This window comes from Edaphovirga cremea (assembly GCF_003332275.1).
Lineage (GTDB): Bacteria > Pseudomonadota > Gammaproteobacteria > Enterobacterales > Enterobacteriaceae > Edaphovirga > Edaphovirga cremea.
This window is the reverse complement of the sequence record NZ_QOVA01000005.1, coordinates 1-230,686: the sequence shown is the minus strand read 5'-3', so window position 1 is coordinate 230,686 and position 230,686 is coordinate 1. Positions and strand designations below refer to the sequence as shown.

Genomic DNA, 230,686 nt, shown 5'->3' with positions numbered 1-230,686 from the left:
GCCCGTCACCATACCGACAAACACTTCGCCACCTTTTTGGAACAGGCCGATAAACCATTCGGCACCGTGGGTTATAAGATCGATCATGTTGTTCTCCTGTGGATAGACGGTATGACGGGAGATCCTGAGGATCCGCTTCGTCATGTCTTACACAGTAAATGTATTTGCGATCGAAATGTATTAAATTGATCACAGTTTGAAAGATAAATATTTTATTTCGAAAGATAATGGCGAAAAATGCACGAAAATGAGGTGTACGTCATCTGTTTACATCTTGCCGGCAAGGGATTACCGCCGAAAAATGGCGTTCATGAAGAATCAGGACTAGCCTTTTGCTGTTCAAACGTTTTGAGCAAAGGATTCTAATCACCGCTTCAGCGCTTCGTGGGTATAGAACTTTTCGTTTGTTCAGGGTCTTGTAAATAAAAAATAGGAACGTCTGTGCTGGCGAAGCGGGGAGCAATAACGGGAGTTTGCTATGACTGATATTGCGCAGTTGCTGGGTAAAGATGCGGACAATTTATTACAACACCGTTGCACCTCTATCCCTTCAGAACACCTTTATTTACCCGGCCCTGATTATGTCGATCGGGTTATGATCGACAACAACCGATCGCCACGGGTCCTCGTGGCTATGCAGAATCTTTATAATACGGGCCGTCTGGCCGGAACCGGTTATCTGTCTATTCTTCCAGTGGATCAAGGGGTTGAGCACTCTGCTGGTGCCTCATTTGCTGCCAATCCACAGTATTTTGATCCGAAAAATATCGTTGAACTGGCGATCGAGGCGGGCTGTAACTGTGTGGCCTCGACCTACGGTGTGCTGGCTGCGGTTTCACGCCGCTATGCCCACAAAATCCCTTTCCTGGTCAAACTCAATCACAATGAAACCCTGAGCTACCCGACGCAATACGATCAAACGCTGTATGCCAGTGTCGAACAGGCGTTCAATATGGGAGCCGTCGCGGTGGGGGCCACCATTTATTTCGGTGCGCAAGAGTCGCGTCGACAGATTGAAGAGATTTCGGCGGCCTTTGAACGCGCCCATGAACTGGGTATGGTGACCGTGCTGTGGGCCTATTTGCGCAACCCGGGATTCAAGAACGAGGGAGTGGATTATCACTCCAGCGCCGATCTGACCGGACAAGCCAATCATCTGGCGGCAACCATAGGTGCTGATATCGTTAAGCAGAAAATGGCGGAGAATAACGGAGGTTATAAAGCCGTAGACTTTGGCTACACCGACGAACGGGTGTATACCCAACTGACCACCGATCATCCTATCGATCTGGTGCGTTACCAACTAGCGAACTGCTACATGGGACGGGCGGGATTAATTAACTCGGGTGGTGCATCGGGAAATACTGATGTTGAGGACTCCGTGCGCACTGCGGTGATCAACAAGCGCGCCGGGGGAATGGGGCTGATTCTGGGGCGTAAAGCCTTCAAGAAAACCATGAACGAAGGGGTGGCATTAATTAATGCCGTGCAAGATGTCTATCTGGATAAAAGCATTACCATTGCCTGATAGGGCACGCAAATACTCCTCAGTTTAACGTCAGGAACAGTATCGCCCCGGTAAAACATTATTTTATCTGGGGCGACTTGCTTTAACGTACCTCTCTCTTGCTTAACCCAATAGGGAACAGTTGGGCGGCAAGCGGCACTGGATCACCCCTGGCAGGACTTCGATGCGGAAATGCGTGTCAGTCAGCGGCTCACCATCAAGATTGAAGGTGATCTCATGGGGGGCCGATATTTCCAACCAGGGCAGGGACGCGTTGATGACGTTTTTATTCTCTTCGCCGTTCAATACGCTGAGCAGAAAAGCGGGCAGAAGCTCTTCTGAGGTCAACAAGCGTAATTGCAGCAAACCATCGTTGATCAGTGCATCCGGACACAATTCCTGACCACCTCCCGCTTGTTTGCCATTGCCAATACCGATCACCAGCGCATCGCCTTCCCAAGAGAAATCAGGCCCATGAATTTCGCAACTATCGGCCTTCAGCGTGTCCAGGCGCAGTAGCCCATGGATAAAATAGGAGACACCACCCAGTGCGGATTTCAGTTTTTCCGGGGTCTCGGTGGTAATACGGGTACCGAAACCGCCGGTAGCCATATTGATAAAATAGCGATCGCCATTGACCCGAGCCAGATCGATAGCCTGGGGACGACCTTTTATCGCCAGTGCCAGCGCATGCTCAAGCGTATCAGGGATGTTGCAGCCAGTGGCAAAGTCATTGGCGGTGCCCATCGGCAGAATCCCCAGGCAGGGACGTTGTGCTTCAGGGATATCAACCAATGCCGCGGCGACTTCGTTGATGGTGCCATCGCCACCACCGGCAACGACGGTATCTGCGCCCAGCGAGACGGCCTCTTCAACGTAACGTTCGGCATCGCCGAACTCCCAGGTCACCCTGACGTGCAGGGTCAAGCCTTCATCGCGCAGAGCTTGTACCGATGTACGAACCAGGTCATTACCCGCACCTTTTCCGTTTAAAATCAAAAGCGTGACAGCGGAGTCAGTCATCGCGTGCTCCCTTGTGAGTTCATTTCCCCTGACCTTATCGTAGCCAAGACTATGATTAACAATAAACTACAATCCGTGAACTGGCCTATAAGATTAATCAGGGAATTCGTGATGATAATTATTCTCGCGTAATTAGCGATCGATAGAAGGAAGTGATAAGCAGAAAAACAGCATTGAATTATCCCGCTATAAATGGGAAATATTGAGATAATTAACGTGCTCGGGGAAAGTAAAACTCTGAGATAAATGAAATAATAATAAAATTAATAAAATAAAACGTTATTAATTGCCGTTATTACCTGAGGAGTATTAAGAATTTTCTGAGTTTTTTGAAACTTAAAGAAAAGCCAGCCCAAGGGAGATTGGGCCGGCCAAGGAGGTGGTTCCTGTATTACTAAACAGCTATTTTTATTCTCTATTTTTCGCACAGTGATAATAAACATATGCTCCAATAATAGATGTGATCGGATTCTAATATTTGTCAAAAAGCAGACATATCCTTATATACACCGCGAATTGAAGATGCAGGGGCAGATCGTGAGTCGCCCATCTGCATCTTCAGGTACGTTGGCTATAGTCGTTGACTGACCTATTTTTTATCCGGGTTGCGGGTCGTGGTACCGACAAGATTACGCATCAGCAGACCATAGTTAACATCCACTTCCTCGGGAATGGGCAGATAGACGATATGACCATCGCCGGGTGCGACATCTACCGTTTCGCCTTTGCGATTGTGCATCACTTCCAGCGTGAACTGGATATTGCCTTTTGGTGTCATCAGCTCGACGCTGTCGCCCAGCGAGAATTTATTTTTTACCGCGACTTCAGCCCAACCATTTTGACGCAGCCCGGTAAATTCACCGACGAACTGCTGGCGATCGGAAACAGAAAAACCGTAATCATAATTCTGTTGGTCTTCATGTACATGGCGACGCAAAAAACCTTCGGTATAACCGCGGTGCGCCAGACCTTCAAGCGTGGTCAGCAGCGTGGGATCGAAAGGCTTCCCGGCAGCGGCGTCATCGATCGCCCGGCGGTAAACCTGCGCAGTACGGGCGCAGTAATAGAAGGATTTGGTACGGCCTTCAATTTTCAGTGAATGCACGCCAAGTTGGGTCAGACGTTCCACATGCTGAATTGCACGCAGATCTTTTGAGTTCATGATGTAGGTGCCATGCTCGTCCTCAAAGGCAGTCATGTATTCACCGGGACGCATCGCTTCTTCAATCATGAACACTTTATCGGTTGGGGCACCAATACCGAGTGTGGGTTCGACGTTTTTGACCGCAATTGGCTCATGAACGTGAACGATATTGCCGATATCGTCTTGTTTGCCTTCCTGAACCTTATATTCCCAGCGGCAGGCGTTGGTGCAGGTACCCTGATTCGGATCGCGTTTATTGATATATCCCGAAAGCAGGCATCGGCCTGAATAGGCCATGCACAGTGCGCCGTGAACAAAGACTTCCAGCTCCATCTCTGGAACCTGGCTGCGGATTTCAGCAATTTCCTCAAGTGACAGTTCGCGTGAAAGAATAACGCGGGTGAGCCCCATCTGTTGCCAGAATTTGACCGTTGCCCAGTTGACGGCATTGGCTTGCACAGACAGATGAATATCCATCTGCGGAAAGGCTTCCCGTACCATCATGATCAAACCGGGATCGGACATGATCAGTGCGTCTGGCCCCATATCAATGACGGGTTTCAGGTCGCGCAGAAACGTTTTCAACTTGGAGTTGTGCGGCGCGATATTTACGACGACGTAGAACTTTTTACCCAGTGCGTGAGCTTCATTGATACCGAGCGCCAGGTTTTCATGGTTGAATTCGTTGTTACGCACCCGCAGGCTATAGCGGGGTTGACCGGCATACACGGCATCTGCGCCATACGCGAAAGCGTAACGCATGTTTTTCAGCGTACCTGCCGGGGAGAGCAATTCCGGAATGAACATAGTTATCTCAGTCTGATTTCAGGTCAGAACTGCCCCACCGGGTGAGGCAGCAAAGTGCGGCACACGCTCTCCCGGGAGAGCCGGATACCATTACATTAAGGGCGGGAATTGTAGACGTGTGCGACGGGTAAATCAATCAAACGAGGTGCATGCTGGCTGGTGCTAAACACGCGATAACGGTCGTCATCGCGTGTGGTAAAAGAAAATTCCACTAACTGGTTAAATCACGGACATCGGTACTGGCACCATTCTTGAGCACCGACTGTAGACCTTTTTTGGCTGCGCTTTCTGAGCTGTACATTTCGCTAATGCCGATCACCTGATGGTTGGTGGCCTTCAACACAAAGTAGGGCTGGTTACTGCTACTGTGTTTCAATTCGTATCGGTCTTCTTCCGAGGAGTTCGTTTGTACCGACTTAATGCCATTTTCTGCCGATGCCTTACTGCCATACATTTCGCTACTGAGAATGATTTCGCCATTACTGGCTTTCAGGTTGAAGTGATACTGCCCATTCTTCGCTTTTTTTAGCTCATAGTATCCGGTCGCCATCTCTCTGCTCCTGTGGAAAGGGGGTGCATCAAGTGTAGCCAATGGCTATTTTTCTGTGATCGGGCCGGAGGAATATGAGGATTTTCTGATTAATACTGTGATATATCCGTCATTTTTTAAGCAGTATATTTGCTGGCCTCCCGCATTCAGGCCCGTGACTTTGCGGGCAAAATGTTCAGGCCGAAAGGGAATTCCGGCCTGAAGAGAGCGTGATCAATCCAGGCGACAGGCGTCTGCTTCCCAGCGGTAACCCACGCCGTAAACCGCGCGGATAAAGGGTTTTTCACCGTCGATAAGTTCCAGTTTGCGTCGCAGGTTCTTGATATGGCTGTCGATGGTGCGGTCAGTAACGACACGGTAATCATCATAGAGATGATTGAGCAGTTGTTCACGCGAGAAAACATGGCCGGGTTGCATTGCCAATGTTTTCAACAGCCGGAACTCGGCGGGCGTCAAATCCAGCATGGAACCCTGATAGCTGGCCTGGAAACGCGACTCATCTATCAGCAATTGCGGCTCATCAGGCAGCGAGTCCAGCGGGCGATAGCAGCGACGGAGAATGGTTTTGACCCGCACGACAACTTCCCGCGGACTGTAAGGTTTACAGATATAGTCATCGGCCCCAATCTCCAGACCGAGCAAACGATCGATTTCCTCTATTTTGGCCGTCACCATCATGATCGGCACCTCAGAGAAACGGCGTATTTCGCGACAGATGGTCAATCCATCCATGCCGGGTAGCATCAGATCCAGCAGGATCATGGCGGGGGGATGCTCCTTGACGTGAGGGATCACCTCTGTTCCATTGGTCAGCCAGTGGGTGGCATATCCGGCAGCCTGCAGGTAATCAACCAGCAATTGGCCCAGTTTGGGTTCATCTTCCACAATCAAAATTTGCAGTGGATGGTAACCGTTCAAATCAGGTTCTGTCATCTGAAACCCCAACGTTAAAAAAGGTCATATTATGATGAGGATAGCAGGGGCAGGATCAGGTTGATACGGATCCCGCCCAATGGCGAATGTTCTGCACTGATTTGTCCATGATGCGCCTCAACAATATTCTGGCAAATCGCCAGACCCAAACCGGAACCACCACTGGCCCGATTTCGCGAACCTTCGGTGCGGTAAAACCGTTCAAAAATCTGAATGAGCTGATCGTCGCTGATGCCGGGGCCACTGTCCTGAAACACCACATGCAGGAACTTGTCTTGCCGCTCCGCAACAATTTCCAGTACGCCACCTTCATCAGTGTAGCGTAGGCTGTTTTCCAGCAGGTTGTTAAACAGTTGCATAAGTCTGTCGGGATCACCAAAAATCCGTGCTTGCTCGGGTAATTGGCTGCTCAGGGAGATCTGTTTGGCACGGAAGCGTTCACGGAAAGCCCCTTCGGTAATTTCAATCAGATGGACCACATCAATCTGGGTTTTACGGTAGGCCAGTGCGCCCGCGTCGGACATCGATAACTGATGCAGATCGTTGACCAATTTCGTCAGTGTGGTTACCTCTGCTTGCAAAGAGCTGAGTGACTCTGGCGTCAGGCGGCGCACGCCGTCCTGCAGGGCTTCCAGCTCACCGCGCAATACCGCCAATGGCGTGCGAAGCTCATGCGAAATATCCGCCATAAACGCCCGGCGCATCTGTTCATTTTTTTCCAGCGTCATCGCCAGTTGGTTAAAATCCTGCGCCAGCTTACCTAACTCATCCTGACTGCTGACCTCAACGCGGGCAGTGAAATCCCCGGCTGCCAGGCGGTGGGTACCATTTACCAGCCGCTTGACCGGTGCCAGCATGCCTCGCGACATCAACCAGGTCGCCCCGGCCGCCAGCAGCGCAGAAAAGCAGACAATGATCCAACTGGTGCGGCGTTGCTGCCGGTCAAAACTGATATCCGCATTTCTGGTTAGGCGTTCAACCGGAGTCGAGATAACGCTGCCGACCGCGACGCCATCGACGACCATGACACGCCGGGTTCCTTCGCTGGGAATGGGGGAAGACGGTCCCACCAATTTCTTATTGCTGGCATCAATGACCCAAAACTGCGTCCGCCAGCCGTGAGGCGGCAGACGATCTTTCTCATCGCTGTTATTCTGCTCGAAAGAACGCAGGAGTTGATAAACAACCCGATCGTTATTACGCAGAAAACCCCAGTCACCGTGCTGCTTATACTGCTCTTCGAGTGCATCGGCGATCATCTCGACGCGCTGCTGATTACCCCGGCGGATATAATCAATAAAACCATGTTCAAAACTGATGCGGACACCCCAGTGCATGGTGATTAACACCAGCATGCAGGTTGCAAATATCGCCAGAAACAGCTTAGCGGTGATGCCTGTTTTCATTATCGCCTCGTGGGGATGGGGTCGATGTACCTGCCGTCGCCGGAGAAGCACTGTTTAACGCGCTATCTGAAAGGCTGTCGGGCGGAATGCGGGCAAAAACCAGCGCCGGTAAGGCAATGATGATCGCGATGCACAGATAACAATACATAAAGGCGCTATGGATAGCCGGAGTATCCGCCGAAACCTGCTGATGGGCAAAAATACCCAGCAAGATACCGGCAATACTGACGCCCAGACTCATCGACAGTTGCATCACCATCGACAGCAGGCTGTTGCCACTGCTGGCGAGTTGATCGGGCAGATCTTTCAGCGTCAGGGTATTCATGCTCGAAAAACGCAGCGAGTTGACCATCCCTTGCAGGAAGAGCACCACCGGGATCATCAGGCTCCAGCCCATCATCGCTACCAATGGGAAACAGAAACTGGTTATCGCCAACAGGAGTGTGGCGGTCACCAGGACATTACGGTAGCCAAAACGTGTGACCACCCGCACCACGATGCGTTTCATTCCCATACTGCCCAACACCATCGGGATCATCATCAAACCGGCGTGAAAAGGCGTAAAACCCATGCCGATTTGCAGGAATACCGGCGTCATGAACGGCAACATGCCACTGCCGATCCGGCCCAACAGACTGCCCGTGAGACCGATCGAGTACGTCGGTGTACGAAAAAGTTGCAGTGAGAACAGTGCCGCCAGATTTCCCCGCGCATGCAGCCAATACAGCAGCAGCGAACCGAGACCGACAGCCACCAGAATGGCGATGGCCTGATTGGATAATCCCAGCCCCCTGTTGCCGTCCAGCGCCAACGTCAGCGTCGCCATACCTATCACCAGCATGATAAATCCACTGATATCGAAACGACGGGTTTGCATAGTGTAGTTGGGCATCAGCATCAGGGTGGCAATCGCACCGGCAATACCGACCGGCAGATTGATCAGGAAGATCCAGTGCCAACTGGCATATTCCACCAGAAATCCGCCGAGCGCCGGTCCCATCAATGGGCCGACCTGGCCGGGCAGGGTGACAAACGTCATCGCGGCCATGTATTGCGATCGCGGGACGATTTTCAGTACGGTCAACCGCCCGACCGGCACCATCATGGCGCCGCCAATGCCCTGCACCACCCGCGACATGACCAACTGATCGAGTGTTTCAGCCTGCGCACAAAGCAGCGATCCAATGGTGAACAGAATAATCGCCGAGAAGAATACCCACTTGACCCCAATCCGATCTGCCAGCCAACCACTGGCTGGCAGCATCACCGCCACGGTTAACACGTAAGAGACAATCACCGAGTGCATGCGCAACGGATTCTCACCCAGGCTGGCGGCCATGGAGGGCAGTGCCGTATTCACAATCGTGGTATCAAGTGCCTGCATGAAGAAGCCAAAGGCAACAATCCATAGTTGCCAGCGAACCGCTGCAGGTTGAGTCTCCGTCTGCAATGGGTATTCCTTGTGGTTAAGATTGGGTAAGGCTTTCGGCGCGAGGCTTCCGGCTAAATTTTACGCGCAGACGATCAAAATAAAGAAACACCACCGGCGTGGTATACAGCGTCAGAAGCTGGCTCATGACCAAACCACCGACGATGGTTATCCCCAGCGGCTGACGCAATTCCGCCCCGTCGCCGCTGCCAATCATCAAAGGCAGCGCGCCAAAAAGTGCTGCCAACGTGGTCATCATAATGGGTCTGAAGCGCAGCAGACTGGCCTGGAAAATCGCTTCCCTCGCCGTCAGATTGCCTCGCCGCTGCGCGTCCAGCGCGAAGTCGACCATCATAATCGCATTCTTCTTTACGATACCTATCAATAGCATAATGCCGATTAACGCAATCAGGCTGAAGGGCGCACCAAACAGTTGCAGCGCCAGTAATGCACCGACCCCGGCAGAAGGCAGCGTCGAAAGAATAGTCAGCGGGTGAATATAACTTTCATATAATACCCCTAGGACGATATAGACGGTGGCGATCGCCGCGATGATCAGAATCAACTGGGATTTCAACGTTTCCTGGAAAACCTGCGCCGTACCGGCAAATATCCCACGCACTGAGGTAGGAACGCTGAGTTGGGTCATGGCGCGCTCCACGGCATCCGTTGCCTCAGAAAGGCTGACGCCCTCCGGCAGGTTGAAAGCGATGGTCGAGGCGGCAGACAGCCCCTGATGGTTCACCGCCAGCGGGGCATTGGCCGGTAACCAGTGCGCGAAGTAGGAGAGCGGAATGGCCTTGCCATCCTCATTAATCACGAACATTTTTTCCAGCGAACTGACGTCCTGCGTATATTGCGGTGCGACTTCCATCACCACTTTGTATTGGTTCAGCGGCTGATAGATAGTGGAGATCTGCCGCTGGCCGAAGGCGTTATTCAGCAAGGCATTGGCTTGCGAGACGTTGATCCCCAGTCGTGCCATCGTCTCACGATCGTAGACCAGCGCCATTTCTGCACCGTTATTTTGTTGGTCAGAGTTGACATCGGCCAGTTGGGGCAGCGTCGCCAGCGCCTTGCGGATTTTCGGCTCCCATTCGCGCAGGTCGCTGAGTTCATCGGCCAGCAGGGTGTATTGATAGCTGGCGTTGGCCTGCCGTCCGCCGACACGGATATCCTGCACCGCCATCAAAAACAGGCTGGCTCCCGGCTCTTTGGATAGTTTGATCCGCAGGCGGGCAATGACTTCCTGGGCACTCTCACTGCGCTCGCCGAGTGGTTTCAACGAAATGAACATTGAGCCGCTGTTGGTACGGGAACCGCCGGTGAAACCAGTCACGTTATCAACAGCCGGATCCTCACGGACAATCTTCATGAAATCTTGCAGTTTTCCGCGCATCGACTGGAAAGAGATACTCTGATCGGCCTGAATGAAGCCCATCAGTCGGCCCGTATCCTGCTCCGGGAAAAAGGTTTTGGGAATGCTGATATAGAGCCACACATTCAGCGCAATGGTTGCCAGCAATACCACCAGCACGATGCGGGAATGATTCAATACCCAGTTCAACGAGCGGCCATATTTCTGCTGCAGGGCCAGCAGAACTTTGCCGAAACCGCGGGTGCGAGGCTGGCTGCCCGGTTTAACGGGTTTGAGTAAACGGGCGCACATCATTGGCGTCAGTGTAAGCGAAACCAGTAATGAGATACCAATTGCCACCGACAGCGTGACGGCAAACTCCCGGAACAGCCGCCCCGGCAAGCCGCTCATCAGCAGCAGGGGAATAAAGACCGCCACCAGCGACATACTCATTGAGAGCACGGTGAAACCGACCTCTTTCACCCCTTGCAGTGAGGCTTGCAGCGGCTTCATTCCGGCCTCGATGTGGCGTGAAATGTTCTCCAGCACCACAATCGCATCGTCCACCACGAAGCCTGTCGCAATCGTCAACGCCATTAGAGACAGGTTATTCAGGCTGAACCCGCACAGATACATCGCAGCAAAGGTGCCAATCAGCGAAACCGGCACCGCGACGGCGGGAATAAGGGTCGCCCGGCCCGATCGCAGGAAGACGAATACCACCAGGATCACCAGCGCTACGGCGATAGCCAGCGAGCGCTCAACTTCCCGCAAAGAAGCGCGGATTGTGGGGGATCGATCCTGGGCGATGCTGAGTTTTATCGAGGTGGGGATGGACTCTCGCAGCGCCGGGATCGCCGCACGGATCCTGTCGACCGTGGCGATAATGTTGGCATCGGCGGTGCGGCTAATCATCAGCAAAATAGCGGGTTCCGCGTTGGACATCCCGGCGTTGCGCACGTCCTGAACCGAGTCTCTGACCGTTGCCACATCACTGAGCCGCACGGCACTGCCGTTGCTATTGTAATGCACGATCAACGGCTGATACTCTTTCGCCGTTTTCAGCGCGTCATTGGCCTGAACCTGCCAGCGTCGATCGGTATTTTCAACCGCACCCTGCGGTCGGCGCACGTTGGCATCGGCGATGGATTGTCGCACGCTGTCCAGCGACACACCTTGATTGAATAGCGCTTGCGGATTCAGTTCGACCCGCACCGCAGGCAGCGAACTGCCCCCGACGGACACATCGCCCACGCCGTCCATCTGGGCTATTTTCTGCGCCAGTTGGGTTGAGGCGAAATCGTAGAGTTGCCCCTGATTGTAAGTGTCTGACGTCAGCGTCAGGATCATGATCGGTGCGTCAGACGGATTCACTTTACGGTAGCTGGGGCGCTTTGGCATACCGGTTGGCAAAAGGCTTTGCGCCGCATTCAGCGCCGCCTGCACATCCCGCGCGGCACCGTTGATATCACGATTGAAATCAAATTGCAGGATAATGCGCGTGCTGCCGAGCGAACTCATTGAGGTCATTTCATTGACCCCGGCGATACGCCCCAGCGCGCGTTCAAGCGGCGTTGCTATGGAGGACGCCATCGTTTCCGGGTCAGCACCCGGCATAGAGGCGCTGACTGAAATAACCGGATAATCCACCTGCGGCAGCGGCGAGACCGGCAGCAGATTAAAACCCAGGATCCCCGCCAGCAAAATGGCTAGCGTCAGCAGGGTGGTGGCGACGGGCCGGTGGATGAACAGCGCAAAAAATTTCACAGGGTCTGCTGCTCCTCCGCCTTGCGATTGCGCGCAGGACGAGCCAGTTTATCAAACAGCAGATAGATCACTGGCGTGGTAAACAGCGTCAGAATCTGGCTCATCACCAGTCCGCCGACCATACATACGCCGAGCGGGCGGCGCAGTTCAGCTCCGACGCCTGTACTGAGCATCAGTGGCAATGCGCCCAATAGCGCGGCCAGCGTGGTCATCAGAATCGGCCGGAAACGCAGTAAACATGCCTGATAGATCGCGTCGTAAGCCGACAGCCCCTGTTCCCGTTCCGCTGCCAGCGCAAAGTCGATCATCATGATGGCGTTTTTCTTGACGATACCAATCAGCAAAATGATGCCGATGATCGCGATAACATCCAGTTCATTCCCCGCTATCATCAGCGCCAGCAGCGCACCGACACCGGCGGTAGGCAACGTGGACAGGATCGTGACCGGGTGGATAAAGCTCTCGTAGAGAATACCGAGAACGATATACATCGCCACAATGGCCGCCAGAATCAGCCACAATGTGCCGCCTAGCGCCGCCTGGAATGCCAGCGTCGCGCCCTGGAAACGGGTGGTGATATCCTGCGGTAAATCGAGTTGCTGCTCGGCGCTGGTCACGGCGTCAACGGCTTCACCCAATGAATAACCACTGCTGACGTTGAACGATACGGTGGTCGACGGAAATTGATCGAGATGGTTAATAGAGAGCGGCCCAAGGCGTTCTTCAATTTTCGCGATGCTGCTCAGTGGAATGGCCGTTCCATCGCTGCCAGTCAGACGGATATCGTTAAAGGCCGCCAGCCCAGGCGTGGCCGAGGTGTCATGTGCCAGCACCACCCGATATTGGTTGGCCTGGGTATAAATGGTCGAAATCAGCCGCTGTCCAAAAGCGTTGTACAGCGCATTATCAATATCTGACATGCTGATCCCCAATCGGCTGGCGGTATCACGATCGACATTCACAAAGGCTACCAGCCCTTGATCCTGCCAGTCGCTGCTGACATCCAGCAATTGCGGCGCTTCACGCAACTTATCCACCAACAGCGGCACCCATTTGCTCAATTCTTCGAGCGACATCGCCTGCAACGTAAATTGATACCGTGTGCGGTTGACCTGGGTATCGATGGTCAGATCCTGTACCGGTTGCAGATACAGTCGCACCCCAGGGATTTTATCGGCCTGCTGTTGCAGACGCGGAATGATCTCGCTGACGCGCTCACTGCGGTCACTGAGCGGTTTAAGATTGATCTGCAAACGTCCGGTATTCAGCGTGGCATTGGTGCCATCGACGCCGATAAATGAGGTCAGGCTTGCCACCGCCGGATCCTGCAAAATCATCGCCGCCACTTTCTGCTGGCGCTCCGCCATGTTGCTGAAAGAGACCGATTGCGGCGCTTCCACTGTGCCCTGAATCAGGCCGTTGTCCTGAATAGGGAAAAACCCTTTGGGGATAATCAGATACAGCAACACCGTCAGCAACAGCGTGCCAAAAGCGACACTGAGGGTTAACAGTTGGTGATCGAGAACCACTTTCAGCCAGCGGCCGTAACCCGCGATGACGCGGTCGAAAACCCGCTCACTGGCGCGTGAAAAGCGATTCTGCTTGCGCAGCGATTCATAACTCAGCATGCGCGCGCACATCATTGGCGTCAGGGTGAGGGAGACCACGGCAGAAATCAGAATGGCTATCGCCAGCGTCACGGCAAATTCGCGGAACAGGCGACCAACGATATCGCCCATGAACAGCAGCGGGATCAGCACGGCGATCAGCGAGAAGGTCAGCGAGATAATGGTGAAGCCGATTTCGCCTGCCCCTTTCAGCGCCGCAGTCAGCGGTTTTTCCCCTTTTTCGATGTAGCGCGAGATGTTTTCAATCACGACGATCGCGTCATCCACCACGAAACCGGTGGCGATGGTCAGTGCCATCAAGGTCAGATTGTTGATGGAGAAACCGAGGAAATACATGGCGGCGAAGGTACCGACCAATGACAGCGGTACCGCCACGCTGGGAATAATTGTCGCCGCCAGATTGCGTAAAAACAGGTAGATCACCATCACGACCAGCGCGATGGCCAGCAGCAGTTCAAACTGCACATCGCTGACTGACGCACGAATGGTGGTGGTACGGTCGGTGACCAACTGGACGTCGACGGATTTCGGCAAACTCTGTTTCAACGTCGGCAGCATGTCGCGGATGCTGTCGGCGGTAGTAATCACATTGGCACCGGGTTGTCGCTGAACGTTCAGCACAATCGCCGGTTGTTTCCCTACCCAGGCGGCCAGTTTGTTGTTTTCCGCCCCTTGCTCAATGGTCGCAATATCTTCCAGCCGCACCGGGGCCCCATTCTGGTAAGCGACGATGAGCTGACGATAATCCTCCGCAGATTTCATTTGATCGTTGGCGGAAAGCGTAACGGAGCGGGTTGGGCCGTCGAGGCTGCCTTTGGCGGAGTTGACGTTGGCATTGGCGATGGCGGTGCGTATGGTTTCGCTATCCAAATCACGCGCGGCCACAGCACCGGCATTGAGATTGACGCGCACGGCAGGACGCTGCCCGCCGGAAATAGTCACCAGACCCACGCCGCTGACCTGAGAGATTTTTTGCGCCACGCGCGTCTCGGCCATGTCTTCCACCTGGGTCATCGGCATGGCGCCAGAGGTCAGCGCCAGCGTCATGATCGGCGGATCTGCCGGGTTAACTTTGCTGTAAATCGGCGGATAGGGCAGGTCGGAGGGCAGGAGATTGGTGGCAGAATTGATCGCCGCCTGCACTTCCTGCTCTGCGACATCCAGCGGCAGCGTCAACTGAAATTGCAGGGTAATCACTGACGCACCGCCGGAACTTTGCGATGACATCTGCTTCAGGCCAGACATCTGGCCAAACTGGCGTTCAAGCGGCGCGGTGATCGCCGAGGTCACGACGTCCGGACTGGCACCCGGATAGAGTGTCACCACCTGAATCGTAGGATAATCCACTTCTGGCAGGGCAGAGACGGGCAGCGCGCGGTAACCGATAATGCCCGCCAACAGGATGGCAATCATCAGCAGCGTGGTCGCGACAGGCCGGAGAATAAACTGGCGTGAAGGCCCACCAGTATTGTCGGGCGGCATCACCTGCATCAGGATTTCCTCTGGCCGTGGCGTTTGCCTTCAGACGCAGTTTTCTCTGGCACTTGCTCGCTGCTGGCGTCGGTTTTATTGGTTAAAACCTCAACTTGTGCGCCCTCGGTAAGGCGATCAATACCGTCAGTCACGACACGTTCACCCGCACTCAGTCCTGAGGCAATCACCACCTGCTGACTGTCCTGGGTTGCGAGCGTAACGAGGTGTTTGCTCACTTTGTTCTGTTCGTTCAGAACCCAGATAAAGTTACCTTCGTTGCCCATCTGTACGGCGGCTGTCGGCACGACGACGGCATTTTTCAAGGTATCGACTTTTATCCGCGCATTGACGAATTGATTGGGGAACAGTGCGTCGTCCTGATTATCAAAGCGGGCTTTGAGTTTGATCGTCCCCGTCGTGGTATCGATCTGATTGTCCAGACTGAGCAATTGGCCCTGAGTGATCTTGGTGGTATTGGTTCGCTCCCAGGCTTCCACGATGACCGGGTTACCTGATTTTTGTGCGCGCACGATGGTGGCAATATTGTTTTCTGGCAAGGTGAAAACCACATCCACCGGGTGCGTCTGGGTGATCACCACAATGCCGGTGGTATCACCGCTGGTGATGTAGTTACCGGCATCGACCTGTTTCAAACCAACGCGGCCGCTGATCGGCGCGGTGATGCGGCTGTAAGTGAGTTGCAGTTTTGCGCTGTCGACGGCACCCTGATCGGCTTTGACGCTGCCTTCAGTCTCACGAACCAGCGACTGTTGCGCATCCAGTTCCTGACGGGAAATCAGGTTGGTTTTAGCCAGATTCTGATAGCGGGACAAATCCTGGCGTGCGTTGGCCAGCGTCGCCTGATCCTTCGCCAACTGTCCTAGCGCCTGCGTCAGTTGGACTTCATAAGGCCGCGGATCAACCTCCGCCAGCAGATCGCCCGCATCGACCTGTTGCCCCTCGGTAAAATGCAGGGCCATCAGTTCACCGTCTACCCGGCTACGCACCGTCACCGTATTGGCTGCGGTCACCGTTCCCAATCCCGAAAGGAATTGCGGTATCGACTGTTCGGTTGCTGTCGCTGCCTGCACCGGTGACAGCGGAAGATTGTGTCTTCCTCCGGCGCCCCCCCGGCCCTGATTTGTCGCCGTCTGAGCGGTGGTAGACGCTGTTCGCTCGGCAAAGAAAAAGTGCCAAATGGCAAAGGCGGCAATCGCCGTAATAATCAGTACCAGCACAAGCCGCAGGCGTGATGCTTTTTTGGGGGTCGCATTCATAGTGCTGAATTTACTCTCCATAGGACAAATTGTGAGGCAAACCATCAGGGGGGCGTATTCGATACAGGATACTAGTTTAGCGAGTTTATAGGGCATAAAGAATGAAGGAAATAAGGAGTAAGTGTCAGCCTTTGTCTTGAACTGTTGATACTCTCTTTATATTGAGCCGGAGACTCATTTTTATATGACCTATAACGGTTTCGTTAATCAAGCCAGTCAATATTGATACCCGCACTGCAATGAAAAATCCCGCGAACCATTTGGTCAGCGGGATTTTTTTAACGCGATAAGCGGATAAGCGCGGAGGTTTAGCGGAAAAGCGTCTGCGCCCAGCGAGCGAGTCCGGCAGTGACGGAGCCAAAATCATTGCCGCCCACCAGCGGAATTCCCGGCAACTGCGCCTGCAATGCGCTGCGTAACAGCGGAGAGCGCGCACTGCCGCCGGTCAGGTAGATGACCTCCGGCGTGATGTTGCTGGTGGCCAGCGCGCTGCTCACCTGCTCCTGAATACGTTCCAGCGGTTGGCTAATGGCATCTTGCAACTGCCGTTGGCTAATGTTTTCGGCCAGCGCACGTTCAACGAAATCCAGTGCAGTGGTGATCTGCGGTTCAGCCGACAGCGCGATCTTGCTCTCTTCCGCAGCACGTACCAGTCGGTAGCTCAGGCGCTGCTGATAGACTTTCAGCAGACGTTTTACCTGTTCCGGATTGGCGGCATCACGGATCAAATCACGCAACAAGCGGCCATTGGCGGTGCTGTAGAAATCACTTTGTGCCGGGACATCATTGGTGGCTACCGCATTCCAGTAGGGCAGGGCCGGGATGGCGATCCCTTTTTCTGTCTGGCTGCCCATGCCGAACAGCGGCATCAACTGCTTGAATGCCAACATGATATCCAGATCGTTTCCGCCCACCCGACAGCCGCTATGGCCCAGTAGGCTTTGCTGACGATCGGCCTTATCGCGCCACTGTGGCCCCATCAACAGTACGGAGCAGTCGGTTGTCCCGCCGCCGATATCCACCACCAGCACGGTTTTCTCATCGCGCAGCGTGGCTTCATAGTCCAGACCGGCAGCAACCGGCTCGAATTGGAACGCGATATCCCTGAAACCGGCGCGCTGTGCAGCACGCAGCAAAATACCTTCCGCCTGGCGGTTGGCCTCTTCACCGCCGGTCCCCTGAAAGTTGATGGGCCTACCAATCACCGTCTGGGCAATACTCTGTTGCAAGACGTTTTCCGCCTGACGCTTGATGTGGAACATCATGGCGCAGACCAGATCTTCAAACATGGCAATCTGCTGCGGTTTCAGTCCGTTGGCACCCAGAAAGGATTTGGGTGACTTAACGAAATAGACCTCTTCAGGATCGTCGATATAGTGCGCCAGCGCCTGCAAGCCAAACTGTACGCTGTCGTGACTGACTGGAATGTCTTCTTCACGGTTGAAAGAAACAGCACGCCGCAGCAACTGCTGGTTCTCATCGCTCCCCGTCGGTACCTGCCAATGGCGATGCAAACATTCACTGACCGCTTCCCGCGTTGGGGCACAGAGCATTGAGGGTAAATAAGGCTCGTCATTCTCCAATGCCAATAATTCTGCATTATTGTCACGCATTACTGCGACCGAACAATTGGCTGTTCCGTAGTCAAAACCAATAAACATACTTTTTCCCCATGCCTGTGAAGGGGGGCGACTTTACCCGAGAGCCGTGGTGCGGGCAAGTCTGAGGCGAGTCCAGGGCGAGTTTTTTACCGCGGGATGGCGCATTTATGCCGGAACGCTTTACACTGAACACTCTTCTTCATGACAGGGAAAACGCTGTGACACTACAACCCCAACTGGCAGAGGCGGTTTCGCCAACGCGTTTTTTGCTCCCGTATCTGCCCCCCTATGATTGGTCAGCCCAGTTGCATTTCCTACAGCATCGTGCGGTGGCTGGCGTCGAGGAGATCGCTGACGGTGGTTATCAACGCACGGTGACCCTGAATCTGAACAATGATGTGCAGAGTGCGCAAAATGTGCAGGGGTGGATAAGTTTGCGCCCTGCCGCACAGGCGAATGCGTTAATCCTGGATATTTCACCGTCACTGGTCGGTGTGGCAGATACGGCGATCGCCCGGGCGCGCCGTTTATTTGATTTGGATGCCAATCCTGGGCTAATCAGCACAAGCCTTGGGGCATTGGCGCAAGATCGCCCAGGATTGCGTTTACCGGGGTGTGTGGATTGTTTTGAACAGACGGTGCGGGCGATTCTGGGGCAACTGGTGAGCGTGAAAATGGCGGCAACGCTGACGCAGCGCCTGACCCACCGCTGGGGCGAAACCCTCGCGCAACCGCATGGTGGACTAAGCCGTCTCTTCCCTACGCCCCAACAGATTGCGTTACTGACGGTCGACGATCTGCGATCGATTGGCGTTCAGGCGAAGCGTTCGGCTTCATTGATTGCGCTGGCGCAGGCGGTAGCCGAGGGGCGGCTTTCGCTGGAGCCCGCAGAGGATACCGAAGCGGGAATGAAGACGCTGCGGGCGCTGCCGGGCATTGGTGCGTGGACCGCCAGTTATATCGCGATGCGCGCCTGGTCCGCCCCCGATGTTTTTCTGACTGGTGATTATCTGATCAAGCAACGCTTTCCGGCCATGACGCCGGGGCAGATCGTCCGCTACGCCCAGCGCTGGCAACCGTTCCGCTCTTACGCCACCCTGCATTTATGGCATAACGCGCAATGGTTGCCCTGATCCCGCTATTCGACGGCACGATCAGGCAGTGAAATCAGCCACAGCGCATCAGCGGATACCGAAATAGCCGCTGTTCAACAGGCTGTCCAGCGTCTGGGGGGAACTGATCATCTCGCCTTCCACCAGGTCGATATTCATCTCGATGAGTTTGTACAACACCGCCTGATTATCGACCGGGCCGGCCAACGTCTGGGCTTCAAGCCGGTGCGATGTACCGTGGACAATATTGATCAGAATTTCATCCATCTGGTTAACGTGAACCTGCGGAACAACTTTTTTATCGAGTCGCAGATAGTCGATGCTATCTGGTTCCAGTTCATTCAGGCCGCTCAAATGATGCCCGACATTATTCATAATCAATCGACAGCCACGCTGGCGGATCTGCTCAATGAATTCGGCCTGTTCAGGCTGTGGATGCAATATAATCGCCTCGTCGATCATCACATGGATGGACATCGGGTGAATGGGCGTCGCATCCAGCGTCAGCAACAGATAATCGCGCAATCCAGCAGAAGCCACACCCTCTGATGAGAGGGGGAGGGAGATCGCAATGCCCTTGTTGGCGATAGCCTCGGAATATTCATTCAGCGTCTGGCAAATCATCCAATAATCGACATCTACCAACCGGCCATGAAGTGCGGCGCTGGCCAGGAATACGTCCGGCGAGATCGTTGCTTCGTCCAGTGACTTGACGACAAAGTCGATGTGATAGAAACAGACCGACAGCGGGGTTTTGGGCGGCGATACGGCATGCGCCATCAGCGTCAGGTGGTTATTCTGTAATATGTCTTCGACCTGCTCGGACGTAAGCAGGGTATGATGATGCCCGAGCAGCAGTTTTTGTTTTGCCTCATAGCTGACTACGTGGCCGCGACCGCTGTGTTTGGCGGCATAACAGGCGATATCAGCCTGTGACATAAGTTCACTGGCTTTCATATTGCCGCTGTGAATCATTGTTACGCCCGCGCTGGCACCAATTCGATAGAGTTTATTCTTCCAGTGAAAATGGAAATCATTGATTTTTTCCACCAGCGCACCGACGATCTCTTTCGACTGCGTCAGACCACAATCGAGCAGCAAAATCGCGAACTCATCGCCCCCCAGACGTGCCACACAATCGCTGTTGCGCAGCGTGTTTTGCATCAGTTGGCTCAGTTGGCGCAGCAGTTCATCACCCGCCGCATGGCCTGCTGTGTCATTGACCGCTTTGAAACGATCGAGATCGAGAAAGGCCAGACAGTGATTTTTATTCTGTTGAGCGGTAATGTCCAATGCATCCAGCAGGCTTTTCTCAAAACTGGCGCGATTGGGCAGACCGGTCAGCATGTCATGTGAGGCGTTGTAACTGAGTTTTCTCATCAATTCCCTCGACTTACTGACATCCTGCAACACCAGCACAATGCCCAGCCTCTCGTTGTCGATGGTTTTCAGCGGTGAGATAGCCTGCTGTATTTCATACATATCACCTTTGCGGCTGCGCAATACCAGCGACTGGTCGATTGAAGAGTGCAGATTTTCATGCAGATCAAATTCCAGCAGGCTTTCTATGGCCTGACCGTTACGGCCTTTGGTCAATTCGACGATCTCGTCGATGTGTTGGTTCTGTGCCAGCGACATCGACCATCCGGTCATTTTCTCCGCCACCGGATTCATAAAGGTGACGCGCATCTGGTGATCGGTACAGATCACCGCTTCATTGATGGCGTCGAGCGTGATGTGCAGGCGCTCTTTTTCTTCATAAAGTGCTTCGGAAAGTTGCTTGATTTCGGTCATGTCAACATGGGTGCCCAACAAGCGCTTAATATTGCCATGATCATCAAAGATTAAATTGGCCTGTGAGCGGATGTGACGCACGCCGCCCTCTGCCGTATGGATACGGAATTCCAGAGTCAGGGGCTGTTTCTGCTCCATTGCCGCGCGCAGTTCACTCTCTGCCCGCTCGACGTCTTCAGGCAGGAGACGTTCCACCCACAGTTCGTAGGAGGGGGATTCGTCATCACGCAGATCGTAGAGCTGACGCATGCGTTTGTCCCAGCTAAACGTCCTTGATTCAATATCCCATTCCCAGATACCGATTCCACCGGCTTCATTCGCCACGGTGATACGCTCCATCAAGCGGCGATTGATCTGTTCGGTCTGTTTGAGTTCACTGATATCTTCAATCTGCGAGATAAAATAGAGCGGCTGGTGATCGGCATCGCGTACCAGCGAGACGGCCAGCAGTGCCCAAACCATTTCACCGTCTTTGCGCAGATAACGCTTTTCCATCTGATAGTTCTGAATGTTGCCATCCAGCAGATCGGTGAGCTTTTCCAGATCGGTACTGAGATCGTCGGGATGGGTAATCTCCTGGAACGTTAATTTTTTCAGATGCTCCGGGCTGTAACCCAGCAGCATGCATAACGATTTGTTGACCTGCAGCCAGTTCCCCTGTGGCGAAACGAGTGCCATGCCAATCGCGGAATACTCCATCGCGTTGCGAAAACGGTTTTCGCTCTCGGCAATATGGCTTTTCTCCACCCGCAAGGCGTGCATCACCATCGCCATGGCATTGGCGGGGAGCAGAATCAGCAGTAGCGGGACATACATCAGGGTAAATGACGGCTTGGCATTGTAGAGCATGATGTTGATTTTTCCGCTGATTAATAACAGCGTAATCATCAGGGTCACGCAGAAAAATACGCTGAATGCTTCCATACGGGACAAGCGGGTGGCCGACCAGAGCAGGGGAATAATAATAAAGACGAAGGGGGAAACCAGATAAATCAGCGATAAATAACTGGCAAACAGGGCCAAAATCAATGTCACCACCAACTCATAAAGGCTGGGCGATTTCAGTTGGCGCGACAGGGAATTGCGTTGATAGAGCAATGCCAGGGGAGCTACTGCCAGAATACCCACGGACTCCGACATGAACCACATACTGAAATCCTGCTGTAAGGTGGGGCCGCTGGGCAAAGCGGGTAAAACCAGCAGGATGGCACTGAACAAGGGGGTGAAAAGTACCGCAGCCACGACAAATTTGAGCCAGTTGGCGAGGCCATTCAACGGATCGTGTGTTGGCAGCAACCGGCGCAGGAGTCCCGCGCCAACCGTCGCTTCCAGCAGATTGAGCGCAACCAGAGGCAGATACTGGGCGGTTGGCGTACCAAAAATGATATGTGCCAGCGAGATGGCGAGCGCAGAACCGAGCAATATCAAAGGCCATTGCCGGTACGGATGCCGGTAAAGCGCGGCAAGCATCACGCCGGTCGGAAGCCAGAGTGAAACCAAATGATTCGGCATAATGGTAAAGTTCAGGCAGAACGACGCCAGCAACAGAATCAGCAGGCTCAGCCATATCGCGTCTTGCCAGTGCTTTTTATTATGCAGCGGATCTGTAGGGATCATTTCCACAAATAAACCTTTTAAGCGTCGCTTCTGAACGGGAAGGGGTGAGGCATGCAGCCCTGGCCGCCATCAGAAAAATATTCATAAATATTTCGCATGATTCTAACTCAGTCCACCCCGGTTAAGAAATGCTGATTCACAATCTGAACGGTAGCCTGGTCTGTAACGCGCAGTGGCCCGTGGATCGTCTGGTACCTGTCCATTGATCGTTACATTAAAAAAATAGTCGCCAAACCTAAAAAAATAAAAAAACCACCGGTATCGGTGATTGCCGTAATCATTACGCTGGAACCAATGGCGGGGTCGCGGCCAAGGCGTAACATGGTCATCGGTATAATAACCCCCATGACCGCGGCCACCAGCAAGTTGAGAATCATTGCCAGAGTCATTACGCCACCCATCGCCCAATCGCCATACAGCAACCAGGTGACTATCCCCATCAGCCCTCCCCAGACAATGCCGTTGATAAAGGCGACACCCAACTCCCTCATCATCAGAAACGACAGGTTTCCCATCTGGATATGATGCAGGGCCAGCGCGCGCACGATCATGGTGATCGTCTGGTTACCGGTATTGCCGCCAATGCCAGCAACAATCGGCATCAAGGCGGCGAGGGCAACCAGTTGCGAGATCGTGTGTTCAAACAGTCCGATAACCCGTGAAGCAATGAATGCTGTACACAGATTGATTGCCAACCATGCCCAGCGGTTGCGCACCGCTTTGGTTACCGGCGAAAAAACATCTTCTTCAGGACTGAGGCCGCCCATCCGGCGCAGACTGGACTCGCTCTCTTCATTGACGACATCGAAAATTTCCTCGATGGTCAGGCGGCCCATCAACTTGCCTTTTTCATCGACCACCGGCGCGGTAATCAGGTCGTAGCGCTCAAACGCACTGGCGGCATCTTCGGCTTTTTCGTCCGGCAAAAACGTCACCGGATCGTTATCCATCACCTCAGAGACCAGCGACGAGGGTTGATTCAATAGAATAGACGTCAGCGGCAGTTCACCGAGCAGTTTGTTCTTTCGATCGGTAACAAACAATTTGTCAGTGGCATCGGGTACCATTTTCTTTTTGCGCAGATAGCGCTGCACCGTTTTCAACGACACATCGGGACGGATGGTGATCAACTCGAAATCCATGATGCGGCCAACGCAATCCTTGCCGAACGTCATCACTTCCCGCACTTGGGCGCGTTTGTTGGGGTCAAGAGAGGTCAACACGCGGCCCATCAGGTCTCGGGGCAGATATTCGGCCAGATACACCTGTTCATCAACGTCCAGCGAGGCCATTGCCCGCAACAGATCGCGGTCGCTCATCTCTTCGATCAGGCTGTCCCACACCGTTTCTGAGACTTCGGCCAGTGCTTTGCCGCGGGTGTTATTGCCAACCAGTCGCCAAAGTGCCAGACGTTCATCGCGCGGCAGGGCTTCCAGTAAATCGGCGAGATCGGCTGCGTGTAAATCATCGAGTAACGTTTTTATCTCTGCCGTCTGATTCAGTAACTCGCTGTTGCTAATGTGCTCATTACCGATCTGTCTCCCCAAAATACCGTCGATTAACATTTTGTTATTCAACAAAAGAAGGAGAATTTTGCTGCGGATCTCGGCCAGTTCTTTAGTGTTATGTTTTACGGCAGACATGAAGTATCCCTTAGGTGTTCAAACAGTAAGTCACGTACAGGTTCTTAGGGCTGGCTTTTATAAGATAGAACAAGTTAGAGACGGCGTTTTGCTTCGTCAGAGACGCCATCATTTGCAGGAGAGTCAATGCCGGGGATCAATCAGGGAGTTTCTTCGTTGTTGCAGCCGGCGCAACAGGTTGTTCTATTTGGTTTTTCTGTTTGTCCTGATGGTGGAAAATAGCACCCACGCCTGCATAGATCATCCGTCCAAATAAAATGATAAAGCTAATCACCAGTACAATCTTGGTCATTTGGATGTTGGTTTTTCTGCGCATAGTGGTATCTGCTTACCCAGTTTCCTTTTGAATATTGTCCCATCAGATTATTCGATTAATGCATAATGCTTTTTATCCGTCAATACGTTATCGGTATACCCCCCGCTGAGAAACCTTGGCGTCGTGCGACTGTGGGGATTCTATAGACCCCTCGGTTGGGCTGTCTATCACGATGCCCTCTCCATTTACTTTTCGTTTAATGATTAACCAGGATAGGGTATTGAATTAAAGTTTGGTGAATAAGTGTCGTCTTGGTATTTGACTAACTAATGTTTAGTGTTACGTTTATTGATATTGATCAAATTGTTTATTCTTTATCCAAATAGAATCCTCTTCCCATTTGATTTTAGGCGTGGTGATAATAATTACCCGTCTGTCAGTTATGTTTGGTTGCTCCAAGCGTGACCGCATTGCCAACCTTTTGTTCTCGCGCAGCGAGTTCACCTTTATATTGATAGTAACGATAATTCATGATGATGAGAAAAAACACCTGGCGTACCTTCGCTACCTACTGGTGGGGATTGCCGATGATTTGCGGCCTGATCATGATTCCATTGTCGTCATGGCTTTCGCCATCCGTCATGTTGGAACAAGGACGCACCTATTTCATCTATCTGCCGTTGGCTGCCTGCGTGGCATTGCTCATGGTCTACGATTGGCGTGCATTCCCTGGGATTACCACCGCGCTGTTGATCCGCTATGTAGATAAAAATGGGCCGGAAACCGGCGTTATCGTGACGCTTATCTATCTCTTTACCCTCAGCGTCTGCTGGATGGGATACCGTGCTTACACGCAGAACCGCTGGTCGGTATCCATCGGCTTAATGAAGATGGTCAAGCCACGGTTGATATGGCTGGTAGGATTGATGGGGACCTTTTTCATACTGTTGCTGCAACTGGTCATCGGGCTGGGACTGTTGCCCAACGAAGTGGGTGTCAGCGTTGACCAGTCATTCAATCTGCCCGCACTGATTAACTATCAGGCAGTATTGATCGGTTGCATGTCTTCAATGCAGCTCTTCTACTACATCTTGCGTATTATTCGCCAGCCACATTTTGCGATCGTCTTGTTGCAGCGCATGAAACGGGACATGGCACCCAACGTTACAAAGAATGAAATCCGGTTGTGGTTTTCACTGCTGATTCTGTTTGTTGTCTTGCTGTCGTGGCCCAGACAAGATCCGGATACGGCGAATATCCTGCTCAGCGATTACACGCTTACGTTATTGTTGCCGCTGATGCTTTACGGGGCGATGCGCTTTAGTTATCACCTGGTTTGCCTGACCTGGGGCGTGACGCTGCTCGTCTTGTTCTACAACTATCAGGAATTCGTTGAGTGGTCGAATCTTGAGCACAATCTGGTGTTTATTACTTCGCTGCTTCTGGTGTTCACCCTGTGTATCTACCTGCTGGCAACGGTGACCAGCCGCCAGCGCGACTTGAGTGAAAAAACCAGCAAGGCGTCGTTACTCGATCCGGTATTGGTTCTGCCAAATCTGCGGGCCTTGCAGCGGGATTTGGCCCACTATCCGCGTTCGATTATCTGCTTCATTCGCATTCCTGAACTGGATATGTTGAGTCGTAATTACGGCATGCAGTGGCGTATCGAGTTCAAACAGCGATTGGCTTCGACACTACGCCACCATCTGGGGGGCACTGAGGATATCTACCACTTGCCGGGCTACGATCTGGTGCTGCGCATTGAGTGTGACCAAGCCGAAGAGCGGGTTAATGAGCTTTATAAGATCACCCAATCGTTTCGCATGATTTGGAATGGATTCCCGATTCATCCACAGTTCGGTTTTTCATGGTGCATGGTATTGCCGCCAGTGATGCATCTGCATATGTTGTTGGGCGAATTGAGCACTATTGCCGAGATTTCATTGACCAGCGGTCGTCCCGAATCCACATTGCAGGTGAATAGCCATGTGCAGTCGGAGATCAAAGCCAAAGTTTCCATGCTGCACCGCATCCAGAGTGCATTGGATGGCGATAACTTTGTCTTGATGGCGCAACCGATTCAAGGCATCCGTGGTGATAGTTATCATGAAATTTTACTGCGGATGCCAGACAGCAACGGTAATCTGCTCTCACCGAACAGTTTCTTGCCTGTCGTGCACGAGTTTGGTCTGGCCTATCAACTCGATCTCTGGGTCTTGACCCACACCCTCAAGTTTATGCAGCAGAATCGCGACACACTGCCGGGATGTCGGTTTGCCGTCAATCTGTCGCCGTCTTCACTGTGCCGTCCGGGTTTCAGCCATCTGGTGCATCAGTTGCTGCAGGAGCATGAGGTCGAGCCATTCCAATTGGTGTTCGAAGTAACCGAGTCACACCTGCTGCATAATATTAAATATGCCGAAATAGCCCTGATCGAGCTGCGTAATCTGGGCTGCCGTATTGCTATTGATGATTTTGGTACGGGCTACGCCAGCTATAGTCGGCTGAAGGAGATTCAGGCGGATATCGTTAAAATCGACGGCAGTTTCGTGCGTAATATGCTGACTAACCCGATTGACGCGCAGATTGTACGTTCCATTTGTCAGGTCGCGCGATTGAAGCATTTATCGATCGTTGCCGAATATGTTGAATACGAGGAGCAGCGCGAAGCCCTGAAATTGCAAGGCGTGGATTACATGCAGGGCTATCTGATTGGTAAACCCCAGCCTCTGGCGACGCTGTTATCTGCCAGGACTGAGGTCAAGCCGCCGATCGTTGGGTCTGATGATGTTTCGTTATAATGCTAACTAACTGAACGGCAGTACTAATTGATCAGCAGTGCCAGGCGATCGGAAATGCTCATTGATCAAAAGCGCTAACCGAGCCAGGCCGCACCGCGAACGCCACTGCTGTCGCCGTGCTGGGCCTGAACAATACGGGTCGTAAACCGATCGGTGAAGACATAATTGGCAACCCGCTGTTCAATGGTTTGATATATCGCCTGAATATTCGACATCCCACCACCCAATACAATTGCACCGGGGTCGATATGGTTGACGATCGAGGCCAGCGAGCGAGCGAGTTGATCCAGATAGAGTTCAAACTGGGCACTGGCCGCTGGATGACCCTGTTCGGCCAACGCGACAATGTCATTGGCCTTCAGTCGTTCGCCAGTGCGCAGCAAATAGCGCTCACTTAATCCGGTGCCGGAAACAAAGGATTCCACGCAATTGATCTGGCCGCAGTAGCAGCGTGCCGGTGCGCCGTCTTTTTTCTCATCATAGCCGGGCAGGGGATTGTGACCGCACTCGCCAGCATTGCCATTATTGCCAGCAATCATCCGCTTACCGATAGCCAGGCCGCCACCGCACCCTGTTCCCAGAATGACACCAAAAACGATATCGTGATCTTTCCCGGCACCGTCTACGGCTTCTGACAAGGCAAAACAGTTGCCATCATTGGAAAGGGTAACGGGCTGCCCAAGCCGGTCGTGCAGATCCTGCGGTAAAGGCTCGCCATTCAATACCAGAATATTCGAATTTTTTATTAAACCAGTGAGCGGGGAAACGCTGCCAGGGAGGCAAATACCGACCGACATGGGCGACGCAAAGCGGGCGCGGATCTGGCTGATGATTTGCGTGACATCGTCAACGAACTGCGCATAACTCTCTTTCTGCGTTGCTGTACGCTGTTTATGCAGTAACTCTCCTTGTTCGGTCAAAACCACTGCTTCAATCTTTGTGCCGCCGATGTCCAATCCCAAACGCAACATAGTCTGTCCTTTTCACGTTTCTTATCAGAAAAAATAGCTTGTCAGAAAAAACTTCTTTTCAAAAAAATAGCCTCGCCATTAAGATACGGCGGAAATTTTGTTTAGTAAACAAATTACGGGCAAAAGTGAGAGCGGCATCATCCTGTCTTTTAACCCAAGAAATTTATGATAACGCTCGCATTAAAATGTTTAATAAACACGCCGTCCTATCACTGGCTGACAGAAACCGTAATAATGCCGCCAGAGAGAGTAAAAAGGATGGGCTCATGGCAGTAAGAATTCGTGATATTGCCCGGCAGGCAGGGGTTTCGGTGGGAGCGGTTTCCCGCGCGCTCAAAGGGCAGGGCGGGCTGAAAGAGGAGACCCGGCAGCGTGTTGTCGCGGTCGCGAATGCGCTGGGTTACGATTTTGGCCGTTTACGGAATGAGCCGATTAAACGCATTCTGTTTCTGTTGCATCGGCAACACAATATCGCGCTGGCCCTGCCTTTTTATTCGGCGGTACTGCTGGGAGCGGAAAGCCTGTGCCGCGAACGCGGTATCGCTCTCAGCTTTCTGGCGCTGGGGCCAACGGACGCCATTGAAGAGCAAATCAAACTCCATGAACCGGATGCCTTTCTTTGTGCCGGATTCTTCGAGCCTGAACTTTTGGCATTGCTAAAGAGTAGCGGCAAACCTCTGGCGCTGGCCGATTTATGGGTGCCCGGCATTGCCAGCGTGAATCCTGACAACGTGCAGGGTGGTTATCTGGCAACCCGCCACCTGATTGACGGGGGGCGCAAACGGATCGCGTTTCTGGCCAGTTCGCTGGCGCATTTCAGTATTCGTGAACGTGAAAAAGGTTATCGGCAGGCGCTCTTCGAAGCCCGGATGCTGAACGATCCGGCGTTGGAAGTTATTGCACCGTCGGTGATGAGCACCGAGGAGGGATTGACGCTGGCTGTGAAGCAACTTCTGGCGTTGCCGTCGCCACCCGACGCGATTTTTGCCTACAACGATTCGGCGGCCATGATTGCGCTGCGCCTCTGTCGCGAAGCGGGTATCCGGGTGCCGGAAGAGATCGCCATTGTCGGGTTTGATGATATTGATGCCGCGTCGCAGGTCCGGCCTGCGCTAACGACGCTGGCAATTGACAAGGCAGAGCTTGGACGACGGGGAATTGCATTGCTGCTCGACCCCGAGCTGGCCCTGAGCCAGCAACAGATTCCGGTGACGCTGAAGGTCAGGGAGAGCAGTCTCGGCAACGTCAGATAAAATAGCGGCAAACAAAAACGGCCTTCCCTGCGATGAACAGCGAGGCCGTTTTTCTGATCAGAACCCTTATGACGCCTTTTTAGGTATGACCTCTTCCGGTTCTTCGTCGAGAATCAATTTCCAGCCGGTTACATCTTGCCAATAGGCTTGCTCGCGTTCGAAATCCAACTGTACCAACGTGTTCTGCACCAGATAACCGTGTGGAAACCGCAGCGTCCAGTGATTGTCATCGGTAATCAGGCGCAGGCTCTCCGGCGTGGTGGTTGACTGGCGCTGATTATTCAGCAACGTACCCAGCCTTAGCAGTTGGACCAGAGGCAGGTAATATTTTTTCCTGAACAGATTCAGGCGCGGCAGTTCTTCCAGCTTGATGCCTTTGCGATGGAAACGAACCAGCGTCGCTAACAGGATCTGTTGTTCCTGGGTGAAGCCGGGCAGATTGGTATTTTGCAGAATGTAGGCGGAGTGCCGATGCATGCCCGTGTGGTTGATACTTAACCCGACTTCATGCAGCATCGCCGCCCACTGCAATAATGCTTCGAGCTGTGGCTGAACCAGTTTGGGATTTTGCGCCAGCCACTGGGCGTAGAGTTGCTCCGTGGTCTCCAATACGCGGCGAGCCTGTTCGCGATCGATATTATAGTGATCGGCCAGACTGCGTGCGGTACGGATGCGGATATCCTGATGGCGGAAACGGCCTTCCATTTCATAGAGCACGCCTTCGCGCAACGCACCGTCGGATAAACGCAGTTCCTTGATGGCCAGTGCATCGAATACGCCGCAGAGAATTGCCAGTCCCGGCACAAATACCGATTGGCGATCCTCGGAAAGACCCGGCAGGCTCAGCGCACTGAAATGTTTGTATTGCAGCACCTGCTCGACCAGCATCTCCAGACGTTCGGGGGTGATCAGGCCATCCTTCTCCCCCATCTCGACCAGCACTTCATGAGCCGCCTTGATCGTTCCCGACGCACCCAACGCATATTGCCAGCCCTGAATACGGTATTGCCAGACCAGCGTCTCCAGCTTTTGCACGGCAGCCATTCGCGCCCGGCGGAAATTAGCCGGGGAGATGTCGCCCTGCGGGAAAAAGATCTGGCCGAAACTGACGCATCCCATGCGTCGGCTCTCAGCCAGCAGCGGTTCGAAGTCCTCTCCAATCACCAATTCGGTAGAGCCCCCACCGATATCGATCACCAGCTTGCGGCCTTTTTCGGGTTGGGTATGTTCTACGCCCATAAAAATCAGGCGCGCTTCTTCCTGACCCGAAATAATCTCGATCGGGTAGGGGATCACTTTCGCCGCACGCTTGAGAAAATCCTCCGCATTGACGGCTTCACGCAAGGAGTGTGTGCCAACGATAGTGACGTTCTCGGGCGAGAAGCCTTGCAGACGTTCAGCGAAGAGTGCCAGACAAGCCAGACCCCGTTCCATCGATTCTTCGCTCAATACGCTGTGGCTGTCTAACCCATCGGCGAGGTGCACCCGTTGTTTCAGACGACCCAATACCTGTAGCGCACCGTTAACGACGCGGGCAATGACCATATGGAAACTGTTTGAGCCAAGATCAATGGCGGCAATTTCCTGTGGCTTACTGTTACTGTTGGTAGGACTGTTTAGCGGCATAGTGTCTGGCCTACTGTTCTGGCTGTTCCAGGGTCTTTAAATAATTATAAATCGCTAGCTGTGCACGGACTTTGCGGCGATTACCGCGCGGAACATACCGATTGCTCAGCTCACTGTCGAGATATCTGGCTTTTACCGTGTCACTTAGCAGGATCTCGATGATATCCAGGATCCGCTGTTTCAACGTTGGGTCGAGTATGGCGACAGCGACTTCGATGCGGTAATCGATATTGCGCGTCATCCAATCTGCCGACGACAGGTAAACCCGGGTATCACCGCCGTTTTCAAAAATATAGACCCGATCGTGTTCAAGGTAACGGTCGATGATGCTGGTGACCTGAATATTTTCACTGACGCCAGGCAGATTCGGTACCAACGTACACATACCGCGCACCAGAAGACGGATTTTGACGCCCACGCCGGAGGCGGCGTAAAGGCGATCCACCAGACCTTTATCAACCAGGTTATTGATCTTCAATGTAATACCGCCGCTTTCACCCGCCTGCGCATTGGCGATCTCCTGATCGATCAGTGCGTACAGCATTTTGCGGGAGTTTTGTGGTGACACCATCAAATGTTCAAAGGTGACCGGACGATACGGGTTTTCGATGAAATTAAATACCCGCCGGACTTCATTCGTGATGCGGGAATCCGCAGTGATCAGCGAATAGTCAGTATAGAGTCTTGCCGTTTTTTCATTGAAGTTGCCGGTGCCGATATGGGCATAACGGATAATTTCATCCCCTTCACGACGGGAGATCAAAAACAGCTTGGCGTGTATCTTCAGGCCGGGCGCGGAGAAAATAACGTGAACACCCGCTTCGGTGAGCCGCTTGGCCCAGTGAATATTGGCCTCTTCATCAAAACGCGCCTGGAGTTCGACCACCACCGTCACTTTCTTGCCGTTATGGGCGGCATGAATCATTGATTCAATAATCCGCGAGTCTTTCGCCACGCGGTAGATGTTGATTTTAATCGCCAACACGCTGGGGTCGAACGAAGCCTGCCTGAGCAGTTCGAGTACGTGCTCAAACGTGTGATATGGGTAATAGAGCAGGACATCATGCTCACGAATGGCATCAAAGCCGTTGCGGAATTTATCAAACCAGGTATGGCGCAGGCGTGGCAGAGGCCGGTTAACCATATTGGCTTTACCCACATTCGGGAAGCTGATGAAATCCTTGAAATTATGGTAACGTCCACCGGCGATGACGGAATCGTAGTTGGAAATCCCCAGCTTACTGCGTAGCAGTTCCACCATTTCGTCGGGCATATCGCGTTGATAGACGAAACGCACCGGTTCTGCGGTCAGTCGCTGCTTCAGACTGGAAGACATCAGCTCCAGCAGACTGGATTCCATTTCTGTGACCAGATCGTATTCTGCGTCGCGGGTCATTTTCATGGAATAGGCATTCAACGTGTCGTAATCGAAGAAGCCCTTGAAAATATCATCCAGACAATTACGCAAAATGTTATCCAATAGAATCATTGGCTTGCGACGACGAGGCGCTTCCGGCGGCAGATTGACAAAGCGCGGTACTTTGTCCGACGGAATCTCCAGCAGCGAGTAATCAATTTGTTCACCGCGAATGATCTCCACCGCCAGATAGGTGTAGTCATCCTTCAGGAACTGCACCAGATTGGTCTCATGGTTGATGAGGATCGGCGTGATAAATTGGCGCAAATGGTGTCTGAAGTAGTGGCGTAACCACTGTTGCTGGTTTTCAGATACCTGACGCTCGTTGATCAGGAAAATCTGGTTGCGCGCCATTTCCAGCAATAAGTCATTGTAGAGGCTGTCAAATTCCTGATCGGTTTTCAGAACTTTTGCCTGAATCTTTTTCAGCAGATGTCGTGATGCGCCGAGTGAGCCTTGCTCCTCGCTAATCAGGATGCGCCGCTTTAAATCAGCAAAGCGAACTTTGTAGAACTCGTCCAGGTTATTGGAATAAATACCGAGGAAGCGCATCCGCTCGATCAGGGGATTGCTCTTGTCTGCGGCCTCTTGCAGTACCCGTTCATTAAAAGATAACCAACTGAGTTCTTTATCTATGTAGAGCTTTTCCTGACCCATTGTCACTCCAATCATTAAGCCTGGAGCCTGTCCCGCTAGGCTTCTTAGCTTGTTGCGCCTACTGGGAAAGATCTCTTCCGGGGGAGTAGTAGAAATAGGCGCCTAGTGTCCACAAACATTATTGCGAGAGATTGACAAGAAAGTCCAACAGATCTCAGAGGTTAAGTTTGTCATGCATTGTTCAAAAAACTGACATAAGATGCGCGGTTAGTCAGTGTATAAGTGAAGCGTAGCTGCCAAAATTGCGGTGTGCGATTATTTTCCTTTTGGTCAGAGAACCCAGTGCAGATAACCCTTAGCCAACAGCATCGCGATCGCCGCCGGGCACGGATTGACCGTCTGGTTCGCTTCGCCGTAACCAGTAGCGGACTGCTGGTGCTGATGACTCTGATGCTGATTTTTTTCTATTTACTCTATAGCGTCTGGCCGCTTTTTCGCCCGGTGTCGGTCTCGCTTCATGCGCAATTACCGATCGCCCGCAGTGCTCCTGCGCTGGCTGTGGGTCTGGATGCCGATCAGCAATTCGCCTATCGCATTGGGAGTGACGGCGTAGGGGAGTTTCTCCCGTTGGCGACGGGAAAACCGCCGATCGCGGCGCGACTGGCTATCCGGCCTACCCTGCTGGCGGTAAGTGCCGGACGCAATCCACTGTATGCGCTGGGACAGGCCAATGGCCAAGGCGTTCTGGTGCGGCCAGATATCCCGCTCATCAAGCAAACCTCCGCACAGCCCGGCTGGCAGTTCCCATTTGGCGACCAGCCCTTGGTTTTCGATCGTTATGGACATGCGCTGACTCACCTCGCACTGGCTGAACCGACAGAAAACAAAGTAATACTGGCTGCCGTGACTGACGATAACCGACTGATTGTGACCTACCTTGAGCCATTGCAATCCCCGATTTACCTCGTTGATGAACCGCTGGCGGAACGCCCTGATCGGTTGTTACTGACGCCGGATGGCAAAACGATCTATCTGCTGAATGGTAATATCCTGTCAGTCTATGTAGTTCAAGACCCAGTGCAAAACATAGCGCAGAACGTAGCGCAAAACTTAGCGCAGCACGATGGGCTGCATAACGACCAGCCAGGCAATACCCGCATCAGCCTGCGTGAGCGAGTCACCCTCGGCAAAGAGCCTCCTCATTCACTGGCGCTGCTGAGCGGCGGAAATTCACTGTTGGTGCAGGAAGCAGACGGCAGAATCAGCCAATGGTTTGATGTGGCGAACCATCAGCAACGCCATTTGCAGCGTATCCGTTACCTTGAGCACGCAGAAGGTGGGCCATCCCTGCTGGCGACGGAAACTGCGCGCCGGGTATTTGCTTCTCTGTCGGCAAACGGCCATTTCTCCCTGGATTCCAGTCTGCAACCCACTCCGTTGCTGAATAAAACCCTGGTTCCCGGCGTCACGAATATGGCCTTCGCCCCGCATGGCGACGGTTTACTGCTGGAGAATGCGCAGGGTTTGCATTGGTATCACGTCACCAATCTCTATCCGGATATCAGTTGGCGCACCCTGTGGCAGAAAGTCTGGTACGAAAACTATCCCCAGCCGGAGTTTGTCTGGCAATCCACCTCAGGTAGCGATAATTATCAGGCGAAGCTGAGCCTGATTCCGGTGATTTACGGCACGCTGAAAGCGGCATTTTGCGCCATGCTTTTCGCCGCGCCGTTGGCGTTGGCCGGCGCGATCTATACCGCCTGGTTTATGTCCCCAGGATTGCGGCGGGTGGTAAAACCGGCTGTCGAGGTGATGGGCGCATTACCGACCGTGGTGATTGGCTTGATTGCCGGGGTCTGGCTGGCGCCGGTGTTGGAACGGTATCTCAGCGGTTTTCTGCTGCTGCCCTGGTTGCTGGCAGGCGTAACGCTGTTGTGCAGTGCAATCTGTGCCAGGGCGTCAATAACCCGCCGCATGCGCAGCGCGGGCTGGGAAGTCGTGTTGCTGCTGCCTGTGCTGCTATTGACGGTGTGGCTAACGTTTTATCTCGGTTCCTGGATCGAACAGGCAGTGCTTGGCGAGCCTTTACATATCTGGCTGGGCGCCGATTACGATCAACGCAATGCGTTGCTGGTTGGGATCGCCATGGGATTTGCGCTGATACCGATTATTTTTACGCTGTCTGAAGATGCGCTGTTCAGCGTCCCCCCGGCTCTCAGCCAGGGCTCACTGGCGTTGGGGGCAACGCAGTGGCAAACCATGGTGCGGGTGATATTGCCCTGTGCCAGCGCCGGAATATTTTCAGCGCTGATGATTGGTTTTGGCCGGGCGGTGGGGGAAACCATGATTGTGCTGATGGCAACTGGCAATACGCCGATTGTCGATGGCAGCCTGTTTCAGGGGCTGCGCGCGCTGGCAGCCAATATCGCCATTGAAATGCCGGAAGCGGTGGCGGGCAGCGGTCATTACCGGGTATTGATGCTGACGGCGTTGGTGCTGTTTATCTTTACGTTCGTGCTCAATACGTTGGCTGAAGTTGTGCGCCAGCGATTGCGTGCGCGTTACAGCCAGCAGCAGGGGGAATTATGAGACGCTGGATAAAGTCGGGCTCCCCCTGGATATGGCTGACGGCGGGTTCAGTGGCCGTGAGTTTACTGGCTCTGGCCGGAATTTTGTTGCTGCTTGCCAGTCAGGGGATGCGCTATTTCTGGCCGTCGCCGGTTTACCAATTCACATTGAATCAGCCCGCCGCCGGGGCTGCCACGGTGATTGGCGAACTGTATCGGCAAGAGGCAATTCCACTTCAGCAATTGCGGGAAGCGGGCGTGCTTTTGCCCGACAATCCGCCAGCCACTATCGACCGCTACCTGATAAAAATCGGTAACCGCGAATTACAACAGCGAGATTTTATTACCCTGCTGGCAAGCGATGTCCAGCAGAAAAGTGCGCCAAAAGATCTCTTGGTCATCGAGCGATTGAACAACGGCACCGCCTACGGTTATCTGGTGGGGATGTTGGAAAATGGCCAGCCGCTGGTGGCGGAAAATCTTGCGCAAGCGCTACTGCGGCGGATTCCGGAAAACCGCACGCTAGCCAATCTGGCGCACAGAATTCAGCATCAACAGATGGCAGAGCTGAACGAGCAATTTGACGCGCTGCGTCTGGAAGAGCGAAAACTGCAATTGGACGGGCAGTTCAACGCCCGGGCAGAGGCGCGGATTCGGGCCGAGCGTATTGAGCTGGAACGGCAATTCAGCCAGATGACCGCCAGACGCGACAGTGTGCTGGAGGATCTCAGCCGCGACGCGCTGTTGCTACGGGACATGAAGGGGCAAGTTCACACCATTGCGCTGAGCGACGTGCGTGAAGCCTGGTATCCCAACGCCATGACGCTGGGGCAAAAATGGCGGCACTGGGCGAATCAGGTCAAGCAATTCGTCACTGAGAACCCACGCGCCTCGAATACTGAGGGTGGGGTATTTCCGGCCATTTTTGGTACTGTGCTGATGGTGATCCTGATGTCAGTGATGGTGATGCCATTGGGCGTCATTGCGGCCGTCTATCTGCATGAGTACGCGAAAAACAACTGGCTGACCCGACTGATCCGCATCTCCGTGGTGAATCTGGCAGGCGTACCGTCGATAGTATATGGCGTATTTGGCTTGGGATTTTTTGTCTATCTGGTGGGCGGCTCGCTGGACCGATTGCTCTATCCTGAAGCCTTGCCGGATCCCACGTTCGGTACACCGGGTGTGCTGTGGGCGGCACTGACGCTGGCGCTATTGACGCTGCCGGTGGTGATCGTGTCCACCGAAGAGGGGCTGTCACGTATTCCGCTGTCGCTGCGCCACGGTTCGCTGGCGCTCGGTGCCAGTAAATCAGAGACGCTGTGGCGCATTGTGTTGCCGATGGCGGCACCGGGCATGATGACCGGGCTGATTCTGGCTGTTGCGCGGGCTGCGGGTGAAACGGCTCCACTGATGCTGGTTGGGGTGGTCAAGTCTGCGCCGGTCTTGCCGGTTGACGGTATTTTCCCGTATTTACATCTGGAGCGGAAATTCATGCACCTCAGTTTCCAGATCTATGACATGGCTTTTCAGAGTCCGAATGTCGAGGCCGCGCGGCCTTTGGTCTATGCGACCGCGCTGCTGCTGGTGATAATCGTCGTTGGACTGAATCTGGCCGCCATGGGCATTCGCCATTCGCTGCGTGAAAAATACCGTTCACTGGGCATATAACCACGCTATTTTCTATTGCGCGTCTCACTACCAATGTTCAGGGTGTTTTGATGGGATTAATGACACAGGATAAACGGCCACAGTTGAATGTGCATCAACTGCCGGAAGCTGACACGGCGCTTGAGACCGAAGGGCTGAGTCTGTTCTATGGTGACAAGCAGGCGCTGTTTGATATCACCATGCGCATCCCTCGCCATCGGGTGACGGCGCTGATTGGTCCCTCGGGATGCGGGAAGTCGACGTTATTGCGCTGCTTTAACCGTATGAACGATCTGGTGGACACCTGCCGGATTGACGGAAATCTGCGGCTGAACGGTGAGTCGATCACCGGGAACAGCATTGATGTCGCGGCACTGCGCCGACGCATCGGCATGGTTTTCCAACGTCCCAATCCTTTCCCAAAATCCATTTATGAGAATGTGGTCTACGGCCTGCGACTGCAAGGCATCAGCGAACGTCGGATGCTGGATGAAGCGGTCGAACGGGCGCTGCGAGCCGCTGCGCTATGGCATGAGGTCAAGGATCGGTTGCGTGACAATGCCCTGAAACTGTCAAGCGGCCAGCAGCAGCGACTGGTCATTGCCCGCGCGATTGCGATTGAGCCAGAAGTGTTGTTGCTGGATGAACCCACGTCGGCGCTGGATCCGATTTCGACGCTGACCATCGAAGAACTGATCAGCGAGTTGAAACAGCATTATACCGTGCTGCTTGTAACGCATAACATGCAGCAGGCCGCGCGGGTGTCAGATTACACCGCGTTTATCCATGAGGGGGCGCTGATAGAGTATGACAACACTGACACGCTGTTTACCTCGCCGCGTCAGCGTCGCACAGAAGATTATATTACCGGCCGCTATGGCTGAATTACTTGGCGCTATGGCTAATAGCTGGCTCAGTGTGACCGCCTGCCGTCGGGGTTTTGTATTTCGCCAGATACTGTGGCTGAAAAATACACATGCGGATAACGGAGCGATATTCGCCGTTCACAAAAAATTCGTGCACTAATTCACCTTCCACTTCAAACCCCAGCTTGCTGTAGATATGGATGGCTTTTTTGTTCTCTTTGTCGACGATCAGATACAACTTGTAGAGATTGAGCACTGAAAAGCCGTATTCCATCGCCAGTTTGGCGGCGGCGCTGGCATAGCCTTGCCCCTGATGGGAAGGATCGATGATGATCTGAAACTCGGCCCGGCGATGAATATGGTTAATTTCGACCAACTCAACCAGCCCGACCCTCGTCCCTTCATGCTCAATGATAAAACGCCGCTCACTCTGATCGTGGATATGTTTGTTATACAGATCGGCAAGCTCGACGAAGGCTTCATAAGGTTCTTCAAACCAATAGCGCATGACGTTGGCGTTGTTGTCCAACTGATGGACAAAGTGCAGGTCTTCCCGCTCAAGTGGACGTAACCTGACGCTGCTGGGACTGGGCATATTTAGTCCTTATATCGTATGTGACATAAAAAATGGAAAAGATAGTATATACCCAAAGTACTTGGAGATGCAGGTAGGCAGCTTGCAACTGCTTCATCGGGGAAGGGAAGTTTAAAAAAATGCTTCTGCATTACAAGCAGTTATATAGTCGAATAATATAAAACACTTGGTTATATTCAAACGATGATTAATTTTATTATTATGAAGATTAAATCAATTATAACTAATTTAAATATTATCATATAGATATAACGCCTAAAACCCAAATGACATAATTTAATATTCCTTAATGAATCATAAATATTCATTTTTAAAATGAATATTATTTTATGCGATATTTGTCACTAAATTCACGTTTAAAGGTAATGAAAAATTAATAATTTAAGGTTATTTTTGTTAATTCTAATCCAAAGGAGAAAAGCATGAAGGATATTTCAGCTACTAATGAAATGATTTTTTCAGCTCGTTCAGAGCCAGAACTGATGGAAAAGTTTGCCTACATAGGTGATTCTATATTAACTGAAAGCGAGTATGAACCGTCTGAGAAAATAGCATTCCTTCCTCTGAATAGACTTAACTCCGCCACTGAGCGTAAGGAGTGCTTCCAGATTATTTCTGATGTTATTGAGTCAGGTTATTTTACCAGTGGTCCCTTTATCGCGGAAATTGAAAAATATCTTGGTGATTTTTATGCCGCTGAGGCCGCAATCGCGGCCAGTAGCGGAACTGATGCACTCAAGATAGCGCTGAAAGCAGTGGGTGTCGGGGTTGGTGATGAGGTGATATTACCTTTGAATTCTTTCGCTGCGACGGAGAATGCAGTGATGGCTATCGGGGCTACTCCAATTTTTACAAATATCGATTACTCCAATAATATGGTGCCTGAAGAGGTAGAGAGACTGAGAACTTCCCGAACTCGCGCCGTACTTCCCGTCTGTCTCTATGGTTCAGCAAGAAATTTATTGGAGATCTATAAAATATCCAGACGGTTGGATATACCCGTTATTGTCGACGCTGCACAGTGTTTTGGAATACAAAAAGTTATCGATTCTTGCGATATATTGACGCTCAGTTTTAATCCCTTTAAAAACATTGGTTCTTATGGTAAGTCCGGCGCGGTACTGACTCGTTCGAATGAACTTGCATGTCTTGCAAGACAATATTCTTACCATGGTTTTGCCGAAGGGAAGAAAAACATAAAAGCTCAGGATTGGGGACTAAACAGCCGTATGGATAACATGCAAGCGGCTGTTCTTAAGGTGAAAATGACGCACTTTGAAAAGAATGCCACCAAACGTTGTTTTCTTGCTGCCAGGTATATTTTGTCGCTTCAGCATCTCAACGAAGAATTAACCCTTCCCGTTGAAATATATGAAAATACATGGCACCTTTTCCCTCTGTCCCTTAGACATAAAAAACGCGATGATCTTTTGCAATTTGCCCGGGAGAGAAATGTGGAACTGGATATTTATTACCCAGTCTTGTCTCATTGTGGCAGTCATGATCTCGCGGTGCATTATCCGGACCACGGACAATTCATACACTCAGAAGGCTTCCATGCCTGTCTAATCCATTTGCCCCTCCATAACCACATGTCTCTTCAGGAGCAGGATATTGTTATTGAGGTGCTTAATGACTTTTTCTGCTGAAAATCTACCGCCGGAGTTACCTTTTCCAAGCGAGGTTCGTGCAGTAGTTTGCTGTGATCTAGATGAAACTTACATCCCATTTTCTCCTGAGAATAGACAGTTTGGCGGCGTAGGTCCCCTTGAGGCGTACCTATGTGCCGAAGGGGAAAAAAGAGGGATCTTACTTGGCTGGATCACCGGAACAAACCTGAGTTCTGCATTACGTAAGGCAGAGGGGTACATATCAAGAAGCCCCAACTTTCTTTGCTGCAGTTTGGGTACTGAATTTTATTGGATCAAGGGCGGGAAACTTGTCCCTTCTTCTTCCTGGAGGAAAAGAATAGAGCAGTCTGGCTATCGGCGTGAAAACGTTGACGAAATTGTAAGAATTATTAGGAAAAACAGCATTCAGCTTGAAAAACAGCCGGATGATTATCAGGGACCCTACAAGATAAGTTTCTATTATAGGATCCGGAAAGAGAGAGTACGTGACTTTGAATATATTGGTTCTCTCGCCCGACAGTTTCAAGTTCGTGCACTATTTACTAAATGTAATCCTGCCGCAGGCGATCCATCAGACTGCTATGACGTCGAGTTTATTCCGAGCTGCTGCGGTAAAGATGAAGCCGTTACGTTCCTTATGTCAGAAATAGGTATTTCTCAGGAAGCCATTTTCGCTTTTGGAGACAGTGCAAACGACTTCCCTATGTTCAACCGCGCAGGACACGCGTATCTGGTTGCAAATGCGGATCAGGCTGCCATCGACATTCACGGCCATAGCCTTGAAAAACCATACTGCCACGGCATTCTGAGCATAGTGGAGAGGATCTGATAATGGTCATTGGTATTGTAGGTTGCGGAGGTATTGCTCGAGCGCATATTCGAGCCCTCTCGCTCATAAAATCTGTAAAAGCCCTGTCATTTTACGATGTTAGTAAAGATAACATGCAACAACTCAGTGAGTTGTCTGCAGTACCCGTAACGTTCTGCTCGGGGCTGAACGAATTGGCGATACGTAGCGATGGCTTCATCATCTGTACCCCAAATAATCTTCATGTCAGCCTGGCAGAAGAGGTCCTGAAATATAAGCGTATCCCGTTCGTCTGTGAAAAGCCCCTATCCACAGATCTCGAGTCTGCCCGCCGACTTGAAGATATCGCCCCTGATAACAGCATTATTTCTTTCAACTACCGGTATAACCGGATAGTGCAAAAAATACGTGAAGTGATAAATAACAGAAGACTTGGTGAGGTTAACTTCTTCTGCGCGGAGTTTAATAAAAACTCTGCGCTAACCCGTCAACAAGTCACCTGGCGTGATTCGGCCAACCAGAACAAAAGCAGTGGCGCGCTAGGTGACTTGTCCTGCCACTTGCTTGATTTATTCTGCACGCTCACAGCAGACACCATCCGTACGGCAGAACTCAAGGTGGTCAAAGGCACGCGTGTTGTGACCAAGAATGACGGGCCTGTTGAAGTGGACGACAATGGATATGTATTTGGAAGATCCGAGCGTGGGGCATTTTTCCGTATCAGAGCAAGTAAATCGGAGGAAGCAGGGCATCTGGGTCTGCACATTAGCCTTGTTTTGGACAGAGGGGAAATCCGTTATTCAACCGTAAACGAAAACAGCCTGTTCTTGTCATTATTCAACGCGCCCGGTGTTGAAGAAATAACGTTTGAGAATTCAAAACAGCTATCAGATCCTCCCCGCGAGCTTCCTTACTGGTCAGACTCTTTTTATCACATGCTGCAAGACTGGTGTCATTCATTGCAGGGGGTTGGTCATACAGACGTGCTACCTGAACTATCCGCTGGGCTACATATTCAAGAAGTTATGGAGGCATTCTGAGGAATATTATGGATATAACGTTATTTATCGGACTCTTCGCCGCATTTTTCACAACTTTTGCATTCGCACCGCAAAGTATCAAGACGTTGAGAACTCGCAACACGGAGGGAATATCCGTGGTCATGTATATCATGTTTCTAATAGGTGTAATTTTCTGGATAGTTTATGGCTTCCAGAAGTCTGACATAGCGGTTCTTGCCGCGAATCTGGTTACTCTCGTTCTGGCCACTCCTGTTCTGGTCATGACATTTATCACCCGCAGGAGAAAATGTTGATGAAGTTGGCAATAATTGGAGCGGGTCCGGCAGGACTTATCGCGGCACGTAATGCCCTCAGAGAAGGTTTTCGCGTAGTACTCTTTGAAAAGCTTGAGCGAGTAGGCGGGATCTGGAATCCAGACAGTGGGGGGGCCTATCGCAATGCCAGGATGCAAAATTCACGTCATACGTTCCATTACTCTAGTTTTCCTTGCGATAGCGGTGATGAATTCCTGGGGGTGAATTGTGTTGGGGATTATCTCTCACGTATGGCCGAAACGGAAGGTGTCATGGATGTCACGCGCCTGAGTACAAACATTACAGAACTCTCGCGTACTGATAGCGGATGGACGATATCAAGTGAGCAGGGAACACTCAGACGGCAGGAGACTTTTGATAAAGTTATTATCACCATCGGTGAGCTTTGGCAGTCGCGTCAGATGAGGGTGCCGGGAATCGAGCAATTCGCTGGTAACATCATATCCTCAAGAGACTATTCAAGTCCGGAGGTATTTAGCGGAAAAAAAGTACTTGTTGTGGGCGGTGGGGTGAGTGGGGCTGATATTGCTTCCGATCTGGTTCCTTTCGCGCAATCAGTTTCTTTGTCGGTGAAGAAACTGGGTTTGTTCCTGCCCCGGCATTTTCAGTCTGGCCCAAATGATATGATGCATTCCTACCTTGGGCGGTATCTCCTTAACAGGCTACCCTACGCCGAGTTTCTTGAGTATCTTGATAAAATACTTCCCGATTACATGCGCATATACCGCGCGTCAGGCTATTTACCTGCTACAGCCAATAATAATGCTGTTCACGTAAACGAAAAAATCATCCCTAATATCGCCGAGGGGCTTATTAACGTTAAGCCACAGCTTGAAAGATTCAGCAAGGAAGGTCGAGCAGAGTTCGTTGATTCGTCAGTGGCTGACTATGATGTGATCATATCCTGCGTGGGTTATGAAATGCCTGACTATTCATTTGTACAACGGTTGGATCGGAGACGTTTGTATGAGCATTTTTTCTGGGCAGATGATCCATCGCTGAGTGTAATAAATCCACCGGTGGATACGGCCGGTTTCGGCGCCGCTTTTCCCTACTTTGATATTATCAGCCAGTGGGTACTGAGGGTTTTTGCGGGTAGGGAGGAATTGCCACCCAGAGAAGAGATGAATAAATGGTGCCAAGAGCACATGCAATCACTGCATGTTAAGAGATTCTATGATAGCTGGCTTGAAACTATTCGGATTGGGATCCGCTCAGGTACACTTCCATCCCCAACTGAAAATTTTAGGGATTACTGGAATCTCATCACCAGCGTAGTTAAGCCTGAATTTCTAGCTAGATCTCCTGCTGTCCCAGAGTCAGGTATTATGGACGGGATGTTTAATTTTGCTGATATCCGGGTGAAATTATTGGCAGGGTTACCAGAAGAAGCGCGTTGCGGACTTCTGAAAAAGGGGAACATTACAGAAACAGAGTATCATTCAGCAAATACTGTGCTCCCGGAAGACGTGATTAGTGCTGAGTTACTCTATTCACAGGTATATTTATAAGTCTGCGGGCCTGTATATTCAGGCCCGCATTGCCATCACAAAGTCCTTAACAGACGGGCAGAATTACCGACGTAAACCCCTTTTACGGTTACAGGTTTAACTACCACATTCCCTGCCCAATGGCGGCATCTTTGAATATCATCGAGGTCAATCTGCAGCGTAGCCCTGCGCTGGCAACGGCTGATTATCCAGCCAGGCTGCGTTATCACGCATCTGCAAACGGCCTGCAACAAACCAATCCACGACCATGGGGTAAATGCTGTGCTCCTGCACCTGAACGCGATCGATCAGATCGTGTTCATCGTCTTCAGCAAAAACGGGCACCTTGGCCTGTAGGATCACCGGCCCGCCATCCAACTCTTCGGTCACGAAATGCACCGACGTGCCGTGCTCGCTGTCACCATTCTCAAGCGCCAGACGATGCGTATGCAGGCCGGGATACTTCGGCAGCAGCGAAGGGTGGATATTCAGCATCCGGCCCGCATAGTGCTGTACAAATGCGCTGCTCAGGATACGCATGTACCCCGCCAGCACCAGCAGATCGGGTTGGTAGGCATCAATGGCCTGTGCCAGCGCCGCATCAAATGCGTTGCGGTCAGGGTAAGCCTTCGCATCAACTGACTGGGCATCAATGCCCGCGTCACGGGCGCGTTCCAGCCCGTAAGCGTTGGCATTGTTACTGAACACCGCCCTGATTTTACCGTGGATGCGTCCCTGTTCGCAGGCATCTATCAATGCCTGAAGATTGCTCCCCTGACCTGATACCAGCACCACAATATTCTTCATTAGTTGATGACCACACGCTGCTCGGAATCAGAAGCTTTGATGCTGCCAATTTTCCAGGCTTTTTCACCGCTTTGGGTCAGCAGTTCAACCGCTTTGTCTGCCAATTCGGCAGGCAGAACGACAACCATGCCCACGCCGCAGTTAAAGGTGCGGTACATTTCATGACGGCTGACGTTGCCCGTCTGTTGCAGCCAGTTGAACACGGCAGGCCACTGCCAACTGCTTTCATCAATGACGGCCTGCGTGCCTTGCGGCAATACGCGTGGGATATTTTCCCAGAAACCGCCACCGGTCAGATGGGCAATGGCGTGGATATCCAGTTGCTCAATCAGGCTCAGAATAGATTTCACATAAATTTTCGTCGGAGCCAGCAGATGGTCGGCCAGCGATTTGCCATCCAACTGGGTATTTTCCGGATCGGTTTTGCTGACTTCCAGAATCTTGCGCACCAGCGAGTAGCCATTTGAATGCGGGCCACTGGCACCGAGGGCGATCAGAATATCGCCGTCCTGCACTTTACTGCCATCGATGATTTCTGATTTCTCAACCACACCCACGCAGAAACCGGCGACATCATAATCTTCGCCGTGATACATCCCCGGCATTTCTGCCGTTTCGCCGCCAACCAGCGCACAGCCAGACTGTTTGCAGCCTTCGGCAATGCCAGTGATGACGCTGGCTGCGGTATCCACATCCAGTTTGCCCGTGGCGTAATAATCAAGGAAGAACAGCGGCTCAGCGCCCTGCACTACCAGATCGTTGACACACATCGCCACCAGATCGATACCAATGGTATCGTGGCGCTTCAGATCCATCGCCAGACGCAGCTTGGTTCCAACGCCGTCGGTGCCGGAGACCAGCACCGGTTCACGATATTTTTGCGGCAGCGCGCACAGGGCACCAAACCCGCCCAGTCCGCCCATGACTTCCGGGCGACGAGTCTGTTTCACTACGCCTTTGATACGATCAACGAGTTCGTTGCCGGCATCGATATCTACACCTGCGTCTTTATAGCTGAGAGAGGTTTTGTCGGTCACTGCAGAGTCCCCACGGCGGTTTGCGGTTGGTGATTAAAATGGAGCGCGGCAATTCTAACAGCGCAGGCAAACGTTTGCGAGCGGCTTGTTAACGTGCATGCTTTTGTCTGTCTGTGGCGGGGGAAAGTTGGGAGCGTGAACACACCTGCAACTTGAAGTATGACAGGTATATACTCTTATACGGATTCTGTTGATCTGGATCAGGTGAATGTCTGTGGCGTTCAAAAAAAAAGGCGTTATAATCTCGCGATTTTTTTGGCCGTTAACCGTCGTAGGGGAGAATAATGATGAAGATCGTTGAGGTGAAACACCCACTAGTAAAACATAAGCTGGGACTGATGCGTGAGCACGATATCAGTACAAAACGTTTTCGTGAACTGGCTTCTGAAGTGGGAAGTTTGCTGACCTATGAAGCGACCGCCGATCTGCTGACCGAAAAGGTGACCATTGAAGGATGGTGCGGGTCGGTTGAAATTGAACAGATTAAAGGCAAGAAAATAACGGTTGTACCGATTCTGCGTGCCGGATTGGGCATGATGGAAGGGGTTTTGGAGCATGTGCCAAGTGCGCGTATCAGCGTGGTAGGGGTTTACCGCGACGAAGAGACGCTCAAGCCGGTTCCTTATTTCCAGAAGCTGGTTTCCAACATCGAAGAGCGCATGGCGCTGGTGGTTGACCCGATGCTGGCGACCGGTGGTTCGATGATCGCCACGATCGATCTGCTGAAAAAAGCGGGCTGCCGCAGTATTAAAGTCCTGGTTCTGGTCGCGGCCCCTGAAGGGATTAAAGCGCTGGAAGAGGCGCATCCTGACGTTGAGCTGTATACCGCGTCAATCGATCAGTGCCTGAACGAGCATGGTTACATAGTGCCGGGGCTCGGCGATGCGGGCGATAAGATATTCGGTACCAAATAACAGACATCAAGCCGACTGAGAAGTCGGCTTTTTTTTGGTTTTTCCCATAATTAACACCGTATAAAGAGGATCAAAAGATGACCCGTCGTGCCATCGGGGTAAGTGAACGTCCACCGTTATTGCAAACGATACCGTTGAGTTTTCAGCATCTGTTTGCCATGTTTGGCGCCACCGTCCTGGTGCCTATCATGTTTAAAATCAATCCGGCCACGGTATTGTTATTCAACGGCGTAGGGACGTTGCTTTATCTGTTTATATGTAAAGGTAAAATTCCGGCCTATCTCGGCTCCAGCTTTGCATTCATTTCACCGGTGCTGCTGCTGTTGCCGATGGGCTATGAAGCGGCGCTGGGTGGCTTTATCGCCTGCGGCCTGTTGTTCTGTCTGGTCGCGCTGATTGTCAAAAAAGCCGGTATTGGCTGGATCAACGTTATGTTCCCTCCGGCGGCAATGGGGGCGATCGTGGCGGTGATTGGTCTGGAACTGGCGGGTGTGGCGGCCGGGATGGCCGGTCTGCTGCCCGCGGAAGGTGTCAGCGTTGACTCAACCACCATCATTATTTCGCTGGTGACGCTGTCAGTGACCATATTGGGTTCCGTACTGTTCCGCGGTTTCCTGGCCATTATCCCGATCCTGGTTGGCGTGCTGGCGGGTTATGCGCTTTCCCTGTTTATGGGCGTGGTTGACCTGTCGACGATTGCCAATGCGCATTGGTTTGCCCTGCCGACGTTCTACACACCGCGTTTTGAGTGGATCGCGATCTTCACTATCCTTCCGGCTGCGCTGGTGGTTATTGCCGAACATGTGGGCCACCTGGTGGTTACCGCAAATATCGTCAAAAAGGATCTGCTGCGCGATCCGGGTCTGCATCGCTCAATGTTTGCCAACGGCCTGTCTACGGTGATCTCCGGTTTCTTTGGTTCCACACCGAACACGACCTATGGCGAAAACATCGGTGTTATGGCGATCACCAAAGTGTACAGCACCTGGGTGATTGGCGGGGCGGCGATCCTGGCGATTCTTCTTTCCTGCGTCGGTAAGCTGGCGGCCGCCATTCAGGCTGTTCCGGTCCCGGTCATGGGCGGTGTCTCGCTGCTGCTTTACGGCGTAATCGGTGCTTCAGGTATCCGCGTACTGATTGAATCAAAAGTGGATTACAACAAAGCGCAGAACCTGATCCTGACCTCCGTGATCCTGATTATTGGTGTCAGCGGCGCGAAAGTTCACATCGGTGCAGCAGAATTGAAAGGCATGGCGCTGGCGACGATCGTCGGTATTTTCCTCAGCCTGCTGTTCAAAGTGATCGAAATGTTCCGTGGCGAAGAGCAGGTGCTTGATCCTGACGATGCTACTGACGGTTCACACTGATAAACCCATCTTGGCTGTTATTTCAGCCAGTTATGCGGCGGGATCCACCGGGATCCCGCGATTCCTTCACCGCAGGTTCTACTGCCTGCGCGTTCTGTGATAGACTCCTTTCGGTTTTATTTGACCGTATTGGTTGAGGTGCTTCTGAATACGCCGGCACAGCTTTCACTGCCACTTTATCTGCCCGATGACGAAACGTTTGCCAGTTTTTATCCGGGAGAGAACCCATCCTTGCTTGCTGCCATTCAAAGTGCACTGCGCCAGGAACATGGAAGCTATATCTATTTCTGGTCGCGCGAAGGCGGTGGCCGGAGTCACTTGCTGCATGCGGCATGTGCAGAGCTGTCGCAAAAAGGCGAGGCGGTGGGCTATGTTCCGCTGGATAAGCGAGCCTATTTCGTTCCTGAAGTGCTCGACGGTATGGAGCAACTGGCGCTGGTGTGCATCGACAATATCGAGTGCGTGGCGGGGGATGAAGCGTGGGAAATGGCGATATTCAATCTCTACAACCGCATCCTCGAAACGGGACGAACCCGCCTGTTCATTACCGGCGACCGTCCGCCCCGGCAGTTGAATCTGCATCTTCCCGATCTGGCCTCCCGTCTCGATTGGGGGCAAATCTATAAACTGCAGCCGCTCTCGGATGATGAGAAATTGCAGGCGTTGCAACTGCGCGCCAAATTGCGTGGTTTTGAATTGCCGGAAGATGTTGGCCGCTTCCTGCTGAAGCGGCTAGACCGCGAAATGCGTACACTGTTCACGACACTCGATCATCTCGATCGCGCATCCATTACCGCGCAACGCAAACTCACTATTCCTTTCGTTAAAGAAATCCTTGGCCTGTAGTTATTTATAAGTCTGTTATTTCTAAAACGATCATTGATAGAACCGCTCGGTAGCAAAAATCAACCAATGATATCAAGCACCTGCTCTGGTGGACGTCCGATCCGTGCTTTGCCATTTGCCACAACGATAGGGCGCTCGATTAATCTGGGGTGGTCGGTCATCGCCTGCAATAATTGATCTTCGCTTAAACCTGAGTCATCCAGATTCAACTCCTTGTAGATCTCCTCTTTGGTGCGCATCAATTGACGCGCCGAACTGAATCCCAGCTTTTGCAGCAGCTTTTTCAGGGTATCCGGCGAAGGAGGCGTTTCAAGGTAGAGAATAACGTCCGGTTTGATGCCTTTATTTTCAAGCAATTCCAAGGTTTCACGGCTCTTGGAGCAGCGTGGATTGTGGTATATCGCCACAGATTTCGTCATAAAAACTCTCCCTCATGGTTTTGACTGTTAACGGCTACCTGATATCAACTGCGCTGATATTGGCGGAAGCGCTTCTGCAATTGGCGAAGCTGATCGATCCGCGCATCATAACGCGCCTGATCCAGACTTCTGAGTTTCGACTGGGCACTGGCGTTACTCAATAATTCAATCGACTGATCGAGCCGCCCGACCAGTGCCATACTTTCGGCACGTGCCGATAACTCCTGGGCGCGAAGCCCTTGATCTGCCGAGGCCTGCGCCAACAGATCCCAACCATTGGGATCGCCTGGATTGGCATAAGTATAGCGATAGAGTATCCGGCTGGCGTCGGCGGGGCGTTTCCCCTCGATATAGGCGTTAGCAAGGTTCAGTTGCAGTACCGGCTGATTACTGCGTTCCGCATTGGCGCTTTCCAGCCTTGCTATTGCTTGAGCCGCGCGGTTTTGCCCCAGATCGATATCGGTCATCAGATCGAGATACCAGATATTGCCCGGCTCTTTGGTCAGCAGTGGCTGAAGTGTATTGCGCGCATCGTCATATTTTTTGGCCTGATAGAACAGAATGGCTTCACCGTATTTGGCCGCCGCCTGTTCCCGGACGTTGCCCTGTTTCAGGGTGTTGATGAATTCGCTGCTCAGGTTGCTCTCTTCGGAACCATACATGCCCAGTACGCGCACCTTGGCCATGACGTAATCCTGCGAGGATTGCACCAGATGCCGTGGCATCTGGTTGGCACGGTTACGTGCATCGGAGAGACGGCTGTCGGGCAAAGGGTGCGTCAGCAGCATTTCCGGCGGGCGGGTGCCATATCGCGACTGATCGGCCAGTTTTTGCAGAAAGTCCGGCATGGATTCCGGATCAAACCCACTGCGTTGCAGCACCTGAATACCGATGCGATCGGCTTCCTGTTCATTGGCTTGCGTAAAACTGATCATCCCCTGTTGCGCGCCAGCCAGCGTACCGGTCAGGGCGGCCATACCGGCCTGCGGGCTGGCCATTGCCAGCAAAATTGAACCCAGCGCACCGACCCAGGTCAGTGGCGCATTGCGCTGCTGATCTTCCATGGAGCGGGCCAGATGGCGCTGCGTGACGTGGGAGATTTCATGCGCCAGCACCGAGGCGAGCTGGCTTTCATTGTCGGTATAGCGGAATAACGCCGAATGCAGCACCACGTTGCCCCCGAAGAAGGCAAAGGCGTTGATTTCGCCATTATTCACCAGAAAGAAGTGAAAAGGGGTTTTGACCGAATACGCGTGCGTGACCAACCGGTTGCCAAGCTGATTGATGTATTGCACCAGCAGCGGATCGTTGATTAACGGGGCACTTCCGCGCAACTGGCGGACATAGAAATCACCCATGGCCAGTTCCTGATTGATACTCAGCGTGGCACCCGCCGTAGTACCAATATCAGGCAGTTGATCTGCCGTGTCTGCCATGGCCGGTATTCCACAGGAAAAGATCGCCGCGCCCAGCAGGCCAGAAATTACCGTTTTGCAAAAGCGTGAAGCCATATAAAAATGTATCCCCTGAGTCTGTTAATCACTTTGACGCCGACAACGCATAAGAGTTCTTCTTCCCTGCGCCTCACTCCAGTACAATCCCCTTTACGGTGAGGCAGACTGCCGGGCTTTTCGTTTTGCTGTTCCCTTTTAAAGGGAATTCCTGACTGCATAACTGGCCGCTTGCCACATCTTAGCCATCCCTTACGCACAATGGAACGTTTGAACACGGATTATCATGCTGCCTCATATCGCCAGGCGACGGCGGCACGTTTTTATTATGGACTACCGGGAGCTCTCTGATGTTGGAGATGTTGTTACAATGGTACCGTCGGCGTTTTACCGATCCCCAGGCCATCGCATTACTGGCAATCCTGGTGGCGGGATTCTGCATTCTCTATTTTTTCAATGGCATCCTCGCACCCTTGCTGGTGGCGATAGTGCTGGCCTATTTGCTGGAGTGGCCGACCGCGCGGCTGCAGCGCATCGGGTGTTCACGCACCTGGTCTGCGAGCATTGTGCTGGTTCTCTTCACCGGAATTGTAATGCTGGCGGTCTTTGTGATCGCGCCAACAGCCTGGCAGCAGGGCATCAACCTGATGGCCGATTTGCCCAGTATGCTCAATTATTTTTACAATTTTGCTGCCACGTTGCCTGCGCGTTATCCAGCGCTGGTCGATGCCGGTATTATCGACATGATGGCAGAGAACTTGCGGGCAAAACTTTCTGGCATGGGCGATTCGGTGGTGAAGTATTCCGTTGCCTCGCTGGTCGGGTTGCTGACATTGGCGATTTACCTGATTCTGGTGCCGCTGATGGTGTTCTTCCTGCTCAAAGACAAAGAGCAGATGCTGAACGCCGTGCGCCGTGTGCTCCCGCGTGAACGTGGTTTGGCCGGGCAGGTCTGGAAGGAGATGAACCAGCAGATTACCAACTACATCCGTGGCAAAGTCCTTGAGATGATCATTGTGGGGATTTTCACGTATCTGGTGTTCTTTTTCATGGACATGCGCTATTCGCTGTTGCTGGCTGTTCTGGTCGGTTTCTCGGTGCTGATCCCCTATATCGGCGCGGTCATCGTGACTATTCCGGTGGTGGTTGTCGCGCTGTTCCAATGGGGATTGGGCGCTGATTTCTGGACGCTGTTTATCGCGTATCTGATAGTGCAAGGGCTGGACGGCAATCTTCTGGTACCGATCCTGTTCTCGGAAGCGGTGAACCTGCACCCGCTGGTGATCATCCTTTCGGTGATTGTTTTTGGCGGATTGTGGGGATTCTGGGGGGTGTTCTTTGCCATTCCGCTGGCGACGCTGGTTAAAGCGGTGATTCACGCCTGGCCGGATGAAATGCTCAACGACGTGGAATAACGCCACCGATGAAAATAAAAAAGCGCAGAACGCGCTTTTTTTCAATCGGCCAATACTTCTGGCTCGCCCCGCACTTTTTGTTAACCAACCAAGGGCTTGTTAACCAACCAGGGGCGGGTCCGACAGCCGCTTACGACTGCAGGTATTCCATGACAATCTCATGGTGATCGTTGGTTTTGAAGTTATCAAAGACCTTTTCAACCTTGCCGTCGGTACCGATCAGAAAGCTGATACGATGAATGCCGTCGTAGGTTTTTCCCATAAAAGTCTTCTCACCCCAGACGCCAAACTGCTCAGCAACCTGATGATCCTCATCGGACAACAGGGTGAAGTTCAGCAGTTCTTTTTCGGCAAACCGTGAGAGTTTCTCGGGTTTGTCAGTGCTGACTCCCAGCACTTCAACGCCCGCTTTCTTCAGTTCATCCATATTGTCACGCAGGCCACAGGCCTGAACGGTACAACCTGGTGTCATGGCCTTGGGATAGAAATAAACCAGAACTTTCTGTCCCTGGAAGTCGGCCAGGTTAATTTGTTCGCCATCCTGGTCGGGCAAACTAAATTGCGGCGCAGTATCACCGGCTTTCAGTGGGCTCATCACTTTACTCCATCTTTCTCATCGTGCTGTGGATAGTTCACAACGCTAATACTGCCTTGTGCTTTCAATTCTGTACATAGCCGATGAAAGGCTTGCTCAATAATTGTGGCATCCGTATCGGCAGGGCTGTGTGCTGTAATCTGGATCGAGAGTTGCGCAGACCTTTCCCCGTCAGAAGCTTGAGTCATGGAGGCCAGTTCGGCAATGTTCATCTGGTGGGTATCAAAAAGATCGGTAAATCTTTCGATGATATGCGGTGAATCTGTCACCTCAACCTTTACCCAGACAGAGGCCGGTGTTGCAGGTTTTTCATGTGCATTAGTGCGCTTCATCACGATCAGAAGCTCAAGTTCTGCGCCTTTCAGCGGCAGGGTGGATTCAATCTGGGTGATGGCATTCCAACTGCCGGAGAGCAGCATGATAAAAGTGAACTCCTCACCGAGCATGGCAAGCCGGCTATCTTCAATATTACAGCCACAACTGCTGACGTGGCGGGTAATAGTATTGACAATACCGGGGCGGTCAGCACCCAGTGCCGTGATGACCAGATAGTGTTGATGTGACTGCGGCAAAATCGCTCTTCCTGTCCTGCTCCGTGGGGTTACCATGGTAAACATAAAAAAAACCGCCTGCCAAGCGGTTACAACACGTTGTTTGCTTGCTTTTGGATGGGTGTCAAAAGTACCATGAGTTACTTGTTTGCGGAGGGATGGCTAATGTTTACTGGAAGTATAGTTGCGCTGGTTACACCGATGGACGATAAAGGTGCTGTTGATCGTGCCAGCCTTAAAAAACTGATTGATTATCATGTCGCCAGTGGAACATCGGCGATTGTTTCTGTTGGCACCACTGGCGAGTCTGCCACATTGAACCACGATGAACACGGCGATGTGGTTTTGCAGACGCTGGAGTTGGCAGATGGACGCATTCCGGTGATCGCCGGAACGGGTGCCAATGCGACAGCCGAAGCCATCTCTCTTACCCAGCGTTTCGCCGGTACGGGCGTGGTGGGTTGCCTGACGGTAACGCCATATTACAACAGACCGACCCAGGAAGGGCTGTTTCAGCACTTTAAAGCGATTGCCGAGCATACCGATCTGCCACAAATCCTGTATAACGTTCCTTCACGTACAGGGTGCGATCTGCTGCCTGCGACGGTTGCCCGCTTGGCCAAAATCAAGAATATTGTGGCAATTAAAGAGGCGACAGGGAACTTAAGCCGTGTAAGTCAGATCCAAGTGCTGGTTGATGATGAAAACTTCCATCTGCTCAGCGGCGATGACGCCAGCGGACTGGACTTCATGCAACTGGGTGGCAAAGGGGTGATTTCGGTTACTGCCAACGTCGCTGCCCGTGAAATGGCACAGCTTTGTGTACTGGCGTCCCAAGGCAAATTTGCCGAGGCGCGCCGCTTGAATCAACGCTTGATGCCGTTGCATCATGATTTGTTTATAGAAGCGAACCCAATTCCGGTGAAATGGGCCTGTAAGGCGTTGGGACTCATGGCAACCGACACGGTGCGTCTGCCAATGACACCGCTGACAGACAGTGCCCGTCCGGTAGTGGAAAATGCGTTAAAAAGCGCCGGTTTGCTGTAACTCTTAGGGAGATTTGATGGCCTGTTCATTTAACAAGTTCGGATTGCAAAAGCCGATGGTAGCAAAAGTGGTGGGGGTCTCTCTCGTCATGCTCCTGGCGGCCTGTTCCAGCGATCAGCGTTACAAGCGTCAGGTGGGCGGCGATGAGGCTTATCTTGATGCGCCAGCGCTGCAAGAACTTAAGGCGCCCGCCGGAATGATCCTGCCGTTGCAAAACGGTACTTACGATGTTCGTGCCGTCACGCTGAAAGGCAACGTCGGCAAACAACTCGACATCCGTCCGCCAGTACAACCGCTGGCACTGCTTACTGGATCGCGTTCGCAATTCTCTGGTGACAGTGGCACCGTCCTGTTGGAAAACAGTCCGCAGAACCGTAATTTGTGGTCTAACGTAGCGAAAGTGGTTGAGCAGAACAATTTCCCTATTGCCAGCCGTCAGGATGCCAGCCAAACGCTGACAACTGACTGGGTAAAATGGAATCGCGCGGATGAAGACTTCCAATATCAGGGTCGCTACCAGATCTCTGTGCAGCAGCAGGCGTACCAATTGGCGCTGATCGTGAAAACCCTTGGACTGCAACAGCAGGATAAAGAGGTGACTTCACCGTCTGAAATCCAGCGCTACAATGGGGAAATGCTGAACGCTATTATTGCCGGTCTGGACAAGATCCAGAGCGACATGGATAGCAGTCTTGCAGGGCGTGGCGCCGGTACCGTTGATGTTCAGAGCGGTGCGGATGATACCGGTCTGCCGGTGCTGATTATTCGTGCGCCATACGCTACCGTCTGGGAGCGTTTGCCTGGCGTATTGAGCAAAGTCGGGATGAAAGTTACCGACAGCAGCCGTCCGCAGGGTACGATTTCTGTAACCTATAAATCACTCGACAGCGGTGCCTGGGATATTCTGGGAGCCAAAGAGCCCGTCGATGTGAAAGAGGGTGATTACAAACTGCAAGTCGGCGATCTTGATAACCGCAGCAGCTTGCAGTTCATCGACTCGAAAGGGCGTCCGTTGACTCAGTCGCAGAATGATTCGCTGGTCGCTGTGTTCCAGGCTGCATTTGGTCAAACCCAAAGCAGCACGAAATAACCAGAAAGGGGCTTAGGCCCCTTTTTTTTCTTTCCTACGCAAACGTTACCGTCTCATTTTGAGAGGCAAAACACTGGAGTAAATCAAGATGCAAAAGCTAGCTGAGTTGTATCGCGGAAAAGCAAAAACCGTCTACACCACTGAAAACCCGGATCTGTTGGTGCTGGAATTCCGTAACGATACGTCAGCACTCGATGGTCAACGCATTGAGCAATTCGATCGTAAGGGCATGCTGAACAACAAGTTCAACCATTTCATCATGAGTAAACTGGAGGAAGCGGGCATTCCTACCCAGATGGAGCGGCTGCTCTCGGATACCGACGTGCTGGTGAAAAAGCTGGAGATGGTGCCCGTTGAGTGTGTGGTCCGTAATCGCGCCGCCGGTTCACTGGTGAAACGCCTGGGTATCGAAGAGGGTCTGGAACTGAATCCACCGCTGTTCGATCTGTTCCTGAAAAACGATGCGATGCATGACCCGATGGTTAACGAGTCATATTGCAAAACCTTCGGTTGGGTAAACGAAGAAAATCTGGCACGTATGAAAGAGCTGAGCTACAAAGCCAACGACGTGTTAAGTAAATTGTTCGACGATGCGGGCCTGATCCTGGTCGATTTCAAACTGGAGTTCGGCCTGTTCAAGGGTGAAGTGGTGCTGGGTGATGAATTCTCCCCAGACGGCAGCCGCCTGTGGGATAAAGCCACACTGAACAAAATGGATAAAGACCGTTTCCGTCAGAGCCTCGGTGGATTAATCGAAGCCTATGAAGAAGTGGCTATTCGTATCGGTGTGAAGCTAGACTGATTTCTTCCTGACACACCCTGCGTTCTTGACGTTACAGGGGTGTTTGGGTCTGGCATGAGGGTTTCATCCATGGCTGTCGTCATGGGGGAACCCTTTTTTTCGCCCTGCCTCCCTGCGCATGTCCTAATTTCCCGATAATCTCGCCATTTCTCCCTGCATTAATGCCTCCTCCTCTTATAATGGTGTAAACGGCTCCTGTTTTGGTGAGCATTTATCTGTGGGAGTATGACTATGCGTTGGCAAGGGCGTCGCGAGAGCGATAATGTGGAAGACCGCCGTGGGCAATCATCTGGCGGTGCTGGGGGTGGTGGACTTCGTATTCCCCTGCGCGGCAAGAGCGGCATCGTCATTCTGGTCGTGGTGTTGGTCGCGGGCTATTACGGCATCGATCTGACGCCGCTGATTAATGGTGATCAGCCCGCCAGTAACCAACAAAGCAGCCAAAGCATCAGCCCTCATGATGATGAGATGGCGAAATTTACCTCCGTCGTTCTGGCGTCTACCGAAGATACCTGGCAAGAGATTTTCCAACAGATGGGGCAGACCTACCGCGATCCAAAACTGGTGATGTACCGTGGTGCAACCCGCACCGGCTGCGGTACCGGCCAGTCGGTAATGGGACCATTCTATTGCCCGGCCGACAGCACGGTGTATATCGATCTCTCTTTTTATCAGGAGCTGAAAAATAAACTGGGTGCCGATGGCGACTTTGCTCAAGGTTATGTGGTTGCCCATGAAGTGGGTCATCATGTACAAAATTTGCTGGGTATCGAACGTAAGGTGCGCGAGTTACAACAGGGCGCATCACAGGTCGAAATCAACCGCCTGTCGGTAAAAATGGAGCTACAGGCTGACTGTTTCTCTGGCGTATGGGGGCACTTCATGCAACAACAGCAGGTGCTGGAAGCGGGTGATTTGCAAGAGGCGCTGAATGCGGCTGAAGCCATCGGCGACGATCGCCTGCAGCAGCAAGGTCAGGGGCGGGTGGTTCCAGACAGCTTTACCCATGGAACTTCTGCCCAGCGTTATACCTGGTTTAAGCGCGGTTTCGACAGTGGACGAATCAGCGAGTGCAACACGTTTGCCAGTCGCTAATGTTCTCTATAGAGATGACTGTTTTTATCCATGATGACTATTTTTAGTCATGGCTGAGGTTTTATCCTTGATTTGGGCAAATGACCGGTGGTCGCCGTCAGCAATATGAGAAATAATCGGTGAGTCGTTGTTACCGGTGCAATCTTGCGCCGGTAATTTTCCATGATTACCGGACAGGGACCTCCATGGCTTATCTCGACCCAACATTATTGATTTTACTGGTGCTGGCTGGACTGGGTATCGTCAGCCACAACACCACGGTGACTCTGGCCATTCTTTTTCTATTGGTTGTACGTATCACCCCACTCAATCACTATTTCCCCTATATCGAAAAATACGGTCTGACGATCGGTATTATCATTCTAACCATTGGCGTCATGACGCCCATTGCCAGCGGAAAAATCAGTGCGGGAACGGTTATTCACTCTTTCTTTCACTGGAAATCCATCACGGCGATCGTTATTGGTGTTGCCGTTTCCTGGTTGGGCGGGCGGGGTGTGGTGCTGATGACCAATCAGCCGTCGATGGTCGCGGGGCTCTTGATCGGTACCGTGCTGGGTGTGGCGTTGTTCAAGGGCGTGCCGGTCGGTCCACTGATTGCGGCGGGTTTACTCTCGCTGATCATTGGGAAAACCTGATATGCACGGATTGATGATTTGCCATGCTCGCTGAATTCATTGCCTGCCAGCAACAGATGCAGCGCTGTGGGGTGCGCCGGGTTTTGACGATCAGTGGTGAGGCGACGTGGTGTCGGCAGCAGGCGGAAATGCTCAGTCAAACACTGACGGGCGACTGGCTGTGGGTCGGTGCAGCCAATGAAAAGGCTAACGTCACTCTTCCCAGTGCGGCAAAAACGTTGCTTGGTCAGGAGTTTCGCCACGCTGTTTTTGACGCAACGTCGGGATTTGACGTAGAGGCGCTGGCGGCGTTAGCCGGTGCGTTGTGCGCGGGAAGTTGGTTGCTTCTGCTGGTACCCGATTGGGATGCGTGGTCGCTGCGCCCTGATGAAGACAGTCTGCGCTGGAGCGAACAACCGGCAGCGATTGCAACTCCCCATTTTATAGATTGGTTTCGCCAGCATTTGCTTGCAGACGCGGAAGCTGTTCTTTGGCGACAGGGCGATCCGCCGTATTTTCCTCCTTTGAAAGTGCGGCCAAATTGGCAGCCGCCGCAAGGCGAGCCGACGGCAGAACAGCAGCGATTGTTGACGCAACTGATCAACGCGAAATCCGGTGTCTGGGTAGTGACGGCCGCGCGTGGCCGGGGTAAATCCACTCTGGCCGGGATGCTGGTTGAGAATACCGAGGGACGCTGCTGGTTAACCTCACCCAACAAGAAATCCAGTGAGCGGGTGAATTTTCAGGCCCATGATCGGGCAGAGTTTTTTGCCCCAGATGCCTTGCTCGAACGCTGTAGACGACAGGTGCCTTCTGATATTGCGTGGTTATTGATTGACGAGGCAGCCGCAATACCGACGCCGTTGCTGACAGAATTGATCCACTATTTTCCCCGCACCTTGCTGACGACTACCGTGCAGGGTTATGAAGGAACGGGCAGGGGATTTCTGCTTAAATTCTGCTCTTCGCTGGCGGAGTGGTACGATCTTCGGTTAACCGATCCGATTCGCTGGGCGAGCGACGATCCGTTGGAGCGATTGCTGGACCGGGCTTTATTGCTCTCGGAACCTGAGGATCAGCCTGTTCTTCCCCCAAGTGCTGAACGGGAAATTGTGTCATTGCCACAGTCTGACTGGCTGAATTGCCCTGAACTGCTGGGTGATTTTTATGGCTTATTGAGCAGCGCACATTACCGCACTTCCCCGCTCGATTTACGCCGGATGCTGGACGCGCCGGGCATGCATTTCTCGGCCGCATTGACTCAGCGCCGTTTGCAGGGAGCGCTGTGGCTGGTGGATGAAGGCGGGTTGGATCACACCCTGGCCCACGATGTTTGGGCGGGAAGGCGACGACCGCGCGGCAATCTGGTGGCGCAATCCCTGGCGGCGCACGGTGGCCAGTGGTGGGCACCCACATTACGTTCAAGACGCATCAGCCGCATCGCAGTCCATGAAAGTGCACGCCGTCAGGGCATGGCGCGTTCCCTGATTGATCAACAAAAAACGATTGCCCTCCAGCAGGGACAGGATTTCCTCTCGGTAAGTTTTGGCTACACGCCAGCGCTATGGCAATTCTGGTTCGCCTGCGGATTCAGTTTGGTACGGATTGGTACCCATCGTGAAGCCTGTAGCGGCTGTTACTCGGTTATGGCGGTTTTGCCGTTGAGCGAGGCCGGGCGACAACTTGCGCAATTGGCCTATAAGCAACTGCAACGCGACTGGCCGTGGTTGCGGGAACGACTCGATATCGACATTCCTATTATTGCGTCCACGCAGCAGCAACTGAATGATGAAGATTGGCAGGCGTTGGCGGGGTTTGCCTTTGCTCACCGCTCGATCGAGGCCAGTCTCGGGGCTTTGCAACGGCTGTTCTCTGAGATGAAGGTTCTACAGGGAAAGAGCGCCGCCCCGATGCTGAGTGAATATTTGCACAACCCTACCGATATCGCCTCATGCATAACTCGCTTCGGACTCTCGGGACGCAAAGCTTTACTGCAAGCCTGGCGCAATGAAGCGGCAGCCGCGATGAAGGCGTGCGATCCGCAGGCCACTGCGCGCTGGCAGGCGTGGTGTCATGTTTTACCGAGTCCCACGCAGCAATAAAAATGCCACCTTGTGGGTGGCATCTTTGACGCATTCACTTCTTCTTTTTTGGCCAATCGTCATCGTCATCCCATTTGGCATTATTATCGCGATGCGGAGGGATTTCTGGCTTGTTCTTCAGGAAGCTTTTATGGTCGAGGCGTCGTAATTCCTTGATACCATTAAGTAGGATCCCTACCAGCAGGACAAGCACGATCCACCAGTAATCTGCTAACCATTGCATGGTTTACACCTCTTGTGTATTACGTATAAAACGTGGAAAAAGAGTCGCCAAATGCTGGCTAAGCCATCCAGCCCCTGCCACATCATGGCCTTGCCATGAGGCGATCAGCAGTTCTGGGGTCAACAGGTGTTCTGCCTGTTTTGCCAACGGTGCGTAACTCAAATGCCAGGGTTCAATGGCGATACCCCCGTTATCCACAGCAAAGGGACGATAAAACCCGAATTCTGCCATATGCTCGCTGAGCCACAGGTTCAGCGGATAGAAATACCCACCCGACTCATATTCCCAGGGTTCAAGCTGGAGTTTCTGACCTTCAGGCAACAGGGACGGATCATAAACATCCAGATCGCTTCCCCAATGGTGACGGCTGGCACCTGGCAATGCCGACCAGCGCAAAATCATTTCGCAGCGTTCTGCATCACTGAGCGTTGAAACATCAACGGGCTTACTGTCTTTATCTAATACTGGTCGCTCGCCGCGGAATTTGCCATTCCAAATCGCCAGTTGCCGATCAAAGTCACGAAACGTACTGGCGGGCTGCAAATCAAATCCCGCCAGTCGGGCAGACTCTTGCAAGGCACGAAACGCGTCGACCGCTTCGGCCTGCAAACGGTGATTACCACTGAGTTCGGTCAGATGGCGGGTGGAATGACCTGTCAGGATTTCGCTATCGATCATGCCACCAGTTGCTCCATGATACGCTGATACATCCGGCTTAACAGTTGCAAATCGGCAGCGTGCACGCATTCATTTATTTTGTGGATAGTGGCATTAACCGGGCCGAGTTCGACAACTTGCGCACCCATGCGCGCAATGAAACGCCCATCAGAGGTACCGCCAGTGGTGAGTAGCTGCGGCGAGATTTCACTGTAGTGTTTGACGGCGTTGACGACGGCATCAACCAGCGCCCCTTGTGACGTCAGGAAAGGTTGACCAGAGACATTCCACTCAATGGAATAGCTTAACTGATGCTTCTCCAACAGTTCTTTGACCCGTTGTTTGATAATTGTATCGGTCAGTTCCGTACTGAAACGGAAGTTGAACTGGACAAAAAGCTCTCCGGGAATGACGTTGTTGCTGCCGGTTCCGGCCTGAATATTGGCAATTTGCATGCTGGTTGGCGGGAAAAACTCATTTCCATTGTCCCATTGCGTCGCAACCAACTCATTCAATGCTGGCATGGCACGATGCACCGGATTATCTGCCAGATGAGGATACGCAACGTGCCCCTGCACCCCATGAATGTGCAGATTGGCGGTCATCGAACCACGGCGGCCATTCTTCACCACATCACCCACCCGTTCGGTACTTGACGGCTCCCCGACCAGACAATAATCCAGACGTTCGTTGCGCGCCATCAGGGCTTCGACCACTTTAACCGTACCGTGCGTGGCGCTGGCTTCTTCATCTGACGTTATCAGAAACGCCAAACGGCCACCATGGTTTGGGTGCAATGCAACAAAGCGTTCGGCGGCAACCACCATGGCCGCCAGCGAACCTTTCATGTCAGCGGCACCTCGGCCATAGAGCATGCCATCGCGGATCACCGGATCGAAAGGAGGGTTGATCCAACGTTTTTCATCACCGGTAGGGACAACATCGGTATGACCGGCAAAGGCCAGCGTTTTACCTTCACCGCGCCATGCCCAGAAATTTTGCGTATCGCCGAAATTCATCGGTTCAATACGAAAGCCAATCGCCTTCAGGCGTGCAATCATCAATTCCTGGCAGCCTGCATCATTCGGGCTGAGAGAGGGGCGTTTGATCAGCTGTTGTGCCAAATCAATAACCGGGCAAATCATATTAATTCCCTTCTGTGATGAATTGCTGATAACTCTCGGCACTGAAACCGAGTAAAGATTTGCCGCTGGCGGCGACCAAAAGCGGGCGTTTGATAATGGCTGGCTGTTCCAGCATAAGTTCTGCGGCAGCCTGCGGAGTATCGATCGCTTTACGCTGTTCTTCGCTGAGTTTCCGCCAGGTGGTACCGCGGGTATTGAGCAGCGTCTGCCAATCCTGTTCAGTCATAAACTGTGCAAGTAATTCACTGTCCAACCCATCGGCACGATAATCATGAAAGGTATAGTCAACACCCTGTTCGTCCAGCCAGCGGCGGGCTTTCTTGATGGTGTCACAATTCTTGATACCGTACATCGTGAACGTTGCTTGTGGGGATTTCTCTGCCATGGGAAAGGTTACCTGTATCAAAACCGACTACCGAACAACAAAAGCGTTAGCCTGCGGGCAGGTAACTCAACGGGTTGTCCACTATTATGGGTATGTTACATAATGCGGTAAAAATGGCACTGAATCCAGACAGGGAAACCGATTTGCTTCCCGATGACGCCGATCTGACACTTCTTTACCCCAACGTGGGATTTTCGGCCATCCTGGGGTGATAAATGGAGGTGATGGTTTTCCCAAAACAGATCAATTAAATCACAACGGTTATTTATTACCCTTAATCTAATAAGTGAAGTCTATTATTACCTTATTAATACAATTGCCCAGTTGCTAGCGGGCGTCATCCGCTTATCTAATCCTGATCTGAGGGATTGGAGATGTTTTTGGCCGCGCAGCCCCGTTGTGTGCAATCAGACAGGTTTCTAATGAAATGTCTACCTAATCGGTTTTCTAACTTAATGATCTCTAAAACATCTATAAAATGACTTGTGATCTGGATTGAATTATCCCCTCAAAAGATTCACATGTCTAAAAATAGGGGTTATAATTCGCGCAAATAACAGTGGAATGTTATTTTCTAATAATATGAGAGGACGTTATGGTAGAGCAAGAGTTAATTAATTGGAAAAACTTTATTGAAGCAATGTTACGTAAATCTTGAGTGACGGTTATTTAAATATTAAATAATTGTTACATAGATTTTAAGTGACATGTTCGTAAAGTATAATGGTAAAAATTTGTTGTCTTGTCTGATTTTGAAATACTGACACCAACAGGGTAACCGTTAGATTTGTTTTCAGACTGCTATCTTGTATTAGATAGACAAAAGGGCTTCTGTAACCTGAAGCCCTTTTTCATGCGCGCTAACGGGCTAAGCCACGTTAGTCTGTTTCGTTCTGCTCATGAATCAATGTCACTGGCGTTTTGCTTGGGAAGCGACGGCGCACCAGCACGAAAAACAGCGGAACAAAGAAAATTGCCAGGAATGTCGCGGAAATCATCCCACCCAGAACGCCGGTACCGACCGCATGCTGGCTACCAGAACCTGCACCCTGGCTGATTGCCATAGGCAGTACGCCAAAGATAAACGCCAGCGATGTCATCAGGATAGGGCGCAAGCGCATGCGTGAGGCTTGCAGCGTGGCTTCAACCAAATCCTTCCCTTTATGGTTCAATTCGTTGGCGAACTCGACAATCAGAATGGCGTTCTTCGCCGACAGACCAATGATTGTCAGCAGACCGACTTGAAAATAGACATCATTTTCCAGCCCACGCATCCAGGTTGCCAGTACTGCCCCGATCACCCCCAATGGCACCACCAGCATGACCGAGAAAGGAATCGACCAGCTCTCGTAAAGTGCCGCCAGACATAAGAACACCACTAGCAGGGAGATCGCATAAAGCGCTGGGGCCTGAGCGCCAGAGAGTCGCTCCTGATATGACATGCCGGTCCATTCCAGCCCGACACCGGTAGGCAATTGTTGCACCAGATCTTCCATGATATTCATTGCCGTACCGTTACTTACGCCCGGCGCAGATTCGCCGACAATCTCGAGTGCGGAATAACCGTTGTAGCGCTCCAGTCGCGGCGAACCATATTCCCAGCGGGACGTGGCAAAGGCGGAGAAAGGTACCATGCCACCGGAATTATTCGGTACATACCAGCGATAAATGTCTTCCGGCAGCATGCGGTATTTTGCCGCTGACTGCACATAGACCTTCTTGACCCGACCGCGATCGACAAAGTCATTCACATAGGTTGAACCCCAGGCCGTTTTCAGCGTGTTGTTGATATTATCAATGGATACCCCAAGTGACTGGGCTTTGCGCTGATCGATATCGATCTGCAACTGCGGGCTGTCATCCAGGCCATTGTGGCGCACGCGGGTCAGGCTGCTGTTTTGCGCCGTCAACTGCAACAGTTGGTCGCGGATGGCCATCAGTTTCGTATGACCAAGGCCGGCGTGATCCTGCAACTCCATATCGAACCCGGCAGAACTGCCCAGGCCACTGATGGCAGGCGGACTGCTGGCGATCACCCGGGCTTCATTGATATGCCGGAAGGCTTTGGTGGCTCGCTCGATAATACTCGCTGCCGAGTTCTCGGCAGCCGTGCGTTGGCTCCAGTCGGCCATGCGGATGAACAGGCGTGCAACGTTCTGGCCGTTACCGCCAGGGCCCGAGCCAACCGTAGCAAACACGGAAAGCACGTTTTCTTTCTCTTTGGTCAGAAAATAGTGTTCAACTTTCTCAACCACTTTCAGCGTTTGCTGTTGGGTTGAACCCACCGGTAATTGCACCTGAACGGTAAAGACACCGCGATCCTCAATAGGCAGGAAGGAAGTGGGCAATTTGAGGAACAACCAGGCCAAACCGACAAGCAGCAGCAGATACACCAGCATGAAACGCCCACTGCGACGGAGTACGGTAGCGACCCCTTTTTCATAACCCCGCGCGCTGCGATCAAAGGTCCGGTTAAACCAACCGAAGAACCCACGTTTTGCATGGTGGTGACCTTTGGTAATCGGTTTGAGCATGGTGGCACACAGCGCGGGCGTCAGAATTAGCGCCACCAGAACCGAGAGCACCATGGACGAAACAATGGTCAATGAAAATTGCCGGTAGATAGCCCCGGTGGTGCCACCGAAGAAGGCCATCGGAATAAATACCGCGGACAAAACCAGCGCGATCCCCACCAATGCGCCCTGAATCTGGCCCATTGAAATCCGGGTCGCTTCGCGTGCGTCGAGCCCTTCTTCGCTCATTATGCGTTCGACGTTTTCCACGACCACAATCGCATCGTCTACCAACAAACCGATCGCCAGCACCATGGCAAACATAGTGAGAGTATTGATACTGAAACCAAAGGCGTAGAGGACACCGAAGGTACCCAATAGCACCACCGGAACGGCGATGGTGGGGATAAGCGTTGCACGGAAATTTTGCAGAAACAGATACATCACCAGAAACACCAGCAAGATGGCTTCCGCCAGTGTTTTCACCACGTCTTTAATGGAGGCTTTTACGAAAGGGGTGGTTTCATAGGCGACTTTGGCTTCAAGTCCGTGGGGAAAATATTGCGACAGTTCGGCAATTTTCGCTTTCACCAACTCATCGGTTTGCAATTCATTGGCACCCGATGCCAGTTTAACGCCCATGCCTGAGGCGGCCATGCCATTGTAACGGCTCAGGTAATCGTATTTTTCTGCACCCAGTTCGACCATCGCAACATCACCCAGCGAGACGCTGGAACCATCCTGATTGACGCGCAGGGTGATATTCTGGAATTGCTGCGGCGTTTGCAATTGGGATTGTGCATTGATTGTGGCATTGAGTGCCTGATCGTTAACGGATGGGGTACCCCCCAACTGGCCCACCGCCACCTGACTGTTTTGCGCGGTAATCGCATCCACCACGTCTTTGGTCGATAACTTATAGTTATTCAGCTTTTCGGGATCGAGCCAGATTCGCATGGCGTATTGTGATCCATAGGCATCAATACTCCCCACGCCGTCGATACGGCTGAGCGGATCCTGTAGGTTGGTCGCCACATAGTCGGCAATATCCTGCCTGTCCATGCTGCCATCCGTGGAAACAAACGCCACCATCATTAGCGTGTTGTCGCCGGTTTTGGACACGCTGACTCCTTGCTGCTGGACATCCTGCGGCAACCGCTTCAGGGCCGATTGCAGTTGGTTCTGCACCTGCTGCATGGCTTCATTGGGGTTGGTTCCCGCAGTAAAGGTCAACGTGACCTGCGCCTGCCCGGTACTGCTGCTGTTGGAGGACATGTACATCAGGTTATCCAGACCAGTCATGCTCTGTTCAATAACCTGCGTCACCGTATTTTCAAGCGTTTGCGCTGAGGCACCGGGGTAGGTGGCGCTGATCCTTACATTCGGCGGCGCCAGATTCGGATATTGTTCTACAGGCAGTGAAAAAATGGCCAACAGACCTGAAAGACAAATAATAATCGCCAAAACCCAGGCAAAAATGGGGCGATCTATAAAAAAATTAGCCATGCGCTACGAACCTCGTTATCACCCGGTGTGAATGACTAACATCAGCAGATAAATGGAACAATATCAGGCTTCCGTGTCAAATGGATAAATGTTGGAGACAGGGGAACCCAAGAGGCTGAATTACAGCCCTATTGCACTTTACGCGCTGTGAGCCCGCAAAGCGTGGAGAAATTAAGAAGATAATGTAAAAAAAGGTGGTAAAGAATCATCTTAATATCACCCGATGTTTTCAAGTAAAAGCGTGAATATCGGGCGGCCGTAACGGTACTTTTCGTCGGAAAGTGTAATAATCGGTGTTTACGTTTGTTTGGGAGGGATTCATGGTGCTTAATTCAGTCTTTGCCCGCAGGCTTTACCTGTGCTGGCTGATTTGCCAACACGAGCGGCCTAATGTCCCACGGTTAATGGAATTGACGGGATGGCCACGCCGTACGTTGCAGGACGTGCTTAAGGCGTTGCCGGGGATGGGGATAGAACTTCACTTTGTGCAACAGGGAATACGTAATAACGACGGCTATTATCAATTGGCTGCCTGGGGGCCTTTCAGCGTGGAATGGATCGAGAAACACCATAAGGCACTTTTGGCCGCGATCGAATAATCGACGCCATTGCCACTAACCCATACTACGGCGCAGTCGCAGTTGATTAGTGGCAGGCAGTTGATCAATGGTTTTTATACTCAAGGTACATTACGGTAGCGGCTACGCGTGAACGAACGTCCAGTTTGCGCAGTAAGTTACGGATATGCACTTTGACGGTTTCTTCAGAAATGTGCAGTTCTGACGCCACCTGCTTGTTGGAGAGTCCCCGGGCAACTTCCTGCAAGACATCAGTCTCCCGATCGGTGAGATCGGCAAAAGGATTACTCTGTTCAGAGCGGGAAGCGAGAAATTCACGAATTGCATCGCTGAATACGTTTTTTCCCTGTACAGCTTGATGGAAATAGGACAGCAGCAACTCGGGTTCGCTGTCCTTGAGGAGATAGCCGTCAGCCCCGGCATCAATCAGTGCATAGACATCGCTGCGTGAATCCGACACGCTCAACACGATGATCCGCGACTCAATCCCTTCCTGACGCATGGCTTTCAGGGTATCAAGCCCTGACAACCCTTTCATGTTGAGATCAAGAAGAATAAGCTCAGGAGACAGGCGATTGGCCAGCGCCAACGCTTCGCTGCCACTGCTGGCTTCGGCAATGACCTGGAATGTTGGATCGAGCTCCAGCAGTTGCTTAATGCCGCGACGCATCAATGGGTGATCGTCCACAATCATAACAGTATGAGTCTTGGTCATCATGACAGTTGCTCCCAGTCTTAAGTAAAGCCTATTGGCTCGGCGAGCCGATTCAGGTTTGCGGGAAGAGGAGGGATACTTGCGTGCCTCCCGCCTCAGCATGAGTGATGGTCAATGTTCCACCCAGTCTGCCCGCTCGCTCATGCATAATTGTTAATCCGTAATGGCCAGCGGGTTCTTCCGTATTGCTGATCCCAACACCATCGTCATCGATGCGGATGAGATTTTTCCCTTCCGGTGTCACGGTACATGCGATATCAATCTGCGAGGGTTCCGCGTGTTTTATGGCATTCAGCACAGCCTCACGGATAATTTGTAAAGTATGCACCTGCTGTTGCGCATTGAGGGACTGCGAAGAGAGGGCACAGTGTAGCCGAATTATTGCTGGAGTTTGCGCTTTTAGTGGAGCAATCATCTGTTCCAGAGCCTCTTTCAGTGAAGTTTGCTGAATACTTAGACGGAACGTCGCCAGCAACTGGCGTAATTGGACGTAAGCATCTGAGAGTGCCCGATCAAAGTCGTCAATTATTTCCCAGCAACGTGGTGTTGCGGTATCCGGCAGCGTACGTTTCAGGAGCGTCAGTTGAATACGCAAATAGGAGAGAGCCTGCGCCAGGGAGTCATGCAGTTCCCTGGCGATGGTTGAGCGCTCATCCATCAACATAAGTTGCAGATGCTGTTTTTGCAGTTGGTTAAAATACACCCCACGACTCAGCATGTTCGCGACGTTTTCCATCAATTGTGGGTGGGGAAGTGGTTGTTCACATTGCCAGCTCAGGTGGCCAATGGTGATACCTTCCTGGATAAGGGCGACGTTATGCCATGGGATTGCACTTGCAGGAGAACCTTTGGTCAATTGCCATGATGACGTATTCTCGCCGATATCCAGTTTCAGGCTGATCAGGTTTTCACTCTTATACAGGATATTCAATATATTCTGGAAACATTGCCGATCAATTTGACTGACGCTCAGCGCCTGCGAACAGTCGTAGAGTATGCCGAGCGTCCGGTTAGCCTGCACCAGACGGGCGGTTTTCTCTGCCACCTTCTGTTCGAGCGACTGATACAAACGGGCCAAATCGTCCGACATCCGTGTGAATGATTTTGACAATACGCCAAGTTCATTCGGCAGATCGACATCAAGCGGTGGATAGCTGAACTTCCCTTGTTGCACATTGATACTGGCTGCCATCAAGTGGTTGAGCGGGGCGACGACCCGGCGACGGATGAAATGGATAGAGAAGAGAACCAGCGCGATAATCGCCACAAAACCGCTCAGGCTGATGGTCACAACCACAGCGAGTTTCTGTTCCGCGTAACGCTGTAAAGTCAGGACAAATTGATCGAGTTGAGTCACATAATCCGCCACCTGTTGGCGATAAATGGCGGGTTGTTGCCGGGTTATGTTTTTTTCCAATTGCTGCCAACTGCGCAACAGTTTCTGATGTTGTTGGCGCACATCCTTTGGAATATAAAAACGCTCAAGATGCGCCAATGCCGGACTTTGCAGGGCGTGCTGATATTGAGCGATATGATCAGACAATTTTGGCGATTGGGTAGCAAGATCGTAGGCCAGTCGATAGCTTTGCATACGCAGTGAACCGGCAATGTTGACGGTTTCTGCGTCCCGCAGGCTGCCCATCAGCGTGAGCAACGCCAGGCCCGTCGTTAAACCGGATAACAGCACAATACCGAGCAGGGCGCGAGCCAGACTGGTGGTGACGGAATGCTTAACGACCAAAGAGGTTTACCCCTGACGCAATATTTCTATGAGAGGAGTCATATTGACTCGTGAATGCCACGTTGATAGTGGCAAAGAATCGTGCTCCCTGCCAATAGAAGTTAATTGTTTTGGGAAACTCCGGCACGCAGTCAAAGACGTTGCTGCGCAGAAAAAAAAAGACGTGACTTTTCTGCGTCAAAACGCTTTTAGCATCGCGGGTTCTTTGCAAGCACCCCATGCGGGACATATGATTGTCAGTTCTTTTTCACGTATGCCGCAGACCGGGGAGTCATATGTCACCAAAGATTGAGATCATAAAAAACAAAGTACTTTCAGAGAACTGGTTCGAGTTGCGTAACTACACCTATGATCTGGTGAAGCAAGACGGCAGCAAAATCCGCCATAAGCGCGAGGTGTATAATCGCGGGAATGGCGCCACTATCCTGCTCTATAACCGTGCCAAAAACAGCGTGGTTCTTACCAACCAATTCAGGATGGCGACTTACGTCAATGGCAATGAAACGGGCATGCTGTTGGAAGCCTGTGCTGGGCTGCTGGATAACGACTCGCCTGAAGATTGCATCCGTAAAGAAGCGATTGAAGAAACCGGCTATGCCGTTGGTAACGTTGAGAAGTTGTTTGAAGCCTATATGTCGCCAGGTGGCGTGACAGAAATTATCCACTTTTTCGCCGCAGAATATGACGAATCCCAGCGTTCCAATGAGGGCGGTGGGGTGGAAGATGAAGATATTGATGTGCTTGAAATCGCTTTCCCTGATGCGTTGACGATGATCAAAGAGGGTCGGATCAAGGACGGCAAAACCATCATGCTGCTGCAACATGCCCAGATTCGTGGATGGCTTAAGTAGCGACGGCAGGGCCTTGTGGCCCCGCCGGGAGAAATACGTTATTCGGGCAGCGTTATTTTGACGCCGCCTGGATGCTGACGAATTACGCTATAGGGCAGTACCGACCATTCAGTGCCTTCGCAGGACCGCATCACGCGGGCAAAATAGGGGTCGAAGGCGATGCCTTTTGGCGTGAAATACCATGATGAGAAGTTCCAGATACCTGGATCCGTGTAATCGCAGTCCTCATCGCTTTGCGGTTTTTTCATCTCTGTCGGAACCAGTTTCGTCAACTGAGCTACCAACCATGGCGAAAATTCTTTTTCGCGGTAATTTGAAAAAGTGTCAAAATCAGTGGTGTTGTTCCCGGCATCTTCATCTTCGTCTTCATAAAGATAATGGAACGGCTGATCTTTTCCGACCCACAGCACATCTTCCAATGCCAAAGGCTGCCCACTGTTCACATCAATATTGAGTGGGGCATCACCAAAGTCCGGATGCGCGCCACCGCAGTCATAGCGGGTGAAAATACTGACACTGGCCAATGAAGGTGTCAGCATTTCAGGGGTGACGGTTTGCACATAATCACCGCCAAACCTGCTCGCTCCCAGCATACATTGATGGTAGCTGATCACTTCATTCCATAAGCGGGCTCGCAGCAACTCATTGAGCGCCGAGAGTTTTTCCGGGGCATAACCCGATACAATCTCAAACAGCGAAATTTTTGACAGCGGTTCACTCCACCATTGCAGGGTGTATCCCATGAACTCCTGCTGTTTGCCTTTTTTTAACGCCATCCCCTGCAAGCGGAGATAGTCGTAAGGCGTCTCATGGTAAAGCTCGGTCCAGAATGCATCGCTGTCAGGTTTGGGCGGCGTAATCTGCGCAGGGTAAAAAGCGATATCGAACGTTTTACCCTGCGGATTTTTCCACACGCCTTCCCAGCCATTCCCTTTCTTGTTCAAGGTCATGCCGGGACGAGGTTTGTCGCTGAAATCGTCAATACCTTCTTGCAGGTCAAGCTCCTGATCGCTGACCGATCCCGTCAATGGCAAGTCCTGACGATACTTTTGGTAGAAGTAACGGCCACTGACATCATCCGATTTACTGAAATCCAGTTCGACGACAATCGGCATTTTCCCCAACATACCGGTAAATACCTGCGGATCATCCGCTGCATGCAAGGCGCATGAAAACAGCCCGGCCATGGCGATTAAGGCGTTTGCCAGGCCGCGGCCTGATAACCAGGACACTCCATGGATCATTAACAGATACCTTTTTAGCTGAGTACGGAGGGTACGATTCAATCAGAATACCAGCAGGAAAGCAGATAGTGTATTTTCAGTCCGAATAAAAAATGTCAGGTAGCAATCAGGTAAACTCTGAAAGTGTTCTTTTGCTGAAATAACCAGCAAAAAAGACGGTTTATAGGCGGAGTTCTGTAGCGGGTTACGTTATTATCAGCGCGAACACATTGATATGAGTAGATGATTGAATGATGTCTAGATGGATACCCGCTCCGCTATTGCTGTTGGCGACGTTGTTTGCCACGGCAAGCCACGCTGACCGATCCAGAAAAATTTCAGCGACTGGATGATAAGTTGCGACAACATAAACCGTTGCCAGATCCGGAATGTGAATGACCACCACGATCTGGTGATGCAGATCACCCGCGAAGCTGGCCGTGAAGGCAAAGCCAGCATCAGCATTGATTACCAGCGTCTGTATGATGACAGTGAGAAGAATACGGCACTTGCCAATACTCTTATGCTCGACAGTCGCCGTTTGAATATTAATCCGCGCGAATGGCAAACTGAGAAGAATCGCATCAGTACGGAGAACCGGCTGGTGGTGAATGAATTTATCGCCGGGATCCGTGAGGGGAGCCGCATCACGTTAACGGGTAAATTCGCCAACGAGCAGGATAGGCCGGTGATTTCCCTGACGGGTCTGAAGGCGGCATTATTGGCGATGGACGAACAGCAATCCCGCATTGATACACAGACTGCCTGGGCGAAAAAAGGCGTCAAACCTGCCGATCAAGTCCCTGATGCCCCATTGCCGCCGGAAGCGCCGCTCTTTTCGCGACCTCAACCGCTGACCGATGGCGAAGTGGCTGCCTTAACCCAGTTTGCAGCGACGAATATGGATACCAATGACTGTACCCTTGAATCGTCGGAGCGCGACGTGAGTTTGTCGGCATTGAGCGGCGAGAAAGCACTGATGATGATCAATTGCGATCGGGGTGCATATAATCTGTTCGTTCTGGCTTTTACCGTCACCCGCCATGCTCCTTTCAAAATAGAAGAGTTGGATTTGACTCTGCCCTTCAGTTTTAATCAGCAGGAAAATCAGTCGCCCGAGTTGATTAATGTTGATTTTGATGAGAAGAGTGGCCAGCTAGGGACTTACGCAAAAGGCCGGGGGATTGGTGATTGCGGTGAGTCCAGTCAATGGGTTTTTGATGGCACAGCGTTTCAGTTGACGAATTATGCCTCGGAACCGAATTGCGACGGTTATCGTCAGGGCGGTGAGTGGCCTGAGCTTTGGGTAACCCGTTGATTTTTCAGTGACACCCGACGGGCAGAAACCGTTCTGCCCGCACTTATACCGCACGCTGCCAGACGTTCTCATTTTCAGCAAATACCAATTTCTCCCTTTCCTCAGCGATCTCGTTATCTGCCAGCATGCGTAAAAGTGCACCGATCTTGCTTGTTTCATTTACAAATTCCAGATAGAGCGCGCGCAGCGTGACATCAGCAGTACGGGGAATATCTGTTTGCCCCTTTTCCCAGCGGGCGACAGTCTGTACATCGACGCCCAGTAAAGTGCTCAATGATTTTTGCGACATATTTACTTCTGTGCGTAAAAATCGTACTTCATCATGTTTTAATGGACTATGCCGATCTACCACAGTCTGACCGATCAATCGATGTAAGCCATGCATGTCATCAATACTGGTATAAATTTCCCCATCCAGAGTTTGTTGCTGGAAGCCATTGATCAACCATATATATTTCAAACCGCTTTCGATGTAATGGTACATATTTTCCTTATTACTTAATCATAACCGTGACGACGAATATGCTGGGATCATATTCATATCTTTTCAGCACCAAAACGACTTCTATACAGTCCCCGGCAGCGATTCCTTGCAGGTTGCATTTCCAATCACCTGACGGAGTAAGATGAGGTGATTCGGTAAACTGACTGTGCCTGCTAGTGAGTATGTTCGACACTTGTCGAATAGAGATATTCCTTTGCTGCATCCGCAGTTTTGCATGGGAACTGAAGAGAATCCTCTTTGTGTCATTACTAGCCAGTTCTTAAATAATTTGTTTCGCCAATACATCATTTATTGGCAATGAGTACAGCTGATGATTTTCCTCGAGTTTCATTTTTTCCTGTCTTTTTGATAGCTATCATTTTGATAGTTCCTTCAGAGGGCGTCAAGCTTTATCGCTGTTCAATTGGCTTGAGCCAACAGAAGGTAACGCAGAGAAAACAAGATAAAAACCGCAGGATGAAGATGATGATGAAGACTGCGCTGTGTCTCGCAAACATAAATTTTCCACTAAGCCATAACAGAAGTACCACTTGAGCGGTGCATTTTGGACGGCCAATGCCTTGTTCCTGATAAAGCCAAATGAATTTGCGTGTTTTGGCGAGACACATACCGCCATCGAACGACAGGCGCGCATCCGCTTCGCACTTTGTGAAATACGTATCGGCCTACTCTTGCGAGGTCGTATCAAGGTCGGGATCGGTACTATTTTGCGGGTAAATAAATAATTTATTTCCTTTTTATTTAAATCTTACAAAGTTGTTTCTGTAATGAAATATTATGCCTGGCGTTATTAAAATGAAAATAAAATAAAGTAGAGCAAGTTTCTATGAAAATAAAAATAATTTTCCCGATATTGATAAAGAGAGTTTCAATGTGAATTTTACTCGACTTAATCATGAGTAATTTATTATGCGTATTAAATTTTACGGGGTTATATTAGGCGGCTATAAAATTACGCTGTTTTTTGATTCATTTCATATCCAGGGGGAATGAAAGTTTTTGTTGTATATTTTGCAGTTATGGTTAAAAAGGAAAGTTTATGCCAAAGATCTCACTGGATGCGATTCACATTATTGGTACGATAAAATCGACTGGTTCATTCTCAACGGCTGCCGAGGTGTTGCATAAAACTCCTTCAGCAATATCGTATCGTGTGTCCAATATAGAAAGTAAGCTCAATATTAAATTATTTCACCGCAATGGGCCCGTGGTGAATCTTACTAAAGAGGGAGAATTTCTACTTCAGGAAGGCGGTTGGATACTTAATGCTGTCAATGATTTGGAATCCAGGATTAAGAATATGCATCTTCAAGACCGCGGGATCCGTATTATTTTGGATACGCATTTTCCCCTGTCTACGCTTGGTCAGGATATTTCAGTATTTATTAGCGCCTATCCGGAGGCCCGGATAGAAATTCAACGTGAATCCTTTGGCCGTAATTGGGAGGGCTGGAATACCAATAATAACGATCTGGTCGTGGTTATTGGCCATATTCCCGAGGGAATTCAAGCTAATACACTCATTTTAGGATGGGTGCATTTTGTGCTTTGTGTTTCACCGAATCACCACTTTACACATAACGGAGGAATTATCACCCAGCGCGATCGGCTGAAAGACATTGAAATTGTCATGGCAGAAAATGTGCAGGGGCAAACAGGCAGAAACCAGGGAATGGCTCCCCTGCAAAATCGCATTTTGGTGTCAGATCTGGAAAGCCAGGTAAGTTTGATCAAACAGGGTATCGGCCACGGTTTCCTGCCGGAAACGATGGTCAGTGGTGAACTGGACAAGGGCGAACTCATTGCGCTACCTGTTGATTTGCCAAGAAGTGATGAGGTAATTCGCCTGATCTGGCATCCAGCCAGCAAGGGTGAATATTTTACCTGGTGGTATCAGCGTTTCGCCCAGAAAGCGGAATCACTGGCGCTGCTTATGCGACAGCAGCGAAGCCCGGATATTTCAGGGCCACCCGTAGAATAGGACAGATTTATAGCGGGTAACGGTACCGATCTGCATCCGCGGATCGGTACCGTTATTTCCCTATAAGCCTTTACTTTGCAATAATTTCAGATGATCGACGAACATCGTCACAACATGAGTGGAAAGTGGTGTGACACCGGCCGTCTGATTGACCGCATCCAGATGATCCATAGAATAGTCGGAGCGTATGACTTTACCGAGATGCATACTGTAGCGCCCGACAACGCCGTCATTTTGTTCCCTCTCGCGCGTAAACGCGTAAAGAATAACGAGCAGATTTTCATGGCCTTGTGTAAAGGGTCGGCAGCATTTAATGCCTGCGCAAACACGCCACCTTGAATATAGCCACCCCATGAATAGTAATTGACGCCATTCACGGTTTCATCGCCTTCACCTCCCCACACCGTTGGCAACCCTTGCGGATACTGGCGATTGAATTCTGCAACACCCGCTGTGGTGAGCGCATCCAACGCGGCGATCGCGTCTTGCGGAAGTTCAGGATGTCCGCTGAGTAATGACATGAAAGAGGCAAAGGCATCAATCACGGCTTCTGCGGTTGCCTCAGGCAGGCTTCCGGGAGTGAAGGCCATTCTCACCATATCAGCAAATTCCGAACCATGGTTGACGCCATTCACGGATGTTACCGATGCGACCCAGTCAGGGCGCATGGCGGCGGCATAGCGACAGGCCAGTGGTCCCTGGCTGTGACCGATCAAATTGACTTTTTGGACGCCGGTTTTCGTCAACACGCCTTCTATAAAATCGAGTAATTGTTCACCTCTTACATCATTTCCGTTTGCCGCCGAGAGAGTCACAGTGAAAACGGTTGCTCCGTGAGCCTCCAATGCAGGCTTGATATTAAAGAAGTAGGGATAGCCTAAAATAGTATCGAAGCCGAACAGGCCATGAACGAGAATAATGGGGTATTTCGTTGCGTTATTCATAAGTACCTTTCAGAGAATAATGGAGTATAGGAATATGTCTCTTGACATGAATAGTATTATTTTCTCGATGGCGAAGTTAAAACAAAAATAATTCACTATGCGTGAATTTCTGCAGGGAAGTCCCGTATTGAGCGGTGTTTAATTAATGATGATTATATTTGAGGCTAAGGTGATGAAATATTCATTTGATCCTTAATCCGTTGTGAGTTTATTTTCCATTACCACTGTTTACATAAGGACTCATTCGACATCGGTTGGAGTTACCAGGGAATTAATTTGTGTTTGAACGTCACATTTTTCATCAGTCAGAATTAACGTTTTTCATAGAGGGTATGCAATATGCTTATTAAGCCACCAACGATGCATTTTTCCGCGCGTAGCGTAAAGAACTTGCAGGGTATTGATCCCATATTGGCGAGAGTGATGCGGATTGCTCTCCAGTATGCACTGGTGCCTTTTGCCATTACCGAGAGTGAATCAGGCCGTCATCCGGTTGGGAGTATTGTCAATATCGTAGCGCTTCCCGCAGGGGTTGTGTCGTGGGAACCCTGTTATTACCAACTGATTGCCGATGCGGTGGCCGAGGCGGCGACGCTGTGTGAGGCTAACGTCAAATGGGTAGGGCAATCGGTTCTCTTGCAATCGACGACACAGCAGGAGTGCGGCCATTTTCACCCGGCATAAAATCATCGCGCACGATAACCCATTGGATAGGTTCACCGTTGCAGGTGGTCTTTTGTGTTATGAAATTTCGAGATAATCGCCATTCTATGGTTGCATTCAAAGTTTAGGCACCGAGAAAAGCCCTATACTCAACTGTTGTACCCAGCATACTTCACGCAATAACTCGAACTATTCAGGGTATGGATAGGAAGTTTTACCTCAAAAAAGTTATATAGGAATCCTACGATGGATGAACAACTGAAGCAAAGTGCGCTTGATTTTCATGAGTTCCCGGTTCCAGGCAAAATCCAGGTTTCTCCGACCAAGCCTCTCGCGACTCAACGCGATCTGGCATTGGCTTACTCGCCGGGTGTGGCTGCGCCTTGCCTTGAAATCCAGAAAGACCCTTTGGCAGCCTATAAATACACTGCCCGGGGCAATCTGGTTGCGGTTATTTCCAACGGGACAGCCGTGTTGGGGTTGGGGAATATTGGCGCATTGGCCGGTAAGCCTGTCATGGAAGGAAAGGGCGTTCTGTTCAAGAAGTTCGCTGGGATAGATGTGTTCGACATTGAGATTGATGAGCTCGATCCCGATAAATTAATTGAAGTCATTGCGGCGCTTGAACCTACTTTTGGCGGTATCAATCTGGAGGATATCAAGGCTCCGGAGTGTTTCTATATTGAGAAAAAACTGCGTGAGCGCATGAAGATTCCGGTCTTCCACGATGACCAGCACGGTACAGCGATTATTTGTACTGCGGCGGTGCTCAACGGCCTGCGCGTAGTTAAAAAGAATATCTCGGACGTTCGTTTGGTGGTGTCAGGGGCTGGCGCATCGGCGATTGCCTGTCTGAATTTACTCGTGGCGCTAGGGCTGCAACGTCACAATATTACTGCCTGTGATTCACGCGGCGTTATCTACAAGGGTCGCGAAGAGAATATGGCAGAAACGAAGGCCGCTTACGCCATCGAAGATAATGGCCAGCGTACTTTGGCGGATGCTATCCCTGATGCGGATATTTTCCTGGGTTGTTCGGGTCCCGGTGTTCTGAAACAAGAAATGGTGAAGACCATGGCAAGGGATCCGCTGATTCTGGCGCTGGCCAATCCGGAACCTGAGATTCTGCCACCGCTGGCGAAAGCCGTGCGCCCAGACGCCATTATCTGTACCGGTCGTTCTGATTACCCCAATCAGGTGAATAACGTGCTGTGCTTCCCGTTCATTTTCCGTGGGGCGCTGGACGTGGGGGCGACCACGATCAACGAAGAGATGAAGCTGGCATGCGTGCGGGCCATTGCAGATCTGGCGCTGGCAGAGCAGAGCGATATCGTCGCGTCTGCCTATGGTGATGAAGAACTGGCATTTGGGCCGGATTACCTGATTCCAAAACCTTTTGATCCACGTCTGATCGTGAAGATAGCGCCGGCAGTGGCCAAAGCCGCGATGGATTCCGGTGTGGCGACGCGTCCGATCAAGGATTTTGATGCCTACATCGAGAAACTGAGCGAGTTTGTTTATAAAACCAACTTGTTCATGAAGCCGATTTTCTCCCAGGCGAAGAAAGATGCCAAACGCGTCGTTCTGGCTGAAGGTGAAGAGGAACGGGTTCTGCATGCGACCCAGGAGTTGGTTTCACTCGGCCTGGCATTCCCGATCCTGATTGGCCGCCCAAATGTGATCGATATGCGCTTGAAAAAGCTCGGGTTGCAGATCGAGGCGGGCAAGGATTTTGAAATCGTGAATAACGAGTCGGATCCGCGCTTCAATGAATACTGGAGTGAATACTATAAGATCATGAAGCGCCGTGGCATCTCGCAAGAGCAGGCACGTCGTGCGGTTATCAATAATCCGACGCTGATTGCGGCAATTATGGTGTTGCGCGGTGAGGCGGATGCCATGATCTGCGGTACCGTGGGTTCTTATCACGAGCATTATGAGGTTGTAGAGAAAGTCTTCGGTTTCCGTAAGGGCGTACACACGGCGGGAGCGATGAACGCGCTGTTGTTGCCAAGCGGCAACACGTTTATCGCCGATACCTATGTCAACGACGATCCGACGCCAGAGGAACTGGCCGAGATTACGCTGATGGCTGCCGATACGGTACGCCGTTTTGGTATCGAGCCGAAAGTCGCGCTGTTGTCGCACTCCAGTTTTGGTTCGTCCAACAGCACTGCTGCCTGCAAAATGCGCAAGACGCTCGAACTGGTGAAAGCTGCTGATGCAAATCTGGAAATTGATGGTGAGATGCATGGCGATGCGGCATTGGTTGAAAGCATTCGCAATGACATTATGCCGGACAGTCCACTGCGGGGGGCGGCCAATATCCTGATAATGCCGAATATGGAAGCGGCACGTATCAGCTATAACCTGCTGCGGGTTTCCAGTTCAGAAGGGGTGACCGTCGGACCTGTGCTGATGGGCGTGTCGAAACCAGTACACATTCTGACTCCGATTGCGTCGGTTCGTCGCATTGTGAACATGGTGGCACTGGCCGTGGTGGAGGCGCAGACCCAGCCGTTGTGAGGATCAAAAGCGTGAGATAAGCGGGTGTTGCAAATGCCCGCCGTTATCATGGAGTGGGGCTCCCCGTAAGGGACTCCACTCCATTTCATTTGGCTGCGAAACAGCCTGAAATCAGGATTTGACCTGCTGTAACCACTTATCCAGTTCATTGGCAAACTGCTGGCGATCGCGCTGGTTCAGTGCGTTTGGACCACCAGTCTGAATACCACTTGAACGCATGGTATCCATGAAATCCCGCATATTCAGTCGTTCGCGAATAGTATCAGGCGTATAGCGCTCACCGCGTGGATTCAGCGCCACGCCGCCTTTTTCGATAACTTCTGCCGCCAGCGGAATGTCGCTGGTGATCACCAAATCCCCTGGCTCTACGCGCTTGACTATCTCGTTATCGGCGACGTCAAAACCCGCGTCCACCCGTAATGTACGGATATAACGCGAAGGCGGTGTGCGGATGATCTGATTGGCAACCAGCGTCACCATCATTGCCTTTCTGTCGGCGGCGCGAAAAATAACCTCCTTAATCACATTCGGACAGGCATCCGCATCAACCCAAATCTGCATTTTCGTCTCCTGGCTGTCGGTTATCCTTCATAACATGCGCATCACCAGGATCCGCACTTTCAGCAAGCCAATCTTTTACCGGCAAGAAATCGCGGTACAAGGCGGCTTCTGCGCTGTCAGGCTGTGGCTGAAAATTATACTCCCAACGTACCAGCGGCGGCATCGACATCAGAATGGATTCTGTGCGGCCCCCCGTCTGCAAGCCAAATAATGTACCGCGATCCCACACCAGATTGAATTCGACATAGCGTCCACGGCGGTAGAGTTGAAACTGGCGTTGTGCCTCGTTCCAGGCCAGTGATTTACGTTTTTCAACGATCGGCAGATAGGCGTCCAGAAAACCCTCGCCGACGGCGCGGGCGAAAGCAAAACAGTGATCAAAATCAGGCGTATTCAGATCGTCGAAAAAGAGACCACCAATGCCGCGGGCCTCCTGACGGTGTTTGATGAAGAAATAGTCGTCACACCATTTTTTGTAATGCGCATAGACGCCCTCGCCGAAAGGCTGGCAGATCTGCTGCGCGGTGCGATGCCAGTGAATCGCATCTTCTTTGAAGCCATAGAACGGCGTCAAATCAAACCCACCACCAAACCACCAGACGGGATCTTCACCCGGTTTTTCCGCGATCAAAAAACGCACATTGGCGTGGCTGGTGGGGACGAAAGGGCTAAGAGGATGAACCACCAGAGAAACGCCCATCGCCTGAAAGCTGCGACCGGCCAGCTCTGGTCGATGGGCGGTCGCTGAAGGCGGCAGGGAAGCGCCCGAAACATGAGAAAAGTTGACGCCCGCCTGTTCGAAAACGGCTCCCTGAGTCAGCACGCGGCTGCGACCACCACCACCTTCTTCACGCAGCCACTGATCCTCGGCGAATTGTGCTTGTCCATCGACAGCCGCAAGTTGCTGGCAAATGTGCTCTTGCAGCGCAAGCAGGAAGGTTTTGACCTGGGAAATATTCGGCTGACTCATAAGCGAAACTTTTATTATCTCTGTTTTGACAAGCTGCGCAGTATACACCCAAAGCATAGGGAGATGCAGGTGGGCAGCATTAGCGCGGTTTCCGTTCGTGAGCGTCGAAATAGGCAAAGAAATTGACGATACCTTCCCCAATCGCGCTGGCGATTTCCTGGCGGAAGGCACTGGTACCCAACAACTGCTCTTCCTGATGATTGGTGATAAACGATGTCTCAACCAGAACCGACGGAATTGAAGGGGATTTCAATACCGCAAATATGGCCGGGATCAATCATCACTATTTTGCGGGCATTGGCTGGCTTTGTTGCCTTTTTTACGGCTGTGGAATGGGAAATGGTTTGCTGGGCAAGGGCCAGCCGGTTGCCTGACAGGCCAAAGGCCATACCCAAACCTGAAAGTAGAAGTGTCCGGCGTGATGAAGAGGTGTGAAGAGGACGAAAATCCTGAAATGCCTGTTTATGCTTTTCCATCAACCAGAGACCTTTATACCTTCCCAACGTACCTGGCGTTGCCTGAAGGCAGCATGCAAATGCGCAGGGTAAAACGCGGGAATATCGTGATGTTATATAGCAATGGCTGCCATTGATCGACTGGTTAACTATTGCTGTTTATTAATAATATTTCTCATTTGAAAAGGTAAGTGTCTGTGGCGCAAAAAATTGGCGCTTTGATATTGCGTCTCGGGCAGATCACGCGATAATCAGGATATAACTCATTAATGGCGGCGAACAGCTATGGAAATCCGAGTCTTTCGGCAAGATGATTTTGAAGAGGTGATTACGCTGTGGGAGCGTTGCGATCTTTTACGTCCCTGGAATGACCCGGAAATGGATATTGAGCGCAAGCTGAACCACGATCCTGAGTTGTTTTTGGTTGCCCAGGTCGGGGGGGAACTGGTGGGCACCGTCATGGGCGGCTACGATGGTCATCGTGGTGCAGCCTATTATCTGGGCGTGCATCCCGACTTTCGCGGCAGGGGAATCGCCAATGCCTTGATCAGCCGTCTGGAGAAGAAACTTATCGCCCGCGGCTGCCCGAAAATCAACATCATGGTGCGCGAAGATAATGACGCCATACTGGGGATGTATGAAAAGCTGGGGTATGAGATTCAGGACATTATCAGTCTGGGCAAACGGCTGATTGAAGATCAGGAGTATTGATCGCGTTCTTGCTGAACCAGGCCATGAGCACGATGACATGAACAAGATAAGTCGTGCGGTGAAGCGCGGGCCGGAACTGCCTTACGCCACCGCCGCTGGGTGAGTCCAACGGCGGGGCAGGCAGCATTTATTGGATGATTGTCACGTTCTTCACATCAACTTCCACTGAATTCCAGTCTTTATCCACTTCGCCTTCAATCCGTACTTTATCTTTGGGCGTCACGGTCTGACCGTTCCAATGTTTGTCATCAATATCCACTTTCAGCGTCCCTGTGCTGTCACGGAAAATATAGCTGTCGTTGCCGGTACGTTGGTCGATATACCCTTCCAGCATGACCCAGGTGTCATCACGCATCGTATTAACGTCCTTTACCGTGCTCAGGCTGGTGGTGGGGCCTGAAAAACCGCCCTGGGTCTGCTGTTGTCCTTGCGGGGTCACTGGGTCCAGGAAGCCGCCTTTCTGGGCGAAAGCTGATGTGCTACACAGGACAATCAGGGCTGCCAGCGTTATTTTCTTCATCATGAGATCGTTTCCTTTTGATTGACATTTACCCATCATACTTCAAGCTGCTGGTGCGTTGACCGTGCTCTTGCCGCGTTATTCGCGCCTAAAGGGGCCGCTGCAACTCGAACTATTTCGGATATGGCGTGAGTTTGGGAGCTGCGACGCTGATGTCGACCTCCTTATCTGTGTGAGGTCTATTAGAACGGAAATTAAGTGCCAGTATAATTGAATAGCGCCAGCAATGTTGGCTGATGGCGCATGTTTGGCTCGTTAACCTGAGAGGATTGAGGTGTGTCGTACCGTTTTACACCTGAGGATTACAATTCGCACGGTATGCTGCGTCTGCCGTTATGGTTCTGGGGCATTCTGATCCTTCAGGCGCGAACCTGGCTACTGTTTGTGATGGCTGGTGCTTCCCGCGATCAAGGCAATACACTGCTCGCGCTGTTTTATCCCGATCGCCAGAGTTTTTGGTTGGGCATTGCGCTCGGGCTTCCTGCCGCATTGTGCTTTCTGCTTAGTGGCCGACGGCATCTGTGGCCCAAAAGCTGGCGATGGGTGTATGGCGTTATGTTGCTGGGGCTGCTGCTGACCCTTGGGTTACAGGTGCTTAATATAGGGCAAAATAGCGATCAGCCTTCGCTCATCGATATTGTTCTGGCCCTGCTTGATGTGGCCGCGTTGGCGTACTGGTTACTTAGCCAGCGTTTACGGGCGGTGTTCCAGCCAGCAGAATAAAAAACACCAAAGAAAGATTACGGCACTTTTGTGTCCTGTTGAACTCAAAGAGCCGGATACTACGATGCTGCACCCGATATTAAGGAGTGATTGAGATGACTATCCGTCCGCTATTGCTGACGTTACCGCTGTTATTGACCGGATGCTCGACCTTGTCGAATTTTTCCTGGTCGAGTTTGTCCCCCTTCAACTGGTTTGGCGGCAGTAGTATTGAGGTCACCGACAGCGGGGTGGGTGGAATAAATGCCAGCACCCCCTTGAATCAGGACGCTCTGGAAAAAGCGCTGGACGGTAACTATCGCCTGCGCAGCGGCATGGCAACCAACGATGGCAAGATTGTCTCTTTTTACCAGGCGATGACGGATAAAGAGGTCAAGTTGGTGATCACGGGTCAGGAGAAGGGAACGGTGCAACGCGTGGATGTTCTTGATGAGAACATTGGCAGCGAATGGGGCGTGAAGATTGGCGCACCGTTCAGCGATCTCTACACCAAAGCCTTCGGCTCTTGCGAAAAAGCACAGGGTGATGATGCGGATGGCGTGGAGTGCAAAGCGCCGCAGAGTCAGCGGGTCAGTTACATTTTCAGTGGTATCTGGCACGGACCGGAGGGGCTCATGCCCTCTGATGATGCCTTGAAAGACTGGAAGGTGACTAAAATCGTCTGGCGTGCCAACGCCAGCCAGTAAATTTCCCCGCATTACCTTGCCTGTTCAGGGACAATCGTCACGATTGCTTTGAACAGGCCGCGATAAATTGCGCTGCCGCAAGTCAATCTTTTCCGCTTCAGGTATTATATCGTCGATGAGACATCACGCCTATTATGCTAATAAGGAAAAGAAGATGACACAGGTTCAGAGCGGCATTCTGCTTGAGCACTGCCGTTTTGCCATTTATATGGAAGCCACGGTTCAGGGAGAGTTTGATGCCATTCGTCAGGGGTGCAAAAAATTCTGTCAGGCTCTTGGCGATATACAGCAAAAGTTTCCCGACGACAAAGTAGGGGCGGTAATCGCCTTCGGTTATGACGTTTGGCACGATCTTTCATCTGAGCCAGGCGCCAAAGAGTTGAAACCCTTCACCCCGTTAGGCAAAGGTCTGGCACCTGCGACGCAGCGTGACATGCTGATCCACATTCAGTCGCTGCGCCATGACGTCAACTTCGTACTGGCGCAGGCGGTGCTGACCGCGTTTGGCTCGGCTATTCATATCGAAGAGGAAACCCACGGTTTCCGTGCAATTGAAGATCGCGATCTGAGCGGGTTTGTTGACGGCACAGAGAACCCGAAAGGTGAGAGCCGTCATGAAGTGGCGATTATCAATGAAGCGGGGCCTGATGCCGGGGGGAGTTACGTGCTGACCCAGCGCTGGGAACACAATCTTCGCCAGTGGTCGCGCTTCACCGTTGAGCAGCAGGAATTGGTGATTGGCCGGACAAAACTCACGGATGAAGAGCTGCCTGCCGACGTGCGCCCGGAAACGTCGCATGTGGGGCGTGTTGATCTGAAAGAAGACGGTAAGGGGCTGAAGATCCTGCGCCAGAGTCTGCCGTACGGAACGGCCAGCGGCAAACATGGGCTGTATTTTATCTCTTATTGCGCGCGCCTGTATAACATCGAAAAACAGTTGTTGAGCATGTTTGGTGAACTCGACGGCAAGCACGATCAGATGCTGCGCTTTACCCGTCCGGTGACCGGCAGTTACTTCTTTGCTCCCTCGCTGACCCAGCTTCTGTCACTGTAAAAACATTCAGCCCGTCCCAATCCGGGCTGAATGCGCTTCTTACGCAGATGTGCGGCCTGTCACATCTGCATTGCTCCCCAACGACAACGCCCAGCCGCTCTGGCTTATAGCATTTGATGCTTGAAAATCACTAAATAGTATATAAAAGCGTTACTGTTCTGCATCAAGTTATAAATACACTGGTAACCATAAAAGGATCGGATGAGGGCTATCCGATGATGGATTCCAGAAAAAAGGTGCAGAATGAAACTAACGTTAGTGAAAGGCTGGTTGCTCCAGGGATGTGTTACCGCTGCCTTGCTGGCAAGTGGATCGGTATCCGCCACTGAATTACTCAACAGCTCGTATGATGTTTCGCGCGAGCTGTTTACTGCACTTAATCCTCCTTTCCAGAAACAGTGGCAGGAACAGCATAAAGGCGACACGCTGACCATCAAGCAGTCGCATGCGGGTTCTTCCAAACAGGCTCTGGCGATCTTGCAGGGGCTGAAAGCGGATGTCGTCACCTATAACCAGGTTACGGATGTGCAGATTCTGCATGATCGTGGCAATCTGATCCCGGCTGACTGGCAGGCGCGTTTACCTAATAACAGTTCCCCGTTCTATTCGACGATGGCTTTTCTGGTGCGCAAAGATAACCCGAAAGGGATCCACACCTGGAGCGATCTGACCCGCAGCGACGTGAAGCTGATTTTCCCTAATCCGAAAACTTCAGGTAATGGCCGTTATACCTATCTGGCTGCCTGGGGCGCATTTAGTCAGCAAGATGGGGGCGATCAGGCGAAAACCCGTGACCAGATGCAGCGTTTCCTGAAGAACGTTGAAGTCTTTGATACCGGCGGTCGCGGTGCCACCACCACGTTTGTTGAGCGTGGACTCGGCGACGTGCTGATTACCTTTGAATCCGAAGTGAACAATATCCGTAAGCAGTACGGTGAAGACAAATATGAAGTCATTGTTCCTCAGGTAAACATTCTGGCGGAATTCCCGGTGGCGTGGGTCGATAGCAACATAGAGAAAAATGGTACCGAGGAGGCAGCAAAAGCCTATCTGAAATATCTCTATAGCCCACAGGCGCAGCAGATTATTACCAGTTTCTACTATCGCGTGTATGACCAAAAAGCGATGGATGCGGCAAAGGGCCAGTTCCCGGACACCAAATTATTCAAGGTGGATGACCAGTTTGGCAGTTGGCCTGATGTGATGAAGACCCACTTCGCCAACGGCGGTGAGTTGGATAAATTGTTAGAGCAGGGACATAAGTAATGTTGCTGGCGAGTAAGCGGGTATTACCGGGGTTTACCCTCAGCATGGGCAGCAGTTTGCTCTACGTCTGCCTGATCCTGTTGTTGCCACTGAGCGCGCTGGTGATGCAGCTTGCCCAGATGAGCTGGTCACAATATTGGGAAGTGATCACCAATGAGCAGGTGGTCGCGGCCTATAAAGTCACTCTGATATCCGCAGGCGTCGCCAGTCTGTTCAATGCATTTTTCGGTATGTTGATGGCCTGGATCCTTACGCGTTATGAGTTTCCGGGTCGCAGCCTGCTGGACGGATTGATGGATCTGCCCTTTGCCCTGCCAACGGCCGTTGCTGGCCTGACGCTGGCGGGATTGTTCTCCACCACCGGCTGGTACGGTGAATGGCTGGCGCAGTTTGGCATCAAAGTGTCTTACACCTGGCTGGGGATTGCCGTCGCGATGGCATTTACCAGTATTCCGTTTGTGGTCCGCACCGTTCAACCCGTGTTGGAAGAATTGGGGCCGGAATATGAAGAGGCCGCCGAGACGCTGGGTGCTTCACGCTGGCAGAGTTTTCGCCGCGTCGTGTTACCCGAAGTTGCCCCCGCGCTGCTGGCCGGAACCGCACTGTCATTTACCCGCAGTCTGGGTGAGTTCGGCGCAGTTATTTTCATCGCGGGCAATATCGCCTGGAAGACGGAAGTGACTTCGCTGATGATTTTTATCCGCTTGCAGGAGTTTGATTACCCGGCGGCAAGCGCCATCGCCTCGGTCATTCTGGCGGCGTCACTGGTGCTGTTGTTTGGCATCAATACCTTGCAGAGCCGGTTTGGCAAGCGTCTGGGAGGGCATTAATGGCCGACGTATCCGTATTTAATGGCGCAACCCGCCCGCGTTTTGACTGGGGTAAATGGTCGCTGATTGCGCTGGGCGTGGTGATTTCCGGCCTGTTTCTGCTGGTGCCGCTGATTGCCATCTTTGTTACCGCGTTTTCCAGCGGGGCCGCGGTGGTCTGGCAGAATTTGCAGGATCCGGATATGTTGCACGCGATCTGGCTGACCGTACTGGTGGCGCTGATTACCGTGCCGGTGAACCTAGTCTTCGGTGTGACCCTGGCCTGGTTGGTGACGCGATTTAATTTCCGTGGCCGCCAGTTGCTGTTGACGCTGATCGATATTCCTTTTGCCGTCTCACCCGTGGTTGCGGGTTTGCTGTATCTGTTGTTTTACGGTACCAACGGGCCGGTTGGCGGCTGGCTCGATAGCCATAACATCCAATTGATGTTTGCGTGGCCGGGTATGGTGCTGGTTACGGTTTTCGTTACCTGTCCGTTTGTTGTTCGCGAACTGGTTCCTACCATGCTGAGCCAGGGGAGTCAGGAAGATGAAGCGGCAATTTTGCTGGGTGCCTCCGGCTGGCAGATGTTCCGCCGCGTTACGTTGCCGAACATCCGCTGGGCGCTGCTGTACGGCGTGGTGCTGACCAATGCCCGGGCGATTGGTGAGTTTGGTGCAGTTTCGGTGGTTTCCGGGTCGATTCGCGGTGAGACCTACACGCTGCCGCTGCAAGTTGAATTACTGCATCAGGATTACAACACCGCTGGCGCCTTTACTGCCGCTGCGCTGTTGACCCTGATGGCGATCGTTACCCTATTTCTGAAAAGCGGCCTGCAATGGCGTTTGGCTCGCCATAACAGTCGTCTTGAACAGGAGGAAAGAAATGAGCATTGAGATTAATAAAATCAGTAAATATTTTGACCGCACCAAAGTGTTGAACGATATCTCGCTCGATATTCCTTCTGGTCAGATGGTGGCACTGCTGGGACCGTCCGGTTCCGGTAAAACCACGCTGCTGCGTATCATTGCAGGTCTGGAGCACCAGAACAGCGGTCAACTGAGCTTTCATGGCAAAGACGTTACCCGACTGCATGCCCGCGATCGTCAGGTCGGGTTTGTTTTCCAGCACTACGCGCTGTTTCGCCACATGACGGTTTTCGACAATATCGCCTTTGGTCTGACCGTGTTACCGCGCCGCGAGCGACCCAATGCCGCAGCGATTAAACAGAAAGTGACGCAACTGCTGGAAATGGTGCAACTGTCGAATTTTGCCAACCGCTATCCTTCACAACTTTCTGGCGGTCAGAAGCAGCGCGTTGCGTTGGCTCGCGCACTGGCCGTGGAACCGCAGATTTTACTGCTCGACGAACCGTTCGGGGCACTTGATGCCCAGGTGCGTAAAGAGCTGCGCCGCTGGCTGCGTCAGTTGCATGAAGAGTTGAAATTCACCAGCGTCTTCGTGACCCACGATCAGGAAGAGGCCATGGAAGTGGCCGATCGCGTGGTGGTGATGAGTCAGGGGAATATCGAGCAGGTCGGCACGCCAGACGAAGTGTGGCGCGATCCGGCAACCCGTTTTGTGCTGGAATTCCTCGGTGAAGTTAACCGGCTCAGCGGCGAGATCCGTGGTTCGCAACTTTATGTCGGCCCGCACCATTGGCCGCTGGAATATGCGCCGCTGCATCAGGGCGACGTCGATCTGTTCCTGCGTCCGTGGGAGATGGAGATCAGCACCCAGAGCAGTACCCGTTGCCCGCTGCCGGTACAGGTGCTGGAAGTCAGCCCGCGCGGCCATTTCTGGCAATTGACCGTTCAGCCGGTTGGCTGGCATCAGGAGCCGATCAGCGTGGTTTTGGCTGAAGATGAGAGCGCCCCGGCACCGCAGCGCGGCAGCCGTTATTACGTGGGCAGCCTCAATGCGCGTTTGTATGCGGGCGATCAACCGTTACAACCTGTTGCGTTAGCGCAAACTGCCTGATAATTTTGGAGCACACAGTTCGCGAGGGCGGCCCTGGGGTCGCCCTTTTTCATGTACGACACTTACCGAAATCAGGCAGCAATCGTGACAACGTTGGAACAATGCATTGGCAATACGCCGTTAGTTAAATTACAACGTTTGGCTCAAGGACTGGAAAGTGAAGTCTGGGTCAAACTGGAAGGTAATAATCCCGCTGGTTCGGTGAAGGATCGCGCCGCGTTGTCGATGATCCAGCAGGCTGAATTACGCGGTGAGATCGTACCGGGTGATACCCTGATCGAGGCGACCAGCGGTAATACCGGTATCGCGCTGGCGATGATTGCTGCCATGAAAGGCTATCATCTCAAATTATTGATGCCAGAAAATATGAGCCTGGAACGACAAACGGCAATGCGTGCCTATGGTGCCGAACTGTTGCTGGTCAGTCGGGAAGTAGGTATGGAAGGTGCGCGCGATCTGGCACGGGAGATGGAATTGGAGGGGCAGGGCAAGGTGCTCGACCAGTTTAACAATCCTGATAACCCACTGGCGCATTTCACTACCACTGGACCCGAAATCTGGCAGCAAACCGCAGGGCGGATCAGCCATTTCGTTTCCAGTATGGGCACGACGGGTACCGTGACGGGCGTGAGCCGTTATCTGAAAAGTCAGAATCCATCGGTCACGGTGGTTGGGCTGCAACCGGCGGAAGGCAGCAGCATTCCGGGTATCCGCCGTTGGTCGCCCGCTTATCTGCCGGGAATTTTCCAGCCAGAGCTGGTGGATGACGTACTGGACATCACTCAACTCGAGGCGGAGCAGACTATGCGTCTGCTGGCGCAGCGGGAAGGGATTTTCTGTGGTGTCAGTTCGGGCGGTGCCGTTGCTGGCGCGTTGCGGATTGCCAAGGCCAATCCGGGCGGCGTGGTGGTGGCGATTATTTGCGATCGCGGCGATCGTTATCTCTCGACCGGCGTCTTCGATCAGTAATTCTGAACGCGTCTCTTCATCTGACCAGAAGAGACGCGTCTGTTTTATTCCCTTTCCAGTGCGTGAATCGGATCCATTTCGGCAGCGCGTTTTGCCGGGAAAAAGCCGAAAATCACCCCAATCAGACTCGAACAGACGAAAGCGGCAACAATCGACGTCACCGAATAGACCATCGCGAAACTGCTGTTTAACTGGCTGAACAGCACGCCAATCAACAGTGAGAGCAGCACGCCCAGCAAACCACCCAACAGGCAGACCAACACCGCTTCGATCAGGAATTGCTGCATGATATCGCTGGCGCGCGCGCCGACTGCCATGCGTACCCCAATTTCCCGGGTGCGTTCCGTCACGGACACCAGCATGATGTTCATCACCCCGATACCGCCAACGATGAGCGAGATTAACGCGATCATAGACACCAGCAACGTCATGGTATTGGTGGCGCTTTCAATGGTCTGGCGAATGCTGTCGGTATTCATCACGAAAAAATCTTTGGTGCCGTGACGTTGGGTCAATAGTTTCGTCACACCGTCTTCAGCGACGCTGAGGTTAATATTGTCTTTCACCCGCACGGTGATGCTGCTGAGATACGACTGACCGATCATGCGCTTCATCGCGGTGCTATAGGGGATCCAGACGTTGAGGTTTTCGTCACTGCCAAAACCGCCCTTTTTTTTCGTCGCCACACCGATGATCCTGCTCGGTAGCGATCCCAGTAAAATCACCTGGCCGATGGGGTTTTCACCGTTGAGGAACAGTTTATCGCGGGTGTTTTCATCAATGACCGCTTCCTGCATCAGGTTATCGACGCTGGCGCGATTGAAGGCCATTCCCTGATCGATCGTATAATCGCGTACCTGAAAATATTGTTCACCTACGCCGTTGACCATGCCAGAAACGGACTGGCTGCTAAAGCGCAGCGTGGTGCTTTTCGAGACGCTCGGTGTGACGCTGTGCACATAGCCCTGCTGCGCCAGCGCGGTGGCGTCACTGGCCCGCAGGGTTTGGATCGCGGCGGAACGCATGTCGCCAAAATCTTTTCCGGGGAAAATCTCCAGCGTACTGGTTCCCATCGCGTTGATGTCCGACAGGATTTTTTCCTGCGATCCTTTCCCCAGCGCCACCACCGACACCACCGAGGCGATACCGATAATGATGCCCAGCATGGTCAGGAAAGTACGCAATCGCTGAGAGGACATCGCCAGCAGCGCCATTTTGAACGCATCACTGAAGCGGTCGCGCTGCGCTTGCCAATGGCTGCCCGCCCGCTGATTTTTCTCTGCCAATCGTGTCGTTTTAGGGCGTGGATTTTCCTGCGGATGAAGACGATCGTTAATTATCTCGCCGTCGCTGATCTCGATGATCCGCTCTGCGTGCTGCGCAACCTGCATGTCGTGGGTCACAATCACGATGGTGTGTCCCTGCGCATGCAGATCCTTCAGGATGGAGATCACTTCATTGCCGCTGTGGGTATCCAGTGCGCCAGTTGGCTCATCGGCCAGAATCACTTCGCCACCGTTGATCAGCGCTCGCGCAATACTGACGCGCTGCTGCTGTCCGCCCGACAACTGACTGGGCCGATAGGTGAGACGCTCGGTCAATCCAAGACGGGTCAACAGTGCAGCCGCACGCTGTCGGCGGGTATCACGCGCCTTACCTGCATAGATGGCAGGAACTTCCACATTGCCCTGTGCGGTCAGATCGCCGAGCAAGTGATAGCGTTGAAAGATGAAGCCAAAGTGTTCACGGCGTAGCTCCGCCAATTGATCGCTATTGAGATCGCGGGTAATTTTGCCTGCGACGCGGTATTCCCCCGACGTCGGTTTATCAAGACAGCCGAGCAAATTCATCAGTGTGGATTTGCCTGAACCTGAGGCTCCGACAATCGCCACCATTTCACCGGCGTTGATCGTCAGATTGATATTTTTCAGAACAGTAATGGTCTGTTCACCCGCCAGAAATTGACGGGTGATTCCCTTTAGCTCAAGCAGGGGACGGGCATCCGGCTGGTTCATTACATACCCCTCGGTGGACCCATATGCCGCATGCCAGCGGCTGTCGTGCTGCCCTGACTGACAATCACCTGTTCACCTTCCTGAACGCCAGAAAGTATCTGCGCATCAACATTGTTATTGATCCCGACGTTGACCGTGCGGCGGCTGATATTGCCTTTCGCATCCACCACTTGCACCGTGGTTTTCTGGCCGTCATGATCCAGCGCCGTGGCGGGCACCACAATCGCATCCTTTTCGCTCTGCAAGATGATATAGACCTGCGCAGTCATGGAGATGCGCAGCACGCCATCCGGGTTTGCCACATCAAACAGGCCGTTGTAGTAAATGGCAGTAGACGTGGACGAACTGCTGGAACTGGAACTTAACGACGTTGTGGTGTCGTCGTTAATCGAGTCCGGCGCAGGTTCAATGGCCCTCAGTGTGGCGCTGTATCGTTTCTCTGGCTGGCCGAGAATGGTGAAATAGACCGGCATACCGGTTTTTACCTTGATCACGTCGGCTTCGGAAATCTGCGCTTCGATGGTCATGGTATCCAGGTGTGCCACTTTGATGATGGTTGGCGTGCTTTGCACGGCGTTGACCGTTTGCCCCTCTTCAACGGGAATGGCTACCACCGTGCCATCAATGGGCGAACTGATCTTGGTGTACCCCAGATTGAGCTGAGCCGTGCTCACCGCGATTTGTGCCTGGGCGATCTGGGCTTCCAGCGCTTTAATGTCAGCCTGCGTGGCATCAAACGTGGCTCTGGCACTGTCGAAATCAGCCTGAGCACCCACACCTTTCGCCAGAATCTTGCCCTGGCGTTCAAAGGCCAACTTGTCGTTACGCAGCATCGCTATTTTGGATGCGTGCTGAGCCTCGACATTCTTCAGCGCGGCTTCAGAATCTTTCAGGCTGTTCTGCTGGGTCAGGTCATCAATTTCGGTAATCAACTGACCTTTTTTCACCTTATCACCCAATGCAACATGCAACACCTTGATTTGCCCTGAGACCTGCGCGCCCACGCTGACCTGTTTTTGTGCCTCAATCGTACCATCAGCCAAAACGGTTTGTTCCAGGTTGCGTTTTTCTGCCACCGCAGTGATGTAACCCGTTAACGGCTTGGCTGAAAATACGTGGTAGGCATAGGCTGCGGCACCTATTATCACGATAAGCAGGATGATAATGCCCCAACGCCTGGATGATGTGCCTCTTTCCATTGTGATTCACCGATCTCCGTAATGCTGACTAACGCCAAAAATGAGAAACTGCAGATATCAATTTACCGTGCTTATTATACGGGAGCGATCTAGGTATCTTCATGAATGTGTAAAAATTGAGTAAAAGCAGCTGCGCCGCTCGGTAAGAGGGGTAAAAATGATAAAAATACGCATAGTGAGACCATAAAATGAAAATTCTGCTAGTCGATGACGATCTCGAGCTTGGCACCATGCTCAGTGAATATCTGATCGCCGAAGGCTTCAATGCCTCTCTGGTGCTGACGGGGAAGGCAGGCATTGATGGCGCGCTGTCGGGAGAGTATACCGCAATGATCCTCGATATCATGCTGCCTGATATGAGTGGGATTGATGTATTACGTCAGGTGCGCAAGAACAGCCGCCTGCCCATCATCATGCTTACGGCAAAAGGCGACAACATCGATCGGGTCATTGGACTGGAGATGGGGGCCGACGACTACGTGCCTAAACCCTGCTATCCACGGGAATTGGTTGCGCGCCTGCGGGCCGTATTGCGTCGTTTCGAAGAGCAGCCAGAAGTTCGTTCCGCTTCGGCTCCCGTCAATTACGGTGACCTGACCCTGAATCCGTCAACGCGCAGCAGTGGATGGCGGGGCAAGGAGTTTGAACTTACGGCGTCAGAATTTAACTTGCTCGAATTGTTGCTGCGTTCGCCAGAGCGCGTGGTCTCCAAGGATGAATTGTCAGAGAAAGGCTTGGGCAGACCGCGTGAAGCCTACGATCGTAGTGTGGATGTCCATATCAGCAATATCCGGCAGAAACTGCTCACGTTGCCGGGCGCTGAAGCCCTGACTATAGAAACGGTGCGCAGCATCGGCTACCGGATTCGGTAATTGCATGCGCGGACGCTTATTCTGGAAAATCCTGCTGGGTTTCTGGCTGACGTTTGTCGCCATGACCCAGGTCTTGTGGGTGGTATTCACCTTCTACGACAATAATCATGAGCCACCGGAAAGCGGTATCGCAAGGCGGTTCGTCAAACTGCAAATCACCTCGGCGATCTCAACATTGAAAACCGGCGGCATGCCCGCGCTCAATGCAATGATGGCGGACTGGCCGGAGGATGATAAACGCTATTTTTCGGTCTCGACATCCATGCTCCCCGCCGAGGGAGAGAAACTGACTTCCCTTGCGCCGGGGAAAATCCCTAATGAAATTGTTGAGTTTGTTCAGGGGCCCAATGGGCAAGGGTATCGGCTGCGCTACGATGTTGAAGGTCTGTTGCACGAATATCGTCGGGAGCCGCCGCACAATATTCTGAATATTCCGTCGCCATTGCTCTGGATCGGCGCGCTGGGCGGATTGTTGTTAAGTACCGTGCTGGCGTGGAACCTGACCCGTCCGATGCAAATGCTGCGTGATGCTTTTGACCGCGTGGCGCAGGGCGATCTGTCGGTCAGGCTTTTTCCGAGTATGCGACGGCGGCATGACGAACTGACCTTCGTGGCACGGGATTTCGATTCGATGGCCGAACGTCTCGAGGTTCTGGTTCGTGCCCGTGAGGAGCTACTGCATGATGTCTCGCACGAACTGCGTTCGCCGCTGGCTCGACTGCAACTGGCAATCGGTCTGGCGCGGCAAACGCCCAAAAATGTCGAAAATTCACTGCAAAGAATTGAGCATGAGGCTGGGCGGCTGGATAAGATGATTGGCGAACTGCTGGCGCTCTCGCGTGCTGAAAACAGCACTATCCCCGATGAGGAGTATTTTGACCTGCTGGGGCTGGTGGATGCCGTCGTCAATGATGCGCGCTATGAGGCGCAGATCCCTGGAGTCGATATCATTCTTCAAGCGAATGAAGGGCAAGAATATACCGTAAAGGGAAATGCCGAGTTGATGCGCCGGGCGGTGGACAATGTGGTGCGCAACGCTCTACGCTTTTCGGTGAAAGGGCAGAGCGTAACGGTGTCGCTGGCAACGGTCGATCATCAATTCCAGATTGATGTTGCCGATCAGGGGCCGGGTGTTGAGGAGAGTAAACTCTCAAGTATTTTCGATCCCTTTGTAAGGGTGAAGTCACCGCTGTCGGGCAAAGGTTACGGTCTCGGGCTGGCAATCACCCGAAAAGTGATGCTGGCGCACAATGGTCAGGTCGATGCACGCAACGCCGTTCCCCACGGTTTGATCATCAGTTTGCGCGTGCCGCAGTGGCGGGGCTGACAAAAAAAACGGCACCCGCGGGTGCCGTTTTTCCGTCGCTCAGTAATGCTTACTTTCTGATGCGAATAATTGGGGTTTCGCCCACGGTCACGCTGCCGGTCAGTTTGATCAGCTCTTTGATCTCGTCCATGTTGGAGATAACAACCGGAGTCAGGGTCGACTTGGCTTTCTCTTCCAGCAGGGCCAGATCAAATTCGATCACAACATCACCTTTCTTGACACGTTGACCTTCTTCAGCGATGCGTTTGAAGCCTTCGCCTTTCAGTTCAACGGTATCAATACCGAAGTGAACAAACAGCTCGATGCCGCTGTCGGATTCGATAGAGAAAGCATGGTTGGTTTCAAAGATTTTACCGATAGTTCCATCAACCGGCGCAACCATTTTGTTGCCCGCAGGTTTAATGGCAATACCGTCGCCTACGATCTTCTCAGCAAACACTACGTCCGGCACATCTTCAATATTGACGATCTCACCAGAAAGAGGAGCAACGATCTCGATAGTACCCGTGTCTTTCTTATCATCAGAAACCAGAGATTTCAGTTTATCGAACAAACCCATGATCTTCTCCTAAGCAATAATTTGGGCGGCGTTCCAGCTAATGGAATCAGCAGAGTGTCTTTTCTTCAATGAACTTGTTGACCAGATTCATCAGCTCTTGCGCCGTCGGCTGAGCAAGTGCTTCATTGGCCAACGCCTTCGCATCTTTGAAATTCGTGTTACGAATGATTTTCTTGATGCGCGGGATCGAAATAGCACTCATGCTGAACTCATCTAATCCCATGCCCAATAACAGCAGTGTAGCACGTTCATCGCCAGCAAGCTCACCACACATACCGGTCCACTTGCCATGCGCATGAGATGCATCAATGACCTGTTTAATCAGTGCAAGCACTGAAGGAGACATAGGGTTATAGAGATGAGAAATCAGCTCATTGCCACGATCTACTGCCAGAGTATACTGCGTAAGATCGTTTGTCCCAATACTAAAGAAATCTACTTCTTTCGCCAAGTGGTGTGCGATGGTTGCCGCCGCTGGCGTTTCAACCATTACGCCCACTTCAATGCTTTCGTCGAAGGATTTGCCTTCTGTTCTCAACTGACTCTTCAGCAGTTCAAGTTCCGTGTTCAGTTCACGCACTTCTTCAACGGAAATGATCATCGGATACATGATACGCAGTTTGCCAAATGACGATGCGCGCAGGATGGCACGTAACTGTGCGTGAAGAATCTCTTTGCGATCCAGACAGATACGAATTGCACGCCAGCCGAGGAATGGGTTCTCCTCTTTCGGCAGATTCATGTACGGCAGTTCTTTGTCGCCGCCGATGTCCATGGTACGAACGATAACCGCCTGTGAACCCATAGCTTCAGCCACAGCCTTGTAGGCCTGGAACTGCTCTTCTTCGGTTGGCAGGGAATCACGATCCATGAACAGGAATTCTGTACGGTACAGACCAACACCTTCAGCGCCATTGCGCTCTGCACCGGCAACGTCACGCACGGTACCAATGTTGGCACAGACTTCAACCTGATGTCCGTCCAGGGTAATCGCTGGCAGATCTTTCAGTTTGATCAGATCGTTCTTTTCAGTAACGTACTGATTTTGAACTTTTTTTAATTCATCAATAACGTCAGCAGTAGGGTTGACGTAGATTTTATTGTTAACGGCATCGAGGATCAGGAAATCGCCATTTTTAACTTGCTTGGTGACGTCGCTGGTACCCACAATCGCTGGCAACTCAAGGGAGCGGGCCATGATTGACGTATGCGAGGTCCGGCCACCCAGATCGGTAATAAAGCCCAGAACCTTGTTCAGGTTCAACTGCGCGGTTTCTGACGGGGTCAAATCGGTCGCAACCAGAATGACTTCATTCTGAATGGCACCGAGGTCAATAACGGGCATATCGAGAATATTACGCAATAGGCGTTTGCGGATGTCACGCACGTCAGCCGCACGTTCTTTCAGATAGGGATCCTCGATACTTTCCAGCTCTTCGATCTGACCTTGAAATATGTCAAAAACAGCAGCATCAGCAGTGACTTTATCCTTCTTGATTAGGGCTATGATATCCTGCTCAAGCTCTTCGTCTTCCAATAGCATAATATGGCCTTCGAAGATCGCTGCTTTGTCTTCTCCCAAGGTTTCGCCAGCTTTGGTTCTGATCGTTTCCAACTGGGTGGAGGCTTTCGCCCTGCCATTAAGGAAACGTGCGACTTCCTGATCGAGGTGATCAGCAGAGATTTTTTTCCGGTCGATGACAATTTCATCTTCTTTCAGTAAGAGTGCCTTACCAAAAGCAATGCCCGGTGATACTAATATGCCTGAAATCATAACCCTACCTTACTGTTGACTGGTTTAACTCAAAATACCGGGCTTGTTATTCAAGCTCTGCCATCAGTTTTACCAAGTGTTCAACGGCCTTCTTATCGTCTTCACCTTCAGCAGTGATGGTCACCACAGTGCCCTGGGTCAGACCCAGCGTTTGCAGTTTAAACAGGCTCTTGGCGCTAGCGCTTTTACCGTTAGAGGTGACGGTAATATCAGAAGTAAAGAGTTTGGCTTCTTTCACAAACTGTGCAGCAGGGCGAGTGTGCAGACCATTTGGAGCAGTAATCGTAACTTCTTGCTGGAACATTATGTTTCCCCAACTATTGGTTTAATGTTATTGGCTAAAGTTTAGCTTAGGTGTCCAACTTTAGCCTGTATAGTAGCGCCTGACCAGGGGTCGGGGGCGCGGTCCGATGCAACAGGAAACAAAATAAAGCGCAAGGTAGGGTAAAACACACCCACACGTTTAGAGGTTTCCAACCTGCAACCCATTATGCCGCTTTTTTCTGTCATGTAACAAATCAGTAAATCGATTCAGCATGAACAACGACCGGGATCAGATTAATTTCGTGCATCGAAATAATTGAACGGTTAAATACTAAACCTGGCGGGTAAAATCAATCTTCAAGTGGTGTAAACTTTGACTCAGTCCACAAAAAAGCACCCCGAAAGGTGCTTAATTAGCCGTTTGACAGCATCTGGCATTATTGTTGCAGTTCTTTCTCAGTGAAAAGATCGGCAAATAACGCGGTGCTCAAATAGCGCTCACCTGACGATGGAAGAATAACCACAATTGTTTTGTTGGTAAAGTCCGCTTCTTCTGAAAGTTTGACCGCTGCGGCAACGGCGGCACCGGAAGAGATACCCGCGAGAATTCCTTCTTCATCCATCAATCGACGGGCATAACTGATTGCTTCGTCGTTGGTGACCAGGGAAACACGGTCAATCAGATCCAAATCGAGGTTGCCCGGAATGAAACCGGCACCGATACCCTGAATTTTGTGTGGGCCAGGCTTGAGTTCCTGGCCCGCCAATGCCTGGGTAATAACCGGCGAATCAGCTGGCTCTACAGCAACCAGTGTTACCGCTTTGCCCTTGGTATTTTTCAGGTAGCGCCCGACACCGGTCAGGGTACCGCCGGTACCGACGCCAGCGACGAAGACATCGATATCGCCATCGGTGTCTTCCCAGATTTCCGGGCCGGTGGTTTGTTCGTGGATTTGCGGGTTGGCGGGATTGCTGAATTGCTGCAGGATCAGATAACGATCGGGATCGGAAGCCTGAATTTCTTCAGCTTTGGCAATGGCCCCTTTCATGCCTTTCGCACCTTCGGTCAACACCAGATTCGCTCCCAGTGCTTTCAGCAGCTTACGGCGTTCCACGCTCATGGTTTCAGGCATGGTTAACGTCAGTTTGTAGCCGCGCGCTGCTGCCACAAAAGCAAGTGCGACACCCGTATTACCACTGGTCGGTTCTACCAATTCTTTATCTGCAGTCAGAACACCGCGTTTTTCAGCGTCCCAAATCATGTTGGCACCGATACGGCACTTCACGCTGAAACTTGGGTTGCGGGACTCGACTTTGGCCAGAATGCGTCCATTGCCAATACGGTTGAGGCGAACCAGCGGGGTATGGCCGATTGTTAAAGAATTGTCTTCATATATCTTGCTCATCATCTGTCCTTTAACTGTCTGAAATTTTAGGGAGTCTGGAAAGCATACGCTATCAATTCTGGCAGGGAAGTAAGGAATTGTTATATCGATATGTTATTAGGCAATAAGTTTTGTGCACAAGGGGAAGGGGGATTCACCCGGAAAATAACCCAGACAAATCCCCGGAAAATCTAGCGAACCGCCGGTGAACAGGTGTTGCGGTAGCGATCGACCCACATGGCGGTCGCGCCACAGACGGCAACGGGCATGATGACCAGATTCAGGATGGGAATCATGGTAAACACGCTGATCAGGGCACCAAACTGCAAATTATCCACTTTGTTTTTGCGCAGTGCACTGCGCATTAACGGAAAACTGACCTTGTGGTTATCAAAAGGATAATCACAATATTGGATGGCGAGCATCCAGGCACTGAACAAGAACCACAGCACTGGCGCGACGGTTTGGCCGATCCCTGGAATAAAGTAGAGCACCAGCAGCACAATCGCCCGCGGCAGGTAATACATCAGCTTCAGCCATTCACGCTTCATAATGCGCGGTAAATCTTTAACGATTCCCAGTATTCCGCTGTCTGGCAAAGGGTTGCCGCTGAGTTGGCCTTCAAGTTGTTCTGCCAATAATCCGTTGAACGGCGCAGCAATCCAGTTGGCAATCGTGCTGAACAAATAACTGAATACCAGCAGGATGGAAATCACCGCGATGGGCCAGATCAAATAGCTCAACCACTGTAACCAATCGGGCACGCGATCCATGATGGCGGGGATCCACTGGCCCAATTTTGAAAATAACCACCAGAAAGCACCGCCCATCAGCAGAATATTGATCAATAATGGCATAATGACATAGCGTTTGATGCCCGGTAGTGAGAGCAAACGCCACCCTTGGGTGAAATAATGAACACCGTTGTGGTGGGGAAAATCTTGTGATGATGCAGACATTAAGCAAATATTCTCTCGGACTCTGATAGATCCGACTATCATATCGTTATGATTTTCCACTGGCTAGAGGACATTTGGATGAAAAAACAGCAAAAAAAGGTGCACTAGTCATGTTTATTAGCAGAAAGTACAGCACGGACTTGCACTTGTGTACGCAGGCAAATAGAGTTAGGTGTGTGAATGTTTGCCGCGGTGGCAATGTATTAGAACAACAGAGATTGCAATGATGCAGGATTTGCGTCTGATATTAATCGTTGTTGGCGCGATCGCCATAATAGCGTTGTTATTGCATGGTTTGTGGACCAGCCGTAAAGAACGCTCATCACTTTTTCGCGATCGTCCAGCTAAACGTGTAAAGAAAGAGCGGGATCAATCTCCAGTCGATGACTTCGACGATGGGGTTGGTGAAGTGCGGGTGCGTACTACTCATCCTGAAGATGAACCCTCTTTGGGTCAGTATGATGAACCGGAAGAAGAGCCGGTAAGACGCCCGGCCCGACCCCAGCCTGTTGCTGAGGAGCCGCCGCGTGTCCAGCAGCCTGCACCGCGCCAGCCTGTGTCACATCAGCCAGAGGGAAGCGATCCTCTGTTGCAGGGTTACTCTGCGACAGAACCGCCTGTTGCGCCGCGCCGCGATGTGCCGCCGCAACGCGACCCTGCCAGTCAGCCTGCTCGCGATTCGGGCGTTCGTGATCACGGTGGGCGCGATCGCAATCAAGGCGTAGCGTCTCAACCCGTCGCTGAACCTGTCGCGTCGCAGCATCGTCAGGATGCGGCACATGCAGCAGAACCTGCTGCACCCGTCGCAGCCAAGAAAGAGAAGCTGAAAGAAACCGTGCTTGTATTGCACGTTGCGGCCCATCCGGGCGGCGTTCTCAGCGGTGAAGTATTGCTGAACAGCGTATTGCAAGCTGGCTTCCAATTTGGCGCGATGAATATTTTCCACCGTCACCTGAGCCCGGCGGGCAGTGGTCCGGTCTTGTTCAGCCTTGCGAATATGGTGAAACCGGGTTCGTTTGATCCCGATACGATGTCTGATTTTTCCACGCCGGGCGTGACCATGTTCATGATGGTTCCGTGTTATGGCGACGCCAATCAGAACTTCAAATTACTGTTGCAGTCTGCCCAACGTATTGCCGATGATGTAGGTGGTGTGGTGTGGGACGATGAGCGTCGAATGATGACGCCGCAAAAGCTGGAAACCTATAAAGCGCGCATCCGCGAAGTGCTGGACGCGACGGCCTGATATTTATGAATGGCCCTCTGTTGCCTGGCAACGCAGGGTCATTCACCACTTCGGTATCAGGCGACTCCCTATTCTGCAAACTATTCTACAACTATGCTTCAACTATTCCCGCCTGCCGGGAGTTTTTTATCTTCAATGGTGAGCCATGAAACCTATCAACGAAAAGATCAATGAGTTACGGGCCTCACTGCGCCATCACGAATACCTGTACCACGTACTCGATGCCCCCGAAGTGCCAGATGCTGAATACGATCGGCTGATGGGGGAATTACGCGAGCTTGAAAGTGTCAACCCTGAATTGATTACCAGTGATTCACCCACCCAGCGGGTCGGTGCTGCGCCTATGTCGGCGTTTGCCCAGGTCAGACACGAAGTGCCGATGTTGTCACTGGATAACGTTTTTGATGAAGAGAGCTATCTGGCATTTTACAAGCGCGTACAGGATCGATTGAAAAGTACTGAGCCATTGGAACTGTGCTGCGAGCTCAAGCTGGACGGTGTCGCCGTAAGTTTGTTGTATGAAAATGGCGAATTGATTCAGGCGGCAACACGAGGCGATGGCACCACCGGTGAGAATATCACCAGCAACGTGCGTACTATCCGTTCCATTCCCCTGCGGCTTCACGGCGATAACATTCCCCGTCGGCTGGAGGTGCGTGGGGAAGTATTCATGCCTCAACCGGGTTTTGAGGCGCTGAATGAAGAAGCGCGGCGTACGGGCGGGAAAGTTTTTGCCAATCCGCGAAATGCGGCGGCGGGATCGTTGCGCCAGCTCGATCCGCGTATCACGGCCAAACGTCCATTGACCTTTTTTTGCTATGGCGTCGGCGTGCTTGAGGACGGTGAATTGCCGCGCAGTCATTGGCAGCGGTTGATGCAATTCAAGCAGTGGGGTCTGCCGGTCAGTGAACGCGTTAAAGTCTGTAAGGGCAGCGATGAAGTTCTGGCGTTCTACCGGCAGGTGGAACAGGATCGCCCTACGCTGGGATTTGATATTGATGGCGTGGTGATCAAAGTCGATTCACTCGATCTGCAAGAGACGCTGGGCTTCGTGGCGCGCGCCCCGCGCTGGGCGACGGCATTTAAATTCCCCGCACAAGAGCAAATCACCACGGTGCGTGAAGTTGAATTCCAGGTGGGGCGCACAGGGGCAGTGACGCCCGTCGCCCGGCTCGAGCCCGTGCAGGTCGCGGGGGTCATCGTCAGTAATGCCACGCTGCATAATGCCGATGAAATTGAGCGGCTGGGATTGCGGATTGGCGATACGGTCATTGTCCGTCGCGCGGGTGATGTTATTCCGCAAGTAGTGGGTGTGGTGCTCAGTGAACGGCCTGAGAATGCGCGGGAAGTGCACTTCCCCAGCCACTGCCCGGTATGTGGTTCAGACGTTGAACGCGTTGAAGGTGAAGCGGTCGCACGCTGCACAGGTGGTTTGATCTGCGGCGCCCAGCGCAAAGAGGCGCTGAAGCATTTTGTCTCCCGCCGGGCGCTGGATGTCGATGGGATGGGCGATAAAGTGATTGAGCAGTTGGTGGAGAAAGAGTATGTCAAAACCCCCGCCGATCTGTTTCGTTTGACCGCCGGGAAACTGACCGGGCTGGATCGCATGGGGCCAAAGTCTGCCCAGAATCTGACTGCGGCGCTGGAGAAAGCGAAAGAGACCACGCTGGCGCGTTTCCTGTATGCGCTGGGTATCCGTGAAGTGGGTGAATCCACCGCAGCGAATCTGGCTGCGCATTTCGGTTCGCTGGACGCGCTGCGCAGTGCGGATATCGACGCACTGAAAAGCGTGCAGGATGTGGGGGAAGTTGTCGCGCGTCACGTGCTGAACTTCTTCGCTGAGCAGCATAATCAGGATGTGATCGACGAGTTGATCAGCCCGGAGATCAACATTCACTGGCCTGCGCCACAGGTGGTGATCGCCGAAGAGATCGACAGTCCGTTTGCTGGAAAAACCGTCGTGTTGACCGGTTCGTTGACGATTCTTTCCCGCGATGAGGCCAAAGATCGTTTGCAGGCGTTGGGGGCGAAAGTCAGTGGCAGCGTGTCGAAGAAAACCAATTTGGTGATCGCCGGTGAAGCGGCTGGATCCAAGCTGGCAAAAGCACAAGAGCTTGGCATCACAGTGATCGATGAAGCCGAGATGATTCGCCTGTTGGGTGAGGCTTAAAATAGGCACTGGCCGCAGCATCCTGCTGGTTAAAGAATCAGGCTGCGGTCACCAATGTGAGAATCGGTTATGGAAAAAGAGAATCTGATTGAGATCGCCAATACCGTTATGCCATTCGGCAAGTATCAAGGGAGGGTATTGATCGATCTTCCCGAAGAGTATTTGTTGTGGTTTGCCCGTAAAGGCGAATTCCCGCCGGGAAAGCTGGGCATGCTGATGGAAATGACGCTGGCGATTAAAATCGAGGGGCTCGACAGTCTGGTCAAACCCCTGAAGCGTTCATGAAAACCGCCGGGTATCAGGACCGCTCGGTCACCATCGCCTTGCTTAAAAGTACTCACCACCAGCCCGATCGCCAGCAATATCCTACTGAAAATAAGCATCAACACCCAGGTTCCACACCCACCTGATGCCAGATCCAGATACCCTGCGTTACTGCCTCTCTGAATGCCGTATAGACACCAGCAGAATCGATGTCTGAATCGGTTTATCAATCAGCGTTTGTCTTTGCTTTCAATTCGCATCATAAATGCTTCTGGCTGGCGCTGATTCTGGCGTTAGTGCGTCTGGGCGCTATGATTTATTACAACACCCTGCTGTTTTGATTTTTGCAGCAATGATGCTGCTGGCTTACGCCGGGCTCCGTTTGACGCATCACTCGAGTCATACGGCGGATCACGCTCCCCAGCTTCACGTAATGCGACCGGCTACGGCCAAAAGTGGGGAATAGCCTGAAGGAATGTTATGTACCAAACAAATCTCGGTCACCAACGCTACTCTTTCCGCGATCTGCGCGATCTGATGGCGAAAGCCTCACCCGCGCGATCCGGTGACTATCTGGCCGGGATCGGCGCAGAAAGTGCCGAAGAGCGGATGGCGGCGCGAATGGTACTGGCCGATCTGTCGCTGAAGACATTTCTGGAGCAACCGCTGATTCCCTATGAACAGGATGAAGTGACGCGCCTGATCATCGACAGCCACGATCGGCAGGCATTTGCCCCTATAGCGCACCTGACGGTAGGGGATTTTCGCAACTGGCTATTGAGTGAAAAAGTCAGGAGCGAAACTTTGGCGCACATCGCGCCGGGGGTAACCCCGGAGATGGCGGCGGCGGTCAGCAAAATCATGCGCAATCAGGATCTGATTCTGGTCGCCAGGAAGTGCCGGGTCATTACCCGTTTCAGGAATACGATCGGGTTGCCCGGCCATCTCAGCGTGAGGTTGCAGCCCAATCATCCCACCGACAGCCTGCAAGGTATCGCCGCCAGTATGCTGGATGGCCTGCTGTATGGCGCAGGTGATGCGGTGATTGGGATCAATCCGGCCAGCGACAGCCTGGGGCTGCTGGAGAATCTCAACTACATGCTCGATGACGTGATTCAACGTTTTGAGATCCCCACCCAATCGTGCGTACTGACGCACGTGACAAATACCATCAAGCTGATTGAGCGCGGTGCGCCGGTCGATCTGGTTTTCCAGTCCATTGCGGGCAGTGAGGCGGCCAACAGCGGATTTGGTATCAATCTGGCGATGCTGGCAGAAGCGCAGGATGCGGCGTTAAGTCTCAAACGTGGCACGCTGGGTGACAACGTGATGTATTTTGAAACCGGGCAGGGAAGTTGCCTCTCTGCCAACGCGCACTTTGGTGTCGATCAGCAAACCTGCGAAGCGCGGGCTTATGCCATTGCACGCCGTTTCTCCCCGCTGTTGGTCAACACCGTGGTGGGGTTTATCGGGCCTGAATATCTTTATGATGGAAAACAGATTATTCGCGCCGGATTGGAAGATCATTTCTGCGGTAAGTTGCTGGGTGTTCCGCTGGGCTGTGACGTTTGTTATACCAATCATGCCGAAGCCGATCAGGACGATATGGATACGCTGTTGACGCTGCTGGCCACCGCGGGATTGACCTTTTTGATCGGCGTGCCCGGTGCGGATGACATCATGCTGAATTATCAGAGCACCTCATTCCACGATGCGCTGTATATCCGTGAGCTGTTGGGACTGAAACATGCGCCTGAGTTTGCGGTGTGGCTCGAAAAAATGCGCATTATCGATTCGCAGGGCATGATTTGCGAAACCGGCGCTACTCATCCTTTGCTGCAACATCTCCCCGAATCAGGAGTGCGTTCATGACAAAGCCGGTCACTCACCGTAATCCCTGGGAAACGTTGCGCCAGTTTACCGCAGCGCGTATCGCGTTGGGGCGCTCAGGCTCCAGTTTACCGACCGAAGAGTTGCTGAAGTTTGGTCTGGCACACGCCCAGGCGCGGGACGCCGTTCACCAATCCTTTGATAGCGAAACGCTGGCGGAGCAACTCGGGCAGCAAGGGCTGGAAACGCTGACGGTGCACAGCGCCGCACCCGACCGTTCAATCTATCTGCGCCGTCCGGATCTTGGTCGTAAACTGGATACCCCAAGCCGCGAAATGTTGCTGGGCCGCCGACAGAAACCTGCCGATCTGCTGTTGGTTATTGGCGATGGACTGTCATCAAAAGCGGTGCACCGTCAAGCGGTTCCACTGATTCTGGCTTTGCAGCCCTACTTGCAACTGCTCGATGTGTCGTTGGCCCCGATAGTATTGGCGCATCAATCGCGAGTGGCTTTGGCGGATGATATCGGCGAATGCATGCAGGCGAAGGCTGTGGCGATACTGATTGGAGAACGGCCCGGGCTTTCATCACCCGATAGTCTTGGGGTGTATATGACCTGGGGGCCACATCGTCAGCGATTGGAATCAGAAAGGAACTGCATCTCCAATATCCGGCCGGAAGGATTGGACTATCCGCAAGCGGCCTTTAAACTGGCGTGGCTGTTGGAGCAGGCATTCCATCGCCAACTCTCGGGGGTGCAACTGAAAGATGAGAGCGACAATCCGGCGCTCTATGGCAGGATTACGCCTCTGCTGGAGCAATAGCGCCGTCTTGCTTGTCTGCATAAAAATTTATGGCTGATAAAATACACTGCATAACAGGGTAACGGCCACAACCCTCCATAATTGCGTGACCAGCACCTGTCTACGAAAATTCTTAATGTAAATAATAACCTGTGATTTTTTAACCCTTTAAAGTGAATAACCGTTTGCCTCTCTCGCATGACTATTCCCGGTCATAGGTTGTTATCATATTTTACCTTTTTAAAACATTTTGAATGTTTGTTCTTTTCTGAATCAACCCCATATCCTTCACTCGTGTATTTATCGGAATAAGCCAATTATCAATGTCAGATGAATGGACTAGGGTATGAAATATATTGATGTATTTCTGAAAATTTTGTACGCCGGGAGAATCTCTCTTGGTCTCCCGGTAAGGGGTTAGAGATGAGTAACGGAATAATCAAAATTAATACATTCACGCATCAGGTGGAAACGTTAAAAGGGGAGATAAATGATTTAAGAAGTAAGGAATATCAGATATTAACGTTGCTGTTAGCGCATGCACCGATATGTGTAAGTCGCCAAGAATTAATCGCGCAAGTCTGGAGTGGCAGTTACAGCGCGGATGCGACGATCAATCAGACGATAAAGTCCATTCGCAAAAAAATTGGTGATACGCAACTCACGCTAATTCAGACCGTACCGCGTGTTGGTTACCAGATTGAGCATCCCGAATTTTTTCAGCTCGAAAGCACACAGCACTGGTCTGAGGGAACCAAGGGGATAAGTACGGATACGGAGCCTTTGCCGCACGTTGATAAGTTGGGGCGAAGCAGGTTGTCTTTGCGTGCAGATCAGGGGAAGCCACTCGTTCACAAATTACTTTTACCTGAAAAATATGGCGCAAAAACAAAAGGTTCATTGGCGTCTTCTGCTACGAAGAAAAAGCAGCTGATTAGCCGGTTGTTTCTTCTTACTCTATTTATTCTCTCAGCTTTAATCAGTTTTTCACTCGGTGTATATTTCGGTCGTGAAAGCATATCAGTTTCTGGTGCGTATTTTTCGCCTAAGTCTGAGACGATATTACCCGTGCGGTTTGAAGGTAAATATGAAAGAGAAGCGTTTGAGGGGCAGAACAAATTTGTTTGTTATCATGTTTCGGTAATGGGTGACCAATTCTCATTGGATTGCAAGACTCTTTATTTACAGGATTTATTGCCTGCAGGAAGTATGGACGGGAATTAACTATTCCAGCGTTGAGTAGTCCACATTCAATGTATTCACTATAGGATGAGTCCCAATCACTGTAGCGGGAGTAGCGGGTATTTCCGTCTAAAGCAGACTGAATATGAACAATTCGCTACTCCGCATATATTAATAATGGCGGAGTGGATGGAGAATATCTTCAGAAATAGGAATTGTTATAGCTTTTGAAATGGTGGGTCGTGCGGGATGTACTCGGCCTCCGGCCTCGCCCTGCGGGCAACGCGTTCGCGTTGTAGTCTCGCTTCGCTCGGCTCGAACCTGAACGCAGGTTATTCGTCTCATCCTGAGACTCACCCCTTCGGGGGCCAACGCATGCGCGTTGTTCAAAATCGTTCCCGACGATTTTGTCTCACCCACACGACTCGAGTGTTATTTAACTTCTGCGCTTGGAATGAAGAACCGTGGGATCTTTTGAAATGGTGGGTCGTGCGGGATGTACTCGGCCTTCGGCTTCGCCCTGCGGGCAACGCGTTCGCGTTGTAGTCTCGCTTCGCTCGGCTCGAACCTGAACGCAGGGTCTCACACACACGACTCGAGAACTATTTAAATTATTATGGATTTACACGAGTGCGAGAGGATTTGGAAAATGGTGGGTCGTGCGGGATGTACTCGGCCTCCGGCCTCGCCCTGCGGGCAACGCGTTCGCGTTGTAGTCTCGCTCCGCTCGGCTCGAACCTGAACGCAGGGTCTCACCCACACGACTCGAGAACTATTTAAATTATTATGGATTTACACGAGTGCGAGAGGATTTGGAAAATGGTGGGTCGTGCGGGATTCGAACCTGCGACCAATTGATTAAAAGTCAACTGCTCTACCAACTGAGCTAACGACCCGGAGAAGTGGTGGGCGATACCAGATTCGAACTGATGACCCCCTCCGTGTAAAGGAGATGCTCTACCAACTGAGCTAATCGCCCACTTCTGTACTTCAAGCGGCGTAAGAGTGTTTCTTGAGAGATGGTGGGCGATACCAGATTCGAACTGATGACCCCCTCCGTGTAAAGGAGATGCTCTACCAACTGAGCTAATCGCCCATGTCTCAATGACGTCTTACATAACACAACGATGGCACTCTAAAGAGTGGTGGGCGATACCAGATTCGAACTGATGACCCCCTCCGTGTAAAGGAGATGCTCTACCAACTGAGCTAATCGCCCCCGCCGTGTTGGAGTCGCATTATAGGGATAGTTGAAAGTGAGTCAACGGTTTTTCAAATGAAAAGGCGCGTTCGCCGCAAAATTAAACAAGCTGCGATATTTATCGCCCTATCTGCTGTTTCTTAAAGTGTTCAGATGCTGAAAGCAGCAGTTCAGTATTCTATCAACGTTGAGGATTCGACATGGAGTGGTAGAATGTTGCCCACTTTTTGTTATTTCCGAGCAATCGTCAGTATGCACTGACGGCCGTTGCACAATAAGGCTGTGATCCCAATGAAAATCAAAACCCGTTTTGCACCCAGTCCGACCGGTTACCTCCACGTCGGTGGGGCCCGTACCGCGCTCTATTCCTGGTTATTTGCCCGCCATATGGGCGGTGAGTTCGTGTTGCGCATCGAGGATACCGATCTCGAACGTTCAACTCAGGAAGCCATTGACGCGATTATGGATGGGATGAACTGGCTGAATCTGGATTGGGATGAAGGCCCGTATTACCAAACCAAGCGTTTCGATCGCTATAACGCCGTTATCGATCAAATGCTGGTGAATGACACGGCATACAAATGCTATTGCTCCAAAGAGCGTCTTGAAGCGCTGCGTGAGCAGCAAATGGCCGATGGTGAGAAGCCTCGCTATGACGGCCATTGCCGTGACAGCCACGAGCACCACAGCCATGACGAACCGCATGTGGTTCGTTTCCGTAATCCGCAGGGCGGCTCGGTCATCTTTAACGATCTGATCCGTGGCCCAATCGAATTCAGTAATCTTGAACTTGATGATTTGATTATCCGCCGTACCGACGGCGCGCCGACGTATAATTTCTGTGTGGTGATCGATGACTGGGATATGGAAATTTCCCATGTTATCCGTGGCGAAGACCATATCAATAATACTCCGCGTCAGATCAACATCCTGAAAGCCCTCGGCGCACCCGTACCTGAATATGCCCATGTATCAATGATTCTCGGTGATGACGGCAAGAAATTGTCCAAGCGTCACGGTGCCGTGGGTGTCATGCAGTATCGTGACGATGGTTATCTGCCAGAGGCCCTGTTGAACTATCTGGTGCGTCTGGGGTGGTCACATGGCGATCAGGAGATTTTCTCTATTGATGAGATGAAAGAGTTCTTCTCCCTGGATGCTATCAATAAATCAGCCAGTGCCTTCAATACTGAAAAGCTGCAGTGGCTTAATCACCACTATATCAATAATATGCCTGCTGAATATGTTGCAACGTATCTGTTGTGGCATGTGGAGCAACTGGGGATCGAGACGCGCAATGGACCGCAACTTTTCGAGATCGTCAAGCTGTTGGGCGAGCGCTGCAAAACGCTGAAAGAGATGGCGCAATCCTGCCGCTACTTCTATGAAGACTTCGCTGAGTTTGATGCAGACGCCGCTAAAAAACACCTGCGTCCGGTTGCGCGCCAGCCGCTGGAAGCTGTGCGTGCCAAACTGGCAGCCATTACGGACTGGACTGCCGAGAACGTTCACGACGCCATTCAGGGCACCGCAGATGAGCTGGGTGTCGGCATGGGTAAGGTGGGTATGCCACTGCGCGTAGCCGTTACTGGCGCAGGCCAATCACCAGGCATGGATGTCACGGTGCACGCCATTGGGCAATCACGCACGTTGTCGCGCATTGATAAGGCGTTGTCCTTTATTGCTGAGCGAGAAGCCCAGCAATAAATCACGGTTTCAGTAGGTTGAAATGGGCCAGCGGGTTAATCCTTGCTGGCCTTATTGTTTCCGGCAGGGTTTTCCATCAGACCCAATCGCGCTAACAGACCGCTGATTCCTTCACGCAGGATGAAGTGGGTAATCTGGACTCTCTCTTTTTTCGTGAGCCGCTGGAATGTCGCTGTCCAAATCTCTTTGGGATTGGCGATCGGTACGCTGTACTCCTCCGGATCCTCTTTAATTCGCTTTGCTTCAGTCAGAAAAGTTTCGACGGATTCAAAGGCAAATTCATGCGCTTTTCCACCCTGAATACCAGGACGTGGCTGTTTACGCCATTTCTCTTTTGCTGCCCGCTGATTGATACTTTGTTCTGTATAACCAGTCAGCTGCGCAATTTCTTTAGGCGTGATCCACTTTTCAGCCATTGCATCCTCCCTGCTGTTTATCATGCCGTAATGAGTGGTAGGCGTTAATGCAACATCTTACACGATAACGTTAATGGGAATGACCAGGAAAAGAGTAACCAAGCAAGGCAGGTCACAAAGAAATTACTCAAAAGGCTGTACCGGCGAGGATTCTGATCAGGATAAGAGAGGCGGAATTTGCTGGCAGGCTACGGATTTGACGGCTTTTTCAACGCTTGACCGGATTATTGGATTTAGCCGTTGACACTGTTTGCGGGGTTTCATATTATGCGCCCCGTCCACACGATTTACTGACTGTGAACGGGGCTATAGCTCAGCTGGGAGAGCGCTTGCATGGCATGCAAGAGGTCGACGGTTCGATCCCGTCTAGCTCCACCAACCTTACTCTCAGGCAGGTTGGTGATTAAGCGCATTGGCGTGACCACAATTGTGGGGCTATAGCTCAGCTGGGAGAGCGCTTGCATGGCATGCAAGAGGTCGACGGTTCGATCCCGTCTAGCTCCACCAAACATAGAAGAACCGGCTTATAGCCGGTTTTTTGCTTTGTGCGTTCCTCAATGTTTCTACCTTCCCCATTCTCTCGACTGACCCGTTCATGGTTGGTTTCCAGACTCAATGCATTACGGAAACGCTCTATTACGCGCAAAGAAAAAGGCGCCGGAGCGCCTTTATTTGGAAATAACCGAACCGTTATGCCAGAACCAGACCTGCGATAGATGCAGACAGGACGCTGACCAACGTTGAGCCATACAGCAGTTTCAAACCAAAACGGGAAACCACGTTACCCTGGTGCTCATTCAATCCTTTGATGGCACCTGCGATGATCCCGATAGAGGAGAAGTTTGCAAAAGAGACCAGGAAGACAGACAGGATGCCTTCACCGCGCGGAGACAATGTCCCCGCAATCTTTTGCAGATCCATCATGGCAACAAATTCGTTAGAGACCATTTTGGTCGCCATGATACTGCCGACTTGCAGGGCTTCATGCGCCGGTACACCCATTACCCATGCAAATGGATAGAAGACGTAACCCAGCAATTCCTGGAAGCTATGGCCGAACAGCATGGTGAAGAGGGCGTTGAATGCAGAAATCAATGCAATAAAGCCGATCAGCATGGCTGCAACGATAATTGCAACTTTGAAACCTGCCAGAATGTATTCACCCAGCATTTCAAAGAAGCTCTGGTTTTCGTGCAGATTGCTCAGTTGCAGGTCTTTTTCACCGTCAACTTTATACGGGTTAATCAACGACAGTACGATGAACGTACTGAACATATTCAGAACCAGCGCGGCAACAACATACTTCGGTTCCAGCATGGTCATGTAAGCACCGACGATCGACATGGAAACAGTCGACATTGCCGTTGCCGCCATGGTGTACATGCGTTTTTCGGACATCTGACCCAGAATATCTTTATAGGCAATGAAGTTTTCAGATTGGCCCAACACCAGCGAACTGACAGCGTTGAACGATTCCAATTTACCCATACCGTTGACTTTTGACAGAATAGTCCCGATGAAACGAATCACAATCGGCAACACGCGGATGTGTTGCAGAATACCGATCAGTGCAGAGATAAACACGATCGGGCACAAAACTTTGAGGAAGAAGAATGCCAGACCTTTGTCGCCCATATTACCGAAGACGAAATCGGTGCCTTGCGCAGCAAAACCAAGCAGCTTATCAAAAAAGTTTGCGAATCCCTGAACAAACCCCAATCCTATTTCAGAATTCAGGAAGAAGTAGGCTAACAACACTTCTATAACCAATAGCTGGGCTACAAAGCGTAAGCGAATGCTTTTACGATCGCGACTGACCAGCAATGCCAGTATCGCCACAACGGCCAAAGCTAATACAAAGTGCAGTATTCGGGACATGTTTGCTCCAAATTTGAGGCAGGCTATATTTCGGTGGTCATTTTATGTAACGGCGACATTAAAAACGAGAGATTCTTTGCAAATATAGAAATCTGTTAAGGCAAAATCAATCTATGTGAACGCGATCTAACCAGATTTCACAATGTTAATAATTTTATAGACTCGTAGCATTTATGTGCTAATTTTATTATGTGCGGTAATCCGCGCTAAATCTAGCCTTGGCAAATGTATCAAAATGTTAAATTTAGTGGAAGTTTTCTACTGTTACGTGACTTGAAACGGCTACCCCCATTAACCTGCGTTGCAGCCTATTACAGAGATAAGTGATCTCTTTTTAAGTGAGATTGACAATCATTATCATTTGTATAGGATGAATTAAGGTACGCATAAGAATACTAAGGGTTATAGCTATGCTGAACAGTCGCGCTGTTTCAACCAGCCGCTCGTCCATAAGACTTAAACTTTCTCTGATGGGACCGGCCTTTATCGCGGCTATCGGCTATATCGATCCCGGCAACTTCGCTACCAACATCCAGGCCGGAGCCTCATACGGTTATAAACTGCTGTGGGTTGTCGTCTGGGCAAACTTCATGGCAATGCTCATTCAACTTCTTTCCGCCAAGCTGGGTATCGCCACTGGCAAAAATCTTGCCGAGCATATTCGCGATCGTTTTCCTCGTCCTGCCGTCTGGGCCTATTGGGTCCAGGCAGAAATCATTGCGATGGCCACCGATCTGGCTGAGTTCATTGGTGCGGCAATTGGTTTTAAACTCCTGCTCGGGGTAACGCTGCTCGAAGGTGCGGTGTTGACCGGGATTGCGACCTTTATCATTCTCGCTATTCAGAAGCGTGGGCAAAAGTCACTTGAAGTGGTGATCGCCGGATTACTTTTGTTCGTGGCAGCGGCTTATATCGTTGAGCTATTTTTTTCGCGACCGCAAATAATCGAGTTGGGCAAGGGCATGTTAATCCCTGATTTACCGAGCCACGATGCGGTATTTCTTGCTGCCGGGGTATTGGGGGCAACGATTATGCCACATGTAATCTACCTGCATTCGTCGCTCACGCAGCGCTCAGGCAAGAACTCCAAGGCTGAACTTTATTCCTCCACCAAACTGGATGTTGCCATCGCGATGACTATCGCTGGTTTTGTGAATCTGGCGATGATGGCTACGGCAGCGGCGGCTTTTCATTTCAGCGGTCACAGTGGTATCACTGAGCTGGAACAGGCATATCTGACGCTGCAACCGCTTTTGGGGCAGGCGGCTGCGACGATCTTTGGTCTGAGTCTGGTTGCTGCGGGTTTATCTTCAACCGTGGTGGGAACGCTGGCGGGGCAGGTGGTCATGCAGGGATTTGTCCGCTTCTATATTCCCATTTGGGTGCGTCGTGTCGTCACGATGATGCCCTCTTTTATTGTGATTCTGGCGGGAATGGATGCCACGCGGATACTGGTATTGAGCCAGGTGTTGCTGAGTTTCGGTATTGCACTGGCGCTGCTGCCGCTGTTGGCGTTTACCGGTAATCGTCAATTGATGGGTGAGATGACCAATACCCCGCTGATTCAGAATCTGGGGCGGTTAATCGTCCTCATCGTCATTAGCCTTAACTTCTATCTGCTGATCAGCACGCTGTTGTAAACCACACTGCGCATATCTTACTCACTCTGTGAAATCGCCGTCATTTCCGCAACCAGGCGACCAACGGCGAACGAACCTTCAGCTACGATGCGCTTTACCAGCTTGTACAGGCTACTGCGCGGGAGACTTAGGAAGAAACCTTCCTAAGAATTTGTCCATCTACACCTATTCCAAAATCAGTGGCGATCCCTGCCGCGACGGTCATCGTGGTGATTGCGGCGTTCATCGTGACGGTATTTGTCTTGGCGCTGATTATCGTGACGATCGGGCCGGGAATAGTAGGCGCGTTTGGGGGGGCGATGGTATTGGTTCCACCAGCCACTATTGCGCCAGTAGTGTCCGTCCCAGTAATAGCCATGACGATTCCTCTCGCCGCGATAACGTCCCTGATGGTCGTGCCACCAGCGCTCGTTGCGCCAGTCATAGCCGTCCCAATAGTTACCATACCGATCGCGATCGCCGATGCTGATTGATAACCCCGGCATGCCAATACTGATGCTGCTGGCCTGAACCGGCACTGACGCCGGGAGTAATGCGAACAGTATGGCACTGAGTAAAATTGGCTTGAACATAGAATCCCCTTCCTTGCCGCTAGGCTGATACACAAAGGTATACGGGGAATTCAAGTCAATCACTATCAGACAACAGCGTGTTTTACTTGTTTTACTCTCCTTAACGATAAGCTAACAATGTCAGTAATATATGGAGAGATACAAATTCAATAGGATTATAAATTACTGCGGAAAGGGAGCAGAAAAAAGTAGAAAATACCCACCGAGTGAAAGGTCGGTGGGTAAGCGGTTACATTAAAATGCTATCAATCTGGGCAATCTCATCATCGGTGAAATGACGATTTGCCAGCATGCCGACAGCATCTTCAATTTGTGATGTTTTGCTTGCACCAATCAGAACCGATGTCACTTTGTCGCCACGTAACACCCAGGCCAGCGCCATCTGCGACAGCTTTTGACCGCGCGTTTGTGCCAGATCGTTAAGCTTGCGTACCCGTTGCAGTTTTTCTTCGGTCAGATGCTCCGGAGTCAGGAAGCGACTGTTGCTGGCTGCACGAGAATCCTGGGGGATGCCAGTCAGATAACGGTCAGTCAGTTGCCCGCCTGCCAGCGGTGAAAAGGCGATGGAACCAACGCCGTGCTGCTGCAACGTATCGAGCAATTCATCCTCGACCCAGCGCTCCAGCATTGAATATTTTGGCTGGTGGATCAGGCAAGGCGTCCCGAGGGATTGCAGGATGGAAAAGGCTTCGGCGGCACGATCGGCCGGATAGTTGGACAGGCCGACATACAGCGCCTTGCCCTGACGGACCAGCAAGTCCAGTGCGCCCATTGTTTCTTCCAGCGGGGTATCAGGATCGGGACGGTGATGATAAAAGATATCCACGTAATCCAGACCCAGGCGTTTCAGGCTCTGGTTCATGCTGGAAACCAGATACTTTTTCGACCCCCAATCGCCGTAAGGGCCCTCCCACATGGTATATCCCGCTTTGGATGAAATAATCAGCTCATCGCGGTATGGCAACAGATCTTCACGCAGGATACGGCCAAAGTGCAGTTCCGCCGATCCCGGAGGTGGACCATAATTGTTCGCCAGATCGAAATGGGTGATCCCGAGATCAAATGCGCGATGAATCAGTTCACGGCTGTTTTCCACCAGCGTGCTGTCACCAAAATTGTGCCAAAGCCCAAGTGACACCGCAGGAAGTTTCAATCCGCTGCGGCCACAACGGCGGTATTCCATGCTCTCATAACGTACAGAGCTGGCTTGATAGACCATATCGAACCCTTATCAGTGAGAGTTAATCTGCAATTTAGTGTACACGTTTCCACAAGAATTCGCCGGTAACTGGATCACACCTGCAAAGTTCACATTGTTCTGTCTGCTCCGTTGATTAACTGATCGAGTAACCAGCGACCTGCCGGGCCAGGCGGGGTGTTTTTCGACCAAACGGCATCGACTGAAATGATCTTGGGCCAACCGCGTGACGACAGTTCGATCAATTTATTATGACCAAACTGTTTCACCATCCAGCGCGGTAACATCGCCCAGCCAAAGCCTTGTTCTGCCATTTCCAATAACATCAGGTAACTGGGGGCTGACCAGGTTAAACCCTGGGGTTTTGGGTTGTCCCGGCGAGTATAGGTGTTCAGGGAGAGTTGCCGTATCGTCGACAATTTTTCCGGCGTAACTTCTGCTTCGGTTGCCAACGGATGAGCGCCTGAGACAAACAGCGCCATTTCAGTTTGCTCCGGCAACCGCGCAAAAGAGATATCGGGCGGATAACCCGGCTGCACCTCCAGCATACCGATATGTGCCCGTCCGGTTTGCAGCAGATCGATAACGTCTTCATCTTCGGCAATCAGGCACTCGAACTCAATATCGGGATAACGTTGCTCAAAGCGATTGAGCATCGTCTCATGATGCGTCGGCTGATAGGTATCAGAAAGCACAAACGTCAGCCGGGTTTCGATCTGCCCGGCCAGGCGTATGGCCAGCGCATCCAGCCGCTCGCTCGCCGCCAGAATCTCCTGTACGTGACTCAATACCCGCTTGCCATGCGCCGTTAACACCGGATGGCGACTCTGCCGATCGAACAGGCTCAGTCCCAGATCGGCTTCAAGGTTGGCGATGGCGCTGCTGATTGTTGACTGACTTTTGCGCAGTTTTCTGGCCGCGGCAGAAAATGACCCTGCTGACGCCGCCTCGACAAATGCAATCAACGCTTCTGGAGAGTAACGCATAACACCCCTTTGTTTTTCGATGTTGTTTTTCAACGTTTCAACACGGCAACGTCCAGCGTGGCAATGTATCGATTTAATCGATGGTATCTAATTTTAATCTATCTTAAAAAACGATGATAATGCCATCCTGTTTGTTGAAAAAGTGAGTAGATTATGGCGATTGTACAAAAAACACTGGGTGAACGTATGGCTCATGCCGTGGGATTTGAGGTTCTGGCGCTGGTGATTTGTGCCCCGATTGGTGCATGGTTGCTTGACCGGCCACTCCTGCAAATGGGAGCACTTTCGGTGATTCTTTCAACGGTCGCCATGTTGTGGAACATCATCTATAACAGCGTGTTTGATCGTTTTTGGCCCGCAGAGAAGATTACCCGGACCTTGCCGATACGAGCCATCCACGCGCTGGGTTTTGAGGGGGGTTTTATTCTGATCGGTTTACCTATCGCGGCGGTGCTGTTGGGAATTACGCTGCTGCATGCCTTCATGGTCGAAATAGGTTTCTTCCTGTTCTTCCTGCCGTACACCATGTTCTACAACTGGATGTACGACACGCTGCGCGCCCGTTGGGTTGCGGCAAACGGTGGTAAATTTCGTCACCAACACAGTAAGTAACCATACAGTAAGTAATCGTGCTGAAAAGCCGCGACAGAAAAATACCGGGTACGACAAATAATGGCAACCGTGGCTCGTTTGGCAGCGTAATCTGCGCTAAGGTCATACCAACGTAGATAACCAGAGGCGGCAGATGAAAACGTTAGGATTGATTGGCGGAATGAGTTGGGAATCAACGATCCCCTATTACCGCCAGATTAACCAGCAGGTAAAGGAGCAACTTGGCGGATTGCATTCGGCACAGTTGGTGCTTTATAGCGTCGATTTCTTTCAGATTGAGCAGTTCCAGCAGCAGGGAAACTGGCAGAGAGCCGGGGAGATTCTCGCTGAGGCTGCGGCTGCATTAAGCCGGGCGGGTGCCGACGCTATTGTGCTCTGTACCAATACGATGCACAAAGTTGCCGATCAGATTGAACAAGCCAGTGGCCTGCCTTTGCTGCATATTGCTGATGCGACAGCAAAACGCATTCAGGCACAAGGGATCCGCCGTGTGGCTTTGCTGGGCACCCGTTTCACCATGGAGCAGGATTTCTATCGCGGGCGTCTGCAAGACAAGTTTGGTATCGATGTGGTGATTCCGACCGAAGAAGATCGTGAAACGGTTCACCGCATCATTTATGAAGAGCTGTGCCTCGGGGTGATCCGTGATGAGTCCCGCGACGCCTACCGGCAGGTGATCCGCAATCTGGAACAGCAGGGGATCGAAGGCGTGATTCTGGGATGTACCGAAATCGCGCTGCTGGTGGGTGCTGAAGATGCGTCGGTACCGGTCTTTGATACGACTGAAATTCACGCCAATGCCGCGGCGATCTGGTCGCTAGAGTAAACGGGCAGTGGTGTCATATGTAGTGGTATTCATGCGAAATCGGCTGTTGGGCGAACCCTGCCAGCCGATTTTGCATTATTGTCGCGGCAGTTTGTGCACCAGCATCAGCGGCTTACCGGCCAGAATCAACCAGGCTGGCAGCATGACAATACACAGAACAGGCAGCAACTTCAGATCGGGTACGACGGCGGCGGCCATAAACAGACTCAGCCAGCCGTCACGCGTTACCACCAGCACTAACCCCAATATTGCGCACGAGACCGTAATCGCCGCCGGAACAGCGTCGACGTGCTGATGCAGCATCAATCCCAACGAAACGCCAACAAATACAGCCGGGAAGATCCGCCCACCGCGAAAACCGCAGGCCGCCGCAATGACCAACGCCGCCAGTTTGGTCAGGGTAATGGTCAGCAACTGGCTGAGGGAAAATGAATTGCCCACCGCCAACTCTTTCATCTCATCCAGCCCTTTAAACAGGGTGACTTCCCCGCCCACCAACGCCAGTAAACCAAGGATAAAACCACCCAGCCCAAGCATCAGGACCGGACTGCGGATGCTGTGGAATAGCCGGTGCGCGCGAGGGAAACACCAGAGTGCAACCATCCCCAGGGCAATGGAGATTACCGCCACCATTGAGCCGCTGAAGATATCGATCAGCCTTGGCCGCAGATAGGGAGCGATATTCAGGGAGAAGTCCGGCTGGAAGAACAGATCGGTGGTCATGGCACCCGCACCCGCGGCCATCAGCGGGGCAAAAAGACGATCCCACAGTGGTATATCTGGATTGCCACTGAGAGTTTGCGAAAAGATCAATGCTGCGGCAACGGGCGTACCGAACAATGCGCCTATAGTGCCCGCCGCGGCCAGGATAATCCAATCCATGCTCGGCACCTGCGGCAACAGGCGTGCGCCAACAGCGGTGGCGAGGGCAATATTAATGACGGTAATGGGATTCTCTGGACCAAGGCTGACCCCGCCCGCCAAACCAATCACCAACGCCAGCAATAGACCGGGCAGGGCAGAAAGCGGGATGGGCATACCAATCAAGGACTCGGTCGCCGGATCGGGACCGGCATGGCCGGGCATATGGCGAATCAGCAATCCGACAGCGACACCGGTCAATGTCAGCGTCATCAGCGTCCAACTGCTGGAACTGGTATCGATATTCCATAGCGCAGGCAATCTGTTCCACAGTAAATTCTGCAAGATACCGGCAAAGCGCATGACCACAATCAACACCAGGCTGGAGCACGTGCCGATCACCAATGCGGGCAGGGCAAAAGCTAACATGTTATGGGCGCGAGGATGCAACATGCAGTGAGTCCTTTATTATCTGGAAAATTCCCGCCATCAACGGAAAAGTTTTTTCTATACTACCGTGCGATTCTTGTCATTATTACCGGGCTCGCGTGGCTGGTTATAGCAATACGGGCTTTCTAATGACTATTTTCTGTAAGCACTTATGGTGATTCAGATACCGCAGGAATTACGCCATTTGCTTATCAGCATAACCAAAAATCAGCGAGTCGTAGCCGGAGCCAGATATTGAGTCAGCGGTGAAAGACGATAATGGCGTCTTTAGTGTGATCTGTATCACTAAAATACCGGTGTGTCAGCAAGCGGGATTGTTGTTTTACAGAGGGGATTTTACAGTGTCGGCAGACAATGAATTTCATACTATTGGAGAAACAAACAATGAATAAGTATTCCCTGGTGGGAGATGTAGGTGGTACCAACGCCCGCCTGGCGCTTTGTTCTCTGGACAGCGGTAAAATCTCGCATGCCAGGACATTCTCCGGTCTGGAATTTGACAGTCTGGAAGCCGTAATCAGTCACTATCTGGCGGAAGAAAAACAACAGATTGAGGATGCCTGTATCGCCATCGCCTGCCCGATAACGGGAGACTGGGTGGCAATGACCAACCATACCTGGGCATTTTCTATTGAAGAAATGAAAAAAAATCTGGGCTTGAAGCACCTTGAGGTCATCAACGACTTTACCGCTGTTTCAATGGCTATCCCGATGCTGGGCGCCGATGACGTATTGCAATTTGGTGGCCAGGCTGCGCAGGAAGGCAAACCGGTGGCGGTTTACGGTGCGGGAACGGGGCTGGGCGTGGCGCATTTGATCCATGTGGATAAACGCTGGCTGAGCTTGCCCGGTGAAGGGGGGCACGTCGATTTCGCACCTAACAGTGAGGAAGAAGACAGTATCCTTGAGGTGCTGCGCGACGAATTGGGCCACGTCTCAGCCGAGCGTATTCTCTCGGGGCCGGGATTGGTCAATCTTTATCGCGCTATCGTCAAATCTGACCATCGCCTGCCAGAAAATCTGGCGCCAAAAGATGTTACCGAGCGCGCCCTGGCTGATACCTGTATTGATTCGCGTCGCGCGCTGTCGCTGTTTTGCGTGATTATGGGGCGCTTTGGTGGAAATCTGGCGTTAACAATGGGCACATTTGGCGGTGTCTATATTGCAGGTGGAATTGTTCCCCGTTTCCTCGACTTCTTCCGTGCCTCGGGTTTCCGGGGTGCCTTTGAGGATAAAGGTCGTTTTAAAGATTATCTGCAAGATATTCCGGTTTTTCTCATCACGCACGATCAACCGGGTCTCTTGGGGGCTGGGGCGCATCTGCGCCAGTCGCTGGGCATGACTCTCTAAGCGCGGAGTGTCGCCAATAAAAAAGCAGGGTGGAAGAGATACCCTGCTTTTTTTTGTCCCGTCTGTTTACCGATCAGGCATGGCTGCTGACGGTCGCACCCTGATGATGACTCTCTTCCTGCACCACCGTTTCTGCTTTAGGCGGTTTGATCAGCAGTGAGATCAACAGGGAGATCACCGACAGAACCCCAATCACCAGGAATGTGGTGTGGAATCCGCCGAAGCGCGCCGCGATGAACGATCCTGCCAAAGCCCCCAAGCCAAAACCTTGATACACCACACCGTAGTTTTTGCTGTGGTTACGCAAGCCGAAGAAATCGCCGACAATGGCGGGGAACACGGTGATATTGCCGCCGAAACAGAAAGCGATCGCGCCGACGCAAATAAAGAACAGCGCGTGGGTCAGCGGGATAAAGCTCAGTGTTGAGATCGCGAGTAGGGTGACCAGCAGGGTGAACGTGATAACACGCATCCGGCCCACTTTGTCAGACAGGCCGCCAAGGATAATGCGTCCTGCGGTGTTGAAGATGGCAATAGCGGAAACGGTGTTCGCTGCCGTTGCCGCATCCATACCCGCCAGTTGCACGCCGATATCCTTCACAATACCAATCAGATACAGGCCGCTCATACAGGCAGTAAAGAAGATAAAAAACAGCAGATAGGATTCTTTGGTTGCCAACATTTCCGGGACGCTGAAATCACGTGACTGACCTGCGTTGATCCGTGTATTGACAAGTGGCGCGGTAATTTTTTTCTCTTTCAGTAACAGCGAACCGGCAGCGACCAGCGCCATGACGATCAGGCCCCAGTAAAAGAACGCCTGCGAGACGCCCATTTCAGTAATCAAATCGGCATTGACGTATTTGAACAGCAGGCTGCCTGTCCCGAACGCCCCAACGGAAATACCGGAAATCAGCCCCTTGCGTTCCGGGAACCATTTGATCAGGTTGGAGAGCGTAGTGATGTAGGCGGTACCGTCAGCAAAACCAACCACGACGCCCGCTAACAGGTAGAACATGCCGAGGGATTGGGCATAGGAACTGGCAATCAGGCCGCATCCCAGTACCACGCCCGAAATCAGCGTCAGTTTGCGGATACCCAGGCGCTCCTGCAAGCGTCCGGCGAACAGGGTCGCAACCGCCAGTGAAAAACTGGTGATAGAAAACGTGGTGGCGACAGCCCCAAGTGACCAGTCAAATTTATCGACCAGCGGTTGATTGAACAGGCTCCAGGTATAAATAGTCCCGAGACCCATCTGAACAATGATCGTGCCAACTACGATTAACCAACGATTTACCGGTTTACTGCTCATACCCGGTCTCCTTACACCACGCAACAAGGCTCGATGAGCCAAAAATTACGAGCTGATGTTTCGCGTGTTGATACGGCACGAGAGGCTATCAGCCCGCCCACTGCAGCCAGTATACGGGCGGGAAAACAGCATGGGATCGAATCGGGAATGAGATGCCATCAGGGTGGAATGAAATACATCTAGAAGCGCATAAGCTGCCGGAACTCTTTCACCTTGCTGCAGCTGACGGGCACTTCAAACGCCAAATCACTCAATCGCAGAATATAGGTGTTGTTAAACCACGGCACAATTTCGCGGATTTTAGAGAGATTCACACAGTAGGAGCGGTGGCAGCGAAAGAAGTGTTCCTCAGGCAGTCGGCTGAAGAACTCGGTGATATTCATTGGCATGATGAACTCTTCGCGCCGGGTATACACCAGCGTCACTTTTTCTTGCGCTGCGGCATAATAGATATCATTGATGTCGGTAACAATAATCCGCTCATCCTTGATCAAATTGATACTGTGCGCACTGCGATGGCCGCTGGTGGATTGCTGCGGCAGGGTGGCCTGCTGGCGGTCGCGGGCGAAATGCGCTTCGAGTTTTTGCAGCATCGTTACGATGCGTGACTCGTGGTAAGGCTTGAGGATGTAATCAAACGCCTCTATTTCAAAGGCTTCAGCGGCATGCTCTTTATAGGCGGTAATGAAAATTATGTAGGGCTTATGCGCAAACTTGCTGATGTTCTGCGCCAGCAAAACGCCATCCAGCGAAGGAATGCTGATATCGAGAAAAATGGCATCCACTTGATGGGTTTGCAAATACTTCAGGACATCCAATCCATCCTCGAACGTGCCCTCAATATTGATGCCGCTGTGCGTCTTGATAAGATAACTCAGCTCCTCCTGAGCCAAAAATTCGTCCTCAACAATGATCGCTTTCATGGATACTCCCCAAATCGATCGGCAAAAAACTAACGTCATAATACGGCCAGAAGCCAGAGGCGGGATGCCGCCACTCAAGCATGCACGTTGCCGCCATCTTTGTTGATAGCGATAGTAAATGAAATCTCGGTGCCGGGCTCCAGCCGCCGGATATGCAATCCTTCACCATACAGCAGAGATACGCGGCGGTGCACATTCAGTAAACCAATTTTATTGCCCGGCATTTCATTGTTTGCCAGACGATCGATGATCTCCTGATTGATACCATTACCGGTGTCTTTCACTGAAATACGGATGCGATCGCCGCTGTGCTTAACGGCGATCACCACCACGCCTTTTCCGCGACAGGGCTGAATGCCGTGCACGATGGCATTCTCCACCAACGGCTGAATCAGCAGACTGGGAATCGACACTGCGATATCTTCGTCAATATCATAAATTACCGTGAGTTTGCTGCCGAATCTCGCCTGTTCAATGGCGATGTAATCTTGCACCTGATGCAACTCTTTACGCAGATCGATCTGTTCATCGTTCAGTTCAAGGTTGTAACGCAGGTAGCGGGACAAATTAATGATCAACTGCCGCGCGGTGTCTGGATTGATGCGGATAGAGGAGGAGATGGCGTTCAGCGCATTGAACAGGAAATGCGGATTGATCTTGCTTTGCAGGGCGCGCATCTCGGCTTTGTTGGCCATCTCACGCAACTGCTCTGTCCGCGACACTTCCATCTGCGTGGAGATAATCTGTGATAATCCAACAGCCATAACTTTCAACGAGTAGGTGATTTTGTCTGCATGGCAATAGTAGATTTTCAGCGATCCAGTGACTTCACCTTTCTCTCTCAGCGGAATAATGATCAGTGAGTGAATCTGCGGGGTACGGTGCATTTCATCATTATTCCTGATGGTGATCTTTCCGCGTCTCAGGGTCTCCCTGGTCATCTCACTGATGATTTCATGACCAATATTATACTGCTCTGCACCCACTCCGACATACGCCAGAATGTTTTTGGTGTCGGTAATGGCAACGGCATCCGCGTTGATATCCTCACGGATAATGGCACAGATGGTGGTCAGGGATTCGCTGGTAATGTTGCGGAAATAGGGCATGGTTTTATTGGCGATATCCAGAGCCAGCTTGGCCTGACGCGCCGCAATCACCTCTTTCTCATCCTCAACGCTCTGTACCAGCAGTACAATCAAACCAATACAGACCGCGCCGAGAATCAACGGAATGGCGATTTTCGACACGATATCTATACCGAGCGACGTAGGTTTCGCCCACAGGATCACCAGCAGCATCGTCAGCGTTTCACAGAGCATGCCTGCCGCGATCCCAACGCTCCAGCGATGTTCCTTTTTTACCTTCAGATGAATATAACCCGCCATGCAACCGGCAATAATGCTGGTTATCAGGCAGGGGACGGAAGTGATGCCGTGGATATCGATCAGGTAGCGGTGACCGCCCGCGATCACCCCGGTGATGATCCCGACCCAGGGGCCAAACAGAATGCCCCCGCTCATCACGGCAATAACCCGCACGTTGACCAGCGATCCTTCAACGTTTATCCCGGAATAGGTACCAAAAATCGCAAACGAGGAAAAAATGGCGGTGACGGCAGCTAATTCCAGCGGCGTATGGCTCTCTTTCTGTAGCAATTGACGGAAAAGTTGGGTGCGGGTCAGGAAGAACAGGCAGATCAACATCAGGGCTGCGCGATCAAATACCGCCAGCAACATTTCAAAAATTTGGTGCACGACAGGCTCTCTGTGCGGCTTGCAAGCTGGTCACTATAAATAAAAGACGCCGCCAGTGCTACTGACGGCGTTGAGACGCGGGTGGACAGGGTGCGCAAAAGGATTCTATCCGGCAAGTCCCAACTGCTGTTTACCGGTCGTCGTCAGGGTGTCGACGGTGGCGCGGCGGCAATGTACGTCACGTTACTGTCGAATTCGCCTTCATGCTCATTTTCCACCGAGTGAATCACGTCGCAATGCCAAAAAACGGTATCGCCGGGTTCCAAATCCGGAATTAGGGAAATCCCACTAACTAATAGGGGATACCATTTTTTGGAAACTGACGCGCCTCAACCTGCGGCAGCGATCAGTAAATACCTTAGAATTGTGGCTTACTGGCGGCCAGCGTGCCAAAGTAGTTATCTTCAGGGGCGTTTTTCAGTCGTTCAACAACGTTGATGTTAATGATTATGCCTGTTTATAGAGGAAGGGAAAGGGATGGCTTTCGAATGAAATTTCCTCTTTTATTTTTCGCATTCGTCTCTCAAAAAAGGACAAAAATGACCACGTTGATCACGGAACGTTTAACCATGCAGCAACTTACAGCGGAAGATTGGCCGCTGTTTCTGCGGCTGTATCAGGATCCCCTCGTCACTGAATTTATGACAGACAAGGCCAGCGAAGAGGAGATCTACCAGTTATTCACCAGCCGTTTGCCGACATGGAACAAACACGCCAGCCACTGGTTGTGTCTGGTAATTCGCGAGAAAAGTACTGGCGCGGCTGTCGGTTTGACCGGACTGCTGGCGGGTTGGTCGCCTTTTCAACAGGCAGAGGTCGGTTTTCTCCTGTTGCCAGAGTTTCAGCGGCGTGGGTACGGTGGGGAATCGCTCCATGCCGTATGTGATTTTGCCCTGGGGGAGTGCGGCTTCCATCGCCTGAATGCCGCGGTAACCGAAGGTAACGTGGCCTCCAGGCGAACATTGGAAAAATGCGGATTTCAGCTTGAGGGAACGCTGCGGGAAAGTTATCAGTTGGGAGGCATCTGGCGAAATGATTGGGTTTTTGGCCGTTTGGCGGGAGAATAATATTTTTACTCTAGTGCTCGACAGTTTTCAGCGGCTGCGATATGTTCATTATTCGGCCGCGTCGCGGCCAGCGTCGCTCGGATGGTCCGGGCGCTAACGTTCTCCCGAGGAATCTATGACTGATAACAGTCCTAAACGCCGTTTTTCGCGTATCGATCGTCTTCCCCCTTATGTTTTCAACATCACATCTGAACTGAAAATGGCCGCCCGCCGTCGGGGGGAGGACATTATTGATTTCAGTATGGGCAACCCAGATGGGCCTACGCCGCCACATATCGTCGAAAAGCTCTGCACGGTTGCGCAGCGGGAAGACACCCATGGCTACTCAACCTCCCGTGGTATTCCGCGATTGCGCCGGGCGATTTCACGTTGGTATGCCGATCGCTATCAAGTCGATATTGATCCAGAAAGTGAAGCCATCGTCACCATCGGCTCCAAAGAGGGGCTGGCGCATTTGATGCTGGCGACGCTGGATCACGGTGATACGGTGTTGGTGCCCAATCCAAGTTATCCGATTCACATCTATGGTGCGGTCATTGCCGGTGCCCAGGTGCGTTCGGTGCCGTTAACGGAAGGGGTGGACTTCTTCGGTGAGCTTGAAAGGGCGATCCGTGAAACCATTCCACGACCAAAAATGATGATCCTTGGCTTCCCTTCAAACCCAACTGCACAATGCGTCGAGTTGGATTTCTTTGAACGGGTTGTCGCGTTGGCCAAACAGTATGATGTGCTGGTGATCCACGATTTGGCCTATGCCGATATTGTCTATGATGGCTGGAAAGCCCCCTCAATCATGCAGGTGCCGGGGGCGAAAGACATTGCGGTTGAATTCTTCACCCTGTCGAAAAGTTATAATATGGCAGGCTGGCGAATTGGCTTCATGGTGGGTAATTCTGAGCTGGTCAGCGCGCTGTCACGCATCAAGAGTTACCACGACTATGGGACATTTACGCCTTTGCAGGTGGCGGCAATCGCCGCACTGGAAGGCGATCAGCAATGCGTGAAAGATATTGCTGAACAGTATCACCAGCGTCGCAACGTACTGGTCCGTGGTCTGCATGAGGCCGGCTGGATGGTTGCCAATCCAAAAGCCGCGATGTATGTTTGGGCGAAAATTCCTGAACCCTATGCCCATCTCGGTTCGCTGGAATTTGCCAAGCATTTGCTGGCAGAAGCGAAGGTTTGTGTCTCTCCAGGTATTGGTTTTGGTGACTATGGCGACACCCATGTACGGTTTGCGTTGATAGAAAATCAGGATCGTATCCGTCAGGCAGTACGTGGCATCAAGGCGATGTTCCGTGCCGATGGCTTAATCAAGCCCGTCAAGACCGCGACAGAAAGCCGCACGAGTGACGACGCGCTCTAATTACAAACGGCACCGGGTACCTCCCGGTGCTGAATTCCCTTCTTTTGTTTCCTATCCGCTATAGTTAACGCTATAAGAAAATTTTATTACGTTTCTTTTGAACATACTGATTTCAGGGCAACTTACGGAACGAAAACCATGAGAAATCGCTATTCGTTGATTCAGATTTCACTGCATTGGGCAACGCTGGTCATGATCATTCTGACCTATTCTGCGATGCTGTCGCGGGGGATGTTTTCGGAAGATGATGAGTCATTTATCAACCTTTTTCACTTCAACTTCGGCATTACCGTGTGGCTTCTGATGTTTATTCGGCTAGGACTACGGCACTACTATGGCACTCCCCCGATCGAACCGCCGTTGGCCGAGTGGCAGTCGATAGCCAGCAAAGGGCTGCATTGGATGCTGTACCTGCTGTTTCTCTCGTTACCGATATTGGGTTTTCTGACACTGCAATTTGGCGGGAAAGACTGGGTACTGTATGGCTTTACGGTACCACAGTGGGTAACCCCTGATCCGTCGTGGCGTAAATTGCTCAAGCAAACCCATGAGACTTTGGCGAATACGGGGTACTTCCTTATCGGCTTCCATACGCTTGCGGCGCTTTACCATCATTACATTCGTCGCGACGATACGTTACGAAGAATGTTACCTGGAAAATAGCCATTGAAAAGGGGCGCCAGATTGCGCCCCTTGAACATTCTTACCCACAATGCGTGTTGTTATTCTACCATCATGAAAAAGGTACCGACCCAAACCAGCATCATGAAGGAAACACCCATAACCAAATACTTCACTCAAGCCACTCCTCAATGGAGCTTTCCCGCCAGCAACGATCCGAATTGTTGTTCCGGGAATAGATGTTGGATGACAAAAGCAGTTTGCCAAAATGACCTCATCGCGAGGAGCACCCCGAGAATAACTGCCGCATCCGGTAATATCGTGCCAGCCCGATTGTTTTTGTATACCCGTCATACTTCATGTGAATTATTTAAGGTATAGATGCCAGTCACGACAGGATCTGGCGCTACTCTACTCGCATCCGGGGTGAGTGATCAATAGTGTGATTTCATCCACGGTTTGTACAAAATTTGACCACCAATAAATTACCCTAATACGAGCGTAAATAGTATTGACCAAAACACCATGCAGAAACACAAAACCAGAATCCAGGTAACGCGTCGGCTAGATAACATGATGACCCCTATCGCAAGCAAGCTATGCTTTGATCATCGGCAAAGAGTGGATAAAAGTGAGTTCATACGTTATGCAGCTTTTATCTAAAAAACTCACTTTGATTTGAAATACCATCAAAAAAGAGACATCGCCATAATTTTGATAAATATGAAAAAAATGGTGGAATATTCACTTTTTGCCGTCTTATTGCAAATTAGGACATAACTGAAATTCTTTAAGAATTATCTGACGATATTTTTCTAATTAATCAGATCGTTTAAGGTATATTTAGTCGAATTGTCTTATACAACTTACATCATTTAACGATGCTTGGGACTGCCGCCCAGACTACACTTATAAAGCGTATATTCATGATTCTAAAAACAAGAATGTGAGAAAAATGAAATATCTCATTGATGAAATTATTGTTTTTGACACTAAAAACAGCATGTTAAGTTTAAAAGGCTACCCAGAAGAAATCATACCACTGCAGAACACGACGCGCAGGTTGCTAATGTTACTGATTATTAATCATGGCAACCCCGTCACCCGAGCACAACTGTTCCAAGAAGTGTGGGACGATCACGGTCTGATTTCCAATAACAACAATTTAAATCAATGTGTAAGCAAATTAAGAAGAAATATTCAACATTTAGGTATCGACCGCGCAGCCATTTTGACCGTTCCCAAGGTTGGCTTTGCGCTGGCTGAGTCGATTTCTATCGCGGTCATTGAAGAGAGTGAAGAGACATTTCCCGATAGTGTAGAAATAGCCGCGTCAGAGAAATCTGCCGATAACTCAGTCAGTACAGTGGAATATACCTTGTCGGCGGATAAAGCGGCTGTGGAACAACTACAACACGTCGGCTCCAGTACCAAGAGTTTTTCTACTAGATATCACTTTTTTTGGTTACTGGCGGTGGTGTCATTCGCTTTGGCATTCTGTGTAATGTGGGTTTATTTGAATAAGAATACTGAGCCGGTTTTCTTTGCTGACATTGGTGGATGCCATGTTCACGTTACCGAGTCATATGACGAAGATATCGCAAAAAATATTAAAAAGGCCTTCATAAATTTCAAAAGTACTCACAATATTGAATGTGGGAAAAATAATTATGTCATTTTTTATAAAAAAACCTTAAGTGAAGTAAATCTCGCCGGCGTAGATCGAACCTTTATGGGAATATGCAATATCAATAAGGACAAAGATCTTAAGGACTGCAAAAATTATTATCTGAGCGTAAGAAAATGATTATGAATAAAGCGAAAAAAATTGGGATTTTTTTATTCATGCTCTTTTGCCTGTTGGTTTCGCTCACGGCAGTGATTGTTATTAGGCAGCAGCCATGGGACGGTACGTTAGACCCAGGGTACAGCGATCGTTGCATGGCGAATATTTCACTTGAGCGACGCCAGGGTGATTTTCGCTATCAATTGTATGTCACCCTTTTCTACAGCTTTGGTGAAAATGGGCAGGGAGTAACCAATATTAGCGGTCAGGTCAGAGAAGTTGATGCCGATAATAACATCCTGATACAGCGTACTATCTATCGGGATATTTACTTTAACTATGTTATACGTGATAAAAAAAGTGGTAACTTTTCGTTGCAAGCGACCAACGTTGAACGTTCTGGACTGGACGATGTGGGTGCTGAACTGGATAGGAAAGTGTTGAACAACTCCCTCTACCACGAAGGTTCAACTGACACGTTTATCATTACCAGGTTGAAGAATAATGCGTTACTTTTCTCCACGCTCTATTCACCGCTTTTCATTTGTACTTTCGCAAAAATAAACTAGCAAAGATGCTCCGATTTTCTTAACAATTTCTTATTCTGCCAAGAACACGATAACAGTTCTCTCTGTGGCCAAAATCTTGTTGAGATCAAGAAATCTTTTTCTTTCTGTGGATTAAAAAAAAGATTTTTCGTCAAATTGACTGGGTAGCAACCATTTCCAATGACACTTTTTTTGCGATTTAAAACATCTTCATTATGAGTGCATAACAATTGATTAACCTTCCCTGAATGCAGGGCTTGCCTGCGTTCGGTTAATCTTTGGCGCGTAAAAATTATGGGATTAAGAAACTGGTTTTTTTCACTTAAAATACTTTTATAAAACATTAACTTCAGGCGTTAATCCCGAATTTTCGCTGTTAATCGGATTAATGTACCGTGGATAGGAATTTTCTGGGATACTTATTTACATAAAGGGGTGCGCTACTGTGCACCTCTTTCAGCTTGGATGAACCGGTTGTTTTTGAAATTTACCACCGACGGTAAACGTTATAAAAAAGCACGATTACCGGATTCGTGCAGGGAAAAAATAGTAATCAAAGCAATGAGTATTTTTGTATCCGCGTGGGTGATTTTTAAATGAAGGTAATTTATGTCGATTGGCAACACTTTTAATTCCATGATCTTGTTTGAGTTAAACTAAAAGGGCAGTTATAGGCAAGGGATATTGTATGATTAAAAAAATTATTTTGATCGAAGCATGTCAGTATAGTCGTATCTGTCTCAGAACGTTATTAACCCAAGGAGACTTCGACGCTAAAATTATGTCCGAATACAGTCATTTCCCCTCAATACACCAGCTAAGATATCCTTCATTTGATATGGCGGTGGTAGGCATTGATGATTATAATTTTTCGTTTAGGGAGTTATCCGACTTCTTCCAGCATTTCGATGCCATATTGCCGAAGTCGCGGAGATTGGTTTTACTCTCTTCGCAACGTACCGCTTTTATGTTGTCATTGCTGACGGATTGTCAGTTCGAATGGGTTTCTCGTGGTTTGCCATTGCAGAGACTCACAGATATATTTACGCAACTTAATGATGATGAGAATAAAAGGATTTATTTTTATCGTAATAAAAATAAAAAACTGACTTCCTGCGAGAGAGCTGTGCTTACTCACTTGCTTGATGGTGCTTCAGTGTCGTGGTTGGCAGAAAAATTTTGCTGTAGTCAGAAAACAATCAGTAGTCACAAAAATAATGGCCTAGCCAAGATGGGATTTGATAATTTGAATCAAATGTTTCTTCTGCTTCGTGCTGTCGATCTCCCAGAAAATGTCTCTGGTGCCGGCAAGATTCGCGATGCAAATCAATATTCGGACGTTCAAATGGGTCTTGTCAGTAAAACGACAGAAGAGATCTTGAACTAAGAATAGGTGTACCAGCCAGAATTATTTATTGTTTATAAATAAAGTAGTACCCACAACTTGGGCAGATTAACGTCTGCCTTTTTTGTATTTTGGAAGCCTGTTGCTCAGATTTAAAGGCGCATTTTGGGCAGGCAATTTTCGTTGAACTGGGGCTGAAACGCCTAATAGCATCAAAGATAGACATAATGTTCACCGCATTGGTGTATAGGACTGTATTTTACCACGTCGGGGGTGTGATAGCTTGTTATGGTTACTTTATTCACTATTTCCCAACCGCGTTCACAGTTTGAATAAATAACCGCGGCAAGGTGCATTCATTTTTATGTCAGGGAAGGTGGGGTGATTGGCAGTTTCGCGCCAATGCCTCTTGCTCTGCCGCCCCAGCCCGGTTCCGCGCTGGGATTCGGCGACCCAAAGAAAATTGATGCTTCGTATTTTTCAAAATCCTGTAACAAAATCCCCTATTTTTTAGAAAAAAATGAACCAGAAGCATGAAAACATTTCATGCCTTCAGATTGATTGAATGAAGCTGCTATTTTTATATAACCCTATGCGAGGGGGAAGTACACGCATAGCGGCAAGCGTTTTGATAAATAACATGTTAAATGGAGATATCAATCACGGTGAATGTCAGCGAGTGATCATTTAATAAGCTCTCTTAATGTAAGGTCATACAAGGAATGTGACATGACCCGAGAGAAATGCCCTCCCTATTACCGATATTGGGGCAAAGCGCGTGAGGCGGAAGATCATCCGACTATCCTCTGCCATTTATTGCCTTTTCACGCTCTGGATGTTGCCGCCGTGGCGGCTGTGTGGTGGGATTCATCAGCGCATCTGCGGCAAAGTTTTATGCATGATGTTGATATCCCAGCTGAACAGTATCGTGCCTGGGTGCTGTTTTTTATCGCGCTGCATGATTTGGGTAAAATTGATCTGCGTTTTCAGCTAAAAGCGGCAGAGGTCTGGCGGCGTTTAAATCCTATCTTTTTTGCTGCAAAGCTCCCTTCTCGAACGCAAAGTAAGCAATATTATCATGGTGTAGCCGGTGTCTTTTGGTATGGCTACGATCGCACTCCGGTCGATAACGCTCCTTTTGACCAATTCGCTGAACCAAAAAGCGATGATGGCCCAAAGCTGGAGTTGGACTGGATGGCGGCGGTGGGAGGGCATCACGGGCATGTGGTAGCTTATAATAATATGACAGCCCACATGAGTGATTTCCTCCTGAAAGGGCAGGCTGCGCAGCAAGATGCCATTGCGCGTCAGGCACTTGTCGATGATTTGGCCGCGTTATTTCTTTCTCCCGTCGGGTTAACAGCGGATGACGTTCCCCCTCCGGTCAGCCTGATGTTGGCCGGATTCTGTTGTATTTGCGACTGGTTGGGTTCTCAGGAATCATTCCCGTTTTGCGATGACAATAGCCTGACGCTGAATGACTATTTTCAGCAGCGGGTACACGGCGAAGCGCAACAGGCTTGTTCTCCTCTGCTGGAGAGACCGTATCAATACCAGGGCGTGGGCGTGTTATTACCGGACGGAAAGATCCCGCGCCAATTGCAGACGTTGGTCGATAGGTTACCCGTAAAATCCGGTCTCACGGTGGTGGAAGCGCCTACCGGATCAGGAAAAACCGAAATGGCGTTGGCGCTGGCATGGCGTCTTTTATCTCAGGGTGAAGCGGACAGTATTATTTTTGCGTTACCGACCCAGGCGTCTGCCAATGCGATGTTTGCCCGGGTTGAAAAATTGGCGAGTCAGCTATTTTCTGCACCCAATCTTGTATTGGCACATGGTAACGCCAGCTTTAATAAATTGTTTACCGAGATAAAACAACGACCTCAACGGCAGTTACAGGGTGATGAAGAGGCCACGGTACAATGCGCCGAATGGTTCCATTCGCGTAAACGCGCACTGTTGGGGCAGATCGGGATCTGTACCGTCGATCAGGTTTTGGTCTCGGTGTTACCAGTTAAGCACCGTTTTGTTCGGCAGTTCGGCATTGGTCGCAGCGTATTAATCATTGATGAAGTCCACGCCTACAGCACCTACATGTACGGACTACTCAGTGCGGTATTGTCCGCGCAAAAAGCGGCAGGTGGGTCGGCGATTTTATTATCTGCGACGTTGCCAGAATACCAACGTCAAGCGTTGGCACATGCCTGGCAGAGTACGCTCCTCCCCTGTCGCGATTATCCTCTAGTGAGTTGGACTGACAGCCATGACAACTTGGCATTCACCTTGCCTGAACACGATATGCCGCCAGACATTACCCTTCACGCAGAAGTTCTGCCGATGGCCGATATGCTGCCCAATGACGAGTTAATCGAACGTTTACTAGCCGCAGCACAGCAGGGCGCACAGGTGGCAGTGATATGTAATCTGGTGGATGTCGCTCAGGGGCTATATGAGAGGTTAAAGGAACGGTTAAATGAACAAAATGAGATTGAAATTCAACTGTTTCATGCGCGTTTCACCTTTAACGATCGGCAGGTAAAAGAGCAGGCCGCCATTGGCACTTTTGGGTCGGAGGGCGATCGGAGTAAAGGCCGTATTCTGGTCTCCAGTCAGGTAATTGAACAAAGTATTGATGTGGATTTTGATTGGATTATCACTCAGCTATGCCCTGTTGATCTGCTGTTCCAGCGTTTAGGGCGTTTGCATCGCCATCAGCGTCAATATCGTCCGGCGGCATTTTCTACACCGCATTTCACTGTGTTGGTTCCAGACCGCAGCGACTTTGGTGTTCACGGGCTGATCTACAGCAACAGTCTGGTGATGTGGCGCACCTGGCAGCGTTTGGCAGCCTTGGACGGTGAGCCGATTCGTTTTCCTGCCGCCTACCGTGACTGGATTGAACCGATTTACCAACAGGATCCTACTGGCGATGAACCAGATTGGATCCTGCAAGCCTATGAGAAATTTAATGAAGAGCAGTATGTGAAAACGAGTCTGGCGCACTTTATTCTCAGAAAAGCAGAGGAGGAGGCGATACCGGATGAAGATGAAAATCTGCGTGCGGTGACCCGCGACGGCGAGATGAGTCTGTCGATAGTGCCGTTTGTGCCACTGGCGAACGGTCAGCGCCAATTGCTGAACGGGGTGAATTACGATGAGAGCCCGGACTATCTGAAAATGGAAATCCGCATCACTAACACCGTGAACGCGCCCGATTCATGGAAAAAATATCTGAACGCCCCCTATGACGATGACGGCTGTATCTGGCTGGCCGGGGTTTTGTGTGATGGGCAATTCACTGGTTCAACCGTTACATATAACGCACAAACCGGTTTGAAACGGGTGCAGAAGCAGTAGCTTCTGCACCCAACCCCAAACGTTGGGGAACTGAACTTCCGACGGTAATAATTTAATTACGCTCGGTTTATCCCCGCAGGCGCGGGGAAGGTGAATATTATAGCCTTTAGATGGGAGTCTGTTAATGAATGACGAGCTATCCTAACATCAAAAGATGGCTGGTGTTAAATTAATTACGCTCTTGCAGTATTTATCGAGAGGGAATAAACTGCCTGAAAATCAACCAGGGAGGTACGATGAATAATTACATTCTCAAGGCGCTGCTAAAACAGACCCCGATAGGGTTAGCGATGATTGCCGTGATCTTGGCACTATTGCTAGTATTTTACATACTATCAACACGTTAGGAGCAAAATATGGACTTACTCCACTCGGCCTGGATTCCGGTGACGGAATTGGGGCGAAAAGTGTCGCAGCGCATCTCGCTGCGACAGCTTTTGTGCGAAGACAAGCGCTATCTGTTCTGCTTGCCGCGTGATGACATGGAAATGGCAGCGATGCAACTTATCCTGTGTCTGGTGCAGGTGATGTGTATTCCGGAAAATTTCAGCGTTTGGCGGCAGCGAGGTCGTGAACCGCTGAGTGAAGAAGAATATCAGCGCTTGTCCGCGCCATTTGCCGGGATGTTCGACCTGCAACATCCCGACCACCCCTTTATGCAGACGAAAGGGGTTAAGGCGTCTGAAATTACCGATATGGATAAGTTATTGACCGGTCTTAGCGGTTCAACCAACTGTGCGTTTGTGAATGAACCGGGACAGGCTGAAGCACTGTGCCCGGGATGTACGGCGATTGTCTTATTCAATCAGGCGAACAACGCGCCGGGTTTTGGTGGTGGATTCAAAAGTGGTTTGCGCGGGGGCGCACCGGTAACCACGTTGTTATACGCCGAGCATATTCGGACAACCCTCTGGTTCAATATTCTTACCGAAGAGACCTTAAATGCGGAATACGCTGTAGACTGGAAAAATAGTTTAAATCAGCCTCCGGTATGGATCGAGCCGATAAAGAGTGGGGAGAGTATTCCCGCCGAAAAAATCGGTTTGCTGCGAGGTCTATTCTGGCAACCCGCGCATATTGAATTATTGCCGCCACTGGGTGAAGGTCTCTGTACGCTATGTGGTCAGCCTCACGCACAGCGTTTTAGTGGTTTTTATAAAGAGAAGTTTAATTTCACCGTTGAAGGAATGTGGCTGCATCCACATTCACCGCGTTTGTTTGCCATCAAAAAGGGAGTTGTCGAGCAGAAATTTTTGGCGTTTACCACCGCCGCACCCTCATGGACGCAACTTTCACGGGTTATTGTTAAGCAACAGGTAGCACAAAAAATAGAGGGACAATCGCCAGCGATTGTCGTCAACCAGGCCATTAAACTGTTTACCGATAATTCAAAGTGGATGCTGATGCTGGGGGGGTATCGAAATAATCAGGCATCAATTATTGAACGTCGACACGACGTATTTAATCTTAGCCCGGAAATACTGCGCAATCCTCTATGGGTAGATTATATTGTTAAAATTGGACGCGAATATAAAAAAGCCTTGCGTAGCGCGCTTTACCAGTTTTATATCGGTTTAAAAAGCAAAGATATCAAGATGAAGGGGACGGGCGTGCCATTACATGAAGTGATGGAGCCACTCTTTTATAGCCATTCTGAATCCGCCATTCTTGATGCGTTATCTGGATATTTGGTACAAGACGAAGACCACTTGGAAGACTTATTGCGCAAGCAGTTAGACTTGCTATGCCGAGAATTATTTAACCGGGCGACAGATCCCTACCTGCATCATCCGGCAATCACCGTGATCGCCGCATTAACGCGTAGAAAATTAGGACAAGATCTTAACCATCTTCAACCGCAAAAAGGAATTGTAGATGAAGCAATCCATTGATGCATCCGGTTTACTCAAAGCCTGGAATGCCTTACCGCCGGGGCCGAAGGCAGAGTTACGCCGCACCGCAGAACCTGACGATTTGTTATCAATACCGGCATTCTACCGATTGGTTCAGCCAGCGGGTTGGCATGAGGATTTGAACCAATTCGAACGGCAAAGTCTATTACGGTTAGTGTTTGTAGTAAGTACGGATGCCATCACCAACACAGAGACTGATATTTCATTGGGCAAAGCCCTGGCGAGTAATAAAGAGCGGCGGATATCTGAAATGCGCCTATACCAGATTATCCGCTCTGACTGGCCTAATGACATGGTGCAGTTGCGTCGGGTGATCAAACAGGTTGGGCCAACATTGCGCTGGTCACGTTTGGTCAGGCAACTGACGTACTGGAATACGCAAAGCAAACGTCGTTTACTGGAAGATTTCGTTTTAGGACTTCATAAAGAGAAGAAGGATTAAGAAAATGGAAAAAAACTTTATTAACTTTCACGTATTAATTTCCCACAGCCCTTCTTGTCTGAACCGTGACGACATGAATATGCAGAAAGATACCGTATTCGGCGGTAAGCGCAGGGTGCGTATTTCCAGTCAAAGTCTGAAACGTTCACTACGTAAAAGTGCCTATTATCAGCAGCATTTAGGTGAAAGCAGTATTCGTACCCGGCAATTGGGTCAATTAAAAGAACATTTTATTGCTGAATTGAGTGAAACATTTTCAGCCGAATTAATCGAAAAGGCGATACAGCTTATTTCCGGTAAGGAATTGCCTAAAGGCGATGATAAATGGCTAGGGGATGCTGTAGCCCCTTGGGTATTAAGTGAGTTTTCCTGGTTTTGTCAGAAAATATCAGAAACAGAAGAAACAGACATTAAAAAACTGGGTAAAGCATTTAAAGAACATATCATCGCCATGAACCAGACCCTGAATAATGGTGTCGATGTGGCGCTCAGTGGGCGCATGGCGACATCTGGATTAATGAGTGAAGTAGGCAAAGTAGATGGCGCGATGGCCGTCGCACACGCTATTACCACCCACAGCGTGGACTCCGACATCGACTGGTTTACCGCCGTGGACGATCTTCAGGAATTGGGTTCTGGACACCTGGATACCCAAGAGTTTTCATCCGGGGTTTTTTATCGCTACGCCAGCCTTAATATTGCGCAACTGCAACAGAATTTAGGGGGTGTGGATCGCGCGACTGCTCTGGATATTGCCGCGCATCTGGCGCATATGTTAGCGACGGAGGTTCCCAGCGCGAAACAGAACAGTTTTGCGGCCTTTAACCCCGCAGATGTGGTGATGATCAGTTTCTCCGATCTTCCAATTTCATTGGCCAATGCTTTCGAGCGACCGGTAAAAGCCGACGATCAGGGATTCCTCATTCCGTCGGTAAAATCGTTGCAAAATTACTGGCAACGTATCCATCAAGGTTATGGATTGGATGAACGCTGCGCCGGTTTTACCGCGACTGAACTCACCTTCCCACCAGAGTTGTTCTCCTTGCCGACAATGCCAGCGTTGGAATCATGGATCAGGGCAGATGGAAGGGAATAATCATGCGCGATTATCTGATGTTACGCCTTCAGGGACCGATGCAGGCTTGGGGAACACCGACTTTTGAAGGCGCACGCCCCTGCGCTCTGTTTCCGACCCGCAGTGGTTTACTAGGATTATTGGCCGCCTGCCAAGGCATTGGTCGCAGCGATCGCGCCGCGTTATTGCTGCTTGCGGAAAGCGTCAGGTTCGCGGTGCGTTGTGACGATAATGAGAGCCTGAAAGCAGAAAAAATCACTGATTTTCATACTATTAAGGATGCGAGAGTAGACTACCAGAGCCTGAAATCCCATGAAACCATCATCACCCGACGAGAGTATCTGTGTGATGCATGTTTTACCGTCGCTGTCTGGAGTCCGGATGATGATTCGCAGACGCTGAACACCCTGCAACAGGCGGTGAAATTTCCGCGCTATACACCTTATCTCGGGCGGCGCAGTTGCCCAATCACTTCGCCATTATTCCTGGATCGGATCAGCGCCGGTGATCCGCTGCAAGCCTATGGTTTAGTTGATGATATTAAAGGAAAGGTTTACAGCGAGGATGAGTTGCCGGGTTATGATCGGATACATAACCTTCGTGACGAACCCATTCCACATCTTCCGCGCCAGTTTTCTGCACATCGCTGGTATGAAAAATCTCTGGGAGGACAAGATGTATCTTAGCCGAATCTATCTCCCGTGGAAGTTCGCTGCAAATAGTTACCAGTGGCATCAGGTTCTTTGGCAACTTTTCCCGCAGCGTTCAACAGAAAGCCGGGATTACCTATTTCGCACTGAGAAAGCGGTAGTCGGGCAAGGTATGACTGTCTTGTTGCAGTCTCACTCTCAACCAAAATCCTGTGAGTCTGCCAATGTATTAGCCAGTAAGACATTTCAGCCGATCTTGCGGTCGGGGATCGCTTTGCGGTTTTGCCTGCGTGCTAACCCGATAAAAAGCATTCGCGATGAAGATGGCCGCAAGAATCGCCAGGGGGAGGTTAAATCCTGCCGGGTGCCGCTGATTGATGAGTTGGAGCAACGTCAATGGCTTGAAAGGAAGCTGGCAAATAGCGCGGCGTTAAGTTCGCTTGAGATTACGCCGGACAACGTGCTGCATTTTCGCAAGTCTGGCCATGCTGGCAAAATTCAGTCAGTGGTATTTAGCGGTGCGTTGATTGTTGAGAATCACGACGCATTACTGGCTTTGCTGGAAAATGGCATCGGTCCCGCCAAGGCATTTGGCTGTGGTTTGCTCTCGCTGGCTAACAGGTAAATCAGAGATGAGTTATGTACCGTTGAGCCCGATTCCGCTGAAAGATCGCACCTCGATGATCTTTTTGCAGTACGGGCAGATTGACGTGATAGATGGTGCTTTTGTGCTGGTGGATAAAACCGGGATACGGACTCACATTCCGGTTGGATCTATCGCGTGTATCATGCTTGAACCGGGTACTCGCGTTTCTCATGCTGCCGTGCGCTTAGCCGCTACGGTCGGTACGTTGTTGGTATGGGTAGGGGAGGCGGGCGTCAGGATGTATGCAGCCGGTCAACCGGGCGGTGCGCGATCTGACAAGCTTCTCTATCAGGCAAAGCTGGCACTGGACGAAGATTTGCGGTTGAAAGTTGTGCGCAAAATGTTCGAATTGCGCTTTGGCGAGCCAGCTCCAACCCGCCGCTCGGTTGAGCAATTGCGCGGAATTGAGGGTTCACGCGTTCGGCAGTTATATAGCACCATGGCGAAACAATACGGTATCAAATGGAACGGACGCCGTTACGATCCAAAAGATTGGGATGCCGGAGACGTGATTAATCAGTGTATCAGCGCGGCGACGTCCTGTTTATATGGCATCACTGAGGCTGCGGTTCTGGCCGCAGGCTATGCGCCTGCCATTGGGTTTGTGCATACCGGTAAACCGCTCTCTTTTATTTACGATATTGCCGACATTATTAAATTTGATCATGTCGTTCCTAAGGCTTTTGCCATTGCGGCCAAAAGACCACTTGCTCCCGATCGTGAAGTTCGTATTGCTTGTCGAGAGTTATTCCGCACTCAAAAAACGCTGGCGCGCCTTATTCCGCTGATAGAAGAAGTACTGGCGGCAGGGGAGATAGAACCCCCGCTTCCACCAGAAGACGCTCAGCCACCGGCTATTCCTGAACCTGTTTCGTTAGCGGATGCCGGACACCGGAGTCAAGGCTGATGAGTTTGTTGATGGTGGTGACCGAAAATGTTCCTCCACGTTTACGAGGTCGCCTGGCGGTGTGGCTGCTTGAGATTCGGGCGGGTGTTTATGTTGGCGATATGTCCCGCCGAGTTCGAGAGATGATTTGGCATCAGGTAACGGAATTAGCCGAAGAAGGGAATGTCGTCATGGTATGGGCGACGAATACTGAGTCAGGATTCGAATTTCAAACCTGGGGAGAAAATCGCCGCATGCCGGTGGATCTCGATGGATTGCGATTAGTGTCATTTCACCCCATTGAAGATCAATGAGTTAAGGTTCTTTAACATCGCTGGAAATTTGGTGGAATTTTTGTATAGGATAAATTTTATTTAAATCAATGGTATACTTTTAGAGTGTTCCCCGCGCCAGCGGGGATAAACCGTCTACCTCCGTATTATTTTAATTTACCAGGGAGTGTTCCCCGCGCCAGCGGGGATAAACCGTCTGGTACAATAAGGCGCCGACAAATAGAGGTGTGTTCCCCGCGCCAGCGGGGATAAACCGCGTCGATGGTGGGCAATTATGATGTAAGGCAAGTGTTCCCCGCGCCAGCGGGGATAAACCGCGAATACGAAACCCCGCTTTTACTTGCTAACCGTGTTCCCCGCGCCAGCGGGGATAAACCGCCACCACCGAAATCGCCTTCATCCATGAATGAGTGTTCCCCGCGCCAGCGGGGATAAACCGGGCATACGCTACGCTGCCAGCCTGGGACTCAAGTGTTCCCCGCGCCAGCGGGGATAAACCGGAGGTTGCGCAGGATAATCCCTATGCCTCCGAGTGTTCCCCGCGCCAGCGGGGATAAACCGATCATTGGCTAGCACAATGCTTAATAGTGTAGGTGTTCCCCGCGCCAGCGGGGATAAACCGATGATATGAAAGATTATCTTCCCGGCGCTAAGGGTGTTCCCCGCGCCAGCGGGGATAAACCGATAACGGCATTGTTGAAAGTGAAATAAAACGCGTGTTCCCCGCGCCAGCGGGGATAAACCGATTGGGGAATGAACAGAAAAAATCACCGCGATGTGTTCCCCGCGCCAGCGGGGATAAACCGATTATCTTCCCGGCGCTAAGGGGGCTAAATAAGTGTTCCCCGCGCCAGCGGGGATAAACCGCATGTTTTGCTGATTGGCGAATGCAGAAATATGTGTTCCCCGCGCCAGCGGGGATAAACCGGCATTACTAGAATATATGGCGCTCCTGTATATGTGTTCCCCGCGCCAGCGGGGATAAACCGGTAAATCCTACAATTTAGTGGCGACAAATATTGTGTTCCCCGCGCCAGCGGGGATAAACCGCTAATTATAATGATGAATGCGTTAAAAATAGCGTGTTCCCCGCGCCAGCGGGGATAAACCGTTTATAATATTGCTCGTCATGCTCAGGCTTATGTGTTCCCCGCGCCAGCGGGGATAAACCGCCGAGGCAGTATCAAAACTTGGTAAAGACGCAGTGTTCCCCGCGCCAGCGGGGATAAACCGGCGACATCACCCGCCTGAAAGAAAGCTACATCGTGTTCCCCGCGCCAGCGGGGATAAACCGGCCGTGACGGCTTTGATAGCGATGCTCTACGTGTGTTCCCCGCGCCAGCGGGGATAAACCGGTGACGATTCAGGCAGTGGCAGTTCTACCGTAGTGTTCCCCGCGCCAGCGGGGATAAACCGCCTACTGGTGACAAGGCTCTCAAGCGGCAGGTGTGTTCCCCGCGCCAGCGGGGATAAACCGTTCGTCTACCTCGTTGAATTGATGACTGCGCAGTGTTCCCCGCGCCAGCGGGGATAAACCGATTACTAAATACGCCACTCATATTGTCGAGCAGTGTTCCCCGCGCCAGCGGGGATAAACCGCCGGGTCTAGTATCCGGCTTTTTATCGTCATTGTGTTCCCCGCGCCAGCGGGGATAAACCGGTCAGTCGCAAAGAATCTGGTCGCCGTAGTAAGTGTTCCCCGCGCCAGCGGGGATAAACCGTGGAATCTCCAGGGATGCTAACTCCTGCAGGGGTGTTCCCCGCGCCAGCGGGGATAAACCGGGCCGGAGAGGGTAAAAAAAGTCTTTGGGGAAGTGTTCCCCGCGCCAGCGGGGATAAACCGCATTATTTGACAAGCCAAACGCCGAACGGTCCGTGTTCCCCGCGCCAGCGGGGATAAACCGTCTGCGCAATCCTTGTCTCGCCATCATATGGCGTGTTCCCCGCGCCAGCGGGGATAAACCGCACAACAATGGGACTTGCTGCGGCAATAAATGGTGTTCCCCGCGCCAGCGGGGATAAACCGAGCTATAGATTGCGTTGGTAGAGGATACTGGAGTGTTCCCCGCGCCAGCGGGGATAAACCGTTTTAGCTCGGGGGATGGGCATTCATCCCACCGTGTTCCCCGCGCCAGCGGGGATAAACCGCACGCAGAAACGATTCACAGTCTAATATCAAAGTGTTCCCCGCGCCAGCGGGGATAAACCGACGCCATTTATTTCCTGCCTGTCGTGCTGACGGTGTTCCCCGCGCCAGCGGGGATAAACCGAAATAATGTAAATGATGATTTTGATTATTTTTGTGTTCCCCGCGCCAGCGGGGATAAACCGTTTTCCCTGCGGATCTCTGCAATGCTTTTCATGTGTTCCCCGCGCCAGCGGGGATAAACCGAATAATCCAGTCACCAGGCACGGTTCGGCGCAGTGTTCCCCGCGCCAGCGGGGATAAACCGAGCGTCGCCTTTGTTTATCAGGGCTGACGCCAGTGTTCCCCGCGCCAGCGGGGATAAACCGCAATTGGCTTAATCACTCTCGCCATACTTGGAGTGTTCCCCGCGCCAGCGGGGATAAACCGCTGGATTCCCTGCGTCCGGTTCAAATGAGACAGTGTTCCCCGCGCCAGCGGGGATAAACCGGAATTCGTAATCACCGCAGCACTAAGAAAATCGTGTTCCCCGCGCCAGCGGGGATAAACCGCTACGGCGGCATAGTAGCCATCACCAAGTGAAGTGTTCCCCGCGCCAGCGGGGATAAACCGGGAAATGAGCGAAACAACAATTATCGCAGTTTGTGTTCCCCGCGCCAGCGGGGATAAACCGTGCATCATACCCGCCATCGTTCAATAATTTAAGTGTTCCCCGCGCCAGCGGGGATAAACCGTAAAGATTTTAATTTCTGGCGAATGCGGTTTTGTGTTCCCCGCGCCAGCGGGGATAAACCGCGTTTGGTGATGTCCCTAAATTCATTCTTAAAGTGTTCCCCGCGTCAGCGGGGATAAACCGCTGAGCACGCCCGTAAAGTTACCTCCGCGTTAGTGTTCCCCGCGCCAGCGGGGATAAACCGCCTATTAATCTGAGTTAACGCCCACTGCAAAGGTGTTCCCCGCGCCAGCGGGGATAAACCGTTTTGATGCCGTCTGTCCATACATTTTCATGGGTGTTCCCCGCGCCAGCGGGGATAAACCGTCCACTGCTTGAGCGGAGTTGACACGTCTGCCGTGTTCCCCGCGCCAGCGGGGATAAACCGGCGAGCAACAACCTCTTTTCCCTTCTCTGTTGGTGTTCCCCGCGCCAGCGGGGATAAACCGCTGTCTTTCGACATGACCTCACTCAGTTGTCAGTGTTCCCCGCGCCAGCGGGGATAAACCGAGATAAAATAAATCCATATATTTACTTATGGAGTGTTCCCCGCGCCAGCGGGGATAAACCGGCGGCAGCAGAAAACGCGCGTCGCGTTAAGCAGTGTTCCCCGCGCCAGCGGGGATAAACCGAGTTTTAAGCGCTGATTTTACGCATTGCGCCGGTGTTCCCCGCGCCAGCGGGGATAAACCGTGTAAAGTCAAACACGCGTGCATTATCCGCCTGTGTTCCCCGCGCCAGCGGGGATAAACCGAGACAAAAATTGTGATTGCTTCGTTGGGGGGGGTTCCCCGCGCCAGCGGGGATAAACCGGGATGCCAATATTTCTTTACGAGGTCATCTACGTGTTCCCCGCGCCAGCGGGGATAAACCGCCTACCTTTACTATCCGGTAAAATATCAAATAGTGTTCCCCGCGGCAGCGGGGATAAACCGATGACGTCAAAATGTTAACCGCCATTTTACCGCGTGTTCCCCGCGGCAGCGGGGATAAACCGCCACAATTCATCTCCAACAGTAAACATCCTGTGTGTTCCCCGCGGCAGCGGGGATAAACCGCCAGCGTTGCGGCTGGGATGATGCACAAACTTGTGTTCCCCGCGGCAGCGGGGATAAACCGTGAATTGGTTGAGTTTGACGGCGATATGTATGGTGTTCCCCGCGGCAGCGGGGATAAACCGCATCAACCCCCGCTTTGATGATGACAGGGACAGTGTTCCCCGCGCCAGCGGGGATAAACCGAACCGCAAACGCTTCACGTCGTCACTCGATAAGTGTTCCCCGCGCCAGCGGGGATAAACCGACAATATTCTTGCATTGCCGTTACATGTGGGGGTGTTCCCCGCGCCAGCGGGGATAAACCGTACATCGTCACGAGTCCCGACTTTGTGAAAATGTGTTCCCCGCGCCAGCGGGGATAAACCGAATGTTTTGTTTTATTCAAGTACAAGTCAGTCCTGAGGAGGTAATTCACCGGACTAGGGTTGCGTAATATAGCGAAGGGTGGCGGTCACGGCCATTTGTCGGTTTCGGGCAATACTGGTTTCTTCTGATTGCTCCGAGTTGAACAGGGCATCAAACGTATATCGGCTGGAAACCTGATGCACGCAGATACTGCTGATTAACCGATGAACGTCCACAGCACTCAGATCGGGGTAGAAATCGCCGCTGGTTTTGCCTCTTGCCAGAATATCTTCCAATACCCGCAATGCCATGCGATTGGTGTTTTTAATTTCGTCAGACTGCTGGATATAGCGCCCGTGCATCAGGTTTTCACTGCATACCAAACGCATAAAATCGGTGTGGGAAAGGTGATAGTCAAAACTCTCTTCAACCAGCGTGATCATCGCCTCGGAAGGCGTCAATGCCGAGAGATCCAGGCCCAGCTCATGCTTGCGGATCTGCTGGTACACCATTTCAAGCGTGGTGATATACAACTGTTCTTTGTTGCTGAAATGATAAACCACCATCCGCTTGGTCGTTTCAGCCTCTTTAGCAATCTGCTCCAGCCGCGCGCCCTGAAGGCCAAACTCGGCAAAAATAGCCAGCGCACCGGAAAGAATTCTTTTCTTCAGACCTTCGGGATCATTTTTTCGTTTGGCGACTGTTGGCATGGCAGGTGATACTTATAAAGTCATGAGGCTAATTTGAGTTCTAAGGATAACCGCCTCGCCACACCAACACAAATTCCCTCTACTGCATTTTGACGTTTCTTTGGTCATTTCTTCTTGTTTTTTTGAAAATTCGGATAAATTTGCATATATTGTGCTTAAAAATGTTCCGTTTGGTACGAAAATGTCGTGCTGTAATAAAACGGCGACAGTATTGAAGAGAGTCCCCTTGAGCTACTTAGGGTTTTCAATGAAAAATCACTTGAAATAACCATTGAATCAGTAATGATAAGGCCAGTTAATAAACAGTCACCCGCCCTTCAGTGGGGCGAGCAAAGGGAGTTTGGCATGGCTTATTTTGAAGTTGTAAAAACCATTTATTTGGATAACGGCTCTGGTAATTTCCTCAGGTATGAACTGCTGTCGAACGGTGAAGAGGAAGTGACTGTTGCTGCCGTGTATGTTCAGGTAACAATAAATCAGGGTAATAGCGAGTTGGCTGTCTGGTCCAAGATTGCAGACGTCACCCTCGATCACCTCGGTGCGTCACTGCAGGGGTTCCAAACCCAAATATATACTGATTTCCGCCCAGGAAAATGCATCTCCACTGCAATTGATGAGTGCAAGAGACATCGCGCGAGCTGGGATAGCGAATAAGTCAGCTATCGTTACGCTTTACGTGGAGAAGAGAATGGGTAAGTTTGACCGCGATGTGTATGGCTCTGGTTCGCAAGGGTAACGTCAGTTCGCATCATTGATGGTGTCCCCAGCAGGAATCGAACCTGCAACTAGCCCTTAGGAGGGGCTTGTTATATCCGTTTAACTATGAGGACAACGCTCAGCGACGTGATGGTGGTCGCTGAGCGGGGGCATTATACCTGTTTTTACTCTGAGAATAAGCGCTTAGCTAACTGTTTGGTCATTTACTGCTCAGAAGCCTTTTTCTTGAGCGCTTTTCTGCTCTCGAATTTCGCTTTTTGGCTCATATCATTACGGATCTGCGCATGGCTGATCAGCGCGAAGATAAATGTGCCGCCAATGATGTTACCGACAAGCGTAGGCAGGGCGAAGGGATAGATAAATTCATACCAGGGAATGGTACCCGCGAACACCAGATACAGAATCTCCACTGAACCCACCACGATGTGTGTCAGATCGCCGATAGCCACCAGGTAAGTCATGATAACGATTACCCAGATCTTGGCTGCTCCCGCTGCTGGGAACATCCACACCATGGTGGCAATGATCCAACCAGAAATAATGCCGTTGGCAAACATTTCGGGCGGGGTATTTTCCATGATGTCCTGCCCAATCGAGATAAATGCGTCGCGGGTCTCTTGGTCAAAAATCGGCATGTAGATGAAGGCCAGCGCAGCGCAGGCAGTGCCAATAATATTCCCCAGCAGCACAATGCCCCATAAACGGAACAACAGGCCGAAATTTTTTCCCGTCGGTTTATGCATAATTGGCAGAACGGCAGTGACAGTATTCTCGGTAAACAACTGCTGACGCGCCATAATGACGATAATAAATCCAAAGGTATAACCGATGTTTTCAATGAAAAAACTCATGGGTGTGTCAGGCAGTCGGGCATGAAATATCCCTTTGGCCATCAGCGATGCCCCGATGGATAATCCCGCGGCGATAGCCGACCACAGCAGGGCAGCCCCACCGCGTTCCAACTCCTTTTCACCGTCCATGCGGATGGTTTCGTGTACCGCCGCCGCACGCGAGGGGAGATTATCTTCATCAACCTCGATCTCGGTTCCCTGATCGCTTTCCTCACTGTCCACTGCAACGCCAGCTTTCTTCTCTTTTTGCTGATGGCTGGTGGCCGGTTTCTCCTGTCTCTCGCTCATGCAACATCTCCTTGGGGTAAATCATAGGCATAGATTGTTTATGATTTAGCATAGAAGGTTTTCTGGGAACGACATTGAACTCAGGGAAACGGTGACTGGAAATAATGAAAAAAGTAACAAAATTCTAACCCTGCATAATTTTTATGCATTCTGTTGATCTTGTGCGGGATACTGCAAGGGAAAGTCGGCGGCGCAGGCTACGAGCGTGTTGCTGATTATGGTATTATCCAACTCCATCAAGAATAAAAATGAGTGTTGCATGCTCGAAGCCATTAACCTGAGTTGTGTCCGCGATGAGCGTTCGCTCTTCAACAATCTGAGCTTTATTCTCTCGCCCGGTGAAATTGTTCAGGTGGCGGGTCAGAATGGTGCCGGCAAAACCAGTTTGTTGCGAATTCTTGCGGGTTTGGCACAGCCGGATAAAGGTGAGGTGCATTGGCAGGGGCGCAACACGCGTCGCAACCGCGATCGGTATCATCAATATCTCCTGTTTCTAGGCCATCAGCCTGGGATCAAATCTGTACTGACTCCATTCGAGAATTTAGCTTTCTATCAATCAGTGAGTGCTAACTCTGATCCGCAGGCGCTCTGGTCTGCGCTTGAGCGGGTAGGGCTGGTGGGTTATGAGGATGTTCCCGTTGCCCAACTGTCTGCCGGTCAGCAGCGACGCGTCGCTCTGGCACGTTTATGGCTGAGTTCAGCGCCTTTATGGATTCTTGATGAACCCTTGACCGCTATCGATAAACAGGGCGTCGGTGAACTGATGTCGCTGTTTGAGCAGCATGCGGAGCAAGGCGGAATGGTGCTGTTGACGACTCACCAGGATCTGCCCGGTACAAGTCGGCCTGTGCGGAAAATTCACCTTTCCGGCGTGGAGAATCGTTGATGTTTGCCAAAGTGTTGCGGCGAGAATTACAGATAGCATTCAGGAAAGGCGCGGAGATTATTAATCCCCTGTGGTTTTTTCTGATCGTTATTACCTTGTTTCCCTTGGGGATCGGCCCTGAACCGCAACTGTTGGCCCGCATCGCGCCCGGCATTGTGTGGGTCGCGGCATTATTGGCTTCTCTCTTGTCGCTGGAGCGCCTGTTTCGGGATGACTTCCTTGACGGCTCGCTGGAGCAGTTACTGCTTCTGCCCTCGCCGCTGACGCTAACGGTGTTGGGAAAAGTGTGTGCTCACTGGGTAGTGACGGGTCTGCCGTTATTGCTGCTCTCGCCATTGCTGGCGCTGTTGCTGTCACTGGATTTTGCGACATGGAAAGCGGTAGCGCTGACGCTGTTGCTCGGTACGCCAACGCTGAGCTTTATCGGCGCAATTGGTGTCGCATTGACCGTCGGATTACGTAAAGGGGGTGTTTTGCTGAGTCTGCTGGTGCTGCCGCTTTATATTCCCGTGCTGATTTTTTCCAGTGGCGCTATAGATGCCGCATCAATGGGTATGCCGATTGACGGATATCTGGCTATCCTTGGTGCGATGCTTGCTGGTAGCGCAACGCTCGCACCTTTCGCGACAGCGGCGGCGTTGAGAGTGAGTATTCATTAATCTGAGCGGCTGATGGTTGACGATTCAGCAAATTTCTAAAATGAGCAATGACAACAATGTGGAAATGGTTACATCAACTCGCCAAGCCTGAACGGCTCTATCAACTTTGCGGTCGCTTTGTTCCGTGGTTAGGAGTTTCTGGTGCGGTCTGCCTGATGATTGGCTGGGTATGGGGCTTCGGTTTCGCCCCGGCGGATTACCAGCAAGGCAACAGCTATCGGATTATGTACATTCATGTACCTGCCGCCATGTGGTCGATGGGTATTTACGCCTCTATGGCGATAGCCGCATTTATTGGACTGGTCTGGCAGATGAAAATGTCGGATCTGGTGGTGACGGCGATGGCACCCGTGGGTGCGGTATTTACCTTTATCGCGCTGGCGACGGGCTCGGCGTGGGGCAAACCCATGTGGGGTGCGTGGTGGGTGTGGGATGCGCGGCTAACGTCCGAGCTGGTACTGCTGTTTCTCTACCTTGGCGTCATCGCGCTGTATAACGCGTTTGAGGATCGTCGTCTGGCAGGACGGGCTGCGGGGATTCTGGTTCTCGTGGGCGTCGTGAATATTCCTATCATTCACTACTCGGTTCAGTGGTGGAACACCCTGCATCAGGGTTCGACCAACATGCAACAAAGTATCGATCCCAGCATGCGTTACCCGCTGCGCTGGGCGATTTTCGGTTACCTCTTTTTCTTTATGACCCTAACGCTGATGCGCTTGCGTAATCTGATCCTGCGTCAGGAGCGCCAGCGCCCGTGGGTAGCCGCCCTCATCAACAAAGGGCGTAGCTGATGAACAGTGCATTTCCAGATTGGCAAGCCTTCTTCGCCATGGGCGGCTACGCTTTTTACGTCTGGCTAGCGGTGGCCTGCACGCTGGTTCCCTTGCTGGGACTTTTGTGGCACACGCTGCGGAGCCGTCGGCAATTACTGAATGATATCCGTCGTGATCGGGCCCGTGAAGCACGTATCCGCCAGTCAAAAAAGGATCGGCCTGACGCCGTCGGCAGCACACCAGACGTAACGTTAACTGCGCTACCCGAAAAGTCGCAGGAGAAATCATTGTGAATCCACGTCGTAAAAGTCGCCTTTATCTGGCGATTGTGGTGCTTATCGGCGTTGTCCTGACCTGCACCCTGGTGTTGTATGCGTTGCGTTCCAACATCGACCTGTTCTATACCCCCAGCGAGATTTTGCTGGGCAAGGGTGAGAATCATGAGAAGCCCGAAGTGGGGCAGCGGTTGCGTATTGGTGGCATGGTCATGCCGGGTTCGGTGAAGCGTGACGACAAAACATTGCTGGTCAATTTCAAAGTTTATGATGCGCGCGGTGCCATTTCTGTCACCTATGAAGGTATTTTGCCGGATCTGTTCCGTGAAGGGCAGGGGGTGGTGGCCCAAGGCGTATTGGGCGAAGGCAACGTGGTCAATGCGCGGGAAGTGCTGGCAAAACACGACGAAAAATATGTCCCACCCGAAGTAGAAGATGCCATGAAAGTGAATCATCAGGGGCCAGCCTCGGCCTATAAAGATAACGACGGCGAGGCCAGCAAGTCATGATTCCAGAGATCGGAAGTTTTCTGCTGTGTCTGGCGCTGGGTTTATCGCTGTTGCTCAGTTTTTATCCGCAATGGGGAGCTGCCCGCCAGGATTACCGCATGATGGCGACGGCGCGACCCTTGTCATACGGTATGTTTGCCGCAATCGCGCTCTCTTTCCTGTGTCTGGTCTACGCATTCATTGCCAACGATTTTACCGTGTCCTACGTCGCGACCAACTCAAACAGCCATCTGCCGGTCTATTATCGCATCGCGGCAACCTGGGGCGCGCATGAAGGATCGTTGCTGCTATGGGTGTTATTGCTCAGTGGCTGGACGTTGGCTGTGGCGCTGCTGAGTCGGCGGATGCCGCAAGACGCCGTGGCCAGGGTGTTGTCGGTAATGGGAATGATCACCGCCGGATTCCTGCTGTTTATCATCATGACGTCCAATCCGTTTACTCGTACCCTGCCGGATTTCCCGATCGATGGTAATGATCTTAATCCCCTGTTGCAGGATATCGGCCTGATTTTCCATCCACCGTTGCTCTATATGGGTTACGTCGGTTTCTCGGTGGCCTTTGCGTTTGCCATCGCTTCGCTGATGGCCGGCAGGCTTGATACCGCCTGGGCGCGCTGGTCACGCCCGTGGACTCAGGCTGCGTGGGTATTTCTGACCATTGGTATCGTGCTGGGATCGGCCTGGGCTTATTACGAGTTGGGCTGGGGCGGCTGGTGGTTCTGGGATCCGGTAGAGAATGCTTCCTTCATGCCATGGTTGGCAGGAACCGCGCTGATTCACTCGCTGGCCGTGACTGAAAAACGCGGTACGTTCAAAGCCTGGACGGTCCTGCTGGCGATAACGGCATTTTCACTCTGCCTGCTCGGGACTTTCCTGGTACGTTCCGGGGTATTGGTGTCGGTGCACTCTTTTGCGTCCGATCCGGCGCGCGGTATGTTTATTCTGGCCTATCTGGTGATTGTTATTGGTGGATCGCTGCTGCTCTACGCGGTGAAAGGTTCTCAGGTTCGCAGCCAGAGCCGCCATGAAGTGTTCTCGCGGGAAACCTTTTTGCTGGGTAATAACGTTCTGCTGATTGCCGCCATGCTGGTGGTGCTGTTGGGGACGCTGTTGCCATTGATTCATAAGCAATTAGGTCTTGGCAGTATCTCTGTTGGCGAACCGTTCTTCAATACGATGTTTACCTGGCTGATGGCACCGATGGCGTTGTTGATGGGCATCGGTCCGCTGATCCGCTGGCGTCGCGATGAGGCGAAAGGCTTGTGGAAGCGTTTGGTGTTGGCAATGGTCGTCACGCTGGCGCTGTCGGTTTTGCTGCCATGGATTATGCAGGACACCATTGCTGGCATGACTGTCGTTGGTCTGATCATGTCGATTTGGGTCATTATCCTGACGCTGATGGAACTCCATGAACGCGCTACCCACTGCCACAGCTTTTGGCGTGGTTTGACTCATCTCTCCCGCAGCCATTGGGGCATGGTGCTGGGGCATCTGGGTGTGGCGGTAACGGTCATCGGGATTGCGTTCAGCCAGAATTACAGTGTGGAACGCGATGTGCGCATGAAATCCGGTGACAGCATCGACATCCATAACTACCACTTTGTTTTCCGCGATGTCCACGACATTACCGGACCGAACTACACCGGGGGCGTGGGGATTATCGACGTCACCCGCAACGGCAAACCGGAAGCCACGCTGCACGCCGAGAAACGCTATTACAGCATAGCGCGCAGCATGATGACCGAGGCCGCGATTGACGGCGGGATGACCCGCGATCTTTATGCCGCGCTGGGTGAAGAGCTGGATGATGGATCATGGGCGGTTCGCCTCTATTACAAACCCTTTGTCCGCTGGATCTGGTACGGCGGTGCGTTGATGGCGATTGGCGGGATCTTCTGTATTCTTGATCCTCGCTATCGGATGAACAAAAAACTCAAACGTCAGGGCAAGGTGGACGAAGCATGAACCCGAAACTTCTCTATGTTCCACTGGTGCTGTTCCTGCTGCTGGTGGCGGCCTTCATGGTGCAATTGCACCGCAATGCCAATGGTGATGATCCCACGTTGTTGGAGTCGGCGCTGGTGGGCAAGCCGGTACCTGAGTTCAAACTCGAATCGCTGGCGGAACCCGGTAAAACCTACGATCAGGGAATTTTGCGTGATGGTAAACCGATCCTGCTGAATGTCTGGGCGACCTGGTGCCCGACATGCCGTGCCGAGCACGCCTACCTGAATACGCTGGCGGCGAAGGGGGTTCGCGTGGTGGGGCTGAATTACAAAGACGATCGCGCAAAAGCCGTGAGCTGGTTGAATACGTTGGGGAATCCTTACGCCCTGAGTCTCTATGATGGCGACGGGATGCTGGGGCTGGATCTTGGCGTTTACGGTGCGCCAGAGACGTTCCTCATTGATGGTAATGGCATTATTCGTTATCGCCACGCGGGCGATCTCAACGACGATGTCTGGAATAAGGACATTCTGCCGCTCTATCAAAAATATCAGGGCGGTGGCGCATGAGGCTGATGATCGTACTGGCTGGCATGTTACTGAGCTGGAATTTATTGGCCGCGATTGATACTTATCAATTCAGTTCGGTGGAACAGGAGCAGCAATACCGCGAGTTGACTGAACAACTCCGCTGCCCCAAATGCCAGAACAACAGCATCGCTGACTCGAACTCAATCATCGCGGCGGATATGCGCACCAAGGTCTATCAACTGCAACAGCAGGGCCAAAGCCGACAGCAGATTATCGACTATATGGTTGCGCGCTACGGTAACTTTGTGACGTATGAGCCTCCGGTCACTGCCGCGACCCTGATTCTGTGGGTTGGTCCGGCTCTGTTTGCTCTGCTGGGCGCAATCGTGGTGATCATGCGCGCACGTCGCCGAGCCACCGTGACGCAGACGCTTTCACCACAGGAACAGGATCGGCTGGCACAACTGTTGAAAGATACCGACAGGAAAAATTCATGATAACTTTTTGGCTGATTATTCTTGTGCTGCTGGTTATCGGCGGCGCGCTGCTGGTGGTGCCAGCGATGCGTCGTGAATCGACAGATCAATTGACTACCCGTGATGCCCTGAATAAAGCGTTCTACCGCGATCGACTGGATGAGCTGGAGCAGGATGAACAGCAGGGGGTGATTGCCGATCGTCCTGAACTGATTAAAGAGCTACAGGAAAACCTGCTGAGTGATATTCCTTATAATGAAGAGCCCTTTAGTGAGAATATAAATAGCGAAGAGCCCTTTATTGAAAATGTAAATAGCGAAGAGCCCGCTCGGGAGCAACCCGGAAGTACCTGCATCAATCGCTGGTCGCTACTGCCTGGCGTCGCAGTGCTGGTGGTGGTTTCGCTGGGGTTCTATCTGCAAACGGGCGGTCTGACGCAGGTCAGCAACTGGCAGAAAACCGTCGCCGAAATGCCGCAATTGCGATCCCGCATTGCCAATGGTGACGCGCAGCCGCTGACGATGGAAGATGTCGCGCGGTTTGGTTTGGGCCTGCGGACATCTTTGCTGGATGATCCCGCCAATGTGAATGACTGGATGATGCTGGGGCGCGTGGGAATGGCGTTGAATAATGCCGCGACCGCTAATCAGGCGTTTGCCCGCGCCTATGCGTTGGCACCGGATAATAAAGAGGCCAAACTGGGTTATGCAGAAGTATTGACCCGTTCAGCCGATCCGCAGGATAACCGTCAGGGCGGCGAGATGCTGCGAACCCTGCTTGGGCAGGATCATAGCGATATGCGCGTACTGAGCCTGTTAGCATTTAATGCTTTTGAGCAGGGGCAGTATCAGCAGGCGATCGGTGCCTGGGAAGTGATGCTGAAAATGCTGCCAGAAGGCGATAAGCGCGCCGAAGTTTTGCAGCGCAGTATTGAACAAGCGAAGGCCAGGTCCGGGCAGGATCAGGTAAAACTGGGCGTTGAGGCCACGTTATCTGCCGAAGCCAGCAAGCACCTCCCGCCACAGGGAACACTGGTTATTTCCGTCTCGGATGGAACTCATCCTGTGCCGGTGGCGGTAAAAAATTTACCCATTAGCCGTTTTCCTCTGTCATTATCTATAGATGACACGGATGCTATGATGCCTGAGAGGTTGCTTTCTTCAATGCATCAGGTCAAAGTCAGAGCGCGCATTTCACGGGATGGTTTGGCCAATCCACAATCGGGTGATTGGTACGGTGACAGTGCGGTGCAGGACTTTCCAGGCAACGGACATATTCGCGTAGAAATTAATCAACAGGTTCCATAAAGGCGTCATGCCATGCAGGGTAGTTTGATTTAAGGGAGTCCGCGAGGTGAGCATTATAATGCGCACTTCGCTCTTGCCTGTGTATCATATCGACTGACTGAAAATGAGCCATCATGACGGAACTGTGAGTATAAACAGGGAGAATAATATGAACCACCGCCTGACTGGGCTGGCGTTTGCATCGGTATTGCTTGTCGGATGTGCGAGTACGCCCCATGATCCTGAACAGGGTCGTTCAGATCCGTTCGAAGGATTTAACCGAGTGATGTTCTCGTTCAACTATGACGTGCTGGATCCCTATCTGGTGCGTCCGGTGGCGGTTGTCTGGCGTGACTATCTGCCGATGCCTGCGCGAAATGGGATGAGCAACTTTTTTGGCAACCTCGCCGAGCCAGCCAGTATGGTGAATAACTTCCTGGAAGGTAAACCCTATCAGGCAATGATTCACTTCAACCGCTTCTTCCTTAACTCCCTGTTGGGGATGGGCGGATTAATCGACGTTGCAGGTATGGCGAATCCGAAATTGGCGCGCCAGGCTCCGCACCGTTTCGGCAGTACCCTGGGGTACTACAACGTCGGTTACGGCCCCTATGTGGTTTTACCGGGTTACGGCAATTTCACCTTGCGTGAGGATGGCGGCGAGTGGGTTGATAAACTGTATCCGCCTCTAAGTTATCTGACATTCTGGATGTCTGCCGGGAAATGGGTAGTAGAAGGAATCGAAACCCGTGCGCAGTTGCTGGATTCCGATGGAATTTTGCGCAACTCTTCCGACCCTTATCTGATGGTTCGCGAAGCGTATTTCCAGCGTCATGACTTCCTGGCGAGCGGCGGACGTCTCTCACCACAGGCAAATCCGAATGCCGCTGCGATTGAGGGCGATTTGGATGAGATAGATTCAGCGAAATGATCGCATCGACGTTGATGTATAGAAAGCCAAAAGGTTTCTATACATCAACTCGACATCGATCTCATTATTAAAATTACCCATATTGCAGAGCACGACATTATTGCGCATCTTTGGAAAATGCTCATGGGCGATAACGTGAATACTCCCCGTCGTGGTGACAAACAGATGCGTGTTAGCGCAGGAATTTCCAACTCCGCCATACCCAGTTTCAAATCGCCAGCTTCGCTAAGGTGGGTGTCTTTTACTTTATACATGGCTATTTAAATCTCTGAAGTTTTAATTTTGAATTTGCGCGTTAAGTTTTGAATTTGCGAACTACGCTATCCACATTATTTTGGATGTTTTTTATTAGACTTGATTTTTATAACCATACTTTTCTATCCATATCCTATGCTGCGGAAGTGCTGAGTACAGCTCTTCCTGCGTGGCCATTGCCCAGTCATCCTGTTCCCAGCCAGGAAAAACCACCTCACTGATCAAACCGAAGGACTCTCCCTGTATGAGTTCAGTCGATTTCCAGCAATTCCCAGGCCCGACAAGCTGAAGCTTGTGCCCTTTATCGATATCCGGGCCTAATATATGTTTTTCTGTCCGTCCATCCGGGTGGATAAACCGATATATTAAAGGTCCCCCGGCATGAAAGAAGTGTAATATAGGCGATTGATTCTTGTGAAAGTAACCAATTGGATAATCGTCAGTCAACATATAAAAGATACAGGTTGCCAGTGCTCGGGTTCCTGAATTACTTTTTCTTTCGGTTTTTATTTTGTGGTCACTTCTAAAACACTCTTTATAAAATCCGCCTTCCTCATGCCTGACAAGAGATAAATCCTCGATTAGTTGGTCTTTATTCATTGAATAATTCCATTTAATGACATCTCAATTCTAAATTGAAAACCCCCTTATGACACCAGATGAAATATATTCCTACAGGTTCGGGTTTGTCTACGGGAAATAATGGCAATAGTGGACTGGTCGATATCCTTACCCAAGAGTCCAATAAAAATGCCCCCACATAAGTTCATTATGTGGGGGCATTACAATAATGCATGCTTCTTGCTACGTCAGGAATTAACCTGGCTTATCAGAAGTTATAGTTGAAGTTCACGCCGTACAGCATAGCCGTGCCTTCGGATTCAAACTCATAGTTAGGTAAGCCAGGCCGTACCTGCTCGCTGATATGCACTGATTGCCCGTGCATATAGGAGATACCCACATCGACAGAGGCATCGCGGTTGAAGGCGTAGGTAGTGCCTACGCTCAGCCAGAAACGATCCTGATCCGGGATGGAGATGGTACGGTTGTTTTGCGGAACCGGGCTGTCATCGAAGGCAATACCGGTACGGAAGGTCCAATTATCGTCATAATAATAGGTGGTACCCAATGCAATGCGGTATGCGTCTTTAAAGCCTTCATGTTTTTCGAACAGCGTCTGACCATTGTTGCCAGTGGCTTTCAGCTCCTGGAACTGGCTCCAACTGGTGTACGCCATGCTGTAGTGAACAGCCCACTTCGGTGCCACTTTGTGGAAAGCAGACACTTCCCACATTTCAGGCAGATTCAGGGTCAGTGAACCTGGAATGGTGTTGCCACCGGTACCGCCTAACGCGAGAGGAACATCGTTTCTATAATCCCCTTTAAAATCGATATCCACTTTGGAACGGTAAGTGAAGCCGAAACGGTTGTTCTCATCGACTTCATACAGAATACCGGCGTTCCAGCCGTAACCCCATTCGTCTCCATCCAGGTGGTGAATCATGGTGTTGGAGGAGATCAGGCCGCCAGAGCTAATCGGGCCCAACTCACCGGCGTAACGTTCAATTTTGGCCTTGGCGTAGACGGCGTCAAAACCCAGACCGAAACTGAAGTGTTGGTTCAGGCGATACGCGGCGCTCAGGTTGAAGTTACCGGTAGTGAGTTCTGTTTTACCGCCGAGGGGGCCTGCGGCATAGCTGTCATTGAAATCAGTTGCCAGACCGAAGTTGGTGGTCACCGAGGTACCAAGTGCCCACTGATCGTTAAGTGGCATAATGAAATGCAGATTGGGGATCCACTCGGAAGGCGCGATATTGTTGGCACTGGTGCTGTTGCCGGTTATTGGCGAGTTCCCGGTAATGTTAACGTCGGGATCGATATACGCCACTCCGCCCGAAAAGGAAGGACGATCGAACATGGTCATGGCTGCCGGGTTACGACTCCCGACAGTTGCGTTGTCTGCGACGGCACCTTCACCAGAGAAAGAGCGACCTAAGCCTGACACGGAATATTCGTTTAATTGAAAGCCGGCTGCATAAACGTTTGACGAGACAATTGCCACTGCAGCTGCCAGAGCTGACTTGGTAAACAGGTTTTTCTGGTTCATGACCAAAACCTCATTATATGTGTTTATCTTTTAAACAATGTTACAACGCGTAACAAGGAGCGCGGATTGTAGGGTCCGTTGACTTTCAGACAAAGCAGACCAGTGAGCGAAGTATAGGTCTGACCTGTATGAATGTTGCAAGATTGTTTATTAAATATATCCAAAATGATTCAAGAAATTAGATCTCCTTAACAAAAAAGAGCTAAATGCGATCGAACTTTTCACCTTTTACTCGGTATTGCTTATTTTTAAGTGTGATATGAGTCACTTAAAAGACCTGAAAAGAGTAAGTGCTAGTCCTGTGTCGCTGTCAGGAGTAAAATGAGCGTGGAAATCCCAAAATTTGAGCCAGATCATCATTGGCAGCTCAACTGGCTTTTGGAACTATTTAGGAGAGATATAAATGACTCACGCAATTAACAAATGTAGCGCTGAAGAAACAGCCGCCTGCTGCTGTGTAGATGTTGGTACCATCATGGATAATACCGACTGCACCGCCTCTTACAGCAGGATGTTTTCCAGCCAGGCTGAAGCGGAAGCAACATTAGCCGCGCTGACTGAGAAAGCACGCGCTGTCGAATCCGATCCTTGCGAAATTGCGCATCGTATTGAAACCGTTGAAGGTGGCGTTGAACTGACTATCGACTTCACTTTTGCCTGTGAAGCCGAAACGCTGATTTTCCAGTTGGGCCTGCGTTAATCGATTGACCCCCTTCTTTTTCACCGCCAGACTGTTTCAAATTATGTTGCTGCTGGTCTGGCGGCTGTTTACTATCTGTTAACAACTCCTCCTGTCTTAAAACTTGCTCCCGCTCTCACTTTTCTGTTTCGCTGATTGGCTAAATGTAAATATTTGGTTAACAATATCCTTATCAGGTCTGACCTGTTAATTTGCCTATTATTTATTATCCAGGCGTGGATTCTTCAGGAGCGTTTATGAGTAAGGCATTACCGTTGGTGACGCGACAGGGCGATCGTATAGCGATTGTCGATGGATTGCGCACGCCTTTTGCCAAACAGGCAACGGCTTATCATGGTATTCCCGCGGTAGAGCTAGGAAAAATGGTCGTCAGTGAATTACTGGCCCGCAGCGCCATTGATCCAAAAGTTATCGATCAGCTGGTCTTCGGCCAAGTGGTACAAATGCCAGAAGCGCCCAATATTGCGCGGGAAATTGTGCTCGGTACCGGAATGAGTGTGCATACCGACGCCTACAGCGTTTCACGCGCCTGCGCCACCAGTTTTCAGGCGGTAGCGAATGTGGCGGAAAGCATTATCGCTGGCTCGGTGTCTGTGGGCATTGCTGGCGGAGCCGACTCCTCTTCCGTACTGCCAATTGGCGTAAGCAAGGCGCTGGCCCGCACGCTGGTTGACGTCAATAAAGCCCGCACATTGTCTCAGCGACTGAAATTATTCAGTAAGCTCAAGCTGCGCGATCTCATGCCTGTGCCACCTGCCGTCGCGGAATACTCGACCGGGCTGCGCATGGGGGATACTGCCGAACAGATGGCGAAAAGCCATGGGATTACCCGTCAGCAACAGGATGAGCTTGCTCACCGTTCACATACGCTGGCGGCGGCGGCGTGGCAAAAGGGTTATTTGCAGCATGAGGTGATGACGACGCATATTCCACCGTATCGCACTGAGTTATCACAGGATAACAACGTTCGGCTGGATTCACGTTTGGATCACTATGCCAAATTGCGCCCGGCGTTTGGCCGTAAATACGGCACGGTGACCGCGGCCAACAGCACCCCGCTGACCGACGGCGCAGCCGCAGTATTGATGATGAGCGAGTCGCGGGCAGCCGAACTGGGGCTGAAACCGCTTGGCTATCTGCGCAGTTTTGCCTTTGCGGCGATTGACGTCTGGGAAGACATGCTGCTTGGCCCGGCGTATTCGACGCCGCTGGCGCTGGACCGTGCAGGGCTGACGCTGAACGATCTCGATTTGATTGATATGCACGAAGCCTTCGCAGCCCAGACGCTCGCCAACCTGAAAATGTTTGCCAGTGCGGAGTTTGCCCAACAAAAATTGGGTCGCAGCCAGGCAATCGGTGAGGTAGACAGCGAGAAATTCAACGTGCTTGGCGGTTCAATTGCCTACGGCCACCCCTTTGCGGCGACCGGCGCCCGGATGATTACCCAAACCTTGCACGAATTGCGTCGTCGGGGAGGGCGTTACGGCTTAACCACCGCTTGCGCAGCAGGTGGATTAGGCGCGGCGATGATTCTGGAGGTGGCAGAATGAGCATGAATAACGCACTGCAACCGCAAGCGGGCGCGGAAACCGCTGTACCTTCCGTTTTTCAGTTGACCCTGCGCCCTGACAATATCGGCGTGATTACCATTGATGTGCCTGATGAAAAGGTCAATACCCTCAAGGCCGAGTTTGCCGAGCAGATCGGTCAGGTATTGCAGCAGGCGCAGCGTTTACCCGGCTTGCTTGGGCTGATTATTATTTCGGGCAAGCCTGACTCTTTTATTGCCGGTGCCGATATCAGCATGATTGCCAATTGCCGCAGTGCAAAGCAGGCTACGGCGCTGGCGCGGCAGGGGCAAACCACCCTGGCTTCCCTGTCCGGATTTTCTGTCCCTATCGTTGCCGCAATCCACGGGGCCTGTCTCGGCGGTGGATTGGAACTGGCGCTGGCCTGCCATCACCGTGTTTGCTCGCTGAGCGATAAAACGGTGCTCGGTCTGCCGGAAGTCCAATTGGGACTGCTGCCGGGATCAGGCGGGACACAGCGTTTACCCCGTCTGATCGGTGCCAGCAAAGCATTGGACATGATACTGACGGGCAAGCAGATCCGTGCGCGTCAGGCGCTGAAAATGGGGCTGGTGGATGAGGCGGTGCCGCTCTCTATTTTGCTCGACACCGCAGTTGCTCGCGTTCAGAAGGGATGGCGCGCCAAACCGCGTTTACCCTGGCAGGAGCGATTGTTGAATGGTCCGCTCGGTAAAGCGCTTCTATTCAGCATTGTGCGTAAAAAGACGCTGGAAAAAACGCACGGCAATTATCCTGCTGCCGAGAAAATCATTGATGTTGTGCGCAAAGGGCTGGATGAAGGCAGCGCCAGCGGCTACGAGGCGGAAGCGCTGGCCTTTGGTGAATTGGCGATGACGCCACAGTCGGCGGCGTTACGCAGTCTGTTTTTCGCCTCAACGGCGTTGAAAAAAGAGCGTGGTGCGTCCGCCAAGCCACGGGATATCGCCCGCGTAGGCATACTGGGTGGTGGTCTGATGGGCGGCGGGATCGCCTGTGTAACCGCCACGCGCGCCGGATTGCCAGTGCGGATTAAAGATATCAATCATCAAGGCATCAGCCATGCGCTGAAATACAGCTGGGATACGCTGGACAAAAGAGTCCGTCGCAAGCGTCTGAGCGCAACAGAGCGTGGTCGCCAGATGATGTTGATCAGTGGAACCACCGACTACAGCGGGTTTGAACGGGTCGATTTGGTCATTGAAGCGGTGTTTGAAGATCTTGCGCTGAAACAGAAAATGGTTGCCGAAGTGGAGCAATACGCCTCGCCGCAGACAATTTTTGCTTCCAATACTTCATCATTGCCTATCGGTCAGATTGCGGAAAAAGCCCAGCGACCGGAACAGGTGATTGGACTCCACTATTTCAGCCCGGTTGACAAAATGCCGCTGGTTGAAGTGATTCCTCATGCAGGAACCAGTGCTGAAACGATTTCTACAACCGTTGCCTTGGCGCAAAAACAGGGCAAAACAGCGATAGTTGTCGCGGACAAGGCCGGTTTCTACGTCAACCGGATCCTGGCACCTTATATGAATGAGGCCGCGCGTTGCCTGCTCGAAGGCGAACCGATTGAGCATATCGACAAAGCGCTGGTGGAGTTCGGTTTCCCGGTGGGACCGATCACGCTGCTGGATGAAGTAGGGATTGATATTGGTACCAAAATCATGCCGATTCTGGTCAAGGAGCTGGGGCCACGTTTTGCCTCTCCCGACGCGTTTGACGCATTGCTGAAAGATGGACGTAAAGGGCGCAAGAATGGTCGCGGGTTCTATCTTTATGCTGCCACCGGTAAAAACGACAAGCAGAAAAAGGTTGATACCAGCGTTTATACGCTGCTGGGCGTTATCCCCAATACGACACTGAAAAGCAGCGCCGTGGCAGAACGTTGTGTGATGATGATGCTGAATGAAGCGGTACGTTGCCTTGATGAAGGGGTGATTCGCAGCCCACGGGACGGCGATATCGGTGCTGTATTTGGCATTGGTTTCCCACCATTCCTCGGCGGGCCATTCCGCTACCTCGACAGACTTGGCGCAACGCAGGCCGTAGCGCAATTGAGTCTTCTGCAGCAGCAATATGGTGAACGTTTTGCACCTTGTGAAAGATTGCAGCAGATGGCAGAACAACAGGAACTTTTTTATCCACCGATTGTTGACAAGGAGTGACAACTTGCTGATTGATTTGTGAAAAAGCGCAGTGGCTGGCGGAATGTTCTGTGATCACGATCACCGCCTGTGATCATCTTGTTGGTGGGGGCTATACAGGGTGAGAGGGCGGATGTAACGTACCTCTGACGTTATTAAGGACAATGCGCTTTTTTTACAAAACTTAAGTTATGGCTTAAAGTCTAAATAACGTCTTGATTAGGTTAATAAGTGAACAGAATAGTTCGCTGGATCACAAGTGTGATGTAAAAAACAGCGTTTCCTTTACCTGAACTTTCAGGCAAAATGCCCGGCCGCCATGAAGAGACGGCGCGTTATCATTATTGAGTGACCTGATGCTCCCCATCAGGAAATCGGTGATACAGCACGCGACGCGTTTCTGTATGGTGTTATTTTGTCAACAAAAGCGGTGCAATATGCAAGTTTTGATTATGCGTCATGGTGATGCGGCTCTCGAAGCAGCAAGTGATTCGCTGAGGCCACTGACCCAGTGTGGCCGTGATGAGTCCCTGCAAATGGCGATATGGCTGAATGCCAAGTCGGTGGGTATAGGTGGCGTACCGGATATCTATCATGTAAAGGATATTGATCGCGTATTGGTGAGTCCTTACCTGCGCGCTGAACAGACGCTGCAAACCGTGCGCGGCGCGCTGACGTTGCCAGATGAAGAAGATATTTTGCCGGAACTGACACCGGGCGGGGATACTGCACTGGTCGCTGCCTACTTGCAGGCGCTGGCGAAAGAGGGAACCTCCGCTGCACTTGTGGTCTCGCATTTACCGCTGGTTGGCTATCTGGTTGCCGATCTCTGTCCGGGGGAATGTGCGCCAATGTTTGCCACCTCAGCCATCGCCAGCGTGGAGCTTGATGCTGAAAGTGGTCAAGGTAAGTATGAATGGCAGATCAGCCCTACCAAGATTATGGCTAAAGTCGTCTGACAGGCTCTGCAGGAGGTACCGATTTCTGTACCTCCGCCTGCCACTGAACGCCTTGCCTCTTTTCTTTCACATCAACTGTTCATCCAGATCAACTATTCGTCCAGATCAACTACTCGTCCAGATCAATCAAAACCAGCAGCGCGGCGCTACCGCCAAACTCTTTGGGCGCCTGATGAAAAGCCTGAACGTCGGGGTGTTGCGCCAGCCATAGTGGTGTTTGCTGCTTGAGGACATGCTTGCCGTGGCCATGCATCACGCAGGCGCAGTGAACGTGTTCCCGACGGCAGGCCGCGACCAGCGCCCCCAATTCCTGTTTGGCTTCCAGTTGCGTCAATCCATGCAAATCTAAAAACAGATCCGGTGTGTAATCGCCCCGGCGCAGTTTCTTGGCTTCAAAGTGATTGATATCAGGACGGACATAACGGGTTGGCCCCTCCGTCTCCAGCAGGGGCTGGAATTCGTCTGAAAAATAGTAACTGGCATCCACCTGTTCCTGTAAAAGCCGCTTTGGCGCGATCTCTTTTTTCACCCTCTTATGCATCACAGGATGCCTGACGGTGTCATTTTTCAACTTTTTTGTGCCAGCAATCGATTCGCGAAAAAGCTGCAATTCCTCTTTACTCAGCGGATGTCGGTTCTTCATTCTTCATTCGTCACAGATGATTCATGTTCACAGTTTACCTGTTCAGTATTTGCTGTCTAAACAAATGTCCTTTTAGGGTGTATAACCCGCAATATCGCGCTTATTACCAACTGTGCGGTTAGCTACTGCTTTGTGGTCATCTTCATGGCAAACTATGCGGTAAATTCCCCTGTGAAGAGCGTGCCAGTTGGAAAGTAAAATAGACAAAATTTTCGTCGACGAAGCAGTGAGCGAACTGCATACCATTCAAGATATGCTGCGTTGGGCCGTCAGCCGTTTTAATGCCGCCAATGTTTTTTATGGTCACGGAACCGATAATGCCTGGGACGAAGCGGTGCAACTGGTACTGCCGAGCGTCTTTTTGCCGATGGATATCCCTGAAGATATGCGCACTGCGCGTCTGACTTCCAGCGAGCGTCACCGCATTGTTGAGCGCGTTATCCGTCGCGTGAATGAGCGTATTCCGGTTGCCTACCTGACCAATAAAGCCTGGTTCTGCGGTTTGGAGTTCTATGTTGATGAACGGGTTCTGGTTCCACGTTCGCCGATTGGTGAACTGATCGACAACCGTTTCAGCGGGCTGATCGCCGAAAATCCCACGCATATTCTCGATATGTGCACCGGCAGTGGCTGTATCGCCATCGCCTGCGGTTACGCTTTCCCGGATGCGGAAGTGGACGCCGTCGATATCTCCAGTGACGTACTGGCCGTCGCCGAGCGCAATATCCAGGAGCATGGTGTAGAGAATCAGGTTACGCCCATCCGTTCCGATCTGTTCCGCGAATTGCCAAAGCTGCAATACGATCTGATCGTCACCAATCCTCCGTATGTCGATGAAGAAGATATGTCTGATTTGCCGCAGGAGTTCCGTTTCGAACCGGAGCTGGGTTTGGCGGCAGGCAGCGATGGGCTGAAACTGGCGCGTCGCATACTGGCCTGTGCGCCGGACTATCTCAGCGATCGCGGCGTGTTGATTTGTGAAGTCGGTAACAGCATGGTACATCTGATGGAACAATATCCGGATATTCCGTTCACCTGGCTGGAGTTTGAAAACGGTGGTGACGGGGTCTTCATGCTGACCAAACAGCAATTGTTGCAATGCCATGAGCATTTCAGCATCTATATCGACTGAGAACGTAAAGTATAACGGTAAGGAGCCGTAATGGCAGGCAACAGCATTGGGCAGTTTTTCCGCGTTACCACCTTCGGTGAGTCTCACGGAGTGGCGCTGGGATGTATTATCGACGGTGTTCCGCCGGGAATTCCGATCACTGAAGCCGATTTGCAGGTCGATCTGGATCGTCGTCGTCCCGGTACGTCGCGTTATACCACGCAGCGTCGGGAAGCCGATCAGGTAAAAATCCTGTCTGGCGTCTTTGAAGGTGTCACGACGGGCACCAGCATCGGTCTGTTGATTGAAAATACCGATCAGCGTTCGCAGGACTACAGCGCGATTAAAGATGTCTTCCGTCCCGGTCATGCCGATTACACCTACGAGCAGAAATTCGGTGTGCGTGATTATCGTGGTGGAGGCCGTTCTTCGGCGCGTGAAACTGCCATGCGCGTTGCCGCGGGTGCGATTGCCAAGAAATACCTGCAACTCAAATTCGGTGTAAAAGTGCGCGGTTATCTGGCGCAGATGGGTGACATCAGTTGCGAACTGAAGGATTGGGATCACGTCGAGCAGAACCCGTTTTTCTGTCCAGACCCCGATAAACTGGAGGAACTGGATGCGCTGATGCGCGAACTGAAAAAAGCCGGGGATTCCATTGGCGCGAAAGTGACGGTCATTGCCGATAACGTCCCGGCGGGATTGGGTGAACCGGTCTTCGATCGTCTCGATGCCGATCTGGCACATGCGCTGATGAGCATCAATGCGGTCAAAGGCGTCGAGATCGGTGACGGTTTTGGCGTTGTGACGTTGCGTGGCAGCGAAAATCGTGACGAAATTACCCCGCAAGGTTTCCAGAGCAATCATGCCGGTGGCATTCTCGGCGGGATCAGCAGTGGTCAGCCGGTGATCGCGCATGTGGCAATGAAACCGACTTCCAGCATTATGGTTCCAGGCCGCACGATTAATCGTGAAGGTGAGCAGGTTGAGATGGTGACCCGTGGCCGCCACGATCCTTGCGTGGGTATCCGGGCGGTACCGATTGCGGAAGCCATGATGGCCATAGTCTTGATGGATCATCTGCTGCGCCAGCGTGCGCAGTGTGGCGATGTCGTTTCAGAGGTTCCGCGCTGGTAAGCCCTGCGTGGGCTTATCCGTTGTTGAAAAAACCAGTCGCCAACAAAGAGAGTCGTTGGCAAAACCAGTCTCTGGCAAACAAATCGTTGGTAAATAAGTTTAATGAAGAAAGTCATTACGGGCCTGTTGGCCCTGATTGTTTCATTCTCTGCCTCAGCATTGACGCCATGGCAGAAAATTAACCATCCGGTCGCGGGGTCACCGCAGGCCATCGGCGGTTTTGCCAATGGATGTATCGTGGGGGCGCAGCCATTGCCTCTGCAATCGCCAGATTATCAGATAATGCGAACCGATCAGCGCCGCTATTTTGGTCACCCTGATTTGCTGGCGTTCATCAAGCGCCTGAGTAGCCAGGCGAATCAGCAGAATCTGGGCAACGTGCTGATTGGTGACATGGGCATGGCCGCAGGCGGTCGTTTCAGCAGCGGTCACGCCAGCCATCAGTCAGGTCTGGATGTCGATATCTGGTTGCAACTTCCTACGCAACGCTGGAGCCAGCAACAACTGCTCAAACCGCAACCTATCGATCTGGTTAACGCCGACGGCAAGCAGGTCGTGACGCGACTGTGGCAGCCGCAGGTGGGTCAACTGATTAAGATAGCGGCAGAAGACAGTCAGGTGACGCGTATTTTTGTTAATCCGGCGATTAAACAGCAGTTGTGTGTCACCGCCGGTGTCGATCGTGGCTGGTTACACAAGGTTCGCCCCTGGTTTGGTCATCGTGCGCATATGCATGTACGTTTGCGTTGCCCGCCGGGTAGCCTTGAATGTGAAGATCAGGCCCCCCCACCGCCAGGCGATGGCTGTGGGGCTGAGCTGACCAGTTGGTTCCAGCCGCATCAACCGAGTGCCAAGCCGGGTAAATCCGTGCCGCCACCTCTGCATCCATCGTGTCAGGCGCTGCTGGATAATCATTTCGGAGAATAAATGAACATGGAATGGTTTACCGTAGGTCCCGAGATACTCGGGATCTTGTTTGTTGTGAGTTTGTTGGCGGGTTTTATTGATTCAATTGCGGGTGGTGGTGGATTGCTGGCAGTGCCTGCTCTTCTTGCTGTGGGGATCCCGCCCGCCCAGGCGTTGGCGACCAATAAACTCCAGTCGGTTGGTGGCTCATTTTCAGCCAGCCTCTATTTTATCCGCCGTGGTGCCGTCAATCTCAGCGAGCAGAAACTCACGATCGCGCTCACTTTTGTGGGGGGGGTGGCAGGTGCCATTCTGGTTCAGCATATCCGGGCCGATGTGCTGAGGCAGGTCCTGCCGATTCTGGTGATTGGCATCGGTCTCTATTTCCTGTTCACGCCTCGTCTGGGGGAAAACGATCGCCAGCGCCGTCTCGCAGCCGTGCCGTTTGCGTTTATTGGCGGTGGCTGCATAGGATTTTATGACGGATTTTTCGGCCCCGGTGCCGGATCGTTTTATGCGCTTGCCTTTGTCACCCTCTGTGGCTTCAATCTGGCAAAATCTACCGCGCATGCCAAAGTGCTGAACTTTACCTCCAATCTGGGCAGTCTGTTGTTTTTTATTCTTGGCGGCAAAGTGTTGTGGGGGATTGGGTTAGTGATGCTGGTTGGGCAGGTCCTGGGTGCCCGTCTGGGTGCGCAGATGGTACTGACCAAAGGTCAGCGAATGATCCGGCCGATGATCGTGATGGTCTCTTTTGTGATGAGCTGCAAGCTGCTTTATGACAATCACGGAACAGAGATTTATCAGTGGATTAACATGCATATCTAACGACTATCAGAACCGCTGACGTGCTGAACACCCCTCGCAAGTGGGGTGGCTAATGCAGTATGATATTGTTTAACCACTACATTTGCAGGGTTATTTCCCAGCAACAGACTCAGCTATTTAAGACGCAGCGAATCATGCAAACAACTCAACAAGAAACACATCATTATCAGCAACTGATCGATATTTTTGACGGTTGTTTCAGCCAGGATTTCAATACCCGCCTGATCAAAGGTGACGATGAGCCGATCTATCTGCCCGCCGATGACGAACTGCCTTTTCATCGCATCGTTTTTGCCCATGGCTATTATGCCAGCGCGATGCATGAAATCTCCCATTGGTGTATTGCGGGTGAAGCGCGCCGTCAGTTAGTCGATTTCGGTTACTGGTACTGCCCGGATGGACGGGATGCGGCGACGCAAAGCCAGTTCGAAATCGTCGAAATCAAACCCCAGGCGCTTGAATGGATGTTCTGCGCCGCTGCGGGTTTCACGTTTAACGTCAGCTGTGACAATCTCAGTGGTGATTGTGAACCCGATCGCATCACGTTTCAGCGCAAGGTCCGTGAGCAGGTGCTTCGTCATCTTGCACAAGGTGTTCCTGAACGACCAGCGCGCTTTATTAATGCGTTACAATTGTTTTACAATACGCCACCGTTGGCGGCTGAGAACTTCCCCTATCCCGAAGATTTCCAGTAGCGCCAGAAGACCCTATTTGTAGAGGAAGATTGATGATCGCTGAATTCGAGGCGCGTATTTTAGCGCTGATAGATGACATGGTGGAGAGCGCCAGTGATGACGAACTGTTTGCGGGCGGCTATCTGCGTGGTCATCTGACCTTGGCGGTGGCCGAGGCTGAAGAAAATGGCGAGCACACGACAGAAGCACTGAAACGTCGGGCTGAAATCAGTCTGGATAAAGCGATTAATGCGGGCGAACTGTCCCCACGCGATCAGGCGTTGGTGAGGGATATGTGGGAAAACCTCTACCAGACTGCCCAGAACAAATTCTGACAAACGGGCCTCTTTTCAGAGGCCGTTTTTTCTCGAGTTACAGCACCCCATCAACGAATTATTCCTTCCATTAAACCGGGCGGCTTTTCAGCAATTTTCTGATCCACAGGCGGTTGGGATTCAGCGCGTGCAGAATGGCGGTTGAACACGGTTGGGGTTCAGCAAAAATCTGTGCGGCGAGGATCTCTGCGGCCAGCGGTGCAGAGCTTAAACCGCGTGAACCGAGCGCGCCTATGACAAACAGATTGCGCAATACAGGTGCAGATTGAATCGGCAGGCCGCGTTTTATTTGCCGTGGAAGATCCTCATACTGCGCCAACGTTGCAGCATAATCCGGGACGGAACCCAGCATCGGTAAATGGTCGCGGGTCGCGCAACGAACGCCACTGCGTGCCTGTCCCGCACTGACATCAATATGCGTCGGCCACTCCTGGTTTGGCAGGCAATCGATCAGGCGCTGGCGGTTCTGCTGCTGTTCAGAATCACGGTAGTCAGTTTCCGTCTCTCCCCGCTGATAGCTGGCGCCGATGCAATGTTGCTGGGTCGCAGGATTCATCGGCGTCAGATAGCCGTCGTAACAGAGTACCTGCTTGAGTTGCCGTATTTCGCCATTGGCAGGAATATGGGATACCTGACCGCGTACCGGATAAACCGGCAGCTTTTCGCTCTGGATAAATGCGCCAAGCTGATGTCCATTCGCCAGAATCACCGTCGGGTGGAGGGTCTGCTGACCGTTGCTGAAATCCAGCGTCCAACCGCCATCATTACGCGCTGAGAGTTGTTGCAACGAATAGTCAGCATGGTAGATGAGACCCTGATCCTGAAGTTTTCTCAACAGGGCTCGGGTCAATTGCTGTGGTGATAACCAGCCTCCCAGCGGATAACCCAGACCGCCGAATCCGCACGGCAAACCCGTCTCCTGATCCATTTCAGCAGCGGTTTTCGCGCTAACCAGTCCGTCCGGCCAGTCACCTGACAGGATCCGCGCGATTTTTCTGCCGCTCTTCTCGTCATATCCCAATTGGCTGACGCCGCACCATTGATGGTCAAATTCAAGACCTGCATCAGCAAGTTGCTGATACTGCCTTTGCGCAAAGGTAAACGCGCAGGCAAAGAAATCTTCCAACGCATCATGTTTGCCATTAAGCAGCGGATACACCGCGCCCTGACGATTGCCAGATGCACCTTCTGCGGCATGGCTATCTGCGCAATAGAGTGTCACTTTCGCCCCACGGCGTAATAGCGCCGACGCGGTGAGAACACTGGCGATGCCGCCGCCAATAATGGCAATATCCAGCGGTTGTTGCGCGGCAGGGCGCACATACCAGGGCGCGGGATCGGTCAGTGTGGGCGGGACATCCAGAACACCGGCGAGCATTTCACGCTTCTGACCAAAACCTCTCACCTTTGCGGCGGTAAAACCGGCCTGTTGCAGTCCACGCCGGACAAAACCGGCGGCGGTGAAGGTTGCAAATGTGCCGCCGGGACGAGCGAGGCGCGCCATGGCAGCAAACAACGTTTCGGACCACATATCTGGATTTTTCGACGGGGCAAAGCCATCGAGAAACCATGCATCCACCTGATTCTCCAAACTTACATCACATTCAGGAAGCAAGGTATTGACGTCACCAAACCATAAATCCAGCGTAACGGCGCCGTTAGCCAATATCAGGCGGTGGCATCCGGCAAAAGGCAACGGCCACTGACGGCGAAGCGCATCGGCATATTCCGCCAATTCTGGCCAATGCGCGAGTGCTGCGCCGAGATCGTCCGCCTGCAGCGGGAATTTTTCGAAGCTGATAAAATGCAGTCTTTTCAGGGTAGCTTCCGGCTCCTGCTGGCGAAAACGATCAAAAGCCTGCCACAGCGTAAGGAAGTTCAGCCCGGTACCAAAACCAGTCTCTGCTACGATACATAAAGGGCGAGGGTGATCGCTGAAACGGGCCGGAAAATGATTACAATGCAAAAAAACGTGGCGTGTCTCTTCGAGCCCATCCTCATTTGAAAAATAGATGTCACCAAAATGTTGGGATACAGGTGTACCCTGATCGTTCCAACTCAGAGATGCGCTTTGGATGGGGGGCTGTTTCACAGGAAATACTCTTGATTCAAGGGTTCCAGCGATTTTATCCCTCTAGCGGCAGAGGAGCAAATTTGCTTCTGAAACAGATCTCATTGCTGATCGGACTTGTTCGGCGTACAACTGTACGCTAAAGTGCGAGGCAAAATCCCGAGTATAAAAGTGGAAGAGGTATTAAATGAAACGTGCAGTGATTACTGGCCTAGGCATCGTCTCTAGCATTGGTAATAACCAGCAGGAAGTTTTGGCATCTCTGAAAGAAGGGCGTTCAGGGATCACTTTCTCGCAAGAATTGAAAGATGCGGGCATGCGTAGTCACGTTTGGGGCGACGTTAAGGGGATAGATCCCAAAGATCTGATTGACCGCAAAGTCTTGCGTTTCATGAGTGATGCCTCTATCTACGCTTATATTTCCATGCAGCAAGCGATTGACGATTCCGGTCTGACGGATGAACAAGTCTCCAACGAACGCACCGGCCTTATCGCTGGCTCTGGTGGCGGCTCTCCGCGCAATCAGGTTGCAGGTTCTGACGGCATGCGTGCCAAGGGCTTGAAAGGCGTCGGCCCTTACATGGTGACCAAAGCCATGGCGTCCGGTGTCTCTGCTTGTCTCGCCACGCCATTTAAAATCCGTGGCGTCAACTACTCCATCAGCTCTGCCTGTGCGACCTCTGCGCACTGTATCGGCAACGCGGTTGAGATGATCCAACTGGGCAAACAGGACGTGGTTTTTGCTGGCGGCGGTGAAGAACTGTGCTGGGAAATGGCCTGTGAATTCGACGCCATGGGCGCGCTGTCCACAAAATATAACGACACCCCGGAAAAAGCCTCCCGTACTTACGATCAGGATCGCGATGGATTTGTTATCGCTGGCGGCGGCGGTATGGTGGTGGTTGAAGAACTGGAACACGCACTGGCGCGTGGCGCACATATTTATGCCGAAATCATCGGTTACGGTGCGACATCTGACGGCGCTGACATGGTTGCCCCTTCAGGTGAAGGCGCGGTTCGCTGCATGAAAATGGCGATGAACGGCGTGGATACCCCGATTGATTACGTGAACGTGCACGGCACCTCAACGCCAATCGGTGATGTCAAAGAACTGGGTGCCATCCGTGAAGTATTCGGTGATAACACACCCGCGCTCTCCTCAACCAAAGCCATGACGGGTCACTCTTTGGGTGCCGCCGGTGTGCAGGAAGCGATTTATAGCCTGCTGATGCTGGAGCACGGTTTCGTCACGCCGAGCATCAACATCGAGAATCTCGATGAGCAAGCGGCAGGAATGAACATCATTACCAAAACCACGCAGAGCGATTTGAACACGGTGATGTCCAACAGCTTTGGCTTTGGCGGCACCAACGCAACCTTGGTTATGCGCAAGTTCAAGCAGTAAGTTTATCGCTGTGCATTGATTGTCAGGCCCGCCGCGAGCGGGCTTTTTTACGTCCATGGCGTCGCACCGCAACCGATGATTTCGGCATAAATATTTGCACCATAAGCCGTCAATAACCCTGATTTTATGCCAATGAAGATCGGGTTGAGTGACGGGATCTTCTGACATTCTTGGTATAGATAGCCGGGAATAAATTGACTGGAGTAAATTGAGCCGCTGCGCTAACGTTTGCCCCCATAAAAACCTTCTGTAGGGTCATCTAAAAACTATGATAGTTGCTGCACTTAAGACGCTGGGTAAACCCTTCCTGAAAGATCGTCTGCTGCATGTGTTATTGCTGGTGGGCGTGATACTCACCGTTTTTCGTTTATCGCTGGTGAAGGAGTTTGCGAGTTTTGTTGATTGGACGACCATCATTACCTTGCTTGGGCTGATGCTATTGACGAAGGGGGTGGAAGTCAGCGGCTATTTTGATTTCATAGGTCGTCGGATTCTTAACGGCTTACGTAGCGAACGTAAACTGGCGTTATTTCTGGTTTCCGCTGCGGCGCTGTTGTCGACTTTTCTGACCAACGATGTGGCCCTGTTTATTGTTATTCCGCTAACGATGACGCTGAAGAAACTCTCTTCGCTCCCGGTTACCCGACTGATTATTTTTGAAGCACTGGCGGTCAATGCCGGTTCTCTGCTGACGCCGATCGGTAACCCGCAGAATATTTTGCTGTGGAGTAAATCCGGTCTGTCGTTTATGGCTTTCATTGCGCAAATGACTCCCCTTATGTTGGCGATGGTCACAACCTTATTGCTGGTGACCTGGTTGAGTTTCCCGGCACAGGAGATCCAGAAAAAAGCCGATACGCAAGGCTATCCCTACCAGAAACGTTTGCTGATCGGTTGCGTTGTGTTGTACATCCTGTTCATCGCCTGTGTGGATCTGGGCGTGGCTATTTACGGATTGCTGGCAGTGTTTGTTGGCTTCCTGATTGTTGAGCGCCGGGTGCTATTGCATATCGACTGGAGCCTGATTTTTGTTTTTATCGTGATGTTTATTGATGTCAGACTCATTGTCACCCTGGCCCCTTTGCAACCGCTGTTCGCAGAAATTGCCCACCTGTCGCCGCCGGGAATCTTTGCCCTGGGAATCGGCCTGTCGCAAATCATCAGTAACGTACCGGCGACGATTTTGATGATGAATTATCTGCCTTCAAGTGCGCTGATCGCTTATGCGGTAAATATCGGCGGTTACGGTCTGGCAATAGGATCGCTGGCGAATCTGATTGCATTGAGAATGGCTAACGATCGTCGCATCTGGCTGAAGTTCCACTATTATTCCCTGCCGTTTCTCGCGTGGGGCGCGCTGGTGGGCTGGTTACTGCTCAGCCTGTAAGAATGAGGTGGGGCAAGAGTGCGGCTGTAACTGATTCAACTCAAAAAAGCAGCCATAACAGCATCACGATCACCACGGCGGCAACGACCAATAACGGTTTGCCGCCTGATTGCAAGGGAACCGGTAACATCGCAATCAATGGGTGCAACAAAGGCTGGGGCGAGGGTTGGGCAGACAGCGGCGCAATGACGTTCTCTTTATCCGTTACCCGATGGGAGAACAGAAAGCCGATCACTTCATACAATTGCGGTTGCGTGAGCACGGTCGTCAACGATGCGTTGAAACGGGTCTGCGCGTAATCGGCCAGACTTTGCTGCTCATGCGGCGTCGCAGGCTGCTTGAGCACACCGAGCAGATTATGTAGCGTAGGGGCCGTTTGTTGGCTCAGCGTAATCTGCACCTGCAAGAACTGACTGACCAGTTGGAAATGGCGCGCAGGGATTGGATCATTGTTTTTTATACCAATCAAATTAAACAACTCGTGCCAGATTTTTGCTGGCACTTCACCCGTTGCGGCACTCAGCTTGGTCACTTGCTGCTGCAAAGAGTGTTGTTCGGCAGGCAATAGTGGCCGGGCGGTCACGGTCGTTTGTTGCGGCTGTGGAATGGTCAATTCACCGGATTGAATCAGTACCAGAACCTGTTGCAGCTGTTCGTGGGTAAGCTGACTGAGCACTGTGTGACCAAATTGCTGGCGAATAAAATCACTAACCGCCTGACGATTATTTCCCTGCGGCAGAAGTTCGGTCAATTGCTGCATCAGTTGGCGGGAGGCGTGGGTGTCCTGCGCTATCGTCAATCGGTTTTGCAGGAGTTTCTCTGCGGCCGGGAAATGGCGCGAATCGAGTTCACCCTCATTGGAAACCCCCAGATCGTGGCGCAAAGCAGCCCAAATCTCTGCCGATTTTACCGGCATAAGCGCCATAATCTTGACGATCAATTTCTCCAGCGTGGTTCGCTGTCCCGGCGTTAAGGGCTGATTGTCTGTGCCGGGAGGAATTTTGGCTGGAGCCTGGGATCGATCGCTGGCATTGGGCGCGCCAGGGCCACTCAGAGGTTGCATCGCGTGGGGTCCTTAAAGTGCAAATTATCATCAGTACCCGGCGATATGCACCGGTGGCGTCGAAGCGTAGTGAACATGATACCAACCTGCGTCGGTGGCGGATAGAGAGACGCAGGTAATGTCGCCGAATTAACGATGTGTTTGCGATCAATCGCGCAGGGTCTAATCGAAATCGCATTCGCCTTGATATCTGCGCAGCATTTTTCAGCTCAAGACAGATGTTGCTGACGGCAAAGGACAATCGCCTGTGAGAGACGTTCGATTCCCTCAGCAATCAATTCAGGGGTATTGGAGGCGAAATTCAGTCGCAGGGAAAATTCAGCGCGCGGATCCTCTTGAAAGAAACAACTGCCCCGGGCAAACGTCACTTTCTGCTGCCAGGCCAACGGCATGAGTTGGCTGATAGTGACATCGGCGGGTAATTGCAGCCAGATAAACAGCCCTCCTTGGGGGATCTCAAAGTGGCAGCCGTCGGGTAAATATCTCCTCAAGGCTGCCACCATCGCATCACGGTGCCGCTTATACAGCCGACAGGCGCGTTGGAGCTGTTTTTCATAGCGCCCGACGGTAACGAAAGCATCCAGAGAGCGCTGGATGAGATTGGAACTGGTAAAGCTGTCTGCATGTTTTATCCGTGCGAGCGGTGTATACCAGCGCGTATCCGCCACCAGATAGCCGATGCGCAGGCTGGGCAGCAGCATTTTGGAAAAAGTGCTGACATAGATTACGTTACCGCGTGTAGACAGGGAACGCAGTGACGGCAAGGTCGCGCCGCTGTAACGCAGATCACCCACGAAATCATCTTCAAGAATGGGGATATCCGTCTGCTCTACGATATTGAGCAGTTGATAACGACGCGCCTCGCTCAGGCAGCGACCGGTAGGGTTATGAAAGTTTGGGATGGTATAAATCAGCCTGGGCTGATGTTTTTCCAGCAAGTCGGCGAGTTTATCGACTTCCATCCCGTCTTGGTCGCAGGGGATGGAGACCACATTAATGCCGTGGAGTGAAAATAGGGTGAGCGCTTCCGCATAGGTCGGCTCTTCGACCAACACGCTGTCGCCCGCCGAGAGCAGCAATTGGCTCACCAGACTGATGGCATGCTGTGAACCATTGGTGATCAGCACCTGTTCAGCCCGCGTGGGGATACCCTGCACACTCAGAATCCTGGCCAATGTATCGCGCAGGGGATAATAGCCGCAGTAATCGCCGTAACTGAAGGCGTCCTCGGCATGGCGGCGCAGCACTGACTGCATGATTTTTCGGAACTCCTCCAGCGGAAAGATCATCGGGCTGCCAATACCGGCGGCGAAATTGATAAACCCTTCAGGCAGGGGAATATCGGCATAGCCATCCAGGCGAGACGTGGTGGTAGTGAAGCGATCCAAAGGAAAGGGTTCGTTGCTGTCCAAAGGGGGAATGGCCGGGGTGCTCAGTGGATGACGAACATAGGCACCGCTGCCCCTGCGCGTTTGTAGCAACCCTTTTGCCCCCAGTTCCGCATAGGCATTTTCGGTGGTTAACCGGCTCACCGACAGCTCGCTGGCGAGCGTGCGGGTCGAAGGCAGTTTATCGCCATCCTTGAACGTACCATCGAGAATGGCGCACCGCAGCGCCTCTTCAATCTGCAGGTAAAGGGGGATCAGATTGTGGCGATCAAGAGGAATGTGCACGGTTTCACGATTTCCTTTGCGGTAATGGAACATCTACGGTGTCACGCTTGTTCGCGTGTTGCAATAGGGGAAAGTGGCCTGTTCAAGATAAGACACAAGTGGTACTGGCAGACTCAGATAGGCTCAGTAAAATTGGCCTATATCCATTTTATTTCTAAAAGTGAGCGCGTTATGACGATGCCATCCGGTATTCCTACCGGAGCACCCTTACCAAGGAGTGGCCTGCTGTCTCTGTCTGCAGGCGCTCAAGGTTATCTGATCGCAGGCATCAGTGCTTTTCTGCTGGCATTTACCGCCATTATCATCCGCGTGCTGACAGACCGCTTTCACTTGCCGACTTTTGTGCTGGCTTTCTGGCGTGCAGCATTGACGTCGGTGGTACTTGCGCTGGTACTGCTGTTTTTCAAGCCACAGTGGTTACGCTTGCCGAGGGAGCGCCTGGCTTTTTACGCCAGCTATGGCTTGTTGCTGGCATTGTTCAATGGCCTATGGACGCTCTCGGTGGCGCTGAACGGTGCCTCTATCGCCACGATCCTGGTCTATTTCTCGGTAGGATTTACGGTTTTCCTCGGATGGATAGCGTTCGGAGAAAAGCTGTCCGCCCGTGAGTTGATGGTGATTGCCGTGAGTCTGGTCGGCTGCTTTCTGGTGAGCAACGATGGCAGCCTGAGTTCGCCCTCTTTTAATCCATTAGGGCTAACGATAGGCATTCTTTCTGCCATTGGTTCCACGTTTTATGCCGTGGGTGGGCGTCTGGCCAGTGAACGCCATTATCCGGTATGGAACACCATTCTCTATGTGTTCGGGTTTTCGGCGATCTATCAGTTGCTGTTCAATCTTGTGCTGGCGCTTTTTCCTGGCATCTCATGGTCAGGGATGAGCGGCAATCTTTTCTTTCTTTCACAAGGTGAGCAGGGCATTCAGTGGACAGGTTGGTGGCTGCTGCTGATTCTCGCGGCCGGGCCGACGCTGTTGGGGTTTGGTTTGTACAACATTAGCCTCAAATTACTGCCACTGGGTATTGCCAACCTGATTCTCTCTTTGGAATTGGTGTTTACCGCCCTGATCGCCTTTGCCCTTTTGGGCGAAAAGATGTCGCTGTTACAGATAATTGGCAGCGCGCTGGTGATGGGGGGCGTTCTGCTATTGCGTCGTGGAACGCCAAAAGCCATACCGCGCACTACCTGAAACTATGTCATGAACTACCTGAAACCATGTCATGAACTACCTAAAACCATGTCATGAACTACCTAAAATCATGCCGCGAATCACTTTACGCCGCGCTTTGCGGTGGATTGCCTCGTAGTTGGTCGGGGATTTACAACACCATTTGCTCAGGGCGACATTGGTAGAGTGCGGCAAGTTTGACCCGCGTTTTCTTTTGTGGCTTTGATCCCTGAGCCTCAAGTTGTGAAATGGCTGACTGGGTTGTCCCCAGTTTTTCTGCCACATCATATTGTGATAATCCGCGATACAGACGCCAGGCGGCGAGCAGACTGACCTGCTGTGCGATCATCAGTTGTACGACGGGATCGGGTACCGTTTCATTGTCGGTATGATCTGCGTTGTAGGGCAGATCTTCGTAGCTCTGCGCGGTGATCAGCAAATGCTGGTACTCTTCGATTGGCAGCACTGCATACTTTACTTTGCCGCCTTCATCAGTGATGTATTGAACTTTAGCCATTACTCCTCCGCTAACCAAGATAAACAGCCGAATGCCCGCTTTCAGTAGGTTTTGCTGGTGCGCCTTTTTACTGCCTGAATCTGACACACAATCGGCTTACTCTGAATAATTTCAAACAGCACCCGGTAATTCCCTACCCGTAACCGATACAAATTGCCGCACTCCGTGAGTTTCTTCACATCCTTTGTCAGGGTGGGAAATTGCGCCAATTGTGTAACGCTGCGGCTTATCGCCTGTTGATAACGCGTATCAACAGACAGAAGTTGTTTCAGTGCTCTTTTTGACCATTCAACCTGAGCCATATTTTTCTCTTCTTCGAGAATGCCCAGATGATTAGATGATAAGTTATTTTTCTAATTAATCAAGCTTTCTAATCATCCCGCAAGCATTTTTTTGCTGCGTCCAGGGGATCTGGACGGCATGTGAAGGGAAAACTAACGGTTAGGGCGCGAGCGTTCAATTTGCGATGCAGTTCCTGCGCGATGCCGCGCAAAACATTCACTAATTCCCCGAAATGCCTGACGGTTATGGTAGATCGGTAGCGGGATTTGAAGGATGTGGTTGCCAGATAACCACATTGACGTTTCTATTTTTGTGGGTATGATACCCACCATGGAGATGTGATGGGAAGTATGGAATTGATAAGACGTTTGGAGGGCATCGGCTGGATAGTCAGGGGGGGTAAAAAGAAAAATAGCGGTAGTCACATCACGCTAAAAAAAACCGATGTATCACGAATAATTACCTTCCCTCATCCGAGAAAAGATATTTCAAAAGGTATTTTGCGGCAGGTGCAGGAAATATCAGGTCTGAGTTTGCTATAAGTCATGTGCAAATGAGAAATACTTAAGTATTTTATGGAGATATATAATGGTTTACCCGATTTTTATTTTCATTACAGATGATGGTTTTGACGGCTATTTCCCTGACGTTGATGGGTGTTTCTTTGCTGGGGAAACGATGGGTGATGTCGTTAAAAACGCCGAGTCGGCCTTCGGAATCCACATGGAAGCGCTGATTGAAGAGGGTTTTCCACTTCCTGCGCCGCCACAAAGCCCTAAAGTTTATCTGTCGGATCGCCGCTTAAAAGAAGATGGCGGAATATTGAGTTTTGTTGCGATTGATCCCACGAAATATGAGAAGAAAGCGGTGAAATTCAATCTGACCATGCCACAGAATTTATTGACTGCCATTGATCGGTTTATTGCGACGCATCGCGACTATAAAAGCCGCAGCCAATTCCTGGCAGAATTGGCTCGCGAGAAAATATCAGGCCACTGAGCGCGCTGCGCCGAAACGGGATGTGGGTTTATGGCGAGTCCTTCAGGCTATTTTTTGCTGCGGTTTTCGTCCCAAAGGGGTGCGTAAACGCTGGGCGACAATGACCCCGATCAGCGTGATTCCGCCGCCTATCAGATGATAGCTGTGCAACTGTTCATGCAGGAAAATCACTGCAATCACCGCCGTAAAAACCGGTGCCAGATTCATGAAAATAGACGCTGTGTTGGCCCCCATGCGCATAACGCCCTGAATCCATAGGAAAGGCGCAATAATCGAGGCCGGAATACCGGCAAACAGAACCAGCGGGATGTTTTCCCGGGTCAGTTGCACATCTGTTGCCATGAGAAAATTAGGCAGGAGCAGCAAAACGCCGAACAGAATCTGTACGTAGAGCGACTGCCAATTGGGCAGGGTGATCGCCCAGCGTTTGGTCAAAACGCCGTACAGCGCATAAGAGGCCGAGGCAGCAAACATCATCAATTCGCCTTTGCCAATACCGTGTTGCAGCAATTGCCCTGGTTCGCCAGCACTGACCAGCCACAGTAATCCACCGAATGACAACACTGTGCCAATCGCAATCCCAACGGTAGGCACAATGCGGATCACTACGATGCTTATCAGCACGGTTAACAGCGGAATCAGCGAGTTCAATACGCCCATAAACAGCGCACTGACCGTATGGGCGGCGTAATACGCCAGACTTTGGTAAAGCACCATGCCGAGCAGCCCGAGGATCAGCAGCTTCCACCAATAAACGCGCACGGCAGCCAGATTTCGCAGCACGCCGGGCAGTACAAACGGAGTCAATGTGAGCAGCGCCAATAGCCAACGATAGAAAGAGATAGCGGCAGGATCGATGGCCGTGGCGGATGCTTTACTGACTACCGCATTCACGGACCAGATCAATACTGCCAGTAGGGGAAAAAGCGCGTTCATGACAATCATTCTCATTATTGCAAGAGAAACGCAGTTTACCCGTGTCCGGTTTGTTAGATATAGTGATTAACAGACAATAAATGAGGCAATCAGGACAACATGCCAGAACTGCGTAATTACTCTTCACCCATTAACACGCTGCCGCGAACGCTTTTTTTTCGCGATGAAACGATCAGTGCGGACACCGAATTTTTGCCGCATTCCCACGAATGGGGTCAGCTTATTTGCGTAAAATGCGGCGTTCTGGCACTTAATATTGCCGGGCAGCGTTTTCTTGCGCCGCCTGAGTTTGCCATTTGGTTGCCTGCTGGTATGGAACACGGCTGCTATAACCGTAAATTGGCGCGGTTCCGCTCGATCAACATCGCCCCCGCTCTCTGCGAAGGACTACCCGATACGCCATGCCTGGTCAGTCTGAGCCCGATTTTCAATGCGATTGTTGATGATTGTTTCGGGAGGAACATGCTTGAGCCAACGACCAAAAGCGAACTCCGTTTATGTCGTGTGTTGATTGATCAACTCAAGGCAGCGCCCCTGCAACGCACTTATCTCCCTACGTCGCAGGATAAATTCCTGTCACCCATTCTGACGGAACTGGAGCGCAATCCGGCAGACAATACCTCTCTGGGGCAATGGGCGAAGCAGGTCTATACCACCGAGCGCACCTTGTCCCGCCGCTGTCAGCAAGAGTTGGGGATGGCATTCAGCGAATGGCGGCAGCGGTTACGTTTCCTGCATTCTATTTCGCTCCTGGTGCAGGGAAGAACGGTACAGGACGTCGCGCTGGAGGTGGGCTACAGTTCGGCGTCGGCATTTATTGTCATGTTCCAGCAGATTTCTGGTACGACGCCAGAGCGCTTCAGACGCGAACAGTCGCTTTTTAATGGGTAATGTTGGGATTCTTCTTTATAAGGTGGCAAAATATTGCCCTCTTTTCACCTGTATGGCACTGGTTGCCGGAGAGTAACGTGAAAATTCTGGTCGATGAAAACATGCCTTATGCCCGCGAGCTGTTCAGTCGCCTTGGCGATGTGCAGGCGGTGCCGGGGCGTCCTATCCCCCGTGAAGCACTGACGGGTGCAGATGCGCTGATGGTGCGCTCGGTGACCAAGGTGAATGCCGAACTGTTGGCCAATACGCCAGTGAAATTTGTTGGAACCGCAACGGCCGGAACCGATCACGTTGATGACCGCTGGCTGGCAGGGCAGGGGATTGGTTTCTCTGCCGCACCGGGATGTAATGCCATCGCGGTTGTGGAGTATGTTTTTTCTTCCCTGATGATTCTGGCCCAGCGTGATGGTTATCAATTACGCGATAAAACGGTCGGCATTATCGGTGTGGGGAATGTAGGTTCCCGCCTGAATGCGCGGTTGAATGCGCTTGGTATCCGCACATTGCTTTGCGATCCGCCACGCGCAGATCGGGGTGACAGCGGAGAATTCTGGTCGCTGGAAAAACTGGTGGCCGAGGCTGATATCCTGACCTTCCACACCCCATTGAATAAATCGGGTCCCTATCTTTCGCAGCACCTGGTTGACGAGCAACTGCTGGCGGCATTACCGGACGATCGCATATTGATTAATGCCTGTCGCGGCCCGGTCGTGGACAACGCAGCGCTGTTGCGTGCGCTGAATGGCGGCAAGAAACTGAGTGTGGTTCTTGATGTCTGGGAGCCAGAACCTGAACTCTCTTTGGCTCTGCTGGATAAAGTGGATATCGGTACTGCGCATATCGCAGGTTATAGCCTGGAAGGCAAAGCGCGGGGAACCACGCAGGTGTTTGAGGCGTTCAGCCAGTTTTTGGGGCAGCCACAGCAGATTGAACTGGCCTCACTCTTGCCGATCCCTGATTATAGCCACGTTACGTTGCACGGTGCGCTGGACGAAGGCAAACTGCTGCGTTTAATGCACTTGGTGTATGATGTGCGCCGCGATGATGCCCCGTTGCGTCGGGTAGCCGGTCAGCCGGGTGAATTTGATAAATTGCGCAAGTTCTATCAGGAACGGCGTGAGTGGTCATCGCTTTGCGTACAATGTGACGATCCGGCCAGTGCGGAGCTGCTGCAAAAGTTAGGTTTTGCCAGCCGGATAGTGTAAGTACAGCGCCATAATTTTGACGTAATGAATCCGAGGGCGGTGATTTCATTCACCGCCCCTCTGTTTTTTTGAATGAAGTTCAGGAGAAACCAACATGTCTGACGGCTGGAATATCGCGGTGCTCGGCGCCACAGGCGCAGTAGGCGAAGCGTTACTGGAACTGTTACAGGAACGTCAGTTCCCGGTTGGTGAAATCTATGCCCTGTCCAGTGAGCGCAGTGCTGGCGCAACGGTTCGCTTTAATGGCAAAAGTCTGCGGGTACAAAACGCCGAGGAGTTCGATTGGTCGCAGGTGCAATTGGCGTTTTTTGTTGCGGGTAAAGAAGCCAGTGCACGTTATGCGGATGAAGCGGCAAATCTGGGGTGTTTGGTTATCGACAGCAGCGATCAGTTCGCGCTCGAGCACGACGTCCCGCTGGTTGTTCCTGGCGTGAATCCCCAGGTGCTGACTGAATACCGCAACCGAAACATCGTGGCCGTTGCCAATAGTCTGACCAGTCAACTGCTGACGGCGATCAAGCCATTGACAGAACAGGCCGGTCTTGCGCGCCTTCACGTTACGTCGTTGTTGTCAGTGTCCGCACTGGGCAAGGCGGCGGTTGACGATCTGGCCGGGCAAAGTGCGCGACTGCTGAATGGCATTCCGGTGGAGTCCAGCCTCTTTGCCAAACAGTTGGCATTCAATCTGTTGCCTTTGGTGCCAGACAGTGAAGGCAGTGTGCGTGAAGAGCGTTTGCTGGTGGATCAGGTACGCAAGGTATTACAGGACGAAGGTTTGCCGATCTCGGTGAGCTGCATTCAGTCGCCGGTATTTTATGGTCATGCACAGGTGGTTCATCTGGAGGCCCTGCGCCCGATGTCCGCTGAAGAAGCGCGCGATGAACTGGAACGGGTAGAAGATATCCAGCTCAGTGAGGATCCGGATTTCCCGACGCAGGTCAGTGATGCGTCAGGAAACTCTGTTCTCAGCATCGGTTGTCTGCGCAATGACTACGGTATTCCTGAGTTGCTGCAATTCTGGTCGGTGGCAGATAACGTCCGTTTTGGTGGCGCGTTGATGGCGGTGGAAACAGCTGAAAAGCTGGTACAGGAGTATATGTACTAATGTCTGAGGCAGAAATTATGCCGCAGGGTGAGGCGTTACCCATTACGAAGCTGGCTCTGGGCATTGAGTATGACGGTAGCCGCTATTACGGCTGGCAGCGCCAGTCTGAGGTCGCCAGCGTTCAGGGGTGCCTTGAACAGGCGCTGAGCAAAGTGGCCGCGCACCCGGTTAGCGTCTTTTGTGCCGGGCGTACCGATGCCGGTGTGCACGGGACCGGTCAGGTCGTGCATTTTGAAACGACGTCGCAGCGCAAGGACGCCGCGTGGACCATGGGGGTGAACACCCATTTACCGCGCGATATCGCGGTGCGCTGGGTCAAAGAGGTCGACAGCGACTTTCATGCGCGCTTCAGCGCTACGGCTCGCCGTTACCGCTATATTATCTATAATCACCGCTATCGCCCTGCGATCCTGCAGCAGGGGCTGACGCACTTCTATGCGCCATTGGATGCGGAACGCATGGAACGGGCTGCGCAGTGCTTGCTGGGTGAGAATGATTTTACCTCGTTTCGGGCGCTCCAGTGCCAGTCACGAACGCCGTGGCGAAACGTAAAGCATGTAAATGTTACACGTTATGGTCGCTATATTGTGGTAGATATTAAAGCCAACGCATTTGTACACCATATGGTGCGCAATATTGTGGGCAGCCTGCTGGAGATAGGCTGCGGGAATCAGTCTGAAACCTGGATAGAGGAGTTGCTGGCGGCAAAAGATCGTACGCTGGCGGCGGCAACGGCTCGGGCTGAGGGGTTGTATCTGGTCGCGGTGGATTATCCTGAGCGTTTTGATCTGCCACAGCCACCGATGGGGCCACTTTTTCTGGCCGACTAAGGTAAATCAGGTTACTCGCAGGGAGAGGCAACACGGCGAGTCCTCTTTTAAACTGGCGGGCAGGAATGCCCGCATCATAGATGATAGGCCCTATGGAATTCATACATTTTGTGATTGATTTTATTCTGCATATTGATGTTCATTTGGCAGAATTGGTAGCGCAGTATGGCGTATGGATATATGGAATCTTATTCCTGATTTTGTTCTGTGAAACCGGGTTGGTGGTGACGCCGTTCCTCCCGGGAGACTCATTGCTGTTCGTTGCTGGCGCATTGGCAGCGTTGCCGTCGAATTCGATCGACGTCCATTTGATGGTATTTTTGATGGTTTGCGCCGCGATTCTGGGCGATGCGGTGAATTACACCATCGGCCGGTTATTTGGTGAAAAGCTGTTCAGTAATCCCAATTCGAAAATTTTCCGCCGCAGTTATCTTGATAAAACGCACAAATTTTACGAGAAACATGGCGGAAAAACGATTATTCTGGCGCGCTTTGTACCGATCGTGCGGACATTTGCACCGTTCGTGGCCGGTATGGGGCATATGTCTTATCGTCATTTTGCTGCGTATAACGTGATTGGAGCGCTACTTTGGGTGTTACTATTCACCTATGCTGGTTATCTTTTTGGCGATCTGCCGATAGTACAGGAAAACCTGAAATTGCTGATTGTGGCGATTATTCTGGTGTCCATACTGCCAGGTGTGATTGAAATATGGCGGCACAGGCGTGCTGCGGCACGGGGCGAGAAGCAGTAATCAGCAGCAATAATAAAATTTGGCGTCATTAAACCAGAGGGTTCGACCAGTTTTTTATCCACACGGTCGAGCCGTTATGGTTTAATGAGCGACATTTATGGTCTGTTCCTGCGAGCAATCCTAACGCCAGTGCCTTTGTGATGCCCGCGTGGCGCGCGTCCTGGGCATTTTTTATTGGATATGTTTTCAGGGGATTTGTGAAAGCATGAACAGCGGACTGGCATCAGCCAGGTTCAAACAGAAAGGTCATCGATGAGCTGGATTGAACGAATTTTAAGCAAGAGTAATACCACGCAAACCCGTAAGGCGAGCATTCCTGAAGGTGTCTGGACCAAATGCGATAGCTGCGGTCAGGTCCTTTACCGAGCCGAACTGGAGCGTAACCTCATGGTTTGCCCAAAGTGCGACCACCATATGCCGATTACTGCGCGTATGCGTTTGCACACTTTCCTGGATGAAGGCAGCGAAGTGGAATTGGGCAGTGAACTTGAGCCGAAAGATGTGCTGAAGTTCAGGGACTCCAAAAAGTACAAAGATCGCCTCAGTGCGGCGCAAAAAGATACCGATGAAAAAGATGCGATGATCGTGATGAAAGGCACGCTTTATGGTATGCCGGTTGTCGTTGCATCGTTTGAGTTTGCGTTCATGGGCGGTTCCATGGCGTCGGTAGTCGGTGCGCGTTTCGTCCGTGCCGTTGAACAGGCGCTGGAAGATGATTGCCCGCTGGTCTGCTATTCAGCCAGTGGCGGTGCCCGTATGCAGGAAGCGCTGATGTCGCTGATGCAAATGGCAAAAACCAGTGCGGCATTGGCGAAGTTGCAGGAACGTGGTCTGCCTTATATTTCCGTGCTTACCGACCCAACCATGGGTGGGGTGTCTGCGAGTCTGGCAATGCTTGGCGATCTGAACATCGCTGAACCCAAAGCGCGTATCGGTTTTGCTGGCCGCCGGGTTATTGAGCAAACCGTGCGTGAAAAACTGCCTCCCGATTTCCAGACCAGTGAGTTCCTGATTCAGAAAGGTGCGATCGACATGATCGTACGTCGTCCTGAAATGCGGGAAAAGCTGGGCAGCATTCTTTCCCGTCTGACGAATCAGCCTGAACCACAGATTGTTCATGGTGATGTGAAAACGGACGCTGTCGTTTCTGACAACGTACAGGATGCCTGATCGGATTGGATGAGAGCCAGCCTGCTGAATGGGCGGCATTAATAACCGCCTTTGGCTTGCAGGCTGTGCTTTCTCCAGATCTGTTACGTCTGACAAGGGGCGCATCACGGGTCGTGTATTATTCTGTGATGCGCAGTCGTATTAATGCAGCGTAAAAAGTCGAGCGGGACTGATGCAAAATCTACCTATTCCCCAAGCCACGTCGCCTTTGGCCGCGTGGCTTTACTATCTTGAACATCTCCACTCCCAGGCTATTGAGCTGGGTCTCGATCGTGTAAAGCGGGTCGCTGAACGCCTCGATCTGCTCAAACCCGCCCCCTATGTATTCATCGTTGCCGGAACCAATGGCAAGGGAACCACTTGCCGCACGCTCGAAGCTATTTTGCTCGCTGCGGGGCTGCGCGTCGGCGTTTATAGCTCGCCACATCTGGTTCGTTATACGGAACGGGTGAGGATTCAGGGGCAAGAACTGGACGAAGCCGAACACTGCCGTTCATTTGCCGAGTTGGAGGCAGGGCGCGGTGAGACGTCGTTAACCTATTTTGAATACGGCACGCTGTCTGCGCTCTATCTGTTCCGTCAGGCGGCATTGGACGTGGTCATCCTGGAAGTCGGGTTGGGTGGGCGTCTGGATGCCACCAATATTGTGGATGCCGATGTCTCCGTTGTGACCAGTATCGCCCTTGACCATACCGACTGGCTGGGCAGCGATCGCGAGAGTATTGGTCGTGAAAAAGCCGGAATTTTCCGTCACGGCAAACCCGCCATTGTCGGGGAACCGGATATGCCGCACACTATTGCTGAAGTGGCAGCGCAGACCGGCGCACGGCTTTATGCCCGCGGCGTTGACTGGCAGTATGCTGTGCAGGGTGATACCTGGCGCTGGAGCAATACGCAAACTACGTTCGAGGATCTGCCTCTGCCGCAGGTGCCATTACCCAACGCCGCGACCGCGTTGGCGGCACTGTGTTACTCCACGTTGAATATTGATCCGCTGGCGGTACGCCAGGGGTTACAACAGGCGATGTTGCCTGGGCGTTTTCAGGTGGTGAGTGAGTCACCTTTGCTGATTCTGGATGTGGCGCATAATCCACATGCCGCCGCCTATCTGGCAGAAAAACTCGCTCAACTTCCCGATCGTGGTGGCAAAGTACGGGCCGTGGTCGGTATGCTGGCGGACAAAGATATTGCGGGAACGCTGGCGTGTCTGTCGCCGCAGATTGACGAATGGTATTGCGCGCCGCTGGAAGGCCCGCGCGGTGCCAGCGTGGAGTTGCTGGCGCAGTATCTGGCGGAACCCCGTCAGTTTGCTGATGTTGAAACTGCCTGGAAACAGGCGATGCAGGATGCTGATAGTCAGGACGTGGTGATTGTCTGTGGATCATTTCATACTGTGGCACATGTCATGGTTGCCTTAGACGCGGGGAGAACGAGTGGCAAGTAAGTTTCAGAATCGCCTGGTAGGCACGATTATCCTGGTGGCATTGGGCGTTATTGTGTTGCCTGGGCTACTTGACGGAAAAAAGAAGCACTACGAGGATGAGTTTGCGGCAATTCCGTTGGTGCCAAAACCTGGCGATAGTCAGGAGATTGACGCAGTTCCGCCAACAACCCAGTCGCTGCCCTCGCAGCCACCGGAAGGGGCCGGCGCGGCAATGGGTGGTATTGCGCCCATGACCTCCGAGCAGCAGGCGGCCAGTGAAGGGGATTCGGTTCCTGATGGGGGAGGTTCTGCGCCGCAGACTATTACACCGCCGCCGGTAACCACCACTCCTCAACCGCCGGTGCGCAAGCCAGATCCTAAGCCGGTCGAAACTAAGCCGCAGGAAATCAAGCCTCCCGTGGTGAAACCGACAGAAACGAAGCCCAAGGTTGAAGTGAAACCTGAGCCTAAAGTTGAGTCGAAACCGGAAAGCAAACCCGAACCGCAGTCAACCGAGCAGGCACCGTCTGGTCAGGCTTACGTTGTCCAGTTGGGTGCATTGAAAAATGCCAGCAAGGTCAATGAGATCGTCGCCGGGCTGCGTCTCTCGGGTTACCGCGTATACACCGTGCCGTCCACGCCAGTGCAAGGGCAGATAACGCGGGTGTTCGTTGGGCCAGATGCCTCGAAACAGAAGCTTCAGTCGGCCTTGCCGGAGATGAATCAGATCAGCGGATTGAGCGGGCAGATTCGCGCCTATAACGGCGGACGTTGATGCCGCACCCAATCACCGGGGCAGGTTTTTCCTGCCCCGGTGACGTTGTTCTGCTGGTCATGTGAACCAAAAACAGGTGTTGGTATCATGGGTGCCGAACGTCGCAAATGCGGGTAAGTTTGCTATGTTTCTGCGCGCATTGAGGTTTTTTTAATCGTTGTTAATTATTTGCTGCAGGGTCAGATTTACCCTACGCAAACGTTTTCTTTTTCTGTTAGAATTCGCCGCGAATTGGATGCAAGGGCGATTCATCATTGGAATAGTTCATGGTCTGGATTGATTACGTCATCATTGCGATTATAGGATTTTCGGCACTGGTTAGCCTGATCCGAGGTTTTATCCGCGAAGCTTTGTCACTTGTGACTTGGGGATGTGCGTTCTTCGTCGCCAGCCATTACTACCCCTACCTTGCTATCTATTTCACTCGTTTTGAAGATGAACTGGTTCGAAACGGGATCGCAATTGCCATATTGTTCATCGCGACGTTGATCGTAGGGGCAATTGTAAACTATGTGATTGGCTCATTGGTTGAGCGAACCGGGTTGTCTGGTACCGATAGGGTTCTGGGGGTTTGCTTTGGCGCGTTGCGAGGCGTGCTGATTGTATCCGCCATGGTATTCTTTCTGGATACTTTTACCGGTTTTTCGCAGAGTGATGACTGGAAGCAGTCGCAACTGATCCCAGGGTTTATTAGTTATGTCATCAGGTGGTTTTTTGACTACCTGCAGAGCACGTCGAGTTTCTTGCCACGGCATTTTTAGTCGGGGCAGCGCTGATGAGGAAAAGACCACATGTGCGGTATTGTCGGTATCGCCGGTTTTATGCCGGTAAACCAGTCGATTTATGACGCGTTAACGGTGTTACAACACCGTGGGCAGGATGCCGCAGGCATCATCACTATTGATGCCAACAATGGCTTCCGGCTGCGTAAAGCAAACGGTCTGGTGAAAGATGTATTCGAAGCCCGGCATATGCAACGCTTGCAAGGGAATATGGGTATTGGCCATGTTCGCTACCCTACGGCTGGCAGTTCCAGTGCCTCTGAGGCCCAACCTTTTTATGTCAACTCTCCGTTTGGCATTACCCTGGCGCATAATGGCAATTTGACCAATGCGCATGAACTGAGAAGCAAACTGTTCGAAGGCGCTCGTCGCCATGTGAACACCACGTCAGATTCTGAAATCCTGTTGAATATTTTCGCCAGTGAACTGGATCGTTTCCAGCACTACCCGCTGGAAGCCGATAATATTTTTGCGGCGATTACCGCCATGAACAAACAAATCCGTGGTGCCTATGCCTGTGTCGCGATGATTATCGGTCATGGACTGGTGGCATTCCGCGACCCTAACGGTATCCGCCCGCTGGTGATTGGCAAACGCACGCTGGAAGATGGCCGTAACGAATACATCGTTGCTTCTGAAAGTGTGGCACTGGATACGCTGGGCTTTGAATTCCTGCGTGACGTGGCACCGGGTGAAGCCGTCTACGTTACCCAGAAAGGCCAACTGTTTACCCGCCAGTGTGCTGATAATCCAAAATGTAATCCGTGCCTGTTCGAATATGTCTACTTCGCGCGTCCGGATTCCTTTATTGACAAAATTTCCGTTTACAGTGCCCGCGTCCGTATGGGTGAAAAACTCGGTAACAAGATCGCCCGTGAATGGGAAGATCTGGATATCGACGTCATCATTCCTATTCCGGAAACGTCCTGTGACATCGCGTTGGAAATTGCCCGCATCCTGAATAAACCGTACCGCCAGGGGTTCGTGAAGAACCGTTACGTGGGCCGCACGTTTATCATGCCCGGGCAGCAGGCGCGCCGTAAGTCGGTACGCCGTAAACTGAACGCCAACCGCGCCGAGTTCCGCGGCAAGAATGTGCTGCTGGTGGACGATTCAATCGTACGCGGTACCACGTCTGAGCAGATCGTCGAGATGGCACGCGAAGCTGGGGCGAAACGCGTTTACCTGGCTTCCGCAGCACCAGAAATTCGTTTCCCGAATGTGTACGGCATTGATATGCCGAGTGCCAACGAACTGATCGCCCATGGACGTGAAGTGGATGAAATTCGCCAAATCATCGGTGCCGATGCGCTGATTTTCCAGGATCTGGATGATTTGATCGAAGCTGTTCGTGAAGATAACCCGGATATCGAGCAGTTTGAATGCTCCGTGTTCAACGGTATTTATGTCACGAAAGACGTGGATCAGAGCTATCTGGAGTATCTGGAAGCGCTGCGCAATGATGATGCCAAAGCGCTGCGTGGCCAGCAGGAAGTTGAAAACCTCGAGATGCATAACGAAGGTTAATCGACACCGCTGTTGTTCACAAAGATAATTGTTAACACGCGTCAGAAAGGTGCAGCGCAACGCAAGAGTGCTGCACCTTCTCCTTCCTCTGACTTGCCAACCAGCCCTTTATGCGGCAAAGTTTACTCTGAACCCTCACTCTTCAGTCCTGAACAGTCAGGTTACCCTTCCAGGAACAGTGTCCATGAAGCGACTCATCATCGGTATATCCGGTGCCAGCGGTGCGATTTACGGTGTCCGGTTATTGCAGGTTCTGCGCGATGTGCAGGATATTGAAACCCATCTGATTATCAGCAATGCTGCCCGTCAAACGCTGGCGCTGGAGACCGACTTTTCCCTGCGTGATGTGCAACTCATGGCCGATGTTGTGCATGACGCACGCGATATCGCGGCGAGCATTTCCTCAGGCTCATTCAAAACGGCTGGGATGGTTATTTTGCCCTGTTCGATAAAAACGCTCTCAGGCATTGTGAACAGCTTCACTGACAGTCTGGTGACCCGCGCGGCTGATGTGGTGTTGAAAGAACGTCGCCGACTGGTGCTTTGCGTGCGTGAAACACCGTTGCATCTCGGCCATTTGCGCCTGATGACCCAGGCCGCAGAGTTGGGGGCAGTGATTATGCCGCCAGTGCCCGCATTTTATCATCGCCCGGAAAGCGTACAGGATATTGTCGATCAGACGGTGAACCGGGTGCTCGATCAGTTTGATATTGAACTGCCGCAGGATCTGTTCACGCGCTGGCAGGGGGCGAACTAGTTCGACTTAACATTTTTTGCACTAAAAAAATACAAATTTGCAACAATGCACCATAATGAATCTGGTTATGTTTCATCGTGGTGCGAATACCTCTAAAGGATAATAAGTGACTGTCGTTCCCGCCGTATTCTCTTAGGCAAATTTCAGTTTATCCCCGGTTTTCCTCACCTTTTTGCCTGTCACTTGCACAGACATGATCGCGTAATGCATCAAACTGCATAAACGGCACGATAACTGCATAAACCCATGCGCAAAGCTCGCAATCTGGTATCGACATTATTTTGAGGGTTATCTATGAACAAGTTGGTCAAAGTCCTTCCTTTAGTTCTTGCGCTGGCCGCTGCCGGTAGCGCATTTGCAGCCGTACCGAAAAATATCAAGATTGGCACTGATCCAACTTATACACCGTTTGAATCCAAAAATGCCAACGGCGAACTGGTCGGTTTTGATATCGATCTGGCCAAAGAGCTGTGTAAGCGTATTGATACTAAATGCACTTTCGTAGAAAGTGATTTTGATGCGCTGATTCCATCGCTGAAAGCGAAGAAGATTGATGCCATCATTTCTTCGCTCTCGATCACTGAAAAACGTCAAAATGAAATTGCATTTACTGATAAGCTTTACGCCGCCAATGCGCGCCTGATTGCCCCGAAAGGCACCAAAATTGTGCCTACTGTGGAAGCACTGCGTGGCAAACGTGTAGGGGTTCTGCAAGGCTCAACCCAGGAGGCGTTTGCCAACGCCATGTGGCAGCCGAAAGGGATTGATGTTGTCGCCTATCAGAACCAGGATCTGATTTATGCTGACTTGGCTTCTGGCCGTATTGATGCGGCATTCCAGGACGAAGTTGCCGGGAGCGAAGGCTTCCTGAAACAGGCGGCGGGTAAAGATTACGTTTTTGCTGGCCCGGCGGTGAAAGATGACAAATTCTTTGGCATCGGAACCGGTATGGGGCTGCGTAAAGACGAAACCGAGCTGAAAGCCGCGCTGGATAAGGCCTTTGCCGAGATGCGCAAAGACGGGACTTACGATAAGTTTGCGAAGAAATATTTCGATTTTGATGTTTACGGTGGTTAATTAGCCAGACCCGCCTGCGCATTGTGCGGGGCGGGTTGTTTCAATGGAATACGACAGGAATAAATGCATGCTGTATGGGTATTCCCAACTTATTTTACAGGGTGCGCTGGTTACGCTCGAACTGGCACTCTCTTCAGTATTGCTGTCGGTGGTGATCGGCTTGATCGGTGCAGGGGGGAAACTCTCCAGTAATCGGATCCTGTCGGGCATTTTCGGGTGCTATACCACCCTTATCCGCGGCGTCCCCGATTTGGTCCTGATGCTGTTGATTTTCTATGGGTTGCAAATCTTCCTCAATATCGCGACCGAATCTATCGGTTTTGCACAAATTGATATCGATCCGCTGTCGGCAGGTATTATTACCCTGGGTTTTATCTACGGTGCCTATTTTACCGAAACTTTCCGTGGAGCTTATATGGCCGTGCCACGCGGTCAAATTGAAGCGGCAGTGGCCTTTGGTTTCAGCCGTTCGCAAATTTTCCGCCGTATCCTGTTTCCCTCAATGATGCGCTTTGCGTTGCCCGGTATTGGCAATAACTGGCAGGTTATTTTGAAAGCAACGGCGTTGGTCTCGCTGCTGGGGTTGAATGACGTGGTCAAAGCCACACAACTGGCAGGTAAAGGCACTTATCAGCCATTTTACTTCGCGATAGTGGCCGGTGTGGTGTATCTGATATTTACGACGTTATCCAATGGGATTCTGATGTGGCTCGAAAGACGCTACTCGCTGGGCGTCAAGAGGGCTGAATTATGATTGAGATCCTTCAGCAGTACGGAATGTCATTGTTATGGAGCGACGGCTATCGCTTCACCGGTCTGTCGATTACGCTGTGGTTGCTGATTTCGTCGGTGGTGATGGGCGGACTGTTGGCGGTGCCGATGGCGGTAGGCCGTGTATCCAGTATCCGTTGGATCAGCCTGCCGATCTGGTTTTATACCTACGTTTTTCGCGGTACGCCGCTCTATGTTCAACTGCTGGTGTTTTACTCCGGGATGTACAGTCTGGAAATAGTGCGCGGTACCGAACTGTTGAACGCTTTTTTCCGCAGTGGGCTTAACTGCACTATCCTTGCGTTGACGCTGAATACCTGCGCCTACACGACAGAAATTTTTGCAGGCGCGATTCGCGCGGTTCCCCATGGTGAGATTGAAGCAGCGAATGCCTATGGTTTTTCACGCTTTAAGCTTTATCGCTGCATTATTCTGCCCTCGGCGCTGCGGACGGCCATTCCGGCGTACAGCAACGAAGTAATTTTGATGCTGCACTCCACGGCGTTGGCATTTACTGCCACCGTGCCGGACGTCCTCAAGATAGCGCGCGATATCAACGCCGCGACCTATCAGCCGTTTTATGCCTTTGGTATTGCAGCAGTGATATATCTGGTGATTTCCTTTGTTTTGATCGACCTGTTCCGGCGGGCAGAAAAACGCTGGCTGGCCCATGTCAGACCGCAATCTTCTCAGTAAAAGCGGTAATTAAGACCGTGGCATTCGCAGCCGGAACGAGGGTTGCGTGACTTTCTTTATGAATTCAATACTTGCGGAATGATACCGATGTCAGAGAACAAATTGGCGGTGACCGAACTGCATAAACGTTATGGTGATCAGGAAGTCCTGAAGGGCGTTTCGCTGTTTGCCAACGCAGGTGATGTGATCACTATTATTGGCTCTTCCGGTTCGGGTAAGAGCACTTTTCTGCGTTGCATTAACTTCCTTGAAAAACCCAGTGAAGGGGCGATAAGCGTCAATAGTCAGGACATCCGCATGGTCCGCGACAAAGACGGCCAACTCAAGGTATTCGATAAAAAGCAGTTGCAGTTACTGCGTACCAAACTGACGATGGTCTTCCAGCACTTCAATCTGTGGAGTCACATGACCGTATTGGAAAATGTGATGGAAGCGCCGATCCAGGTTTTGGGGCTGAGCAAAGCGCAAGCGCGTGAGCGGGCCATTCTGTATCTGGATAAAGTCGGAATCGATGAGCGCGCGCGCGGAAAATATCCGGTGAATTTATCCGGTGGGCAGCAGCAGCGTGTCTCTATTGCGCGTGCACTGGCGATGGAACCTGAGGTGTTGCTATTTGATGAACCGACATCCGCCCTTGACCCAGAACTGGTGGGCGAAGTGTTGCGCATTATGCAAAAGCTGGCCGAAGAAGGGAAAACCATGGTGGTGGTGACGCATGAAATGGAGTTTGCCCGTCATGTGTCGAGCCATGTCATTTTCCTGCATCAGGGGTTGATTGAAGAGCAGGGGCCGCCGGATGAAGTGTTCGGTCGTCCTAAAAGCACCCGATTGCAGCAATTCCTCTCCGGTTCACTGAGGTAAATCGTTGCAGGCGCGGCAGCCTTGACCGCCGCGCCATTACTCAATCCTTGGCTGCCAGCAGGCACAGCATTTCGGTGAGTTGGTACGATTTCTCAAAGGAGCTGACCGGCAAGAATTCAAAGCGCGAATGGAAGTTATGCGCGCCAGTGAAATAGTTTGGCGTCAACAAACCTTTTGCCGACAGCGCTGCGCCGTCAGTCCCTCCGCGCATCGGTGTCACTTTGGGCTCTATGCCCAACTCTTTCATTGCGTCAAAAATCAGATCGATTGCCCGGCGGTCGTCAGTGATCGCACTGCTGATATTGCTGTAGATGTCGGTGATGGAAAACTGGACGTTGGCCGTTGGGTAACGTCTGGCAATAATTTCTGCCACATCGCCAATCCGCTGTTTGCGCGCAAAGAAGTTGGCGCTGTCAAAATCACGAATGGACGCTTTGACGTGCGCCTCATTGGAATTGGCGGTCATATCATTGAACCAGATATAGCCTTCGCGCCCTTCAGTATGCTCAGGGGTTTCCTGCCGATCAAAATGGCTGATGTAATCGAGCGCCATCAGCAGGGGATTCACCAGCACATTTTTGGCAGACATCGGGTGCGCCGTCACGCCAGTGAATGTGAGTTCAGCCGAGGCCGCATTGAAGTTTTCAAATACTACTTCACCCAGTTCACAGCAGTCGATGGTGTACGCAAAATCAACGTCAAACCGCGCCAGATCCAAGGCTTTGGCACCGCGCAAACCCACCTCTTCATCGGGAACGAATGCCACTACGATGTCACCGTGCTCCCACTCCGGCTTCAGGTTTTCCAGCAGCGTCATGACCACCGTAACGGCGGCTTTATTGTCTGCGCCCAGCACACTGGTGCCATCGCTGAACAAAATATCCTGATTCTCATAGGCGAGAATTTCCGGATGTTCTTTCACCCGGAGCCAGATATCCTTTTCGTGGTTAAGGCAGATATCGCCACCGGTGTAATACAATTTTTGTGGTTTGATGTCGGGGGATAGGCCGACATCAACCGTATCGATATGGGTGATGAAACCAATGCGCGGAGCGCCGGGTTTGGTGCCGGGTTTTACGGCAGTCACCGTTGCGTGTTCATCCACGACAATCTGGCTTAGCCCAAGGCTGCGTAATTCATCTGCCAGCATTTTCGCCAACTGATGTTGCCCGGGTGTGCTCGGTAGCGTGGTCGCGGCGGCATCACTTTGGGTCGTCACAGACAAATAGCGAAAGAACCGTTGGGTCAGTTGTTCAGCCAGCGTGTTATGCATCTTTTTTCCTCAGACATAATTTTGCATCGATTGTACATATAAAACATACAGTTAAAAATTAAAATAGTGATTGAAGTGGACTCAAGACACCACGTTGTTGGGTATGAAAGGAATCATTATCCGCCAGGGCAATCGGAAAAGGTAGGGGTAAACCCGCAGTGGGCCAATCCTCCGCGGGTTGTTTGCCAAGATGTGTCAGGCGAGGGAAGGATCGCGTTGTTTTCCTTCGATAACATTCGTCAACGCTTCTTCAAGTTCAAAATAGCGGAAAGTGAATCCTGCTTCTTCGAGGCGTTTGGGAATGGCGCGTTGACCACCGAGTACCAGAATCGCGCCTTCACCCATCATTAATTTAACGGCAAAGGCGGGGACACGGATAAAAGCCGGTCGGTGAAGTACCTGGCCGAGCATGGCGGAAAATTGCTCATTATGCGCCGGGTACGGAGCCACCATATTAAAAGGCCCGCTGAGTTGCGGGTGGGTCAACAGATAAAGAATCCCGGCGATCATATCGTCGATATGGATCCAGGCCAGGTATTGCTTTCCGTCTCCAAAGGGGCCGCCTAAACCAAGACGGAAAGGGGGCAGCATTTTCGCCAGAATTCCCCCTTTCGGCGCCAGCACGACGCCAGTACGCAGCAGGCAAACGCGGGTGCGATCGCTTTGCGCAGCCAACGCCAGCGCCTCCCATTTGGCGCAAAGTTGATGGGTAAACTCGTCGTGCGGCGTTTCCTCTTCTGTTACGACGGCCTGCCCCTGATCGCCGTAATAACCCGCAGCAGAACCGGAAATAAACACCGCGGGTGGATTCTCGCTGGCCTTGATTAACTCGGTGAGTCGTCCGGTTATTTGCCAACGGCTTTCACAGAGGATTTTTTTCTGTTGCTCTGTCCAGCGCTTGTCAGCAATAGGTTCGCCTGCGAGGTTAATCACCGCATCAAAGCCATCGAGCGAAGTTTGTGTCTCCAGGTCTGGCCAATAGTTGACACGGTCAGCAAAGATACGTCTGGCGCGTTGGGTATCGCGGGTCAGGATAGTCACCTGATGCGAGAGAGAAAGGAGTCGTTCAGTCAGAGTGCTGCCGATCAGGCCAGTGGCACCGGTAATTAGAATTCGCATGGTTTCTCTCCTTCGCCATGAACGCGCCCGCTATGCGTTTTCTCGCCGATAGCTCATGGTCATCGACACGGAATCGGCATAACGCAGCGCATGAAGTTTATCGATCTCTACTTCAGCATAGGTTACCCAAGGATGTTGCCGCGCGATATTGAGCACATCCTGCGTTAATTTTTCCAGCAGAGCGAAGCGGTTTTGCTCAACCAACTGAATGATCTCTTTGGTGATGGTGCGATAATTCAACGCATCCGCTATGTTTTCGCTGTCACGCGCCTTTTCTGCCGGGTAGTGGATCACCACGTTAATCACAATATCCTGTTTATTATTAATTTCTTCCTCCTTGATCCCAATATAGGTACGGAGTCGCAGGTTTTTGATGCGGATGATCGCGTCAGGTTGATTCAGGGGCATGGGGAGAAACCTCAATGTGCGCAGTGATGTGAGCCAGCATACACGCAAAGGCATTAAATGGTAATTCAGGTTTATGATAATACTGGGAAAATGGGTGAGAAATGCGAGGTGAAAAACCGCTCCAGCAGGAGCGGCCGGAACCAGGATTAACGCTTTTCAGCCAATTGATAGGCTTTTATCGTGGCTGGGCGGTTATTGATGCGCTCAAACCAATTGCGAACGGCTGGGAATTCAGCCAGATCAATGCGCTGGCGCTCATGGGAAACAACCCATGGATAGGTGGCAATATCAGCGATGCTGTAATGATCGCCAGCCAGGTAGGCATTTTTCTGCAGTTGCGTATTCAATACGCCATAAAGACGCTTGGTTTCCAACTGATAGCGCTCGATAGCGTAGGGTACCGGTTGCGGTGCATAGTGGTTAAAATGGTGATTCTGGCCCAACATCGGACCGAATCCAGCCACTTGCCAGAACAGCCATTGTAATGTCGATGTGCGCTCATGCAGCTCTGGACTGAGCAATTTACCCGTTTTTTCTGCGAGATAGAGTAAGATCGCGCCCGATTCAAAAATGCTGATCGGGGCACCACCGTCAATAGGTGAAGAGTCGACAATGGCCGGTATTTTGTTGTTCGGTGAGATGGCGAGGAATTCGGGTTTAAACTGTTCGCCTGTACTGATATCAATGTTATGGATGCGATACGCTAATCCTGCCTCCTCCAGGAACAAGGTTATTTTATGTCCATTTGGAGTGGGTGCGTAATACAGGTCAATCATGATGCCTCCTGCGTGGGTGATCTGTAAGTCATTACACGACAACGACATAGGGCATTGCCACTATGTCAAGATGAACCATAGTTGCTAGTACGATAACAATTAAGAATAGCAGTCTCTGCGGGATTAGTCTGAGGTTTATAACAATGAAAAACAGGAAGATGCCTGTTTTCAGTAATTATCCTGGGCGAATAACATTAGAAAGGCCCCAATACATTTTCAAGAGTGAGATATCCCAATGAAACTGATGTTTGCTGCCGATATACACGGCTCCCTCCCGGCGACTGAAAAAGTCTTGCAGCGTTTTCACTCGAGCGGCGCGGAGTGGCTGATTTTACTGGGCGATTTACTCAACCACGGGCCGCGAAACGCCTTGCCTGAGGGTTATCAACCTGCCGCCGTTGCCGACAGACTCAACGCGTTTGCCCCGCGCATTATTGCGGTTCGCGGTAACTGCGACAGTGAAGTGGATCAAATGCTTTTACAATTCCCTATCACTGCCCCTTGGCAGCAGATTTTAATGCCACAATGTCGATTGTTTTTGACGCATGGACACCTATATCATCCTTCTTCATTGCCACCATTGCGCGAAGGTGATGTGTTGGTCTATGGTCATACACATCTGCCTGTTGCTGAGTGGCAGGGTGAGATAGCGTGTTTTAACCCAGGGTCGGCAAGTATCCCGAAAGGGGGCTTTGCTGCCAGTTATGGCTTACTTGAGCAGGGGGTGCTCAAAGTGATGACTCTGGAAGACGATCAGTTGCTGATGCAAGTGGCGCTGGATGGCGTCGACAGTTCAATTTAATAATAAAACTTTGATAAACTCGTCAATCAACAACCGCGCGGCTCACATCGCGCCCAGATATAAGGTTTCATAGGATGGCGGAACAAGCTCAGACAGCAGGCAACGAGGAGTGGGTTGATATCGTAAACGAGCAAAATGAAGTCATTGCTCAATCCAGCCGTCAACAGATGCGTGCTCAGCGATTGCGCCATCGTGCTACCTATATTGTGGTGCACGATGGAATGGGAAAAATTCTGGTACAACGCAGGACAGAGACGAAAGATTTCTATCCGGGCTGGTTGGATGCAACGGCAGGCGGTGTGGTGCAGAGCGGCGAGAACATCCTTGATTCGGCGCGCCGTGAGGCCGAAGAGGAGTTGGGGATTGCCGGTGTGCCTTTTGCCGAACACGGTCTGTTCTATTTCGAAGAAGAGCAATGCCGGGTGTGGGGCGGATTATTCAGTTGCGTTTCCCACGGGCCCTTTGCCTTGCAGGAAGAAGAGATTGTGGAAGTCAGTTGGATGACGCCAGAAGAGATCACCGCGCGTTGTGATGACTTTACCCCGGATTCCCTGAAGGCTTTATCGTTGTGGTTGACGCGCAACAGTGAACAGGATTATGGCAAACCTCTGGTGCGAGAGGTGCAGATAGAGCCTTTGCCAAAGGAACAAGCGGAAAAACCTGCAAGCGACAGCACAGAGTAACCCTTCCGCCAATGATCGCTGGTTTTGCTCAGACCACCCATCATCCATAAAAAAAACGCCAGTTTTCGCTGGCGTTTTTTTATTACAACATTGAATCAACAGCGATTATTTGCTGTCGTTTTGCGCTGACTGAATAGCGGTCAATGCAACGGTGTAAACAATGTCATCTACCAGTGCGCCACGGGACAGGTCGTTGACCGGTTTGCGCATGCCTTGCAGCATTGGCCCGATGGAGACCAGATCGGCGGAACGCTGTACCGCTTTATACGTGGTGTTACCGGTGTTCAGGTCAGGGAAAATGAACACGGTCGCCTGACCGGCAACTGGCGAGTTTGGTGCCTTGGACTTCGCCACATCCGCCATGATTGCCGCATCGTATTGCAGAGGGCCGTCGATGATCAGATCCGGGCGTTTTTCCTGTGCCAGCCTGGTTGCTTCACGCACTTTCTCAACGTCACTGCCCGCACCAGAATTACCGGTTGAGTAGGAGATCATGGCGACGCGCGGCTCGATACCAAAGGCAGCAGCGGAATCCGCAGACTGGATGGCAATTTCAGACAACTGTTCAGCAGTAGGATCCGGGTTGATCGCGCAGTCACCGTAGACCAGAACCTGGTCAGGCAGCAGCATGAAGAACACGGAAGAGACCAGTGAACTGCCCGGTGCGGTTTTGATCAACTGCAACGGAGGACGGATGGTGTTGGCCGTGGTGTGAACTGCACCGGAAACCAGACCGTCGACTTCGCCCTGTTCCAGCATCAGCGTACCGAGAACCACGTTGTCTTCGAGTTGCTCACGCGCAACCACTTCGGTCATGCCTTTGCTCTTACGCAGTTCAACCAGACGCGGAACGTATTGCTCACGCACAGCCACCGGATCAACGATCTTGATGCCTTTGCCCAATACCACGCCCTGCGCAGCTGCCACGCGTTCGATCTCTTCTGGATTACCCAACAACACACATTCAGCGATACCGCGCTCAGCACAGATTGATGCGGCTTTAACCGTGCGTGGCTCATCGCCTTCTGGCAGAACAATACGTTTGCCAGCTTTACGGGCCAGTTCAGTCAGCTCATAACGGAATGCTGGCGGAGACAGGCGGCGGGAACGCTCGGAAGTTGCGCTCAGAGAGTCGACCCATTGGCTGTTAATATGGCTTGCAACGTAGTTTTGCAGTTTTTCAATGCGCTCATGGTCATCCGCAGGGACTTCCAGATTAAAGCTCTGCAGGCTCAACGACGTCTGCCAGGTGTTGGTGTCGACCATAAATAGAGGCAGGCCAGTCTGGAAGGCACGCTCACACAGCTTATTGACCTGAGCATCAATCCCATAACCACCCGTCAGCAGAACCGCACCGATTTCAATGCCATTCATTGCTGCCAGACAGGCGGCAACCAGCACATCAGGACGATCGGCAGAGGTCACCAGCAGCGAACCCGGACGGAAATGCTCCAGCATATGCGGAATGCTGCGGGCGCAGAAGGTCACGGACTTCACGCGGCGGGTGTTGATGTCGCCCTCGTTAATCACGCGCGCATTCAGGTGGCGGGCCATATCGATTGCACGGGTAGCAATCAGTTCGAAACTCCATGGAATGCAGCCCAGTACCGGCAGAGGACTGTCGGTAAACAGTTGGGTTGGATCGACCTTGGTAACGTTCGCCTTGGAAGAGTCATCGAAAATTTCGGACAGGTCAGGGCGGGTGCGGCCTTGATCATCAACTGGCGCGTTGAGTTTATTGATGATAACGCCGGTGATATTTTTGTTTTTGCTGCCACCGAAGCTGGAACTGGCCAGTTCGATACGCTCTTTCAACTGGGCCGGGGAGTCATTGCCCAACGCCAGAACAAAAACGATTTCTGCATTCAGTGTCTTGGCAATTTCGTAGTTCAGTGCGTTGGCAAACTGATGTTTGCGCGTTGGCACCAAACCTTCAACCAGAACCACTTCAGCATCTTTGGTATTTTCATGGTAACGGGCGACAATCTCTTCCATCAGCTCGTCTTGCTTGTTTGAACCCAGCAGCATTTCTACGTGGCTCATCTTCAGCGGCTCGGCAGCAGTGACGCTGGAGTTGGCACGAATGATGGTTGTGGTTTGATCTGGCGTATCACCACCAGCACGCGGCTGGGCGATAGGTTTGAAAATACTCAGGCTGACGCCTTTTTGCTCCATAGCGCGGATGACACCCAGACTGACGCTGGTCAGGCCGACACTGGTGCCTGTGGGGATCAACATAATAGTACGGGACACGGATAAACCTCTTTACGGTTGCTCAAGAGTCAAAACAACACCGTCAGCCTTGGCTGACGGTGTTGGGCTGTGTGATTATGCAGTCAGGCGTGCGGCGTCCTGGGCGATAACCAACTCTTCGTTGGTTGGGATCACCAGGGTAGGGCGGGCACCTTCTTTGTTGATAAAGCCAGATTTGCCAAAGCGGGCAGCAAGGTTACGCTCGTGGTCAATTTCCAGACCAAGAAGACCCAGTTTTGCCATGGCAAATTCACGGACCATTGCGGCGTTTTCACCGATGCCACCGGTGAAGACCACTGCGTCCAGACGGCCTTCCATCAGTGCAGCATAGGCACCGATGTACTTGGCGAGACGGTGGCAGAACACATCCATCGCACGTTTGGCATCAGGTTTGGTCGCATAATTGTCTTCAACATAACGGCAATCGCTGGTGACTTCAGTCAGACCCAACAGACCGGACTCTTTGGTCAACAGTTTGTTGATCTGATCAATGCTCATGCCCAGGGTGTCGTGCAGATGGAAAATGATCGCCGGATCGATGTCACCACTGCGGGTTCCCATCACCAGACCTTCCAGTGGGGTCAGCCCCATGGAGGTATCAATACATTTACCATTGCGAACTGCCGTAACAGAACCGCCGTTGCCCAGATGGCAAGTAATCACGTTCAGCTTTTCTACCGGAATGTTCAGCATTTTTGCTGCTTCCTGAGTCACATAGAAGTGGCTGGTACCGTGTGCGCCATAGCGGCGAATACCGTGCTCTTTATACAGGCTGTATGGCAGGGCGTAGAGGTAAGACTCTTCTGGCATGGTCTGATGGAATGCAGTGTCAAATACTGCGACATTTTTATCAGCCAATTTCGGGAAGGATTTCAACGCTTCATCAATACCGATGAGGTGTGCAGGGTTATGCAACGGTGCAAAAGAGGATGAATCTTTGATACCCTGCAATACTTCGTCATTGATGATCGCTGATTTAGTGAATTTCTCACCGCCATGAACGATACGGTGACCGATAGCGACCAACTCTGCGGAGAGTTCTGGTTTCTGTGACAGAATAGAGTTAACGATGAATTTCAGTGCTTCGCTGTGTGCAGCGCCTGCGCCCAGCGCCGCTTCTTGCTTGCCGCCATCCATTTTCCATTTGATGCGGGCTTCTGGAAGGTTGAAGCATTCGGCTAATCCGGAGATATGTTCTTCACCGTTAACCGCGTCAATGATGGCGAATTTCAGGGATGAACTGCCACAGTTAAGAACCAGTACTAGCTTACTCGACATGGAAGTACCTATTTATAGTTCGTGCTGTCCGTAAGAAACGAAGCAAAACACGTGGTTAATAAATCATCAGGCAGACATAAGCGTAGCGCATAATGTCGTTGACAATTATGATTAACATCATGCCAGAATGATTTTCAGGCGTGATGAATAAAAAACTACTGAAGTTGCTCGAAGTTTACGACAAATCGGACAACACTAAATAGTGACAGCGTGCGGTAAGGCTGTTCCACACGGCCAGCGAGTTGACATTTATTTGTCGATGGACTACCGGCCATAAAGGCCGCAGTAGAATACCGATAGCCCACTGGAAACACAAAAGATATTTAAACGTGCTAAATTTTGTTGGTGGTTTGCACAAAAATTTTAATCTTTATCTGTGAAGTTGAGGTGTTCCATGACCAGTAAACCCTCCGGTTCCGTTAGTTGGTTTCAGATTTTCCAACGCGGCCAGCACTACATGAAGACCTGGCCGTCCGACAAACGTCTGGCACCGGTATTCCCGGAAAATCGTATTGCGTGGACCACTCGTTTCGCTGTTCGCTTTATGCCACCGCTGGCCATATTTACCCTGACGTGGCAGATCGCGCTGGGTGGACAGCTTGGCCCGGCGATCGCTACGGCCCTGTTTGCCTGTAGTCTGCCTATGCAGGGATTGTGGTGGCTCGGTCGCCGCTCGGTGACGCCTCTGCCGCCCACCGTATTGCAGTGGTATCACGATGTGCGCAACAAATTGAGTGAGTCCGGTCAGGCGCTGGCACCCGTTGATGGCGTACCGACTTACCAGTCCCTGGCTGAAGTGCTGAAACGTGCCTTCAAGCAACTCGACAAAACCTTTCTGGACGATCTGTGATGATTTGCCGGAGTTGCGATCCCCGCTCCGGCAGAGTTCACGCCAATACCCTGTCTAAATCAAAGAATCGCTAGCTATTGATACCACTCGCGAAAACAGTATGCGATGCTTTGACCATTATGCCGATACCCAGGAGATCATGATGGAAATGACCAATGCCCAGCGCCTCATCCTTTCAAACCAGTACAAAATGATGACGATGCTTGACCCCGATAACGCAGAGCGCTACCGCCGTTTGCAGACCATTGTTGAACGTGGGTTCGGTTTACAGATGCGTGAGCTGGATCGTGAATTCGGCCAATTATCAGAAGAAACCTGCCGCACAATTATCAACATCATGGAAATGCACCATGCGCTGCAAGTGTCATGGGACAACCTCAAAGATCGGACGGATGTCGATGAACGTCGCCTGGCGTTCCTGGGATTTGATGCGGCAACGGAATCGCGCTATCTCAGCTATGTGCGGTTTATGGTCAATACGGAAGGTCGCTATACCCATTTTGATTCCGGAACCCACGGTTTCAATGCCCAAACCAAGATGTGGGAAAAATACCAGCGGATGCTGGCAGTGTGGTTGTCCTGCCCGCGTCAATACCATTTAAGTGCGGTTGAGATCGCGCAAATCATTAATGCCTGAATGTAAGAGAGGAATTGCCTGTGGAGTGCAAAGGGTTTTTATTTGACCTTGATGGAACATTAGTGGACTCATTACCTGCCGTTGAACGGTCATGGATTAACTGGGCGCAGAGTCGTGGGGTTAATCCACAAGAGGTTCTGGCGTTCATTCATGGCAAACAGGCAATTACCTCGTTACGGCATTTTATGCCGGGCGAAAGTGAAGAAGAGATCCAACGCGAGTTTTCGGCGCTGGAAGCGATAGAAGCCCGTGATACGGATGGCGTCGAGGCACTGCCCGGCGCACATGCGTTACTGAACCAACTGGTTGCGTTGAATATTCCCTGGGCGATCGTCACCTCCGGGACGGTTCCCGTGGCGCATGCGCGCCACGCAGCGGCTGGATTGCCGCAACCCGCCGTCTTTATTACCGCAGAACAGGTTGTGCATGGTAAACCGCAACCCGATGCCTATCTCCTGGGCGCAAAAATGTTGGGATTGCCACCGGAGAATTGTGTAGTGGTTGAGGATGCGCCTGCTGGCGTGCTCGCGGGTCTCGCGGCAGGCTGCAAAGTCATTGCCGTGAATGCCCCGGCGGATACCCCAAAATTGGAGCAGGTTGATCTGGTGCTTACCTCTCTGGCGAGCGTTAACGTAACCGGCTCGGCAAATCGGGCAGTGATCAATATCGGGTCATAAATTGTTCTTACTCTATGCAGCGCCTGTTTTCTGCTCTAAATATGATGTAAACCCCGCATAGTTGGGGTTTTTTTATGGCATTCTTACAGCGTTTTATAGACTTACCCTCATTACCATTGTTACGCCATCACCCGAATCAATCTTTTGCAGGGAGGAACCTGATTGAACAGCCAGCTGATATGGGTAGTTTCATTACTGCTGATTGCTATATCCCTATTTGCCACCAACAAGTTACGTATGGATGTCATCGCCCTGTTGGTGATAGTGGCTTTTGTTGTCAGTGGTACGCTGACCGTGCCGGAGGCCATGGCAGGGTTCAGCGATCCTAACGTGATACTGATCGCCGCTCTTTTTGTTATTGGCGATGGGTTGGTACGAACGGGGGTCGCCTATCAGGTGGGTGACTGGTTGGTGAAAGTATCAGGCAGCAGCGAAATAAAAATGCTGGTTCTACTGATGGTGACAGTCGCGCTGCTCGGTGCATTCATGAGTTCAACTGGCGTTGTGGCTATTTTCATCCCGGTCGTTATCAGCGTTACTGCGCGGATGGGGACGTCGCCAGCACGGTTAATGATGCCTCTCAGCTTTGCCGGATTGATTAGCGGGATGATGACGCTGGTCGCGACGCCACCCAATATGGTGATTAACAGCGAATTGTTGCGTGAAAACATACCCGGTTTTGGTTTCTTTGGCATAACACCCATTGGCATAGTCGTCCTCCTGATGGGCGTCGCTTATATGATGGTTGCGCGTAATTGGTTGGGCGAAGATGAGGACAAGGGCGCAAAAGAAAAATGGAAGCGCCGGACATTCCGCGATCTGATCCGCGACTATAAATTAACGGGCCGTGCCCGCCGATTGGCGATCAGGCCGGGTTCACCCTTGGTGGGGCGCACGCTGGACGATCTCCATTTGCGCAGTGAATACAGTGCGAACGTGGTGGGTATCGAGCGCTGGCGTAAGTTCCGCAGGGTGATGGTCAGTGCAACCGGTACTACCGAGTTGCATGAACGCGATGTGCTGCTGATTGACATGTCTGATACCGATGTCGATTTACGTGAGTTTTGTACTGAGCAGCAGCTCGAACCGATGGTATTGCGCGGCGATTACTTCTCGGAACAATCGCGTGATGTAGGGATGGCCGAAGTCACGCTGATTCCTGATTCGGAGTTATTGGGCAAGTCCCTGCGCCAGATGGGATTTCGTAGCCGCTACGGCCTGAACGTTGTGGGCCTTCGCCGCAATGGGACAGTTGTCCCCGGCAAGCTGGTAGATGAAGAAATACAAATCGGTGATGTTTTGCTGGTGATTGGCGACTGGAAACTGATTCGCCAACTTCAGCAGAAAACGCGCCATTTTATCGTGCTGAACTTGCCAGCGGAAATTGATGAGGTCTCACCTGCGGTCAGTCAGGCTCCCCATGCGCTATTTTGTCTGGCCTTAATGGTCGCGCTGATGCTGACGGATGAAGTGCCCAATTCGATTGCGGCGATTATCGCGTGTCTGCTGATGGGTAAGTTCCGCTGCATTGATATGGACAGCGCATACCGCGCTATTCATTGGCCCAGCCTGATTTTGATTGTCGGAATGATGCCCTTTGCCATTGCGCTGCAAAAAACCGGCGGTGTCGCGCTTATCGTTCAGGGGCTGATGGAGATCACCGGGGATGCCGGGCCGCGCATTATGTTGATTAGCCTGTTTGTACTCTGTGCCACGATTGGACTGTTTATCTCGAACACGGCAACTGCCGTGCTGATGGCGCCTATTGCGATCGCTGCTGCCCGTGAGATGGGGGTTTCCCCTTACCCGTTCACCATGATCATTGCCGTGGCCGCTTCTGCCGCCTTTATGACGCCGGTGTCCTCACCGGTCAACACGTTGGTCATGGTGCCGGGTGGTTATAAGTTCGGCGATTTTGCGCGTATCGGCGTTCCGTTTACCGTGCTGGTGATGATCGTCAGCGTGTTTCTGGTGCCGATACTGTTCCCGTTTTAATCAGAGCTGCGTATCGATACTGATCTCGTCAAGCGACAGACTGAAGCTGGGGACGAAAACCTCCATGAAATAGTCCATTTCCGGGCTATTTCGCATAGAGAGGGTCTTCTCCAGCCGGGCTTTTGCCAGCTTGAATTCATTGTTGCCCGCAGAAAGCTCCTCCAGGCATTTCAGATAGGCGCATAGCGCATCAGCCTGTTTTACTACCAATTTTTCATCTTCGGTGTAGTAATGCTCATCAAGCAGTGAACGGAAATCATTCTGTAGTTCAACAGGCAGCATTTCGATCAGCTTTTGCTGGGCGATTTTTTCTATTTTCTTGTATTCGTGGGCAATTTGCGGGTTGTAATACTTGATTGGCGTAGGCATATCGCCAGTAATCACTTCGCTGGCATCATGGTACATCGCCAGAAGTGCAACGCGATCGGCGTTGATATTGCCATTGAATTTGCGATTTTTAATCACGGCCAGCGCATGGGCGACAAACGCAACCTGCAAACTGTGCTCGGAGACGTTTTCGGTACGAACGTTGCGCATCAGCGGCCAGCGACTAATCAGTTTGAGACGGGATAGATGGGCAAAGAAGTGGCTTTGGCTCATGGTGCTCTCTTATACAACGGCAAATGAGATCATTATTCTGAGCACTTGAACGGGATTATGCAAATGGAGAGGTAAGATGAATAACCGAAGCAGGCGCTTGCCCGCTCCGGTGGCTGTTTTTTGGTCGTCAGTTTATTGGTGGTACGTTTCGAGGAAACGACCCAATTTCCTGATCGCCATCTCCAGTTCATCCACACGCGGTAGAGTAACAATGCGTACGTGATCCGGATAAGGCCAGTTAAATGCTGTGCCTTGCACCAGCAATACTTTTTCTTGCAGCAACAGATCCAGCACCAATTTCTGATCATCATGGATGTTGAATCGTTTCGCATCAATACGCGGGAACATATACAGGGCACCGCGAGGTTTAACGCAGGAGACGCCAGGAATGTCATTGATCAGTTCCCAGGCTCGATCCCGCTGCTCAACCAGGCGTCCGCCAGGCTGAATAAATTCATTGATGCTCTGGTAACCGCCAAGCGCCGTCTGAATCGCATGCTGCATCGGGACGTTGGCGCACAAGCGCATTGACGCCAGCATTTCCAGCCCTTCGATGTAGCCTTTGGCGTGCTTTTTCGGTCCATTAAGCACCATCCAGCCCTGACGGAAACCGGCAACGCGGTAGGTCTTCGATAAACCATTGAACGTGACCGTCAACAAGTCTGGCGCCAGTGCGGCAATTGAGTGGTGAACTGCGTCGTCATACAGGATCTTGTCGTAGATTTCATCGGCGAAGATGATTAAATCGTGTTGACGGGCGAGCTCGACAATCTCCATCAGCAGTTCTTTGCTGTAGACCGCCCCGGTCGGGTTATTCGGGTTGATAATCACAATGCCACGCGTGCGTGGGGTGATTTTGCTACGGATATCATCAAGATCCGGGAACCAGTCCGACGACTCATCGCAGATGTAATGTACGGCTTTACCGTTGGAAAGCGACACCGCCGCTGTCCATAACGGATAGTCAGGCGCAGGGACCAGCATTTCGTCCCCAAGGTTCAGCAACGCCTGCATTGACTGAACAATCAGTTCAGACACACCGTTACCGATGTAAATATCTTCCACGGTTACGTCACGCATATCGCGTGCCTGATAGTGCTGCATAATCGCTTTACGCGCGGAGTAGAGTCCCTTGGAATCGCAATATCCCTGGGCGGTGGGCAAGTTACGGATGACATCGACCAGAATTTCATCGGGGGCATCAAAACCGAATGGCGCGGGGTTGCCAATATTCAGTTTCAGAACTTTGTTGCCTTCTTCTTCTAGACGCTTGGCTTCTTTGAGCACCGGGCCACGAATGTCGTAACAGACGTTGTCCAGTTTGCTGGATTTTTCAATGGGGGACATAAAAAGTGGACCTTTTGCCGGAAAAGCGTGTTCCTGCCGTGGAACATTGCAATGTGCCCAATGTACTCCGACCCTAAACGCTTTTGAAGGTATACGCACAGCTTTGGTGCAAATGGTTGCCAGTTATGGCGCAAGGCGGTAATTTGGATGGGATAATTGATAATAACCAGAATTATTATCTGAATTTAGGCTAATAAGTGGGTTTATATCTTTTATAAAAATCCGTTTTAGGACAAAAATTCGACATCCGGTGTACAGCCAGCTCTACAAATGAGAGCTGGCTGTACAGTAGGGCTAGGTTCGGACGGCAGTATCCTCCATTTTTTGCCTGGCGCGTAATTGGCTCTGGTAGCCAACGTCGTTGTTTCCCCACAGATTTTCGTATGGCATACCCGCCAGTAACTCGACGGTCGCTTTCGCCTCAGGGGTGATGTTCTCAGGAAGCGGTCTGCCAGCCTGTTTCATGCGCACGGTTTCTTCACGCAACACCTGATGCGTTTGCAGATTCAACTTGAACTTCAATGAAATCAGGAAGCCGCAGCACAGCACAATCACGGTACCCACGCTGAGGATTAACAGAATCGTGTGGCGGACTTCGGGGCTTTGTTCGGTCTGGCCGGAAACAAAACCACCCAGTTGCAGCGCAATACCCACCAGCATTACAGCACCGGCCTGCGAGGCTTTGCGCGTTAACGTCATGATCCCGGCAAAGATCCCTTCGCGGCGCTGTCCGGTCACCACTTCATCGACGTCCGCAATGTAGGTATAGATATTCCAGGGAACGTAGTTGATGCCACCACGACCCAGACCGGCAATCGCCGAGATGAACAGCAGGGCGGTCATACTGTCGTGCAAACCGCTGTAATACAATAGGGCATAGGAGAACGCACTCAACGCAAACAACAGCACCACCAAACGGTAGGACGGCGCAGGCCCAAGGCGAATACACAGCGGGATCATGCCAATGACTGCTATGAACTGCAGGATTGCCATGGTTCCCATCAGACTTGATGCAACGGTGGCACTTTGCATTAACACAAAGACGACGTAATAGGTAAACACCGCGTTGAACACGTCCTGAGCGATGTAGCCGCCCAGATACATCCCAAGATGCTGGCGGAAAATGCGGATACGGAAGGTGGAAGACAACTCGGTAACCAAGCGGCGCAGGCTTTGGCCAAGGGTCAGTTGCTGCCTCGCAAATTCTGCCGCTCTTTCTTCATCGGACATCTCTTCGCGAGGACGCTCCCAGGTATTGCGGTAGACCAGAGTCAGCACAATGGCGCAAATAACCGAAAAGACCAGGCTGGAGTAGAAGAACGATATCGCATTGTCTTTGCCAAAAATACCCAGCAGGATCCCTGGCAGGAAAGCCGCGAGGATGGCTGAGAGTTGGGCGAGGGCAATACGGGTCCCCGAGAATTTGGTTTTCTGTTTGAAGTCATCGGTCATTTCCGGCACCAATGTTTCATAAGGCACCAGGATCATGGTGTAAACCACATCAAAGAACAGATAGGTCAACAGGTAGTACCAATAGCTCATGTCCCCAACCCACATCAGGCTATAACTGAACACCAGGGGGATACCGAGCAGAATGAAGAACTTTCTGCGGCCAAAGCGTTTACCCAGGCGGGTCGCACCGAAGTTATCGGTAAGAAATCCCATCAATGGGCTGACTATGGCATCCAGCACCCTGGCCATAGCAAAGATAAATGTGGCCTCTATCGGAGAGAGTCCGCAGAAGGTGGTGTAGAAATAAAGCAGCCAGGCCGCTGTCAGCGCTGTTGTACCTGCACCCAGAAAGTCCCCTGACCCATACGACAGGTACTGGACCAGGCCAATCTTCCGTTTTGTATTCATCTTCTCTCCTCGAACCTTCACCAAAATGGGTGACGAATGAAGTGGATTAACCAATACTTCTCAGGCTAAGGGGAAAAGCAATGACTTACCTTTCAGCAATTGCCATTAGATTTTTTGTTCTGGCAGACCATGAAAGGATAGGTTGATGAGGTTCACATTTTTGCTTAACAAATCTTTACCAGTGTGATTTGGGTAATAACAGCAAATTAATCAGTTTTATAGATAAATCGCCCCTTTCACTTAAAAACAAGTAAAGATACCGCCAAAAATTGTAATAAACCTCAGCGCTGAAAATTCAGGAAAAAAATTAACCGTGATGCAAATTTCGGAATAATTCGATATATGGTGAGAAAAATCTTAAATTTTATTTAAGTAATGTTTTGTATATATTGTCATCGCCTCGCGTTACTTATTGAATTAGCTTGAATAATAATAGCAAAAACGGGAGGTGAAGCACTGCCTGTCCGAGAATTCGGCTTATTTTTTGATTGATAAGAATTATCGTTTTTCGCTACTTTTATTCCAGGAACGGCCAACAAAACACTTCTTATCGGATCTAATAAGCTATTAGTTATTGACGAATTAATGGTTTTTTTCCATTCTATTCACTGCGTGAGACGAGTCTTAATGTGAAGCGTTCTTTTTTTATCAAAAAACGAGTCCGGATTTAAGTATTTTTTGCCCTCCTGTAATGAGTGGGGTACTGTCTTATCTGGTATTCTGCCTTTTGCGGATACTAAACACGCAATACCAGGGTAGTTTGTTATTAGAATTTAAAAAGTGAAGAAAACACTATGACTAACGCAACTCGTCCGATTCTTAACTTGGATCTCGATCTGCTCAGAACCTTCGTCGCCGTTGCTGATTTGAATACCTTTGCAGCAGCGGCAGCCGCTGTATGTCGCACCCAATCTGCTGTAAGTCAACAAATGCAGCGATTGGAACAGCTGGTAGGTAAAGAGTTATTTGCACGGCACGGTAGAAATAAGTTACTGACTGAACATGGGATTCAGCTATTGGGTTATGCCCGTAAAATTCTGCGCTTTAATGATGAAGCCTGCACGTCACTTATGTACAGCGACGTTGAAGGGGTTCTGACTATTGGAGCATCCGATGATACGGCTGATACGATCCTTCCTTTTGTGTTGAATCGTGTAACCTCGGTTTATCCTAAATTATCTATTGATGTTCGGGTCAAACGCAGTCCTTTCATGATTGATATGCTCGAAAAGAACGAAATCGATCTGGCAATCACTACTGTAATTGGTGAAGTCAACCACCCACATGTCATTTTAAGGACATCGCCGACGCTATGGTACTGCGCCGCCGATTATAAATTTCCTGTGGGGGATGCGATTCCTCTGGTGCTGTTGGATGAACCAAGTCCATTCCGCACCCTGGCAATCAACATGCTCAATCAGGCAGGCATTCCGTGGCGGATTGCTTATGTGGCCTCCACACTGTCTGCCATACGTGCGGCGGTGCGTGCCGGGTTGGGTGTGACGGCCCGTCCGATTGAGATGATGAGCCCAGAACTGCGCGTTCTCGGTAAAGCGGAAGGTTTGCCAGATCTTCCCGATACTCAATATGGGCTCTTCAAGAATGTGAAATGTGAGAGTGAATTGGCGACGGCCATTTTCGGTGCAATTGAAACTGGGAATGAACCCTATGCCGTAACGGGCGCTTCAGCACTGGAAGGAGATGAGCTTTTTCTGAGTGATGAAGAATAATCGCTGGTAAGTAAACTATATAAAAACCCCTTTTAATTTAAGGGGTTTTTTATTTAACCGCACGGAAATACGCCAACTGGGTCATTTCTTGTTATTAAGCGGGTTAATGCCGTCTTTTCTTACCTTATAAATCCCTTCATCAACGAAAAAAGCGGAAAAATCATTTTCGATGCCCTCGTTTAGTTCAAAATAACTTATGTTGTTTTGATAAAAACAAAACAGCATTTTGTTATATTGAATTTATCAAATTGTGTTATTGCGCCGGTGACTTTGTTGCCAAAAAGCCTCAAAACGTGCCCTAGATCAAAAAAATAACCCTGAGGAGTGAGTGGAAGAACAGGTTATTCCTGAGACAATGGTATAGTTAATACGTAAGAACTGCTCCCATTAACATCTTTATGATGTTACGCAGGTTTAACTGACTCGATTTAGCAACTCGCTTGCGCAGGTTATGTTAATACAAATTTACCTTTGTAAAATAATGTGGAGTTACTTTTGTCAAAGTTGACAAAAGGTTATAGAAAGGAGTAAAAAGCCCACAGTAAAACGCTGCCTAAATGTCTGTAAATGCAGTGTGTTTGTGTGGTTATTAATCCTTCCCTTGAATCGATGTGGTGCACTAACTGCCGAGATAAGAGCAGAGCGCTCGACACCACTTTTGATGAGTAAGCATGTATGTCAACAGCCACTGAAGTTATCGCCCATAACTGGGCGTTCGCGGTATTCCTCGTCGTTGCTATCGGGCTTTGTTGCCTTATGCTCCTCGGTGCGTACTTTTTGGGCGGGAGAGCCCGCGCACGCGCGAAGCATACGCCTTATGAGTCAGGGATTGCCGCTGTCGGCTCTGCCCGTATGCGCCTCTCTGCAAAATTCTATCTGGTCGCGATGTTTTTCGTCATTTTCGATGTTGAAGCCCTGTATCTCTTTGCATGGTCAACGTCGATTCGCGAAAGCGGTTGGACGGGTTTCATCGAGGCCACCATTTTCATTGTAGTACTGCTGGCCGGGTTGTTTTATCTGGTGCGTATCGGCGCTCTGGACTGGGCCCCGACCCGTTCGAAAGTGCGCGTAAAGCCAAGTGCAGTCACTAACACCAACAGTCATCCGCAGTAACAGCGAGGCATTAAGATGGACTATACGCTCACCCGCATAGACCCGGACGGTGAGAACGACCGTTATCCCCTGCAAAAACAGGAGATCGTCAGCGATCCTCTGGAGCAGCAAGTTCACCGCAGTGTGTATATGGGGAAACTCGAAAACTCATTGCACGACATGGTGAATTGGGGTCGAAAAAATTCTATTTGGCCATTCAACTTTGGCCTTTCCTGCTGTTATGTAGAGATGGTGACGTCGTTTACCGCAGTACATGACGTTGCGCGTTTCGGGGCGGAAGTTTTGCGTGCATCACCGCGCCAGGCCGACCTGATGGTTATTGCAGGAACCTGCTTTACCAAAATGGCGCCGGTTATCCAGCGACTGTATGACCAGATGCTGGAACCTAAATGGGTTATTTCCATGGGTGCCTGTGCCAACTCCGGTGGCATGTATGACATCTATTCAGTTGTGCAGGGCGTAGATAAATTCCTGCCGGTTGATGTGTACATCCCTGGCTGCCCGCCGCGTCCGGAAGCCTATATGCAAGCGTTGTTATTGTTGCAGGAATCCATTGGCAAAGAGCGCCGTCCTCTCTCGTGGGTGGTGGGCGATCAGGGTGTTTACCGTGCCAACATGCAGTCAGAAAGAGAACGTAAGCGCGGTGAGCGTATCGCCGTGACCAATCTGCGTACACCTGACGAGATTTAACGCTGCGGTCGGATAGTCAACCATTGGCTCTCGCTTTCACCGTTTGATTGAGCATGTGAAAAGCTCGGAAAACGGGAGTTCTGGGGCAAAATGACCATTTAGTGTGGTGAAAAAAAATTATGACAGATTTGACGACGCATGACCTCGCCCAGCCCGCATGGCAGACCCGCGATCATCAGGATGATCCGGTCATCGGCGAACTGCGTAACCGTTTTGGACCTGATGCTTTCACTGTTCAACCGACGCGTACCGGAATGCCCGTGGTATGGGTCAAGCGCGAACAGTTACTGGAAATAATCACGTTTTTGAGAAAACAGCCGAAGCCTTACGTCATGCTGTTCGATTTGCATGGTGTAGATGAGCGTCTTCGTACTCACCGCGAAGGTCTTCCTGCCGCGGATTTTTCCGTTTTCTATCATCTGATTTCCATCGAACGTAATCGCGACATCATGCTGAAAGTGGCGTTGGCAGAGAACGATCTGCATGTCGCGACGCTGACAAAGATTTTCCCTAATGCCAACTGGTATGAGCGTGAAACCTGGGAGATGTTCGGTGTGACCTTCGACGGACACCCGCATCTGACCCGCATCATGATGCCGCATACCTGGGAAGGCCACCCGCTGCGTAAAGATTACCCGGCGCGTGCCACCGAATTCGATCCGTTTGAATTAACCAAACAGAAAGAAGATCTGGAGATGGAGTCGCTGACTTTCAAACCAGAAGCGTGGGGCATGAAGCGTGGCACCGAAAATGAGGACTTCATGTTCCTCAACCTCGGTCCAAACCACCCGTCTTCCCATGGTGCTTTCCGTATCATTTTACAGTTGGACGGCGAAGAGATAGTCGACTGCGTTCCAGATATCGGCTACCACCACCGTGGTGCGGAAAAAATGGGCGAGCGCCAGTCGTGGCACAGCTACATTCCGTACACCGATCGTATCGAATATCTTGGCGGCTGCGTCAATGAAATGCCTTACGTGCTTGCCGTTGAAAAACTGGCGGGCATCGTAGTGCCGGATCGTGTCAACACGATCCGTGTGATGCTTTCTGAGCTATTCCGTATCAACAGCCACCTGCTTTATATCAGTACCTTTATTCAGGACGTCGGTGCCATGACGCCGGTGTTCTTTGCGTTTACCGATCGCCAGAAAATTTATGATTTGGTTGAAGCCATTACGGGTTTCCGTATGCATCCGGCCTGGTTCCGTATTGGTGGCGTGGCACACGATCTGCCGAAAGGCTGGGATCGCCTGCTGCGTGAGTTCCTCGATTGGATGCCTGCGCGTCTCGATTCCTATGTGAAGGCTGCGCTGAAAAACACCGTCCTGAAAGGCCGTACCATGGGCGTCGCGGAATACAACGCCAAAGACGCGCTGGACTGGGGCGTGACGGGTGCGGGTCTGCGCGCGACGGGTATTGCTTTTGACGTGCGTAAATGGCGGCCTTACTCAGGTTATGAAAACTTCGACTTTGAAGTGCCGGTAGGTAATGGCGTCAGCGATTGCTACTCGCGCGTAATGCTTAAGGTTGAAGAGCTGCGCCAGAGTCTGCGCATTCTTGAGCAGTGCCTGAACAATATGCCGGAAGGTCCGTTCAAGGCCGATCACCCATTGACGACGCCACCGCCGAAAGAGCGCACGTTGCAGCATATCGAAACCCTGATTACCCACTTCCTGCAAGTGTCGTGGGGGCCAGTGATGCCTGCAAACGAATCATTCCAGATGATTGAGGCGACCAAGGGAATCAATAGTTACTACCTGACCAGCGACGCGAGCACCATGAGCTATCGTACGCGCATCCGTACACCGAGTTTTCCTCACTTGCAGCAGATCCCTTCGGTTATACGTGGCAGCCTGGTATCCGACCTTGTCGTATATCTCGGCAGTATCGATTTTGTAATGTCAGATGTGGACCGCTAACGATGACAGATTTAAACAAAGACTCACAACCGCTGTTCATTGATGCAGCGCCAGTCGAGAAAGTGGCGTTTGAACTCAGCGCCGCAGAGCGGGATGCGATCGAACATGAGAAGCATCATTACGAAGATCCACGCGCGGCGTCGATCGAAGCTCTGAAAATAGTACAGAAACAGCGCGGCTGGGTGCCTGATGGCGCGATCTATGCGATCGCCGACGTATTGGGTATTCCTGCCAGTGACGTGGAAGGTGTTGCAACGTTCTACAGCCAGATCTTCCGTCAGCCAGTAGGCCGACATGTTATCCGTTATTGCGACAGCGTGGTGTGTCATATCACCGGCTATCAGGGCATTCAGGCGGCTATTGAGAAGAAACTCAGTATCCAGCCGGGTCAGACCACCGGTGATGGCCGTTTTACCCTGCTGCCGACCTGTTGCCTGGGTAACTGCGACAAAGGGCCGACGATGATGATCGACGACGACACCCATAGTCACCTGAAGCCGGAAGATATTGACGGGCTACTGGAGCAGTACCAATGACAACAACGGGTTATACGCCAAGAGAAATCATCCGTACCGCCGAGAAGCACCCGCTGACCTGGCGTTTGCGTGATGATGAACAGCCAGTGTGGCTGGATGAATACCGCAGCAAAAACGGTTATGTCGGCGCTGAAAAAGCACTGAAAGGGATGTCGCAGGATGAGATTGTTTCTCTGGTCAAGGACGCGGGCCTGAAAGGGCGCGGTGGTGCAGGCTTCTCCACGGGACTGAAGTGGAGCCTGATGCCAAAAGACGAGAGCATGAACATCCGTTACCTGCTGTGCAATGCCGACGAAATGGAGCCGGGGACCTACAAAGACCGCCTGTTGATGGAGCAACTGCCTCATCTGCTGGTAGAAGGTATGCTGATCAGTGCTTTCGCCTTGAAAGCCTATCGTGGCTATATCTTCCTGCGCGGTGAATATATTGAGTCTGCGGTGAATCTGCGCCGCGCCATTGCCGAAGCGACCGAAGCTGGCCTGCTGGGTAAAAATATTCTCGGCAGCGGTTTTGATTTTGAGCTGATCGTACATACCGGCGCTGGCCGTTATATCTGCGGGGAAGAAACCGCACTGATCAACTCGCTCGAAGGCCGTCGCGCCAATCCACGTTCCAAGCCACCATTCCCTGCTTCCTCAGGTGCCTGGGGCAAACCAACCTGCGTGAATAACGTCGAAACGCTCTGTAACGTTCCGGCGATCATTGAATACGGGGGTGATTGGTACAAAGGTATTTCCGCAGGCATGAGTAGCGATGCCGGAACCAAACTGATGGGCTTTTCAGGCCGGGTGAAAAACCCTGGACTGTGGGAGTTGCCGTTTGGTATCACCGCTCGTGAGATTCTGGAAGACTATGCTGGCGGCATGCGCGACGGGCTTAAATTCAAAGCCTGGCAACCCGGCGGCGCAGGAACAGACTTCCTGACCAGCGACCACCTCGATCTGCCGATGGACTTCGAAAATATTGGTAAAGCAGGCAGCCGTTTGGGGACTGCGCTGGCGATGGCCGTTGACCATGAGATCAACATGGTCTCGCTGGTACGCAACCTGGAAGAGTTTTTTTCGCGTGAATCCTGTGGCTGGTGTACGCCGTGCCGCGATGGTTTGCCGTGGAGTGTGAAGATCCTGCGTGCGCTGGAGCGTGGCGAAGGTCAGCCTGGCGATATCGAAACCCTGGAGCAGCTCTGCCGCTTCCTCGGTCCGGGTAAAACATTCTGCGCCCACGCACCGGGTGCCGTTGAGCCGCTGCAAAGCGCCATTAAATATTTCCGGGAAGAGTTTGAGGCGGGTATCGCCAAGCAGCATTACAGCAATGCGCGTGCTATCGGCGGTATTCAGTCCAATAACCTGCTCAAGCAGCGTTGGTAAGGGCATCAGTCAGCGGACGGTGAGCCCGCTGCGCGTAAAGCCAACCCGAATGGGTTTTACGTCGCCTGAGATGATAATCGCCAACCCGGCAAGAATTTTTGATTAACGCCCACCGAAAGGTTGGGCCACGTGGAAGCATGCTGACTATGGCTACGATTCATGTAGACGGCAAAGAATATGATGTAGACGGAGCGGAAAACCTGCTGCAGGCTTGCCTCTCTCTCGGCCTCGATATTCCTTATTTTTGCTGGCACCCGGCGCTTGGCAGCGTCGGCGCTTGCCGCCAGTGCGCGGTAAAGCAATACCAAAACGCGGAAGATACGCGCGGCCGTTTAGTAATGTCATGTATGACACCGGCTGCCGACGGAACTTTCATTTCTATCGACGATCAGGAAGCCCAAGAGTTCCGTGCGAGCGTTGTGGAATGGTTGATGACCAACCATCCGCATGACTGTCCAGTTTGTGAAGAGGGCGGTAACTGTCATCTGCAAGATATGACAGTGATGACTGGCCACAGTTTCCGTCGCTATCGTTTTAGTAAGCGTACCCATAACAACCAGAATCTCGGTCCATTCATTTCACATGAGATGAACCGCTGTATCGCCTGTTACCGTTGTGTGCGTTACTACAAAGACTACGCGGACGGTACCGATCTGGGCGTCTATGGCGCGCATGACAACGTCTACTTTGGTCGTACGGAAGATGGCACGCTGGAAAGCGAGTTCTCTGGTAACCTGGTAGAAGTCTGCCCGACAGGCGTATTCACCGACAAAACCCACTCGGAGCGTTATAACCGTAAGTGGGATATGCAGTTTGCCCCGAGCATCTGCCAGCAGTGCAGCGTCGGTTGCAATACCAGCCCTGGTGAACGCTACGGCGAATTGCGCCGTATCGAAAACCGCTACAACGGGACCGTCAACCACTACTTCCTGTGTGACCGTGGCCGTTTTGGTTATGGCTATGTCAACCTGAAGGATCGCCCGAAACACCCTCGCCAACTGCGCGGCAGCGACTGGATTACGCTGAATGCGGAACAGGCCATGCAAGGCGCGGCTGGCATCTTGCGTAATGCAAAGAAAACTATCGGGATCGGTTCTTCGCGCGCGAGTCTGGAAAGCAACTTTGCTTTGCGTGAACTGGTCGGCGCGGAAAACTTCTACACCGGTATCTCTGCGGGTGAGCAATCACGTCTGCAATTGATGCTGAACATTCTGCGCAACAGCGGCATTCACACGCCACCACTGCGTGAGATTGAAGGCTACGATGCGGTATTGGTGCTGGGCGAAGATATTACCCAGACCGGTGCGCGTGTTGCCCTGTCAGTCCGTCAGGCGGTGAAAGGCAAGGCCCGTGAGATGGCGGCAGCGCAGAAAGTGGCTGACTGGCAGATCGCGGCGATACAGAATATTGGTCAACGCGCCAAGCATCCGCTGTTTACCACCAATGTTGATGACACCCGTCTCGACGATATTTCTGCGTGGAACTATCGCGCTTCGGTTGATGAGCAGGCGCGTTTCGGCTTCGCCATTGCCCATGCATTGGATAGTGCAGCGCCAGCCGTCAGCGATCTTGCTGAAGGTTTGGACAAGAAAATCGATGTGATCGTGCAGGCGTTGGCTGGTGCGAAGAAACCATTAATCATTACCGGCACCAATGCAGGCAGTGATGCGATCATTGAAGCCGCGGCAAACGTCGCGAAAGCGTTGAAAGCCCGTGGTTCTGATGTCGGTATTACCTTTGTTGCTGCAGAGGCGAACAGTGTCGGCCTGTCAATGATTGGTGGTGGTTCCCTGGACGATGCGTTGGCTCAGCTTGAAAGTGGTGAAGCCGACAGCGTTATTGTGATGGAGAACGATCTCTACCGTCATGCGCAGGCAGATAAAGTGGATGCTGCGTTGGCAAAAGTCAGCAACCTGATTGTGGTCGATCATCAACGCACTGCGTTGATGGATAAAGCCACCCTGATTATTCCTGCCGCCAGCTTTGCAGAAAGTGACGGTACGCTGGTGAATCAGGAAGGGCGCGCACAGCGTTTCTTCCAGGTCTACGATCCGGCGTATTACGACACCACTGTCGCGATGCTTGAAAGCTGGCGCTGGATGCATTCGCTGCATTCCACCTTCACCAGCCGTCACGTCGACTGGACGCAACTGGATCATGTGATCGAAGCGTGTGTGGCTGCACTTCCGCAGTTGAAAGGCATTGTTGAAGCCGCGCCCGATGCGACCTTCCGTATCCGTGGTCAGAAACTGGCGCGTTCTCCAAACCGCTCCAGCGGACGTACTGCGATGCGCGCTGATATCAGCGTGCATGAACCGCGTCAACCACAAGATAAAGACACCATGTTTGCCTTCTCCATGGAAGGGAACAACAGTCCGCTGGCCGATCGCCAACAGATCCCGTTTGCCTGGGCTCCAGGCTGGAACTCACCGCAGGCATGGAACAAATTCCAGTCTGAAGTGGGTGGGTCACTGCGTCATGGCGATCCAGGTGTGCGCCTGATTGAAGCAGGGGAGGGAAACCTCGACTACTTCAACAGCATCCCTGCTGCGTTCAACGCGCAAGGGAAGTGGTGTGTAGCCCCTTATTACCACCTGTTCGGCAGCGAAGAGATGTCCCAGCGTTCTGCTGTGATTCAGCAACGCATGCCACAGCCTTACGTCATGGTGAACACCACGGATGCTGCGAAGCTCGGTGTGAATCTTGGCACGCTGGTGGAATTCAATTGTGCAGGTCAGACACTGCGTCTGCCAGTGCGCCTGAGTGACACATTGAGTCAGGGACAAGTGGGTCTGCCGCTGGGCTTGCCGGGCATCCCACCGATTCTGGTTGGTGCCACGGTTGAGAATCTGCGGGAGGCTGCACTATGAGTTGGCTCACACCTGAAGTGATCGAAGTGCTGATTGCGATACTGAAAGCGGTGGTGATTCTGCTGGTTGTTGTAACCTGCGGAGCATTCATGAGCTTCGGTGAGCGTCGCTTGCTCGGCCTGTTCCAGAACCGTTACGGACCTAACCGTGTCGGCTGGGGCGGCTCGCTGCAATTGGTCGCGGACATGATCAAGATGTTCTTCAAGGAAGACTGGGTTCCTAACTTTACTGACCGGGTGATCTTTACCCTGGCACCCATGATTGCGTTTACATCATTGCTGCTGGCGTTCGCCATCGTACCCGTTAGCCCGACCTGGGTGGTTACCGATCTGAATATCGGTATCCTGTTCTTCCTGATGATGGCAGGCTTGACGGTGTATGCCGTTCTGTTTGCCGGTTGGTCAAGCAATAACAAATACTCCTTGTTGGGTGCGATGCGTGCGTCCGCCCAGACGCTGAGCTACGAAGTGTTCATCGGTTTGTCGCTGATGGGCGTTGTTGCGCAGGCGGGTTCGTTCAACATGCAGGATATCGTGAATTCACAGGCACACATGTGGAACATTATCCCGCAGTTCTTTGGCTTCCTTACCTTTGCGATTGCGGGTGTGGCGGTATGTCACCGTCACCCGTTTGACCAACCGGAAGCCGAGCAGGAACTGGCCGATGGCTACCACATTGAATATTCCGGGATGAAATTCGGTCTGTTCTTCGTGGGGGAATACATCGGTATCGTGACCGTTTCCGCGCTGATCGTCACCCTGTTCTTTGGTGGTTGGCAAGGTCCATTCCTGCCGCCATTTATCTGGTTTGCGTTGAAAACGGCGTTCTTCATGATGATGTTCATTCTGATTCGTGCTTCGTTGCCACGTCCGCGTTATGACCAGGTGATGTCGTTTGGCTGGAAAGTTTGCCTGCCGCTGACATTGCTCAATCTGCTGGCGACCGCTGCGGTCATTTTGTACAACGCTCAATAAGGGGTGAATAAACCATGACATTAAAAGAGTTAGTGGTTGGTTTCGGCACCCAGGTACGCAGTATCTGGATGATCGGGCTGCACGCGTTCAGCAAGCGTGAAACCCTGATGTACCCGGAAGAACCCGTTTACCTGCCACCGCGTTACCGTGGCCGTATCGTGCTGACGCGCGATCCGGACGGCGAAGAGCGTTGTGTCGCCTGTAACCTGTGTGCAGTTGCTTGCCCGGTTAGCTGTATTTCCCTGCAAAAAGCAGAAACCAAAGATGGGCGCTGGTACCCGGAATTCTTCCGCATCAACTTCTCGCGCTGCATTTTCTGTGGCCTGTGTGAAGAAGCCTGCCCGACTACTGCTATCCAGTTGACGCCGGATTTCGAGATGGGTGAGTTCAAGCGTCAGGATCTGGTCTACGAAAAAGAAGATCTGTTGATCTCGGGCCCGGGTAAGTATCCGGAATATAATTTCTACCGGCAATCCGGTATGGCGATCGATGGCAAATCGAAAGGTGAAGCTGAGAACGAAGCCAAACCGATCGACGTCAAAGGTCTGTTGCCCTAAGGAGCCAGCAAGCATGGAATTTGCATTTTATATTGCAGCGTTGGTGGCCGTTGTTGCGACGATCCGCGTGATCTCGCACACCAACCCTGTGCATGCGTTGCTGTATCTGATCGTCTCCCTTCTGGCGATCTCTGCAGTGTTCTTTTCGCTCGGCGCTTACTTTGCCGGTGCGCTGGAGATCATCGTCTACGCCGGTGCCATCATGGTGCTGTTTGTGTTTGTGGTGATGATGCTGAACCTGGGTGACTCGGTTCAGGATCAGGAGCGTGCCTGGCTGAAACCTTCCGTATGGATAGGCCCGGGTTTGCTCTCTCTGGTGCTGCTCGTGGTGCTGATTTATGCCATCAGCAGCGTGAACGATCAGGGAATTGACGGCAATGTTGTCGATGCCAAAGCCGTGGGTATCGCCCTGTTCGGGCCTTACGTTCTGGCGGTCGAGCTGGCGTCAATGCTACTTCTGGCTGGTCTGGTTGTGGCGTTCCATGTCGGACGCGAACATAAACCGGGTGACATCCTGAGTAGCGATACAGCGAAAAGAAAAGCGGAGGAAAAAGCATGATCCCTCTACAACATGGCCTGATTCTGGCGGCCATTCTGTTTGTGCTGGGGCTGACCGGGTTGCTGATTCGTCGTAACCTGCTGTTTATGCTGATTAGTCTGGAAGTGATGATCAATGCTGCGGCATTGGCCTTTATTGTTGCAGGCAGCTACTGGAGCCAGGCGGATGGTCAGGTGATGTATATTCTGGCGATCAGTCTGGCAGCCGCGGAGGCCAGTATTGGCCTGGCATTGCTGCTACAACTCTATCGCCGTCGTCACACCCTGAATATCGATACTGTCAGTGAGATGCGCGGATGAACCTATTATATTTAACTGTTTTGCTACCGTTGATTGGGTTCTTGCTGCTGGCATTTTCCCGCGGTCGCTGGTCTGAAAATACGGCAGCCACGGTAGGCGTCGGATCTATCGGTCTGGCTGCTCTGGTCACTGTGTATGTCGCCATTGATTTTCTGAGTCAGAAAGCCACCGGCGTTCAGGTGTTCAACCAGAATCTGTGGAACTGGATGCAGGTCGGCGATTTTAACATCGCGGCGACGCTGACGCTGGACGGCCTTTCGCTGACCATGCTCTCCGTGGTGACCGGCGTTGGTTTCTTCATCCATATGTTTGCATCCTGGTACATGCGCGGTGAAGAAGGCTATTCGCGCTTCTTTGCCTACACCAACCTGTTTATCGCCAGCATGGTCATTCTGGTTCTGGCGGATAACCTGTTGCTGTTGTACCTGGGTTGGGAAGGTGTAGGTCTGTGCAGCTACTTGCTGATCGGTTTCTACTACACCAATCCGGCCAACGGCGTGGCTGCGATGAAAGCCTTCTTCGTGACCCGCGTCGGCGATGTGTTCCTGGCGTTTGCCCTGTTCATTCTCTATCACGAACTGGGTACCTTGAATATTCGCGAACTGATGGTATTGGCACCGCAGAAATTGGAAATGGGGTCGACGGCAATTACCTGGGCAACGCTGATGTTACTGGGCGGTGCGGTAGGTAAGTCGGCTCAGTTGCCTCTGCAAACGTGGCTGGCAGATGCAATGGCTGGCCCAACCCCTGTTTCGGCACTGATCCACGCCGCAACGATGGTGACTGCCGGTGTCTACCTGATTGCACGTACCCATGGTCTGTTCCTGATGGCACCAGAGATTTTGCATCTGGTCGGCATCATTGGTGCGGCTACGCTGGTACTGGCGGGTTTCGCTGCCCTGGTGCAGACCGACATCAAACGTGTCCTGGCCTATTCGACGATGAGTCAGATTGGCTACATGTTCCTGGCGTTGGGCGTTCAGGCTTGGGATGCGGCGATTTTCCATCTGATGACGCATGCGTTCTTTAAAGCGCTGCTGTTCCTCTCTTCCGGCTCGGTTATCCTTGCCTGCCACCACGAACAGAATATCTTCAAGATGGGTGGATTGCGTAAATCCATTCCACTGGTTTATGTCTGCTTCCTGGTCGGTGGTGCTGCGCTGTCAGCCTTGCCAATCATCACTGCGGGCTTCTTCAGTAAAGATGAAATCCTTGCCGGTGCGCTGGCAAATGGTCATTTCAACCTGATGATTGCTGGCCTGGCTGGCGCGTTTATGACGTCGCTGTACACCTTCCGCATGATCTTCATCGTCTTCCACGGTGAAGAGAAAATTAAAGCTCATGCGGGTAAAGGCATTACCCATCATCTGCCGCTGCTCGTGCTGATGGTTCTGTCCACCTTCATTGGCGCGATGATTGTCCCGCCACTGCGCGGTGTACTGCCAGAAACCACCGAGTTGGCGCACGGCAGTGTCATGACGCTGGAAATCGCGTCGGGCATTATCGCGGTTGTTGGCATCCTGCTGGCTGCGGTGCTGTACCTCGGCAAGCGTACGCTGGTCAATAGCATCGCGAAGAGCGCACCGGGCCGGTTCCTGACGGTTTGGTGGTTCCATGCCTGGGGCTTTGACTGGCTGTACGATAAGGTTTTCGTCAAACCTTATCTGGCAGTGGCGAAACTGCTGCGACGCGACCCGTTGGACTCACTGATGACTCTGCCTGCCGTGTTTACCCGCTGGGGTAACCTTGGTCTGGCAATCAGTGAGAATGGGCAGGTGCGTTGGTACGTAGCGTCGATGAGTTTGGGTGCAGTGGTCGTATTGGCTCTGTTGTTATTAGTTTAGTGAATAACACATTGTAAAACGACGCGAGGAGGGCAGGTACGTTGATCATTCAGCGACCTGCCGGACAGCAAGTTTTAAGTTTATTCAAATAAGGGACACAAAACGCCATGCTACTACCTTGGCTAATTCTTATCCCCTTTATCGGCGGTCTGCTGTGTTGGCAGTGTGAGCGTTTCGGTACCAGGTTACCGCGCTGGATCGCATTGATTGCCATGGGGCTGACTCTGGCACTTTCTCTGCAATTCTGGTTGCAGGGGGGATATTCATTAATCGTGCCAGCGGGTATCCCGCAGTGGCAATCTGAGTTCGTCCTGCCGTGGATCCCACGTTTTGGTATCGAATTCCATTTGGCACTGGACGGCCTGTCCCTGCTGATGGTGGTACTGACCGGCCTGCTCGGGGTGCTGGCAGTGCTCTGTTCGTGGCGTGAGATTCAACGCTATCAGGGCTTCTTCTACCTTAACCTGCTGTGGATCCTTGGTGGCGTTATCGGGGTGTTCCTTGCCATCGACATGTTCCTGTTCTTCTTCTTCTGGGAAATGATGTTGGTGCCGATGTACTTCCTGATTGCCTTGTGGGGACACAAAGCGTCGGACGGCAAGACTCGTATCAATGCGGCCACCAAATTCTTCATCTATACGCAGGCCAGTGGTCTGGTGATGTTGATTGCCATCCTGGGGCTGGTGTTCGTTCATTATAATGCGACGAATGTCTGGACCTTCAACTACGAGTTGCTGCTGAATACGCCAATGTCTTACGGCGTGGAATATTTACTGATGCTGGGCTTCTTTATTGCCTTTGCAGTAAAAATGCCAGTGGTTCCGTTACACGGCTGGTTACCGGATGCGCACAGTCAGGCACCTACCGCAGGTTCTGTTGACCTGGCGGGGATCCTGTTGAAAACCGCGGCTTACGGTTTACTGCGTTTCAGCCTGCCGCTGTTCCCCAATGCATCGCACGACTTTGCCCCGATTGCCATGTGGTTAGGTGTGATTGGCATCTTCTACGGCGCATGGATGGCCTTCTCACAGACCGACATCAAACGTTTGATTGCCTACACCAGCGTGTCCCACATGGGCTTTGTATTGATTGCCATTTATACCGGCAGTCAACTGGCTTATCAGGGCGCGGTGATTCAGATGATCGCACACGGCTTGTCTGCTGCCGGTATGTTTATCATCTGCGGACAGCTTTACGAGCGTCTGCATACCCGTGACATGCGTCTGATGGGAGGCTTGTGGAGCCGGATAAAATTCATCCCGGCCCTATCATTGTTCTTTGCGGTTGCGACACTGGGTATGCCGGGTACCGGTAACTTTGTCGGCGAATTTATGATCCTGTTCGGCAGTTTCCAGGTGGTACCGGTTATCACGGTTATTTCGACCTTTGGTCTGGTATTTGCCTCGGTTTACGCGTTGGTAATGATGCAGCGTGCTTATTACGGTGCACCAAAATCGGACCAACCGCTGCCGGGAATGTCGTTGCGCGAGCTGTTTATCATTCTGCTGCTGGTCGTATTGCTGGTTCTGCTCGGGGTTTACCCGCAGCCGATTCTGGATACGTCGAGCGCGGCGATGAGCAACGTGCAGCACTGGTTCGGATCGTCAGTTTCATCAATTCCAACAACAAGGCCGTAATTCGCCATGACAATAACTCCTCAACAACTGATCGCACTGTTACCGCTGTTGATCGTCGGATTGACGGTGGTGGTTGTGATGCTGTGCATTGCGTGGCGACGCGACCATTTCGTGAATGCGACGCTGACAGTTATCGGTCTCAACATTGCGCTGCTTTCACTTTACTTTGTCGGCCAGGCTGGCCCAATGGAAGTCACCCCGCTGTTGCGGGTTGATGGCTACTCAATGTTCTACATCGGGCTGGTATTACTCGCCAGCCTGGCAACCAGCACCTTTGCTTATCCGTGGCTGGCCGGTTATCCGGACAACAAGGAAGAGTTCTATTTATTGGTACTGATTGCCGCGATGGGTGGCATTCTGTTGGCGTGCGCCAATCATCTTGCGGCACTGTTCCTGGGAATCGAGCTGATTTCACTGCCGCTGTTTGGGTTGATTGGCTATGCCTACCGCCAGAAGCGTTCGCTGGAAGCGGCAATCAAATACATGCTGTTGTCTGCCGCGGCCTCGTCATTCCTGCTGTTTGGTATGGCGCTGCTGTACGCTGACTCCGGTAACCTGACTTTCGTTGCGCTGGGTAAAAGCCTGAGCGACAGCATGCTGCATCAGCCGTTGCTGTTGGCCGGTTTGGGCATGATGATTGTTGGCCTCGGTTTTAAACTGTCTTTGGTGCCATTCCAACTCTGGACACCAGACGTTTATCAGGGCGCACCTGCACCGGTTTCAACCTTTCTGGCTACGGCCAGCAAGATTGCAATCTTTGCCGTCGTCATGCGTCTGTTTCTGTATGCACCGGTTGCCGACAGCGAAGCGGTCCGTCTGGTTCTGGCTATCATCGCGTTCTGCTCGATTCTGGTCGGTAACATCATGGCCATCAGCCAGAGCAACATCAAACGTCTGCTGGGTTATTCCTCAATTGCGCACCTGGGCTATCTGCTGGTGGCGCTGATTGCGGTGCAAACCCATCAACTGGCGATGGAAACTGCCGGTGTGTATCTGGCCGGTTATCTGTTCAGCACCCTCGGTGCTTTCGGTGTCGTCAGCCTGATGTCCAGTCCGTATACCGGGCCTGATGCAGAATCGCTGTTCTCCTACCGCGGTCTGTTCTGGCACAAGCCGATTCTCTCTGCTGTGATGACGGTAATGATGCTGTCTCTGGCAGGTATCCCGATGACCCTGGGCTTTATCGGTAAGTTCTATGTCATTGCGATGGGCGTGAGTGCGCAACTGTGGTGGCTGACTGGCGCGGTAGTTGTCGGTAGCGCCATTGGTCTTTACTACTATTTGCGTGTCACTGTCAGCTTGTTCCTCAATGCACCTGAATCCCTGAAACGTGATACGCCAAGTAACTGGGCGTTAACTGCAGGCGGTGTGGTTGTACTGATTTCTGCGATTCTGGTGTTGTTCCTCGGTATCTATCCACAACCGTTGATCGCGCTGGTGCAAATGGCACAACCTATGTTCTGATTCAGTGGTTATCAACACTGAACGTAAAAGCCGCTGGTTAATCCAGCGGCTTTTTTATGCACAGAAAACCTCCAGCTAGGCTGGAGGTTCCGTAAAGCTTTCAGCTTTGAGCCAGTTATAAAAACCCCTTTTGATTTGTTAAAACAGTTTGCGGTCTGGCAACTGCAAACGTTCAACAAGAAAT

General features: G+C 51.7%; 209 protein-coding genes, 7 tRNA genes, 3 other RNA genes, 3 pseudogenes and 1 CRISPR repeat array (1 of these 223 cut by a window edge). Of the genes and pseudogenes, 134 read left to right on the top strand and 88 right to left on the bottom strand.

All coding sequences use genetic code 11. From position 1 onward, the window contains the following. A protein-coding gene (gene srlA, locus DRI82_RS09685; protein ID WP_114193284.1) for a PTS glucitol/sorbitol transporter subunit IIC crosses the window boundary here: on the bottom strand, nt 1-87 show its 5' portion. Its footprint begins 513 nt before the window's first position; 87 of the gene's 600 nt are visible here — the first part of the coding sequence; the start codon lies at nt 85-87; its stop codon lies off the left edge, out of view. A gap of 391 nt (nt 88-478) precedes the next feature. Between srlA and fbaB the strand changes: the two genes are divergently transcribed. After that, entirely contained in the window at nt 479-1,528 is a 1,050-nt protein-coding gene (fbaB, locus tag DRI82_RS09680) for a class I fructose-bisphosphate aldolase (RefSeq protein WP_114193283.1), read from the top strand. A gap of 102 nt (nt 1,529-1,630) precedes the next feature. Here the strand turns inward: fbaB and yegS are convergent, their stop codons facing one another. From yegS to yegD, 10 genes are all read right to left on the bottom strand, one after another. Then, complete coding sequence (yegS, locus tag DRI82_RS09675; RefSeq protein WP_114193282.1) at nt 1,631-2,530, bottom strand: lipid kinase YegS; 900 nt, start codon at nt 2,528-2,530, stop codon at nt 1,631-1,633. Nucleotides 2,531-3,119: 589 nt separating this feature from the next. After that, complete coding sequence (gene trhP / locus DRI82_RS09670; protein WP_114193281.1) at nt 3,120-4,481, bottom strand: prephenate-dependent tRNA uridine(34) hydroxylase TrhP; 1,362 nt, start codon at nt 4,479-4,481, stop codon at nt 3,120-3,122. 211 nt (nt 4,482-4,692) lie between these two features. Continuing rightward, a complete protein-coding gene (locus tag DRI82_RS09665; RefSeq protein ID WP_114193280.1) occupies nt 4,693-5,031 on the bottom strand; it encodes a YegP family protein in 339 nt (112 codons plus the stop codon). A 213-nt stretch (nt 5,032-5,244) separates the two neighbouring features. Next, a complete protein-coding gene (gene baeR / locus DRI82_RS09660) occupies nt 5,245-5,964 on the bottom strand; it encodes an envelope stress response regulator BaeR (protein ID WP_114193279.1) in 720 nt (239 codons plus the stop codon). A 29-nt stretch (nt 5,965-5,993) separates the two neighbouring features. Further along, the gene (gene baeS / locus DRI82_RS09655; RefSeq protein ID WP_114193278.1) at nt 5,994-7,370 is read right to left on the bottom strand and encodes an envelope stress sensor histidine kinase BaeS; all 1,377 of its coding nucleotides are present in this window, start codon (nt 7,368-7,370) and stop codon (nt 5,994-5,996) included. Beyond that, nucleotides 7,348-8,820 carry an MFS transporter gene (gene mdtD / locus DRI82_RS09650; RefSeq protein ID WP_114193277.1) on the bottom strand — a complete coding sequence of 491 codons (1,473 nt, stop codon included), beginning with the start codon at nt 8,818-8,820 and terminating at the stop codon, nt 7,348-7,350. Before mdtD ends, baeS begins: the two co-directional genes overlap by 23 nt. 16 nt (nt 8,821-8,836) lie before the next feature. Continuing rightward, nucleotides 8,837-11,923 carry a multidrug efflux RND transporter permease subunit MdtC gene (mdtC, locus tag DRI82_RS09645; RefSeq protein ID WP_114193276.1) on the bottom strand — a complete coding sequence of 1,029 codons (3,087 nt, stop codon included), beginning with the start codon at nt 11,921-11,923 and terminating at the stop codon, nt 8,837-8,839. Then, nucleotides 11,920-15,042: an MdtB/MuxB family multidrug efflux RND transporter permease subunit gene (locus DRI82_RS09640; protein WP_114193275.1), complete on the bottom strand. Its 3,123-nt coding sequence runs from the start codon at nt 15,040-15,042 to the stop codon at nt 11,920-11,922. Before DRI82_RS09640 ends, mdtC begins: the two co-directional genes overlap by 4 nt. Next, nucleotides 15,042-16,301 (bottom strand): MdtA/MuxA family multidrug efflux RND transporter periplasmic adaptor subunit, encoded by a 1,260-nt coding sequence (locus DRI82_RS09635; RefSeq protein WP_114193274.1) that lies wholly within the window; start codon nt 16,299-16,301, stop codon nt 15,042-15,044. The genes DRI82_RS09640 and DRI82_RS09635 overlap by 1 nt, the downstream gene beginning before the upstream one ends. A gap of 308 nt (nt 16,302-16,609) precedes the next feature. Beyond that, nucleotides 16,610-17,962 carry a molecular chaperone gene (gene yegD / locus DRI82_RS09630; RefSeq protein WP_114193273.1) on the bottom strand — a complete coding sequence of 451 codons (1,353 nt, stop codon included), beginning with the start codon at nt 17,960-17,962 and terminating at the stop codon, nt 16,610-16,612. A 158-nt stretch (nt 17,963-18,120) separates the two neighbouring features. On the opposite strand from yegD, the gene alkA reads away from it, so the two are divergent. Beyond that, a complete protein-coding gene (gene alkA, locus DRI82_RS09625; protein WP_245956804.1) occupies nt 18,121-19,035 on the top strand; it encodes a DNA-3-methyladenine glycosylase 2 in 915 nt (304 codons plus the stop codon). Between the two features lie 48 nt (nt 19,036-19,083). Here the strand turns inward: alkA and DRI82_RS09620 are convergent, their stop codons facing one another. The 3 genes from DRI82_RS09620 to DRI82_RS09610 all read right to left on the bottom strand — a co-directional run bounded on the left by DRI82_RS09620 (nt 19,084) and on the right by DRI82_RS09610 (nt 24,384). After that, nucleotides 19,084-22,425, bottom strand: coding sequence for a diguanylate cyclase (locus DRI82_RS09620; RefSeq protein ID WP_114193271.1), 3,342 nt, complete (start codon nt 22,423-22,425; stop codon nt 19,084-19,086). A gap of 209 nt (nt 22,426-22,634) precedes the next feature. Then, nucleotides 22,635-24,068, bottom strand: coding sequence for a magnesium transporter (gene mgtE / locus DRI82_RS09615; RefSeq protein WP_114193270.1), 1,434 nt, complete (start codon nt 24,066-24,068; stop codon nt 22,635-22,637). A 136-nt stretch (nt 24,069-24,204) separates the two neighbouring features. Next, nucleotides 24,205-24,384 (bottom strand): YfgG family protein, encoded by a 180-nt coding sequence (locus DRI82_RS09610; protein WP_114193269.1) that lies wholly within the window; start codon nt 24,382-24,384, stop codon nt 24,205-24,207. A 470-nt stretch (nt 24,385-24,854) separates the two neighbouring features. Here DRI82_RS09610 and DRI82_RS09605 point away from each other — a divergent pair, with 470 nt between their 5' ends. Further along, nucleotides 24,855-27,125, top strand: coding sequence for an EAL domain-containing protein (locus DRI82_RS09605; protein ID WP_245956803.1), 2,271 nt, complete (start codon nt 24,855-24,857; stop codon nt 27,123-27,125). Nucleotides 27,126-27,199: 74 nt separating this feature from the next. Here DRI82_RS09605 and DRI82_RS09600 read toward each other — a convergent pair whose 3' ends face one another. Continuing rightward, nucleotides 27,200-28,096 (bottom strand): ROK family protein, encoded by an 897-nt coding sequence (locus tag DRI82_RS09600; RefSeq protein WP_114193268.1) that lies wholly within the window; start codon nt 28,094-28,096, stop codon nt 27,200-27,202. A gap of 266 nt (nt 28,097-28,362) precedes the next feature. Between DRI82_RS09600 and DRI82_RS09595 the strand changes: the two genes are divergently transcribed. Beyond that, nucleotides 28,363-29,349, top strand: a complete 987-nt coding sequence (locus DRI82_RS09595; protein WP_114193267.1) for a LacI family DNA-binding transcriptional regulator — start codon at nt 28,363-28,365, stop codon at nt 29,347-29,349. A 66-nt stretch (nt 29,350-29,415) separates the two neighbouring features. Here the strand turns inward: DRI82_RS09595 and ppx are convergent, their stop codons facing one another. Next, nucleotides 29,416-30,975: an exopolyphosphatase gene (gene ppx / locus DRI82_RS09590; protein WP_114193266.1), complete on the bottom strand. Its 1,560-nt coding sequence runs from the start codon at nt 30,973-30,975 to the stop codon at nt 29,416-29,418. 10 nt (nt 30,976-30,985) lie between these two features. Further along, the gene (gene ppk1 / locus DRI82_RS09585) at nt 30,986-33,049 is read right to left on the bottom strand and encodes a polyphosphate kinase 1 (RefSeq protein WP_114193265.1); all 2,064 of its coding nucleotides are present in this window, start codon (nt 33,047-33,049) and stop codon (nt 30,986-30,988) included. A 282-nt stretch (nt 33,050-33,331) separates the two neighbouring features. Here ppk1 and DRI82_RS09580 point away from each other — a divergent pair, with 282 nt between their 5' ends. From DRI82_RS09580 to pstB, 3 genes are read left to right on the top strand one after another with little or no spacing between them, the layout of a single operon-like run. After that, a complete protein-coding gene (locus DRI82_RS09580; protein ID WP_170138694.1) occupies nt 33,332-35,578 on the top strand; it encodes an ABC transporter permease subunit in 2,247 nt (748 codons plus the stop codon). Then, complete coding sequence (gene pstA / locus DRI82_RS09575; RefSeq protein ID WP_114193264.1) at nt 35,575-37,227, top strand: phosphate ABC transporter permease PstA; 1,653 nt, start codon at nt 35,575-35,577, stop codon at nt 37,225-37,227. Before DRI82_RS09580 ends, pstA begins: the two co-directional genes overlap by 4 nt. A 50-nt stretch (nt 37,228-37,277) precedes the next feature. Beyond that, nucleotides 37,278-38,090, top strand: a complete 813-nt coding sequence (gene pstB / locus DRI82_RS09570; protein WP_114193263.1) for a phosphate ABC transporter ATP-binding protein PstB — start codon at nt 37,278-37,280, stop codon at nt 38,088-38,090. Between the two features lies 1 nt (nt 38,091). Here pstB and speG read toward each other — a convergent pair whose 3' ends face one another. Further along, nucleotides 38,092-38,667, bottom strand: a complete 576-nt coding sequence (gene speG, locus DRI82_RS09565; protein WP_114193262.1) for a spermidine N1-acetyltransferase — start codon at nt 38,665-38,667, stop codon at nt 38,092-38,094. A 422-nt stretch (nt 38,668-39,089) separates the two neighbouring features. Between speG and DRI82_RS09560 the strand changes: the two genes are divergently transcribed. The 5 genes from DRI82_RS09560 to DRI82_RS09540 are packed head-to-tail and all read left to right on the top strand — an operon-like array spanning nt 39,090 to nt 43,953. Next, on the top strand, nt 39,090-40,316 hold the full coding sequence (locus DRI82_RS09560; protein ID WP_114193261.1) for a DegT/DnrJ/EryC1/StrS family aminotransferase: 1,227 nt from the start codon (nt 39,090-39,092) through the stop codon (nt 40,314-40,316). After that, nucleotides 40,300-41,127, top strand: a complete 828-nt coding sequence (locus DRI82_RS09555; protein WP_114193260.1) for an HAD-IIB family hydrolase — start codon at nt 40,300-40,302, stop codon at nt 41,125-41,127. The genes DRI82_RS09560 and DRI82_RS09555 overlap by 17 nt, the downstream gene beginning before the upstream one ends. Before the next feature lie 2 nt (nt 41,128-41,129). After that, nucleotides 41,130-42,146 carry a Gfo/Idh/MocA family protein gene (locus DRI82_RS09550; protein ID WP_114193259.1) on the top strand — a complete coding sequence of 339 codons (1,017 nt, stop codon included), beginning with the start codon at nt 41,130-41,132 and terminating at the stop codon, nt 42,144-42,146. Nucleotides 42,147-42,154: 8 nt separating this feature from the next. After that, nucleotides 42,155-42,421, top strand: coding sequence for a SemiSWEET family sugar transporter (locus tag DRI82_RS09545; protein WP_114193258.1), 267 nt, complete (start codon nt 42,155-42,157; stop codon nt 42,419-42,421). Next, a complete protein-coding gene (locus tag DRI82_RS09540; RefSeq protein WP_114193257.1) occupies nt 42,421-43,953 on the top strand; it encodes an FAD-dependent oxidoreductase in 1,533 nt (510 codons plus the stop codon). Before DRI82_RS09545 ends, DRI82_RS09540 begins: the two co-directional genes overlap by 1 nt. A 147-nt stretch (nt 43,954-44,100) precedes the next feature. On the opposite strand, the gene purN is transcribed toward DRI82_RS09540, so the two are convergent. After that, nucleotides 44,101-44,739, bottom strand: a complete 639-nt coding sequence (gene purN, locus DRI82_RS09530) for a phosphoribosylglycinamide formyltransferase (RefSeq protein WP_114193256.1) — start codon at nt 44,737-44,739, stop codon at nt 44,101-44,103. After that, on the bottom strand, nt 44,739-45,776 hold the full coding sequence (purM, locus tag DRI82_RS09525) for a phosphoribosylformylglycinamidine cyclo-ligase (protein WP_114193255.1): 1,038 nt from the start codon (nt 45,774-45,776) through the stop codon (nt 44,739-44,741). The genes purN and purM overlap by 1 nt, the downstream gene beginning before the upstream one ends. A gap of 287 nt (nt 45,777-46,063) precedes the next feature. On the opposite strand from purM, the gene upp reads away from it, so the two are divergent. The 3 genes from upp (at nt 46,064) to hda (ending at nt 48,903) form a co-directional block, all read left to right on the top strand. Further along, entirely contained in the window at nt 46,064-46,690 is a 627-nt protein-coding gene (upp, locus tag DRI82_RS09520) for a uracil phosphoribosyltransferase (protein ID WP_114193398.1), read from the top strand. Between the two features lie 77 nt (nt 46,691-46,767). Further along, nucleotides 46,768-48,057, top strand: a complete 1,290-nt coding sequence (gene uraA / locus DRI82_RS09515) for a uracil permease (RefSeq protein ID WP_114193254.1) — start codon at nt 46,768-46,770, stop codon at nt 48,055-48,057. A 138-nt stretch (nt 48,058-48,195) separates the two neighbouring features. Next, nucleotides 48,196-48,903 (top strand): DnaA inactivator Hda, encoded by a 708-nt coding sequence (gene hda, locus DRI82_RS09510; RefSeq protein WP_114193397.1) that lies wholly within the window; start codon nt 48,196-48,198, stop codon nt 48,901-48,903. 59 nt (nt 48,904-48,962) lie between these two features. Here the strand turns inward: hda and arsC are convergent, their stop codons facing one another. Both arsC and bepA read right to left on the bottom strand, forming a co-directional pair. Then, on the bottom strand, nt 48,963-49,322 hold the full coding sequence (gene arsC, locus DRI82_RS09505; RefSeq protein ID WP_114193253.1) for an arsenate reductase (glutaredoxin): 360 nt from the start codon (nt 49,320-49,322) through the stop codon (nt 48,963-48,965). A gap of 44 nt (nt 49,323-49,366) precedes the next feature. Then, the gene (gene bepA, locus DRI82_RS09500; protein ID WP_114193252.1) at nt 49,367-50,833 is read right to left on the bottom strand and encodes a beta-barrel assembly-enhancing protease; all 1,467 of its coding nucleotides are present in this window, start codon (nt 50,831-50,833) and stop codon (nt 49,367-49,369) included. A gap of 290 nt (nt 50,834-51,123) precedes the next feature. On the opposite strand from bepA, the gene DRI82_RS09495 reads away from it, so the two are divergent. Then, on the top strand, nt 51,124-52,188 hold the full coding sequence (locus DRI82_RS09495; protein WP_114193251.1) for an AI-2E family transporter: 1,065 nt from the start codon (nt 51,124-51,126) through the stop codon (nt 52,186-52,188). Nucleotides 52,189-52,318: 130 nt separating this feature from the next. Here the strand turns inward: DRI82_RS09495 and bcp are convergent, their stop codons facing one another. Both bcp and DRI82_RS09485 read right to left on the bottom strand, forming a co-directional pair. Continuing rightward, nucleotides 52,319-52,783, bottom strand: a complete 465-nt coding sequence (gene bcp, locus DRI82_RS09490; RefSeq protein ID WP_114193250.1) for a thioredoxin-dependent thiol peroxidase — start codon at nt 52,781-52,783, stop codon at nt 52,319-52,321. Then, nucleotides 52,783-53,355: a glycine cleavage system transcriptional repressor gene (locus DRI82_RS09485; RefSeq protein WP_114193249.1), complete on the bottom strand. Its 573-nt coding sequence runs from the start codon at nt 53,353-53,355 to the stop codon at nt 52,783-52,785. Before DRI82_RS09485 ends, bcp begins: the two co-directional genes overlap by 1 nt. 144 nt (nt 53,356-53,499) lie before the next feature. Here DRI82_RS09485 and dapA point away from each other — a divergent pair, with 144 nt between their 5' ends. From dapA to DRI82_RS09455, 6 genes are all read left to right on the top strand, one after another. Beyond that, a complete protein-coding gene (dapA, locus tag DRI82_RS09480; protein ID WP_114193248.1) occupies nt 53,500-54,381 on the top strand; it encodes a 4-hydroxy-tetrahydrodipicolinate synthase in 882 nt (293 codons plus the stop codon). Nucleotides 54,382-54,397: 16 nt separating this feature from the next. Beyond that, nucleotides 54,398-55,471: an outer membrane protein assembly factor BamC gene (gene bamC / locus DRI82_RS09475; RefSeq protein WP_114193247.1), complete on the top strand. Its 1,074-nt coding sequence runs from the start codon at nt 54,398-54,400 to the stop codon at nt 55,469-55,471. An 88-nt stretch (nt 55,472-55,559) separates the two neighbouring features. Next, nucleotides 55,560-56,273, top strand: coding sequence for a phosphoribosylaminoimidazolesuccinocarboxamide synthase (gene purC, locus DRI82_RS09470; protein WP_114193246.1), 714 nt, complete (start codon nt 55,560-55,562; stop codon nt 56,271-56,273). Nucleotides 56,274-56,504: 231 nt separating this feature from the next. Then, on the top strand, nt 56,505-57,368 hold the full coding sequence (ypfJ, locus tag DRI82_RS09465) for a KPN_02809 family neutral zinc metallopeptidase (protein ID WP_114193245.1): 864 nt from the start codon (nt 56,505-56,507) through the stop codon (nt 57,366-57,368). A gap of 185 nt (nt 57,369-57,553) precedes the next feature. Further along, nucleotides 57,554-58,006 carry a DUF441 domain-containing protein gene (locus DRI82_RS09460; RefSeq protein ID WP_114193244.1) on the top strand — a complete coding sequence of 151 codons (453 nt, stop codon included), beginning with the start codon at nt 57,554-57,556 and terminating at the stop codon, nt 58,004-58,006. Nucleotides 58,007-58,029: 23 nt separating this feature from the next. Continuing rightward, complete coding sequence (locus tag DRI82_RS09455; protein WP_114193243.1) at nt 58,030-60,087, top strand: tRNA(Met) cytidine acetyltransferase TmcA; 2,058 nt, start codon at nt 58,030-58,032, stop codon at nt 60,085-60,087. Nucleotides 60,088-60,121: 34 nt separating this feature from the next. On the opposite strand, the gene DRI82_RS09450 is transcribed toward DRI82_RS09455, so the two are convergent. Genes DRI82_RS09450 through DRI82_RS09435 form a run of 4 tightly spaced genes read right to left on the bottom strand, consistent with a single transcriptional unit; the run spans nt 60,122 to nt 62,497 of the window. Beyond that, nucleotides 60,122-60,310, bottom strand: coding sequence for a YpfN family protein (locus tag DRI82_RS09450; protein WP_114193242.1), 189 nt, complete (start codon nt 60,308-60,310; stop codon nt 60,122-60,124). Nucleotides 60,311-60,313: 3 nt separating this feature from the next. Then, nucleotides 60,314-60,988 carry a M15 family metallopeptidase gene (locus DRI82_RS09445; protein WP_114193241.1) on the bottom strand — a complete coding sequence of 225 codons (675 nt, stop codon included), beginning with the start codon at nt 60,986-60,988 and terminating at the stop codon, nt 60,314-60,316. Continuing rightward, entirely contained in the window at nt 60,985-62,112 is a 1,128-nt protein-coding gene (gene dapE, locus DRI82_RS09440) for a succinyl-diaminopimelate desuccinylase (RefSeq protein ID WP_114193240.1), read from the bottom strand. The genes DRI82_RS09445 and dapE overlap by 4 nt, the downstream gene beginning before the upstream one ends. 1 nt (nt 62,113) lies before the next feature. Continuing rightward, entirely contained in the window at nt 62,114-62,497 is a 384-nt protein-coding gene (locus tag DRI82_RS09435) for an ArsC family reductase (protein ID WP_114193239.1), read from the bottom strand. Nucleotides 62,498-62,583: 86 nt separating this feature from the next. On the opposite strand from DRI82_RS09435, the gene DRI82_RS24520 reads away from it, so the two are divergent. Next, the gene (locus DRI82_RS24520) at nt 62,584-62,709 is read left to right on the top strand and encodes a hypothetical protein (protein WP_281269771.1); all 126 of its coding nucleotides are present in this window, start codon (nt 62,584-62,586) and stop codon (nt 62,707-62,709) included. Nucleotides 62,710-63,092: 383 nt separating this feature from the next. Continuing rightward, on the top strand, nt 63,093-63,155 hold the full coding sequence (gene ypfM, locus DRI82_RS24735; protein ID WP_157968048.1) for a protein YpfM: 63 nt from the start codon (nt 63,093-63,095) through the stop codon (nt 63,153-63,155). Nucleotides 63,156-63,375: 220 nt separating this feature from the next. On the opposite strand, the gene acrD is transcribed toward ypfM, so the two are convergent. After that, on the bottom strand, nt 63,376-66,516 hold the full coding sequence (gene acrD, locus DRI82_RS09430; protein WP_114193238.1) for a multidrug efflux RND transporter permease AcrD: 3,141 nt from the start codon (nt 66,514-66,516) through the stop codon (nt 63,376-63,378). 320 nt (nt 66,517-66,836) lie between these two features. Here acrD and DRI82_RS09425 point away from each other — a divergent pair, with 320 nt between their 5' ends. After that, the gene (locus DRI82_RS09425; protein WP_114193237.1) at nt 66,837-67,115 is read left to right on the top strand and encodes a winged helix-turn-helix domain-containing protein; all 279 of its coding nucleotides are present in this window, start codon (nt 66,837-66,839) and stop codon (nt 67,113-67,115) included. 64 nt (nt 67,116-67,179) lie between these two features. Here the strand turns inward: DRI82_RS09425 and narL are convergent, their stop codons facing one another. Both narL and narQ read right to left on the bottom strand, forming a co-directional pair. Continuing rightward, nucleotides 67,180-67,809: a two-component system response regulator NarL gene (gene narL / locus DRI82_RS09420; RefSeq protein ID WP_411704027.1), complete on the bottom strand. Its 630-nt coding sequence runs from the start codon at nt 67,807-67,809 to the stop codon at nt 67,180-67,182. 52 nt (nt 67,810-67,861) lie between these two features. Continuing rightward, entirely contained in the window at nt 67,862-69,550 is a 1,689-nt protein-coding gene (narQ, locus tag DRI82_RS09415; protein WP_114193235.1) for a nitrate/nitrite two-component system sensor histidine kinase NarQ, read from the bottom strand. A 275-nt stretch (nt 69,551-69,825) separates the two neighbouring features. Here narQ and nudK point away from each other — a divergent pair, with 275 nt between their 5' ends. Then, a complete protein-coding gene (gene nudK / locus DRI82_RS09405; RefSeq protein WP_114193233.1) occupies nt 69,826-70,401 on the top strand; it encodes a GDP-mannose pyrophosphatase NudK in 576 nt (191 codons plus the stop codon). 38 nt (nt 70,402-70,439) lie between these two features. Here the strand turns inward: nudK and DRI82_RS09400 are convergent, their stop codons facing one another. Further along, nucleotides 70,440-71,645 carry an RsiV family protein gene (locus tag DRI82_RS09400; protein WP_245956802.1) on the bottom strand — a complete coding sequence of 402 codons (1,206 nt, stop codon included), beginning with the start codon at nt 71,643-71,645 and terminating at the stop codon, nt 70,440-70,442. A gap of 328 nt (nt 71,646-71,973) precedes the next feature. On the opposite strand from DRI82_RS09400, the gene DRI82_RS09395 reads away from it, so the two are divergent. Further along, complete coding sequence (locus DRI82_RS09395; protein ID WP_245956801.1) at nt 71,974-72,942, top strand: DUF1176 domain-containing protein; 969 nt, start codon at nt 71,974-71,976, stop codon at nt 72,940-72,942. Between the two features lie 43 nt (nt 72,943-72,985). On the opposite strand, the gene DRI82_RS09390 is transcribed toward DRI82_RS09395, so the two are convergent. After that, a complete protein-coding gene (locus tag DRI82_RS09390) occupies nt 72,986-73,426 on the bottom strand; it encodes a helix-turn-helix domain-containing protein (protein WP_114193232.1) in 441 nt (146 codons plus the stop codon). Between the two features lie 10 nt (nt 73,427-73,436). Beyond that, nucleotides 73,437-73,679 (bottom strand): DUF4258 domain-containing protein, encoded by a 243-nt coding sequence (locus DRI82_RS24295; protein WP_281269772.1) that lies wholly within the window; start codon nt 73,677-73,679, stop codon nt 73,437-73,439. Nucleotides 73,680-73,977: 298 nt separating this feature from the next. Here DRI82_RS24295 and DRI82_RS24730 point away from each other — a divergent pair, with 298 nt between their 5' ends. Both DRI82_RS24730 and DRI82_RS09380 read left to right on the top strand, forming a co-directional pair. Next, complete coding sequence (locus tag DRI82_RS24730) at nt 73,978-74,172, top strand: hypothetical protein (RefSeq protein WP_157968038.1); 195 nt, start codon at nt 73,978-73,980, stop codon at nt 74,170-74,172. A 314-nt stretch (nt 74,173-74,486) separates the two neighbouring features. Continuing rightward, nucleotides 74,487-75,428 carry a LysR family transcriptional regulator gene (locus tag DRI82_RS09380; protein ID WP_114193231.1) on the top strand — a complete coding sequence of 314 codons (942 nt, stop codon included), beginning with the start codon at nt 74,487-74,489 and terminating at the stop codon, nt 75,426-75,428. Nucleotides 75,429-75,535: 107 nt separating this feature from the next. On the opposite strand, the gene DRI82_RS09375 is transcribed toward DRI82_RS09380, so the two are convergent. Beyond that, the gene (locus DRI82_RS09375) at nt 75,536-76,372 is read right to left on the bottom strand and encodes an esterase/lipase family protein (RefSeq protein ID WP_245956799.1); all 837 of its coding nucleotides are present in this window, start codon (nt 76,370-76,372) and stop codon (nt 75,536-75,538) included. Between the two features lie 339 nt (nt 76,373-76,711). On the opposite strand from DRI82_RS09375, the gene DRI82_RS09370 reads away from it, so the two are divergent. After that, nucleotides 76,712-77,056: a M15 family peptidase gene (locus tag DRI82_RS09370; protein ID WP_114193230.1), complete on the top strand. Its 345-nt coding sequence runs from the start codon at nt 76,712-76,714 to the stop codon at nt 77,054-77,056. 225 nt (nt 77,057-77,281) lie between these two features. Next, nucleotides 77,282-79,561: an NADP-dependent oxaloacetate-decarboxylating malate dehydrogenase gene (maeB, locus tag DRI82_RS09365; protein ID WP_114193229.1), complete on the top strand. Its 2,280-nt coding sequence runs from the start codon at nt 77,282-77,284 to the stop codon at nt 79,559-79,561. 111 nt (nt 79,562-79,672) lie between these two features. On the opposite strand, the gene DRI82_RS09360 is transcribed toward maeB, so the two are convergent. From DRI82_RS09360 to DRI82_RS24020, 4 genes and pseudogenes are all read right to left on the bottom strand, one after another. Then, nucleotides 79,673-80,122 (bottom strand): YaiI/YqxD family protein, encoded by a 450-nt coding sequence (locus DRI82_RS09360; protein ID WP_114193228.1) that lies wholly within the window; start codon nt 80,120-80,122, stop codon nt 79,673-79,675. Continuing rightward, on the bottom strand, nt 80,106-81,092 hold the full coding sequence (gene hemF / locus DRI82_RS09355) for an oxygen-dependent coproporphyrinogen oxidase (protein WP_114193395.1): 987 nt from the start codon (nt 81,090-81,092) through the stop codon (nt 80,106-80,108). Before hemF ends, DRI82_RS09360 begins: the two co-directional genes overlap by 17 nt. 79 nt (nt 81,093-81,171) lie before the next feature. Then, a pseudogene (locus DRI82_RS09350) lies at nt 81,172-81,360 on the bottom strand (N-acetylmuramoyl-L-alanine amidase); the annotation flags it as partial. Next, the gene (locus DRI82_RS24020; RefSeq protein WP_170138691.1) at nt 81,311-81,568 is read right to left on the bottom strand and encodes a hypothetical protein; all 258 of its coding nucleotides are present in this window, start codon (nt 81,566-81,568) and stop codon (nt 81,311-81,313) included. The gene DRI82_RS24020 and the pseudogene DRI82_RS09350, both read right to left, overlap by 50 nt. 264 nt (nt 81,569-81,832) lie before the next feature. Here DRI82_RS24020 and DRI82_RS09345 point away from each other — a divergent pair, with 264 nt between their 5' ends. Next, nucleotides 81,833-82,258: a GNAT family acetyltransferase gene (locus DRI82_RS09345; RefSeq protein ID WP_114193227.1), complete on the top strand. Its 426-nt coding sequence runs from the start codon at nt 81,833-81,835 to the stop codon at nt 82,256-82,258. A 127-nt stretch (nt 82,259-82,385) separates the two neighbouring features. Here the strand turns inward: DRI82_RS09345 and DRI82_RS09340 are convergent, their stop codons facing one another. Next, nucleotides 82,386-82,778, bottom strand: coding sequence for a YgiW/YdeI family stress tolerance OB fold protein (locus DRI82_RS09340; RefSeq protein WP_211317647.1), 393 nt, complete (start codon nt 82,776-82,778; stop codon nt 82,386-82,388). Between the two features lie 318 nt (nt 82,779-83,096). Here DRI82_RS09340 and DRI82_RS09335 point away from each other — a divergent pair, with 318 nt between their 5' ends. The 8 genes from DRI82_RS09335 to cysM all read left to right on the top strand — a co-directional run bounded on the left by DRI82_RS09335 (nt 83,097) and on the right by cysM (nt 90,265). Beyond that, nucleotides 83,097-83,501 carry a DUF2919 domain-containing protein gene (locus DRI82_RS09335; RefSeq protein WP_114193394.1) on the top strand — a complete coding sequence of 135 codons (405 nt, stop codon included), beginning with the start codon at nt 83,097-83,099 and terminating at the stop codon, nt 83,499-83,501. A 95-nt stretch (nt 83,502-83,596) separates the two neighbouring features. After that, a complete protein-coding gene (locus DRI82_RS09330) occupies nt 83,597-84,187 on the top strand; it encodes an RpoE-regulated lipoprotein (protein ID WP_114193225.1) in 591 nt (196 codons plus the stop codon). A 154-nt stretch (nt 84,188-84,341) separates the two neighbouring features. Beyond that, the gene (locus DRI82_RS09325) at nt 84,342-85,241 is read left to right on the top strand and encodes a Dyp-type peroxidase (protein ID WP_114193224.1); all 900 of its coding nucleotides are present in this window, start codon (nt 84,342-84,344) and stop codon (nt 85,239-85,241) included. Nucleotides 85,242-85,484: 243 nt separating this feature from the next. Next, a complete protein-coding gene (locus tag DRI82_RS09320) occupies nt 85,485-86,507 on the top strand; it encodes a sulfate ABC transporter substrate-binding protein (RefSeq protein ID WP_114193223.1) in 1,023 nt (340 codons plus the stop codon). Continuing rightward, complete coding sequence (cysT, locus tag DRI82_RS09315; protein ID WP_114193222.1) at nt 86,507-87,337, top strand: sulfate/thiosulfate ABC transporter permease CysT; 831 nt, start codon at nt 86,507-86,509, stop codon at nt 87,335-87,337. Before DRI82_RS09320 ends, cysT begins: the two co-directional genes overlap by 1 nt. After that, on the top strand, nt 87,337-88,212 hold the full coding sequence (cysW, locus tag DRI82_RS09310; protein ID WP_114193221.1) for a sulfate/thiosulfate ABC transporter permease CysW: 876 nt from the start codon (nt 87,337-87,339) through the stop codon (nt 88,210-88,212). Before cysT ends, cysW begins: the two co-directional genes overlap by 1 nt. Beyond that, entirely contained in the window at nt 88,202-89,296 is a 1,095-nt protein-coding gene (cysA, locus tag DRI82_RS09305; RefSeq protein WP_114193220.1) for a sulfate/thiosulfate ABC transporter ATP-binding protein CysA, read from the top strand. The genes cysW and cysA overlap by 11 nt, the downstream gene beginning before the upstream one ends. An 84-nt stretch (nt 89,297-89,380) precedes the next feature. Continuing rightward, complete coding sequence (gene cysM, locus DRI82_RS09300; RefSeq protein ID WP_114193393.1) at nt 89,381-90,265, top strand: cysteine synthase CysM; 885 nt, start codon at nt 89,381-89,383, stop codon at nt 90,263-90,265. Between the two features lie 44 nt (nt 90,266-90,309). Here cysM and DRI82_RS09295 read toward each other — a convergent pair whose 3' ends face one another. Continuing rightward, on the bottom strand, nt 90,310-92,280 hold the full coding sequence (locus DRI82_RS09295; protein WP_170138693.1) for a MacB family efflux pump subunit: 1,971 nt from the start codon (nt 92,278-92,280) through the stop codon (nt 90,310-90,312). Next, entirely contained in the window at nt 92,280-93,479 is a 1,200-nt protein-coding gene (locus tag DRI82_RS09290; RefSeq protein WP_114193219.1) for an efflux RND transporter periplasmic adaptor subunit, read from the bottom strand. The genes DRI82_RS09295 and DRI82_RS09290 overlap by 1 nt, the downstream gene beginning before the upstream one ends. Nucleotides 93,480-93,667: 188 nt before the next feature. Here DRI82_RS09290 and DRI82_RS09285 point away from each other — a divergent pair, with 188 nt between their 5' ends. Both DRI82_RS09285 and DRI82_RS09280 read left to right on the top strand, forming a co-directional pair. Next, nucleotides 93,668-94,351, top strand: a complete 684-nt coding sequence (locus DRI82_RS09285; protein ID WP_114193218.1) for a response regulator transcription factor — start codon at nt 93,668-93,670, stop codon at nt 94,349-94,351. Between the two features lie 4 nt (nt 94,352-94,355). Continuing rightward, nucleotides 94,356-95,678 (top strand): ATP-binding protein, encoded by a 1,323-nt coding sequence (locus DRI82_RS09280; protein ID WP_114193217.1) that lies wholly within the window; start codon nt 94,356-94,358, stop codon nt 95,676-95,678. 49 nt (nt 95,679-95,727) lie between these two features. On the opposite strand, the gene crr is transcribed toward DRI82_RS09280, so the two are convergent. The 5 genes from crr to cysZ all read right to left on the bottom strand — a co-directional run bounded on the left by crr (nt 95,728) and on the right by cysZ (nt 100,619). Then, nucleotides 95,728-96,237, bottom strand: a complete 510-nt coding sequence (crr, locus tag DRI82_RS09275; RefSeq protein ID WP_114193216.1) for a PTS glucose transporter subunit IIA — start codon at nt 96,235-96,237, stop codon at nt 95,728-95,730. Between the two features lie 46 nt (nt 96,238-96,283). Next, nucleotides 96,284-98,011 carry a phosphoenolpyruvate-protein phosphotransferase PtsI gene (gene ptsI / locus DRI82_RS09270; protein ID WP_114193215.1) on the bottom strand — a complete coding sequence of 576 codons (1,728 nt, stop codon included), beginning with the start codon at nt 98,009-98,011 and terminating at the stop codon, nt 96,284-96,286. A gap of 46 nt (nt 98,012-98,057) precedes the next feature. After that, nucleotides 98,058-98,315 (bottom strand): phosphocarrier protein Hpr, encoded by a 258-nt coding sequence (ptsH, locus tag DRI82_RS09265; protein ID WP_114193214.1) that lies wholly within the window; start codon nt 98,313-98,315, stop codon nt 98,058-98,060. Nucleotides 98,316-98,712: 397 nt separating this feature from the next. Continuing rightward, nucleotides 98,713-99,681 carry a cysteine synthase A gene (gene cysK, locus DRI82_RS09260; RefSeq protein ID WP_114193213.1) on the bottom strand — a complete coding sequence of 323 codons (969 nt, stop codon included), beginning with the start codon at nt 99,679-99,681 and terminating at the stop codon, nt 98,713-98,715. Nucleotides 99,682-99,851: 170 nt separating this feature from the next. After that, nucleotides 99,852-100,619, bottom strand: a complete 768-nt coding sequence (cysZ, locus tag DRI82_RS09255; protein ID WP_114193212.1) for a sulfate transporter CysZ — start codon at nt 100,617-100,619, stop codon at nt 99,852-99,854. 223 nt (nt 100,620-100,842) lie between these two features. Here cysZ and zipA point away from each other — a divergent pair, with 223 nt between their 5' ends. From zipA to DRI82_RS09225, 8 genes are all read left to right on the top strand, one after another. Next, nucleotides 100,843-101,865, top strand: coding sequence for a cell division protein ZipA (gene zipA / locus DRI82_RS09250; protein WP_114193211.1), 1,023 nt, complete (start codon nt 100,843-100,845; stop codon nt 101,863-101,865). A 145-nt stretch (nt 101,866-102,010) separates the two neighbouring features. After that, on the top strand, nt 102,011-104,035 hold the full coding sequence (gene ligA, locus DRI82_RS09245; protein WP_114193210.1) for an NAD-dependent DNA ligase LigA: 2,025 nt from the start codon (nt 102,011-102,013) through the stop codon (nt 104,033-104,035). 69 nt (nt 104,036-104,104) lie between these two features. After that, nucleotides 104,105-104,320: a DUF3820 family protein gene (locus DRI82_RS09240; protein ID WP_114193209.1), complete on the top strand. Its 216-nt coding sequence runs from the start codon at nt 104,105-104,107 to the stop codon at nt 104,318-104,320. Continuing rightward, nucleotides 104,317-104,445, top strand: a complete 129-nt coding sequence (locus tag DRI82_RS24515) for a hypothetical protein (RefSeq protein WP_281269773.1) — start codon at nt 104,317-104,319, stop codon at nt 104,443-104,445. The genes DRI82_RS09240 and DRI82_RS24515 overlap by 4 nt, the downstream gene beginning before the upstream one ends. Before the next feature lie 63 nt (nt 104,446-104,508). Beyond that, entirely contained in the window at nt 104,509-104,640 is a 132-nt protein-coding gene (locus tag DRI82_RS24510) for a hypothetical protein (RefSeq protein WP_281269769.1), read from the top strand. Between the two features lie 139 nt (nt 104,641-104,779). After that, on the top strand, nt 104,780-106,171 hold the full coding sequence (locus DRI82_RS09235; protein WP_114193208.1) for an ethanolamine ammonia-lyase subunit EutB: 1,392 nt from the start codon (nt 104,780-104,782) through the stop codon (nt 106,169-106,171). After that, nucleotides 106,168-106,953: an ethanolamine ammonia-lyase subunit EutC gene (gene eutC, locus DRI82_RS09230; RefSeq protein ID WP_114193207.1), complete on the top strand. Its 786-nt coding sequence runs from the start codon at nt 106,168-106,170 to the stop codon at nt 106,951-106,953. The genes DRI82_RS09235 and eutC overlap by 4 nt, the downstream gene beginning before the upstream one ends. Nucleotides 106,954-107,355: 402 nt before the next feature. Beyond that, complete coding sequence (locus DRI82_RS09225; RefSeq protein ID WP_114193206.1) at nt 107,356-108,156, top strand: transcriptional regulator; 801 nt, start codon at nt 107,356-107,358, stop codon at nt 108,154-108,156. A 191-nt stretch (nt 108,157-108,347) separates the two neighbouring features. Here DRI82_RS09225 and DRI82_RS09220 read toward each other — a convergent pair. The 7 genes from DRI82_RS09220 to DRI82_RS09190 all read right to left on the bottom strand — a co-directional run bounded on the left by DRI82_RS09220 (nt 108,348) and on the right by DRI82_RS09190 (nt 109,333). Further along, a non-coding RNA gene (locus DRI82_RS09220) (RtT sRNA) lies at nt 108,348-108,471 on the bottom strand. A gap of 123 nt (nt 108,472-108,594) precedes the next feature. Further along, nucleotides 108,595-108,720: non-coding RNA, RtT sRNA (locus DRI82_RS09215), on the bottom strand. Between the two features lie 44 nt (nt 108,721-108,764). Next, a non-coding RNA gene (locus DRI82_RS09210) (RtT sRNA) lies at nt 108,765-108,890 on the bottom strand. A 44-nt stretch (nt 108,891-108,934) separates the two neighbouring features. Continuing rightward, nucleotides 108,935-109,010, bottom strand: a tRNA-Lys gene (locus tag DRI82_RS09205). A 7-nt stretch (nt 109,011-109,017) separates the two neighbouring features. Next, nucleotides 109,018-109,093, bottom strand: a tRNA-Val gene (locus tag DRI82_RS09200). 41 nt (nt 109,094-109,134) lie between these two features. Further along, a tRNA-Val gene (locus DRI82_RS09195) sits at nt 109,135-109,210 on the bottom strand. A 47-nt stretch (nt 109,211-109,257) separates the two neighbouring features. Beyond that, a tRNA-Val gene (locus DRI82_RS09190) sits at nt 109,258-109,333 on the bottom strand. Nucleotides 109,334-109,606: 273 nt separating this feature from the next. Here DRI82_RS09190 and gltX point away from each other — a divergent pair. Continuing rightward, complete coding sequence (gene gltX / locus DRI82_RS09185; protein WP_114193205.1) at nt 109,607-111,022, top strand: glutamate--tRNA ligase; 1,416 nt, start codon at nt 109,607-109,609, stop codon at nt 111,020-111,022. A 35-nt stretch (nt 111,023-111,057) separates the two neighbouring features. Here gltX and DRI82_RS09180 read toward each other — a convergent pair whose 3' ends face one another. Beyond that, nucleotides 111,058-111,438, bottom strand: coding sequence for a YfeC-like transcriptional regulator (locus tag DRI82_RS09180; RefSeq protein WP_157968037.1), 381 nt, complete (start codon nt 111,436-111,438; stop codon nt 111,058-111,060). 302 nt (nt 111,439-111,740) lie between these two features. Here DRI82_RS09180 and DRI82_RS09170 point away from each other — a divergent pair. Both DRI82_RS09170 and DRI82_RS09165 read left to right on the top strand, forming a co-directional pair. Further along, nucleotides 111,741-111,816: transfer RNA gene (locus DRI82_RS09170), tRNA-Ala, on the top strand. Between the two features lie 53 nt (nt 111,817-111,869). Next, a tRNA-Ala gene (locus DRI82_RS09165) sits at nt 111,870-111,945 on the top strand. Nucleotides 111,946-112,128: 183 nt separating this feature from the next. Here the strand turns inward: DRI82_RS09165 and DRI82_RS09160 are convergent. After that, nucleotides 112,129-113,316 carry a NupC/NupG family nucleoside CNT transporter gene (locus DRI82_RS09160; RefSeq protein ID WP_114193202.1) on the bottom strand — a complete coding sequence of 396 codons (1,188 nt, stop codon included), beginning with the start codon at nt 113,314-113,316 and terminating at the stop codon, nt 112,129-112,131. 410 nt (nt 113,317-113,726) lie between these two features. Here DRI82_RS09160 and DRI82_RS09155 point away from each other — a divergent pair, with 410 nt between their 5' ends. After that, nucleotides 113,727-114,956: an Nramp family divalent metal transporter gene (locus DRI82_RS09155; protein WP_114193201.1), complete on the top strand. Its 1,230-nt coding sequence runs from the start codon at nt 113,727-113,729 to the stop codon at nt 114,954-114,956. Nucleotides 114,957-115,132: 176 nt separating this feature from the next. Here DRI82_RS09155 and DRI82_RS09150 read toward each other — a convergent pair whose 3' ends face one another. The 3 genes from DRI82_RS09150 to DRI82_RS09140 all read right to left on the bottom strand — a co-directional run bounded on the left by DRI82_RS09150 (nt 115,133) and on the right by DRI82_RS09140 (nt 117,712). Then, a complete protein-coding gene (locus DRI82_RS09150) occupies nt 115,133-115,528 on the bottom strand; it encodes a DUF2502 domain-containing protein (RefSeq protein WP_114193200.1) in 396 nt (131 codons plus the stop codon). Between the two features lie 229 nt (nt 115,529-115,757). Further along, the gene (mgrA, locus tag DRI82_RS09145) at nt 115,758-116,747 is read right to left on the bottom strand and encodes an L-glyceraldehyde 3-phosphate reductase (protein WP_114193199.1); all 990 of its coding nucleotides are present in this window, start codon (nt 116,745-116,747) and stop codon (nt 115,758-115,760) included. Nucleotides 116,748-116,836: 89 nt separating this feature from the next. After that, a complete protein-coding gene (locus DRI82_RS09140; protein WP_114193198.1) occupies nt 116,837-117,712 on the bottom strand; it encodes a LysR family transcriptional regulator in 876 nt (291 codons plus the stop codon). Nucleotides 117,713-117,865: 153 nt separating this feature from the next. Here DRI82_RS09140 and DRI82_RS09135 point away from each other — a divergent pair, with 153 nt between their 5' ends. Together DRI82_RS09135 and DRI82_RS09130 are read left to right on the top strand one after the other, a co-directional pair. Continuing rightward, nucleotides 117,866-118,324, top strand: a complete 459-nt coding sequence (locus DRI82_RS09135; protein ID WP_114193197.1) for a multidrug/biocide efflux PACE transporter — start codon at nt 117,866-117,868, stop codon at nt 118,322-118,324. 133 nt (nt 118,325-118,457) lie between these two features. After that, a complete protein-coding gene (locus tag DRI82_RS09130) occupies nt 118,458-119,150 on the top strand; it encodes an aspartate/glutamate racemase family protein (protein WP_114193196.1) in 693 nt (230 codons plus the stop codon). A gap of 75 nt (nt 119,151-119,225) precedes the next feature. Here the strand turns inward: DRI82_RS09130 and DRI82_RS09125 are convergent, their stop codons facing one another. Then, nucleotides 119,226-120,464: an ion channel protein gene (locus tag DRI82_RS09125; RefSeq protein WP_114193195.1), complete on the bottom strand. Its 1,239-nt coding sequence runs from the start codon at nt 120,462-120,464 to the stop codon at nt 119,226-119,228. A 381-nt stretch (nt 120,465-120,845) separates the two neighbouring features. Between DRI82_RS09125 and glk the strand changes: the two genes are divergently transcribed. Next, entirely contained in the window at nt 120,846-121,811 is a 966-nt protein-coding gene (gene glk / locus DRI82_RS09120) for a glucokinase (protein ID WP_114193194.1), read from the top strand. 73 nt (nt 121,812-121,884) lie between these two features. Here the strand turns inward: glk and DRI82_RS09115 are convergent, their stop codons facing one another. From DRI82_RS09115 to DRI82_RS09105, 3 genes are all read right to left on the bottom strand, one after another. Then, nucleotides 121,885-123,123: an L-lactate MFS transporter gene (locus DRI82_RS09115; protein ID WP_114193193.1), complete on the bottom strand. Its 1,239-nt coding sequence runs from the start codon at nt 123,121-123,123 to the stop codon at nt 121,885-121,887. 179 nt (nt 123,124-123,302) lie between these two features. Next, nucleotides 123,303-124,046 carry a LytR/AlgR family response regulator transcription factor gene (locus DRI82_RS09110; protein ID WP_114193192.1) on the bottom strand — a complete coding sequence of 248 codons (744 nt, stop codon included), beginning with the start codon at nt 124,044-124,046 and terminating at the stop codon, nt 123,303-123,305. Nucleotides 124,047-124,120: 74 nt separating this feature from the next. Further along, complete coding sequence (locus DRI82_RS09105) at nt 124,121-125,803, bottom strand: sensor histidine kinase (protein ID WP_114193191.1); 1,683 nt, start codon at nt 125,801-125,803, stop codon at nt 124,121-124,123. Nucleotides 125,804-125,893: 90 nt separating this feature from the next. Between DRI82_RS09105 and DRI82_RS24505 the strand changes: the two genes are divergently transcribed. After that, the gene (locus DRI82_RS24505; protein ID WP_281269768.1) at nt 125,894-126,028 is read left to right on the top strand and encodes a hypothetical protein; all 135 of its coding nucleotides are present in this window, start codon (nt 125,894-125,896) and stop codon (nt 126,026-126,028) included. On the opposite strand, the pseudogene DRI82_RS09100 reads toward DRI82_RS24505, so the two are convergent. Beyond that, nucleotides 125,962-126,126, bottom strand: a pseudogene (locus tag DRI82_RS09100) (YbiU family protein); the annotation flags it as partial. The gene DRI82_RS24505 and the pseudogene DRI82_RS09100 overlap by 67 nt on opposite strands. 216 nt (nt 126,127-126,342) lie before the next feature. On the opposite strand from DRI82_RS09100, the gene DRI82_RS09095 reads away from it, so the two are divergent. From DRI82_RS09095 to DRI82_RS09085, 3 genes are all read left to right on the top strand, one after another. Further along, on the top strand, nt 126,343-126,870 hold the full coding sequence (locus DRI82_RS09095; protein WP_114193190.1) for a GNAT family N-acetyltransferase: 528 nt from the start codon (nt 126,343-126,345) through the stop codon (nt 126,868-126,870). A gap of 115 nt (nt 126,871-126,985) precedes the next feature. Further along, nucleotides 126,986-128,236, top strand: coding sequence for an alanine transaminase (gene alaC / locus DRI82_RS09090; protein WP_114193189.1), 1,251 nt, complete (start codon nt 126,986-126,988; stop codon nt 128,234-128,236). 138 nt (nt 128,237-128,374) lie between these two features. After that, nucleotides 128,375-128,899, top strand: coding sequence for a cytochrome b (locus tag DRI82_RS09085; RefSeq protein ID WP_114193188.1), 525 nt, complete (start codon nt 128,375-128,377; stop codon nt 128,897-128,899). 59 nt (nt 128,900-128,958) lie between these two features. Here DRI82_RS09085 and ypdK read toward each other — a convergent pair whose 3' ends face one another. Then, nucleotides 128,959-129,033, bottom strand: coding sequence for a membrane protein YpdK (gene ypdK, locus DRI82_RS24725; protein WP_114193391.1), 75 nt, complete (start codon nt 129,031-129,033; stop codon nt 128,959-128,961). A 779-nt stretch (nt 129,034-129,812) separates the two neighbouring features. Between ypdK and DRI82_RS09075 the strand changes: the two genes are divergently transcribed. The 3 genes from DRI82_RS09075 to DRI82_RS09065 all read left to right on the top strand — a co-directional run bounded on the left by DRI82_RS09075 (nt 129,813) and on the right by DRI82_RS09065 (nt 132,578). Further along, nucleotides 129,813-130,664 carry a winged helix-turn-helix domain-containing protein gene (locus DRI82_RS09075; RefSeq protein WP_114193187.1) on the top strand — a complete coding sequence of 284 codons (852 nt, stop codon included), beginning with the start codon at nt 129,813-129,815 and terminating at the stop codon, nt 130,662-130,664. 2 nt (nt 130,665-130,666) lie between these two features. Beyond that, entirely contained in the window at nt 130,667-131,212 is a 546-nt protein-coding gene (locus DRI82_RS09070; protein ID WP_157968036.1) for a FidL-like protein, read from the top strand. A gap of 667 nt (nt 131,213-131,879) precedes the next feature. Further along, the gene (locus DRI82_RS09065) at nt 131,880-132,578 is read left to right on the top strand and encodes a LuxR C-terminal-related transcriptional regulator (RefSeq protein WP_114193185.1); all 699 of its coding nucleotides are present in this window, start codon (nt 131,880-131,882) and stop codon (nt 132,576-132,578) included. Between the two features lie 25 nt (nt 132,579-132,603). Here DRI82_RS09065 and DRI82_RS24285 read toward each other — a convergent pair whose 3' ends face one another. Then, entirely contained in the window at nt 132,604-132,762 is a 159-nt protein-coding gene (locus DRI82_RS24285; protein WP_245956798.1) for a YnfU family zinc-binding protein, read from the bottom strand. Between the two features lie 155 nt (nt 132,763-132,917). Between DRI82_RS24285 and DRI82_RS23810 the strand changes: the two genes are divergently transcribed. From DRI82_RS23810 to cas2e, 9 genes are all read left to right on the top strand, one after another. After that, nucleotides 132,918-133,073, top strand: coding sequence for a hypothetical protein (locus DRI82_RS23810; RefSeq protein WP_157968035.1), 156 nt, complete (start codon nt 132,918-132,920; stop codon nt 133,071-133,073). A 192-nt stretch (nt 133,074-133,265) separates the two neighbouring features. Continuing rightward, complete coding sequence (gene cas3 / locus DRI82_RS09060; RefSeq protein WP_114193184.1) at nt 133,266-135,893, top strand: CRISPR-associated helicase/endonuclease Cas3; 2,628 nt, start codon at nt 133,266-133,268, stop codon at nt 135,891-135,893. 356 nt (nt 135,894-136,249) lie between these two features. After that, nucleotides 136,250-137,785, top strand: a complete 1,536-nt coding sequence (gene casA / locus DRI82_RS09055; RefSeq protein WP_114193183.1) for a type I-E CRISPR-associated protein Cse1/CasA — start codon at nt 136,250-136,252, stop codon at nt 137,783-137,785. Continuing rightward, nucleotides 137,769-138,248: a type I-E CRISPR-associated protein Cse2/CasB gene (gene casB, locus DRI82_RS09050; protein WP_114193182.1), complete on the top strand. Its 480-nt coding sequence runs from the start codon at nt 137,769-137,771 to the stop codon at nt 138,246-138,248. The genes casA and casB overlap by 17 nt, the downstream gene beginning before the upstream one ends. Before the next feature lie 4 nt (nt 138,249-138,252). Next, nucleotides 138,253-139,344, top strand: a complete 1,092-nt coding sequence (gene cas7e / locus DRI82_RS09045; RefSeq protein ID WP_114193181.1) for a type I-E CRISPR-associated protein Cas7/Cse4/CasC — start codon at nt 138,253-138,255, stop codon at nt 139,342-139,344. Between the two features lie 2 nt (nt 139,345-139,346). Then, on the top strand, nt 139,347-140,009 hold the full coding sequence (cas5e, locus tag DRI82_RS09040; RefSeq protein WP_114193180.1) for a type I-E CRISPR-associated protein Cas5/CasD: 663 nt from the start codon (nt 139,347-139,349) through the stop codon (nt 140,007-140,009). Beyond that, entirely contained in the window at nt 139,999-140,598 is a 600-nt protein-coding gene (gene cas6e, locus DRI82_RS09035) for a type I-E CRISPR-associated protein Cas6/Cse3/CasE (protein WP_114193179.1), read from the top strand. Before cas5e ends, cas6e begins: the two co-directional genes overlap by 11 nt. Nucleotides 140,599-140,605: 7 nt before the next feature. After that, nucleotides 140,606-141,526, top strand: a complete 921-nt coding sequence (gene cas1e, locus DRI82_RS09030) for a type I-E CRISPR-associated endonuclease Cas1e (RefSeq protein WP_114193178.1) — start codon at nt 140,606-140,608, stop codon at nt 141,524-141,526. Then, complete coding sequence (cas2e, locus tag DRI82_RS09025) at nt 141,526-141,819, top strand: type I-E CRISPR-associated endoribonuclease Cas2e (protein WP_114193177.1); 294 nt, start codon at nt 141,526-141,528, stop codon at nt 141,817-141,819. The genes cas1e and cas2e overlap by 1 nt, the downstream gene beginning before the upstream one ends. 84 nt (nt 141,820-141,903) lie before the next feature. Beyond that, nucleotides 141,904-146,080: direct repeats of the CRISPR family, unit length 29 nt; unit sequence GTGTTCCCCGCGCCAGCGGGGATAAACCG. A gap of 53 nt (nt 146,081-146,133) precedes the next feature. Here cas2e and DRI82_RS09020 read toward each other — a convergent pair. Then, nucleotides 146,134-146,769 carry a TetR/AcrR family transcriptional regulator gene (locus tag DRI82_RS09020; RefSeq protein WP_114193176.1) on the bottom strand — a complete coding sequence of 212 codons (636 nt, stop codon included), beginning with the start codon at nt 146,767-146,769 and terminating at the stop codon, nt 146,134-146,136. 345 nt (nt 146,770-147,114) lie between these two features. Between DRI82_RS09020 and DRI82_RS09015 the strand changes: the two genes are divergently transcribed. Continuing rightward, the gene (locus DRI82_RS09015; RefSeq protein WP_157968034.1) at nt 147,115-147,423 is read left to right on the top strand and encodes a hypothetical protein; all 309 of its coding nucleotides are present in this window, start codon (nt 147,115-147,117) and stop codon (nt 147,421-147,423) included. Nucleotides 147,424-147,524: 101 nt separating this feature from the next. Here the strand turns inward: DRI82_RS09015 and DRI82_RS09010 are convergent. Beyond that, nucleotides 147,525-147,599, bottom strand: a tRNA-Arg gene (locus DRI82_RS09010). Nucleotides 147,600-147,689: 90 nt separating this feature from the next. Then, nucleotides 147,690-148,625 carry a formate/nitrite transporter family protein gene (locus DRI82_RS09005; RefSeq protein WP_114193174.1) on the bottom strand — a complete coding sequence of 312 codons (936 nt, stop codon included), beginning with the start codon at nt 148,623-148,625 and terminating at the stop codon, nt 147,690-147,692. A gap of 259 nt (nt 148,626-148,884) precedes the next feature. Here DRI82_RS09005 and ccmA point away from each other — a divergent pair, with 259 nt between their 5' ends. From ccmA to mlaA, 10 genes are all read left to right on the top strand, one after another. Continuing rightward, nucleotides 148,885-149,511, top strand: coding sequence for a cytochrome c biogenesis heme-transporting ATPase CcmA (gene ccmA, locus DRI82_RS09000; RefSeq protein WP_114193173.1), 627 nt, complete (start codon nt 148,885-148,887; stop codon nt 149,509-149,511). Beyond that, complete coding sequence (gene ccmB, locus DRI82_RS08995) at nt 149,511-150,170, top strand: heme exporter protein CcmB (protein WP_114193172.1); 660 nt, start codon at nt 149,511-149,513, stop codon at nt 150,168-150,170. Before ccmA ends, ccmB begins: the two co-directional genes overlap by 1 nt. Nucleotides 150,171-150,226: 56 nt before the next feature. After that, entirely contained in the window at nt 150,227-150,961 is a 735-nt protein-coding gene (locus tag DRI82_RS08990; RefSeq protein ID WP_114193171.1) for a heme ABC transporter permease, read from the top strand. Next, nucleotides 150,961-151,236 carry a heme exporter protein CcmD gene (gene ccmD, locus DRI82_RS08985; RefSeq protein WP_114193170.1) on the top strand — a complete coding sequence of 92 codons (276 nt, stop codon included), beginning with the start codon at nt 150,961-150,963 and terminating at the stop codon, nt 151,234-151,236. The genes DRI82_RS08990 and ccmD overlap by 1 nt, the downstream gene beginning before the upstream one ends. Then, nucleotides 151,233-151,727 (top strand): cytochrome c maturation protein CcmE, encoded by a 495-nt coding sequence (gene ccmE / locus DRI82_RS08980; RefSeq protein ID WP_114193169.1) that lies wholly within the window; start codon nt 151,233-151,235, stop codon nt 151,725-151,727. The genes ccmD and ccmE overlap by 4 nt, the downstream gene beginning before the upstream one ends. After that, nucleotides 151,724-153,691 carry a heme lyase CcmF/NrfE family subunit gene (locus DRI82_RS08975; protein ID WP_114193168.1) on the top strand — a complete coding sequence of 656 codons (1,968 nt, stop codon included), beginning with the start codon at nt 151,724-151,726 and terminating at the stop codon, nt 153,689-153,691. Before ccmE ends, DRI82_RS08975 begins: the two co-directional genes overlap by 4 nt. Beyond that, complete coding sequence (locus DRI82_RS08970; RefSeq protein ID WP_114193167.1) at nt 153,688-154,242, top strand: DsbE family thiol:disulfide interchange protein; 555 nt, start codon at nt 153,688-153,690, stop codon at nt 154,240-154,242. The genes DRI82_RS08975 and DRI82_RS08970 overlap by 4 nt, the downstream gene beginning before the upstream one ends. Beyond that, nucleotides 154,239-154,700, top strand: a complete 462-nt coding sequence (locus DRI82_RS08965) for a cytochrome c-type biogenesis protein (RefSeq protein WP_114193166.1) — start codon at nt 154,239-154,241, stop codon at nt 154,698-154,700. The genes DRI82_RS08970 and DRI82_RS08965 overlap by 4 nt, the downstream gene beginning before the upstream one ends. Further along, on the top strand, nt 154,700-155,986 hold the full coding sequence (ccmI, locus tag DRI82_RS08960; protein ID WP_114193390.1) for a c-type cytochrome biogenesis protein CcmI: 1,287 nt from the start codon (nt 154,700-154,702) through the stop codon (nt 155,984-155,986). The genes DRI82_RS08965 and ccmI overlap by 1 nt, the downstream gene beginning before the upstream one ends. Before the next feature lie 148 nt (nt 155,987-156,134). After that, nucleotides 156,135-156,896: a phospholipid-binding lipoprotein MlaA gene (gene mlaA / locus DRI82_RS08955; RefSeq protein WP_114193165.1), complete on the top strand. Its 762-nt coding sequence runs from the start codon at nt 156,135-156,137 to the stop codon at nt 156,894-156,896. On the opposite strand, the pseudogene DRI82_RS24720 reads toward mlaA, so the two are convergent. The 3 genes and pseudogenes from DRI82_RS24720 to fadL form a co-directional block, all read right to left on the bottom strand. Next, nucleotides 156,885-157,064: pseudogene (locus DRI82_RS24720) on the bottom strand (hypothetical protein); the annotation flags it as partial. The gene mlaA and the pseudogene DRI82_RS24720 sit on opposite strands and share 12 nt — an antisense overlap. 180 nt (nt 157,065-157,244) lie before the next feature. Then, complete coding sequence (locus tag DRI82_RS08945) at nt 157,245-157,751, bottom strand: cupin domain-containing protein (RefSeq protein WP_114193163.1); 507 nt, start codon at nt 157,749-157,751, stop codon at nt 157,245-157,247. 229 nt (nt 157,752-157,980) lie between these two features. Further along, complete coding sequence (gene fadL, locus DRI82_RS08940; RefSeq protein ID WP_114193162.1) at nt 157,981-159,258, bottom strand: long-chain fatty acid transporter FadL; 1,278 nt, start codon at nt 159,256-159,258, stop codon at nt 157,981-157,983. Nucleotides 159,259-159,661: 403 nt separating this feature from the next. Between fadL and DRI82_RS08935 the strand changes: the two genes are divergently transcribed. The 4 genes from DRI82_RS08935 to sixA all read left to right on the top strand — a co-directional run bounded on the left by DRI82_RS08935 (nt 159,662) and on the right by sixA (nt 164,626). Further along, complete coding sequence (locus DRI82_RS08935) at nt 159,662-159,958, top strand: YfcZ/YiiS family protein (RefSeq protein WP_114193161.1); 297 nt, start codon at nt 159,662-159,664, stop codon at nt 159,956-159,958. 236 nt (nt 159,959-160,194) lie between these two features. Beyond that, nucleotides 160,195-161,508, top strand: a complete 1,314-nt coding sequence (gene fadI, locus DRI82_RS08930) for an acetyl-CoA C-acyltransferase FadI (protein ID WP_114193160.1) — start codon at nt 160,195-160,197, stop codon at nt 161,506-161,508. Further along, the gene (gene fadJ / locus DRI82_RS08925; RefSeq protein WP_114193159.1) at nt 161,505-163,688 is read left to right on the top strand and encodes a fatty acid oxidation complex subunit alpha FadJ; all 2,184 of its coding nucleotides are present in this window, start codon (nt 161,505-161,507) and stop codon (nt 163,686-163,688) included. The genes fadI and fadJ overlap by 4 nt, the downstream gene beginning before the upstream one ends. A gap of 416 nt (nt 163,689-164,104) precedes the next feature. After that, nucleotides 164,105-164,626, top strand: a complete 522-nt coding sequence (sixA, locus tag DRI82_RS08920) for a phosphohistidine phosphatase SixA (RefSeq protein WP_114193158.1) — start codon at nt 164,105-164,107, stop codon at nt 164,624-164,626. A gap of 109 nt (nt 164,627-164,735) precedes the next feature. Here the strand turns inward: sixA and smrB are convergent, their stop codons facing one another. Continuing rightward, nucleotides 164,736-165,269, bottom strand: coding sequence for an endonuclease SmrB (gene smrB, locus DRI82_RS08915; protein ID WP_114193157.1), 534 nt, complete (start codon nt 165,267-165,269; stop codon nt 164,736-164,738). 199 nt (nt 165,270-165,468) lie between these two features. On the opposite strand from smrB, the gene prmB reads away from it, so the two are divergent. From prmB to DRI82_RS08885, 6 genes are all read left to right on the top strand, one after another. After that, on the top strand, nt 165,469-166,401 hold the full coding sequence (prmB, locus tag DRI82_RS08910; RefSeq protein WP_114193389.1) for a 50S ribosomal protein L3 N(5)-glutamine methyltransferase: 933 nt from the start codon (nt 165,469-165,471) through the stop codon (nt 166,399-166,401). A gap of 30 nt (nt 166,402-166,431) precedes the next feature. Further along, on the top strand, nt 166,432-167,517 hold the full coding sequence (gene aroC, locus DRI82_RS08905; RefSeq protein ID WP_114193156.1) for a chorismate synthase: 1,086 nt from the start codon (nt 166,432-166,434) through the stop codon (nt 167,515-167,517). A 102-nt stretch (nt 167,518-167,619) separates the two neighbouring features. Continuing rightward, nucleotides 167,620-168,444 (top strand): penicillin-insensitive murein endopeptidase, encoded by an 825-nt coding sequence (mepA, locus tag DRI82_RS08900; RefSeq protein WP_114193155.1) that lies wholly within the window; start codon nt 167,620-167,622, stop codon nt 168,442-168,444. Between the two features lie 6 nt (nt 168,445-168,450). Further along, a complete protein-coding gene (locus tag DRI82_RS08895; RefSeq protein WP_114193388.1) occupies nt 168,451-169,251 on the top strand; it encodes a sulfite exporter TauE/SafE family protein in 801 nt (266 codons plus the stop codon). Nucleotides 169,252-169,385: 134 nt separating this feature from the next. Next, nucleotides 169,386-169,946 (top strand): elongation factor P hydroxylase, encoded by a 561-nt coding sequence (locus DRI82_RS08890; protein WP_114193154.1) that lies wholly within the window; start codon nt 169,386-169,388, stop codon nt 169,944-169,946. Between the two features lie 32 nt (nt 169,947-169,978). Beyond that, nucleotides 169,979-170,260: a YfcL family protein gene (locus tag DRI82_RS08885; RefSeq protein ID WP_114193153.1), complete on the top strand. Its 282-nt coding sequence runs from the start codon at nt 169,979-169,981 to the stop codon at nt 170,258-170,260. Nucleotides 170,261-170,330: 70 nt separating this feature from the next. Here DRI82_RS08885 and mnmC read toward each other — a convergent pair whose 3' ends face one another. Continuing rightward, nucleotides 170,331-172,352, bottom strand: coding sequence for a bifunctional tRNA (5-methylaminomethyl-2-thiouridine)(34)-methyltransferase MnmC2/FAD-dependent 5-carboxymethylaminomethyl-2-thiouridine(34) oxidoreductase MnmC1 (gene mnmC, locus DRI82_RS08880; protein WP_114193152.1), 2,022 nt, complete (start codon nt 172,350-172,352; stop codon nt 170,331-170,333). A 166-nt stretch (nt 172,353-172,518) separates the two neighbouring features. Here mnmC and fabB point away from each other — a divergent pair, with 166 nt between their 5' ends. Both fabB and DRI82_RS08870 read left to right on the top strand, forming a co-directional pair. Then, nucleotides 172,519-173,736 carry a beta-ketoacyl-ACP synthase I gene (gene fabB, locus DRI82_RS08875; protein ID WP_114193151.1) on the top strand — a complete coding sequence of 406 codons (1,218 nt, stop codon included), beginning with the start codon at nt 172,519-172,521 and terminating at the stop codon, nt 173,734-173,736. A gap of 268 nt (nt 173,737-174,004) precedes the next feature. Further along, entirely contained in the window at nt 174,005-175,123 is a 1,119-nt protein-coding gene (locus DRI82_RS08870; RefSeq protein WP_114193150.1) for an SLC13 family permease, read from the top strand. A gap of 40 nt (nt 175,124-175,163) precedes the next feature. Here DRI82_RS08870 and flk read toward each other — a convergent pair whose 3' ends face one another. Continuing rightward, the gene (flk, locus tag DRI82_RS08865; RefSeq protein WP_114193149.1) at nt 175,164-176,186 is read right to left on the bottom strand and encodes a flagella biosynthesis regulator Flk; all 1,023 of its coding nucleotides are present in this window, start codon (nt 176,184-176,186) and stop codon (nt 175,164-175,166) included. A 209-nt stretch (nt 176,187-176,395) separates the two neighbouring features. After that, nucleotides 176,396-177,859, bottom strand: a complete 1,464-nt coding sequence (gene pdxR, locus DRI82_RS08860; protein WP_114193387.1) for a MocR-like pyridoxine biosynthesis transcription factor PdxR — start codon at nt 177,857-177,859, stop codon at nt 176,396-176,398. A 171-nt stretch (nt 177,860-178,030) separates the two neighbouring features. On the opposite strand from pdxR, the gene DRI82_RS08855 reads away from it, so the two are divergent. Then, on the top strand, nt 178,031-179,047 hold the full coding sequence (locus DRI82_RS08855; protein WP_114193148.1) for a DMT family transporter: 1,017 nt from the start codon (nt 178,031-178,033) through the stop codon (nt 179,045-179,047). Nucleotides 179,048-179,177: 130 nt separating this feature from the next. Here DRI82_RS08855 and DRI82_RS08850 read toward each other — a convergent pair whose 3' ends face one another. Continuing rightward, nucleotides 179,178-179,543 (bottom strand): helix-turn-helix domain-containing protein, encoded by a 366-nt coding sequence (locus tag DRI82_RS08850; protein WP_114193147.1) that lies wholly within the window; start codon nt 179,541-179,543, stop codon nt 179,178-179,180. 41 nt (nt 179,544-179,584) lie between these two features. Beyond that, nucleotides 179,585-179,845: a type II toxin-antitoxin system RelE family toxin gene (locus DRI82_RS08845; protein WP_114193146.1), complete on the bottom strand. Its 261-nt coding sequence runs from the start codon at nt 179,843-179,845 to the stop codon at nt 179,585-179,587. Nucleotides 179,846-180,166: 321 nt separating this feature from the next. Here DRI82_RS08845 and DRI82_RS08840 point away from each other — a divergent pair, with 321 nt between their 5' ends. Further along, nucleotides 180,167-180,367 carry a type II toxin-antitoxin system HicA family toxin gene (locus tag DRI82_RS08840; RefSeq protein ID WP_114193145.1) on the top strand — a complete coding sequence of 67 codons (201 nt, stop codon included), beginning with the start codon at nt 180,167-180,169 and terminating at the stop codon, nt 180,365-180,367. A 46-nt stretch (nt 180,368-180,413) separates the two neighbouring features. After that, nucleotides 180,414-180,824: a type II toxin-antitoxin system HicB family antitoxin gene (locus DRI82_RS08835; protein ID WP_114193144.1), complete on the top strand. Its 411-nt coding sequence runs from the start codon at nt 180,414-180,416 to the stop codon at nt 180,822-180,824. A 42-nt stretch (nt 180,825-180,866) separates the two neighbouring features. Here DRI82_RS08835 and DRI82_RS08830 read toward each other — a convergent pair whose 3' ends face one another. Beyond that, nucleotides 180,867-181,760: a DMT family transporter gene (locus DRI82_RS08830; RefSeq protein ID WP_114193143.1), complete on the bottom strand. Its 894-nt coding sequence runs from the start codon at nt 181,758-181,760 to the stop codon at nt 180,867-180,869. A gap of 99 nt (nt 181,761-181,859) precedes the next feature. Here DRI82_RS08830 and DRI82_RS08825 point away from each other — a divergent pair, with 99 nt between their 5' ends. The 15 genes from DRI82_RS08825 to hisP all read left to right on the top strand — a co-directional run bounded on the left by DRI82_RS08825 (nt 181,860) and on the right by hisP (nt 196,385). After that, nucleotides 181,860-182,651 carry an AraC family transcriptional regulator gene (locus DRI82_RS08825; protein WP_114193142.1) on the top strand — a complete coding sequence of 264 codons (792 nt, stop codon included), beginning with the start codon at nt 181,860-181,862 and terminating at the stop codon, nt 182,649-182,651. Nucleotides 182,652-182,728: 77 nt separating this feature from the next. Further along, entirely contained in the window at nt 182,729-183,856 is a 1,128-nt protein-coding gene (pdxB, locus tag DRI82_RS08820; RefSeq protein ID WP_114193141.1) for a 4-phosphoerythronate dehydrogenase PdxB, read from the top strand. A gap of 94 nt (nt 183,857-183,950) precedes the next feature. Continuing rightward, a complete protein-coding gene (locus DRI82_RS08815; RefSeq protein ID WP_114193140.1) occupies nt 183,951-184,961 on the top strand; it encodes an aspartate-semialdehyde dehydrogenase in 1,011 nt (336 codons plus the stop codon). Between the two features lie 17 nt (nt 184,962-184,978). Next, on the top strand, nt 184,979-185,791 hold the full coding sequence (truA, locus tag DRI82_RS08810) for a tRNA pseudouridine(38-40) synthase TruA (RefSeq protein ID WP_114193386.1): 813 nt from the start codon (nt 184,979-184,981) through the stop codon (nt 185,789-185,791). Between the two features lie 92 nt (nt 185,792-185,883). Further along, nucleotides 185,884-186,546, top strand: coding sequence for a DedA family protein (locus DRI82_RS08805; RefSeq protein WP_114193139.1), 663 nt, complete (start codon nt 185,884-185,886; stop codon nt 186,544-186,546). A gap of 252 nt (nt 186,547-186,798) precedes the next feature. Then, a complete protein-coding gene (gene accD / locus DRI82_RS08795) occupies nt 186,799-187,716 on the top strand; it encodes an acetyl-CoA carboxylase, carboxyltransferase subunit beta (RefSeq protein WP_114193138.1) in 918 nt (305 codons plus the stop codon). A gap of 172 nt (nt 187,717-187,888) precedes the next feature. Next, nucleotides 187,889-189,160 carry a bifunctional tetrahydrofolate synthase/dihydrofolate synthase gene (folC, locus tag DRI82_RS08790; protein ID WP_114193137.1) on the top strand — a complete coding sequence of 424 codons (1,272 nt, stop codon included), beginning with the start codon at nt 187,889-187,891 and terminating at the stop codon, nt 189,158-189,160. Next, entirely contained in the window at nt 189,150-189,914 is a 765-nt protein-coding gene (gene dedD, locus DRI82_RS08785; RefSeq protein ID WP_114193136.1) for a cell division protein DedD, read from the top strand. Before folC ends, dedD begins: the two co-directional genes overlap by 11 nt. Before the next feature lie 266 nt (nt 189,915-190,180). Next, nucleotides 190,181-190,675, top strand: a complete 495-nt coding sequence (gene cvpA, locus DRI82_RS08780; RefSeq protein ID WP_114193135.1) for a colicin V production protein — start codon at nt 190,181-190,183, stop codon at nt 190,673-190,675. 30 nt (nt 190,676-190,705) lie between these two features. Continuing rightward, on the top strand, nt 190,706-192,223 hold the full coding sequence (gene purF, locus DRI82_RS08775) for an amidophosphoribosyltransferase (RefSeq protein WP_114193134.1): 1,518 nt from the start codon (nt 190,706-190,708) through the stop codon (nt 192,221-192,223). A gap of 184 nt (nt 192,224-192,407) precedes the next feature. Then, a complete protein-coding gene (locus DRI82_RS08770; protein WP_114193133.1) occupies nt 192,408-192,980 on the top strand; it encodes a UbiX family flavin prenyltransferase in 573 nt (190 codons plus the stop codon). 294 nt (nt 192,981-193,274) lie between these two features. Beyond that, nucleotides 193,275-194,057, top strand: a complete 783-nt coding sequence (gene hisJ / locus DRI82_RS08765; RefSeq protein WP_114193132.1) for a histidine ABC transporter substrate-binding protein HisJ — start codon at nt 193,275-193,277, stop codon at nt 194,055-194,057. A gap of 67 nt (nt 194,058-194,124) precedes the next feature. Then, nucleotides 194,125-194,811: a histidine ABC transporter permease HisQ gene (locus DRI82_RS08760; protein WP_114193131.1), complete on the top strand. Its 687-nt coding sequence runs from the start codon at nt 194,125-194,127 to the stop codon at nt 194,809-194,811. Beyond that, nucleotides 194,808-195,524, top strand: coding sequence for an ABC transporter permease (locus tag DRI82_RS08755; RefSeq protein WP_114193130.1), 717 nt, complete (start codon nt 194,808-194,810; stop codon nt 195,522-195,524). The genes DRI82_RS08760 and DRI82_RS08755 overlap by 4 nt, the downstream gene beginning before the upstream one ends. A gap of 87 nt (nt 195,525-195,611) precedes the next feature. Continuing rightward, complete coding sequence (gene hisP, locus DRI82_RS08750; protein WP_114193129.1) at nt 195,612-196,385, top strand: histidine ABC transporter ATP-binding protein HisP; 774 nt, start codon at nt 195,612-195,614, stop codon at nt 196,383-196,385. Between the two features lie 40 nt (nt 196,386-196,425). Here the strand turns inward: hisP and pepT are convergent, their stop codons facing one another. The 4 genes from pepT to yfcG form a co-directional block, all read right to left on the bottom strand. Next, a complete protein-coding gene (pepT, locus tag DRI82_RS08745) occupies nt 196,426-197,658 on the bottom strand; it encodes a peptidase T (RefSeq protein WP_114193128.1) in 1,233 nt (410 codons plus the stop codon). Between the two features lie 195 nt (nt 197,659-197,853). Further along, a complete protein-coding gene (locus tag DRI82_RS08740; protein ID WP_114193127.1) occupies nt 197,854-198,777 on the bottom strand; it encodes a TIGR01777 family oxidoreductase in 924 nt (307 codons plus the stop codon). Between the two features lie 30 nt (nt 198,778-198,807). Next, complete coding sequence (folX, locus tag DRI82_RS08735) at nt 198,808-199,185, bottom strand: dihydroneopterin triphosphate 2'-epimerase (protein ID WP_114193126.1); 378 nt, start codon at nt 199,183-199,185, stop codon at nt 198,808-198,810. Nucleotides 199,186-199,331: 146 nt separating this feature from the next. Then, nucleotides 199,332-199,961, bottom strand: coding sequence for a GSH-dependent disulfide bond oxidoreductase (yfcG, locus tag DRI82_RS08730; RefSeq protein ID WP_114193125.1), 630 nt, complete (start codon nt 199,959-199,961; stop codon nt 199,332-199,334). Nucleotides 199,962-200,196: 235 nt separating this feature from the next. Between yfcG and yfcE the strand changes: the two genes are divergently transcribed. Then, the gene (yfcE, locus tag DRI82_RS08725) at nt 200,197-200,763 is read left to right on the top strand and encodes a phosphodiesterase (RefSeq protein ID WP_114193124.1); all 567 of its coding nucleotides are present in this window, start codon (nt 200,197-200,199) and stop codon (nt 200,761-200,763) included. A gap of 74 nt (nt 200,764-200,837) precedes the next feature. Continuing rightward, on the top strand, nt 200,838-201,446 hold the full coding sequence (gene yfcD, locus DRI82_RS08720; RefSeq protein WP_114193123.1) for an NUDIX hydrolase YfcD: 609 nt from the start codon (nt 200,838-200,840) through the stop codon (nt 201,444-201,446). A gap of 105 nt (nt 201,447-201,551) precedes the next feature. Here yfcD and pta read toward each other — a convergent pair whose 3' ends face one another. Both pta and ackA read right to left on the bottom strand, forming a co-directional pair. Further along, complete coding sequence (gene pta / locus DRI82_RS08715) at nt 201,552-203,684, bottom strand: phosphate acetyltransferase (RefSeq protein WP_211317645.1); 2,133 nt, start codon at nt 203,682-203,684, stop codon at nt 201,552-201,554. A 90-nt stretch (nt 203,685-203,774) separates the two neighbouring features. Further along, nucleotides 203,775-204,977, bottom strand: coding sequence for an acetate kinase (ackA, locus tag DRI82_RS08710; RefSeq protein WP_114193121.1), 1,203 nt, complete (start codon nt 204,975-204,977; stop codon nt 203,775-203,777). A gap of 394 nt (nt 204,978-205,371) precedes the next feature. Here ackA and yfbV point away from each other — a divergent pair, with 394 nt between their 5' ends. From yfbV to DRI82_RS08690, 4 genes are all read left to right on the top strand, one after another. After that, a complete protein-coding gene (gene yfbV / locus DRI82_RS08705) occupies nt 205,372-205,827 on the top strand; it encodes a terminus macrodomain insulation protein YfbV (protein WP_114193120.1) in 456 nt (151 codons plus the stop codon). A gap of 142 nt (nt 205,828-205,969) precedes the next feature. Then, nucleotides 205,970-206,464 carry a YfbU family protein gene (locus DRI82_RS08700; protein ID WP_114193119.1) on the top strand — a complete coding sequence of 165 codons (495 nt, stop codon included), beginning with the start codon at nt 205,970-205,972 and terminating at the stop codon, nt 206,462-206,464. Between the two features lie 20 nt (nt 206,465-206,484). Beyond that, nucleotides 206,485-207,141 (top strand): sugar phosphatase, encoded by a 657-nt coding sequence (locus DRI82_RS08695; protein WP_170138692.1) that lies wholly within the window; start codon nt 206,485-206,487, stop codon nt 207,139-207,141. Between the two features lie 162 nt (nt 207,142-207,303). Further along, nucleotides 207,304-209,136: an SLC13 family permease gene (locus DRI82_RS08690; RefSeq protein WP_114193117.1), complete on the top strand. Its 1,833-nt coding sequence runs from the start codon at nt 207,304-207,306 to the stop codon at nt 209,134-209,136. On the opposite strand, the gene yfbR is transcribed toward DRI82_RS08690, so the two are convergent. The 3 genes from yfbR to DRI82_RS08675 all read right to left on the bottom strand — a co-directional run bounded on the left by yfbR (nt 209,137) and on the right by DRI82_RS08675 (nt 212,943). Continuing rightward, complete coding sequence (yfbR, locus tag DRI82_RS08685) at nt 209,137-209,736, bottom strand: 5'-deoxynucleotidase (protein ID WP_114193116.1); 600 nt, start codon at nt 209,734-209,736, stop codon at nt 209,137-209,139. 132 nt (nt 209,737-209,868) lie between these two features. Continuing rightward, nucleotides 209,869-211,083 (bottom strand): pyridoxal phosphate-dependent aminotransferase, encoded by a 1,215-nt coding sequence (locus tag DRI82_RS08680; RefSeq protein ID WP_114193115.1) that lies wholly within the window; start codon nt 211,081-211,083, stop codon nt 209,869-209,871. Nucleotides 211,084-211,377: 294 nt separating this feature from the next. Further along, a complete protein-coding gene (locus tag DRI82_RS08675) occupies nt 211,378-212,943 on the bottom strand; it encodes an MFS transporter (protein WP_114193114.1) in 1,566 nt (521 codons plus the stop codon). 794 nt (nt 212,944-213,737) lie between these two features. Here DRI82_RS08675 and lrhA point away from each other — a divergent pair. From lrhA to nuoN, 14 genes are all read left to right on the top strand, one after another. Continuing rightward, complete coding sequence (lrhA, locus tag DRI82_RS08670; RefSeq protein ID WP_114193113.1) at nt 213,738-214,673, top strand: transcriptional regulator LrhA; 936 nt, start codon at nt 213,738-213,740, stop codon at nt 214,671-214,673. A 675-nt stretch (nt 214,674-215,348) separates the two neighbouring features. Next, complete coding sequence (locus tag DRI82_RS08665; RefSeq protein ID WP_114193112.1) at nt 215,349-215,786, top strand: NADH-quinone oxidoreductase subunit A; 438 nt, start codon at nt 215,349-215,351, stop codon at nt 215,784-215,786. Between the two features lie 15 nt (nt 215,787-215,801). Next, nucleotides 215,802-216,476, top strand: a complete 675-nt coding sequence (locus DRI82_RS08660) for a NuoB/complex I 20 kDa subunit family protein (RefSeq protein WP_114193111.1) — start codon at nt 215,802-215,804, stop codon at nt 216,474-216,476. A 119-nt stretch (nt 216,477-216,595) separates the two neighbouring features. Continuing rightward, nucleotides 216,596-218,395, top strand: coding sequence for an NADH-quinone oxidoreductase subunit C/D (gene nuoC, locus DRI82_RS08655; protein WP_114193110.1), 1,800 nt, complete (start codon nt 216,596-216,598; stop codon nt 218,393-218,395). A gap of 2 nt (nt 218,396-218,397) precedes the next feature. Then, nucleotides 218,398-218,931 (top strand): NADH-quinone oxidoreductase subunit NuoE, encoded by a 534-nt coding sequence (gene nuoE, locus DRI82_RS08650; protein WP_245956797.1) that lies wholly within the window; start codon nt 218,398-218,400, stop codon nt 218,929-218,931. After that, on the top strand, nt 218,928-220,298 hold the full coding sequence (gene nuoF / locus DRI82_RS08645; protein ID WP_114193109.1) for an NADH-quinone oxidoreductase subunit NuoF: 1,371 nt from the start codon (nt 218,928-218,930) through the stop codon (nt 220,296-220,298). The genes nuoE and nuoF overlap by 4 nt, the downstream gene beginning before the upstream one ends. A 146-nt stretch (nt 220,299-220,444) precedes the next feature. Beyond that, a complete protein-coding gene (nuoG, locus tag DRI82_RS08640) occupies nt 220,445-223,168 on the top strand; it encodes an NADH-quinone oxidoreductase subunit NuoG (RefSeq protein WP_114193108.1) in 2,724 nt (907 codons plus the stop codon). Then, the gene (nuoH, locus tag DRI82_RS08635; RefSeq protein ID WP_114193107.1) at nt 223,165-224,142 is read left to right on the top strand and encodes an NADH-quinone oxidoreductase subunit NuoH; all 978 of its coding nucleotides are present in this window, start codon (nt 223,165-223,167) and stop codon (nt 224,140-224,142) included. The genes nuoG and nuoH overlap by 4 nt, the downstream gene beginning before the upstream one ends. 14 nt (nt 224,143-224,156) lie before the next feature. After that, nucleotides 224,157-224,699, top strand: coding sequence for an NADH-quinone oxidoreductase subunit NuoI (gene nuoI, locus DRI82_RS08630; RefSeq protein ID WP_114193106.1), 543 nt, complete (start codon nt 224,157-224,159; stop codon nt 224,697-224,699). 13 nt (nt 224,700-224,712) lie between these two features. Next, nucleotides 224,713-225,258 carry an NADH-quinone oxidoreductase subunit J gene (gene nuoJ, locus DRI82_RS08625; RefSeq protein ID WP_114193105.1) on the top strand — a complete coding sequence of 182 codons (546 nt, stop codon included), beginning with the start codon at nt 224,713-224,715 and terminating at the stop codon, nt 225,256-225,258. After that, nucleotides 225,255-225,557: an NADH-quinone oxidoreductase subunit NuoK gene (gene nuoK, locus DRI82_RS08620; protein ID WP_114193104.1), complete on the top strand. Its 303-nt coding sequence runs from the start codon at nt 225,255-225,257 to the stop codon at nt 225,555-225,557. The genes nuoJ and nuoK overlap by 4 nt, the downstream gene beginning before the upstream one ends. Next, nucleotides 225,554-227,401 carry an NADH-quinone oxidoreductase subunit L gene (gene nuoL, locus DRI82_RS08615; protein ID WP_114193103.1) on the top strand — a complete coding sequence of 616 codons (1,848 nt, stop codon included), beginning with the start codon at nt 225,554-225,556 and terminating at the stop codon, nt 227,399-227,401. The genes nuoK and nuoL overlap by 4 nt, the downstream gene beginning before the upstream one ends. Nucleotides 227,402-227,508: 107 nt before the next feature. Then, on the top strand, nt 227,509-229,038 hold the full coding sequence (gene nuoM / locus DRI82_RS08610; protein ID WP_114193102.1) for an NADH-quinone oxidoreductase subunit M: 1,530 nt from the start codon (nt 227,509-227,511) through the stop codon (nt 229,036-229,038). A gap of 6 nt (nt 229,039-229,044) precedes the next feature. Next, on the top strand, nt 229,045-230,502 hold the full coding sequence (nuoN, locus tag DRI82_RS08605; protein ID WP_114193101.1) for an NADH-quinone oxidoreductase subunit NuoN: 1,458 nt from the start codon (nt 229,045-229,047) through the stop codon (nt 230,500-230,502). The last annotated feature ends 184 nt before the right edge of the window (nt 230,503-230,686 follow it).

Excerpts from the sequence above, each read along its gene's own strand:
- fbaB (WP_114193283.1), top strand. The coding sequence starts at position 479 with ATGACTGATATTGCGCAGTTGCTGGGTAAAGATGCGGACAATTTATTA.
- yegS (WP_114193282.1), bottom strand. The coding sequence starts at position 2,530 with ATGACTGACTCCGCTGTCACGCTTTTGATTTTAAACGGAAAAGGTGCG.
- trhP (WP_114193281.1), bottom strand. The coding sequence starts at position 4,481 with ATGTTCATTCCGGAATTGCTCTCCCCGGCAGGTACGCTGAAAAACATG.
- DRI82_RS09665 (WP_114193280.1), bottom strand. The coding sequence starts at position 5,031 with ATGGCGACCGGATACTATGAGCTAAAAAAAGCGAAGAATGGGCAGTAT.
- baeR (WP_114193279.1), bottom strand. The coding sequence starts at position 5,964 with ATGACAGAACCTGATTTGAACGGTTACCATCCACTGCAAATTTTGATT.
- baeS (WP_114193278.1), bottom strand. The coding sequence starts at position 7,370 with ATGAAAACAGGCATCACCGCTAAGCTGTTTCTGGCGATATTTGCAACC.
- DRI82_RS09640 (WP_114193275.1), bottom strand. The coding sequence starts at position 15,042 with ATGCAGGTGATGCCGCCCGACAATACTGGTGGGCCTTCACGCCAGTTT.
- DRI82_RS09635 (WP_114193274.1), bottom strand. The coding sequence starts at position 16,301 with ATGAATGCGACCCCCAAAAAAGCATCACGCCTGCGGCTTGTGCTGGTA.
- yegD (WP_114193273.1), bottom strand. The coding sequence starts at position 17,962 with ATGTTTATTGGTTTTGACTACGGAACAGCCAATTGTTCGGTCGCAGTA.
- DRI82_RS09620 (WP_114193271.1), bottom strand. The coding sequence starts at position 22,425 with ATGATCCCTACAGATCCGCTGCATAATAAAAAGCACTGGCAAGACGCG.
- mgtE (WP_114193270.1), bottom strand. The coding sequence starts at position 24,068 with ATGTCTGCCGTAAAACATAACACTAAAGAACTGGCCGAGATCCGCAGC.
- DRI82_RS09610 (WP_114193269.1), bottom strand. The coding sequence starts at position 24,384 with ATGCGCAGAAAAACCAACATCCAAATGACCAAGATTGTACTGGTGATT.
- DRI82_RS09605 (WP_245956803.1), top strand. The coding sequence starts at position 24,855 with ATGATGATGAGAAAAAACACCTGGCGTACCTTCGCTACCTACTGGTGG.
- DRI82_RS09600 (WP_114193268.1), bottom strand. The coding sequence starts at position 28,096 with ATGTTGCGTTTGGGATTGGACATCGGCGGCACAAAGATTGAAGCAGTG.
- DRI82_RS09595 (WP_114193267.1), top strand. The coding sequence starts at position 28,363 with ATGGCAGTAAGAATTCGTGATATTGCCCGGCAGGCAGGGGTTTCGGTG.
- ppx (WP_114193266.1), bottom strand. The coding sequence starts at position 30,975 with ATGCCGCTAAACAGTCCTACCAACAGTAACAGTAAGCCACAGGAAATT.
- ppk1 (WP_114193265.1), bottom strand. The coding sequence starts at position 33,049 with ATGGGTCAGGAAAAGCTCTACATAGATAAAGAACTCAGTTGGTTATCT.
- pstA (WP_114193264.1), top strand. The coding sequence starts at position 35,575 with ATGAGACGCTGGATAAAGTCGGGCTCCCCCTGGATATGGCTGACGGCG.
- pstB (WP_114193263.1), top strand. The coding sequence starts at position 37,278 with ATGGGATTAATGACACAGGATAAACGGCCACAGTTGAATGTGCATCAA.
- speG (WP_114193262.1), bottom strand. The coding sequence starts at position 38,667 with ATGCCCAGTCCCAGCAGCGTCAGGTTACGTCCACTTGAGCGGGAAGAC.
- DRI82_RS09560 (WP_114193261.1), top strand. The coding sequence starts at position 39,090 with ATGAAGGATATTTCAGCTACTAATGAAATGATTTTTTCAGCTCGTTCA.
- DRI82_RS09555 (WP_114193260.1), top strand. The coding sequence starts at position 40,300 with ATGACTTTTTCTGCTGAAAATCTACCGCCGGAGTTACCTTTTCCAAGC.
- DRI82_RS09550 (WP_114193259.1), top strand. The coding sequence starts at position 41,130 with ATGGTCATTGGTATTGTAGGTTGCGGAGGTATTGCTCGAGCGCATATT.
- DRI82_RS09545 (WP_114193258.1), top strand. The coding sequence starts at position 42,155 with ATGGATATAACGTTATTTATCGGACTCTTCGCCGCATTTTTCACAACT.
- DRI82_RS09540 (WP_114193257.1), top strand. The coding sequence starts at position 42,421 with ATGAAGTTGGCAATAATTGGAGCGGGTCCGGCAGGACTTATCGCGGCA.
- purN (WP_114193256.1), bottom strand. The coding sequence starts at position 44,739 with ATGAAGAATATTGTGGTGCTGGTATCAGGTCAGGGGAGCAATCTTCAG.
- upp (WP_114193398.1), top strand. The coding sequence starts at position 46,064 with ATGAAGATCGTTGAGGTGAAACACCCACTAGTAAAACATAAGCTGGGA.
- uraA (WP_114193254.1), top strand. The coding sequence starts at position 46,768 with ATGACCCGTCGTGCCATCGGGGTAAGTGAACGTCCACCGTTATTGCAA.
- arsC (WP_114193253.1), bottom strand. The coding sequence starts at position 49,322 with ATGACGAAATCTGTGGCGATATACCACAATCCACGCTGCTCCAAGAGC.
- bepA (WP_114193252.1), bottom strand. The coding sequence starts at position 50,833 with ATGGCTTCACGCTTTTGCAAAACGGTAATTTCTGGCCTGCTGGGCGCG.
- DRI82_RS09495 (WP_114193251.1), top strand. The coding sequence starts at position 51,124 with ATGTTGGAGATGTTGTTACAATGGTACCGTCGGCGTTTTACCGATCCC.
- bcp (WP_114193250.1), bottom strand. The coding sequence starts at position 52,783 with ATGAGCCCACTGAAAGCCGGTGATACTGCGCCGCAATTTAGTTTGCCC.
- dapA (WP_114193248.1), top strand. The coding sequence starts at position 53,500 with ATGTTTACTGGAAGTATAGTTGCGCTGGTTACACCGATGGACGATAAA.
- bamC (WP_114193247.1), top strand. The coding sequence starts at position 54,398 with ATGGCCTGTTCATTTAACAAGTTCGGATTGCAAAAGCCGATGGTAGCA.
- purC (WP_114193246.1), top strand. The coding sequence starts at position 55,560 with ATGCAAAAGCTAGCTGAGTTGTATCGCGGAAAAGCAAAAACCGTCTAC.
- ypfJ (WP_114193245.1), top strand. The coding sequence starts at position 56,505 with ATGCGTTGGCAAGGGCGTCGCGAGAGCGATAATGTGGAAGACCGCCGT.
- DRI82_RS09460 (WP_114193244.1), top strand. The coding sequence starts at position 57,554 with ATGGCTTATCTCGACCCAACATTATTGATTTTACTGGTGCTGGCTGGA.
- DRI82_RS09455 (WP_114193243.1), top strand. The coding sequence starts at position 58,030 with ATGCTCGCTGAATTCATTGCCTGCCAGCAACAGATGCAGCGCTGTGGG.
- DRI82_RS09450 (WP_114193242.1), bottom strand. The coding sequence starts at position 60,310 with ATGCAATGGTTAGCAGATTACTGGTGGATCGTGCTTGTCCTGCTGGTA.
- DRI82_RS09445 (WP_114193241.1), bottom strand. The coding sequence starts at position 60,988 with ATGATCGATAGCGAAATCCTGACAGGTCATTCCACCCGCCATCTGACC.
- dapE (WP_114193240.1), bottom strand. The coding sequence starts at position 62,112 with ATGATTTGCCCGGTTATTGATTTGGCACAACAGCTGATCAAACGCCCC.
- DRI82_RS09435 (WP_114193239.1), bottom strand. The coding sequence starts at position 62,497 with ATGGCAGAGAAATCCCCACAAGCAACGTTCACGATGTACGGTATCAAG.
- DRI82_RS24520 (WP_281269771.1), top strand. The coding sequence starts at position 62,584 with ATGGGTATGTTACATAATGCGGTAAAAATGGCACTGAATCCAGACAGG.
- acrD (WP_114193238.1), bottom strand. The coding sequence starts at position 66,516 with ATGGCTAATTTTTTTATAGATCGCCCCATTTTTGCCTGGGTTTTGGCG.
- DRI82_RS09425 (WP_114193237.1), top strand. The coding sequence starts at position 66,837 with ATGGTGCTTAATTCAGTCTTTGCCCGCAGGCTTTACCTGTGCTGGCTG.
- narL (WP_411704027.1), bottom strand. The coding sequence starts at position 67,809 with ATGACCAAGACTCATACTGTTATGATTGTGGACGATCACCCATTGATG.
- nudK (WP_114193233.1), top strand. The coding sequence starts at position 69,826 with ATGTCACCAAAGATTGAGATCATAAAAAACAAAGTACTTTCAGAGAAC.
- DRI82_RS09400 (WP_245956802.1), bottom strand. The coding sequence starts at position 71,645 with ATGATCCATGGAGTGTCCTGGTTATCAGGCCGCGGCCTGGCAAACGCC.
- DRI82_RS09395 (WP_245956801.1), top strand. The coding sequence starts at position 71,974 with ATGATAAGTTGCGACAACATAAACCGTTGCCAGATCCGGAATGTGAAT.
- DRI82_RS09390 (WP_114193232.1), bottom strand. The coding sequence starts at position 73,426 with ATGTACCATTACATCGAAAGCGGTTTGAAATATATATGGTTGATCAAT.
- DRI82_RS09380 (WP_114193231.1), top strand. The coding sequence starts at position 74,487 with ATGCCAAAGATCTCACTGGATGCGATTCACATTATTGGTACGATAAAA.
- DRI82_RS09375 (WP_245956799.1), bottom strand. The coding sequence starts at position 76,372 with ATGAATAACGCAACGAAATACCCCATTATTCTCGTTCATGGCCTGTTC.
- DRI82_RS09370 (WP_114193230.1), top strand. The coding sequence starts at position 76,712 with ATGCTTATTAAGCCACCAACGATGCATTTTTCCGCGCGTAGCGTAAAG.
- maeB (WP_114193229.1), top strand. The coding sequence starts at position 77,282 with ATGGATGAACAACTGAAGCAAAGTGCGCTTGATTTTCATGAGTTCCCG.
- DRI82_RS09360 (WP_114193228.1), bottom strand. The coding sequence starts at position 80,122 with ATGCAGATTTGGGTTGATGCGGATGCCTGTCCGAATGTGATTAAGGAG.
- hemF (WP_114193395.1), bottom strand. The coding sequence starts at position 81,092 with ATGAGTCAGCCGAATATTTCCCAGGTCAAAACCTTCCTGCTTGCGCTG.
- DRI82_RS24020 (WP_170138691.1), bottom strand. The coding sequence starts at position 81,568 with ATGGAAAAGCATAAACAGGCATTTCAGGATTTTCGTCCTCTTCACACC.
- DRI82_RS09345 (WP_114193227.1), top strand. The coding sequence starts at position 81,833 with ATGGAAATCCGAGTCTTTCGGCAAGATGATTTTGAAGAGGTGATTACG.
- DRI82_RS09340 (WP_211317647.1), bottom strand. The coding sequence starts at position 82,778 with ATGAAGAAAATAACGCTGGCAGCCCTGATTGTCCTGTGTAGCACATCA.
- DRI82_RS09335 (WP_114193394.1), top strand. The coding sequence starts at position 83,097 with ATGCTGCGTCTGCCGTTATGGTTCTGGGGCATTCTGATCCTTCAGGCG.
- DRI82_RS09330 (WP_114193225.1), top strand. The coding sequence starts at position 83,597 with ATGACTATCCGTCCGCTATTGCTGACGTTACCGCTGTTATTGACCGGA.
- DRI82_RS09325 (WP_114193224.1), top strand. The coding sequence starts at position 84,342 with ATGACACAGGTTCAGAGCGGCATTCTGCTTGAGCACTGCCGTTTTGCC.
- DRI82_RS09320 (WP_114193223.1), top strand. The coding sequence starts at position 85,485 with ATGAAACTAACGTTAGTGAAAGGCTGGTTGCTCCAGGGATGTGTTACC.
- cysT (WP_114193222.1), top strand. The coding sequence starts at position 86,507 with ATGTTGCTGGCGAGTAAGCGGGTATTACCGGGGTTTACCCTCAGCATG.
- cysW (WP_114193221.1), top strand. The coding sequence starts at position 87,337 with ATGGCCGACGTATCCGTATTTAATGGCGCAACCCGCCCGCGTTTTGAC.
- cysA (WP_114193220.1), top strand. The coding sequence starts at position 88,202 with ATGAGCATTGAGATTAATAAAATCAGTAAATATTTTGACCGCACCAAA.
- DRI82_RS09295 (WP_170138693.1), bottom strand. The coding sequence starts at position 92,280 with ATGAACCAGCCGGATGCCCGTCCCCTGCTTGAGCTAAAGGGAATCACC.
- DRI82_RS09290 (WP_114193219.1), bottom strand. The coding sequence starts at position 93,479 with ATGGAAAGAGGCACATCATCCAGGCGTTGGGGCATTATCATCCTGCTT.
- DRI82_RS09285 (WP_114193218.1), top strand. The coding sequence starts at position 93,668 with ATGAAAATTCTGCTAGTCGATGACGATCTCGAGCTTGGCACCATGCTC.
- DRI82_RS09280 (WP_114193217.1), top strand. The coding sequence starts at position 94,356 with ATGCGCGGACGCTTATTCTGGAAAATCCTGCTGGGTTTCTGGCTGACG.
- crr (WP_114193216.1), bottom strand. The coding sequence starts at position 96,237 with ATGGGTTTGTTCGATAAACTGAAATCTCTGGTTTCTGATGATAAGAAA.
- ptsI (WP_114193215.1), bottom strand. The coding sequence starts at position 98,011 with ATGATTTCAGGCATATTAGTATCACCGGGCATTGCTTTTGGTAAGGCA.
- ptsH (WP_114193214.1), bottom strand. The coding sequence starts at position 98,315 with ATGTTCCAGCAAGAAGTTACGATTACTGCTCCAAATGGTCTGCACACT.
- cysK (WP_114193213.1), bottom strand. The coding sequence starts at position 99,681 with ATGAGCAAGATATATGAAGACAATTCTTTAACAATCGGCCATACCCCG.
- cysZ (WP_114193212.1), bottom strand. The coding sequence starts at position 100,619 with ATGTCTGCATCATCACAAGATTTTCCCCACCACAACGGTGTTCATTAT.
- zipA (WP_114193211.1), top strand. The coding sequence starts at position 100,843 with ATGATGCAGGATTTGCGTCTGATATTAATCGTTGTTGGCGCGATCGCC.
- ligA (WP_114193210.1), top strand. The coding sequence starts at position 102,011 with ATGAAACCTATCAACGAAAAGATCAATGAGTTACGGGCCTCACTGCGC.
- DRI82_RS09240 (WP_114193209.1), top strand. The coding sequence starts at position 104,105 with ATGGAAAAAGAGAATCTGATTGAGATCGCCAATACCGTTATGCCATTC.
- DRI82_RS24515 (WP_281269773.1), top strand. The coding sequence starts at position 104,317 with ATGAAAACCGCCGGGTATCAGGACCGCTCGGTCACCATCGCCTTGCTT.
- DRI82_RS24510 (WP_281269769.1), top strand. The coding sequence starts at position 104,509 with ATGTCTGAATCGGTTTATCAATCAGCGTTTGTCTTTGCTTTCAATTCG.
- DRI82_RS09235 (WP_114193208.1), top strand. The coding sequence starts at position 104,780 with ATGTACCAAACAAATCTCGGTCACCAACGCTACTCTTTCCGCGATCTG.
- eutC (WP_114193207.1), top strand. The coding sequence starts at position 106,168 with ATGACAAAGCCGGTCACTCACCGTAATCCCTGGGAAACGTTGCGCCAG.
- DRI82_RS09225 (WP_114193206.1), top strand. The coding sequence starts at position 107,356 with ATGAGTAACGGAATAATCAAAATTAATACATTCACGCATCAGGTGGAA.
- gltX (WP_114193205.1), top strand. The coding sequence starts at position 109,607 with ATGAAAATCAAAACCCGTTTTGCACCCAGTCCGACCGGTTACCTCCAC.
- DRI82_RS09180 (WP_157968037.1), bottom strand. The coding sequence starts at position 111,438 with ATGGCTGAAAAGTGGATCACGCCTAAAGAAATTGCGCAGCTGACTGGT.
- DRI82_RS09160 (WP_114193202.1), bottom strand. The coding sequence starts at position 113,316 with ATGTCCCGAATACTGCACTTTGTATTAGCTTTGGCCGTTGTGGCGATA.
- DRI82_RS09155 (WP_114193201.1), top strand. The coding sequence starts at position 113,727 with ATGCTGAACAGTCGCGCTGTTTCAACCAGCCGCTCGTCCATAAGACTT.
- DRI82_RS09150 (WP_114193200.1), bottom strand. The coding sequence starts at position 115,528 with ATGTTCAAGCCAATTTTACTCAGTGCCATACTGTTCGCATTACTCCCG.
- mgrA (WP_114193199.1), bottom strand. The coding sequence starts at position 116,747 with ATGGTCTATCAAGCCAGCTCTGTACGTTATGAGAGCATGGAATACCGC.
- DRI82_RS09140 (WP_114193198.1), bottom strand. The coding sequence starts at position 117,712 with ATGCGTTACTCTCCAGAAGCGTTGATTGCATTTGTCGAGGCGGCGTCA.
- DRI82_RS09135 (WP_114193197.1), top strand. The coding sequence starts at position 117,866 with ATGGCGATTGTACAAAAAACACTGGGTGAACGTATGGCTCATGCCGTG.
- DRI82_RS09130 (WP_114193196.1), top strand. The coding sequence starts at position 118,458 with ATGAAAACGTTAGGATTGATTGGCGGAATGAGTTGGGAATCAACGATC.
- DRI82_RS09125 (WP_114193195.1), bottom strand. The coding sequence starts at position 120,464 with ATGTTGCATCCTCGCGCCCATAACATGTTAGCTTTTGCCCTGCCCGCA.
- glk (WP_114193194.1), top strand. The coding sequence starts at position 120,846 with ATGAATAAGTATTCCCTGGTGGGAGATGTAGGTGGTACCAACGCCCGC.
- DRI82_RS09115 (WP_114193193.1), bottom strand. The coding sequence starts at position 123,123 with ATGAGCAGTAAACCGGTAAATCGTTGGTTAATCGTAGTTGGCACGATC.
- DRI82_RS09110 (WP_114193192.1), bottom strand. The coding sequence starts at position 124,046 with ATGAAAGCGATCATTGTTGAGGACGAATTTTTGGCTCAGGAGGAGCTG.
- DRI82_RS09095 (WP_114193190.1), top strand. The coding sequence starts at position 126,343 with ATGACCACGTTGATCACGGAACGTTTAACCATGCAGCAACTTACAGCG.
- alaC (WP_114193189.1), top strand. The coding sequence starts at position 126,986 with ATGACTGATAACAGTCCTAAACGCCGTTTTTCGCGTATCGATCGTCTT.
- DRI82_RS09085 (WP_114193188.1), top strand. The coding sequence starts at position 128,375 with ATGAGAAATCGCTATTCGTTGATTCAGATTTCACTGCATTGGGCAACG.
- DRI82_RS09075 (WP_114193187.1), top strand. The coding sequence starts at position 129,813 with ATGAAATATCTCATTGATGAAATTATTGTTTTTGACACTAAAAACAGC.
- DRI82_RS09070 (WP_157968036.1), top strand. The coding sequence starts at position 130,667 with ATGAATAAAGCGAAAAAAATTGGGATTTTTTTATTCATGCTCTTTTGC.
- DRI82_RS09065 (WP_114193185.1), top strand. The coding sequence starts at position 131,880 with ATGATTAAAAAAATTATTTTGATCGAAGCATGTCAGTATAGTCGTATC.
- DRI82_RS24285 (WP_245956798.1), bottom strand. The coding sequence starts at position 132,762 with ATGTCTATCTTTGATGCTATTAGGCGTTTCAGCCCCAGTTCAACGAAA.
- cas3 (WP_114193184.1), top strand. The coding sequence starts at position 133,266 with ATGACCCGAGAGAAATGCCCTCCCTATTACCGATATTGGGGCAAAGCG.
- casA (WP_114193183.1), top strand. The coding sequence starts at position 136,250 with ATGGACTTACTCCACTCGGCCTGGATTCCGGTGACGGAATTGGGGCGA.
- casB (WP_114193182.1), top strand. The coding sequence starts at position 137,769 with ATGAAGCAATCCATTGATGCATCCGGTTTACTCAAAGCCTGGAATGCC.
- cas7e (WP_114193181.1), top strand. The coding sequence starts at position 138,253 with ATGGAAAAAAACTTTATTAACTTTCACGTATTAATTTCCCACAGCCCT.
- cas5e (WP_114193180.1), top strand. The coding sequence starts at position 139,347 with ATGCGCGATTATCTGATGTTACGCCTTCAGGGACCGATGCAGGCTTGG.
- cas6e (WP_114193179.1), top strand. The coding sequence starts at position 139,999 with ATGTATCTTAGCCGAATCTATCTCCCGTGGAAGTTCGCTGCAAATAGT.
- cas1e (WP_114193178.1), top strand. The coding sequence starts at position 140,606 with ATGAGTTATGTACCGTTGAGCCCGATTCCGCTGAAAGATCGCACCTCG.
- cas2e (WP_114193177.1), top strand. The coding sequence starts at position 141,526 with ATGAGTTTGTTGATGGTGGTGACCGAAAATGTTCCTCCACGTTTACGA.
- DRI82_RS09020 (WP_114193176.1), bottom strand. The coding sequence starts at position 146,769 with ATGCCAACAGTCGCCAAACGAAAAAATGATCCCGAAGGTCTGAAGAAA.
- DRI82_RS09015 (WP_157968034.1), top strand. The coding sequence starts at position 147,115 with ATGGCTTATTTTGAAGTTGTAAAAACCATTTATTTGGATAACGGCTCT.
- DRI82_RS09005 (WP_114193174.1), bottom strand. The coding sequence starts at position 148,625 with ATGAGCGAGAGACAGGAGAAACCGGCCACCAGCCATCAGCAAAAAGAG.
- ccmA (WP_114193173.1), top strand. The coding sequence starts at position 148,885 with ATGCTCGAAGCCATTAACCTGAGTTGTGTCCGCGATGAGCGTTCGCTC.
- ccmB (WP_114193172.1), top strand. The coding sequence starts at position 149,511 with ATGTTTGCCAAAGTGTTGCGGCGAGAATTACAGATAGCATTCAGGAAA.
- DRI82_RS08990 (WP_114193171.1), top strand. The coding sequence starts at position 150,227 with ATGTGGAAATGGTTACATCAACTCGCCAAGCCTGAACGGCTCTATCAA.
- ccmD (WP_114193170.1), top strand. The coding sequence starts at position 150,961 with ATGAACAGTGCATTTCCAGATTGGCAAGCCTTCTTCGCCATGGGCGGC.
- DRI82_RS08975 (WP_114193168.1), top strand. The coding sequence starts at position 151,724 with ATGATTCCAGAGATCGGAAGTTTTCTGCTGTGTCTGGCGCTGGGTTTA.
- DRI82_RS08970 (WP_114193167.1), top strand. The coding sequence starts at position 153,688 with ATGAACCCGAAACTTCTCTATGTTCCACTGGTGCTGTTCCTGCTGCTG.
- DRI82_RS08965 (WP_114193166.1), top strand. The coding sequence starts at position 154,239 with ATGAGGCTGATGATCGTACTGGCTGGCATGTTACTGAGCTGGAATTTA.
- mlaA (WP_114193165.1), top strand. The coding sequence starts at position 156,135 with ATGAACCACCGCCTGACTGGGCTGGCGTTTGCATCGGTATTGCTTGTC.
- DRI82_RS08945 (WP_114193163.1), bottom strand. The coding sequence starts at position 157,751 with ATGAATAAAGACCAACTAATCGAGGATTTATCTCTTGTCAGGCATGAG.
- fadL (WP_114193162.1), bottom strand. The coding sequence starts at position 159,258 with ATGAACCAGAAAAACCTGTTTACCAAGTCAGCTCTGGCAGCTGCAGTG.
- DRI82_RS08935 (WP_114193161.1), top strand. The coding sequence starts at position 159,662 with ATGACTCACGCAATTAACAAATGTAGCGCTGAAGAAACAGCCGCCTGC.
- fadI (WP_114193160.1), top strand. The coding sequence starts at position 160,195 with ATGAGTAAGGCATTACCGTTGGTGACGCGACAGGGCGATCGTATAGCG.
- fadJ (WP_114193159.1), top strand. The coding sequence starts at position 161,505 with ATGAGCATGAATAACGCACTGCAACCGCAAGCGGGCGCGGAAACCGCT.
- sixA (WP_114193158.1), top strand. The coding sequence starts at position 164,105 with ATGCAAGTTTTGATTATGCGTCATGGTGATGCGGCTCTCGAAGCAGCA.
- smrB (WP_114193157.1), bottom strand. The coding sequence starts at position 165,269 with ATGAAGAACCGACATCCGCTGAGTAAAGAGGAATTGCAGCTTTTTCGC.
- aroC (WP_114193156.1), top strand. The coding sequence starts at position 166,432 with ATGGCAGGCAACAGCATTGGGCAGTTTTTCCGCGTTACCACCTTCGGT.
- mepA (WP_114193155.1), top strand. The coding sequence starts at position 167,620 with ATGAAGAAAGTCATTACGGGCCTGTTGGCCCTGATTGTTTCATTCTCT.
- DRI82_RS08895 (WP_114193388.1), top strand. The coding sequence starts at position 168,451 with ATGGAATGGTTTACCGTAGGTCCCGAGATACTCGGGATCTTGTTTGTT.
- DRI82_RS08890 (WP_114193154.1), top strand. The coding sequence starts at position 169,386 with ATGCAAACAACTCAACAAGAAACACATCATTATCAGCAACTGATCGAT.
- DRI82_RS08885 (WP_114193153.1), top strand. The coding sequence starts at position 169,979 with ATGATCGCTGAATTCGAGGCGCGTATTTTAGCGCTGATAGATGACATG.
- fabB (WP_114193151.1), top strand. The coding sequence starts at position 172,519 with ATGAAACGTGCAGTGATTACTGGCCTAGGCATCGTCTCTAGCATTGGT.
- DRI82_RS08870 (WP_114193150.1), top strand. The coding sequence starts at position 174,005 with ATGATAGTTGCTGCACTTAAGACGCTGGGTAAACCCTTCCTGAAAGAT.
- flk (WP_114193149.1), bottom strand. The coding sequence starts at position 176,186 with ATGCAACCTCTGAGTGGCCCTGGCGCGCCCAATGCCAGCGATCGATCC.
- DRI82_RS08855 (WP_114193148.1), top strand. The coding sequence starts at position 178,031 with ATGACGATGCCATCCGGTATTCCTACCGGAGCACCCTTACCAAGGAGT.
- DRI82_RS08850 (WP_114193147.1), bottom strand. The coding sequence starts at position 179,543 with ATGGCTAAAGTTCAATACATCACTGATGAAGGCGGCAAAGTAAAGTAT.
- DRI82_RS08845 (WP_114193146.1), bottom strand. The coding sequence starts at position 179,845 with ATGGCTCAGGTTGAATGGTCAAAAAGAGCACTGAAACAACTTCTGTCT.
- DRI82_RS08840 (WP_114193145.1), top strand. The coding sequence starts at position 180,167 with ATGGGAAGTATGGAATTGATAAGACGTTTGGAGGGCATCGGCTGGATA.
- DRI82_RS08835 (WP_114193144.1), top strand. The coding sequence starts at position 180,414 with ATGGTTTACCCGATTTTTATTTTCATTACAGATGATGGTTTTGACGGC.
- DRI82_RS08830 (WP_114193143.1), bottom strand. The coding sequence starts at position 181,760 with ATGAACGCGCTTTTTCCCCTACTGGCAGTATTGATCTGGTCCGTGAAT.
- DRI82_RS08825 (WP_114193142.1), top strand. The coding sequence starts at position 181,860 with ATGCCAGAACTGCGTAATTACTCTTCACCCATTAACACGCTGCCGCGA.
- DRI82_RS08815 (WP_114193140.1), top strand. The coding sequence starts at position 183,951 with ATGTCTGACGGCTGGAATATCGCGGTGCTCGGCGCCACAGGCGCAGTA.
- truA (WP_114193386.1), top strand. The coding sequence starts at position 184,979 with ATGCCGCAGGGTGAGGCGTTACCCATTACGAAGCTGGCTCTGGGCATT.
- DRI82_RS08805 (WP_114193139.1), top strand. The coding sequence starts at position 185,884 with ATGGAATTCATACATTTTGTGATTGATTTTATTCTGCATATTGATGTT.
- accD (WP_114193138.1), top strand. The coding sequence starts at position 186,799 with ATGAGCTGGATTGAACGAATTTTAAGCAAGAGTAATACCACGCAAACC.
- folC (WP_114193137.1), top strand. The coding sequence starts at position 187,889 with ATGCAAAATCTACCTATTCCCCAAGCCACGTCGCCTTTGGCCGCGTGG.
- cvpA (WP_114193135.1), top strand. The coding sequence starts at position 190,181 with ATGGTCTGGATTGATTACGTCATCATTGCGATTATAGGATTTTCGGCA.
- purF (WP_114193134.1), top strand. The coding sequence starts at position 190,706 with ATGTGCGGTATTGTCGGTATCGCCGGTTTTATGCCGGTAAACCAGTCG.
- DRI82_RS08770 (WP_114193133.1), top strand. The coding sequence starts at position 192,408 with ATGAAGCGACTCATCATCGGTATATCCGGTGCCAGCGGTGCGATTTAC.
- hisJ (WP_114193132.1), top strand. The coding sequence starts at position 193,275 with ATGAACAAGTTGGTCAAAGTCCTTCCTTTAGTTCTTGCGCTGGCCGCT.
- DRI82_RS08760 (WP_114193131.1), top strand. The coding sequence starts at position 194,125 with ATGCTGTATGGGTATTCCCAACTTATTTTACAGGGTGCGCTGGTTACG.
- DRI82_RS08755 (WP_114193130.1), top strand. The coding sequence starts at position 194,808 with ATGATTGAGATCCTTCAGCAGTACGGAATGTCATTGTTATGGAGCGAC.
- hisP (WP_114193129.1), top strand. The coding sequence starts at position 195,612 with ATGTCAGAGAACAAATTGGCGGTGACCGAACTGCATAAACGTTATGGT.
- pepT (WP_114193128.1), bottom strand. The coding sequence starts at position 197,658 with ATGCATAACACGCTGGCTGAACAACTGACCCAACGGTTCTTTCGCTAT.
- DRI82_RS08740 (WP_114193127.1), bottom strand. The coding sequence starts at position 198,777 with ATGCGAATTCTAATTACCGGTGCCACTGGCCTGATCGGCAGCACTCTG.
- folX (WP_114193126.1), bottom strand. The coding sequence starts at position 199,185 with ATGCCCCTGAATCAACCTGACGCGATCATCCGCATCAAAAACCTGCGA.
- yfcG (WP_114193125.1), bottom strand. The coding sequence starts at position 199,961 with ATGATTGACCTGTATTACGCACCCACTCCAAATGGACATAAAATAACC.
- yfcE (WP_114193124.1), top strand. The coding sequence starts at position 200,197 with ATGAAACTGATGTTTGCTGCCGATATACACGGCTCCCTCCCGGCGACT.
- yfcD (WP_114193123.1), top strand. The coding sequence starts at position 200,838 with ATGGCGGAACAAGCTCAGACAGCAGGCAACGAGGAGTGGGTTGATATC.
- pta (WP_211317645.1), bottom strand. The coding sequence starts at position 203,684 with ATGTTGATCCCCACAGGCACCAGTGTCGGCCTGACCAGCGTCAGTCTG.
- ackA (WP_114193121.1), bottom strand. The coding sequence starts at position 204,977 with ATGTCGAGTAAGCTAGTACTGGTTCTTAACTGTGGCAGTTCATCCCTG.
- yfbV (WP_114193120.1), top strand. The coding sequence starts at position 205,372 with ATGACCAGTAAACCCTCCGGTTCCGTTAGTTGGTTTCAGATTTTCCAA.
- DRI82_RS08700 (WP_114193119.1), top strand. The coding sequence starts at position 205,970 with ATGGAAATGACCAATGCCCAGCGCCTCATCCTTTCAAACCAGTACAAA.
- yfbR (WP_114193116.1), bottom strand. The coding sequence starts at position 209,736 with ATGAGCCAAAGCCACTTCTTTGCCCATCTATCCCGTCTCAAACTGATT.
- DRI82_RS08680 (WP_114193115.1), bottom strand. The coding sequence starts at position 211,083 with ATGTCCCCCATTGAAAAATCCAGCAAACTGGACAACGTCTGTTACGAC.
- DRI82_RS08675 (WP_114193114.1), bottom strand. The coding sequence starts at position 212,943 with ATGAATACAAAACGGAAGATTGGCCTGGTCCAGTACCTGTCGTATGGG.
- lrhA (WP_114193113.1), top strand. The coding sequence starts at position 213,738 with ATGACTAACGCAACTCGTCCGATTCTTAACTTGGATCTCGATCTGCTC.
- DRI82_RS08665 (WP_114193112.1), top strand. The coding sequence starts at position 215,349 with ATGTCAACAGCCACTGAAGTTATCGCCCATAACTGGGCGTTCGCGGTA.
- DRI82_RS08660 (WP_114193111.1), top strand. The coding sequence starts at position 215,802 with ATGGACTATACGCTCACCCGCATAGACCCGGACGGTGAGAACGACCGT.
- nuoC (WP_114193110.1), top strand. The coding sequence starts at position 216,596 with ATGACAGATTTGACGACGCATGACCTCGCCCAGCCCGCATGGCAGACC.
- nuoE (WP_245956797.1), top strand. The coding sequence starts at position 218,398 with ATGACAGATTTAAACAAAGACTCACAACCGCTGTTCATTGATGCAGCG.
- nuoF (WP_114193109.1), top strand. The coding sequence starts at position 218,928 with ATGACAACAACGGGTTATACGCCAAGAGAAATCATCCGTACCGCCGAG.
- nuoG (WP_114193108.1), top strand. The coding sequence starts at position 220,445 with ATGGCTACGATTCATGTAGACGGCAAAGAATATGATGTAGACGGAGCG.
- nuoH (WP_114193107.1), top strand. The coding sequence starts at position 223,165 with ATGAGTTGGCTCACACCTGAAGTGATCGAAGTGCTGATTGCGATACTG.
- nuoI (WP_114193106.1), top strand. The coding sequence starts at position 224,157 with ATGACATTAAAAGAGTTAGTGGTTGGTTTCGGCACCCAGGTACGCAGT.
- nuoJ (WP_114193105.1), top strand. The coding sequence starts at position 224,713 with ATGGAATTTGCATTTTATATTGCAGCGTTGGTGGCCGTTGTTGCGACG.
- nuoK (WP_114193104.1), top strand. The coding sequence starts at position 225,255 with ATGATCCCTCTACAACATGGCCTGATTCTGGCGGCCATTCTGTTTGTG.
- nuoL (WP_114193103.1), top strand. The coding sequence starts at position 225,554 with ATGAACCTATTATATTTAACTGTTTTGCTACCGTTGATTGGGTTCTTG.
- nuoM (WP_114193102.1), top strand. The coding sequence starts at position 227,509 with ATGCTACTACCTTGGCTAATTCTTATCCCCTTTATCGGCGGTCTGCTG.
- nuoN (WP_114193101.1), top strand. The coding sequence starts at position 229,045 with ATGACAATAACTCCTCAACAACTGATCGCACTGTTACCGCTGTTGATC.